Source organism: Vibrio navarrensis (assembly GCF_000764325.1).
In the GTDB taxonomy this organism is placed as follows: domain Bacteria; phylum Pseudomonadota; class Gammaproteobacteria; order Enterobacterales; family Vibrionaceae; genus Vibrio; species Vibrio navarrensis.
In genome coordinates this window covers 575,482-806,167 of record NZ_JMCG01000002.1, presented here as the reverse complement: position 1 = coordinate 806,167, position 230,686 = coordinate 575,482, and the positions used below count along the sequence as shown (strand labels likewise).

Below are 230,686 nucleotides of genomic sequence, written 5' to 3'. Positions count from 1 at the left end.
GGGAGATTACTTAAAATTAGGTCCAGGTGAGTTGAAGAGTGGCGGTTTTCGTCGCGACTCGATTCTGGCTGATGCGGTCGAAGCCATTATTGGTGCCATTTATCTAGATAGCGATCTGGAAGTGGTACGTGGCATCGTCTTAAGCTGGTACAACACTCGCCTGGAAGCCATCAAGCCTGGCGTATCTCAGAAAGACCCAAAAACACGCTTGCAGGAGTTTTTACAAGGCAGAAGAAAACCGCTGCCGGTCTACACAGTGACTAATATTAAAGGTGAAGCACACAACCAAGAATTCACGGTTGAGTGTGATGTCGCGGGTATGGACAAGCCTGTGATCGGAAAAGGTACCAGCCGCCGCAAGGCAGAACAAGCGGCTGCTGAAACGGCTCTGGAGCAGTTAACCAATGGCTGATAATGAATTCGATATCGATGCGTTTTTCGCGTCAGAAGAGAAGCAACAACCTTCTTCACTTGAGAATCAACATTGTGGTTTTATCGCCATCGTTGGTCGTCCTAACGTAGGGAAATCGACCTTGCTCAACAAGATCTTAGGGCAGAAGATTTCCATTACCTCACGTAAGCCGCAAACCACGCGTCACCGTATTATGGGCGTCGACACGCAAGGCGATTACCAAGCCATCTACGTTGACACGCCGGGGCTGCACATTGAAGAGAAGCGCGCTATCAACCGTTTGATGAACCGCGCGGCTAACTCGTCACTGAGCGATGTCAATCTGGTGTTTTTCTTGGTTGATGGCACCAACTGGACTGCTGATGATGAGATGGTGCTGACCAAGCTACAAAAAGCCAACTTCCCTGTCGTGCTGTGCGTGAACAAAGTGGATAACGTACAAGATCGCAATGAAGTGATGCTGCACATGATGGAGATGTCGAAGAAGATGGACTTCGTCGACGTGGTGCCCATTTCTGCCAAGCATGGTAAGAACATAGACGTGCTGCGCAAGCACGTGCGTGAGCATCTTCCGAAAGCCGTACACCACTTCCCTGAAGAGTATGTTACCGATCGCTCACAGCGTTTTATGGCGTCTGAAATTGTGCGTGAAAAGCTGATGCGTTTTACAGGCGAAGAGCTGCCATACTCGGTTACGGTGGAAATCGAACGCTTTGACTACAACCCGGAAACCGACGGTTTTCATATCAATGCGCTGATCTTGGTTGAGCGCAGTGGTCAGAAGAAAATGGTGATCGGGAAAGGTGGCGAGAAGATCAAAACCATCGGCCGCGAAGCGCGTCTGGATATGGAAGAGCTGTTTGGCCGCAAAGTCTACCTAGAAACGTGGGTGAAAGTGAAATCTGGCTGGGCAGACGATGAACGCGCCTTGCGCTCGCTCGGATACATTGATGATCTGTGATTGGGCAGGCGAACGTGTCGCTCCGCAATCATGACCGTAGGGAGCCAACTGGCTCCTTATTTTTATGGATGAAACAGTCGCAAAATGAACCCAAGTGACGGCTTACAACGCTGCTTTATTTTGCATCGTCGCCCTTACAGCGAATCGAGCCTGATCCTCGACGTTTTTAGCGAGGAGTATGGTCGGCTGACTATTTTGTCGAAAGGCGCGCGTAGCAAGCGTTCCAATTTAAAAGGGGCGCTGCAGCCTTTTACCCCGCTATTGCTCAAATGGTCAGGCAAAGGGTCAATGAAAACTTTGCGTCAAGCCGAGCCGATCAGCCTTGGCTTGCCACTGTCGGGGATCACCCTATATTCGGCTATGTACGTTAACGAGTTGATTGGACGTGTTTTGGCGGCGGAAGTGGCGATGCCGGGGTTGTTTCATGATTATCTATTTGCGTTAACTGAGTTGGCGCAAAACGACAACCCGGAACCCGCTTTGCGCCGCTTTGAACTGGCGCTGCTGTCGGCGATGGGCTACGGCGTGGATTTTTTACACTGCGCAGGCAGCGGTGAACCGGTCGATCCCGACATGACCTATCGCTACCGTGAGCAAAAAGGGTTTATTGCTTCAGTTCGTATGGATAATCTGACTTTTTACGGTAATGAACTGATTGCAATTAGTGAGCGGCGCTTTGTCACCCGAGAGCAACTTAAAGCGGCAAAACGCTTTACACGCATAGCCTTAAAGCCGTATCTTGGCGGCAAACCTTTAAAAAGTCGGGAATTGTTCATACAGACACGAATTCCCCGAGCAAGGAGTATTGAAAAATGAGCTCAATTTATCTGGGTGTTAACATCGATCACGTCGCGACATTGCGTAATGCCCGTGGGACCAAGTACCCTGATCCTGTCCACGCCGCAGAAATTGCCGAGCGCGCTGGCGCAGACGGCATCACCGTTCACCTACGTGAAGATCGTCGCCATATTACCGATCGCGACGTGCGCCTTTTGAGCGAAACCATCCAGACGCGAATGAATCTGGAAATGGCCGTCACCGACGAGATGGTTGAAATTGCCCTGCAAACCAAACCGGAATACGTCTGTTTGGTGCCTGAAAAGCGTGAAGAGCTGACAACCGAAGGCGGTTTGGATGTAGCTGGTCATCTGGAGAAGGTCAAAGCGGCGACGCAAAAACTGACTGACGCGGGCATTAAAGTGTCACTGTTTATCGATGCCGACCGTGAACAAATTGATGCGGCGAAAGCTTGTGGCGCGCCGTTTATTGAGTTGCACACCGGTCACTATGCCGACGCAGAAACCGAAGCGGATCGGCTCAACGAACTGAAGAAAATCGCCGCTGGTGCCAGCTATGCAGCCGATTTGGGTATTACAGTGAACGCCGGTCACGGCCTCACTTATCACAATGTGGCACCTATCGCTGCGTTGCCAGAGATCTACGAGTTGAACATCGGCCATGCCATCATTGGTCGTGCGGTGTTTGACGGGCTAGAAAAAGCGGTCGCGGATATGAAAGCGATCATGGTTGCGGCTCGTAAGTAAGATGGCAATTGTAGGGCTTGGCACTGACATTGCTGAAATCGAGCGGGTGGAAAAAGCACTCGCTCGTAGCGGCGAAGCTTTTGCCGAGCGCATTCTGAGCCAATCCGAACTGGCGGTGTTCCACTCGACGAAGCAGCAAGGGCGCTTTCTTGCCAAACGCTTTGCGGCGAAAGAGGCGGCATCCAAAGCCTTAGGCACGGGCATTGCTCATGGCGTGACCTTTCATGATTTCACCGTCAGTAATGATGAGCATGGCAAGCCTTGTTTGCATCTTTCCGGTAAAGCGTTGCAGCTTGCTGAGCAGAGACAGGTTGTCCATAGCCATTTGTCGATTTCCGATGAGCGCCACTATGCGGTGGCGACCGTGATCTTCGAATCGTAGCGGTTTATCGTGAGCGGAAGTTTTCCTTCCGCTCCTCTTTTCTCTTCCTTTTCAAAGACGAGTGTCACTCTAGTTGAGATAAAACTGCGCAGTGGCGGTGACTTTAGCCATCTCATCTTGCAGTTCGAACAGTTCAGGCTCAAGTTCGGCCAACTCAACCCCCGAGCGCAATGCGTGTTCTAGCGTAGCGCACAGTGATTTCAGGCGTGGTACGCCGCAGTAAGAGCTGCTGCCATGCAGTTTATGGATGACATGAATTAACTCATCTCGCGGATACTGGCTGTCGTCCAGTGCCTGTTCGACCACCTGTTCAACATCGGGAATAAACTCGGTCAGCATTCTGAGCATGTCTTTAGCGAGGTCTTCTTTGTTGGCGGACTGTTTCAACGCCGCCTGCCAATCAATAATCACGTCCGCTTTGAGCTCTGCCTGAGGCTGCGAGGTTGGTTCTTGGTCGACTTCGGCATAGCAAGGACCGATTTTGTTGAGTTGTTGATCGCAAGTGTTGGGATTCCAATGCACAAGAACCTGCTGCAAGATGTGCTCTTCGATTGGTTTGGTCAGATAGTCATCCATTCCCGCCTTGAGCAGGCGATCTCGCTCTCCGCTCATGGCGTGCGCGGTGACGGCAATCACCGGAGTCTGGCGGTTAAGCTCCCCCTCTTTGATCTGCTTGCAGGCCGTGACTCCATCCATTTGTGGCATCTGGATATCCATAAAGATCAGATCAAATGGCGTTTTGCTCGCCAACTCGACCGCTTCTTGCCCGGAACTGCACGCCACGACGTGCGTCACACGTTCGGCTAAAAGGGCGGTGATCAGTTTGAGGTTGGCTGGGTTATCGTCCACGGCGAGTACGGTGAGCGCGGCTTTATCCTCTTGCAGTACCGGTTGACTCTGCTCAAGCACAGGTTGAGCGGTTTGCGTGGCGATCAAGCTTTGCAGCAGTTTTCGACGGCACAGCGGTTTGGTCAAACACTGCACATCAAAATGTCCCAGCAGTTGATCGGCCAGCGCCAGTTCGGTACTAGGGATGCCGAGCACCGTGTTGGCGGAAAGTTGCAGCGCGTGGCTGAGCCAGTTTTCGATGGTGTGCAAGTCGTAGCTTTGATTGGCGGCCAAGTTGAGCAGAACGAAATCGTAGGTTTTGCTCTCTTCTGGCAAGGTCGAGCGGTAGACCACGTGAATGCCTTCTTGCGCCAATAGTTGCTGCGTGACTGCTGCCGCTTGCATGTTGGGCTCCACCAACAAGAGCTCTTTGCCTTGCAGATACTCGGATTCGAGCAGGTCACTCATTGGCATTTGCGTTGAGTGCAAACGCAGAGTGAACCAGAAGGTTGAGCCTTGGTGCAGGCGGCTGGTGAGGCTGATTTCCCCGCCCATTTGGCTGACCAGTTTTTGCGTGATAACCAGACCTAACCCAGTACCGCCGTAGCGACGTGAAATGCTCGCGTCTGCTTGGCTAAAGGCTTGGAAGAGCTGCGCTTGTTGGCGCTCTGAGATGCCGATGCCGGTGTCTCGCACCATAAATTGCAGATCGACCGCATCGCCTGCTTGGGCGCGCATTTCGACGCTGACATCAATGTTGCCTTTTTCGGTGAACTTAATCGAGTTGCCGACTAAGTTAGTCAGTACTTGCTGAATACGCAGCGGGTCACCCACCAGACCGGGAGGAATTTTCGGATCCACTTTTAAGGTGATCTCCAACCCTTTTTCGTGGGCGCTGGTGGCTTGCAAGCTGATCACCTCTTCCAAGCCCTCTCGGAAATCGAACGGAATGTTTTCCAGCGCCAACTTGCCCGCTTCCAGTTTAGAGAAATCGAGAATGTCGTTGATGATGTTGAGTAGGTTGTTGGCCGATTTTTCAATGGTTTGCAGATAATCGGTCTGGCTGTTGGTCAACTGAGTTTTGAGCATCTGACGAGTAAAACCGATCACACCATTGAGTGGAGTGCGCAGCTCGTGAGACATGTTAGCCAAAAATTCCGATTTTACCCGCGCCGCTTCTTGGGCGCGTTTTTTGGCAATATCCAGTTCGACGTTTTGAATTTCCAGCTGTTCAAGCGTTTCGCGCAAATCGGAGGTTGCTTGGTCGATGCTGTGCTGCATCTCAACATGGTATTCCGAGAGCGAGACGGCCATGGCGTTAATGCCGTTTTTCAGTGAATCCAGCTCACCATGCATTTTGCCTTCGATGCGAATGTCCAACTGGCCGCGGCGGATACGGTCCACCACGTTTTTCATATGGGTAATCGGTTGGGTAACATCTTGCATCAGGCGCGAGGCGAACACGCTAGCCAGACCAAGGCCAAGTATTAACACTAAAAAGGCGGAGAAGACTTCTTGGTATTGCTGTAAGCGCAGCGACGAGAGATCCATCTCGACCGCGATGTAACCGACCGCGCGCGTGGCTTGCTCGGGTTCGACCAAGTTGCTGAGATAGTGCCCCTCGGAAAGGATCGGCACTCGCAGGATCATGGTGGTGTCGTGTAGCTCAGAATCGCCCAGCAGCGGAATCGGCTTGTCTTTGGGAAACGTCAGTGATTCGAAATTGGGGTGAAAGTTGGAAGTAACAAACAGCTCATGATGGCTATCAAATACGGCGATACTGCGCACCAGCTCAGAGTTTTTGCGATGGGCGTAACTGATCAAGCGGCGCACCGCTTCACGGCTTTCGCTCAAAAGATGAGGCTCGCTGGCAATCGCCAAAGGCTCAATAATGCTGTTACCGGTGGTGATCACCTGACGTTCCAGATCCCGATATCGATTAAAAGAGAAAAAACTGCTGAGCAATAGACCTATGATTAAGGTCGGAGCGAGAGTAAGAGTAATTACGCGGGCACGTAAGCCATATCTGGTCATGTTATCTAATTACATCAAGGTCGGGATATGGGAAAATAGGCGTCACAAAAAGCGAAGTGACCCAATCGAATCATCGCACAAGCATAATCAGATCATCCTGTGGGTACAACGGCGGCGCTAAAGAATAGTGACGCTGTGAGGACAAATTTGAGCAATTTATTTCAGGCATTAGAGCATGGCACGTTTTTTCCAACCGAAAAAGAAAACGCAACCGGATTTCAAGCATCTGCAAGTGCAGATTGAAAGGCTGGACAACCAAGGCGCGGGTATCGCCTATCTCAAGCAAAAACCGCTGTTTATTGAAGGAACGCTGCCGGGGGAAACCGTGGTGACGCAACTGGTGGAAGAGAAGAGTAAATTCGCCCGTGGCAAACTGATCAAAGTGCTGCAAGCCAGTGAGCAGCGCATCGAGCCTTTTTGTCCGCACTACGGTCAATGCGGTGGCTGCGACATGCAGCATCTCAACTATCCGGCGCAGTTGGAATACAAACAGGCGGCATTGCTGCAATTGATGAAAAAATTCGCCGGACGTGAAATCGAACTCGCTCCTGTCGTGACTGGGCCTGACCAAGGCTATCGCCGCCGCGCTCGCTTTAGCCTGATGCAGGATAAGAAAACGCGCCAACTGCAATTTGGCTTTCGCCGCAAACAGAGTAAGCAGATTGAGAACATCACTGCTTGCCCGGTATTGGCCGCGCCGCTCAACCAGATTTTGCCTGAACTGAAAGCGCTACTAAGTGGCTTTGATAAACCGGAAACTTTGGGCCATGTTGAACTGGTCGCAGCCGATAATGGCGTTGTGGTGGCACTGCGTCACACGGCGAAGTTGGCGGCGCAAGATGAAACCGCGCTGGTGCAGTTTGCGACGAAACATGCGCTAACACTTTATCTCATGCCGGAAAGTGACCAGCTCGATCGCATTGTTGGCGAGCAGCCTTACTATCAGGAATGCACAGTCAAGGTCCCTTTTGCGCCGAACAACTTTATTCAGGTCAACCCGCATATCAACCAGAAAATGGTCGCGCAAGCATTGGAATGGCTTGAGCCACAAGCCGATGATCGCGTGCTGGATCTCTTCTGCGGCCTTGGTAATTTCAGCTTGCCTCTGGCGAGCAAAGCCAAGCAAGTCATCGGAGTGGAAGGGGTCGCGCAAATGGTCAACAATGCCGCCGAGAACGCGGCGTTGAACCAGATCAATAACGCGCAATTTTTTCACGCTAATCTTGAGGCGGATTTTATCGGCCAACCTTGGGCAAGCGAGCAGTTTGACAAAATTCTACTCGATCCCGCTCGGGCTGGTGCAAGCGGCATCATCGATCAGGTATCCGTATTGGGTGCGAAAAGAGTGGTTTATGTTTCGTGTAATCCTGCTACCCTTGCAAGGGACAGTCAGAGCCTGCTTACGCAGGGCTATACCTTAACCAAATTGGCGATGCTGGATATGTTTCCACATACCAGTCACCTTGAGTCGATGGCACTGTTTGAGAAGTAACTCAGTGCAAAATGTCATCACTCAGGCGAAGCAAAGCGAACTAACCCGGATGCAGTTAGTCGAAACGAACAAAGAATAATTAGGATGACAAGATGGTTGCGGTAAGAAGCGCACATTTGAACCCCAAAGAGCAGTTTGAATTGGAAAGCTGGGTTGCCAGCTTGAAACAGGATAACAGCATCTCCACTCGCTTGATTGAAGTGTATCGTCACTGCCAGGCCATCTTGGCTGGCCATGAACAGGCCGAGCTGCTGTTGTGGCGTGGACGGGAGATGATCGAGATCTTGGTCACTTTATCGATGGATAAAGCGACGCTGGTGGCCGCACAGCTGTTTCCTTTGGTTTCAAGTGGTGCTTTTGCCCGTGAAGCGCTGGAAGAAGAGTACAGCAAAGAGATCATTAAGCTGATTGATGGCGTGGATGAAATGGCCGCTATTGGTCAGTTGAACATCACATTGGAAGGCAGTGCGGGTTCCGCTCAGGTGGACAACGTCCGCCGTATGCTGTTGGCCATGGTGGATGATTTTCGCTGCGTAGTGATTAAACTCGCAGAGCGGATTTGCAACCTGATTGAAGTCAAACAAGCGCCGGACGACGTGCGCCGCGCGGCGGCAAAAGAGTGTGCCAATATCTATGCGCCGCTGGCGAACCGTTTGGGGATCGGTCAGCTCAAGTGGGAAATCGAAGATTACGCCTTCCGCTACCAGCAGCCAGACACCTACAAACAGATCGCCAAGCAACTGGCGGAGCGACGCATCGTTCGCGAGCAGTACATCAAGGATTTCGTCGAAGATCTCTCTTTAGAGATGAAAACGTGCGGCATCAAGGCCGAAGTCAGCGGGCGACCGAAACACATTTACAGCATCTGGCGCAAAATGCAGAAGAAGGGGCTCGCCTTTGATGAGCTGTTTGATGTGCGCGCTGTGCGCATTATTGCCGACAAACTGCAAGATTGTTATGCCGCGCTCGGTGTGGTGCACACCAAGTATAAACATTTGCCTAGCGAGTTTGACGATTACGTTGCTAACCCTAAACCCAACGGCTATCAGTCGATCCACACGGTGATTTTGGGCCCAGAAGGGAAAACCATCGAAATCCAGATCCGTACCAAGCAGATGCATGAAGAGTCTGAACTTGGGGTTGCGGCCCACTGGAAATACAAAGAAGGCAGCAGCGCCCGCAGCGGCTATGACGAGAAAATCACTTGGCTACGTAAACTGCTTGATTGGCAGGAAGAGATGTCCGATTCGGGTGAGATGCTCGATGAGTTGCGTAGTCAGGTGTTTGATGATCGTGTCTACGCCTTTACTCCGCGTGGTGATGTGGTCGATTTGCCGATGGGAGCGACGCCGCTTGATTTCGCCTATCATATTCACTCCGAAGTTGGCCATCGCTGTATTGGTGCCAAAGTCGCTGGGCGCATCGTGCCGTTCACCCACAAACTGCACATGGGCGATCAGGTCGAAATCATCACCCAGAAGGAGCCTAACCCTTCGCGTGATTGGCTCAACCCATCGCTGGGTTTTGTTACCTCGGGGCGTGCACGCGCCAAGATCAACGCGTGGTTCCGCAAGCAAAGCCGCGAGAAAAACCTCGAAGCAGGGCGCGAGATTTTAGAGCACGAGTTAGCGAAGATTGGCGCCACGCTGAAAGATGCGGAGCAATACGCGCTCAAGCGTTTCAACATGAATACGTCGGACGAGCTGTATGTTGGGGTCGGCAGTGGTGATTTGCGTATCAACCAGATCGTCAACCATATCAATGCCTTGGTGAATAAACCGACCGCGGAAGAAGAAGACAAACAAGCGCTAGAAAAACTGCAGGAAGCGGAAAGCAAAGGCGCATCGCCAAGTCGCCCGCGCAAAGATGCTGTGGTGGTCGAGGGAGTGGATAACCTAATGACCCACCTCGCGCGCTGTTGCCAACCGATCCCGGGCGATGAGATCTGCGGTTACATCACCCAAGGTCGTGGCATCTCGGTGCACCGCAGCGATTGTGAACAGTTGGACGAATTGCGCCATCACGCACCAGAGCGGATCATCGACACCGTTTGGGGACGTGGTGTGGTCGGCTCTTACATGCTGACGGTGCGTGTGGAAGCGATGGAGCGTAGTGGCCTGCTGAAAGACATTACCACCATGCTGGCGAACGAGAAAATAAAAGTGATCAGCATGAAGAGTCGCATGGACTATCGCACTCATCTGAATGTGATGGACTTTGAGCTTGAGGTGTCTAACATCGAAGTGCTCAACCGCATCATGAAGCGGGTCGAGCAAGTACGCGATGTGATGTCAGTCAAACGACTCTGCTGATCGCAAATCGTTTCAATGAGAGGCGAGTAGTGCAGACTACTCGCCTTTTTTACAAATGCATTTTTTACAAACGAATTGTCTACAAAGGAAGCAAAATGACTCATCCAATCGAACAGTTAGAACAGATCATGGCCAAGCTGCGCGACCCTGAAAATGGCTGCCCGTGGGATCGTAAGCAAACTTTTGACAGCGTGGTGCCTCACACTATCGAAGAAACCTATGAAGTGGTGGATGCGATTCACAAGCAAGATTGGTCCAATCTCAAAGAGGAGCTTGGTGATTTACTGTTTCAGGTGATTTTTTACAGCCAGATCGCGAAAGAGCAGGGTCTGTTTGACTTCTCGCAGGTGGTGGAAACGGTCAATGAGAAACTCACGCGTCGCCACCCGCACGTGTTCGCAGAGCAGGAATTTACGGATGAAGCGGAGCTCAATGCCAACTGGGAAGCCGAAAAAATAAAAGAGAAAGCCTTAGCAGGCAAAAGCGAAGAAAGTATTCTAGACTCTATACCAGCTTCGCTTCCGGCATTATTACGTGCCACAAAGATGCAGAAAAAGTGTGCGCGCTACGGTTTTGATTGGGACTCACTTGGCCCTGTGGTAGACAAGGTGCGCGAGGAAGTGGATGAAGTGATGGAAGAGGCGCTGCAAGTGGATGTGCAAGCGGACAAAGTGGAGTTGGAACTGGGTGACTTACTGTTTGCGACGGTCAATCTGGCCCGGCATCTTTCGGTTAATCCTGAAGTGGCGCTGGCCAAAGCCAACCTCAAGTTTGCTCGTCGATTTCGCGCTGTCGAGCAGCGAGTTGCTGCGTGTGGCAAAACACTGAGCGAGTGCAGTTTGCAAGAATTGGACGGGTTTTGGGATCAGGTAAAAGCCCAAGAGAAGGGCTAAAAATCGGCAGATAAAGTGGCAAAAAAAGGGCTCAACTAATTTCCCACAGGCTTGATTGCTGTTAGTTCACTTTGATTTGAAGCAAAAAATAAAAAATTGGCGTGTGATAGATTTCACGTTGTGGCGGTTAGGGTCTTCTGGTATATTTTCGTCCCGTCCAGAAGAAATCCATTTCCCTCATTCAACCAATTTCAGGTTAAACATGACGACAAATTACATTTTTGTTACTGGCGGGGTTGTATCCTCTCTAGGTAAAGGTATTGCAGCAGCATCCCTAGCAGCGATCTTAGAAGCACGTGGTCTTAAAGTGACCATCATGAAGCTTGATCCATACATCAACGTTGACCCAGGCACCATGAGCCCAACTCAACACGGTGAAGTATTCGTTACGGAAGATGGCGCTGAAACCGACCTAGACCTTGGTCACTACGAGCGTTTCATCCGCACTAAGATGACTAAGCGCAACAACTTTACTGCAGGTCGTGTTTACTCAGACGTTCTGGCGAAAGAGCGTCGTGGTGACTACCTAGGTGCCACCATTCAGGTTATTCCTCATATCACCAACTCGATTAAAGACCGCGTTATTGCTGGCGCAGAAGGTCACGATGTGGCTATCGTTGAGATCGGCGGTACTGTGGGTGATATCGAGTCGCTGCCATTTATGGAAGCCATCCGTCAGCTAGCGGTTGAAATTGGCCGTGAGCGTGCCATGTTCATGCACTTGACGCTGGTACCTTACCTAGCGGTAGCAGGCGAAGTAAAAACCAAACCAACTCAACACTCAGTGAAAGAGCTGCTGTCTATCGGTATTCAGCTAGACATTCTCGTTTGCCGCAGCGATCGTATGATCCCAGCGAACGAGCGTAAGAAGATCGCACTGTTCTGTAACGTTCCTGAGAAAGCGGTGATTTCAATGAAGGACGTGGATTCTATCTACAAAATCCCTCAGTTGATCAAATCACAAGGTTTGGATGATCTGGTGTGTGCTCGTTTTGGTATCAAAGCGCCAGACGCGGACCTGTCTGAATGGGAACAGGTGATTTACGAAGAAGCTAACCCAACCGGTGAAGTCACCATCGGCATGGTTGGCAAATACATCGAACTGCCAGATGCGTATAAATCGGTAAACGAAGCGCTTAAACATGCAGGTCTGAAAAATCGCTTGAGCGTTAACATTAAATATGTAGACTCTCAGGACGTAGAAACCAAAGGCGTTGAAGTTCTGCAGGGACTTGACGCGATCCTTGTACCTGGTGGCTTCGGCGACCGTGGTATCGAAGGCAAGATTCTGGCGGCGAAATACGCTCGTGAGAACAAAGTTCCTTACCTAGGTATTTGCTTAGGTATGCAAGTTGCTCTGATTGAATACGCGCGCAACGTTGCGGGTATGGAAGGAGCACACTCAACAGAATTTAATAAAGACACCAAGTACCCAGTAGTCGGTTTGATTACTGAGTGGGTAGATAGCGAAGGTAACGTTGAAGAGCGTACTGAATCTTCTGATCTTGGTGGTACCATGCGTTTAGGTTCGCAACTTTGCCACCTAGCGAAAGGCACGAAAGCGCGTGAATTGTACGGTAGCGATACGATCCATGAACGTCACCGCCACCGTTATGAAGTGAATAACAATCTTCGTCCTCAAATTGAAAAAGCGGGCCTAAAAGTCTCTGGCCTGTCAGCGGACAAGAAACTGGTTGAGATGATCGAGAACCCGAACCACCCATGGTTTGTTGCGGCTCAGTTCCACCCAGAGTTCACCTCAACGCCACGTGACGGGCATCCACTGTTTTCTGGCTTTATCAAAGCAGCGGGTGAAAATGCGCGCGGCGAACTGAAGTAAAAGGATACGGGCGGTCGCGAAGGTTGTGCGGCGGCCCTTTAAATTTGACATTTATATTTAAACGAGAGGAAACATTAATGTCTAAGATCGTTAAAGTTCTAGGTCGTGAAATCATCGACTCACGTGGTAACCCTACTGTTGAAGCTGAAGTACACCTAGAAGGCGGTTTCGTAGGTATGGCTGCGGCTCCATCTGGCGCATCTACTGGTTCTCGCGAAGCGCTTGAACTGCGTGACGGCGACAAAGCTCGTTTCCTAGGTAAAGGCGTACTGAAAGCTCTTGCTGCAGTAAATGGCCCAATCGCAGATGCTCTGGTTGGCAAAGATGCAAAAGACCAAGCAACTGTTGACCAAATCATGATCGACCTAGACGGTACTGATAACAAATCTAACTTTGGTGCAAACGCAATCCTAGCGGTTTCTCTAGCAAACGCCAAAGCGGCGGCTGCATCAAAAGGCATGCCTCTATACGAGCACATCGCTGAGCTAAACGGCACTGCGGGTCAATTCTCTATGCCTCTACCAATGATGAACATCATCAACGGTGGTGAGCACGCAGACAACAACGTTGACATCCAAGAGTTCATGATCCAGCCAGTTGGCGCGAAAACTCTGAAAGAAGCCGTTCGCATGGGCGCGGAAGTATTCCACAACCTAGCGAAAGTTCTGAAATCTAAAGGCTACAACACCGCTGTTGGTGACGAAGGTGGTTTCGCTCCTAACCTAAAATCTAACGCTGAAGCGCTAGAAGTTATTGCTGAAGCAGTAGCAGCAGCTGGTTACACTCTAGGTACTGACATCACTCTAGCGATGGACTGTGCAGCGTCTGAGTTTTACGATGCAGAGAAGAAAGAGTACAACCTGAAAGGCGAAGGCCGCATCTTCACTTCTAACGGTTTCTCTGACTTCCTAGAAGAGCTAACTGAGAAGTTCCCAATCGTTTCTATCGAAGACGGTCTAGACGAGTCTGACTGGGAAGGTTTCGCATACCAAACTGAGAAACTGGGCAAGAAAATCCAGATCGTTGGTGACGACCTGTTCGTAACGAACACTAAGATCCTAAAAGAAGGTATCGAGAAAGGCATCGCCAACTCTATCCTAATCAAGTTCAACCAAATCGGTTCTCTAACTGAGACTCTAGCTGCAATCAAGATGGCTAAAGACGCAGGTTACACAGCAGTAATCTCTCACCGTTCTGGCGAAACTGAAGATGCAACTATCGCTGACCTAGCGGTAGGTACTGCAGCAGGTCAAATCAAGACTGGTTCTATGAGCCGTTCTGACCGTGTTGCTAAGTACAACCAACTGATCCGTATCGAGGAAGCGCTAGGTGAGCGTGCACCTTTCAACGGTCTTAAAGAAGTGAAAGGCCAAGCTTAATTCCTAATTGAATTAATTGCTTAGATTGAAGCTTTAAAAACACCCTGCGTTTGCGGGGTGTTTTTTTATCGATAGGAAAGCGCACGGTGAGCGCGCACCCCCATGTTTCAAAGAAGCGGTCTTAAAGAAGTGAAAGGCCAAGCTTAATTCTAATCGCTTAGATTGAAGCTTTAAAAACACCCTGCGTTTGCGGGGTGTTTTTTTATCGATAGGAAAGCGCACGGTGAGCGCGCACCCCCATGTTTCAAAGAAGCGGCCTTAAAGAAGTGAAAGGTCAAGCTTAATTCCTAATTGAATTAATCGCTTAGATTGAAGCTTTAAAAACACCCTGCGTTTGCGGGGTGTTTTTTTATCTAGAGGAAAACTCACGCTAAGCACGCTCCCCTTGTTGCACTAACCCTCTATAGAGCCAACCCGCTAATTGTGCTATAAAAAGGGCTTCATAACTCTTTCCTCTGATAGGCCACAAGTAAAATCGCTCATGCGTCTGTTTATTTTAGTTTTGACACTGCTATTTGCGCTGCTGCAATACACACTCTGGTTTGGTAAAAACGGTGTGTCGGATTATTACGCCACCGAGCGTGATATCGAAGTCCAGCAACAAGTGAACAGCAAGTTACAGTCGCGTAATAGCGAAATGTATGCAGAAATTGATGATCTCAAACAGGGGTTGGATGCCATTGAAGAGCGCGCCAGACATGAACTCGGCATGGTGAAAGAAGGCGAAACCTTCTACCGTCTTGTCGGTGAGGAAAATCAATAAGATGCCGAAAAAGACTCCATCTTTAGTTGCGATAGTTCCTGCTGCCGGAGTGGGCAGTAGGATGCAAGCCGACCGTCCCAAGCAATATTTATCCATCGGCGAGCGCACCGTGTTGGAACACACCTTGAATAAGCTGCTAGCGCATCCGTTGATCGCGCAGGTGGTGGTCGCGATCAGCGATGATGACCCTTATTTTGCCCAGTTGCCGATAGCAAATTCGCCGCAAGTGATCCGAGTCAGTGGCGGTAAAGAGCGCGCGGATTCGGTGCTTTCTGGCCTTAAATATGTGCAAACGCATCTAGAGGCAAAATGGGTTTTAGTGCATGACGCGGCGAGGCCCTGTGTTTCGCTTGACGATATCGATGCCTTGATCAGCGCCTGCTTGGTTCATCCGGTTGGCGGGATTTTGGCCACCCCTGTGCGTGACACGATGAAGCGCGCTAACGCAGAGCGGAACATTGACCATACGGTCTCTCGTGACGCCCTTTGGCACGCATTAACGCCGCAAATGTTTCAAACTCAGACGTTGACCGTCGCGCTTGAGCAGGCACTAGCCCACAATGTGGCCATTACCGATGAAGCCTCCGCCTTGGAGTGGCAGGGGCGACAACCCGTCTTAATTCCCGGTAAAGCGACCAATATTAAAATTACTCAGCCAGAAGATCTGGCGTTAGCGGAATTCTATTTAAGCCGAGCAGAAGGATAAACAATGATTCGAATTGGCCATGGTTTTGATGTGCACAAATTTGGTGGAGAAGGCCCCGTGATTATTGGCGGGGTTAAAGTGCCTTATGAGCAAGGGTTGATCGCGCATTCGGATGGGGATGTGGCCCTGCACGCCCTCAGCGATGCCTTGCTTGGCGCGATTGCTGCGGGCGACATTGGTCGTCATTTCCCTGACACCGATGATCAATGGAAAGGTGCCGACAGCCGTGAATTGTTGAAAGATGTTTATCGCCGAGTGAAAGAACAAGGCTATCGTCTGGGCAATGCTGATATCACTATTATCGCCCAAGCGCCGAAAATGGCCCCTTACATTGAGGCCATGTGTCAAGCAATAGCAGAGGATCTGCAAACTGAGGTTGGCAATATTAATGTGAAGGCAACAACTACCGAACGTTTAGGTTTCACCGGACGTAAAGAAGGCATTGCAACGGAAGCCGTTGTATTGTTGATTAAAGAATAAATCGTTTACAAGCTGCATGGCAGTGGAAAAAAGCATGACAGATATCCTCGCTTCTTTGGCATACCTCGCGGGTAAGCCGACGGCACAAGCCAAAATCAAAGCCAAACCTGAGCACTTTCAAGTCAAAGAGGATTTGGGTTTTTCCTTCACCGGTGAAGGTGAGCATCTGATGGTGCATATCCGAAAAACGGGGGAAAACACCAGTTTTGTCGCCAATGAGTTGGCAAAGGTGTGCGGGGTACCATCGCAAAACGTTAGTTGGGCTGGCCTTAAAGATCGCCATGCCGTGACAGAGCAATGGTTGAGTGTCCATCTGCCTACTGGCGGCATTCCCAACTTTGCAGCCTTCCTCGCTCAGTATCCGAGCATCGAAATTTTGGCCGTGACTCGTCACAATAAGAAGCTTCGCCCAGGCGATTTGGTCGGCAACGAGTTTGTGGTGACCTTAAGCGAAGTGACGGATGTGGCGGATGTAGAACGTCGTTTAGAGCGCATCCAACAGGTTGGTGTACCAAACTATTTTGGTAGCCAGCGCTTTGGTCGCGATGGCAATAATCTTGATGAGGCTCGCCGCTGGGGGAGAGAAAATGTGCGCACTCGCAACCAAAATAAACGCAGCATGTACTTATCGACAGCACGCTCGTGGATTTTCAATCGCATCGTGTCCGATCGCTTGCAGCAAGGGATCTTTGACCATGTGATCGAAGGGGATGTTGTCTTGTCTCAAGCGGGGCAAGAAACGATCGATGCAGCGGCTTTGCCTCAGGCTCAAGCGCGCTTTGAACGTGGAGAGGTGATGATTAGTGCGGCCTTAGCGGGCGACAACGCACTGCCCACACAAGCTTCGGCGCTGGCACTAGAGCAGCCGATACTGGATGAAGAAACGGATTTGATGGCGTTGATTCGCGGCAATCGCATGCGCCATGACCGACGAGCCATAAGCTTGAAACCACAAAACCTCACTTGGTCAGTGGTAGGAGATGAGATAACGCTGCGTTTTGCACTGGATGCAGGCTCCTTTGCGACTTCGATTGTGCGTGAATTAGTGCAGGAAATAGCGTTCGAAAGAGAGTACCAATAATGATGGATGAAAAGCAGAATAAACCGTTACGGATTCTACTGAGCAATGACGATGGCGTGTTTGCCGAGGGGATTAACGCGTTAGCCGATGAATTGCGTGAGATAGCACAGGTGATTGTTGTGGCACCAGATAGAAACCGCTCTGGCGCGTCAAACTCTTTGACGTTAGAGCAACCATTACGTGTTAATCGCATTGGTGACGATGTTTATTCTGTGCAGGGCACACCGACCGATTGTGTGCACTTTGCGCTCAATGAGTTGCTAAAAGATGATTTGCCGGATCTGGTACTGAGCGGGATCAATCACGGTGCAAATCTAGGCGATGACGTGCTCTATTCTGGTACTGTGGCGGCGGCAATGGAGGGACATTTTCTCGGTGTTCAGTCCATCGCTTTTTCTCTGGTCGGCAAGCACCATTTTTCCAGCGCAGCTAAAATAGCGCGTCAGTTGGTTGAGCAACATTTAACTAGCCCGATTCCAACCAATCGTCTGTTGAACGTCAACATTCCTGATCGGCCATTTGAGCAGTTGCAGCAAATTGAAGTCACCCGATTAGGCGCTCGTCATCACGCTGAAAACATGATTAAACAACAAGATCCTCGCGGTCACACGATTTATTGGCTCGGCCCTCCAGGGAAAGAGCAAGATGCGGGTATGGGTACCGATTTCTTTGCGATTGAGCAAGATGTCGTGTCGATTACGCCTTTGCAAGTGGATCTGACCGCGCATGAGTCGCTACGGGCGATGGACGATTGGTTAAAGGATGCAAGCCATGAGTAATCCACACGCAGGTCGTTTGGTGCAGTTTCTTGTTGCCCAAGGTATCCAAGATCAAGCGGTATTGGAGGCGGTTCATCGTATCCCAAGGGAAAATTTTGTCTCTCAGGCAATGATGCATCAGGCCTATGACAACAACGCATTGCCGATTGGACAAGGTCAGACCATTTCTCAGCCTTACATTGTGGCAAAGATGACCGAGCTTTTACGCCTCAAAAGGGACAGTAAAGTGCTGGAGATCGGAACGGGTTCGGGTTATCAAACCGCCGTGCTGGCGCTACTGGTGGATCATGTCTACTCTGTTGAGCGAATTAAAGCGCTGCAATGGGAAGCGAAGCGCCGACTTAAGCAGTTGGATATCTATAATATCTCCACCAAACATGGTGATGGCTGGCAGGGCTGGGAAAGTAAAGGCCCATTTGATGCCATTATTGTTACGGCGGCGGCGGAAAATGTGCCACATGCCTTAATAGAGCAATTAGCACAAGGGGGGCGACTGGTGATCCCTGTGGGTACCGAAGAGCAGCTGCTGCTGTGCATTGAACGCCGTGGTGATCAAATTACCTCTAGCGTGATTGAAAGCGTCAACTTTGTTCCCTTAGTCGCTGGCGAACTGGCGTAGGGGTAGCGAGTGAGTGTGAGCCTTTTTAGGACATTTCAATTAGTTAGTTTACTTGGTGTGGTGCAGTTAGTGGGCTGCGCAGCACACTCGCCTGCGCCCGTTTCAGGGTTAGAGAAAGACTATTCATCTGTAGAGCGCGGCAGCTATCGAGGCAGCTACTATGAAGTGGAAAAAGGGGACACGCTCTATTTCATTTCTTATGTCACAAATAAAGATGTAAATGATCTCATCCGTTACAACAACCTTTCGCCGCCGTACACCATCTTCCCAGGGCAAAAACTCAAACTTTGGGGGCCTGCATACGTTGCCCCCACATTTGGCAATCTGGCCGAAGCTGCACCAGTTATAGTTTCTGCGCCTGTTGCCCCGACGAAAAGCGCGCCAGTTTCTCCTCCTGAAACGTTAAAATCGAGTAAAAACTCTATCGAAAAAAGTGAGCAAAAGCCGCTTGAAGTGGTTAAAAAAGATTCATCTGGGAAGGTTGAACAATCCAAATCAAAGGAGTATGTTGAGCCTAAAGGTAAAGAAAATGTTATTCCAACAGCAAAACCAGCCCAACCAGATAATGACAAAATAGCCAAGTGGTTGTGGCCAACAAAAGGGAGAGTTATCAAGAATTTCTCTGCGGGAGAACAAGGAAACAAAGGGATTGATATTGCAGGACAGCGAGGTCAATCGATAGTCTCAACCGCAGCAGGAGTCGTAGTTTATTCAGGTAATGCGCTGCGTGGATACGGTAATCTGATTATCGTGAAACATAATGATAACTACTTAAGCGCTTACGCTCACAACGATCGGTTGCTAGTAACGGAAGGACAAAGTGTCGCTGCCGGGCAAAAAATCGCTACCATGGGTAGCTCTGGCGCCAAATCTGTACGCTTGCACTTTGAAATCCGCTACCAAGGTAAGTCGGTGAATCCAAATCGCTATTTACCTTAATGAAAACTTTGAAAAACAACTTGCGACATAACTAGCAGCGGCATAGCTAAATACCATGCCTTGCTAACTCGCCAGGGGGAGGCGTTATGAGTAACAGCAATGCAGTAACCAAAGTTGATGATTTCGATATTGATCAAATGGATGTAGAGTTGAACGACTCTGATATCGAAGTTAGCGATAAAGAAGACAACAGTTCCGATACCAATGCCGCACTCAGAGAAGAGTTTGATGCCAGCAACAAAAGCTTGGATGCGACTCAGCTTTACCTCGGAGAGATCGGTTTCTCACCTCTACTGACCGCAGAAGAAGAAGTACTTTACGCTCGACGCGCATTGCGTGGGGATGAAGCAGCACGTAAACGTATGATTGAAAGCAACTTACGTTTGGTTGTGAAGATTTCTCGCCGCTACAGCAACCGTGGATTAGCGTTACTTGATCTGATTGAAGAGGGGAACCTTGGCCTGATCAGAGCGGTGGAAAAATTTGACCCAGAGCGTGGCTTCCGCTTCTCTACTTACGCCACTTGGTGGATTCGTCAAACCATCGAACGCGCACTGATGAATCAGACTCGGACCATCCGTTTACCTATCCATGTTGTCAAAGAGCTGAACATCTATCTGCGTACCGCACGCGAGTTGTCGCAAAAACTCGACCACGAACCTACGGCAGAAGAGATCGCTTCTCAACTGGATATCCCGGTTGAAGATGTCAGCAAAATGCTGCGCCTCAACGAGCGGATTAGCTCTGTCGATACACCGATTGGTGGTGACGGGGAAAAAGCGCTACTGGATATTATTCCCGATGCGAACAACTCCGATCCTGAAGTGTCAACTCAGGATGAGGATATGCGCAACTCACTGATTTTCTGGTTAGAAGAGCTAAATCCGAAACAGAAAGAAGTGTTGGCGCGTCGCTTTGGATTGCTTGGTTATGAGCCATCGACTCTCGAAGAAGTGGGCAAAGAGATTGGCTTGACGCGTGAACGCGTGCGTCAGATCCAAGTTGAAGGGCTACGCAGATTGCGTGAGATCATCAGGATCAATACTCGCCAGTGCTTGTTCCACTTCGCTTGGCTCAGGTATCAAGCTAAGCTGATTGGCTACATCCACCATAGCTGGTCTTGCCGTGACATCACCTTTGCTCAACTGCTCTAATTGAGACAGTTTCTGCCGCGCATTTTTGATCACCGTTTTAGGTACGCCAGCGAGCCCCGCTACCGCTAAGCCGTAAGATTTGCTGGCAGCGCCTTCCTGCACAGCATGCATAAAGGCAATACTATCGCCATGCTCTACCGCGTCCAAATGCACATTGGCCAAGTGGGGCAGTTGGTTGGGGAGTTCGGTCAATTCAAAATAGTGCGTAGCAAACAGAGTGAGAGCGCCAATCTGAGTCGCTAGCCACTGCGCACTGGCCCACGCAAGGGAAAGACCATCGTAAGTGCTGGTGCCGCGACCAATTTCATCCATCAGTACCAAGCTATTTTGTGTTGCGTTGTGCAAAATATTAGCGGTTTCTGTCATCTCGACCATGAAAGTCGAACGGCCAGACGCCAGATCATCAGAAGCGCCGATGCGGGTGAAAATGCGATCCACTGAGCCGATGGTTGCGGATTGTGCCGGGACGTAAGAGCCAATGTGTGCCATAAGCGCAATTAGCGCGGTTTGGCGCATATAGGTCGATTTACCACCCATGTTTGGTCCCGTGATGATCAGCATTTTGCGCTGGGCATGCAGCTCAATGGGGTTGGCAATAAAAGGTTCACTGCTCACTTGCTCAACCACCGGATGGCGACCAGCAGAAATGTAGATGCCTGCTTCTTTGGTCAAACTGGGGCGACAGTAGTCGAGCGTGTCTGCCCGCTCTGCGAGATTTTGCAGCACATCAAGCTGGGCAATCGCACTGGCCAAACTTTGCAGACGCTCAAGATGCGGCATCAGCAGGTCAAACAGTTCTTCCCAAAGTTGCTTTTCCAGTGCCAACGCTTTGGATCTGGAATTGAGTACCTTGTCTTCGTGTTCTTTCAATGCCGGAATAATATAGCGCTCGGCATTTTTTAGCGTTTGTCGGCGTACGTAATGAGGTGGGACTAAATGGCTTTGGCCGCGGCTGACCTGAATGTAAAAGCCATGCACATTGTTGTAGCCAACTTTGAGGGTGTCGATGCCGTGACGATCGCGCTCTTCGGCTTCAAGCTGCTCCAAGTATTCGGTTGCGCCATCGGCAAGGTTGCGCCATTCATCCAGTTCAGCATTGTAGCCGCTGGCTATCACCCCGCCTTCGCGGATCACCACTGGCGGATTCTCTTTGATCGCCTGTTCAAGAAGGAGGCAAACGTCGTCGATTGGAGCCGCATCTTGGCTCAACTGACGTAAATGAGGATGAGTTAGGTTGGCTAGCTCGCTCTCCAAATCAGGCAGTTGCTGCATTGCATGTCGTAGCCTTGCCATGTCTCGAGGGCGCGCTGAGCGCAGTGCTAAGCGGGCGAGAATACGTTCAATGTCGCCGATTTGTTTGAAAATAGGTTGGAGTTCGGCAAAGCATGCTTGCTCTTTGATCTCACCGATGGCGTCTAAACGTGCGTTGAGCGTATCGAGATCACGCATGGGTTGATGGATCCAGCGTTTGAGCATGCGGCTGCCCATAGGCGTTGCACAGTGATCCAACACCGACGACAGGGTATTTTCCGTGCCTCCCGCGAGATTCTGCGTCAGCTCCAGATTGCGGCGCGTGGCGGCGTCTAAAATCACGGAATGATCTTGGCGATCGTAAGTGAGCGAGCGGATATGCGGCAGAGCGGTGCGCTGGGTATCTTTGACGTACTGGATCAAACAACCCGCCGCACAAAGGCCGAGCTTGGCATGTTCAACCCCAAAGCCGACTAAATCACGCGTGGCAAATTGTTGATTGAGCTGCTGTTTAGCGGTATCTAGCTCGAACTCCCAAACCGGGCGGCGGCGATTGCCTTTCCGGTTGGCCATTAAATGCACAGGTTCGAAATCTTCCGGAAAGAGTAATTCCCGCGGTGAAGTGCGCTGTAACTCAGCCGCCATCGCTTCTTCGCTTTGCGGTTCTGAGAGCTGAAAACGGCCCGAAGTGACATCCAAAGTGGCATAGCCAAATTTGCCATTGTGGCAGTAAATAGCGGCGATAAGGTTATCGAGACGTTCAGACAGCAGCGCTTCGTCGGTCACAGTTCCGGGCGTGACAATGCGCACCACTTTGCGTTCAACAGGCCCTTTGCTGGTGGCAGGATCGCCAATCTGCTCACAGATGGCGACGGATTCACCCAATTGCACCAGCTTAGCGAGATACCCTTCAACCGCATGAAATGGCACGCCTGCCATTGGAATGGGCTCACCGGCTGAAGCGCCTCGTTTGGTCAACGAGATGTCTAACAGTTGGGAAGCACGCTTCGCGTCGTCGTAAAACAACTCATAGAAGTCCCCCATACGGTAAAACAGCAAGATCTCCGGATTCTCAGCTTTCAGCTTGAGATATTGCTGCATCATTGGCGTGTGTTGTTGTTCGGCTTTCACGTCGTTGGTCTTTTGTTTGTCTGAAATGAGGCTTAGGATACGTGAATCACATACAGGCGAAAAGAGATAGCAGGTATTTCAATGACGGTTTCTATCACAGCACTTTCGGGCCAACTTGGCGAACAACTCAAACAGCACAAACAGATCCTAGCGACCGCAGAGTCGTGTACTGGCGGCGGTGTCGCGAGTGCGATAACTGACATTGCCGGCAGTTCTGGTTGGTTTGATCGGGCGTTTGTCACCTACAGCAATGACGCGAAAATGGAAATGCTGGGGGTGAGCGCTGAGAGCTTAGAGCAGCATGGCGCAGTCAGTGAGGAAGTTGTCGAAGAAATGGCGAAAGGGGCATTAAACCACTCCTGCGCGACGATAGCGATAGCGATCAGCGGCATTGCTGGGCCAGACGGTGGTACGGCGATTAAACCTGTCGGCACAGTGTGTTTTGCTTGGTTGGATAAAAGTGGCTGGCTGAGAAAAGAAACTTGTCTTTTCTCCGGCGACAGAGCCGCTATCCGTCAGGCGGCGGTTTTGCACGCCCTGCAAGTGGTGAGCGATTATCTGACCACCAAATAGTCGGATGCGATAAAGATCTCGCTGTGGGCAATCAAGGTCATTTTTTTTCATACAGGGGTGGACACTGTATGAATCAACAGTATAATGACTGGCAATTGTTGAGCAGGACGAAGCCGATTCAGCCTGCATAAAAGTTTCTAAGTGGTTGCCTTGCGACGACACAATCGGAGAAAGTAATGGACGAGAATAAACAAAAAGCGCTCGCCGCTGCGCTAGGTCAGATCGAAAAGCAGTTTGGTAAAGGCTCTATCATGCGCTTAGGCGACAACCGTGCGATGGATGTCGAAACGATTTCTACGGGCTCTCTTTCTCTGGACATCGCACTAGGCGCTGGCGGCCTGCCAATGGGTCGTATTGTCGAAATCTTTGGCCCAGAATCATCCGGTAAAACCACATTAACACTTGAGCTGATTGCCGCTGCGCAACGTGAAGGTAAAACCTGTGCTTTCATCGATGCGGAACACGCGCTCGACCCTGTTTATGCGAAAAAACTGGGTGTTAACATTGACCAGCTGCTGGTCTCTCAGCCTGACACGGGCGAGCAAGCGCTGGAAATCTGTGACGCTTTGGCACGCTCTGGTGCAGTCGACGTGATTGTTGTTGACTCCGTTGCTGCCTTGACACCAAAAGCCGAGATCGAAGGTGAGATGGGCGATTCGCACATGGGGCTACAGGCTCGTATGCTCTCTCAAGCGATGCGTAAACTCACTGGCAACCTTAAGCAATCTAACTGTATGTGTATCTTCATCAACCAGATCCGTATGAAGATCGGTGTGATGTTTGGTAACCCAGAGACCACAACGGGTGGTAACGCGCTGAAATTCTACGCTTCTGTTCGTTTGGATATCCGTCGTACGGGGTCTATCAAAGAAGGCGACGAAGTGGTGGGTAACGAAACGCGTATCAAAGTAGTGAAAAACAAGATCGCGGCGCCATTTAAAGAAGCCAATACTCAGATTATGTATGGTCAAGGCTTTAACCGTGAAGGTGAGCTGATTGATCTCGGCGTGAAATGTAAGCTGATCGAGAAATCAGGCGCTTGGTACAGCTATAACGGCGATAAGATCGGCCAAGGTAAAGCAAATGCCTGTAAGTATCTGAAAGAACACGTTGATGTGGCGAAAGTATTGGATACCAAACTGCGTGAAATGCTGCTCTCTGCCACCCCGCTAGAAGGCGCGGAACTGGCAGATGAAGCGCCAGAGCAAGAAGAAGAGTTTTAATCATCTTAGCGATATCTCAAAGCCCTGCAGTGCAGGGCTTTTTTACAGGTCAATTTTTATGTATTCCCATTATTCGACGGCGCAAACGTGCAAAGAGGCAGCGATTCAACTCCTGAGTCGGCGCGACCATGGTCAATATGAGTTAAGGCAGAAGCTGATCGCCAAAGGTTACGCCAGTGAAGAAGCCGATACAGTAATTGCTTTCTGTGTTGAACATGGTTACTTGGATGAGCTGCGCTTTGCCGAGAGTCAAATCCGTCAGCATGTCGCAAAAGGGCACGGGGAGCGTCGAATTCGCCAAGAGCTGACGCAAAAACGCGTCGCTGATGTCATCATTGAACAAGCGTTGCTCAATGAACCTCAAGATTGGTTTGAATTAGCAAAACAGACCGCATGGAAAAAGTTTAAAGGCCAGCAGGCGAGTGATCAAAAAGCCTATGCCAAACAAGTACGCTTTCTTCAATATCGAGGCTTTTCCTTTGAGCAAATCAGCTATGCACTTTCTGAGGAAGAGTAACTCTCCATGCAGTTGATTGCGTCCGGTTTCTTGCCCGTCAGCTGTGAATAAGTATTATTTTTCTGCCTATTTACGGTTTTTCCATTTCATATCGTCTTTTCCGCAAGAAAACTAGTCGAAGCTTTAAGCATGATCTACAATACGGCAAAATTCTAACTCGACTATTTTCAGGAAGAGCTGCATGTACATGAGCACTGATGAGGTTCGCAATGCGTTCCTCAAGTTCTTTGAAAGCAAAGGACACCAAATCGTAGAAAGTTCATCGTTAGTACCGCATAACGACCCAACCCTGCTGTTCACTAACGCGGGCATGAACCAATTTAAAGATTGTTTCTTAGGTTTAGAAAAACGCGCCTACACACGAGCGACTACGGCCCAACGCTGTGTACGTGCTGGTGGTAAACACAACGACCTAGAAAACGTCGGTTTTACTGCTCGTCACCATACATTTTTCGAAATGCTAGGTAACTTTAGCTTTGGTGACTACTTCAAAGAAGACGCGATTGCTTATGCATGGGAATTTTTGACTGAAGTTCTGCAGCTTCCCAAAGAACGCCTCCTCGTTACTGTGTACGAAACGGACGACGAAGCCTTTGACATTTGGCATCAAAAAGTGGGTGTATCGGCCGATCGCATCATCCGTATCGGTGACAAGAAAGGTGGCAAGAAGTTTGAGTCAGACAACTTCTGGCAAATGGGCGATACTGGCCCATGCGGTCCATGTACAGAGATCTTCTACGATCACGGCGAACACATTTGGGGTGGTCCTCCAGGTTCTCCAGAAGAAGATGGCGACCGTTTCATCGAAATCTGGAACAACGTTTTCATGCAGTTCAACCGTCATGCCGATGGCACAATGGAGCCGTTACCTAAGCCATCAGTGGATACGGGAATGGGGATCGAGCGTATTTCGGCCATCATGCAGGGCGTACACTCAAACTACGAAATCGATGTGTTCCAAAAGCTTATCAAAGCGGCGGGAGAGGTTATTGGTTACCAAGACCTTTCGAACCAATCTTTGCGCGTGATTGCAGACCACATCCGTTCGTGTGCCTTCCTGATTGTTGATGGTGTAATGCCCTCTAACGAAGGTCGTGGTTATGTGCTACGTCGTATTATCCGTCGTGCGGTTCGCCACGGTAACAAATTGGGCGCACAAGGTGCATTCTTCCATCAATTAGTCGGTGTTCTGGCTGAGGTGATGGGAACGGCTGGCGACGAGCTCAAAAAACAGCAAGCGTTAGTGGAAAAAGTACTGCGTATTGAAGAAGAGAACTTTGGTCGTACGCTTGAGCGTGGTATGTCGATCCTTAACGGCGCGCTTGATGCTCTTGATGGCAAAGTGCTTGACGGCGAAACCGTGTTTAAACTTTATGACACTTATGGTTTCCCAGCCGATCTGACTAACGATGTAGCACGAGAGCACGACTTCACCATCGATGAAGCTGGCTTTGAAAAAGCGATGGAAGAGCAGCGTCAACGCGCACGTGAAGCGGGGCAGTTTGGCACCGATTACAATGCGAAAATCAAAGTTGACGCCCAGTCTGAGTTTTGTGGCTACTCGACAACTCATGGCGTGAGCGACGTGGTTGCTCTGTTTGTCGAAGGTGAAGAAGCGCAGGCGCTTTCCGCGGGTGACAAAGCGATCGTGATTTTACAAGAAACGCCTTTCTACGCAGAGTCTGGTGGCCAGTGCGGCGATGCAGGCGTGCTGCAAACTGAAGCGGGTCTATTCCGTGTGGAAGACACGCAGAAGCTGGCGAACGCGATTGCTCACCACGGTGTAATGGTTGAAGGTGTTTTGGCGAAAGGCGATCAAGTTAACGCGCAAGTAGACGCAGAGCGTCGTGCGGCTATCTCCCTCAACCACTCGGCCACTCACCTGTTGCACGCGGCGCTTCGTCAAGTGTTAGGTGAGCACGTAGCGCAAAAAGGCTCGCTGGTTAAAGCGGAAAGCTTACGTTTTGACTTCTCTCACTTAGAAGCGGTGACGCCTGCTGAGCTCAAAGAAGTGGAGCGTTTAGTGAATGCCCAGATCCGTCGTAACCACACCATCCAAACCGATATCATGGATATTGAAGCGGCGAAGCAGAAAGGGGCGATGGCGCTGTTTGGTGAGAAGTACGACGACGAAGTGCGTGTGCTCTCTATGGGTGATTTCTCAACTGAACTGTGTGGTGGTATCCACGCATCGAACACAGGCGATATTGGTCTGTTTAAAATCATCTCTGAAGGTGGTATTGCTGCGGGTATCCGCCGCATTGAAGCGGTGACGGGTGAAGGTGCGCTGGACGCATTAGACAATCAAACGCGTAAATACGAAGAGAAATTGGCTGATGCGGCTAGCAAAGCCAAATCCCTAGAGAAAGAGATTCAGCAGCTCAAAGATAAACTGGCTTCACAAGCCAGTGCCAGTTTGACCGATCAAGTCAAGCAAATCGCAGGCGTAAACGTGCTTGTCGCCAAGCTTGATGGCGCAGATAACAAAGCGCTACGCGGTATGGTGGATGAACTGAAAAACCAGCTTGGCAGTGGCATCATCATGCTTGGCAATGTGGCGGACGATAAAGTGGGCCTTATCGCTGGCGTTACCAACGATTTAACCAGCAAAGTGAAAGCGGGCGAGTTGGTCAACATGGTGGCTCAACAAGTCGGCGGTAAAGGTGGTGGTCGCCCTGACATGGCGCAGGCTGGCGGCACTGATGCAGGAGCCTTGCCAGCTGCATTAGAGTCTGTTGACGCTTGGCTGGCTGAGCGTCTGTAATTTATAAATCCTACGCTCAATCAAAGCTTTCTTTGATTGGGCGTAATTTTTTTCTGTCAACCAAGTGGTTTAATTGGTGCAATTTTAAGCGAACCAATCAAATCGCTTGGTTTTTATTGTAACTACTGCGGATGATTTACGGATGTAAATAGGAAGTGGTCCTAATGAGACTTTGGTCTTGGGAAGGTGAAGACTGGTGAAAAAATCCCTTATCGTGCAAAAGTTCGGCGGAACCTCAATGGGTTCAATTGACACAATTCATACTGTGGCCGAACACATCATTAAGGCGAAAAATGATGGTAATCAAGTTGTCGTTGTTGTTTCTGCTATGGCGGGTGAAACGAACCGCCTAGTTGCGTTGGCCAAGCAGGTTGACGCTGTACCAACGGCTCGTGAACTTGATGTTTTGCTCTCTGCTGGTGAGCAAGTGTCTATGGCTCTGCTGGCCATGACCCTAAATAAGCTGGGTTATGCCGCACGCTCACTTACCGGAGCACAAGCGAACATTGTGACGGATAACCAACACAATGACGCGACGATTAAACACATTGATACCGCCCCTATCATGGAACTGCTTGCGCAAGGCCAAATTGTGATAGTGGCTGGATTTCAAGGTGTGAATGAAAATGGGGATATCACCACTTTAGGTCGAGGCGGCTCTGACACCAGCGCTGTGACATTGGCTGGTGCGTTGTCAGCAGATGAATGTCAAATCTTTACCGACGTTGATGGGATATATACGTGTGATCCACGTGTGGTTAAAAATGCTCAGAAACTGGACATTATCGATTTTCCATCAATGGAAGAGATGGCCAGAAAAGGAGCCAAAGTACTGCATCTGCCTTGCGTACAATACGCTTGGAAGCACAGTGTGCCGCTACGTGTTCTCTCGACTTTTGATGTCAATCAAGGCAGCTTAGTGAAAGGGGAAACAGGCACACAGTCGGTATGTGGTATTGCTCTACAACGTGACTTAGCTCTGATCAAAGTCTCCAAAGAAACGGTGTCTAGCCTGACTAAGCAGTGTCAGATGTTAGGCATCGAAATCTGGAATGTGATCGAAGAAGCAGATTGGGCAGGTATCCTGATAAAACAGGATGCATGTGCTAAGTTGGATCTAGTCTTCAGCGATAAAATCCGTAATAGTGAAGCAGTAAGCTTGCTGACTGTCGTAGGTCTGGAAGCGAGCTCGTTGATGCAACACGCATGTGATGCGCTTATTGAACAAGGGATTGGTATCAACCATTGTTCGGTGACTCCGTTGTCCAGTATGTTAGTTGTATCTCCTGAGAGTGTCGATCTGGCAGCAAATGTACTGCATGATGCTTACATTACTTCTGACGAAGCGTTAAACATTCAGCAGAAACAAGCCTTTTTGGGTTGATTTTCCAAAATAAGGTAGTTTACGAAAATATAACTTTTGTTGGATAATAGTTTCGTAACAAGAAATTTAGAGAATACTCAAGGAGCAAAGAATGCTAATTTTGACTCGCCGCGTTGGCGAAACACTAATGATTGGTGACGAAGTGACAGTAACTGTGTTGGGCGTTAAAGGCAACCAGGTACGTATCGGTGTGAATGCTCCGAAAGAAGTATCCGTTCACCGTGAAGAAATCTACATGCGCATTCAAGCTGAAAAAGGTACTGGTAACGTTGCATCTGGCAACTACTAAACAGAAGCTTTGATTGAATAAGGCTGGCCTATGGGTCAGCCTTTTTTACTTTAGCGTGAATAAGTTTTCTCTCGATTAGCCTTTGTTGATCGGCTTGAAAAGCTTAGTTTTTATTAGCAAAAGTTCATTTCTCATGCGTTTTGGTTAAATGTGCAACGGTTAGTCGATAGGGCGCTATTTTTTCAAAGAAATTGTTTGACTTATTTTTGGTAAATCGTAATATGTGCCTCCGCAAGACGGTGAGGTGGCCGAGAGGCTGAAGGCGCTCCCCTGCTAAGGGAGTATACGGTTTATCCCGTATCGAGGGTTCGAATCCCTCCTTCACCGCCATTCTTGCGAACATCGTTTTACGATACAATGCGCGCTCGTAGCTCAGCTGGATAGAGTACCTGGCTACGAACCAGGCGGTCAGAGGTTCGAATCCTCTCGAGCGCGCCAGATCGTAAATCGGAACAAAAACGGTGAGGTGGCCGAGAGGCTGAAGGCGCTCCCCTGCTAAGGGAGTATACGGTTTATCCCGTATCGAGGGTTCGAATCCCTCCTTCACCGCCATTTATTGACAACTGAGTCAATTTTTTTGTTCCAAAAGAAATTGTTTGTGATAGACTTCACATCTCTTTCTGCAGAGAACATTGTGCGCTCGTAGCTCAGCTGGATAGAGTACCTGGCTACGAACCAGGCGGTCAGAGGTTCGAATCCTCTCGAGCGCGCCATTCTTCTCACGTATATAGGAACGTCAGTTCCTGATATTGGAAATCCGATATCAAACACCTGCGCGTCCGTAGCTCAGCTGGATAGAGTACCTGGCTACGAACCAGGCGGTCAGAGGTTCGAATCCTCTCGGACGCGCCACTTTTCTCACTCTAGGAAAAGTGTTGAGGTGAAAACAAATTATTGCGCGCTCGTAGCTCAGCTGGATAGAGTACCTGGCTACGAACCAGGCGGTCAGAGGTTCGAATCCTCTCGAGCGCGCCATTATTAAGGGACTTTGGTTCCTGATAGCGACTCAGTATTTTGTGTCGATATCAAACACCTGCGCGTCCGTAGCTCAGCTGGATAGAGTACCTGGCTACGAACCAGGCGGTCAGAGGTTCGAATCCTCTCGGACGCGCCACTTTTCTTACTCTAGGAAAAGTGTGGAGGTGAAAACAAATTATTGCGCGCTCGTAGCTCAGCTGGATAGAGTACCTGGCTACGAACCAGGCGGTCAGAGGTTCGAATCCTCTCGAGCGCGCCATTTTGACAAAGCCTCGCAGTTTGCGAGGCTTTTCTTTTCCTGCTAACCGACTTATTCTTTCTCTCGCTGCAAGCGGTTTGATTTGCGCTTCGATTCACTCTTCTCGATTAAGGCGATTTCCCAGCGCTTTGCCACTCAATGAATGCGTTGTTTGTTGCTATTTTGTTAAATTTCCCTGCTTTTACTTTTCTTATTTTTCAAATAGTTATTCTCTTTTCTTTAGCTTCATCGCAGTTTTAGTGCTTTCACTACAGTAAAGTGGCTAATGTCCACCTTAAATCAGAAAAAAGTGGCTAATTGTTTCAAGTTATGTGATCTGTGTGGTGAAAAAACAACCTGTGTTGTGGGCTGTTCGGAAACCTTTATTAAACAAAATTGACAAAATTTAACCGATCTAGATAATCGGTTAATCAGAAGTGCTGAAATAGCGATTCTGATGTTGTCAGGATGACACAGAAAGGAAGCAAAATGACAAATATTGGAAGCCAATTAATAGAGGCGGCCACCCTGATGGTTACAGGGATGGGGGTCGTGTTTATTTTTCTCACCATTCTTATTTTTCTTATTCGATTCATGTCGACATTGGTACCACAAGAAGTACCAGAGAAGCTCGTTGCAGCGAAAACGACTAAAGCAAATCAATCAACCTCATCCACTGTCAGCCCACAGGTTGTGGCGGCAATCTCTGCGGCGATTCAACAGCATCGCGCCTCGATTGCAAAGTAGCAAATGAAAGGATTAAAAGGAGTTTATGAGCATGTCTAAACCACTAGCTATTACCGATGTGGTACTTCGTGATGCCCATCAGTCACTGTTTGCTACGCGTATGCGTATTGAAGATATGCTGCCTATCGCAGCTGAGTTAGACAAAGTGGGTTATTGGTCGTTAGAAACCTGGGGCGGTGCAACGTTCGACGCTTGTATCCGTTTTCTAGGAGAAGACCCTTGGGAACGTTTACGTGCACTGAAAAAGGCGATGCCAAACACGCCAATGCAGATGTTACTGCGTGGACAAAACCTATTGGGTTACCGTCACTACGCGGATGACGTGGTGGAAAAGTTTGTCGAGCGCGCACATACCAATGGGATGGATGTCTTTCGTATCTTTGATGCGATGAATGATGTACGCAACTTTCAAAAGGCGGTCAAGGCAACCATTGATGTTGGCGCCCATGCACAAGGTACACTCTCTTACACCACAAGCCCAGTACACAATGCGGACACTTGGGTCGATCTCGCTAAACGTCTCGAAGATCTTGGTTGCCATTCGCTGTGCATTAAAGATATGTCGGGTTTGCTCAAGCCGTATGAAGCGCAAGAGCTGATTACGCGCATCAAAGCGTCTTGTGACATCCCACTCGCGCTGCACTGCCACGCGACTACTGGTCTCTCAACGGCAACGGCGATAAAAGCGGTCGAAGCGGGCATCGATATTCTCGATACTGCGATTTCCTCAATGAGCTGTACTTACGGTCACACGCCCACAGAAACGGTGGTGGCGATGCTTCAAGGAACCGAGCGAGATACCAATTTGCAGCTTGAACAGCTCGAACCTATTGCGGCTTACTTTCGTGAGGTGCGTAAAAAGTACGCAAAATTTGAAGGTCAGTTGAAAGGGGTGGATTCGCGCATTCTGATTGCTCAAGTGCCCGGTGGCATGTTGACGAACATGGAGAGCCAGCTCAAAGAGCAAGGCGCAGCGGATCGCATTGACGAAGTACTACAAGAGATCCCTCGTGTGCGTGAAGATCTGGGTTTTATCCCTTTGGTCACACCTACCTCGCAGATTGTCGGCACTCAGGCGGTGATCAACGTGCTCACTGGTGAGCGCTATAAGAGCATCACCAAAGAAACGGCGGGCGTTCTGAAAGGGGAATATGGCGCAGCACCTGCACCAGTCAATGCTGAATTGCAAGCGCGTGTTCTCAATGGCGCAGAGCCAGTGGTGTGTCGTCCGGCGGATTTGTTACAAGCCGAGCTTGAGACGTTGACGGACGAGCTGCTAGCAAAAGCGAAGGCTGAAGGCATTCGTTTGGCTGAAGAGAGTGTGGATGACGTGCTCACCTATGCACTTTTCCCTCAAGTCGGTCTGAAATTTTTGAAAAATCGTGGCAACCCAGAAGCCTTTGAGCCTATGCCAAGCGCTGACGATGTCAAACCAGCCGCGCCCGCGAAAGTAAGTAACGGCAAAGTGGAAGCTTACAGCGTGCGCGTGGATGGTCAGGTGTTCCACGTTGAAGTGGGACCTGAAGGCCAGCTAACTTCTGTAACACCAAGTGTTGCCCCCGCCCGAGCGACTCCCGCGACACCATTGCCAGCCAGTGCGGACGCTGAAGCCGTTTCTGCGCCTTTGGCCGGGAATATTTTCAAAGTGCACGTGCAAGCGGGCGCTCCGGTGGAAGAGGGGGATATCCTGCTGATTTTGGAAGCGATGAAGATGGAAACGGAAATCCGCGCTGCCCGCAGCGGCATTGTGCAAGAGCTCAATGTAAAAGAAGGGGATTCCGTCACTGTTGGCGCACCACTGCTGAGTCTGGCATAAGGGAGAACCATGGACGGATTATTAACTCTCTGGTCTGAAACGGGGATCGCGCATTTTGAGTTTGGCCAGATCTGCATGATCGCCGTTGGCTGCTTGCTGCTGTTTTTGGCGATCAGTAAGGGCTTTGAACCCTTACTTTTATTGCCGATCGGCTTTGGCGCCATCTTGGCCAATATCCCCAATGCAGGTTTTACCGAGCCGGGTGGTTTGCTCTATTACGTTTACCACGTCGGCATTGAGACGGGCGTGTTCCCATTGCTGATCTTTATGGGCGTGGGAGCGATGACTGACTTTGGTGCGTTGATCGCAAACCCGAAAACGCTACTCTTGGGCGCTGCGGCGCAGTTTGGTATTTTCGCCACCCTATTTGGTGCGATTTTGCTCAACTATGTACCGGGCATGGAGTTCACCATGGCGGATGCCTCTTCGATAGCGATTATCGGTGGTGCTGATGGCCCGACGGCGATTTTCCTCGCTAGCCGACTCTCCCCTGATCTCTTGGGTGCGATTGCGGTGGCTGCCTACAGCTACATGGCGCTGGTGCCGATCATACAGCCACCGATCATGAAAGCACTGACCACGGTGGAAGAGCGGAAGATCAAAATGGCGCAGTTGCGTCATGTGAGCAAAATCGAGAAAGTTCTCTTTCCCCTAGCTGTGTTGCTGATGACCATCCTGTTTTTACCTTCGGCGACACCGCTAGTGGGTATGTTCTGTTTAGGAAACTTGATGCGCGAAGCTGGTGTGGTGGAACGTTTGTCTAAGACAGCGCAAAACGAGCTTATCAACATCGTGACCATCTTCCTTGGTCTTGGTGTGGGCTCGAAGCTTCAGGCGGATAAGTTCCTCAACCTTGAAACGCTCGGTATTCTGGCGTTGGGAGCGGTGGCCTTTAGCATCGGCACTGGTGCAGGGGTTTTAATGGCGAAAGTGCTGAACAAGTTTTCCAAAGAAGACATCAACCCGCTGATCGGTGCGGCTGGGGTGTCGGCCGTGCCTATGGCGGCTCGGGTGGTGAACAAGGTCGGGCTTGAGGCCAACCCGCAGAACTTTTTGCTGATGCACGCGATGGGGCCAAACGTGGCAGGTGTACTTGGTAGTGCGGTAGCCGCAGGGATTTTGTTGGCGTTAGTGGGTTAACACTGTGTTACGTGAAATGTCGGTCAAATTGTCTTTTCACGGTTAACGCCAAGAAACAAAATGGTTTATAGTCAAGGGGATGCTTTCGCATCCCCTTCTTTTTATCGGTAGAGAATGCCTATTATGGAAAATAAGCAAATCGTCATTAGCAAATTTGGTGGACCAGAGGTTCTGGCAATACGTAGTTCTGAGGTGCCTCAGCCCCAAGCTGGGCAGGTATTGGTGAAAGTCTCTTTTGCCGGAGTCAATCCCATCGACGTCAAAACTCGAGCTGGGTTAGGTTGGGCCGCCGCGCAAAACAAAGACAAACTGCCTTGGACACCGGGTTATGACATTGCCGGCAAAGTGGTGAGCTGTGGTGATGGTGCCCATAATTTTGCCGTGGGAGATGCCGTCGCAGGCTTTGTGGGTTTCCCTTTGCAAGGGGGGGGTTACAGCCAGTATCTGTGTGTAGACGAGTGCCAATTGAGCAGAGTACCCGATTCGGTGACGCTGGAAGCGGCGGCAGCCTTGCCGTTAGCCGGGCAAACGGCGGCTCAGGCAATCAATAAAGCGGGCGTCAAAGAAGGGGACCGGGTCTTAATCCTTGCCGGGGCAGGAGGCGTGGGCCACATTGCGGTGCAAATTGCCGTGGCAGCGAAAGCGGAAGTGTACACCACCTGTAGTGAACGAAATCTTGATTACATGGCCACACTAGGCGCACACGCGATTAACTACCAGTTTGCTCCTGCGTCTGAGCGCCTTCAGGAAGTTGACGTGTTGATCGATCTCGTCGGTGGCGAAGTCGCCTTGGATGCGCTCAAATGTCTCAAGGACAATGCGCGAGTCATCACTGTGCCCACGTTGACGGCGGAGATGATCTGCGAAAAAGCGAAAATGCTCGGTTTTGAGGCCTCTGGTATGTTGGTTGAACCCACTCCGGAGCAGTTAAACACCCTGCTGTATATGGTGGGCGTTGGTCTGTTGAAAAGCGAAATTCAACAGGTATTTCCCATGACAGAAGTGGCTGCGGCGCACCAACAGATCGAATCAGGGCACACGCGAGGCAAGGTGCTGCTTGATATGCAATGCTAGATGCCTTTAACCAAGGTTTCGCTCAGTTTGCCTTGTGGTTTTCTGATTCTGCCCTTTGGGTGCTTTTTTTCACTGGTTTTTTAAGTGCCACCTTGCTGCCCGGTGGTTCAGAAGCAGGCTTGATCGCGACCTTATCTTTGCAGCAGTTTCCAGTTGTTCAGGTGATTTTCATCGCCACGCTGGGCAATACCCTCGGTGGGCTGAGCAATTATTGGCTGGGTTACTTACTACCGAATCGAACTCAGCAAGAAAAACAAGGTCATACCGCTATGAGGTGGCTCTCCAACTATGGATATGTCGCGCTTTTTTTCAGTTGGTTGCCCGTGATTGGTGATCCGCTCTGTTTGGCGGCTGGTTGGCTACGTATGAAATTTCTTCCTTGTCTAGCGCTGATTGCGCTGGGCAAAGCCGTCCGTTACAGCGTGCTGGCGGCTCTCTATTTCGGTTTGTTCTAAGGAAAACGCATGAAAAAATTTATGCTAAGTGCTTGCTCGCTGTTCGTGCTGGTAGGCTGTGCGTCGGTAAAATCGGTTTCCGTGCCCTTTTTCTCCTCGCTGCCTGAAGGCGTGACATTGGTTGAAGAATCAGAAGCGCAATCTGGCAAGGTCAAAATTCCCTACGAAAAATATCGCCTTGCCAATGGTTTAACGGTGATTCTTTCTCCGGACCATTCTGATCCCTTAGTGCATGTGGATGTCACTTACCATGTGGGATCGGCTCGTGAAGAGGTCGGAAAATCGGGTTTCGCTCATTTCTTTGAGCACATGATGTTTCAAGGTTCTGAGAACGTGGGCGATCAGCAGCACTTTAAGATCATTACCGAAGCGGGCGGCAGCCTCAATGGCACCACTAACCGTGATAGAACTAACTATTTTGAAACCGTCCCAGCCAATCAACTAGAGAAAATGCTCTGGTTGGAGTCGGATCGTATGGGCTTTCTTCTCGATGCAGTTTCTCAGCGTAAGTTTGAGATTCAGCGAGATACGGTGAAGAACGAACGTGCGCAGCGCTATGACAACCGTCCTTATGGTTTGATTTGGGAGCGCATGGCCGAAGCCATGTATCCGGAAGGTCACCCTTATTCTTGGCAAACCATTGGTTATGTTGAAGATCTTGACCGTGTGGATGTCAATGATCTAAAAGCCTTCTTCTTACGCTGGTATGGGCCAAACAATGCGGTGATCACCATTGGTGGTGACATTGATACCGAGCAAACCTTGCAGTGGGTGAACAAATATTTTGGCTCGATTCCCCGTGGTCCAGAGGTAGAAAACGCACCGAAGCAACCTGCCACACTGGCCGAAAACCGCTTTATCACTTTAGAAGATCGCATTCGTCAGCCGATGGTGATGATTGGCTGGCCGACAACTTACAATGGCGAAGAACATCAAGCCTCATTGGATGCGCTGGCGAGTTTGCTTGGCTCAGGGAATAATAGCTTGCTCTATCAAAACCTGATCAAGACGCAAAAAGCGGTTGACGCGGGTGCATTTCAAGATTGTGCTGAACTCTCTTGCACGTTTTACGTGTATGCGATGGGCGATTCGGGAGAGAAAGGCGATCTGAGTAAACTCTACCAAGAGTTGATGCAGACACTGGCGCAATTTGAGCAGAAAGGAGCAGATCAAAGCCGTTTAGAGCAAATTACTGGCAAAGCGGAAGCGGATGCCGTATTTGCTTTGCAAAGTGTCAGCGGTAAAGTAAGTCAACTTGCAGCCAATGAAACCTTCTTTGGTCAACCCGATCGCATTGAATATCAGCTTGATCAACTGCGAGCGGTGACACCAGAGTCAGTCAATCAGGCCTATCAGGACTTCATTGCTGGCAAAAACAAGGTGACCTTAAGTGTGGTGCCCAAAGGACGCACCGATTTGGCGGTTCAAAAAGCCAACTTTGTTACGCCAGCTCGCACTCTGCCGGAATATCAGAAAATTAGCGACGATCAATTGGTTTATCGTAAAGCGCAGGATGATTTTGACCGCTCGGTAATGCCACCCGTTGGTGAACCAGTCAAAGCGCAAATGCCAGAGCTCTACAAACTGCATTTTGACAACGGCAGTGAACTGCTCGGAGCCGTGAGCGATGAAACCCCAACGGTGTTGATGCAGTTTAAGTTTCCGGCCGGAAGCCGCTTCGAGGCGAAAGGCCAAGAAGGGCTTGCCAAGTTAACCGCGGCGATGTTGCACGAAGGGACCAGCAAGCGCAGCGCGGAGCAGATTCAGGCGGAGCTCGATAAGCTTGGCAGCACCATTTCCGTTTCGGCAGAGCGTTATACCACCAATGTTACTTTGTCTGCATTGGAGAAAAACCTCCCGGCTACGCTGCAGATTTTGCAAGAAATGGTTCAATCGCCCGCTTTCAAAGAAGAAGATTTTGCCCGTGCGCAGAAACAGATGATTGAAGGGGCGGTGTATCAACAGCAGCAACCGAGCTGGATGGCGTCACAAGCCACTCGCCAAGTGATGTTTGGCGATACCTTATTTGCCCGTTCCAGTGATGGCACGCTTGCCTCCTTGCAAGCGTTGACACTCGACGATGTGAAAGCCTTCTACCAGTCTCATTACACGCCGCAGAGCGCACAAATTGTGGTGGTCGGCGATCTGAGCAAGCGAGACGTGAGCAAACAGTTGGCCTTTTGGAAAGCGTGGAAAGACGACGCTGCACCGCTGTATCGTCCGCAAGTAGTTAAAGCGCAGACTGAGCCCAAGATCTATTTGGTTGACAAGCCGGGGGCACCGCAAAGCGTCATTCGCATGGTTCGACTCGGCCTGCCTTATGATGCCACGGGGGAAATGTTCCTCGCTCAGTTAGCCAACTTCAACTTGGCGGGCAATTTCAACAGCCGTCTCAATCAAAACCTGCGCGAAGACAAAGGTTATACCTATGGCGCTCAAGGCTATTTCTCCGGCAATCTTGAAACTGGCGTCGTGGTGTTTGACGCTCAGGTTCGAGCCGATGCCACCGTTGCAGCACTGATGGAGATGGAGAATGAGCTGAGTGAGTTCTCACTCTCAGGTATGTCGGATGAGGAACTGGCTTTCATGCGTCAAGCGGTTGGCCAACAAGATGCGCTGAAGTACGAGACTCCGGGGCAAAAAGCGGGGCTGATTGGCAACATTTTGGCCTACAGCTTGGATGAGGACTACCTGCAACAGCGTAATGCTTTAGTGGAGCAAGTGAGCAAGCAAACGCTCAATGAGTTATCTGCGAAATGGTTTGATCCGTCTCAATATCAAATGATAGTGGTGGGCGATGCGAAAACGCTTCGGCCGCAACTGGAAAAGTTGAATAAAGAGATAGAAGAGCTTGAAATCATCCGATAGAGTACACATTTAGTAGCGGGGGGAGACTCCCGCTACATGATGTTGGTCTGGATACCCTTTTGCTGGCAGAAGGGTATCCAGACCAATGCAATTTCCGACAATTCAGTTTGCACACTGGCTGCTGCAAGCTTCTGACATAAGTGAATCTCATTTTGACTGATTTTGCTGAGCGACTCGAGTTAGTTGCACGAAACCCTGAAGTGTTCAAACAGTTTGGCCGCGGTGTGGAAAGAGAAACGCTGCGTTACAGTCAGCAAGGGCGAATTGCCACTACGCCGCACCCGCAAGGGCTCGGCTCTGCCTTCACTAACCAATGGATCACCACCGACTTTGCCGAGTCGTTGTTGGAGTTCATCACGCCAGTGTCGCATGACATTGATGAGCTGATGAATCAGCTTCACGATATTCACCACTTCACCCAAACGAAACTGGGTGATGAGAAGATGTGGCCGATGTCGATGCCTTGCTATGTGGAGAACGAAGATCAGATTGAGCTGGCACAATACGGGACTTCCAACTCAGCCAAAATGAAGACGCTTTATCGCGAAGGTCTGAAACGTCGCTATGGCAGCTTGATGCAGATTATTTCTGGGGTGCATTTTAACTTCTCATTCCCGGAGAGTTTCTGGGATGCACTGTATGGCGAGCAAGAGGATGCAGAGCGTCAAGAGAGCAAATCGGCGGCTTATTTTGCCCTGATCCGCAACTACTACCGCTTTGGTTGGCTGATCCCCTATTTCTTTGGTTCTTCACCAGCCATGTGTTCATCATTTTTGCAAGGTCGTAAAACCACATTACCGTTCGAGTACATCGGCAAAACGCTCTACTTGCCGCACGCCACTTCTCTGCGCTTAAGTGATTTGGGTTATACCAACAGTGCGCAAAGTGGCTTGAAAATTGGCTTTAACAGCATTGAAGAATACCTCGATGGACTGGGGAAAGCGATTCGTACTCCGTCTGCTGAATTCGCGCAATTGGGTGTAAAAGTTGATGGTGAATATCGTCAATTGAACAGCAATGTGCTGCAAATTGAAAATGAGTTGTACGCACCGATTCGCCCTAAACGGGTTACGCGTGCGGGAGAAAAACCGTCAGAAGCGTTAGCGCGTGGCGGAGTCGAGTACATTGAAGTGCGCTCGTTGGATGTCAACCCATTTAGCCCGGTGGGTGTGACTGAGGAACAAGTGCGCTTCTTGGATCTCTTCCTCACTTGGGCGGCGCTGACCGACTCTGATCCGATGGACAACTGCGAGCTGGCGTGCTGGCGTGAGAACTGGAACAAAGTGGTGACCTCTGGGCGTCAGTATGGTTTGGAGCTGCAAATTGGTTGCAAAGGAGAGAAACTCACCTTGCAAACTTGGGCTCATCGCGTGTTTGCTGAGTTGCGCCTCGTGGCGGAAGTGATGGATAGCGCTCTTGGTACCCAAGCTTACAGTGCGGTGTGTCAATCATTAGAAGCATGGATTGAGCATCCTGAACGTACCCTCTCTGCCCAGCTACTGGATCTTATTCAGCAGCAGGGCGGTTTAGGCAGCACCGGATGTGCCTTGGGCAATACGTATCGCGAAAGCAATTTGGCTCATGAGTATCGCCATTTTACTCAGCAGCAGATGGAACAAGAGGTGCTCGAGTCGCGCCGTAAACAGCAAGAGGCTGAACAAGCCGATGAACAGGATTTTGATGCTTTCCTCGATGCCTATTTTGCCTACCTTAAATAGTTTTAGCCGCACCTGGAGCACGCAAGTGCGAGCGTTGGGATTCGTTGTGCTTGGGATGATGACAGGATGCGCGACTACACCACCGACTCAGCAAAGCAATCTGTGTGATATCTTTCGGCAAAAGCCGGGCTGGTATGAAGATGCGCTGGAGATGGAAAAAGAGTGGGGCACGCCTATTCACGTTGCGATGGCGTTTGTCAAACAGGAAAGTGCTTTTCGCCACGACGCGCGGCCAGCGAAAGATTATCTACTGGGCTTTATTCCTTGGGGACATGTGAGCAGTGCCTATGGTTATGCTCAGGCGCAAGATCCGGCTTGGGAAGACTTTCAGCAAGCGACAGGGCACGGTGGTTCGCGCACCAATTTCGACGACTCTTTGATGTTTATTGGTTGGTACACCAGTGAAACGCGCAAGCAACTAGGCATTTCACTGTGGGATCCGTATCATCAATATTTGGCGTATCATGAAGGGCGTGGTGGTTTTAAGCGCAATACGCATAAGAAGAAGCCTGCGCTGCTGCAGGTGGCACGCAAAGTAGAGCAACAAGCGAAAGAGTATGGCTGGCAACTGAAACAGTGTCGCCAGGAGTTGGAAGATAACCGAAGCTGGCTATTTTAGAGTTTAAGTGAGCCAGTCACGTCCTTCATGCAATGTAGGGACGATGCAATCAGGAGAGATGCAATGCCGTTATTAGATAGTTTTACCGTCGATCACACGAGAATGCAGGCACCGGCCGTGCGTGTTGCCAAAACCATGCAAACGCCAAAAGGCGACACCATTACCGTGTTTGACTTGCGTTTTACTGTGCCAAACCAAGACATTTTGTCGGAAAAAGGGATCCACACCTTAGAGCATTTGTATGCGGGCTTTATGCGCAAGCACCTCAATGGAGAGAGTGTAGAGATCATTGACATTTCGCCAATGGGATGTCGCACCGGTTTTTACATGAGCCTGATTGGTGCGCCGACAGAGCAAAGCGTTGCTGCTGCGTGGCAAGCGTCGATGGAAGACGTGCTGAAAGTAGAAAGCCAGAACAAGATCCCAGAGCTGAACGAGTACCAATGTGGTACGGCGGCGATGCACTCGCTGGAAGAGGCAAAACAGATCGCCAGCAACATTCTCGCCGCGGGTATCTCAGTCAATAAAAACGATGACTTAGCATTGCCAGCCGAGATGCTCAAAGAGTTAAAAGTCGACTAGTTCGTTTTGAGTTATTTGAGTTAATAGACAAAATATAAGGCCCAGAGCGATGCTCTGGGCCTTATACTTTGGCATTGTGAAAAATAACTTAACTGCTTTTTCGTTTGCGTTTAGGGAATACTTTCACCAGCTTAATTCGGTTTTCTTCCAGTGCGACGATTTCCATCGGATGTCCTGCAACCCGCACGCTGAGGTGACTTTCGGGGATCTCTTCCAAATGCTCAAGGATCAGGCCGTTGAGTGTGCGCGGGCCATCGGTAGGCAGTTTCCACTTCAGTCCTTTGTTGATATCACGAATATTAGTTGCCCCTTCAATGAGAAAGCTACCATCGTTTTGTGGGGTGATTTCGTCAGACAGGCTAGGCGCAATCGAGGTTGTGAACTCGCCAACAATCTCTTCGAGAATATCTTCTAAAGTCACTAGCCCGATGATGTCGCCATACTCGTCAACAATCAGGCCAATTCGCTGCTTGTTACGCTGAAATTTGAGTAACTGTACGTTCAGAGGTGTGCTTTCAGGGATGAAATAGACCTCGTCAGCGGCGCGCAGCAACGTCTCTTTATTGAACTCGTTCTTTTCCAGCATCAAGCGATAGGCTTCACGCAGGCGCAGCATACCGACCGCTTCATCAATTTTATCGCGGTACAGCACGATGCGTCCGTGAGGAGAATGTGTGAGCTGGCGTACGATCGATTTCCAATCGTCATTGATATCAATGCCGGTGATCTCGTTGCGTGGCACCATGATGTCGTTCACCGTGACATGTTCAAGATCCAAAATAGAGACCAGCATATCTTGGTGACGACGTGGAATGAGATTACCGGCTTCATTCACCACAGTACGAAGTTCTTCAGAACTTAAGTGATCTTCACCGTTATGCTTTGCCTTGAGGCCGAGCAAACGGATAAAACCGTTGGTAATAAAATTCACCAACAGCACCAGCGGTGAGAGGATTTTCATCAACAGTAGCAAGAGTATGCTACTGGCATAGGAGACACGTTCAGGGTAGAGCGCAGCAACGGTTTTTGGTGTCACTTCGGCGAAGACCAGCACCACCAAGGTTAATACCCCTGTGGCAATGGCGACCCCAAGATCGCCGTACAAACGCATGCCAAGAATGGTGGCGATGGCCGAAGCAAGAATATTGACTAGGTTGTTACCAATCAGGATCAGACCAATAAGACGGTCGGGGCGGCTTAGGAGCTTTTCTACTCGTTTCGCTCCTTTATGTCCGGTATTGGCAAGGTGCTTTAACCGATAGCGGTTCAGTGACATCATCCCTGTTTCTGAACCGGAAAAGTATCCCGAAATAACGATAAGACACGCGAGTAGCGCAAATAAGATACCCGTAGATATGTCGTCCAAAACTCAATATTTCCTTTTGGTTAGCTTGATTAATTAATGACTGAACCCGTTTCTAGTGTCAACGTCGCATAAAAGATTTTACTTTTGCTTGTCAAAAGTGGCGTCACGTCTATCTCAGAATAATCTCTTTCACAAAGCGGCTGCCAAAATAAGCCAGTGTCAAAAGGGTCGCTCCCGCCACCGCAAACCAAGTGACTTTTTTCCCGCGCCAGCCTCGTTGGTAGTGGCACCACAATAAAATCGAGTAGACAATCCAAGCAATAAAGGAGAGCACCGCTTTGTGCGCTTTCCCTTGGGCAAACATATCTTGCACAAACACAAATCCGGTGATGAGCGTCAGTGTGAGGAGAAGATTGCCGATCAGAATAATTTTGAATAAATGACGCTCTACCAACATCAAGGGTGGCAAATTAGGATTGATCGCCAAAGCTTTCTTGGTTTTCAATTTATGATCGAGCCAAGCCAGCTGTAACGCATACAAGGCGCCGATGGTTAGTGTTGCGTAGGAAAATAGCGCCAGAGAGATATGGATCAGCAACTTGGGATCATTTTCCAAGTGCTTAATAAACGTGCTGGGTAAAAACGTCGCGGCGGAAAGATTGATGGCCGCAAAACTGTAGACCACGGGCAGCAGGAACCACAGGCGGTTTTTGAGCATCGCCGCACTCATCACCAGCGAGATGAGGAAACTGATCAGAGACGCGACGTTCAAGATGCTGAGATTTTGTCCGTAACCATCGAAAATCAGATCGCTCAACAGCCAAGCGTGAAAACAGAGCGCTAAAACCGCGCTCACCAGTACCGTTTTGGCTTTAATCCCCGTTTGGTGGTAAAGCCCGGGTACTATGGTCGCAATCGCTAATCCATAAAGAATCGTCGCACCGATGGCAATTATGCTGTCCATATATCCGAAAGTTGGCAAAAAGAATGGGGCAAGTATACCTTGCAACTTGGTTCGGGGCTACGTTCAATCATCAACAATGGTGAGAGTTGAGATATTGAAATTAATAACTTACCCCCAATAGTGTTGATTAGAGCGGTTTCGCGGGTATCTCTAGACGATCGGCTAAGGTATACTCACGACAATTTATCGCCGGATTAAGCGAAGAGATAAGCATGTTTGAGAATTTAACGGATCGATTATCCAGAACGCTGAAGAATATCAGCGGCAAAGGTCGTCTGACAGAAGACAATATCAAAGATACCCTACGTGAAGTGCGTATGGCTCTACTGGAAGCGGATGTCGCTTTGCCAGTGGTGCGTGAGTTTGTTGCACGCGTGAAAGAAAAAGCGGTCGGAGTGGAAGTGTCGAAATCACTCACTCCGGGGCAAGAGTTTATCAAGATCGTGCAAGGTGAGCTTGAAGCGGTGATGGGCGAATCGAACGAAGCGCTTAATCTTGCTGCCCAGCCTCCTGCCGTGATTCTAATGGCTGGTTTGCAAGGTGCGGGTAAAACCACCTCGGTCGGTAAATTATCTAAGCTATTAAAAGAGCGCGATAAAAAGAAAGTTTTGGTCGTCTCTGCCGACGTTTACCGCCCTGCGGCGATCAAACAGCTCGAAACCTTGGCAAGCGACATCGGTGTCGATTTTTTCCCATCCTCACCGGATCAAAAACCGCTTGATATCGCCAATGCCGCCATTGATCACGCGAAGAAGAAATTCTTCGATGTTTTGATCGTCGATACCGCTGGCCGTTTAGCGATTGATGAAGCCATGATGGCGGAAATTCAGCAACTTCACTCGGCCATCAAGCCAGTCGAAACCTTGTTTGTGGTTGATGCCATGACGGGTCAAGACGCGGCCAATACCGCGAAAGCCTTCGGTGATGCGCTGCCATTAACCGGCGTGATCCTGACTAAAGTAGATGGTGATGCTCGCGGCGGTGCGGCGCTCTCTGTGCGCCATATTACTGGTAAGCCAATTAAGTTCTTGGGTGTGGGTGAAAAGACCGACGCGCTAGAGCCTTTCCATCCGGATCGTGTGGCGTCACGCATTCTGGGGATGGGCGACGTACTGTCGTTGATTGAAGATCTGCAGCGTAATGTCGACCATGAAAAAGCACAAAAGCTCGCTCAGAAGTTCAAAGAGAAGAAAGGCTTTGATCTAGAAGATTTCCGCGAGCAGCTTGGCCAGATGCAAAACATGGGTGGTATGATGGGTATGCTCGACAAATTACCGGGCATGTCGCAGCTGCCTTCAGACATCAAAGACAAAGTCGATGACAAGATGTTCAAGCAGATGGAAGCCATCATTAACTCGATGACAATGAAAGAGCGTCAAAACCCTGATCTGATCAAAGGCTCGCGTAAGAAGCGCATCGCGGCGGGTTCTGGTACTCAGGTGCAAGATGTCAACCGTCTTCTTAAGCAATTTACCCAAATGCAGAAGATGATGAAGAAAATGCAAAAAGGCGGCATCAAAGGCATGATGCGCAATATGCAGGGCATGATGGGTGGCATGGGCGGCGGTGGTTTCAACCCATTCGGCCGCTAAACCACACTGGGTTCTAGCGACCAAAGCGCTAGAACCCAAAACTCTGCTCGAGCTCTCCCTCCCCATCTTTCAAGCTGTTATCTTCATCACAAACTTGAATTGCAACTTATGTTGGCGAAAAAATGGCTATTCCCCTTGCATTGATTCGCAATAAGAGTAAAATTCCGGAGCTTTATTTTGGCACGAGACCCCAAACTGTTTAGTGATAGATGGTTTCTGGGGTTAATTTTATTTTTGAGAAAGCAAAGAGGACGACATGGTAACCATTCGTTTGGCACGTCACGGCGCGAAAAAGCGTCCATTCTATCAAATCGTAGTAGCGGACAGCCGCAATGTTGCAACTGGCCGTTTCATCGAGAAAGTGGGTTTCTTTAACCCAACTGCACAAGGCCAAGAAGAAGGTCTACGTATCGACCTAGATCGCGTTAACCACTGGGTTGGTCAAGGCGCATCTCTATCTGACCGCGTTGCTAAGCTAGTTAAAGACGCTCAAAAAGCGGCTTAATTTAGAAACTAGTTATGTCGATGAAAGGTAAAGAAACAATGAGTGAAGAACGAATTGTAGTTGGTAAATTTGGTTCTACTTACGGCATTCGTGGTTGGCTCAAAGTTTTTTCCTACACAGACAATGCCGAAAGCATATTTGATTACAGCCCTTGGTATATTAACCAAAAAGGCGTGTGGGTCGAGTACAAGGTCGAAAGCTGGAAACGCCATAACAAAGGTATGGTGGTAAAGCTGGACGGTATTGATGTGCGTGAAGATGCGCATCTGCTGACCAACCTTGAAATCTCCATTGACCCTGCTGTATTGCCAGAATTGTCAGAAGATGAGTTCTACTGGCGAGAATTGTTTGGAATGAACGTAGTAACCACACAAGGTTACGATCTGGGTGTCGTGACAGACATGCTGGAAACGGGCTCCAACGATGTTCTGGTGGTTAAAGCAAATCTAAAAGATGCTTTTGGGCAGAAGGAACGATTAATTCCGTTCCTTGAAGAGCAAGTGATCATTAACGTTGATCGCCAAGCTCAACGGATCGAAGTTGACTGGGATCCTGGATTCTAAGCTCCAAAACCTCAGAGCGAGATACACATGTGGGTTGGCATTATTAGCCTATTTCCTGAAATGTTCCGTTCTGTTACCGATTTTGGAGTAACAGGTCAAGCGGTTAAGAAAGGTCTACTGTCGATTGAGACATGGAATCCTCGCGATTTCACTCACGACAAACATCGCACTGTTGATGATAGACCTTACGGTGGTGGCCCCGGTATGTTGATGATGGTTCAGCCTTTGCGCGATGCCATTCATGCAGCCAAACAAGCCTCACCGGGTAAGACGAAAGTCATTTATCTCTCTCCTCAAGGTCGCAAACTCGACCAAAGAGGCGTAGAAGAACTGTCAACCAATCAGAACATGTTACTGATTTGTGGTCGCTACGAAGGGATAGATGAGCGTGTCATTCAAGCAGAAGTTGACGAAGAATGGTCAATTGGTGATTTTGTGATGACGGGTGGTGAGCTGCCAGCCATGACGTTAATTGACGCAGTGTCTCGGTTTATTCCGGGCGTACTTGGGGATTTTGCGTCAGCGGAAGAAGATTCTTTCGCCAATGGCTTGTTAGATTGCCCTCACTATACGCGTCCTGAAGTGTTGGATGACAAACAAGTACCTGCGGTGCTGATGTCAGGCAACCACAAGGAAATTCGTCGCTGGCGACTGAAACAGTCGTTAGGCCGTACCTGGCAAAGAAGACCAGAGCTCCTGGAAAACCTAGCTCTGACTGACGAACAGGAACAATTACTTGCCGAGTTTATTGAAGAAACTCACTCTAAGCGTAAGTAACCTATTTAATTTAGTATCAGTTTATTCTAGGAAATTTTAAAAATGAGTAACATCATCAAAGCTCTTGAGCAAGAGCAAATGAAGCAAGACCTACCTAAATTTGCACCAGGTGACACTGTTGTTGTTCAAGTTAAGGTAAAAGAAGGTGACCGTGAGCGTCTACAGGCTTTCGAAGGCGTTGTAATCGCAATCCGTAACCGTGGTCTACACTCTGCATTCACTGTACGTAAGATTTCTAACGGTGAAGGTGTTGAGCGTACGTTCCAAACTCACTCTCCAGTAGTTGCTAGCATTGAAGTGAAACGCCGCGGTGCAGTACGTCGTGCCAAACTGTACTACCTACGCGACCTATCTGGTAAAGCTGCTCGTATCAAAGAGAAGCTTACTAAGAAGTAATGCTAGAACTCGCGTTCTCATAGTAAAAAGCGGAGCCTGCTGGCTCCGCTTTTTTGTATCACTAAATTCGCACAGTTGGCGAAATGGCTCGGCTTGCGGCCTAGAGTAAAATGGTAAAAACGACCAAATAAAAAAGGTTGACGCGTTACCATCAACCCTTTTCAATTCCTAGCACCTAGCACCTAGCACCTAGCACCTAGCACCTAGCACCCTCGCTTAGTACTGCTCTTCCGACCAACCATCACTATCAGACATATCCGGTGCGCCCGGGATAGCCTTCTCTTCGTCGGCCCATTCACCAAAATCGATCATTTGGCATTTTTTACTGCAAAACGGGCGATGTGGGCTTTGCTCGCCCCATTCCACTTCCGTGGCACATTGAGGGCATTTAACTATAGTGATTTTTTTCATAGCGATAGAACCGTAAAACGAATGGATTTGCGAACAACAAAATAGTAACGCAAAGCGAAATGAACATAATGAAAAGCGTGAACCTTAACTGCAAACCGCCAAATCAAAACTCACGTCTTGACTGCAGGCTTGACCAGTTTCAAAGCTAATGAACTTGATGGCAAAGCGATTTTTATGTCCGGAAATCATCGGATAAACACCAAACTCCATCGGGATATGCAGGCGAAGGATGTTCGCTTCTTCAGCATCACTTTGGAAGAAACCATTGCGTGCGATCTGGCTCCTGAAATAGCCAGTTTCCCGAGTCAGTTTCAGCCACAGATGCAGAGCGTCTGAGAGCGGTTGTAGACTATTGAGCCACTTTTGTGCGTCGTGCTTTTTGCGCTCTAGTGGTAAATGCAGCCAATAATGCAAGGCGGGCAAATCAAAGCAGCAAGAGCCGCCGGGTAGGCTAAAACGTTGACGAATCGAGCTGAGAAAGCGATCTTCTTTGAGTGATTGGCCAAAACGTTCGGCATGCATCAAAGCGCTGTGAGTGCGATCGGCTTCATCAAGCAGAGAACGCAGGGTGACTTGATCCACGCCGTCGACATCCAACCAACTGCGGTACAGCAAGCGCTGCTTTTCAATATCTTTAGCCAGTTCGCTTTTGAGTTGAATTTGTTCAAAAATCTCCAATAAGTCGAAGATCGAACGGAAAAAAAGCTGGTACTGATGATTTTCCGCAAAACAGGAAGCTACGTGAGCCTGCCTTAAGAGTGACTCCACTCTCAGGTAAATACGCGTTTTTTCATTTAATGGATGTTCGAATTTGTGCGTGGTCATCTAACTGGCCTGTAAACGTTTCTCACTTATTTTCACCGATTTTGCTGGCTCATGGCTAGGTACTTTTGATGTAAATTTGTGACTTGCAGCAAAAGATCTTGGTCTGTTGCGTTATTTTTAATCACATCATTCGCGATGGCGAGACGTTCTCGGCGGCTGGCTTGTGACTGGAGGATCGCTTTGACCTGCGTTTCCTCCACACCATCACGTCGCATTGTGCGTTCAATTTGCGTTTGCTCATCAACATCCACGACTAACACACGATCGCACAAGCTTTGCAGTTGGTTTTCCACCAGTAAGGGAACCACCAACAGAGCGTAAGCCGATTGCACGCAGCGCAAGTCGTCAATCATCTTTTGCCGAATCAATGGATGAAGCAATTGATTTAACCACTGCTTCTCTGCTGGGTGAGAGAAAATCCGTTCGCGTAATCTGGCGCGATTTAAACGGCCATCGGGCAAAAGTATTTCTGCGCCGAAATGGTCAACAATTGCGGCAAGCCCCGGGGTATCAGGCTCGACAACCTGACGAGCGACCACATCGGCATCAACCATATCAATCGAAAAATGGTGATGAAAAAGGTTGGCTACGGTTGTTTTACCACTGGCGATACCGCCTGTTAAACCGACGACAAACGCCATCTTACGCCCCCATCATTACGCTGAAATACCAACTCATTAACGACTCGCCCCACATCAATGCGACCCAGCCGGCGATGGCGAGATAGGGGCCAAAAGGAAACGCTTTTTCGATGCCCTGTTTTTGTAAGCGAAGTTGGATCAGGCCAAAGACTAGCCCAACCACCGAAGAGAGCAAAATGATCATCAGAAGTGATTGCCAGCCTAGCCAAGCACCGAGCGCTGCCAATAACTTAAAATCGCCATACCCCATGCCTTCTTTGCCTGTCATCAGACGGAAAAGGTGATAGACAGACCAAAGGCAGAGGTAGCCTGCCATGGCGCCAATCACCGAGTTTTGCAAAGAGACAGGGCTGATTTCCAGCAGCGCAAGGGCAATACCGGACCAAGTTAAAGGCAGGGTCAGTTGATCTGGTAATAGCATGGTATCGAGATCGATAAAGGTCGCAGCGATCAAGGTAAAGGTGAAAAACAGCAGTGCCAGCGAGTAAAGGCTGTAGCCAAATTTCCACGCCACCAAGGCGCATAGGGTTGCGCTGAGCAGCTCAACTGCTGGATAGCGGCCACTGATCTTGCTTTGACACTGATGACAGCGCCCTTTGAGCAAAAACCAACTCAGCAGCGGAATGTTATCGCGGATACGAATCGGCGTATGGCACGTTGGGCAAGTGGAACGCGGCGTGCTAAGAGTGAGAGTTTCCTTCGGCGCAGGGATGGCGTATTGAGGAAAGGCATCGGCACATTCCCGTTGCCACTCCAGTTCCATCATTTTCGGCAAGCGATAGATAACCACGTTGAGAAAGCTACCGACAATCAAGCCAAATAACGCCGCTAGGCCAACATACAGCCAAGGATAGTAGTGCAATGCATCCATAAAAATTGGGTCTCGTGTCGCCACTTTGCTGCTGGCAACAATCAATGATTGAAATATTGACCAATAAAAAGCGACGATGGGTGCAACACTGCCAAAGCAGCACGACACACAGTGTCAAGCACTTGGTCAGAAAGGCATATTAGCCCATAACACTCATTAAGTTAAATATTGGTAGGTACATGGCGGCGACCAAACCACCGACGACCACGCCGAGAAAAACGATGATCAGCGGCTCGAGGATCTTACCGAGGTTGTCTACGGTGTTGTCCACCTCAAACTCATAGATGGTCGCGATTTTATTGAGCATATCGTCAAGACGCCCCGACTCTTCGCCGATCATCACCATTTGTAGCACCAGTTCGGGAAACGCGTTGCTGTTGCGCATCGCAATGTACATCGGCATTCCTGCGGCTGTGTCGCGATAAACACTTTCAATCGCGTATTGATAGTGCAGATTGCCTGACGTTTTGCTGGTGGTTTGTAAGCTGGTTAGAATCGGGATGCCCGAGCTAAAACTGGTGGCTAATGTACGGCTGAACTTGGCAATCGCCGCTTTGGAAAATACGCCACCGAGTACCGGGAGCCTCAAGCTGAGGCGGGAAAACTTCAGTTTAACCTGATCGGACTTTCGGCTGATGCTGCGCATCAGGTAAATGGCGCTGATAAGGGCGATAAAAAAACGCTACCGTAAGCTTGGACAAAGTCCGATAAATCGAGCACCTTTTGCGTAAACCAAGGCAGCTCGGCACCAAAGCCGACAAACATTTTGCGAAACTCGGGAATCACTTGCGTTAGCATCAGATAAGAGACGCCCAAGGCGACGAGCACCACCATGCAAGGATAAATCAATGCTTTGATCACTTTGGAACGCAGCTCTTCGCTTTTTTCTCGATAGAGCGCCAAGCGTTCGAATACCAGTGCAAGGTTGCCTGACTGCTCGCCCGTCGCGACCAAATCCGTGTACAGCCCATCAAAGTGATGGCTGGCGGTTCGTAAGGCTTTGGACATTGGTGTGCCTGCTTCAATCGCTTTACTCACGTTGGTTAAAATGGACTTCATCTCCGCTTTGCGGTGGTTATCGGCGACCAGTTTTAGCGCTTGTAGGATAGGAACACCCGTGGCGAGCATGGTCGAGATTTGGCGGGTAAAGAGAGTGATGTCGCGGCTTTTGACTCGGTGGCTAATGCGGGTCAGTATTGAGACGCTGGATTTTTTTATCTTGCGGATCTTGATGTGCTGCGCATGCAGCTTGTCACGCACTTCGATTTCACTGATGGCTAACACATCACCCGACACTTTTTTGCCTGAGCTATTGATGCCCTTCCAACGGTAATTTTTAATCTGCACAGGCGCGTTTACCTTCATGATCTCTCCTTTATAGCGGGTTTACAGGTAGAGCACGCGTTGCAGCTCTTCAATGCTGGTGATGCCTTGCTTGACCTTTTCTAGCCCAGATTCTCGAAGCGTCAGCATGCCATTTTTTCTGGCGAGCATTTCCAAGCTTTGTACTGAGGCTCCTTTAATTAGTGCCTCGGCCATGGCATCGTCAAAGGGCATCACTTCGTAGATGCCGACGCGCCCTGAATACCCTTGATTGCATTCGTTACACCCTTGAGGATTGGCACGATACAACCCATCCTGCTGGCTTAACCCTAGCTCTTGTAATGCCGGTGAAAGGTGTTGTGGCTGCTTGCAATGGCGACACAAACGACGCGCTAGGCGCTGAGCGATAATTAAGCTCAATGAAGAAGCGAGGTTGAAGCTGGCAATGCCCATGTTTGATAGGCGTACTATGGTCTCTGCGGCCGAGTTGGTATGTAGGGTGGATAGCACCAAATGCCCCGTTTGCGCGGCTTTAATAGCTATTTCGGCGGTTTCCAAATCGCGAATTTCACCGACCATGACAATATCGGGGTCTTGACGTAAAAATGAGCGCAGTGCCTGCGCAAAGCCAAAGCCGATTTTTGGCTGTACTTGCACTTGGTTAATGCCGGGCAAGTTAATCTCTACCGGATCTTCGGCGGTAGAGATGTTGACCTCAGGGCGATTGAGTAGGTTTAAACCTGTGTAGAGTGAAACGGTTTTGCCGCTGCCAGTTGGGCCCGTCATCAAGATCATCCCTTGCGGTTTGCGCAGCGCGTTGAGATAGAGCTGCTTTTGCGTTTCGCTGTAGCCGAGCTTATCAATGTCTAAGTTGCTACTTGAGCTGTCGAGCAGACGCAACACGATTTTTTCACCAAACAGCGTCGGTAGGGTAGAAACGCGCATATCAATCGCGGTGCTTTGGTTCAGTTTGAGTTTGATGCGCCCATCTTGCGGTAAACGCCGCTCGGCAATATCCAGCTTAGCGAGAATTTTAAGCCGTGCGGAGAGTCGACGGCTCAAATGGCTTGGCGGCTGCTGCACTTCGACCAAAATGCCATCGCAGCGTAAACGCACGCGATACATTGCTTCATAGGGTTCAAAGTGAATATCGGATGCGCCTTTACGCACTGCATCAAGTAAGATCTGGTTGATAAAACGGCTGACGGGGGAGCTGTCTTGGCTGAGATCTTCAATATTGTCGACTTCATCGGCCGCCACATCGACTAAGTTGGCCAGCTCATCTTGGTGGATCTCTTTCAGTCCTGAGCGGTTATCTTGAGAAAGCGTGCGGCCATATAAGCGACGTATTGCCCCTTGCAGCTGCTTAACATCGGCCAACACCATTTCCACTTGCAGCCCGGTGGCAAAGCGAAAGTCATCTTCGGCCTGCAAATTGGTGGGGTCGGCACTGGCGAGAATCAGCGCTGAGCGATTTTTTTGCAGCGGCAGGGCTTGGTGGCGGGTAATCAGCTCGCGCAACCCCAGTTGGTTGCACACGCTTTGGTAGTCATAGTGGCTAAGCTCGACGGGCGGCAAGCCAAACAGCGCGCTGAGATGTTCGGTCAGCTCTTCGGCTTGGAAAAAGCCCAGTTGCAACAACACTTCCGGTGCACTGGCACCGGAAGTGTTAAGATGTTCCAAACAGGCTTGTTCTTGCGTTGGGCTAAGTAGGGTAGCTTGGCGCAGAATCGTGACTAGGTTAGCTATCATTTAACTTTTAGGACAGTATTCGGCACTGCCAAGATTTTCACATGTTACAGCCCAAGTTACTCCCGCAGTAGTTAGTTTAGGAATTAACTTAACAGTACCGCCTTTAGCTAAGCCTGCCTTTCCAACAGTTGCATCCACAGTAGCTGTTACCGCACCTTCAATCTCTCCACCTTCGCTAATTTTGACGTTCGACGCAATTTGGAACTTATCGTTAGTCGTTTTATCAAATGTCTGAGCAGCCGGTACATTGGGTTTTCCAGAGCTGCAATCAGTACCACCGCTTAGTAAACAGACACCTACGCCAGCTTTCATTGCAGATGCGGCATTCAGCATTTCTGATGCGTGGGTTTTGTTGGTGTAATTTTGATACGCTGGTACAGCAAAAGCTGCCAAAATACCAATAATTGCCACCACTATCATTAATTCAATTAGGGTAAAACCCTGCTGTTTTGTTACTCGGTTATGTTGTTTCATGTCGTTTCCTTGAATTTATCTGAACCATGCTGCGTGAGCATGTTGAGCAGATTATGCAAGGTGTTGAATTGAGGAAATATCGACGCGACAACATCGCGAGTGAGCTAAAACTCTTTCATCACCAATTACATACAATTTGCAGGGTTTTGCGAGTGGCTTAGAGTTTTGCAATAAGAAAGGGGCCATTGGCCCCTTATTAGTAACATGTCTATTAACTATTTGAAACGCATGGATAAATCCATCGCCTTAATATGCTTGGTCAGCGCGCCGACGGAGATGTAGTCCACGCCCGTTTCAGCATACTGGCAAATGGTGTCTAAAGTGACGTTGCCAGAGTTTTCCAGCGCTGTGCGGCCTGCGTTAATCGCCACCGCTTCCCGCATCATCTCAATGGTGAAGTTGTCGAGCATAATGATGTCGGCGCCCGCTTCAATCGCTTGGCGCAGTTCATCGAGATTTTCGGTTTCAACTTCCACCGGTTTGCCGGGGTTAAGCTCTTTGGCTTTGGAGATGGCTTGAGTAATGCCGCCGCAAGCAATGATGTGGTTTTCTTTAATCAGATAGGCGTCAAAAACGCCGATACGATGATTAAAACCGCCACCACACGCCACCGCGTATTTGAGCGCGCTGCGCAGGCCCGGAATGGTTTTGCGCGTATCAAGCAGTCGACACTGTGTATGAGCAATTTTTGCCGCGTACTGGGCGGTCACGGTCGCACAGCCTGAAAGGGTTTGGATAAAGTTCATCGCATTGCGCTCGCCGGTCAGTAGGTCACGAGCAGGGCCAGTGAGCGTGCATAGGGTTTGGTTCGGCTCGACACGATCGCCATCTTTGACATGCCATTCGATCGTCACACGTCCGCCAAGTTGCTTGAACACTTCATCCGCCCATGCTTGACCACAAAAAACACCGTGCTCGCGAGTAATGATGGTGGCGCTATTGATCGCATCGGCTGGGATAAGAGAGGCGGTGATGTCGTTGGCCGCATCCAAACTGCCACCGAGATCTTCTTTTAAGGTATCGGTAACCGAGCGGGTAATTTCCACAGGAAGCTGCTGCTGCAAATAGTCAAGGCGTTGTTGGCTGTTATGTCTGTTGTTCATCGCAAATCTTATCTTGAAAGGTCGTTGGCAAGGAATGATACTCTCGGCTGGTAAGAATTTCAGCAGTTAATTTGCAAAGCAGAGAGGTGGATATGCAAGCTGTGATCACGCATGGATGGCTGCAAGGCGTCACCCATCGGCCGTCGCCTTTTTATGATGCCCGCCCGGCAGGGGAGCCGGTGTCACTGCTGGTGATCCACAACATCAGTTTGCCGCCAGGCGAGTTTGGTGGCCCCTACATAGAAGATTTTTTTCAGGGTAATTTGTCGCCCGACTTGCATCCCTTTTTTCAGGTGATAGCGAAAATGCGGGTATCGGCCCATTGCTTGATCAAACGCGATGGTGAAATTGTGCAGTTTGTCTCTTTTGACGATAGAGCTTGGCATGCTGGTGCTTCCAGTTTTGCTGGCGTTTCGCGTTGTAACGATTATTCCATCGGCATTGAGTTGGAAGGGACGGATTTTGTCGCCTACACCCCAGAGCAATACGCTGCGCTTGCCCAATTAAGCCAAACTATCATCGAGCACTATCCGCACATTACGCCTGCGCGGATCACCGGGCATCAATACATTGCACCGCTGCGCAAAACCGATCCCGGTCTCAGTTTTGATTGGCATCGTTACCGCGCCATGCTTGAAGACAATGGCGACCTTTAAAGCGGCGGTGAGTCTGCACTGAATAAGAGTCTTGTGTCATAAAAAGGTAAGCTAAGTTGCTTACCTTTTTTATGCTCGTTAGTGGATGGAAAAAGCGTAACCCAGCGCCCGCTTTGACAAAATGAGCTGCGCTTAGATTCGCGTATTTGCCATTTTGTGACCAAACTGACCAGCACGTTATTCGCCCATCTGTTTCTACTTTGTAATTGGTCAGACCAATTCTATTGCTGTTTTAATGTCCGGATGTTATCAAAGTGTTGAAGCGTGAGCTGTTCTATGATTTAGGTCAACTTTTGGCTGGACAGTGGCGTTTAAATTATGTTAATTTCTGCACCAACTTAAAATTGGTATTACCAATTGCCAGCAAAGCGAATTGCTAGTGAATTCAAGAGTAGAAGAACAATAAATTATGGCTTATCAAAGGATTCGTCAGCCAAAGCTCTCCGATGTGATTGAACAGGAATTGGAGCGGCTGATAGTGGAAGGAACGCTCTCACCTGGCCAGCAACTCCCACCGGAAAGGGAGCTTGCTAAACAGTTTGAGGTTTCGCGCCCTTCCATCAGAGAAGCCATTCAGCGCCTGGAAGCCAAACGTCTACTGACCCGTCGTCAAGGGGGCGGAACGTTTGTCAGCGACCGCATTTGGCAGAGTTTTTCCGATCCTCTGCTAAATTTATTGTCTAGCCACTCCGAGACTCAACTGGACTTACTGGAAGCGCGTCATGCGCTGGAAGGTATTTGCGCTTATTTTGCGGCGTTGCGTGGTACCGAAGAAGATTTTGCCCGTATTCAAACCTGCGTTTCCCGAATTGCTGAGGTTCAGGAAAAGAAAGACGCCGATGCGGAAGCCGAACAGGTGATGGCGTTTCTCATCGCGATTACTGAAGCGGCACACAATGTCGTACTGCTGCACATCGTACGTAGCCTTGCGCCTTTGCTTGAGCAAAATATTCGACAGAATTTTAAATTATTACATCGCCGCCCAGAAGCGGTTGAGAAAGTAAGTAAGCACCGGGCTAATATCGTGGATGCGATTGTTTCAGGTCAGCCAGAAAAGGCGCGTGAAATGTCCCATTCTCACTTAGCTTATATCGAAGAAACGTTGTTGGATTTGACTCGTGAACAGACTCGCCGTGAGCGATCGCTGCGTCGAATTCAACAAGGTAATGAGCCGCAATAGTGGTTCATTGCGATTCAAACTAGATCCAACCAACAGAAGGATAGATCGCCATGTCTGACATGAAGCATGACGTAGATGCACTGGAAACTCAGGAGTGGTTAGCCGCGCTTGAGTCAGTTGTACGTGAAGAAGGCGTAGAGCGTGCGCAGTTCCTACTTGAAGAAGTTCTGGAAAAAGCACGTCTAGACGGTGTTGATATGCCAACCGGCATCACAACCAACTACATCAACACGATTCCTGCAGCCCAAGAACCAGCTTACCCAGGCGACACTACGATCGAACGCCGTATTCGTTCAATCATTCGCTGGAACGCAATTATGATCGTTCTTCGTGCTTCGAAGAAAGATTTGGATCTGGGCGGCCATATGGCGTCATTCCAGTCGTCAGCGGCGTTCTATGAGACATGTTTCAACCACTTCTTCCGTGCTCCTAACGAAAAAGATGGTGGCGATTTGGTTTACTACCAAGGTCACATCTCTCCTGGGATTTACGCGCGTGCATTCGTTGAAGGCCGCCTGACTGAAGAGCAGCTAGACAACTTCCGTCAAGAAGTGGATGGCAAAGGCATTCCTTCCTACCCACACCCGAAATTGATGCCTGAATTCTGGCAATTCCCAACCGTATCTATGGGTCTGGGTCCAATTTCTGCCATCTACCAAGCCCGCTTCCTCAAGTATCTGGAAGGCCGTGGTATGAAAGACACCTCAGAGCAGCGCGTTTATGCGTTCCTAGGTGACGGTGAGATGGATGAGCCAGAATCACGCGGCGCGATCTCTTTCGCTGCACGTGAAAAACTGGACAACTTGTGTTTCCTTATCAACTGTAACCTGCAGCGTCTCGACGGCCCAGTAATGGGTAACGGCAAGATCATCCAAGAACTGGAAGGTCTGTTCAAAGGTGCTGGCTGGAACGTGGTGAAAGTTATCTGGGGTAACGGCTGGGATAAACTGCTGGCGAAAGACACCACAGGTAAACTGCTGCAACTGATGAACGAAACCATCGACGGTGACTACCAAACGTTCAAAGCGAAAGATGGCGCGTACGTTCGTGAGCATTTCTTCGGTAAATACCCAGAGACAGCGGCACTGGTTGCTGACATGACTGACGACGAAGTGTTTGCACTGAAACGTGGTGGTCACGAGTCTTCTAAACTGTACGCAGCGTTCAAGAACGCACAAGAAACTAAAGGCCGTCCAACGGTAATCCTGGCTAAGACTGTTAAAGGTTACGGCATGGGTGAAGCGGCAGAAGGTAAGAACATTGCACACCAAGTGAAGAAGATGGATATGACGCACGTACTAGCGATGCGTAACCGTCTTGGCCTGCAAGATCTGATCTCTGACGAAGAAGTGAACAAACTGCCTTACCTGAAACTGGAAGAAGGCTCGAAAGAATACGAATACCTGCACGCTCGTCGTAAAGCGCTGCACGGTTACACGCCACAGCGTCTGCCTAACTTCACTCAGGAACTGGTTATTCCAGAACTGGAAGAGTTCAAACCGCTTCTGGAAGAACAGAAACGTGAAATCTCTTCAACGATGGCTTACGTGCGTGCACTGAACATCCTGTTGAAAGACAAAAACATTGGTAAGAACATCGTTCCTATCATCGCTGATGAAGCGCGTACTTTCGGTATGGAAGGTCTGTTCCGTCAAATCGGTATTTACAACCCACACGGTCAGAATTATACCCCTCAAGATCGCGATATCGTTTCTTACTACAAAGAAGCAACGTCTGGTCAGGTACTGCAAGAAGGTATCAACGAGCTGGGTGCCATGTCATCTTGGGTTGCGGCGGCAACGTCTTATAGCACCAACAACCTGCCGATGATCCCGTTCTACATCTACTACTCTATGTTCGGTTTCCAACGTGTTGGCGATATGGCATGGATGGCTGGTGACCAACAAGCGCGTGGTTTCCTACTGGGCGCAACGGCGGGTCGTACCACTCTGAACGGTGAAGGTCTGCAGCACGAAGATGGTCACTCGCACATTCTGGCGGGCACAGTACCAAACTGTATCTCTTACGATCCGACTTTTGCTTACGAAGTTGCGGTTATCATGCAAGACGGTATCCGTCGCATGTACGGCGATCAAGAGAACGTGTTCTACTACCTAACGCTGATGAACGAAAACTACGCGCATCCAGCAATGCCAGAAGGTTCTGAAGAAGGTATTCGTAAAGGTATCTACAAACTGGAAACTCTGTCTGGCTCTAAAGGTAAAGTTCAGCTGATGAGCTCAGGTACTATCATGAACGAAGTACGTAAAGCGGCTGTTATCCTAAGCGAAGAATACGGCATCGCCTCTGATGTTTACTCAGTAACCTCATTCAACGAACTGGCTCGTGACGGTCAGGCGTGTGAGCGTTACAACATGCTTCACCCAGAAGCCGAAGCGAAAGTACCTTACATCGCTTCAGTCATGGGTAGTGAACCAGCCATCGCTGCAACCGACTACATGAAGAACTACGCTGACCAAGTTCGCGCGTTCATTCCTGCACAGTCTTACAAAGTACTGGGTACTGACGGTTTCGGTCGCTCAGACAGCCGTGAGAACCTACGTCGTCACTTCGAAGTGAACGCAGGCTACGTGGTTGTTGCAGCTCTAAACGAACTAGCGAAACGTGGTGAAGTTGAAAAATCTGTGGTGGCGGAAGCTATCAAGAAATTCAACATCGACACTGAAAAAACAAACCCGCTATACGCTTAATTGAAGGTAGGAAAAGCATGGCTATCGAAATTTACGTACCAGATATCGGTGCAGACGAGGTTGAAGTTACTGAGATTCTTGTAAGCGTAGGCGACAAGGTTGAAGAAGAACAATCTCTGATTACTGTTGAAGGCGACAAAGCTTCTATGGAAGTTCCAGCGTCTCAGGCAGGTATTGTTAAAGAAATCAAAGTAGTGGCTGGCGACAAAGTAACGACTGGCTCACTGATTATGCTATTTGAAACAGTAGCTGAAGCGGAGGGTGCAGCAGCGGCTGCACCAGCTCCTGCGGCCGAAGCTGCACCAGTTGCAGCAGCACCAGCAGCAGCGACTGAACTGAAAGAAGTCAACGTACCGGACATCGGTGGCGATGAAGTTGAAGTGACTGAAATCATGGTTGCTGTGGGTGACACAGTGTCTGAAGAGCAGTCTCTGATCACTGTTGAAGGCGACAAAGCTTCAATGGAAGTTCCAGCGCCATTCGCGGGTACCGTTAAAGAGATCAAGATCGCGTCGGGTGACAAAGTGACCACTGGCTCACTGATCATGGTCTTCGAAGTGGCAGGTTCTGGCGCTCCAGCAGCGGCAGCTCCAGCTCAGGCAGCGGCTCCAGCAGCAGCGCCAGCGGTGGCAGCAGACAAAGAAGTCAACGTTCCAGATATTGGCGGTGATGAAGTTGAAGTGACTGAAATCATGGTCGCGGTTGGCGACATGGTGAGCGAAGAGCAATCTCTGATCACTGTGGAAGGCGACAAAGCGTCGATGGAAGTCCCAGCACCATTCGCGGGTAAAGTGAAAGAGATCAAAGTCGCGGCTGGCGATAAAGTATCAACTGGCTCATTGATCATGGTGTTTGAAGTGGCAGGCACTCCGGTTGCGGGCGCAGCGCCAGTTGCATCTGCGGCACCAGCTCAGGCAGCAGCTCCAGCAGCAGCACCGAAAGCTGAAGCAGCAAAACCAGCAGCAGCTCCGGCAGCAACTGAATTTGAAGAGAACAACGACTACGCTCACGCGTCTCCAGTGGTTCGTCGCCTAGCGCGTGAATTCGGCGTTAATCTGTCTAAAGTGAAAGGTTCAGGCCGTAAGAGCCGCATTCTGAAAGAAGACGTTCAGAACTACGTGAAAGAAGCGCTGAAACGTCTGGAGTCAGGCGCAGCATCAGCCGCATCTGGTAAAGGCGACGGCGCGGCACTAGGTCTGCTACCTTGGCCAAAAGTGGACTTCAGCAAGTTCGGTGAAACTGAAATTCAGCCACTGTCTCGCATTAAGAAGATCTCTGGCGCGAACCTGCACCGTAACTGGGTGATGATCCCGCACGTTACACAGTGGGATAACGCAGACATCACTGAGCTAGAAGCATTCCGCAAAGAGCAGAACGCGATCGAAGCGAAGAAAGATTCAGGCATGAAGATCACGCCACTGGTGTTCATCATGAAAGCTGCGGCGAAAGCGCTGGAAGCGTTCCCTGCGTTCAACTCTTCTCTGTCTGAAGACGGTGAGAGCCTGATCCTGAAGAAATATGTGAACATCGGTATCGCAGTCGATACACCAAACGGTCTGGTTGTTCCTGTATTCAAAGACGTGAACAAGAAAGGTATCTACGAGCTGTCTGAAGAGCTGGCCGTTGTATCGAAGAAAGCACGTGCAGGTAAACTGACGGCGGCAGACATGCAAGGCGGCTGTTTCACCATCTCAAGTCTGGGTGGTATCGGCGGCACGGCATTCACACCAATCGTGAACGCACCAGAAGTGGGTATCCTTGGCGTATCTAAGTCTGAGATCAAGCCAGTGTGGAACGGCAAAGAGTTTGCTCCACGTCTGCAACTTCCTCTGTCTCTGTCTTACGATCACCGTGTGATCGATGGCGCTGAAGGTGCGCGCTTCATTACTTACCTAAACGAGTGTCTGTCTGACATTCGCCGTTTGGTTCTGTAATAGAAAACTCCAGAGGCGGCCTTATGCCGCCTCTGTTAATAGAATTGTCAGACAATTTGGTGAATCGCCGTTCTCAATTGGCTTTTTATGCACTGAATTGTCGTCTGGCTCACAGGCTAAATTGATTTACTTTTCACACCATTAACATCTCTGTAAACTGTTGGCGGTCTGAAAAAATGTTTAAAACAAACCACTCTTAAACAAAAAATCAAAACTCACTCAGCCTGTTAGGGATAATGACTACAAGAGGTCAAAATGAGCAAAGAAATTAAAGCCCAAGTAGTAGTGCTTGGTGCCGGTCCTGCTGGTTACTCCGCTGCATTCCGCTGTGCAGACTTAGGTCTGGACACTGTTCTTATCGAACGTTACAACACTCTTGGTGGTGTGTGTCTGAACGTGGGTTGTATCCCATCGAAAGCACTACTGCACGTAGCTAAAGTTATCGAAGAAGCTAAAGCGCTGGCTGAGCACGGCATCGTATTTGGCGAACCGCAAACAGACATCGACAAGATCCGTCTGTGGAAAGAAAAAGTAATTAATCAACTGACTGGCGGTCTTGGCGGTATGGCTAAGATGCGTAAAGTGAACGTGGTTAACGGTTTTGGTAAGTTCACTGGCCCTAACACGATTGAAGTGGAAGGCGAAGACGGTAAAACCGTGGTTAACTTCGACAATGCCATCGTTGCAGCGGGTTCTCGCCCAATCAAACTGCCATTTATTCCTCATGAAGACCCACGCATTTGGGACTCAACCGACGCACTTGAGCTGAAAGAAGTCCCAGGAAAACTGCTGATCATGGGCGGTGGTATCATCGGTCTGGAGATGGGTACTGTGTACCACGCTCTGGGTTCTCAAATCGATGTGGTTGAAATGTTCGACCAAGTTATCCCAGCTGCAGATAAAGACATCGTTAAAGTCTACACCAAGCGTATCAGCAAGAAATTCAACCTGATGCTGGAAACCAAAGTAACAGCCGTTGAAGCGAAAGAAGACGGTATCTACGTTTCAATGGAAGGCAAAAAAGCCCCAGCGGAAGCTGAACGTTACGACGCGGTTCTAGTCGCTATCGGCCGTGTACCAAACGGTAAACTGCTGGATGCTGAAAAAGCAGGCTTGGAAGTGGATGAGCGTGGCTTTATCAACGTTGACAAGCAAATGCGCACTAACGTTCCGCACATTTTCGCCATCGGTGACATTGTGGGTCAACCAATGTTGGCGCACAAAGGTGTGCATGAAGGCCACGTTGCGGCAGAAGTGATTTCTGGTAAGAAACACTACTTCGATCCTAAAGTGATTCCTTCAATTGCTTACACTGAGCCAGAAGTGGCATGGGTTGGTAAGACAGAGAAAGAAGCGAAAGCAGAAGGTATTAACTACGAAGTAGCCACCTTCCCGTGGGCTGCCTCAGGCCGAGCAATCGCCTCTGACTGTGCTGATGGTATGACTAAGCTGATCTTTGATAAAGAGACTCACCGCGTTATCGGTGGTGCTATCGTGGGTACTAACGGTGGCGAACTACTGGGCGAAATCGGCCTTGCTATCGAGATGGGCTGTGATGCAGAAGACATCGCTCTGACCATCCACGCTCACCCAACTCTGCACGAGTCTGTGGGTCTGGCTGCTGAAGTGTTTGAAGGCACTATCACTGACCTGCCAAATGCCAAAGCGAAAAAGAAAAAGTAATTTTCTAAGCGCTAAATGATTAAAAACCGCTGATTGTTCAGCGGTTTTTTTATGGCTTTTATTGATTGCTAAACAGAGCAATTTCCTGCGGTAATAAAAAAGGTTGATACCCGAGTATCAACCTTAAACTATACCTATCACCTAAAACCTAGGCACTGCTTAGCTCTCACCCTTATAGATACAAAGCATTTGTAGGTAGCTGTTGACCAGTTTGGTCAGTTCCGCTTCGCTCTTGGCGCGATTGGCTTGCACAAACAGTGAGTAGCAGATACCAAGGAACATATTCGCCAGATCTTCCGGGCTGTGTTTATCACACACTTCGCCACGCTCGATGGCGCGAACAAACATGTTCTGTACCAGCAGTTGGTTAGTGCGGTTGGTGGTGACAAATAGTGGCCATACTTCATCACGCGTTGATGCGCTCCATTCAAACCACACTTTGAGCCAATGGCAGTCTTGAGTCACCAGTTCAATCATCGCGTTGGTGATGTTTTTGAGGTTATCTTGCGCGTGAATGTCGAGGTCAATGTTATCGGACAGGAAGTTTGAAAACTGACGCACGACATGATTGAGCACTTCATCAACCAGATCTTCACGTGTCGGAAAATAGTTAAATACGGTGGCGACAGAAACTTGTGCAATCTCGGCGATGTCTGCGTGACCACCGCGGCCGATGCCACGACGAGCAAACACTTCCAGTGCGATTTCCATCAGTTGTTGTTTACGTTTCAGTGGAGATAAACGAGTTCGAGGTCTCTTTGCTATTGAGTCCATAATTAGATTCCTTGCCAATGAGTTGGTATGTATAAAAAGTTATTCGGAACGCTAGTCCCTATTGATTGTTTTAATAATTGCTCTAAGCATCATGAGTGTAATGGTGCATATGCTCTGGGTCAACAAATTATGCCCAAGAAATAGACAGTAATGTCAATGTTGATAACATTTTTATCGGGATTTTTACTATTTTGGTACCAACATCTCTTTTATTTTCATTTTGTTGAGTAGTAACAGGCAGATAAAAAGATCTGCCTCGCAGGGCTTAAAGATTGAGGGTGGGAGTGTTACACTACGCGCCAGATTCAGGTGATCGTTTGCGCGAGGTTTGCGCTTAGCCGCTTAAGGCTGATAAACGTCGCCATTCCCAACAAAAAAGATTGAGCACAGTATGAAACATACAGTAGAAGTAATGATTTCTGAGCAGACTGTTCAGGAACGTATTCGTGAATTAGGCAAGCAGATCACGGCGCATTATCAAGGTAGTGAAGATTTGGTACTGGTTGGCTTGCTGCGCGGCTCTTTCGTATTTATGGCCGATTTAGCACGCGCGATCAACCTGACACACCAAGTCGATTTTATGACGGCATCAAGCTATGGCAACACCATGGAGAGCTCACGTGATGTCCGTATTCTTAAAGACTTAGATGATGACATTAAAGGTAAAGACGTGCTGATCGTAGAAGACATCATCGATACGGGTAACACGCTCAGTAAAATCAAAGAGATCTTATCGCTGCGTGAACCTAAATCCATCCATATTTGTACGCTGCTCGACAAACCGACTCGTCGTGAAGTGCCTGTCGATGTGACTTGGATTGGTTTTGAAATTCCTGATGAGTTTGTTGTGGGTGTCGGCATCGACTACGCACAGAAGTATCGCCACCTACCGTTTATCGGCAAAGTGGTTCCGCAGGAGTAAGCGGCAGCAAAGATGCTTGAGCAGAGTTTTGCAAGCGACTTTCAATAGAAAACGCCCTGAACACGGGCGTTTTTTGTTTCTTTGATTTGAATCGGTGGGTATAACGCAATCGCGTTAACGACACAGCAGTTTGTGCTCTGGGTTGAGGATCTTTTCTAGTGAGCTTGCGTAGGTTGTTTCTACGCAGTCGCTGGAGTGACAACGCACCCCAAGGTACTCCAAACGACCATCCTCAATACCGTACACTAGGCCATGAAGTTCAATCTCTTGGCCACGCTCCCATGCATTTTGCAAGATAGTCGAGTTACCTAAGTTGTAGATCTGCTCTGCGACGTTAAGCTCTGCCAACTTATCCGCTCGCTGATCTTCAGGCATGAAATCTAAGTAGCTGCGGTGCTTCAAGTAGAGATCGCGAATGTGCAATAGCCAGTTGTTAATCAGTCCGAGTTTCGGATTTTTGATACTCGCTTTCACCCCGCCGCAGTCGTAGTGGCCGCAAACAATGATGTGCTTAACCTTAAGCACATCCACCGCATATTGCACCACCGACAAACAGTTGAGGTCAGTATGCACCACCAAGTTAGCCACGTTGCGGTGAACGAACAGCTCGCCAGAGTAAAGACCGGTTAGTCGTTCCGCGGGGACTCGGCTATCTGCACAGCCGATCCAGAGAAAGTCTGGATTTTGTCCTTGGGCAAGTTTGGCAAAGTATTCAGGCCGTTCAGCTTTAATCGAATCTGACCACTTTGCATTATTTTCAAATAGTTGTTTTAACTCTGGCATCTTACTTCCCTCAATCGATTCAGCCAACTATACACAATGTTACAATTTCGTTCTCTTACTAATTGATTGCAAGTGCACTCATCTGACGAGTTTTTGTGGCAAACGTTATAGACTTTTCGGCTAATGTCGTTAAAAGACATCATTGAGAAAGCAAAATACGCTGACTCGTATCGTACTGATGGATGATTTAGGCAATATGCTGCCATTTATCTGCTTATTTGGGGGAAAAAGGGGAGATGTCACGCTTTTCAGATATGAACGTCAAAGGAGACCTGTTTGGTGGGGTCACCACGGCGATTATCTCTCTGCCGCTGGCTCTGGCGTTTGGGGTGGCTTCTGGTGCGGGAGCGGAAGCGGGTCTGTGGGGCGCCATTTTGGTCGGCTTGTTTGCCGCGCTGTTTGGTGGCTCGACCACGCTTATTTCTGAGCCGACCGGACCGATGACGGTGATCATGACCGCAGTGCTGACCAGCATGGTGGCCAAGTATCCGGAATCTGGCATAGCCATGACTTTTACTGTGGTCATGATGGCAGGCGCGTTTCAAATACTCATCGGGACGCTCAAGCTGGGAAAATACATCACTCTGATGCCATATAGCGTGATCTCTGGCTTTATGTCGGGAATTGGCGTCATCTTGATTATTCTGCAACTGTCGCCACTACTCGGTCATGCTGCGCCAACTGGTGGTGTGATGGGCACACTGTCGGCCTTGCCCACGACACTGGCTAATATGAAGTTTGGCGAGCTTTTTCTTGGCTTGCTGACTTTGGGCATCCTGTTTTTCTTTCCCAAACAATACCGTAAGTACGTGCCTGCACAATTGGTGGCGCTGGTGGCGGTGACGCTGCTCTCTGTGATGCTGTTTGATAGCGAAGAGATTCGTCGTATTGGCGAGATTCCCACGGGGTTGCCATCGCTGGTGGTGCCAGTACTGGACGCAGAGCTCTTTACCACTATGGTGATTGATGCGCTAGTACTCGGGACTTTGGGTTGCATTGATACCTTACTCACCGCGGTCATTGGTGATTCGTTGACGCGTAAAGAGCATGACTCAGACAAAGAACTTCGCGGCCAAGGCTTGGCCAACATGATCTCTGGGCTGTTCGGCGCGCTGCCCGGTGCTGGTGCGACCATGGGCACGGTGACGAACATTCAGGTGGGGGCACGCTCACCGCTTTCCGGTGTGGCAAGGGCGCTGATTTTAGCGATGGTGGTATTGGTGGCGAGCAGCCTGACCGCTCCGATTCCGATGGCGGTGCTTGCTGGGATAGCGGTCTATGTCGGTTTTGGCATTCTCGATTGGAGTTTTATCCAGCGCGCGCACAAAGTCAGCGTGCAGGGGATGGCAATCATGTACGGCGTGATGCTCCTGACTGTGTTTGTCGATTTGATAGCGGCGGTCGGACTGGGTGTGTTTATCTCCAATATCCTAGTGATTGAGCGCTTAAGCCGCGAGCAAGCCAAACAAGTGAAAGCGATCAGTGATGCCGATGACGATGATGTGCCACTGACTGACAGTGAACGTGCGCTGTTGGATAAAGCCAATAGTAAAGTACTGTTTTTCTACCTTTCAGGGCCGATGATTTTCAGCGTATCGAAAGCGATTTCCCGCCAACATACCAGCATCAATGAGTATGAAGTGATGATTTTGGATTTGACCGATGTACCTATGATTGACGTGACGGTGGGATTAGCGCTGGAAAACGCGATCAAAGATGCGCTGGAGGCACACTGTGAGGTCTATTTACTCTGTCCAAACGAGCGTACTCGCGAGCAATTAGAAAGGTTCCATGTGCTCGATTTAGTGCCCGCAGAGAATACCTTCAAATTCCGCTACGAAGCCTTGAATGCAGCGGTAAAAACCGTTGAGAAAACGTCGATTCAATTGAATTAACTTTGGCCGTTTTGGCTTCAATTCACGGTATGATAGAGCGCGGCCTGTGAGCCGCGCTTTTGTTTATGATTAATTTCTAATGCAGGGTTGAAAAAGCAGCAAGTGAGCGTCATTTGATAGGCATTATTGATGAAAAGAGCACTGTGGATTTATGTACGCACTCGAAATAGAACAACTGCGTAAAACCTACGCGGGCGGCTTTGAGGCGCTCAAAGGGATCAGCCTGAATGTGAAAAAAGGCGACTTTTATGCGTTGTTAGGCCCGAATGGGGCGGGGAAATCGACCACGATTGGTGTTATCTCCTCTTTGGTAAATAAAACGTCTGGGAAGGTGAAGGTCTTTGGTTACGACATTGACCGCGATTTAGAGTTAGCCAAACAGAACTTAGGGCTGGTTCCGCAAGAATTTAACTTTAACCAGTTTGAGACGGTGGAACAGATCGTGATGCAGCAAGCTGGTTATTATGGCGTATCACGCGAACTGGCGAAAGAAAGGGCGAAAAAGTACCTATCTAAACTCGATCTGTGGGAAAAACGTAAAGAACGTGCGCGTAATCTTTCTGGCGGGATGAAGCGACGACTGATGATCGCTCGCGCATTGATGCATGAACCCAAGCTGTTGATTTTAGATGAACCAACCGCTGGGGTGGACATCGAATTGCGCCGCTCTATGTGGGAGTTTTTGCAAGAGATTAACCAACAGCAAGGCATTACCATCATTCTCACCACCCACTATCTGGAAGAAGCGGAGATGCTGTGTCGCAATATCGGCATCATCAATAAAGGTGAGCTGATCGAAAACACCAGCATGAAAGCGTTGTTGGCGAAGCTGGATGTGGAGACCTTTATTTTGGATCTGGCTCCGGGTTCGGCGACGCCTGAACTGACTGGCGTGGTGTCATCTCGCTGTGACAACGACTCATTGGAAATTGAGATTGAAAAAACGCAGCCGCTCAATCAGGTCTTCGCTCAGCTCAGCGCGCAGGGGATCATGGTGATGTCGATGCGCAACAAAGCCAATCGCCTCGAAGAGTTGTTCGTGAGTATTGTGCGTGAGCAGGCTAAGGAGAAATAAGCATGTATCGTTTGTATTGGACTGCGTTTTGTAGCTTGCTGACTAAAGAGATCAACCGCTTTACCCGTATTTGGGTGCAGACTTTGGTTCCGCCGGCGATCACCATGAGTTTGTATTTCATTATTTTTGGCAGCCTGATCGGCTCACGTATCGGCCAGATGAACGGCTTTAGCTACATGGAGTATATTGTCCCCGGACTTATCATGATGTCGGTGATCACGAACTCCTACTCCAATGTCGCCTCTTCGTTTTTTAGTGCCAAGTTTCAACGCAACATTGAAGAGTTGTTGGTTGCTCCTGTGCCCAATTACGTGATCATCTTAGGTTTTGTGATGGGGGGCGTAGCGCGAGGCTTACTGGTGGGGGCGATGGTCACCGCAGTTTCGCTGCTGTTTGTCGATCTCCAAGTTCAGCATTGGGGAATCATTTTTGCCACGGTGTTTTTAACTTCGGTGGTGTTTGCTCTTGGCGGGCTGATCAACGCGGTTTTTGCCCGCACCTTTGACGACATTTCGATTATCCCGACCTTTGTTTTGACACCGCTGACCTATCTCGGTGGCGTCTTTTATTCCATTCAGTTGTTGCCGGAGTTTTGGCAAGGGGTGTCGCAAATCAACCCTATCGTCTACATGGTCAACGCTTTCCGTTATGGCTTTTTAGGGGTGTCGGATGTGGGCATCGCCACTTCGTTTACTGTACTCGGCGGTTTCGTTTTGCTGCTATACGGTGTTGCCCATTACCTAGTGACGCGAGGCATTGGTCTGCGTTCATAACGCTGACGTCCATTGCGAAGCAATAAAATAAGTAATAAAAAAGAAAGAAAACAAGCAATAAAAAGGGTTGTCACATCGACAACCCTCTTTCATTTTTGCCTTTCAACGATAGGCGAGTAAACCATCGCCAGCTTAGCTATTGGTATCGTTGCTTGAAGCGGCGGCGGTAGGCTCCGCTTCTTCTTTGCTCTCTTTATTGAGCTCAACCACTTGGTTATCAATCAGGCGTGCTTTGCCAAGGAAAGCAGACATCAAGATAACGGCTTGCGTGGTGTCGGCATTGATTGCTTGCAGCGTGCGCGCATCACGGATAAAGATCTCATCCGGTTGCAAATCGGCCGCGCGCAGTTGGTCGTTGGCATCTTCGATGATCGACGCATAATCGTCGCGTCCACCGCGGATCGCGCTGCTGATCCAACGCATGGTGCGTGCCAGCACTGGTGCACGTTGACGCTCATCGATCGTCAGCAGACTGTTGCGCGAGCTCATCGCCAGACCATCCATTTCACGTACTGTCGGTACGCCGATGATCTCAATATCTAACGCTAGATCGCTGGTCATTTTGCGAATGATCGCCAGTTGTTGAAAATCTTTCTCACCAAAGCAAGCAACATCAGGCTGCACGATATTAAACAGTTTAGTCACTATGGTGGCAACACCACGGAAATGCCCCGGACGAGAGGCACCTTCTAGCATGCTAGAAAGTCCAGGCACTTCGACTGCGGTCTGTTTATCGAGACCTTCTGGATACATCATCTCGGCGCTTGGGGTAAAGACCAGATCGACCCCTTGCGAGTTGAGTTTGCTCAAGTCTTCATCGAGCGTTCTTGGGTAGTTGTTGAGGTCATCCGCACGCTCAAACTGCATCGGGTTGACAAAAATACTCACTACCACAATATCGGCATGCTCGCGAGCCTTACGCACTAAGGTCAGGTGACCTTCATGCAGATTACCCATGGTGGGAACAAAAGCAATTTTGCGCCCTTCGCGCTTGAAGGTGCGAAGCTGATCGCGCAGGGCGGCAATGTCGGCAAAGGTTTGCATCTACTCTATCCTCTATGCAATGGTGTGTGCGTCATCTGGGAACGTGCCTGCCTGTACCTGTTCCATGTACAAGGCGACCGCTTTACGCATATCACCGGTTTCCGCTAGGAAATTTTTCGAGAATTTTGGCATGTAATTGGCTGAAATACCAAACATATCATGCATAACCAAGATCTGACCGTCGGTCACATTTCCGGCACCAATACCAATCACCGGAACATCCAGTACTTGAGTAATTCGTGCCGCCAGCGACGCCGGAACACACTCAAGCAGGACGACTTGCGCGCCCGCTTCTTGTAGTGCAAGGGCATCTTTCACCATGCGATCGGCTTTATCTTGTTCGCGGCCTTGAACTTTATAACCACCAAAAATATTGACGGATTGTGGTGTCAGGCCAAGGTGAGCACATACGGGAATAGCACGTTCGGTCAGCATTTTGACCGTGTCCACCAGCCAATCACCGCCCTCAATTTTTACCATATTTGCGCCTGCGCGCATCAGTTTGGCAGCGTTGTCACACGCTTGTTCGGGTGTGGCATAGCTCATAAAAGGCATGTCGGCCATGAGCAGGCAGTTAGGGCTACCAGCGCGAACACAACGAGTGTGATAAGCGATATCATCAACAGTGACAGGCAGGGTATCGGCGTGCCCTTGCAACACCATGCCAAGTGAGTCGCCGACGAGTAATACCGGCATCTCTTGGCTTTCGAACAACTGAGCAAAACTCGCGTCGTACGCGGTGGAAGTTGGGAACTTGCGACCTTCCTGCTTCCACTTCATCAGGTCATTAATGGTAATTTTTTTCATGATTTTTCCTTACTAGGAGTTGGCTATGATTGCCAAATACCGAGGCCGTTTCTCTCCACCTGAGTGAGAAGTTCAGCGAGCCTGGTCCCATCAGGGAGGGTTAAATTTGGTGCGATTTCGGCGAGTGGGTAAAGAACGAATTCACGCTCTTTCATTCCATAGTGGGGAATGGTTAACCGCTCGGAGTCGATCACCTCATTGCCGTAAAGAAGGAGGTCGAGATCTAGGGTTCTTGGTCCCCAGCGCTCTTCTTTACGGACACGCCCTTGCTCCAGTTCAATCGCTTGAGTGCAATCGAGCAGTTGCAACGGCGTTAATTCGGTTTGGATTTCAGCCACGGCGTTAATATAGTCGGGCTGATTTTGTGGCCCCATCGGTGTGCTGCTGTAAAGCTGAGATATCGCGACCAGCTCACTGTTTGGTAAGCTTTTCAAGGCCGCAATAGCACGATTGGCTTGGGCAACGGGATCGGCAAGATTACTGCCGATCGCGATATATGCACGGATCATGACTGCGGTTTGTCCTTTTTCTTGCGGAAAGAGGATTTGCGCTTGCGGCTTGGTTTAGAGCCGGGTTTGCCATCGAGGTCGGAAGCCATCGCGACGCGCATTTCGCGCCCGGCGTTTTGGAATGTGGCCCACCATTTGGCCAGTTTTTCGGTTTCCCCGCCTTCGATCTCACCACGCATTTCGAGGAAATCAAAGCCCGCACGGAACTTGTTAAGCTCCATCAAGCGGAAAGCGCGTTTACCGTTGCGCCTTGGCATGCGCAGTTGCAACTGCCAAATCTCACGAATGGTAGCAGTATGGCGACGCGGGATGGCGATAGAGCGCACTTGCTCATCCAAAATCAGATTACTGGCTTCCATGACCGCGTCGTAGTGGCACAAGTTGTGTGCTTCCATCAGTTTGTCAGCGAGTGCCAGCATCGGATACCACAGCATAGCGGCGAACATGTAGGCAGGGTTGATGCGCTTGCCTTCGTCGATACGCATGTCTGTGGAGTCTAACACCAGATCCAGCATCTGCTCAGTTGGCGAAGAGTAATCTTCGGTGAAATGGGCGGCAATGGCTGGGAAAAGTTGCTGGAATAGATTGTACTCGCGCAGTAGGTGGTAGGTTTCCAAACCGTATCCTGCTTGCAGCAACTTGAGAGACTCTTCATACAGGCGCGCCGCCGGAATGTCGCGTAGCAAAGGCGCCAGCTCTTCAATTGGCGCGGCGGTGTCTTCTTCGATGTCAAAATCGAGTTTGGCCGCAAAGCGAATTGCGCGCAGCATGCGCACCGGATCTTCCCGATAACGGGTTTGCGGATCGCCAATCAGGCGGATCAAGCGGTCTTCAAGATCTTCTACGCCGCCTGCATAGTCATGAATCGAATAGTCGGCAATGTTGTAATACATGGCGTTAATGGTGAAGTCGCGGCGTTCGGCATCTTCATCAATCGTGCCATACACGTTATCGCGTAGCAGCATGCCTTGTTTGGATTGCTGCGAGACTGGCGAATCGGCGTCTTGGTGGTGACCACGAAAAGTCGCCACTTCGATGATGTCGCGACCAAACATAATGTGCGCCAGACGAAAGCGACGGCCAATTAAACGGCAGTTGCGAAACAGATGTTTAAGCTGCTCTGGCGTTGCGTTGGTCGCAATATCGAAATCTTTCGGTGTTTGGCCGAGTAACAGATCTCGCACGCCTCCACCCACTAAATAAGCGTCAAAGCCGGCGCCATGAAGTCGGTATAGCACTTTCAACGCATTGTCGCTGATCTGCTTGCGTGAAATATTGTGCTCTTGACGAGTAATCACATTTAAAGCGAGTTCCGGGCAAGAGCTGGGACTGCAAGGTGTATTTTCGTTTTTATTCATGTGCATTTGGCAAAAGAGGCCGTTAACCCCTTTGCATTGGTTAGGTTTTACGCCCATTTGGCTTGATTTTGGCGCTTATAATAGCTCACACAGTACCGTTTGAGAATCGTGCAGTGATCTTCAATCTGTCGGGTAGCTGTGTCAGTTGCCAGTTTTCTACTCCCCAGCGAAGAATTTCGTCAATGCTGGCGTATTCTAGCTGCTCATCCCACTTGAAGCCGAGGAATGCCATCGCTTCCAGAATCAGCGCTGCCGGGTGTTGCAAATCGATGCCCGTGGCGTGATTTTGTTTGGAGAGCTTATTGCCACTGTGATCGACGGCCAGCGGTAAGTGCAAATAGCGCACCGGCGACTGGCCAAGCATTTGGTACAAGCTGATCTGCCTGCCGGTTGGCTCGATGAGATCCGCGCCGCGCACTACTTCCGTCACGCCTTGGGCAATGTCGTCCAGTACAACAGCAAGATTGTAAGCAAACAAGCCATCTCGGCGTTTGATAATAAAATCTTCATCGACCAGCGCCGCGGGAATGGAGATTTCACCGTGTTTTAAATCGACAAAAGTGCGCACAGGGTGCGTCATTTTCAAACGAATCGCCCCTTGGCTATGGCCCGCACTGCGACACGTGCCCGGATAGTAGCCGCCATTTTCTTTGATCTGTTTGCGCGTGCACTGGCAGTAGTATGCCTGACCAGAAGCGAGCCAGTGGTCAATTTGTGCTTGATAGAGCGCATGGCGCTGACTTTGATACACCACCTCACCATCCCAGTAAAGATGGTAGGTTTGCAGTGTTTTTAAAATAAGCTCTGCCGCCCCGGGCATTTCTCGGGGTGGGTCGAGATCTTCAATGCGTACCAGCCATTTACCATGCTGTGATTTGGCTTGGAAATAGCTACCAAGAGCGGCGATCAGCGAGCCAAAATGGAGCGGGCCGGAAGGAGAGGGAGCGAAACGACCGATGTAACTCATAGTTCTTGATCTCAAAACAAAAAGGGAGCGACAGCTCCCTTTACGATCGGATATCAGGTGACTTAACCCTGCATCTGCTTCTCTTTGATCTCTGCAAGGGTTTTACAGTCGATACACAAATCAGCAGTTGGGCGAGCTTCAAGACGACGAATGCCGATCTCCACACCACAAGACTCACAGAAGCCGAAGTCTTCTTCGTTGATCTTGTCGAGTGTCTTCTCGATCTTCTTGATCAAGCGACGTTCGCGGTCACGGTTGCGAAGCTCCAAGCTGAACTCTTCTTCTTGTGAAGCGCGGTCAACTGGATCCGGGAAATTTGCTGCCTCGTCCTGCATATGGTGCACAGTACGATCAACTTCTTCCCTGAGCTGGTTACGCCAAGCTTCTAAAATCTTTCTAAAGTGAACCACTTGGTCTGGTGACATGTACTCTTCACCAGGCTTTTCCTGATACGGCTCCACACCGGCAATGGCTAGGATGCCTAGCGCTTTTTTCTTTGATTCTGGCATACAGCATCTCCTACTTACACCTATCAACTGCTAAGCAGCTAATTTAAGGCGGGTATCTATAGCAGAAAGAGGCGGTGCTGGCAAACTATCAATCGTAAACTTGATGTCAATGTGAACACCACATCATTTTTCTATCTGTCGAGAAACTCGATAGCAGAATTGAGTCTGATTTCTGTATTGCTGATCTCTGCTTTATAACAGAGGATTTCAACTCCGGCTTTTTGTGCTTGTTTGAGTAATTGGGAATATTTGGCGTCTATATGGAGCGCCGCCGAAACTTTTTCAATACCTGAATGTAAAACAGCAAACAAAAGTATGGCTCGGTTTCCATTTTGTGCCATTTCTGTGAGTTCCCGCAGATGTTTTTGCCCACGAGTTGTCACTGCGTCAGGGAAATAGCCTTGCCCTGGCTCGCTCGGTTCGAGCAGCGTGACGCTTTTGACCTCTATATAACACGTTGCTTTGTCGTGTGCGCTGAGCAGGATATCAATTCGACTGTTTTCACTGCCGTACTTCACTTCGGTTTGCAGTCGGTCATAGTTTTGCAGCTCAGTGATCCAGCCGTTTTCAATCGCTTCGACGGCCAGTTGGTTCGCTCTGGCGGTATTGACGCAAATCCGCTCGCCGTGGACAGTTTCAGTCAGTTCCCAACTGTGCGGGTATTTGCGTTTTGGGTTGTCTGAGGTTGAGTACCAAATGGTATCGCCAGCGGTCGCACAACCTGTCATTGCGCCCGTATTAGCACAGTGAATGGTGCCGGTGCTGCCGTCTTGATAGGTCACATCAGCGAGAAAACGTTTGTAGCGCTTTTGTAAAGTAGCGGCTTGTAACTTAGGTTGGAATTGCATTTGCGTATTTAGACAGGCTGGTTTTTATGTACAATGTGGCCGCCATTTAAGCATAAGGATCTTCCATTGTCACAATTGCCCATCCAAGCCGTGATGCCAGAATTGCTCGCGGCGGTTGCTCAACACAGTCAGCTCATCCTCAAAGCAGCCCCCGGTGCGGGTAAATCGACCTATTTTCCGCTGCAACTGCTGCTAAACCGAGCCGTGACCGGCAAGATCATTATGCTTGAGCCTCGCCGTTTAGCGGCGCGCAATATCGCCAGCTATCTGGCCAAGCAACTGGGTGAAGCGGTCGGGCAGCGAGTGGGCTATCGGGTACGTGGCGAGAGTAAAGTCAGCGCGGCCACGCAACTGGAGATAGTGACAGAAGGGGTGATGACGCGGATGATTCAATCCGACCCTGAACTCTCGGGCGTGGATATGCTGATCTTTGACGAGTTTCATGAGCGCAGCATTCACGCCGATACGGCGTTGGCGCTCGCCTTGGAAGTGCAGGAGGCGCTGCGTGACGATCTCAAGCTGGTGGTGATGTCGGCCACGCTCGATCACGATGCGCTGCAAAATTTACTGCCTAATGCCCCCTTCATTCAATCGCAAGGGCGCGCCTTTGAGGTTGAGATTCGCTATCAGCCGCTGGGAGCCAATGATTATTTACCGCTAGCGATGAGCAAAACCATCGAGCAGCTACTCGCCCAGCAATCTGGCTCTGTACTGGCGTTTTTGCCCGGAGTGAGTGCCATTCAGCAAGTGGCAGAGCGCCTTGCTCACCTGAGCGAACAGGTGCAAATCTGTCCTTTATATGGTCAGTTGCCATTTGATGAGCAGCAAAAGGCGATACAAGCCCCCAAACCCGGTGAGCGCAAAGTGGTGCTGGCGACCAATATCGCTGAAACGTCGCTTACGATTGAAGGGATCCGCTTAGTGGTCGACAGTGGCCTTGAGCGCGTGGCCCGATTTGATGTCAAAACCGGGCTGACGAGTCTTGAGCAAGTGCGCATTGCGCAATCCTCGGCCATTCAACGTGCAGGCCGCGCAGGACGAATCGAAGAGGGCATCTGCGTGCGTCTTTATTCGTCAAGCCAGTTTCAGCAAATGCCCGCCGTCCCCGTGGCGGAAATTATGCAGTCGGATCTCTCTGCTTTAATGATGGAACTGGCGCAGTGGGGCGTCAGTGAGCCGAACGCGCTCAAGCTGCTGGACATTCCGCCCGCAGCGTCAATAGCACAAGCGAAAAACTTGTTGACGCAGCTCGGGTTGGTGAAAGGCCATCAACTGACCGCGCAAGGCGCTTTGGCACAAAAACTCGGATTAGCGCCACGTTTAGCCGCCATGCTGATTGCCTGTGCAAAGCAAAGCCACGCCCTGTTGCAAAGCGCGATTGCCGCCGCTGTGCTTTTGGAAGATCCGGAGAAAAACGGCACTCATCTTGGGCACAGTTTGCATCGCTGGCAAAGTGGAAAACATGCGAAAAAAGGCCAGTTGAGCAAACGTGCTGCGACTCTCGCTAGTAAGTTATCCGCCACATTTGCGCTGAGTGACGTCGAAGAACCTTTGCTAGCGGTGGCGATGAGTTTTGCCTATCCAGACCGAGTCGCGCAGCGAAGGAACAAGCAAAATGGGCGCTACATACTGGCCAATGGCCATGGCGGCGAGCTGCGAGAAGATGACCCGTTGGGTGACAACGACTATCTGGTCGCGGCTGAGCTGCTGCGCAGTGGTGGCAACGCCAGCCAGATCCAACTGGCGGCGCCACTCTGCTTACCACTGCTTGAACAGTACCACCCAGCGCTGTTGCAAGCCTCTGAACAGGTCGATTGGGATGAAAACAAAGGGCGCTTAGTAGCGGAAAAACAGACGCGTATCGGCGAGCTGATTGTGGCGCGTGAGCCACTGCCCCAGCCGGGCAAAGAAAAAATGACACAGGCTTTACTCAGCTATGTACGCCGCAAAGGGCTGAATAGTTTAGACTGGACGCCCAAAGCCCAAGCCTTGTTGCAACGCATTCGCTGCGCCATTGAATGGCTACCTGAGCAAACGTGGCCCGCTATGGATGATGCTAGCCTGCTGAATGATTTGCCAAGCTGGCTGGCGCCCTACATGAATCATCTCACGTCAGTGAAAGATCTGAGCAGAATTGCGCTCTGTGAGGCACTCAATGCACGCTTGGGTTGGCCGCTTAATCAACAGTTGGATGTTTGGCTGCCGCAGGAATATGTGCTACCAACCGGTACACGTCAGGCGATCCGCTATCAAGAAGGCGCTTCTCCGGTACTCTCGGTGCGCATGCAAGAGCTGTTTGGTGAGAGCACTTCGCCAACTATTGCGCAGGGGCGGATAAAGTTAACCCTCGAGCTGCTCTCTCCAGCGCGTCGTCCTTTGCAGGTGACGCAAGATTTAGCTGGCTTTTGGGCTGGTGCCTACAAAGAAGTGCAAAAAGAGATGAAAGGGCGTTATCCCAAACACGTATGGCCGGATGACCCAGCCAATCATATCGCCACGACGAAAACCAAAAGACAGTTAAACTCATGAGTAAAACAGTAAAAGGCACTGACAACGCGAAGAAAAAAACGCCGCAAAAAAGCAAGCGCAGTGCTACGCCTCGCCGCCCAGCCGCTAAGCAAAAAGCGAAACGCCATTGGCTACGTATTCTGTGGTCGTTTAGTTGGAAATGCGCCGTGGCGCTGATGGCGCTGCTGGTGTTTATCGGCATTTATCTTGATAGCGTGGTTAAACAGCGTTTTGAAGGGCAGTTGTTTGATCTCCCAACCGTGGTGTATGCGCGCATCTTAACGCTTTCGCCCGGCGATGCGTTTTCTCGTCAGGAGTTACAAAACGAACTGGACGTACTCAACTACCGTAAAGTCAGCCACCCCAAGTTCCCGGGAGAGTACGCCGCCTCAAGCAGTAAAATTGAATTGATTCGCCGTCCGTTCGAATTTGCCGATGGCCCTGAGCCGGATCGCCACGTGATGCTGCATTTTGATTCAGGTACGCTCAATCGCATTCAATCGCTCGAATCGACAGGTGATCTCGGGTATCTGCGTTTAGAGCCGAAGATGCTGGGAATGTTGGAAAAAGACAGCGAAGAGCAAAGGCTCTTTCTGCGCCGTGAGCAATTTCCGGAAATCATCGTCGATGCCTTGCTTGTGACTGAAGATCGTCACTTTTATCAGCACGATGGCGTTTCACCGCTGGCGATTGCGCGCGCGATGTTGGTCAATTTTAAAGCAGGCCGAACCGTGCAAGGCGGCAGTACCTTGACTCAGCAGTTAGCGAAAAACCTGTTTTTGACCCAAGAGCGCACCTTGTGGCGCAAGCTGCGTGAAGCGTATATCGCGTTGATTCTCGACTATCGTTACAGCAAAGATCGCATCTTAGAAGCCTATCTCAATGAGGTGTATTTGGGACAAAGTGGCAACCAAGCGATCCACGGCTTTGCTTTGGCGTCGCGTTACTACTTTGGCCAACCAATCCAAGAGCTGCGTATCGACCAATTAGCCATGCTAGTCGGTATGGTCAAAGGGCCTTCTTACTACAACCCAGTACGCTTTCCCGAGCGAACGCAGGAGCGTCGCGATTTGGTTTTGCGTCTGATGATGCAGCAAGGACTGCTCAGTGCCCAAGCCTACGAACAAGCGGCCAGTCGTCCGCTAGATATTCAGCCGACGCCCCGCATCGCCAGCCGGCAGCCGGCGTATTTTCAACAGTTGTCGATGGAATTGAAACAGAAAGTGGGCGACGTTTTTCGTGGTGAGAGCGGTTTGCGTGTGTTTACTTCGCTTGATCCTGTGTCGCAAGAGAAACTTGAACTCGCCATTGGTGTGAAAATGCCCGAGCTGGAAAAAGTGTCGGGAGAGGCGCTTGAAGCGGCGGCGGTGGCGGTCGATCGGCATAGCGGTGAAATTCGTGCCATGGTTGGTGGCAAACGTACCGGCTACGATGGTTTTAACCGAGCGATCAACGCCAGTCGTCCGATTGGCTCATTAGTTAAGCCGGCGGTCTATCTCACGGCGCTGTCTCAGCCTGAGAAATATAACTTGGCGACCACGCTGCAAGATACGCCGCTCAGTTTGCAAGGCAGTAAAGGTTCGGTGTGGGAGCCGCGCAATTTTGATCGTCAGTTTCGTGGCGATGTGCCGCTCTATTTAGCGCTGGCGAAATCGCTCAATGTACCGACCGTGCGCCTTGGCATGCAACTGGGGATTGAAAACGTCTCGCAAACACTAGAGAAACTGGGCGTCAAGCGTGATGAAATTCGCCCGGTGCCTTCGATGTTTTTGGGCGCATTTTCGCTCACGCCGATTGAAGTGGCGCAGATGTACCAAACCGTGACCAACTCCGGTCGCAAAGCGCCGCTTACCGCATTGCGCTCCGTGGTCGATCTCGATGGCAACGTCTTGTACCAATCCCTGCCGAAGTCTTCTCTTGCAGTCGATGAACAGGCGGCGTGGTTGACCACCTATGCGATGAAACAAGGGGTCGCTCAGGGAACTGGCCGCTATCTGCAAAATCAGTTTGCTTGGGCGGCACTAGCGGGGAAAACGGGTACCAGTAACGATAGCCGCGACAGTTGGTTTGTCGGTGTCGACGGGCGTGAAGTTACCACCATTTGGTTGGGGCGCGATGACAATAAACCGACCAAACTGACTGGTTCCAGCGGCGCGCTGCGCGTGTATGCAGAATATCTGAAGCAGCGCATTCCTGAAAAACTGTTGCTGCCTTGGCCAAAGCAGATCACCACTATGGGGTACAAACAGCAGCCAGCCGGAGCGTTGGTGCTCGATTGTGCGGAAAAAACCTTCACTTTACCCGTATGGGATAAGGATGAGGCACTGAAGCGTCAATGTGAACAATCTGGCAATTGGTTGAATAAATTACTGAACTGGTGATTGTTCGCGCTGTCAATCCGTTGTAAAACGGATGCTATCGCTTAAAAAAAGGAGCAGTAAACAGTGAACAAATGGAAATCCGCTCGTCAGACTCTTGCTGTTTGGTTGCTCTTTCCTCTTAGTTTTGTGTTCTCATCTTTAGCCTTGGCTGACAGCGAATCGCCCATTGAGGAGGTCAAACGACCCAAAATCGCGGTGGTTTTGGCTGGGGGCGGGGCAAAAGGGGCGGCGCACATCGGTGTACTCAAAGCGCTTGAAGAGATGCACATCCCAGTCGATTATCTCACCGGCACCAGCATGGGAGCCTATGTTGGTGGTCTGTATGCCACGGGGATGAGCGCGGATGAAATTGAAAGTTTTATCTACACCGTCGATTGGAATAGCGGTTATCGCGATCGGGTAGAGCGCAGTCAGCGCCGTGTGCGTGACAAAGAATCCGAAGACCGTTACCAACTGCGAACCGACCTTGGCTTACGTTTTGGTGAGGTGCGCACGCCCCGCGGTTTTGTTCAAGGGCAAAACATGCTACGCATTCTGCGCGAAACCACCGGCAACCTTAATGAATTCAACTCCTTTGATGAGTTGGCTATTCCATACCGCTCAGTCGCGACCGATATTGTTGAACTTAAAGAGGTGGTGATCGACAAAGGGCAATTGGTCGATGCCATGATGGCGAGTATGTCGGTACCCGGCGCTTTGCCTCCCTATGAGTTGGATGGTCACATGCTGGTGGATGGCGGCGTGATCAATAATATGCCCGTCGATGTTGCCCGTGCGATGGGAGCGGACATTGTCATTGCGGTAGACATCAGTACCGACTACAAAAGCCGTGAAGATTTCACCACCTTTTGGGTTGTTGCCGATCAACTGTCGAACTATCTGGTGCGGCGCAGTACCCAGCGTCAAGCCGCCAGTCTGACGGAGCAGGATATCTATCTGCGTCCGGAAGTGGGCAAAATGGAAACCACTGAGTTTGACAAAATGCCAGATGCCTACCAAGCGGGGTACGACGCCACTTACAGTTTAAAGGAAGCTCTCAAATCCTTGGCGCTCTCTAGTGCTGACTATCAAGGTTATGTGGAGCAAAAGCAGCGTGCGCGGCGTAAGTTGGTTCACGGTGATCAGATGCAAATTGATGAGATTGTTCTGCTCAACAACACGCATTACAGCGATAGATTGCTGAGTAATCGCCTTGATCTGAAAACTGGTAAAGTATTAAAGACGCAAGAGGTGGAAGCCGCGGTGGAAAACCTCTACGCATTAGATCGTTTTGAGCTGGTCTCTTACCATTATCAAGAGAGCGAGGGTATTAACCAACTGGTGATGGACGTTAAAGAGAAATCTTGGGGGCCGAACTACGTTAACTTCCGCTTTTTCCTCGAAGATGATTTCGCCACAGAGAGCCAATACGGGGTAGGGCTTTCGACCAACTTTACCAATCTCAATTCGCAAGGGGCTGAGCTGACCATCAATTTGGAGATGGGCACAGATAAGTTGGCTGAAGCGGAACTCTATACTCCCATACGTGCTAGCCAAGATATTTTTTCCACCGCCAAATTGGCGTACACCAGCGATAAGAGAAATGTTCCAATCACTGAGTTCGATGAGCCGAGCTTAAGCGCGGCTTATAATTTCCTCCCTTTTACTTACAGCCAATTTACCACTGAGTTAGCCATCGGTTTTCAACCTGAGTTGTGGCAAGAGTTCAAACTCGGAGGGCGGTTTAATAAAGGGGATATTGAAGCCTCAAGCTTTGATTCGGCAGGAAGCGCTAACTTTCAGCGCTTAGGGGCGTTTGCCCAGTATCGTTTAGACACACTGGATGACTACTCTCTGCCAACCTCGGGATGGTACTTAGATCTTGAATATCTGGTGTCTCATGATAAAAGCCCGGAAATGTTTGAATCGGAGTTCACTGGTAAATCATCCAGCGACACTGTGTATGAACTGTCGCTGCTCGGCAAGGTTGCGCAGAGTTATCAGCGTCATACTTTGGTCGCAAGCGCCGAATATGAGATTGTTGAAAGCAAAAACAACTACACACCGCTGGACCCGAAAAGTATTGGCGGTTTCTTGAATCTGTCGGGTATTCCGCGTAATAGCTTGATTGGTCAGAACAAGTTTTTTACTAGCTTGATTTATCGTTATCGCTGGTTTGACAATGACTTTGGATTGTTTGAAGCGCCTGTCTACCTCGGCGCGTCGCTGGAATATGGTGGAGTCTGGTCGGATACCACACTCAAACTCAATGAGGCGCCACTGTACAATGCCGCATCGATTTTTGCAGGGATCGATTCGCCGATAGGTCCAATTGTGCTTGCTTATGCAAGGACTGAAGAGCAACTGGATGCGATCTATTTTATCATCGGTACGTCGTATCGTTGATCAGTCATCTGCGAAAAAAGGGCAAATAAATAGTTAAAAATTATGGGACTTTAGTCTTAACTTGCTATGTTGGTCAAAGTGAGGAGATTTTAATTTCTCGTTAAATTTGCTATTCTGCTGCCCACAGTTTGGCCTCTGCGGCGCTGTTTCTCAATCAGAATTGAATGAAAACATGGGCAATAGGGAGCCAAGTTTCCATGGATGTTCACTCCTTTACTTTGGACAAATAGTATTAATAAAGGAGGAACCGCAATGAGAGGAAAAAGTCGTGCTTGAAGCCTACCGTAAACACGTCGAAGAGCGTGCCGCAGAAGGAGTTGTTCCTAAACCTCTGGACGCAGAACAAGTTGCCGGACTTGTTGAACTTCTAAAAAATCCCCCACAAGGCGAAGAAGAGTTTCTTCTCGACCTACTGGAAAATCGTATCCCACCAGGTGTTGACGAAGCGGCTTATGTGAAAGCTGGTTTCCTTGCGGCTATTACTCGTGGTGAAGCGAGTTCTCCTCTGGTGAGCCGTGAGCACGCTGCGAAGCTTCTCGGCACTATGCAAGGCGGCTACAACATCGAACCGCTAGTGGCGCTGCTTGATGACGAAGCGCTGGCGCCAATCGCGGTTGAAGCGCTGTCTCATACACTGCTGATGTTTGACGTGTTCTACGACGTTGAAGAAAAAGCTAAAGCGGGTAACCAATACGCACAGCAAGTGCTGCAATCTTGGGCCGATGCAGAGTGGTTCCTATCTAAGCCACAATTGGCAGAGAAAGTGACCCTTACCGTCTTTAAAGTCACAGGTGAAACCAACACCGATGACCTATCACCAGCACCAGATGCTTGGTCTCGCCCTGATATTCCAGTGCACGCGTTAGCGATGCTGAAAAACGAGCGCGACGGCATTGTGCCAGATCAGCCGGGCAGTATTGGCCCAATCAAACAGATCGAAGCGCTCAAAGAGCAAGGCCACCAATTGGTTTATGTCGGTGATGTGGTGGGTACTGGTTCATCGCGTAAATCGGCAACCAACTCTGTGCTTTGGTTTATGGGCGATGATATTCCTTACGTGCCAAACAAGCGCGCAGGTGGTTATGTGCTTGGCGGCAAAATCGCCCCTATCTTCTTCAACACCATGGAAGATGCAGGCGCACTGCCAATCGAAGTGGACGTCTCTAAGCTCAACATGGGCGATGTGATCGACGTTTACCCATATGAAGGTAAGGTAACGAGCCACGCAACCGGAGAAGTACTGGCTGAGTTCTCGCTCAAAACCGAGGTACTGATTGATGAAGTTCGTGCTGGTGGCCGTATTCCTCTGATCATCGGCCGTGGTTTGACAGAGAAAGCACGTCAATCACTAGGTCTCGCACCGTCAGATGTGTTCCGTAAACCTGCAGACGTTGCAGACTCTGGTAAAGGCTATTCACTGGCACAGAAGATGGTCGGTAAAGCATGTGGCGTTACGGGCATCCGCCCTGGCACCTACTGTGAACCTAAGATGACTACAGTAGGCTCGCAAGATACCACAGGCCCAATGACGCGTGATGAACTGAAAGATTTGGCTTGTCTTGGCTTCTCGGCAGACCTTGTGATGCAGTCTTTCTGCCACACCTCTGCGTATCCAAAACCTGTCGATGTGAACACCCATCATACTCTGCCTGATTTCATCATGAACCGTGGCGGTGTGTCGCTACGTCCGGGCGATGGTGTTATCCACTCATGGCTAAACCGTATGCTGCTGCCAGATACTGTCGGTACTGGTGGTGACTCGCATACTCGTTTCCCTCTGGGGATTTCTTTCCCAGCTGGTTCCGGCTTAGTGGCGTTTGCTGCGGCAACGGGCGTCATGCCTCTGGACATGCCAGAGTCTATTTTGGTGCGCTTTAAAGGCGAGATGCAGCCAGGTATCACACTGCGTGATTTGGTGCATGCGATCCCTTACTACGGCATCAAGCAAGGTCTGCTGACCGTAGAAAAAGCGGGTAAGATCAACGAGTTCTCTGGTCGTATTCTGGAAATCGAAGGGGTGGAACACCTCACGGTTGAGCAAGCATTTGAACTGTCTGACGCCTCGGCAGAACGTTCTGCGGCAGGTTGTACGGTGAAACTTTCCCAAGCGTCGATCGAAGAGTACCTCAACTCGAACATCGTGATGCTGAAGTGGATGATCTCCGAAGGTTACGGCGATCGCCGCACCATCGAGCGCCGTATTGCTGCGATGCAAGAGTGGCTGGCGAACCCAGAACTTATGTCGGCAGACAGCGATGCAGAATACGCGCACGTGATCGAAATCGACTTGGCAGAGATCAAAGAGCCAATTCTGTGTGCGCCAAACGATCCGGATGACGCACGTCTGCTTTCTGAAGTGCAGGGCACCAAGATCGATGAAGTGTTCATCGGTTCTTGTATGACCAACATTGGTCACTTCCGCGCGGCAGGTAAACTGCTTGAGAAGTTCAAAGGACAGCTCGATACCCGTTTGTGGGTGGCTCCGCCAACCAAGATGGACCGTGATCAACTGACCGAGGAAGGTTACTACGGAATCTACGGCCGTGCTGGGGTTCGTATTGAAACGCCGGGATGTTCACTATGTATGGGTAACCAAGCGCGTGTGGCAGACAAAGCGACCGTGATGTCGACTTCAACGCGTAACTTCCCGAACCGTTTAGGTACTGGGGCAAACGTATATCTCTCCTCAGCGGAACTCGCTGCGGTCGGCGCAATTCTTGGCCGCATCCCAACGGTGGAAGAGTATATGGAGTACGCGAAACAGTTGGATGCTACGGCAGCGGATACCTACCGTTACCTCAACTTCCACCTGATGGAGCAGTACACTAAAAAAGCCGACACGGTGATTTTCCAACAACCGGCTTAAGTATGACTGATAAAAAAAACCGCTGAATTTTCAGCGGTTTTTTATTATCTGTCAAAGCTCATTTACGCAGAGATAAACGATAGATGGCTGCGATATTGCGTGCGGTCAGCTCGACGTTTTGCGCCGCTTCTGCCAGCGCGGTCGGTAAATCGACTGGGCTATTGACCACAGCAAAAACCGCATCGAGTCCATGTTCATGCACTACTGCGCAATCGGCCGACAGACAACCGGCGATACCAATCACTGGCACGCCGTGCTTTTTCGCTGTGCGCGCGACACCAATCGGAGTCTTGCCATGAATGGTTTGGCTGTCGATGCGACCTTCACCTGTGATCACTAGGTCCGCATCAGCGATGATTTGCTCTAAATTGACGGCGTCCATGACAATCTCAATGCCCGGGCGAAGCTCGGCGTTAAGCAAGCCTAGCAGCGCTGCGCCCATACCACCGGCTGCGCCCGCACCTGCCATATCACGAACATCCACGCCAAGTAGCTGTTTAATAATTGCGGCATAGTGTGACAAGTTTTCATCCAAGATCGTCACCATCTCGGGCGTTGCCCCTTTTTGCGGCCCGAAGACAGCGGAAGCGCCTTTTTCGCCACACAGTGGGTTATCCACATCGCACGCCACTTCAAGGCGAATTTGAGCCAAACGAGGATCGAGATCGCTGCAATCGATCGTCGCCAATTTAGCCAGTTCCCCACCGCCATAGCCAAGCGCGTTACCTTGTGCATCAAGCAGTTTGATGCCGAGAGCCTGCGCCATACCAATGCCACCATCGTTGGTCGCGCTGCCGCCGATGCCAACGATAATGTGCTCCACACCCTGATCGAGGGCGGCTTTGATCAGCTCACCCGTGCCAAACGTGGTGGTGATGAGTGGATTGCGCAGCTCTGGTGCGACAAGATGAAGGCCAGAAGCCGCCGCCATTTCGATGACTGCGGTTTTGCCTTCGCCGAGCAAGCCAAAAAATCCACCAACAGGTTGGCCAAGTGGGCCCGTCACCGTCTGTTCGATAATGGTGCCCCCAGTCGCATCAACCAAGGATTGCACGGTGCCTTCACCACCATCGGCCATCGGCAGCTTTACGTAGTGTGCATCGGGTAAGACTTGCTGAAACCCTTTTTCAATCGCGATGGCGACCTGCATCGCTGTTAAGCTTTCTTTGTAGGAGTCCGGCGCAATGACGATTTTCAGCGTATTTTTTACCCTCTGCTGAAGAGGTGGGTGGTTTTGCTTCATCTTGGCAGTGGCGTCTTGTGGGCAATTTCCCGATAATATCACCCGAGATCGTCATCAACAGAGAAAAAGATGGATTACGAATTTAAAAAGAACGTGCTGGATGGTAGCTACTACTGCCATTGTTCGATGGGGCATGAAATCCTCGGCCGCTGGGTGCAAGAGGAGATCGGTAAAGATCAGGCTAAAGTTCGAGAGGTACTGACTTTGCTTGAGCAGGCCCGAGCCAACAGCGCGAAAGAGTGGAGCAGAACGGGCCCCGAGATCAGTTTGCTCATCTGCGGAGATGAAGTGACCATTCAAGACAACGCTTTGCTGATGGCATACGACGACCAAGAGAGCGAGTTTGAGCTGTATGAGAGCGAAAGTATCGCCTGTTGCGGCTTAGAAGATTTTGAACAACTGATGCTGCAATGGCTGGAGTTTATTCAACGCTAACCTTGTCGGCGTTCTATCTCTTGTATCTGAGGTAGAGCGCCTTTTCCCTTCTTGTCCGGTGTTTTTCCTCCCAGCTAGTTCTTAGCACCTATTGTTATCCTTCACAGCGAACAGTGCGGCAAACGTAAATAATGTAAATTAAATACAAGTGATAGTGATTATCATATAGCTTTGGGCCAATTATATTTGTTGCTCGTCGATTATGTTTTATAAACACCGCGCCTTTCAGCTGTGGGCTCGCCGCCTGCACATCTACGTTTCCATGGCCTTACTTGGCTTGATGCTGTTTTTTGCGCTGACGGGCATCACCTTGAATCGCCCAGATCTGTTCGTTTCCAGCCACCCTCAATCTGCTTCTGTGCAGTTGGACATTCCTCAGGAACTGCTGTTTCAAAATGGCAAAGTGGTTGTTGATAAACGCACCTTAGCGCAATTTCTGACCGAGCAGACGTTTATTCCGGGCGCGATGTCGGATTTGGATATTTACAGCCAATACGAAGGTGACACGCTTAAACAGGGCGAGGTGAGTGCCAGCTTTAATGCGCCCGGTTACAGCGCGGCGCTGTTTATCGATTTGGTGACTGCGCAGGCAGAGCTTGACGTCACGGACTATGGCTGGGTTGCACGTTTGAACGATCTGCACAAAGGCCGCCACAGCGGTGAAGCTTGGAAGTGGCTGATCGATGCGTCGGCGCTGCTGATGTTGGTGTTTATCCTCTCTGGCGTGGCGCTGCTACTACCGAAAAAAAGCACCTTGAGCTACGCACTGCGCTGGTGCTCGGCTGGGTTGGTATTGACGGTCGCTGTTTACCTTTGGCTTGTGCCATAACGCACTCAAATAATGCAATAGGAAAAGTATGAAAGGATTAATCAAGCAAGGCTGCGCGTTGCTTCTGCTAGCGGCATTTTGCTCACCGCTACAGGCCAAAAACCTTGGCACGCTGGAGATTGAATTTAGTTTGCCAAAAATCGAGGGCGGCATGTACGCCAGACCGTATGTTGCGGTATGGATTGAAGACGACCAAGGCCAGCCAGTGCGCACCGTCGCGCTGTGGCAAAAAGACGATACTTGGCTAAAAGACTTGCGTCAGTGGTGGCGAAAAGTGGGTCGCTACGACCGTGAACTGGTGGATGCCATCACTTCGGCCACTCGACCTGCAGGGCAATATCGCCTGCAATGGGATGGCAAAGATCAGCAAGGCAACGAACTTGCGCACGGCCAGTATCACTTCTTTGCCGAAGTGGTGCGCGAACATGGCGGGCGAGATGTGATTCGTCAGCCGATGAACCTAAGTCACGCGCCAGTCAATTATCAACTTGATGCTACGCATGAAACGGGCCAAGTGCGCCTCTCTTACCAGCCTTAACCCGCAGCGAGTGCCCCGTGGGTAACCATTCATCAATAGGAAAGGATTATGTTTAACCGTAAATTTTCGACCAGTTTATTGCTGCTGGCAGCACTGACCTCTGGCGCTGCTTCGGCCCATCCGCGCTGGCTGCTGCCGAGCGAGTTCAGTATCTCTTCACAAGAGGGCGATTGGATCACCACCGACGCGACGGCCTCGCATGGCACGTTTGTGTTTGATAAGCCGCTGAGTGTGGATTCCGGCTATGTGCTCACCCCCTCTGGCAAGCGCGAGCGTTTTGCCTTTAGCGCCAAATTTAAGCGCAAATCCAGCTTTGATTTTTTCTTTAGCGAAGCCGGTACACACAAGCTAGCGCTGACGGGCGAACCGATGTACTTCACCAGTTACACCATCGGCAAACGTGAAACGGCGCGCCGCATTCGCGCCAGTAAAGCTGACCGCGCCGCGCAGTTGCCTGAAGGGGCACAAAATGTCAAAAGTACCCTGATGTTTAATCGCACCGAAGCGTATGTGACGGTCAATCAGCCCTCAACACAAGTGTTCGCCTTGGAAAATCGCTATCTGGAACTGGTGCCAGTAACTCACCCGGCAGACATGATTGAAGGCGAGCCAATCGAGATGCAGTTTTTCTTCAATGGCCAGCCGCAAGCGGGTGTGGAAGCGGAAATTCGCCAAGATGGCACTTTATACCGTAACCAGCAGGAAGCGGTGATATTGCGCAGTGACCAAGACGGGAAAGTGCGCTTTACCCCAAGCAAAGCGGGTCGCTATCTGCTGATCGCTGGACACACCAGCCCACTGAGCAATGATGCGATGGCCGATGAAGCGCGCTCTAGCATTCATCTGACCTTTGAAGTGGTGTTGAAGTGATGCGTGTTGGTTTCACATTCGCTATGGCGATGTTCAGTGCCAGTGTGTTGGCGCACTTTCCTCTGATGGAATGCAGCAAGCAAGGCAATGAAGTTCACTGCCAAGCGGGCTACAGCGATGGCAGCGCCGCTAGCAACGAAACCATTCGCCTGTTTAGCTACGATGATGTGCTGCTTGAAAGCCAAAAGACGGACGAGAGATCAAAAGTGATTTTCACCCTACCAAGCGGCGATTATTACATCGTCTTTGATCCCGGGCATGAGTCTGCGGTTGAGGTTGATGGCGTTGAGCTTTGAGATAGAAAAGCCACAGAGCAGCGCCATTAGTGTGCCAGTGCGCGCAAACCGCGGCGACCAAGAGACGCGCTGGGTTGTTGCTGCGATAGCGCTGATCTTAGTCTGCGCTTGGTTGGCCCTGCGTGTTTTTTACCCCGCAGAGCAGGCGCTTTCACTCAATGCGCCCGCTTGGCAGTTGCCCAGTGAGGCCTTGAATGAAAAGCAGAAAAGCGTCGTGACGGAATTGTCACTGGCCGACTATGAGCTGCGCGACTACTGGCAAAGCCACGGGCAACTGCCTGAAGTTGAGTGGCTTGCCGAGCAAGGGATCGCGCCTTTTGCCACTGATGCCAGTTGGCAGTTTCTCGGCGCGCACCAATGGCAGCGGCTGACTCAAGGCTATCTCGGCCAATCGACTCGTGCGCAGGGCACCGGGCATGTGCTGCTCTGGTATGACGATGAGCGGCAAGTGCAAATCTGGTTTCTGCCCGACGAAAGTGCCCCTAATCGCGCTGATTTTGCCACTCACGCACCTTTGCAATGGATCTTGACCGGCTGGAAACGCTGGTCACCGCAACCGCATGTTCACTGAGGAGAGATGACTCAATGCGATATTTTCCGCTAATGCGCCAAATGGCGATGCTTTGTCTCGGCTTGCTACTCATCGGCACTGCTACGGCCAGTGACAAGCTGACCATCGGCATTACCTTGCATCCTTATTACAGCTATGTCTCGACCATAGTACAGGATAAAGCGCAGGTTCTGCCGCTGGTGGACGAAGGCTTTAATGCGCACAACTATCAACCGCAGCCTGCGGATCTACTGCGTTTGCAGCAAATGGACGTGATAGTCGTCAATGGCATTGGTCACGACGACTATGCGATCAAAGTGCTTGATGCGGCGCAGCGTAGCGATTTGGCGGTCATTTATGCCAATCAAAACGTGCCACTGCTTGCGGCAATGGGGGCGAGTGTCGGCGGTGGGGCGAAAAACCCGCACACTTTCGTTGGCATCGCAACCTCGATTCAAAAGGTTTACACCATCGCGCAAGAGCTGGCGAAGTTAGACTCCGCCAACGGCGCATTTTATCTTGCCAACGCGCGCCAGTTTGCCAAGCAGATGAGACAAATGAAGTTTCAGGCAATGCAGCAACTTAGCGATGCCAATGTGCAGGCGCTGAAAGTGGCCACCACGCACAACGCCTACAACTATTTCCTGCAAGAGTTTGGGATTGAAGTGAGTGCGGTGATCGAGCCAGCTCACGGTGTCGAGCCCAGCGCCAGCCAACTGCAAGAGACGATCGAGAAGATCCGCCGCTCTGGCATTAACGTGCTTTTCTACGAACTTGAAATGCCCAACCGCTTTGTCGAAACCATTGAGCGCGAGACTGGGGTGAAACTGTATCGTTTTTCCCACATGACTCACGGCGCTTTTGAGCGCGACAAGGTGCAACGAGAGATGGCGGAAAACACCGCGACATTAGTTGAAGCGATTCGCTACGCCAGCCGCTTGGCCGCGGGAGAGCCCGCATGAAGCATGGGCCTGAGATTGAACTGTGTGGCGTGGCGCTGCGTTATGGCCAGCAGCCCGTGTTGAGCGAGATGAATCATCGTTTTCGCGCTGGGCAGTGCCACCTCATCATGGGGCCGAACGGCGGGGGCAAAACCTCGTTGCTGCGCTCGATCATGGGGTTAACTCCGTTTGATGGCAAGATCACCCTGCATTGGCCGTCAGAGGCTAAGCAGCGTATTGGTTATGTGCCACAAAAGGCGCTGTTTGAATCCAGCCTGCCAATCAGTGTGCTCGATTTTATGCTGTTGAACATCAGCCGCGCGCCGCTGTTTTTACAAAAATGGCTGCCTAGCTACGCCAGTCATCAAGCTTTGGCCTATCAAACGCTCGCTCGGGTGGGAATGGAGCAACGTGCCCATTTGCGCCTTGGTCAGCTCTCTGGCGGCGAGCTGCAACGGGTGATGTTTGCCCAAGCTTTGTGGCACGAGCCTGAGCTGTTGATCTTAGATGAACCCGCCACCGGTATGGATGAACAAGGGGTGCAGTATTTAGAGCAGTTGATGGCCCAACTGGTTGAGCAGGGAGTAACGTTACTGGCGGTGCATCACGATATTTCCGCCGTCAAACGCATTTTGCAACACACGCCAGGTCAGGTGCATGTGGTCAATCGCGCCATGGTCGATTCTGGCAATGTGCAGCAGGTGTTGAGTGTCGATAAGTTGGAGCGATTGTTTCAACACCACTCGCAACAGCGCTTGTTCGAAAGAGGAAAAGCGGCATGAGCAGTCTGCAAGCTTGGCTGATGGAAGCGGTGCAACAGGGCTGGTTAGCCGAGAGTTTTCAGTACGCTTTTATGCTCAATGTGCTGATTGCCGCCGTGATTTTAGGCCCGTTGCTGGGCGGCTTAGGCACTTTGGTGATTGCCAAACGCTTGGCGTTTTTTTCCGAAGCGGTTGGGCACGCAGCAATCACTGGCATCGCCATCGGCATTTTGCTCGGGGAAGATCCGCAATCGCCGGTGATCGGCTTGTTCAGCTTCTGTCTGATTTTTGCTTTGATGCTGCATTATGTGCGCAGCCGCACTCAGGTCCCATACGACACCTTGGTTGGGGTGTTTTTGTCGTGCGCGCTGGCGCTCGGAGCGGCGCTGCTGATGTACGTGGCGCGTAAGATCAACATCCACTTGCTGGAAAATGTGCTGTTTGGCTCGATTTTGACCGTGACCGAGCAAGACATCGCGTTGCTGGCTTTGGTCTGCTTTACGGTATTACTGGTGCTGTTTTTTACCTACAACCGCATTTTGCTTTGTTGCCTCAGCCCAGATGTAGCCAAAGTGCGCGGCCACAGTGTCGCCTTCTACGACTATTTGTTTGTGCTGATGATCACCTTAGTGACGATTGTTGCGGTGAAAGTGATTGGCGCTGTGCTGGTCGGTGCGTTGCTGCTCATTCCCGGTGCGACGGCACGTCTGATTGCGCGAGATAACCGCCGCTTTGTACTGCTGTCGGCACTGTTAGCGACCTTAGCCTGTTTAGGCGGTACGCTGCTGCCCGTTCTCTATCAATGGCCGCTACCTTCAGGCGCCGCGATTATTTTACTCTCCTCCTGCTTCTTTGTGCTCGCTACTCTGTGGCGCGTGATGAGACCCAATGGATAATACGATGAAACGATTATTGCCAGCGCGTGTGGCGCGCCTTCTCTCGCCAATTTTGTTGCTTGGTTGTGCTTTGGCGAGCTTGTCTGCGCCTTCCTTTGCCAAAGAAACCGTGCTCACCTCACTGCCGGTCAACTATTGGTTGGCGAGTGATTTACTCAAACAAACGGATGTGGAGGTGCGTTACCTGCCGTCACCGCGTTTTAGCATATCGCGCCATCAAGCGTGGTTCGAGGCCGAGCAAGAGAAAGTGGCTCAGGCCGCGACAGAAGCCAAAGCGGTGGTGACGATTCGCTCGGTGTGGCCGCAAGATCCGATCTTCCCGCAGGTGCGTCAGCACAATATTGGCGTGATCCAGATTGATTCTGCCCAGTCGCTGTTACCAAGGGCGCAATCGGTGGCCTTGGTGCAATACAAGCAGCAAATCTCTCCTTATGTGTGGCTCAATCCAGCGAACTTAGTCACTATGCTCGGCATTCTCAGTGACGACCTGCAACGTGTTTTCCCCAAGTGGCAAACGCAGATCCGCCACAATCAGCGTGAAATAGCGTTGGCAGTTCAGCAACTGATTTTGACCAATCAGCAGCGATTGATGGCGCAAGATATCGAAAGTGTGCTGCTACTGGATGAGGCCTTGATTGATTTTGCTGCCGGGTACAGTTTGCATGTGCAAGGCGTGCAGACAAAATCGGAGTTGGAATGGGATGCGCAAGATGTGGAGCAAATCAGAGCTTGGATCGCGCTCAACCCTAATCTCTGGATTGTCACCACTCGCTCTGTGAGCCAAAAATTACGCGAGCTGTTGCCTGATTTTACGCACTATTTGCAGGTGGATGCCGTTTCGCGTCTTGGGTCGAGTAAAAACGGCGTCACGATTGAGCGCTGGCAGATAAAATCGCCTGAATAACGGCCAGAAAGATAAAGTCATAGATAATATTAATGAGTTTTCTGTATTGCATCGGCTAAGGTTGTTGATAAAATGATAACCGTTATCATTTATGCCGTTTAAACTATGCCCACGATTTTGATTGCCGATGACGATCCCGTCATGTGCGAACTCATTGATTTTGTCTTGCAGCAAGAAGGCTATCAGGTAAGCTGTGCCCACGATGGCGAGCAGGCGCTCAACTGGCTCGCCCGTGAGCCTTTTGATCTTGTGCTGCTGGATGTGATGATGCCCAACCTCAATGGACTGCAAGCGGCGCGCCGTATTTGCCAGCGTTTCTCCACACCGATCATCATGATCAGTGCCTTTGCTGAAGAGGCCGATAAGATTGAAGGCTATGATTCGGGAGCGGATCACTACCTTGCCAAACCCTTTAGTATTGCCAAGCTCTTGAGCTTGATTAAAGCGACCCTGCGCCGGGTCGCTTTGGAAAAACAGCGCCATACTCATGTCAACACCTTAAGCGGCAGCGAAGCCGTGAGCGATGTTCTGACCACTCTAGGGCGTTTGCCCTTCACCCAGACCGAGCAGGAGTTGCTGGTTTATTTGGCCAGCAATCATCAGCAAGCGATCACCAAAGCGGAGTTGCAACACCAAGTGTTGAAACGCGAGTTGTGCCCGTTTGATCGCAATCTCGACATGCATATCAGCAATATCCGCCGCAAATTGGCCCAAGCTGGCTGGTCAAAAAATACCATTCGAACCGTACGTGGCATTGGTTATCAATTTGAACTCTCACATGGCTAAGCTGCGCCGATGGCTCGGCTTGCCACAAAAACTGGCCGTGCGGCTGTTTGTCGCGCTCGCACTCGGAGTGGTGTTGGTAGTGAGTGCGTTTAGCTGCGTGGAAATGCTGCTCTATCAGCGTTTGCTCAATCTTTCCAAGCAGCAGCACCAAGAGTTCGTGGAATTGGCCCACCAAGCGGCGCAGTGGGTATCGCGTAAAGAGTGGGGGCAACTGGCGCAATGGGAAGCCAAACAGCGCTACGTACTGTATGTGGTGGATCAACATTTTCATCCGGTCAGTGGCCGAGATGTTCATCCGCATGTGTTGAAAAAAATGCACTTTTACCGCCGTTTAGACCAGCCGATGGGCGATCGTGTTTCTCGCCCTATGATTGGCATTCGTCTCGATCAAGAACACCAACTGATGATTCAACTGCCTTGGCAGCAGCACCCGGCCGCCAAGGCGAGCTACTATTTGTGGGCAGCGAATGCGATTGTCGGTGTGTCTATTCTCGCCTTTATCTCTTGGGTGCTGACTCGCTATCTGCAAAATCCGCTTACCCAGTTGCAGTCGGCAACGCGCGCATTGGCACAAGAAAAAACCGACACCCGCGTTGCGCATACCCTTGGTCACAGCGTGAGCGAATTTCGGGAACTTGCGCTGGATTTTGACCGTATGGCCGAGCGCATTCAAACCTTGGTGGAGGAGCAGCGCCAGTTGGTGCGTACCTTGTCGCATGAGCTCAAAACGCCGCTCACCCGCCAGTTGTTGGCCACGCACCTTTGTCAGCGTGCCAAAGAGCCAGAGCAGCGCACACTCTGGCTCAATCGGGTCGAGCAAGAAGCGCAATTGATGAACTCGATGATTGAAAAAATTCTTGAGTTGAGCCAGTTAGAGAGCAGCCAATTTTCTGTATCGCTCAAGCCTTTGGACGTCAATGCGTATCTCACTGAGCAAGCGGCTCTGTTTGAGCCTCATCTTTTGCCCGGGCAACGGATTGAATTAGCCTTGTGTCAACAAGCTGCGTGGATCAAAGCAGATCCAGTACTGCTGGGCAGTGTGCTCAACAATCTTCTCACCAATTGCGTTAAATACGCAGGCGAGACGTGTACCATCTGTTTGTCCACCTCCGTTGAACAAGAGGTGTTGGAGATTGAAGTCGCCGACGATGGCCCGGGCGTGGGCGAACAAGAGTTGGCCAAGTTGTTTACGCCATTTTATCAAGTCAAGCAGTCCCCAAGCTCAGCGAGTGGCTATGGGCTTGGCCTCTCGATTGTCGCGCAAGCGGTGAAAAAAATGGCGGGCAGCCTAAGTGCGCATAGTGAGAATGGCTTACAAGTTCGCCTGCAATTTGCTTGTTGGCAGCAAGCAGCAAAAAGTTCCGTAAAGTAATGTAAAGATTGTAAATCAAATACAACTGATAATTATTATCATATAAATTCCATTCCCAGCAAAACCAAGGCCGCCACTGATTTTGGCAGGCTAAGGGAGACTGACTAGGAAAGGAATAAAAACCATGTTGTTAACACGTAAGACAAACTTGGCGATGGCCGTTGCATCGCTCTGCGCGATTTCTACTTCTGCCCAAGCAGAAAGCAAAGCCGATGAAGTGATGGTAGTAACCGCTTCTGGATTTGAACAAAAACTGGTTGATGCGCCTGCCAGCGTAACGGTGATTACCGAGGAAGATCTCCGTGCCCGCCCGTACACCAATTTGCTTGATGCGCTGCGCAATATCGAAGGGGTTGACGTTGGTGAAAGCCAAGACAAAAGCGGCCAGAGCACCATCAGCATTCGTGGTATGGGCGCCGACTATACCTTAGTGCTGATTGATGGCAAACGTCAAAACAACAATGGCGATCTTTATCCGAACAACTTTGTCGGCTTCCAATCGGCACACATTCCGCCACTGGATATGATTGAGCGTATCGAAGTGGTGCGTGGCCCAATGTCCACTCTGTACGGTGCAGATGCGATGGGCGGTGTGGTCAACATTATCACTAAGCGTGCGAGCAAAGAGTGGCACGGCTCGATTTCCACCAGCCGTACCTTCCAAGAAAACCCAGAACAGGGTGATATCAATACCACCGATTTTTACGCCTCGGGTGCACTGATTGAAGACAAGTTAGCGCTCACCGTACGCGGCAGTTACTACGATAAAGCCGAATCGAATCCGACTTACGCGCCAGAACTTGGCCCAGATGGCCATCTCCATAAGCCAGAGACTACCTTTGGTGGCGGTGGCAAAACCTCCGATAATCAGAACTGGGCGGCAGGCTTTGGTTTAGCTTGGTACATCAACGAGGAGCAGGAACTGCTGCTCGACTACGACGCTTCACGTCAGAAATACGACAATGCTCAGTCACAATTCGGTACCACCGACAGTACTGCAACCATCTATGCAAACGCTCGTGTTGGTTATGCACCGACTCAGCGTACGCTGCGTGACCAATGGTCTTTAACGCACAAAGGCAAGTGGGATTTTGGTCGCAGTGAAGTCTCGCTATCGCATGTCAAAACAGAAAACTTAGGCCGTTCACTGCCGCTCTCGTTACAGCAGCGTCAAGAGCTGGCGGATAAGAAAGCGAGTTCGAGCAAAGATGATGTGATGGCCTGGATCGAATCTGAATTAATGCCTCGCCCTAACCGAACGTTACGTAACGAAAGCACCACTTTAGATGCCAAATTAGAGCTGCCTTTGGGCGATCACTTTGTGGTTGTCGGTGGACAATGGATTGATTCCGAAATGGAAGATGGCGTGTTTGGTATGCAAGGCACGGGCTATCAAGCAGGGACGATGCAAGAGCAAACGCAATATTCGCTGTTTGTCGAAGACAGCTGGCGCATCATTGAGCCATTCACGCTGACAGCGGGGGTGCGCTATGACGATCACGATACTTTCGGTAGCCATGTTTCACCGCGTTTGTACGGTGTGTACACCTTAAACCCGAACTGGACAGTCAAAGGTGGTGTGTCAACGGGGTATAAAACGCCGAAAACCACCGATCTATACTCCGGCATTACTGGCTTTGGCGGCCAAGGTACCAGCCCGTGGGTCGGCAACGAAAACCTGAAACCGGAAGAATCGGTCAACAGCGAAGTGGCGGTGTACTACACCCATGAAAAAGGCCATACCTTTAACGCGACCTTCTTCCATAACGATTTTAAAAACAAGATCGAAAGCAAATACAACTGTATCGCCAATCCAAACAATCGCGCGTGCGACAATGCGGATGCCGCAGGTTGGAATGCGTTAAATAGTCGCTATGTGTTGACTTACAAAGACAACGTTGGTGATGCAAGAGTGCAAGGGATCGAACTGGCCGGAAAATTGGTGTTGCCTTACGATTTATCGTTGAGTGCGAACTACACTTACACCGACTCTGAGGTAACCAGCGGGTCGGAAAAAGGCCAGCCGTTGACCGACAGTCCGGTTAAGCACATGCTCAACACGACCTTAAACTGGTACGCGACCAACTACGTTTCGCTCTATCTGACCATGGAAGCCAACTCAGACCGCTACCGTGGTCAAGATGACAGCGGTAAGGATCAGTACTACAAAGATTTCGAGATTTTCCACTTAGGTGGCAGTTGGATGCTGTCGGATGATTTGACTCTCTCCGCTCGCGTGAACAACTTGTTTGACAAAGACTTTACCACCTACGATGTGACTAACTGGCAAGACAACGGTGATGGTAGTTACACCATGACCAAAGAAGATCACTACAACGTGAAACACGCGTCGCGTAACTTCTGGATCTCGGCCAACATGCGTTTTTAAGCGGTCAATGGCAGATTAACGGATTCACAGTCCGGTTATGCTAGAAACATAAAAAATCCCCAGATGAAAATCTGGGGATTTTTCTTATCTTCACAATAATGTCATAAGTATTGAGGGTAAATAAGCTTATTGTTGAACGGTTGCACTGAATTAGGCCGAAATTGGGTAGATGCTTTATTTTTGTGAACGTGATGCACCAAGTTGGTGCTATCGATTTTGTTTTTAGTGCGAACTTTTTAATAAGTTTTTTAAAAACAATAAGATAAAAAGTTGGCACGTACCTTGGATTACTTGGTATGTAACAGGATGACGTTTTCAGAGAGGATGCAATGAAACTAATCAACGCCATTATTAAACCATTTAAACTGGATGATGTTCGTGAAGCGCTGGCGGATGTCGGCATTGAAGGGATGACGGTTTCAGAAGTGAAAGGATTCGGCCGTCAGAAAGGACATACCGAGCTGTATCGTGGTGCCGAGTATCAGGTTGATTTTCTGCCGAAGGTAAAACTTGAGATTGCCACTCAAGCAGACAATGTGGACCGAGTGATTGAAGCGATCACCAAAGCGGCGCATACCGGAAAAATTGGTGACGGCAAAATTTTTGTGTACGACTTAAGTCACGCGGTACGTATTCGTACTGGCGAGACTGATATTGAAGCACTGTAACGATTCAAAGGACTGGAGAACTTACTATGGAATTAACAACAACCGTAACTGAGTTACGCTACGCGCTCGATACCTTTTTCTTCCTCATTTCCGGCGCGCTTGTGATGTGGATGGCGGCTGGTTTCGCCATGTTGGAAGCGGGTCTGGTGCGTTCAAAAAACACCACTGAAATTTTAACCAAAAACTTCTGTTTGTACGCTATCGCCTGTACGACCTACTTAGTGGTTGGTTACAACATCATGTACGTCGACAACAGCGAAGGCGGTTGGCTACCTTCGCTTGGTGCGCTGATTGGCAGTCAAGCCGAAGGGGCGGATCACTCGCTTGAGTCGGATTTCTTCTTCCAAGTGGTCTTCGTTGCCACTGCCATGTCTGTGGTATCAGGTGCTGTCGCTGAGCGTATGAAACTGTGGTCTTTCCTTGTGTTTTCGGCCATTTTGACTGCGTTCATCTACCCAATGGAAGGTTACTGGACTTGGGGCGGCGGCTTCCTGTCTGCGGCTGGCTATAGTGACTTTGCGGGCTCTGGTATCGTGCATATGGCGGGTGCGTCTGCGGCTCTAGCGGGTGTGTTATTGCTCGGTGCGCGTAAAGGCAAATATGGCAAAAACGGTGAAATCTACCCAATTCCGGGTTCTAACATGCCACTAGCCACCTTAGGTACCTTCATCTTGTGGTTTGGTTGGTTCGGTTTCAACGGCGGCTCACAATTAATGCTGTCGGATTTTGAGAACGCGACAGCGGTAGGTCAAATCTTCCTGAACACCAACGCGGCGGCGGCGGCGGGTGCTATCGCAGCACTGCTCGTGTGTAAAACCACTTGGGGTAAAGCAGATCTGACCATGATTCTCAACGGCGCGTTGGCTGGTCTAGTGGCGATTACCGCAGATCCTCTTTCTCCATCTCCGGTTTACTCTGTGGCGATTGGTGCGGTAGCGGGTGCGCTGGTGGTGTTCAGCATCATTGGTCTGGATAAAGTGAAGATTGACGATCCAGTGGGCGCTATCTCTGTTCACGGCGTGTGTGGCTTCTTCGGTCTGATGGTGGTTCCGCTAAGCAATGCCGACGCGACTTTCTCAGCTCAGCTTCTCGGCGCTGCGGTTATCTTTGCTTGGGTATTTGGTGCAAGCTTAGTGGTGTGGGGCATCTTGAAAGCGACCATGGGTATCCGTGTTAGCGAAGAGGAAGAGATGGAAGGCATGGACATGCACGATTGTGGTGTTGGCGCTTACCCAGAGTTTGTGACCGTCAAGTAAGACACAAATCCTTACAAATAAAGCTATCAAAAACCTGCCTTTGTTGGCGGGTTTTTTGTCATTTAAGCGTTGTTTTAAAAATCGACATGCTTATAATGACGCAACTGATAAACGTTATCATTCTAGTTCAAATCTAGCTCAAAGGACTCTCTTGATGAAAAAACTGCTTACTCTGTCTGCGCTGGCGTGCGCGACACTGGCACCGACAGCAATGGCTGCTGAAGAAGTGAACGTCTACTCTTACCGCCAACCTTTCCTTGTTGAACCTATGTTTAAAGAGTTCACCAAAGAGACGGGCATTAAAGTGAACGTGATGTTTGCGAAAACCGGTATTGCAGAGAAGCTAGCGCAAGAGGGCGAATACAGCCCGGCAGATGTGATTCTTACCGTAGACATCAGCCGTCTTGCTGAACTGACCGACAAAGGGCTAGTTCGGCCTGTAAACAGTGACATTATTGAAAAAAATGTCCCAGCACAGTACCAAGATAAGCAAAACGAGTGGTTCGCGTTGACCACCCGTACGCGCAGTGTTTACTCATCACGCGATCGCGTTGGTCTGCTGGGTGAAGATTTTGACTACGAAGATCTGGCGAAACCAGAATTCAAAGGCAAAATTTGTACTCGCAGCGGTAAACATCCTTACAACGTTTCTCTGGTATCAGCAATGATTGCTCATCACGGTGAAGCGGAAACCAAAAAATGGCTGGAAGGTGTGAAAGCGAACCTAGCGCGTAAACCGCAAGGCAACGATCGCGGTCAAGTGAAAGCGATCAAAGAAGGTCTTTGTGATGTTTCTCTCGGCAACAGCTACTACCTTGGCGCAATGATCAACGATCCTGAGCAAAAAGCGTGGGCGGACTCGGTATATATCAACTTCCCGAACCAGAAAACTCAAGGCACACACGTTAACATCTCTGGCATGGCGATGGCCAAATACGCGCCAAACAAAGCCAATGCGCAGAAGTTGATGGAGTTCTTGACCGACGACGTGGCACAGCAAATGTATGCCGAGGTGAACTTTGAGTACCCAGTTAAAGAAGGTGTGAAACGCTCTGAGCTGGTAGCCTCTTGGGGTGACTTTAAAGCCGATACGCTTTCTCTAGATGACATTGCATCTCACCATGCAGCGGCAATTAAGCTTCTCGACGAAGTGAAATTTGACCTTTAAATGAAACAAGGGGTATAACTGTACTCCTTGTAAATTAAAGTGATATGAGATGTATTTGCGAGCGCAACTGTATTTCATACAGCCTTGCAGTAATTAGGCGATGAAAGAACAAAAATACACCTGGAAGACCAGCAGTGGGGCATTAGCCGTACTGCTGGTTTTGCCGATCTTAGCGATCTTCTACACGGCGGTTGGCCCAAGTGACGAGCTGTTTGCTCACTTGCTGGCAACCGTGATGCCTTCCTACATTGTTAACACCATTACTTTGACCTTGGGCGTGATGCTGCTCTCGTTGTTGCTTGGCATTCCGAGTGCTTGGCTCATGGCGATGTGCAAACTGCCCAGCGAAAAGTGGCTGCAGTGGGCGTTGGTGCTGCCATTGGCGATGCCCGGTTACATCATCGGCTACATTTTTACCGATTGGTTTGACTACGCTGGCCCAGTACAGATTTTGCTGCGTGACATCACGGGCTGGGGCGCTGGGGAATATTGGTTTCCTGATATTCGCACTGTTCCGGGGGCGGTTTTTGTCCTGTCACTGGTGCTCTATCCTTATGTCTATCTGCTGTGTCGCGCCGCTTTTATGGAGCAAAATGTCTCTTTGCTGCAAAGCGCGCGCCTGCTTAAGTGCAGCCCGTGGGAGAGTTTTTGGCGCATTTCGATGCCGTTGGCGCGTCCTTCCATCGCCGTAGCTTTGTCACTAGTTGCAATGGAAACCATCGGTGATTTTGGTACCGTGAGCTATTTTGCGGTCAATACCCTAACTACGGCGGTTTACGACACTTGGCTCGGCTACTCCAATCTCAATGCAGCAGCGAAAATCTCTGCGTTGATGCTGGTGATCGTCATCTTACTGCTCAGTGCTGAGCGCTACAGTCGTCGTCGGCAAAAGCTGTTTCAATCGCAATTTAATAGCCACGAAGATTTCCGCTATCAACTGCATGGCTGGAAAAAATGGGCGGCACTGTGTTGGTGCTGGGGGCTGGTGGCAGTAGCGTTTCTGTTTCCTCTGTTGCAACTGCTCGACTACTCGCTGACCTATTTTGCGCAAAGCTGGACCGAAGAGTTTCGCCGTTTTGCACTTAACAGCTTGCAAGTCTCTTTATCTGCGGCGATTGTCGCGGTATTGGTCGCATTGGTAGTGAACTTCAATTACCGACTTCACAGCCAGCGCTCAAGCTTAGTGTGGATGCGCATGTCGTCGCTCGGTTATGCCGTGCCGGGAACGGTTTTGGCTATTGGCGTGATGGTGCCAGTGTTGTCGCTCGATCATTTGGTCAACGACTTGGCCAAGCAGTTTGCATGGGGAAGGCCGGGGCTGATTTTTTCCGGTTCTATGTTTGCCATGATTTTTGCTATGGTGGTGCGTTTTGCCGCGGTGGCGATTGGCAGTATTGAAAGTCATCTCAACAAGGTTTCCCCTTCGCTCGACATGGCTGCCAGAACCATGGGCTGTAATGCCAATCGCATGTTGTGGCGGGTGCATTTCCCTTTGATCAAACGTGGCATGCTCATAGCTGGCTTACTGGTGTTTATTGAGTCGATGAAGGAGCTCAATGCGGCTTTGCTTTTGCGACCCTTTAACTTCGAAACCCTTGCGACCTACGTTTATAGCTACGCCTCCGACGAGCGCTTGGAGATCGCAGCCATGCCTGCGGTACTGTTGGTGCTGGTCGGTTTGATCCCTCTTGTCATTGTTAACCGTTCACTGGAGCAGAGTCACTAATGAGCTGTGCGTTATCTATCCGAAATTTGACCTGCCAATATGATCAACAGACGATTTTAGAATCGCTCTCTTTGCACGTTGAACCGGGGCAAATTGTCTGTTTGCTTGGCGCGAGTGGCTGTGGCAAAACCACTTTGCTCAAGGCCATTGCTGGCCTCTTGCCGCTCAGCGCGGGCGAGATGTGCCTCAATGGTGTGACGATCGACAATGGCCAGCATTGGCTGCCACCTGAGCTGCGCAACATTGGCATGATCTTTCAAGACTACGCACTCTTCCCGCATTTGACGGTGGCCGACAACGTTGGGTTTGGACTGAAAGGGTTCAGCCAACAAGAGAAACAGCGTCGAGTGGCCGAAATGTTGGATTTGGTGCATCTGAGCGCTTTTGCCCAGCGCTACCCGCACCAGCTTTCAGGTGGTCAGCAGCAGCGAGTCGCCATTGCGCGCTCATTGGCTTACAAGCCTGATTTACTGCTGTTGGATGAACCGTTTTCCAATATCGACACTCAAGTGCGTCATGAGTTGATAGGTGAAATTCGCAAGTTGTTCAAAGCGCAGGGGGTGACGGCGATTTTTGTTACCCATTCTCGTGAAGAGGCGTTTGCCTTTGCCGACAAAATGGCGGTGATGAACCACGGCGTAATTGAGCAATATGGCACGGCGTCGGAGCTTTACTATCAACCATCAAGCAAGTTTGTGGCGGATTTTCTTGGCGGTGGCAGTTATCTGCCTGCAACGCGTCTGTCTGAGAGCGAGTTCGAAACGCAGCTTGGTGTGGTAGAAGCCCAAGCGCAGCAGCCAATAGAACTCAACGCTCGTTGCGAACTGTTGCTGCGCCCGCAGCACATTCAAATCAGTGCCGCCGAAAAGAGCAGTATTCACATTTTAGAACAGCAGTTTATGGGCGATCACTGTCGCTATGTGATTGAAAGCAATGGTAGCCAACTGTTAGCCAGTTCCTCGCAGGCGCTGAGTGTCGGACAGAGTGTAAGTGTCAAAGTGGATACGCAAGGTATCTTGGCATTTTAAGAGCAAAAAAAAGCCCGACTTAGTGTCGGGCAATCGTTCTTCAGGTGAATCCTCTTGGCAGGATCAGTTTAAAGCTAAAAATTCTTTAAACTGTTGAAGAACAAGCTCTGCAGTGTCTTTGTCCTGCATCTCTGCAAAAATTCTCAGCAGCGGCTCTGTGCCGGAGAAGCGGGCAATCACCCAGCCGCCATTTTTGAAGTAGACTTTGGCACCGTCGTGATAACTCACTTTGTCGATGGCAAAATCAAATTCAGGTAGCTGCTTCTCAACATAAATTTTGTTGTACAACGCCTCTTTCTGCGCGGCTTTAAACTTGCAATCGCCTTCGGCCATGTAGGCGTAGCCGTATTTGCTGTAGATCTCATCGAGTAGCTCAGAGAGTTTTTTGCCAGTCACCGAGAGCATTTCCACCAACAGGCTAGAAGCGAACACGCCATCTTTGCCCTTGATGTGACCGCGAATGGTCAAGCCGCCAGAGCTTTCACCACCAATCAAAGAGTCGTCCGCTTCCATTTGTGAGCTGATGTGTTTAAAGCCAACAGGAACTTCAAAGCACACTTCGCCATGATCAGCGGCGATCTTGTCGAGAATATGCGTCGTGGCGATATTGCGCACCACCGAGCCTTTCCAGCCTTTATATTCAAGCAGGTAGTAGTAAAGCAGCATCAACACTTCGTTGGGGTGAATGAAGTTGCCTTTCTCATCGATGATGCCCAAGCGGTCGGCATCACCGTCAGTGCCGATGCCAATGTCGTAGCCTTCCGCGGCCACTAAGTGTTTGAGACGATAGAGCGTCGCGGCACTCGGTGAAGGCATTAACCCGCCGAAGTCCGGGTTTTTCCCGTCGTTGATCACGTCGACATCGCAGCGGCCATTGATCAGGACGGTTTGCAGCGCGTTTTTCGCCACGCCAAACATAGGGTCAATCAATACGCGCAGATTGGCACGTTTAATCGCTTCAATGTCGATAAAGTCGATGATCGAATCGACAAACTCGTTCATCGGGTTGATGATCTTGATCTGTTTGTCTTGCACCGCTTGTTCGAAATCGACGCTTTGCACTTGATCTAAAGTCAGATGGGCGATTTGCGCTTCGATCTTCTGCGTGATCACTTCGTCCGCATCACGTCCGCCTTCAATAAATACCTTGATGCCGTTGTAGTCCGCGGGGTTGTGCGATGCGGTAATACAGGCCGAGTAAGCGCAATCCATCTGTTTGGCTTTAAACATCACAATCGGCGTTGGGACAAATTTATTGATAAAGCTCACCACAATGCCGTTGGCGGCCAGCACTTCTGCAAACCAAGCCCCCGCTTTGTCTGACAAGAAACGGCGGTCGTAGCCGATAACAAAACCGCGATGCGCCACTGCTTCGTCATGAATGATGTTCGCGACCGCTTGCGCGACCAAGCGAACGTTGTCTTTGGTGAACTCTTCGCCAATAAAAGCGCGCCAGCCACCCGTTCCAAATTTGATCATAATTTGATCTCCAATCGGAAGTGGCAATGTGCCACTTCCCAAATTTTTGCTAGCGATACGTGATGGGGTTATCCCAACACGACTACAACCTCATTTACCGTACCTTGCGCTTGCGCAGGAACCGCACCTTCGATCGCTTGGCCGTTTAAAGTGATCGATTTCACTCCTTTTGACACACCTTGCGGGTTTTCTACCTTGATTTGGTAAGTCGCGCCGCGCCATTGACGAGTCACTTCAAAACCTGGCCACGAGGTTGGAATACATGGGTCGATTTCAAGTGAATCAAAACCAGTACGTACGCCGAGAATAAAGTTGGTGGTGGCGTAGTACGCCCAACCTGAAGTCCCCGTTAACCATGGGTGGTTTGCCCGACCATGGTCTTGGTGGTCACGCCCCATGATGAACTGCACGTAGGAGTACGGTTCTGCAATACGGGTTTCAATGATGTCGTTTTGGTTGTATGGGTTGAGTGAGTCGTAAAGCTCCATTGCGCGATCACCGCGGCCAAGCTTCGCTTCCGCGACCCATGCCCATGGGTTTGGATGCGAGAAGATCGCGCCGTTTTCTTTCACGCCTTGGTAAACGCGAGTAACGAAACCGATGTCATCATTCGGTGTGGCAAATGATGGTGCGTTTAGGTGTAGGCCATATTTGGAGAACAGGTACTCGTAGACTGCATCCATCGCCTTGATGCCGCGTTCGTGGCTGACGGCACCAGAAAGTACCGCCAGTGAGTTGGACTCAAGGTGCACTTTGCCTTCCACTTGGTCGAAGGTGCCGATCTTATCGCCATCTTTGGTCAGGCCACGGATGTACCATTCGCCTTTCTCATCCCAGAGATGGGTTTCACACGCTTGACGAACGCCGTTTGCCATCGCTTGGTACTTATCGGTTGCGGCGTCATCGTTACGGAAACGAGACAGTTCCAAGAAAGCTTCCAGTGCCCAGAAGTGCAGGAACGAGACCATAGAAGACTCACCGCCGCCGAGGTTTAGACAGTCGTTCCAGTCGGCACGTAGCCCTTTACAGATACCGGTTTGACCGACGTACTCTGCGGAGAAGTCCAGCGCCGCCATCATGTGTTCATACACCGTCGCATTGCCGCCGTCGGCGTAAGGGATCACTTCGTCAATAAAGCCGATATCACCTGTCTCTTTCACATAGTTCAAAATGGTTGGCACGATCCACAGGTGGTCGTCTGAACAGGTATCTTTGATGCCGTGGATCTTGTCATCGTCAGATGGGGTTGGGACAACGGTCGGTGATTTCGATGGTTTAACATCGGCTTTTTCTGGATCAAACCAATCAGGATCGAATAGGTGCAAACCGTAGCCTGCTTTCACTTGGCCGCGCAACAGATCAACCAGACGTTTACGCGTCATCGCTGGGTTGGTGTGCGGAACTGAGATCGCATCTTGCGCGGTATCACGATAACCCAAACCGGTACGGCCACCGACTTCAATGAACGAGGCAAAGCGCGACCATACTACACAGGTTTCTGCTTGGTAGAGCGTCCATGCGTTGATCATGGTATCTAAACCAGCGTTTGGTGATTTCACCTGGAACTTCTCACAGCGCTCGTCCCAGTGTGCTTTGATGCCGGCAAACGCTTGATCCACTTGGTTAAGATCTTGGTATTTTTCGCGCAATTTCGCGCCGTTACCTTTACCAACACCTAAGATCACCGCAAAGCGCACTTTTTCGCCCGGTTGCAACACGAATTGCTTATGCAGCGCACCACAATGGTTGTAACAAGTTTGCGCGCTGTTCGAGCACTGACCTTGCGCCACCGCAATTGGGTTGGCTTCGTCGCGGTACATGCCGAGGAACGTATCGCGCTGGCCATCGTAGCTGTCGGCATCAAACGTGGCTGTCAGGTAATAGAAACCAAGGAAGTCGTCGGTGTTGTAGTATAGGTCGTACTCAATCACGCCATCTTTGAATTCGGTACCCGCAGAGTAGAGCGACATCTGGTGGTTTTGGTTATCTGATTTAATGTGGCTGAAAGAGAACTCGACGTAGTTGAAAGCACTGATTGTGCGCACTTCGTTTGAGGTGTTTTCGATCTCAACATCCCAAACTTCGGCATCTTCGCCTTTTGGTACGAAGAGCGTTTTTTTCGCCACGATGCCGTTGTACTCACACTTAAATTTTGAGTAGGAGAGGCCATGACGAACTTCGTAGCCCGCTTGTTCAAGGCTTTTTGCCACGGGTTGCCAGGAAATAGACCAGTAGTCGCCAGTGGCATCATCACGCAGATAGACGTAATGTCCCGGGCGATCTTGGGTAAAGTTAGGGCGGAATTTGGTCACGCGATTGTACTCTGGCGAGTGATAGAAAGAGTAGCCGCCCGCGTTGTGTGAGATGACGGTACAGAACTTTTCTGTGCCCAGATAGTTCGTCCAAGGCGCTGGTACATCTGGACGGGTGATGACGTATTCACGATTGTCGTTATCGAAATAGCCGTATTTCATTGTCATTTCCTTTTCAACAAACTGCGCATAGGCAGTCAAAAACTAAAGCGAGTAAAAACAGCCGGGCGCTTTTGCCCCCGGTGGATTGTCTATTTCCAAGGCTGACGATATTGCACGCCTTGTTTGTCGAGCAGTGGTAAGTGGCCTTTGAGTCTCGCTAAATAGTCAGGCCAGTCGCGCTGCTGTTTTTCCGTCCAACACGCTTCGGCCAGCGCGGTTAAGCGCGGGAAGATCATGTAGTCCATGCGTTGTGGGTTATTAATGATTTCGCACCAAAGAGCCGTTTGGATTCCCCAAATTCGTTTATGAATTGGGTCGTCAGCCGGTATATTGGCAAGCGGCTCGTAGGTATAGGCTTTTTTAAGTGGCAGTGGATTGGCCCAATCTACCCCCGGCTCTTCCGGTGCGTAATCTTGTGTCATATCGAGATAGGTGGTTTGTGCAGGCTGCAGTACCACATCAAACCCTTGGCGAGCGCAGTTCACCGCCGCATCTTCACTCAGCCAAGAGTAGATGACGGTGTCTTTGCTGACTTTGTCGCCGTGTTGTGCTTCTTCCCAGCCAAGCATACGTTTGCCAAGTGAGCGCAGCTTTTGTTCCGCGTGGCGTAGCAAGTGGCCCTGAAGCTCTTTGTAATCTTGGTAGCTATATTCCGCCATCAACGCTTGGCAGCTCGGGCTGTTTGACCAAACGCCATGTGGCACTTCATCGGCGCCGATATGGACATAAGGAGAAGGAAACAGTGCCGCGACTTCTTCTAAGACGCGATCAAGAAATTGGTAAGTGCCTTCTAATGCAGGGTTTAACACGTTATCAGAGTAGTTCTGAATACTGCGATAGACGGTGGTGTCTTGTTCTTCAACCAGTAGGTGTGGCAGTGATTTGATTGCCGCGCGGCAGTGCCCTGGCACATCAATTTCAGGAATGACATTGATGCCTCGTTGCTGTGCAAACGCGACGACCTCTTTGATCTCTTCTTGACTATAAAAGCCACCGTAGCGCTGCGAAATGTGGGTGTATTGCGGCTCAATGGCTTCATCGACACCGCGCCAAGCGCCTATTTCGGTTAGCTCAGGGAAGGTTTTGATCTCAATTCTCCAGCCTTCATCGTCGGTCAGATGCCAATGGAAGGTGTTGAATTTGTAGTGCGCCAACAAGTTAATCAGACGTTTGACTTGCTCGACACTGTGAAAATGGCGTGAGCAATCGAGCATCATGCCGCGATAATCAAAGCGTGGTTTATCGGCAATCGTGCAGCACACCAGTTCAATCGGCTGACTCTCTTCAGGGCAACCAATCCATTGCAATAAGGTGGCGCTGGCGTGGACAAAGCCTGCCTGCGATCCTGATTCGATCGAGATGTGCGACTCACTGATAGTGAGGTGGTAAACCCCTTCATCCAAGGTAGGATTCTTTTTATAGACCAGCTTGCCATGCTCATCGGCGTGAAGAGTGATGTGGTGAATACGTTGCAGCTCGTCAATAAACCATTGGGCTGCGCTTTGTGCTGTATCGCATTGCCAAGCCACGCCGATCTCCGATGTGAGGGTAAAATGCCCTTCATCGAGTGTCATTGCATTGGGTTTAGGTAGCAGGGCGTGCTCACTGGCTAAAGTATGTGGCAAGGACTCGCGTTCGCGATAAGGAGAAGCAAGTACGATAGGAGGGACATCCACCGGGCGGCGAACTCGTGCATCGCCTTGTTGAAACTCAATAAAGGCTTGATTTAAACCATCGGAATAGTAGCGAAACGGATTAGTTTGCACGCTAAATTCACAGTAAAAGTGGTGATTTGCTGCCAAAACTTGCGTTTCCGGCTTTAGCTGGCAATAGCTACCAATTTGCGTCAGAGTGCCATGTGAGACGCTACCAGGCTGAATGAAGCGATTGAAAGCAAAAGTGAGCGACCACGCGGGCAGATCTTGGTCACTGAGATTATGCAAAGTGAGTCCAAAACGACAATTCTGTTTCTGCTCCGAAAGGACAACCAGGTCAATACGATATTCCATGAACAATTCCTATTGTTGGGTCATAGCATAGAGGTTGTGTTTGTCTTGACCGGCAAACATCAAGGCCCCTTCTATAGCGTCGTGTTGTGGCTCGACGATCCATTGCTGAACGGGTGGTGATAACCATTGCAAAATACGTTCTGCGATACTGCCCATTAAGCAGATACGTGTTGCGCCGCGTTTATGTAAAGCGATGAGAAACATCTCAATGTCCTGCGCCGTCTGTTTTAACAGCTCAATCGCCAGCGAGTCGGCCTGTTCCGCGTGTTGGAAAATCGCGGGAGAAAAGCAGCCATAGTCTCGCGGCAGTGCCTTTTTGGACCATTCAACAATAGCGTCGACATCTTGGTTAAAATGCGTCATCACGTGCAGGCAAAGTGGGGTTTTCTCGCGAATGCCATCTTCGGCCAGTAGCACTTGTTGGATAAGTCTCAAGCCCATAACAGCACCACCACCTTGATCGGAGATAGGAAACTCGCGTCCTCCCACCACATGCTGCACACCCTCTTGCAGATAGATGCCGCACGATCCTGTGCCTGCGATCATAATTGCGCCGTTTTCACCGTTGTGCGCACCAAGACAAGCGCCGTACGCGTCCGTATTCAAAGTGACGCTGGCAAAAGGATGCGGCTGCTGCATAAAAGCGTGCCAAGAGGCTTTATGCTCTGCCCCCGCCAGTGCTAAGCCCAAATGCATACTGGCGAAATCCTGCTCGGTTAGGCCACCTTGCATCGCGGCTTGGCGAATGGTCGAGATGATGGATGTCATGGCGAGTTCCGCGCCGAGCATGATATTGGCGCTGCCACTTTTGCCCTCGCCAATTAGCGTACCTTGCGCATCGCGGATCCGTGCGCGGCACGAGGTGCCTCCGCCATCAATCCCCACGTAAAATGCTTTCATCGGCTCACTCCTGCTCGAACTGAGTGTGGTGATGTGCTTGACACATCATGGCAAGCAAATACCAAGCGCCATGAGGGATCCACTGTTCCCCCCAACGCCAGTTCTGCAACATGTCGTCTTTTTGCCCGTCTGGGTTGAAGGCGATATCTTCTTCGTCTTCAAATCCAGCGGTTATCCCATTGCACACCCCGCCTTTGGCGTTGAAAAAACCTAGATGCGGAAGGTAATCCGGATTGTTATGGCCGTGGCCATCAAGCATGCACATATCGTACGGATTTAGCCCTAAAATCCAGTTCAAGGCATCTTGAGCCAAGAGTAAAAGTGTTTGTTTGAGCGCTTCATCGCGGAGGTGCTTTTGTGCTAAAAAGCCCAGCACCGCAAGCGAACCTAGACGGGCATTTTCACCCTGCCACCAATAGCCAGATTCGTTTTGTTGGGCGACAAAAAAGGCGTCACGTTTGACCTGATTGACTCCTTTAACGTACTGGCGCGGGTAACCAAAAGGATTGGTCACTCTGTTAGTGATAGTCACTTCAAACTCGCACGCGTTGTGCACTACTTGACGCAGCGGTTCGCTATATGGCTCATCGCTCTCGATAGATAAATATTCACATAGGGCAATCACGGGCAGGCCCGCTTCGGCCGCGTGGAAATAAGGACGAGAACCATCTTGATTGGCTGACCAGAAATGGGCGAACTGCTCATCGCTGTGTTGACGCGCCGAAAGGCGGGCTGCCCAAGCGCGACTTTCTTCTAGATATCGAAGCTCTTGCGTTGAACGATATAGCTCGACACATGCCAGCAGAGCGCAGTATTCATCGATGATGTTCTCTGTTCCATCATTGAGATAATGGCGATTGTTCTCTTTCAGATGCCAGTAGCCATTTTCGGCTGCGTTGAGGTATTTCTGCTGATCATACTCGCCGTGCACATCCAATCTTGCGGCTGCTGCTAGCGCCGCTATTGCGATGCCGCCACCTTGGCGAAATCCCGCTTGGTAGTCGTCAGACTTGTGCCCCTGTTGAGTGGCGTAAGTACAAATTTCCCGTTGTTTGACGTCTTTACTCCACTTGTCGAAGACCGTGGTGTAAAAGAACCCTTTAGGATTTTGCATTCTGACCAAAAAATCAGCGCCATGCAGCGCTTCCTCTTTTAGCCGCACTTGACTAAATGCCGGGAAATCAGAGCTTTCGCTCATCAACGCTAAACCTTTGAGCATGTTCCACACCACCATGGGGGTTTGCTGTGGGTTGAGATAGTTGGCGTAAGAGAGGTGGCTGAGATATTTACTCACATCGCCTGAGGCGTCGTACCAGCCGCCGTGCACATCCACAGTTTGCTCGCTGTGCAGCAAAGGAACGGCTTTATCTTGTTGGTCAAACATTCCGCCACAGCGTTGCGATTTAAAGTAGTGCAATACGTCGGAAAAGGTTCGCTTGAACAGTAAAGTGTCGCCGATGGTAAAGGTGGCTGAACATAGGTTGTCAAAGCGAAGATAGAACTCACCAACGTGGTTAAAGTCACTAAAATCAATGGTGTAAAAATACCCTTGATGCCAGTTGGCGACGCGACCGGCTTTTTGTATTGGAAGGGTAGTGATCGTTTGATGCTCATTGGCACAGACCAGCAAGGCGGTGTCAGACGACAGACGTGCTTGACGTGTCTGAAGCACGGCTTTCTTGGGGCCGTTTCGTTCGTAGCCTATATGGTTAGTGAGTAGCAGCATTGCAAATCTCCGACAAAGGATTTCTAGTTATTGCCAGAGCCAGGACGAGTCCTGACTCTATTGGGCTTAATTTTCAAATAAATAACAACGAACAAAGTGGTTTTCCGATAGCTGCGTTACTTCAGGTAACTGCTCGCGGCATCGACTGGTCGCGTGTTCACAGCGCCCCGCAAAAGGGCAACCAACGGAAGCGGGCGTCCAGAGTGGAATTTCCCCTTTATTGCCTTTTAACTTGTCGTGAATCGATTTGCTTGGATCGGGCACCGCAGACACCAACAGTTGCGTGTAAGGGTGTTGAGGGTCATGAATGATCTCTTCCGTATCTCCCCATTCCACCATGTGACCGACGTACATTACGGCCAGATCTTCGGCAATGTAGCGTGCGGTTGCGATGTCGTGCGTGATGTAGAGCAGTGACATCTGTTTCTCAAACTTCATCTCTTCCATCAAGTTGAGCACGCCAGCACGGATGGAGACATCCAGCATGGAAGTCGGTTCGTCCGCCAATACCACTTCCGCGCCGACGGCAATATTGCGTGCTAAGTTGACGCGCTGACGTTGGCCACCAGAAAGCTGATGGGGGAACTTCGCTGCGGTCTCTTTTGGTGGAATAAGGCCGACCTGTTCCAGCAGATCGTAAACACGCTCTTCCAGCTCTTTTGGGTTGCCCGGGGCGATCTTTTTATGGATCAGCAGTGGCCTGGCGATGTGGTGGAAGATATTGTGTGTTGGGTTAAGTGAGCCAAACGGATCTTGCCACACCATCTGAATGCCTTCGCGGTAAGCCATCAGATCTTTTCGTGAGGTGATCTCTTGAATGTCTCGGCCTTTATATTCAATCACTCCGTTGCTTGGCGCGTACATTTTGGCGATCATTTTGGCGGTGGTTGATTTACCAGAGCCGGACTCACCCACGACCGATAACCCGCGAGCTTTGTACATTTTGAATGACACGTCATTGAGGGCACGCATCTTAGATTGTTTGATTGAGTTGCTATTGAGCGGGAAGTCTTTGACGACGTTTTTGCCTTCAATCAGCAGCTCACCATATTCTTTGCTCATAATTGTCTCCAGTATCCTTAACAGCTTGTCTCGTGGTCTTTACAGCTTGTGCTGAGCAATCGGCTCGCCATACAGGTGGCAGTTGGAAAAACGGCCTGGCTCGATTTGTCGTAAGCTGGTGGCGACCTTGGTACAAGTGTCGTGAACACGACTGCAACGGGCTTGGAAACGGCAACCTTGTGGAACATCCAGCAGGTTCAACGGGTTACCAGGTATGCCGGTCAGTTTGGTTTTTGGTCCTGTCAGCGGTGGGAATGAACTACCCAACCCTTTGGTATAAGGGTGGAAAGGGGATTCCAGAATTTGTTTCGCTGGCGCAACCTCAATCAGCTCACCGGAGTACATGATGCCGATGCGATCGGAAAACTCGACCATCAACGACAAGTCATGGGTGATGAAGAGGATTGAAAAACCAAACTCTTCTTTCAGCGCATAGATCTTTTGCAAGATTTCGCGCTGTACCACCACATCGAGGGCGGTGGTTGGTTCATCCATGATGATCATTTTCGGATTGAGCGCGAGAGCAATGGCAATCACTAGGCGCTGGCGCATACCGCCAGAGAACTGGTGCGGATAATCGCTGAGACGGCTGGCGTGAATGTCAACGATCTCTAGCAGCCCTTCGGCGCGGCGTTTAGCTTGCTCACGTGTCATATTGGTGTGGCGCATGATCACATCGCAGAACTGATCTTCCATGGTCAATACAGGGTTAAGCGCGTTCATCGCGCTTTGGAATACCATGGACATTTGGCTCCAGCGAAACGCCTGCATGCGATCGTCACTGTATTGGAGAATATCTTCACCGTTGAAAATCACTTCTCCGCCAGTAATAAACGCGGGCGGCTTGTGCAGGCGCATCAAAGAGAAAGCGACGGTTGATTTACCACAGCCAGATTCTCCAGCAAGACCAAACACTTCACCGGGGGCAATGTCGAAGCTGACATTGTTACAGGCACGGACATCGCCCGCATCGGTGATGTAGTCAACGCATAGATTGCGGATTGAAATAAGTGGCGTTGTCATAGTTATTTATCTCCGCTGCAAAGTACATTTTGTGGTTCAATCGCTGGAGCACGTTCTTTCTTGTCTTGCTCTGCCAGTTTTTTCCAGCGTTTCATACCTTTATGAGAGCGAAGTTGTGGGTTGGCAATTTCATCGACTGCGAAGTTAAGCAGCGCCAAACCAGTGACCAACAAGGTCAGTGCGATACATGGAGCCAGTAGTTCCCACCAAGCGCCGATGAGCATCGAAGAAGAGGTTTGTACGTTGTACAGCATGATGCCCCAACTGATGGTGTTGGGATCGCCAAGGCCAAGGAAGGATATGATGGATTCCATGGTAATGGCGTACATAACTGAACCGATAAAGCTTGCGCCGACAATAGGAATCAGGTTGGGCAGAATCTCAACGAAGATGATGCGCCATGAGGACTCACCCAGCACTTCAGCGGCTTTGACAAACTCTTTTTCACGCAGCGCAAGTGTTTGTGAGCGAACGACCCGCGCGCCCCACGCCCAGGAGGTACAACCGATAATAATCGCGATGGTTACCGGCCCTGCTTCGCCAATAAAGGCGGCTAAAACAAACAGCAGCGGATATTGCGGTATCACCAACATGATGTTCATCGCCGCGGTGAGAATATCGTCGATACGACCACCAAAGTAACCCGCCGAAATGCCGATAACAGTCGCCAAGAAACAGACGGTAATACCTGCGCCAAAGCCAACAGCGAGTGACACGCGAGCACCGTAAGCCAGTTGAGACCAGATATCACGGCCCATACGCGACGTGCCTAGCGCATGATCAGCCTTTTTAGACAGTTGCAGCGTACGGCGATCATCGGCGAGGTTTTTGGCAATCCAACCATCAGGATTGGCTTTCGCGGAGGTCACGACAAAACTTGGGTATTCGTGTGGGTTACCTGTTCTCTTATCTGGCGCATGTTTAGTGATAAGTGGTGCGCCCACTGCCATGAAAATAAACAGGCTAACAATCACCAGACCAATACGTGCAACTGAGTTACCTAGAATAAGCTTAAATAGATTGTTCATGATTATTTACCTCCCTTGCGTAGGCGAGGATCGAGCACGACATACAGCATGTCGGCAATCAGGTTAAACGACAGCATAAACAGCGTCATGATAAGTAGTTGACCTTGTAGAACTTGGTAGTCACGCGCGTTGATTGCATCAAGCAGAACCTTACCTAATCCCGGGTAGTTGAAGATGATTTCAACGATAAGCTGACCACCGATCGCCATACCGAGTGACATGGAAAGCGCCGTGACACTGGGCAGTAGCGCGTTACGCGCTGCATAGTTGAACACCACGCGGTTTTCGCTCAAGCCTTTGCCTTTGGCCATGGTGATGTAGTCTTCTGCTAGCAGGTTGATCATGTTGTTACGCATGTTCACCAAGAAGCCACCAATTTGCACGATAGAGGCACACAGTAGAGGCAGGATGGCGTGATAAGCCACGTCTTTGTAATAAGCCCAGCTTGTCCAATCTGGAATCGTGCCCGGCGTGTAGGCATAACCGGTTGGGAACCAGCCTAGGCCGATAGCAAACGTAAACAGAGCGAGCATGGCAATAACGACTTGCGGAACCGCTTGGATAATCAGCATCCCCGGCGTAATGAACGCATCGTATTTACTACCACGACGCCAAGCAGCGAAGATCCCTAAGATAGAACCAATCGAGAAAGAGAGAATAACTGCACTGCCCGCTAAGAACAGTGACCAGCCAAAAGCGCTGCCTAACAGTTCGTTGACGCTGAGTGGATAGAACTTGATTGACGTACCCAGTTCCCAACTCACAATACTCTTGAGGTAGGTCAAATACTGGACATACAAAGGACCGTCGACGAAGCCAAGCAACTTCTGCATAGCCGCAATACGCTCTGGTGTTACTTGCGTTGTTGCGTGTGCAAACATCATGGTGACCGGATCGCCCGGCATCGCCCTCGGAATAATAAAGTTTAATGTCGCCGCAACTAAGAGAGCGACTAAATAAAATGACAAACGTCTTAAAAAATAACCCATAACTTACACCTTACTCACCCAGCGTTTTCCCTGTTTCTGGTTTCAGGTCGCTCATGACCGAATTCAGAGCGAAAAATCCCCTGACGACTGGCGCCATAAACAAACTCGCTTTGAAAGGGATTTATAGCGGCGCACGGGATGTGCGCCGCGGGAGATGAACTTCTACTTAGTTAACTGGTTTTAGATCCAGTACGTGCAGTAGACGCTCAGGGATGCCAGCCCAAATGTTTGGACGGCCCTTAGGATTTTCTTCGTTCCACCAGCCAGTAAAGCGCTTGGTGTTGTATTGGTACATGTAAGCACCAGACATTACAGGTATGGTGACCTGATCTGCAGCGATGATTTGCTGGATACCATGAGCGATAGCGATTTGCTCTTTCTTGTCAGCCGTTTTGTAGAAGCTGTCGAGTAGGTTGTCCAGTTTGTCATTTTTGTAGAAGTGCATCGCGAAGCGAGGCATGCCTTCACCTTTCTGCAGTGCTGAGTTATATGCACTGTTCCAATACAAGTGTGGATCCGCACCGTGGAAGTAGTTGGTGTATGCAACGTCGTAAGTGCCTTCTAGCATTGCTTGGTTGTATACCGCAAACTCAGGGGTACGTGCTTTCGCTTTGATGCCTACTTCAGCGAGCTGTTCAACCGCAAGTTGCACAGTGTTGTTGAAGTCAGTCCAGCCATTTGGCGATTGGATCAGCAGTTCGAAAGATTTGCCTGATGGGGTGTCGACGAAGCCGTCGCCATTGACATCTTTGAAGCCTGCTTTAGCCAGTAACTTCTTCGCACCTTCCACGTTGTAGGTGTTGTAGCCTTTGTACTTGTTGTGCACTTTTTCATCAGACCAAGCTTCGAAAGCGTAGCCAAGGCCAGATGCGAAGTCGTTCACTGTACCGCCGCCGTAGAACGCGATGTCAATGATAGTTTGACGGTCAAGTGCCATAGAGAATGCACGACGGAAGTCAACATTGGTCAGCGCTTCTTTCTTCGCTGGATCTGGGTTTTTGAAGTTCACCACAAACGCTTGAGTACCTGATGGTGGATACCAGTACTGGTGGTTAGGGCTCGCTGCTGCGTAAGTACGGTCAATGTCTGGAATGAACGAAGAAGTCCAATCTAGCTCAGAGTTAACAATCTTACCTAGCAGTTGGTCATTGTTGGCGATTTGAGGTACGCGTAGACAGTCTACGTCCAAGTTTGCTTTATCCCAGTAATTTGGGTTACGACACTGAATGTAAAGTTGTGGAGTAAAAGTGTCGATTTCAGTAAATGGACCAGTACCAACAGGATTTTCGTTGGTGAACGTGGTTGGATCTTTTACGTCTTTCCACACGTGCTCAGCAACGATAGGAACCAATGAAATTTCGTAAGGGACGTTAGAGTTTGCTTCGCTTAGGCGGAAACGAACTTGGTATTCGTTCAGTTTCTCAACACTGGTTACCCATTTGTTGATGCCGCGTTGGTCAAGCTCAGGTTTTGCTTTCAGTAGGCCGTAAGAGAACACGACGTCATCTGCAGTAAACTTCTGACCATCAGACCATTTTACACCTTTACGGATGTCAAAAGTCACGCTCATCAGGTCGTCAGACATGCGGAAATCTTCAGCGAGACGCATCACAGGGGTATTGCCATGCATTTCATTAAAGATAACAAGTGGTTCATAGATGAAATCCGTTGTCGTGCGAAGGTTAGTCGCTAGATACGGGTTAAAGTTACGTACCATGGTAGGGTAGAAATCAGGTACGATAGTTAGCTCACTACGAGCTGCCGCTGGTGCGGAAATGCTGGTCGCTGCTGCGGCGATAACTGCAGTCGCTAGAGCCGTTTTTTTTATATTGGCAAGCATAGCTGTTCCTTACTATTCGCTTTCATTTCACATTGTTTGGAATGTCATCAATTGATAAACACTCTCCAAGACCTACCTCTGACGGTTTGATCAAAGTGGCCTGTAGGCCTTAGGCAGGAGTAAGAAAACACCTTACCAAGTAAATAATCAAACTCGTTTCCCGTTAAAAACGTTAAAATGGCCAGCAACTCCGTCATAAACGTCATTTTTATCCAGGTTGAGTTGTTTTTGCTGAAATTTTGCACATTGATGTGCGTCGCATCCCTAAGGCATTTGATTACCATTTGTTAGTATCTACTAACCGCATTGGCTTCGTATTTATTGCCTCTTAAGTTTATTGTTAATATTGTAGATCTTGCTCACATCTGAAAAATGAGTTAATTAACCAGACAAAATTTAATCTGCCGTTCTGTTGTGATTGAACTCGCAAACTGCTTTAAAAGTCCATAATGAGTCAGTGGGAAAGGTATTCTTACGTTGATAATCTAGGCTACTCAGCGATGACAACGCCATTAATTCTTTACGTAAATTAAGCGTTTTGATGTGAGTTTTCGAGTCAAATTAACTCGTTTGGCCGATAGAGAAAATGGCCGATAGCGTGGTGATTGTGCTCAATATCAAGCGATATAAAAAAAGCCCAAAACGCATTTTGGGCTTTTTGGTTTAGTCTTTATCATTAGCTGGTGAGTAGACGTTGCAGCTTATCGCGCTGCATTTCGATATAGCTACGCTCTGGGCTTTGCTCTTTACAATGCGCGAGAATAAACTCAATAGAACTAAGTACTGTGCGCCAGCGAGGCGTTCTTGGCAGTGTCTCAATGCGCATGTATTTGTCGAGAGTGCGGGTTTGCAGCGTACTTCGGTCGAGATAGACGCGCCACAAGCCGCTTTTCTCGGCAAAGGCAAACTTGTTCTCACCTGTGACCGACTCCCAGTAGTCTAAGGCATGGGTCATCACATCGACCAAAACCTCTCGCATTATCTCTTGCTTGTTTTGGTTGCTCCCCAAGGCTTTGTCAGCTAATCGCGTAAACTCGCCACCGAGCTCTTTCAGGCTCTGCAGTTTCTCTTTATCGCCATCAAAGGCATAGCTTGAGAGCACCTCAACGGCGGTTTCTAAGTTGTGAATGCGCGACGCGGTTGCGCCGCCACCGACGTTAAAGATAAACATGGCATCTAAGCCTGACTCTGCCGGCAATTTGAGAATGTCGGTTTCAATGTGCTGTCTTACGTCTTCGACGTAAATATCAATGTGGCCGCAATAGTGTGGCTGTTTGACGGTTAGGTACTTAGGTGCGATTAACTCTTCTGCATTTGATCGTTTGAGCTGTTCTAAATTACGTTTAAACAGCTTACAAGCGGCTTCGTTGGCAAAACGAATGCGCTTGTCTTCCCGAATACAGATGATGGCTTCAGGGGCCGATTCCAGTTGCTCCAGTAGTCGTCCTTGCGTCTCGAGTAAACTCGCCTCGACCATCGCTCTCTGTTTTAACTCGGCTTCTAAGCGGCTGTTTTCCAAGCGTCGCTCTTCAGCTTTGCTCGCCATCAGATGCGCCTTGATGCGAGCAGCAAGCTCTTGCTTATTAAACGGTTTTGATAAGTAGTCGTTGGCACCCGCTTCAAAGCCGCGCACGCGATCTTCGCTTTGATTGAGTGCGGTCAGCATGATGATGGGCAGTTCCGCCAGATCGAACTCTTGACGTAGTTGGTGGCAAACCTGATAACCACTCATGCCCGGCATCATGATATCGAGTAGCAACAACGCCGGTTTCTCTTGCTTGATCAATGCGAGTGTTTCCGGGCCATCAGAAGCGGTTTTGACACGATAACCTTCAATGCGCAGGAAACTTTCCAGTACACGTAGATTCACAGGCTCATCGTCAGCCACCACCAACAATGCACCCTGCGGATTTTCTGGAAGTGATGATTGGTCGAGAGAGAGCAATTCATTGCTGTCAGGCGCTTGGAAGTGATGGTATTGCGCCATCTTCGCTGTGGCATTGATCTCCTCATCACTGGCCAAAGGTAAAGTAAAACTAAAGGTTGTACCCACCATTGGCTGGCTGCTGACATACAGAGAGCCGCCCATCAGTTCAATTAACTGACGGCTAATCGAGAGGCCAAGACCCGCCCCTTGCCGATAACGACCTGCATCCTGACCCGCTTGAATTAACGGTTCAAAAATATGCTCCAGTTGTTCTGCTGGAATGCCCTGCCCAGTGTCCACGACTTGAATTCTTGCTTTGCCGTCTACTATGTTGGCGGAGATGACGATTTTGCCTTCGCTGGTGTATTTAATCGCGTTGCCGATCAAGTTGTACAACACTTGCTCCAAGCGTTGTGGATCAGCGGACACGGGGGCGAGATCGTTTGGAACTTGATTGATGATTCGCAGTGTTTTATTGCCGAGCAGATGACTGGAAAGCTCAAGCACTAAACGGGTGGCACTGGCCAAACTGACCGCCGACTTATGAATGTCCAAGCTGCCATAGCGCATTTTGTGATAATCAAGTAGGTCGTCGACTAGGTTTGCAAGCCTTTGGCCGCTTTTGATGATGATATCGAGCTGATATTTTTGGTTGCCAGGAATCGGACCATTGGCTCCGGAGACTAAGGTTTCGGCAATGCCAATCATGCCATGCAATGGCGTGCGCAACTCGTGTGAGGTGGTCGCGAGGAACTCATCTTTGAGTTTATCGGCTAATTGCAGCTCATCGTTTTGCTTTTGGATCAATTGCAGACTTTTTTCTAACTCCCGGTTTTGCGTTTTGATTAACTGAATTTTGTCGCGAATGGAGCGCTGCATACGTTCAAAGCTAACTGCCAAGCGGCCGATTTCATCCCGGCGATCTGTATTGATCATATTCTCGTCAAGATCGCCAGCAGAGACTCGTTCTGCTGCCCACGTTAGTTTAAGCAGCGGAGAGGTAATGAAATTGGACAGATAATGTGAGCAGATAAACACCAGAATGATGGCAATCAGCATGGCGATGACAAACAGTTTCTCCAATTGTTGGATGCGAGCAAAGGCTTCGCTTTCAGGCAATTGAACTACGAGCGCCCAAGTTTGTCCTTTGAGGGTAATCGGTGTAAATGCGGCAATGGTCGCTTCGCCTAAACCGTTTATGTAGGTTCCAACCGAGGTCAGGCCTGCCAATGCTTTGTTGATCACTTCTGCACTTTGACTAATGTCGTCCTGCTTGGTACTCATGGTGCGAGGTAAGTGGTCACTACCGACGAGCAAGGTATGGATCACTGCATCTTTGTTTACATCGGCAACCAGTTTAGTTAAGCCATTGTTCGGTAAACGGAACATTGCATAACTGTGCAAGTAGCCTTGTTGAATGATGGGTGCGCCTAACCAAGCGACCTGTTTGCCATCTTCCTCGGCAAAATCGGAAATCAGCACAGGGGTGTAATCTTCGTTGTCTTTGCGCTTTTCCGTAACGTCTTTGGCAAGCTGGCGAAAGCTCCTTCCAAGTAAAGTGTCTTTGTAGGGCCCCGTTTTCAGGTTGGTACCAAAATTATCGTATTTATAGATGGAGTAGGTGACGTTGCCGTCCAAATCGATGAGCAGGATGTCGTCAAAATCGGAGCGTTTGAGTAGTTCTAAGTAGGCCCAGTGATAGCGCTTGTGCAGCAGTCGGTAACGTTCACTACCGACATAGCTGCTGGATTCAGGCAAGATTGACGTTTTGATCTGATCGCCCGAGCCCGGAATATAGCGTTGCTGGGCGTTTTCGCGCGCTTGCTCGATATCCAGACCTAGGCTTTTAAAGGCGTTGACTAGGCCATAAAAACGCCCACCACTGGCATAAGCTAACTCTGAACGGACAAAACCCATCACTTCGGTTTCTTGTGCCTGAAAATAATCCATCACCTGTTGTTGCTTGGTATCGCGCACCGAGAGGAGGTGGGAAGTGCTTTGCTCTTGCAGATCTTTGCTATGAGATTGCAAAAAGAAAATCGCAATGATGGTTAATGGTGTCAGACTCAACACCAAAAAGGCCGTCATCAGGGTACTTTGCAGACGTTTGAATTTCTGTTTCCGGTAAAACTTAAACATACAATTTCGTTAAGGCTCTTGAAAGACGATGACTCAAGCTTGGAGAGTCATGAGTGCGAAACGGATAAATGGTTAATTGACTGTACTTGATACAACAAAATAGCCCATTTTGAATTTAACGAAATTAACGAGTTTTTTTACTTTGACAAGTAAGTTGTCTACAAAGCGTGGATGGAAACGCAAAAAATCGCCCTGACGAGATGAATCGGTCACAACCTCATGCTGGGGTTGCAGATATTGTGACCAATTTGCTTATTTGTGTGCGTGATAAATAGCGAACTTGCTGGTCTTATTTAGCGTCGCACAATTACCGAATGATTGCTCTATAATCGGAGGGTAGCGCAGGAAGCTGTTGGCAACGATGAGCAGTTCACCATTGGCATTAAGGTATTGTGGTGCCTTACCCAACAAAGTTTCGGCTGCGTTATAATTTGTTTCGAGACCGCTGTGAAATGGTGGGTTAGAGATGATGAAACGGTAATCACTGGCGGTATCAGAGTAGATATCGGAAGCAAACACACGACCTTCCAAGCCATTGGCTTGCAAGGTGGCTTGGCTTGATGCCAAGGCATAAGCATTGATATCGCACATTTCGAGGCTAATCTCAGGGTTGGCTTTTGCCATGAATGCACCAAGGACTCCCGCGCCACAGCCAAAATCCAGCACTTTACCGCTTAATGACGGCAAGGTTTCGAGTAGCAGTTTACTGCCTAGATCAAACTCGCCGTGGCTAAATACGCCTGGTAGGCTTTTTACCGTGATTGTGTGGCCGTTGAGCGTCAGTTGATAGCTGGCAAACCAATCTTGTTGAGTAAAGGGAGCAGGAGTCTGTTCGCATTGTCCCCAATAAAATGAACAGCGACGAGCGGAGTCGTACTTGTTGATTGGCCCGTAGTCGCTAAACATTTTCTCTATACTTTTTATCCCGGAGCGGTTTTCACCCACCACGACTATCTCGCAACCTTGGCCTAACTTGGCCATCAGCATTGACAGTAGGTAGTTCGCTTCTGCTTTGGCCTTTGGCCAGTAGAGCAGCAACAGGTCCGCTTGCGTCGCTTGGTCAAACTCGGCGCCAAAGTAACTCTTCACCTGTTCGGATTGCTGAATTTGACGAAAGTAAGCGTAATTGGAGGTAAACACAGTCACGGATTGGCAATGCTGCCTCAGTTCGATGGGGAAAGTGTCTTCGATCTCTCCGGCGACCAGAACGTGTTTACCTTTGAAATAATCGAGTTGACGCTGGGCGATTTGGCTTGGGGCGGTGTATGCAGACATGTGGGTACGCTATCGATAAAAATTGGGCAGATTTTCGCACACTCTGCCCATGACTTGAAGTGTGTCTGAGGTTAGCTGTTGTCTTGTTGGTCGAGAAAGCTCTTAAACTCTTCCTCGTAAATATTGAACAGCACCATAGTGATGGCAAAAATGAGCGGTCCATAAATAAGGCCGATGAGGCCAAACAGTTGAATACCGCCCAAGAGAGAAAAGAAAATCATCAGGGTGTTCATTTCCGCGCTGCCTTGCATCAAAAACGGCCGCAGCAGATTATCAATCGAACCGACTACCGCAATGCTCCAAATCGCCAAGAAGATGGCCCAGCCCGTTTCTCCGGTCAGCAGCAGATAGAGTGTCGCCGGAATCCAAATCAGCGCCGTACCTACCACCGGAATGAAAGAGGCAAAGCCCATCATGGTGCCCCAGAAAAGGGTAGGGAAGCCCGCGAGCCACATGCCGATACCGCCAGCAACCCCTTGTGCTATCGCGGTGAGAAAAGAGCCCATCACGGCTGACTTCGAGACTTTCTCAATTTCGTCCAGCAGTTTGTCTTCCTGACTGCGCGACAGAGGTAAAATGTGGCGGATGGCGGCGATGATCTTATCGTGGTCGCGTAACAAGAAGAACAGCACAAACAGCATGAGGAAGAAATCCAGCAAAAAGTTGGTGGCGTCCCCCAAAATTTTGGCGCTAATAGCGACTAAATTGGAGCCGAGTGCACTGGCCAGTTGCCCCACTTTTTCGGCAATCGATTTGGCGTCAATATTGTCAAAAGGCAAATATTCATTGAGCAGCTCCAGCCCTTTAGTCACCCAAGGATGAGCGAACACGGTTTGAATGCCGCCGTGCGTAACCCATTTGTAAGTGTTCTGAGAAAACAGAGATCCTTGCTGTACGATGGCAGCGAATACAAACAGCAGCGGCACCACGATAATGAAGGTCAGCACAATGCAAGAGAGCAATGAGGCCAGATTTTTCTTCTGTGGCATCTTATGCTCGAACCATTGGTGAACAGGAAACATCAGCAGAGAAATGATAAACGCCATAATGATCGAGTTGATGTAGGGCTCGACCAGCAAATAACAGGCAATGCCAGCGGCCAGTAGCGCGACGATCAAAACCCGATGACTGGAAGTAATTTTGACTTTTTCTGACACAGCTGCCATCCACGATAGATTGATATTGTGGTTATAATGACGCCAAATCATGACGTTATCAATGCGGAGAGTGGATGATGGGCTGTTGCAATAAAGATAAAGGCTGTGAAAAACAGCAACGGAAAAGATCCATTCCTTGGTTTTCCCTCGTCGTAGTGGTGCTGGCACTACTGGTGCTTTTCAACTGGCAATAAAAATGGGCCAGGTTGCGCTGGCCCATTGAACTCGCTTGACGAAAGATATTATTGCTGTTCTTGCGCCAAGATGGCAAAACAGCGATCCGCCGCTTCGAGCGTCGCATCGATCTCTTTTGAACCGTGCGCTAAAGAAGTAAAGCTCGCTTCAAAAGCAGAAGGCGCCAAATAGACACCGTGCTCAATCATCAGATGGAAGAAGCGTTTGAATCTTTCAACATCGCATTTGGCCACATCTTCATAGCACGTGATCTGCTCTTGTTCGGTAAAGAAGAAACCGAACATGCCGCCGACTTGGTTGACCACTAGCGGGATGCCGTGTTTGTCGGCTAACGATTTGAAACCGTCAGCCAATTGTTTGGTTTTCGCCGCTAAACGTTTTTCGTTGCCTTCTTCTTTTAGTAGATTCAGGCAAGCGTAACCCGCAGCCATCGCAACCGGGTTGCCAGATAGCGTGCCAGCTTGGTAAACCGGACCTGTTGGTGCGATAAATTGCATCACATCTTTACGTCCACCAAACGCACCAACCGGCATACCACCACCAATGATTTTACCCAGCGTAGTGAGATCTGGTTTGATGTCGTAATACGCTTGCGCGCCGCCCAATGCCACACGGAACCCGGTCATCACTTCATCAAAAATTAACAGCGCGCCCTCTTGGTCGCAGATTTCACGCAGCCCTTGGTGGAAACCTTCCACCGGTGGAATGCAGTTCATGTTCCCAGCGACAGGTTCGACGATGATACAGGCGATTTCGCCCGGGTTGGCCGCAAACAGTTCACGCACTGAATGCAAATCGTTGAAGCGAGCGGTCAGCGTATGTTTGGCAAAATCAGCCGGGACCCCAGGCGAGCTTGGTTGACCAAGGGTTAATGCGCCCGAGCCGGCTTTGACCAGCAAGCTGTCTGCGTGGCCGTGGTAGCAGCCTTCAAATTTGATAATCTTGTCGCGGCCAGTAAATCCACGTGCCAAACGAATCGCGCTCATGGTCGCTTCAGTACCTGAGCTCACCATACGCAACTGTTCCATCGATGGCACGAGCTGTGAAACCAGTTCGGCCATTTTGATTTCCATCTCGGTCGGCGCACCAAAGCTCAAACCGCGCTGCGCTGCATCAATCACTGCTTCACGAATCACCGCGTGGTTGTGGCCGAGAATCATAGGCCCCCATGAACCCACGTAGTCGATATAAGCTTTACCGTCCGCATCAAAGATCAGCGCACCATCGGCTCTTTCAACAAAAATTGGTGAACCGCCAACGCCATTAAAAGCGCGCACCGGGGAATTCACGCCGCCGGGGATGGTCTGTTGGGCTTTCTGATACAGCTCGGATGATTTGGTCATGGGTTTATCCTCTTCTGATTGCTCGGGGCCAAGTGGCGGGCATTGTACCTCTCTGAGAGGCAGTTAGAAATATTTTGCTGAGCTTTATGACTCCTTTCACGAGTTTGCGGAAAATATTCAAGCTAGAATGTAGTGCTTAAGAGTGAACTATAAGGTGGTGAATACTTGAACGTCTTGGTCAGGTATTGGATAATCGCTCTCATATCAAAAAAGATACGTCCGTCGCGTGAATTATTTGGAATAATCATACCGACGGCATTACACGAGTGAGAGAGGTCGTCGTGAGCGATATGAATGTACCAATATCCTTTTCGGATGCAGCAGCGGCACGGGTAAGAATGTTGATTGCTGAGGAAGAAAATCCTGCGCTGAAATTGCGTGTCTATATTACTGGCGGTGGCTGTAGCGGTTTCCAGTATGGTTTTACTTTCGATGAAAACGTCAACGACGGTGACATGACCATTGAAAATAGTGGTGTCACTCTGGTGGTTGACCCTATGAGTTTGCAGTATTTGATCGGCGGTGTGGTCGATTACACGGAAGGGTTAGAAGGATCGCGTTTCTTCATTGATAACCCCAATGCCAAAACCACCTGTGGTTGCGGCGCCTCGTTTAGCGTGTAATCCGGTTAAACTTTTCTTCAAAGGTAGTTGTATTGCGCAACTACCTTTGTTTTACGCCGCTAGGATATTGCGTAAAACATGCTCCAGAATCCGGGGAGCAAATAAAAAGGACTTTTTATGTCTATCAAACAACAAGGCCGCTTTTTTTTGCAGCGTCCATGGCTAGTTTCTCTACTTATTATTCTCGCATTAACCACGTGGCTTAGTGTCGGTTCTCTGCAAGCCGAAGAGCCCGCGCCCCTTAGCAAAGAACAAGCGATTCCACTCGCGAGTGTCGTTTTTCAAACCTTTAACGCACAAAATACCGCCAAGAGTATTGATCTCTATGGCCGTACAGCGCCCAATCGGCAAGCCAAGTTAGGTGCTGAAATCGCTGGAAAAATTGTGCGTTTAGAAGTCGAAAAGGGCCAAGCGGTACGCAAAGGCCAAGTGATCGCCGTGATAGATAAACGCGATCTCGACTCCCAGTTGCAGCGTGCCAAAGCCATGCTGGACGTTCGGCAGAAAGAGTTCAAAGCGGCGCAATCGCTCAACAACCGTGGTCTACAAGGTGAAGTGGCCTTTGCCACGGCCGAAGCGGCCCTAGTGGAAGCGAAAGCGAATCTGGTGACGGTGGAAACCGAGCTGCGCAACACCGAAGTGAAAGCTCCTTTTGATGGCATTGTGGATAGTCGTTTTGTCGAACTCGGCGACTTTGTTGGTATCGGCGACCCAGTTGCGACGGTGATTGACTTGGATAAGTTGCTGATAGAGGCCGATGTCAGTGAGCGCCATGTGCAATCGCTGGCCAATTCGCAAACGGCGAAAGTCCGTCTCCTCAACGGTCTGGTCTTGGACGGTAAGATTCGCTACGTAGGGCAGGTCTCGTCTCCCGCCACTAATACCTTCCCGATTGAAGTCGAAGTGGATAACCGCATGCAGCGAATCCCAGCGGGGGTGAGCGCTGAAGTACATCTTACCTTAGATGAAACCTTAGCCATCAAAGTAACGCCGGCCATGCTGGCACTGGATAACAATGGCAATCTAGGCGTGAAGACTTTGCAAGACAATGTGGTGCGTTTTGTGCCTATTCAACTGGTCAAAGCGGAGCAAGATGGCGTTTGGCTCTCTGGGTTGGGAGACAAAGTTGACATTATCGTCCTTGGTCAAGGTTTTGTGCGCGATGGTGATAAAGTCCATGCGACGCGCCAAGCCAGTGTCGCGGTCAACTAAGGGGGCGGTATGTTTTCTGTCATAGATGCGGCCTTATCGCGCTCGCGCACTATGATCAGCTTGCTGATCTTGATTTTGATTGCTGGTGTGGGCACCTACATGACGATTCCCAAAGAGTCGAGCCCAGATATCACCATTCCGATTATTTATGTTTCGGTGAGCCACCAAGGCATTTCGCCTGCCGATGCTGAGCGGCTGTTGGTGCGGCCGATTGAACAGGAGCTGCGCTCGATTGAGGGCGTTAAAGAGATGACATCCACCGCTTCAGAGGGACATGCTTCTGTGGTGTTGGAGTTTACTGTTGGCAGTGATTTGGCCAAAGCCATGGCGGATGTGCGTGAAGCGGTCGATTTAGCTAAGCCGAAATTGCCGACGGAGAGCGATGAGCCAACGGTGAACGAAGTGACGCTCGCCTCGGAAGAGCCTGCTTTGTCGGTTGTGCTATATGGCACGGTACCGGAGCGCACGATTGTTCAGGTTGCCCGTCAGCTTCGTGACAAACTAGAAAGCTTTCGTCAGGTGCTGGAAGTGGATATTGCCGGTGACCGAGAAGATATCGTGGAAATCGTCGTCGATCCGCTACTGATGGAGAGCTATGGTCTTGATCAGGGCGATATCTATAATTTGATCGCCTTGAATAACCGAGTTGTTGCGGCAGGTTTCATCGATACCGGCTACGGCCGTTTCTCGGTGAAAGTGCCTTCGGTTTTTGACTCACTTAAAGATGTTTTAGAGTTGCCGATCAAAGTGGACGGTAAGCAAGTGATCACCTTTGCCGATGTCGCAACGGTGCGCCGCTCTTTTCGCGATCCGGAAAGTTTTGCCCGCCTCGATGGTAAATCTGCCGTGGTGCTGGATGTCAAAAAGCGCGCAGGTGAGAACATCATCGAAACGGTTGAGTTGGTAAAACTGGTTATCGAAGAGGCACAAAAAAGAGACGATTGGCCAGCGAACTTGTTGGTTAAGTACACTTGGGATCAGTCAAAAGACGTTGAGTTGATGCTCAACGATCTGCAAAACAACATTTTGTCGGCCATTATTCTGGTGGTGATTGTCATCATCGCCATCTTAGGTGTTCGCACCGCGTTTTTGGTTGGCGTATCGATTCCGGGCTCATTTTTAACTGGTTTACTGGTGTTGGCCGTGTTTGGTTTAACCGTCAATATTGTGGTGCTGTTTGCTCTTATCATGGCAGTTGGCATGTTGGTTGACGGCGCAATTGTGGTGACGGAGTTTGCCGATCGACGCATGCAAGAAGGCGTGGAGAGGCGCAGTGCCTATCTTGATGCTGCCAAACGTATGGCGTGGCCGATTACCGCTTCCACCGCGACCACGCTCGCCGCTTTTGCTCCTTTGCTTTTCTGGCCAGATATTACCGGCGAGTTCATGAAGTATTTGCCGCTGACCTTGATAGCAACGTTAGCCGCTTCTCTGATTATGGCGCTGCTGTTTGTGCCCGTACTCGGTGGTTTGATTGGTAAACCACAAAATGTTTCCACTGAAAATCAACGTCGTATGGTAGCACTGCACAACGGCGAATTTGATAAAGCAACGGGGATCACCAAGCTTTACTATCAAACCCTCTCCATTGCCATTCGCCATCCGCTGAAAATTCTGTTGAGTGCGATCTTACTGGCGGTTGGTGTCGGTTTTACCTACAGCAAAGCTGGTCTTGGCGCGGAATTCTTCCCTGAGGTTGATCCGCCTTTCTTTACCGTCAAAGTTCGCTCGTATGGCGATCTTTCTATCTATGAGAAAGATGTCGTGATGCGTGATATCGAACAAGTCATGTTCGGCCACGATGAGTTTGAAAGTGTCTACACTCGAACGGGGGGCGATGATGAGATAGGGCAGATTCAGATAACGCCAGTCGATTGGCAATACCGTCGCAAAGTGAAAACCATCATCGAAGAGCTCAAGCAAACGACATCGAAATTTGCTGGGGTGGAAATTGAGTACAAGTTCCCGGATGCAGGGCCGCCAGTGGAACATGATCTCGTGATCGAAATGTCTTCGCGTGTGCCCGATTACTTAGACGAAGCGGCGAAGCTTGTGCGTCATTGGGCGGATAACAATCCCGCTTTGACCAATCTTAGCGACTCGTCGAGTAAAGATGGAATTGACTGGCAGATCGATATTCGTCGTGATGACGCTTCTCGCTTTGCTGCTGATGCCACCTTAGTTGGCAATACCGTGCAGTTTGTCACCAATGGCTTGAAAATTGGCGATTATTTGCCAGATGATGCGGATGAAGAAGTCGATATTCTGGTACGTTATCCAGAAGACAAACGCGATATTGGCCGTTTTGATCAATTGAGGGTGAAAACGGCAGCGGGATTAGTACCCATCACCAATTTTGCGGAGATCAAACCGAATCATAAGCAAGATACCATTAAGCGTATCGACGGGCATCGCGTGATTAACGTGATGGCGGATATGGCTGAAGGCTACAATTTGGCGTTGGAACTGCCGAAAATTGAACAAGCGCTCAGTGAGCTCGGCCTTCCTTCTGGGGTGGAGTTTAAAATCCGTGGGCAAAATGAAGAGCAGGAAAACTCGTCTGCCTTTTTGCAAACGGCGTTTATGGTGGCGCTGGCCGTGATGGCTTTGATTCTTATCACTCAGTTCAACAGTTTCTATCAAGTGTTTCTGATCTTAAGTGCGGTTTTGTTTTCAACCGTTGGCGTGTTTGCCGGGTTACTGATTTTCCAAAAGCCCTTTGGCATTATTATGTCTGGGATTGGGGTGATTGCCTTGGCTGGCATTGTGGTGAACAACAACATTGTTTTGATTGATACTTACAACCAACTGAGAAAACGTGGATTGGAGAGGGAAGAAGCGATTCTCAGAACCGGAGTTCAGCGTTTACGCCCGGTGATGTTAACCACCATTACGACCATTTTAGGGCTGCTGCCCATGGTGCTTGAGATGAACATCGATTTGATCAATCAGAAAATCGAGTTCGGTGCACCGAGTACTCAATGGTGGTCGCAATTGGCAACCGCAGTTGCGGGTGGGCTGGCTTTCGCGACCGTTTTAACGTTAGTCCTTACGCCCTGTTTGTTGATGTTGGGTCGCGAGAAAGCTTCACCCATTGTGCCGGATGAATATGAGCTGCTGATTGCGGATGAAGAAGCGGCAGATACTGCGGTAAAATAGCGCTGTGAGAGGTATTGGGTGAAATAAAAAGAGGCAATTTGAATTGCCTCTTTTCGTTTGCCCGAAGGTTATTGCATTGCCAGCAGTTTGCTGTAGCGCTCCAATTTTTCCAGACTCAGTGTGGAGTTGGCGATAAAGGTCTGTTTTGCACTTCCGTTCAGTGATTGCGCCTGAGGCAAACTTACCGTTCTGGGGTTTTTATGCACCCCATTGACCAAAAATTCGTAGTGTAAGTGCGGACCCGTGACGCGGCCTGTCCCACCAAGCGTGCCAACCGTCTGCCCTTGCTTTACCCGTTGACCCGTTTTGACCAGACGTTTTTTCATATGCAAATATTTGGTGATGTAAGTATTGCTGTGTTTGATAAATACGTAATTACCGTTGAACTGGTTGTAGCCAGATTGCAATACCACGCCATCGCCCGCCGCCCAAATAGGAGTGCCCACTGGCGCGACGTAGTCCGTGCCACGGTGTGCTTTGACTTGGCCAGTCACCGGGTGAAGGCGACGTGGATTGAAATTGGAACTGACACGGCGAAAATCGATCGGTGCCCGAAGGAAGGCTTTTTTCATCGCACGGCCATTCTCATCGTAGTAATTGTCGGTTCTATCATCATAAATCGCAGTGAATGTTTCGCCTTGGTTGTGGAAAATCGCCGCGATGATCCGTCCGCGACCAATCACTTCTCCTTCAACGACTTGTTCTTGATACAGAACGCGAAAACTGTCTTTTTCACGAATATCTAACGCAAAATCGATATCCCAACCAAAAATGCCCGCCAGTTCCATGATTTGGTTAGGGGTTAAATTAGCGCTGATTGCTGCGTTCCAGAAATTGGAAGTAATCGTGGCTTCGGCGTAGGCGTATTGATAGTTGACCTCTTTGCGGTCTAATTGTGAAATAAATTGCTCGCCTTCTTTCTGTATGGCAAAGGTTTCGAACGCGTTTAATTGTCTTTTGAGTTGCAGCAGATTGTTTTGCTCATCAAAGCCAAATTGCAACAGATCGCCAGGGCGCAGCTTGGTTAACTGCTCTTGAATATCTTTGTTGGTGCTGATCAGCTGATGAAGCAAACTGGCCGACAAGCCAATCCGGCTAAAGAGCAATGCGGCGCTTTCGCCTTCTTTCACTCGGTGCTGTTCCCAACGGCTGATGGCCGACTCGGCGCTAAGTGGCGTTGTGAGAGAAAAGCTTTGCGTATTGAGTTCAATCGGATAATGCAAGCCGACTTGCAAATGATTTTCCTTGGGGCGCAAATCGTTTACATCGGGGAGCAAAAAGGCAGCGCTGAATATAATTGCACTAAAAAAGCCGATGAACATTTTGTGCAGCATTGGAAGACGGGTAAAAATCGAAAGCATGTCTGGTTTTTAATGATATCTAAGAGAGAAAAATAGCCTTGGAACAGTCTAACTTGTTTCAAAATGCAGTGCTATTCAAGTAAGATGTCCAGCTATTATATTTTGCCAAATTTGTGGGAGTGAACAAGCATGGCGAGCATTGAAGCTGCACTAGCCGAGATTAAACGCGGTGTTGAAGAGCTGATTCCAGAAGAAGAGCTAATCGCAAAATTAAAAGAAGGCCGTCCTCTACGTATTAAACTGGGCGCCGATCCAACAGCACCTGACATTCACCTAGGCCATACGGTTATTTTCAATAAGCTTCGCTTGTTCCAAGAATTAGGTCATGAAGTGACATTCCTGATTGGTGATTTTACCGCTATGGTCGGTGACCCAACGGGTAAGAACAGCACGCGTCCACCGCTCAGCCGTGAAGATGTACTGCGTAACGCTGAAACATATAAAGAGCAGGTGTTCAAAATCCTTGATCCAGCCAAAACCAAAATTCAGTTTAACTCTGAATGGCTTTCTGAGCTGGGTGCGGAAGGGATGATTCGTCTTGCAGCGAACCAAACCGTGGCTCGCATGCTGGAGCGCGACGATTTTAAAAAGCGTTACGCGGGTGGTCAGCCGATCGCCATTCACGAATTCATGTATCCACTGTTGCAAGGCTGGGACTCGGTTGCGATGGAAACCGATGTTGAGCTTGGCGGTACGGACCAGAAATTTAACTTACTGATGGGCCGCGAACTGCAAAAATCTCACGGCCAGAAGCCACAAGTAGTACTGATGATGCCACTGCTTGTGGGCCTTGATGGCGAGAAGAAAATGTCGAAATCGTCAGGCAACTACATCGGTATCAGCGAAGCGCCGAGTGAGATGTTCGGCAAGATCATGTCGATATCAGACACTTTAATGTGGAGTTACTACGAACTGCTCTCTTTCCGTCCTTTGGAAGAGATTGCACAGTTCAAAGCAGACGTTCAAGCGGGTAAAAACCCACGCGATATTAAAGTGTTGCTGGCGAAAGAGATCATTGCTCGTTTCCATAGCGAAGCTGATGCAGACGCGGCTGAGCAAGAGTTTGTCAACCGTTTTGCTAAAAACCAAGTGCCTGATGAAATGCCAGAGTTTACGTTTGCCGCAGGTACCGCGATCGCCAATCTGTTGAAAGACGCTGAGCTGTGCGCATCGACCTCGGAAGCGATGCGTATGGTTAAACAAGGCGCCGCGAAGCTAGATGGCGAAAAGATCGAAGACGCTAAACTTGAACCGCTTGCTGGCACTTATGTGTTCCAAGTCGGCAAACGTAAGTTTGCCCGTGTCACTATCGCCTGAACTCGGCTGATTGTCTTAAAGTGGAAAAGCGCCTTGTGAGGCGCTTTTTTTTTGCTGCTACCCGTAACCGTTAGGGGCGCTGAGTGGTGACTTGACTAAACTGCAGCAAATCGCGATAGAAGGCGTTTTCAAATTGGGTAATCGGTGCCACGGGCGTGCTTTCCTCTGACGGGTAATAGTCAGTGATAAACTGCACAAAAGCGGATCTCGGTTGGCCGTTTTGGTCGAGTATAAACCCGGCCATGTTATAGCTGCCATACAGCGAACCACTCTTGGCGAGAATTTGCCCTTTCACGGGTTCTTGGCGCATGCTTTGGCGGTATTTCAATGTGCCTGAGACACCGGATTTCGGTAGCATGGAGAGAATCCGCAGCTGGGCGTCGTGTTGCCAGAGATATTTTAATATCGCCATCATATCTTGTGGGCTCATGCGGTTATTGCGTGATAATCCCGAACCATCAGCGAGCTGTGCTCTGGAGAGATCGATTCCCGCCTTGGCGAACAAGACTTGCTTGATCGCTTCGGTGCCGTTGTTAAAACTTCCCGGCTGAAGATAGAAGTGTGCGCCCAGCGCTTTGGTCAGGTTGTCGGCAATCAAGTTGTCAGAATGCTTGAGCATTGAATCGAGTAAAGTCGGCAATGGAGCAGATTGATGCGTCGCGAGCAGCGTAGCTGAGGTCGAGTTCGGTGCACCAATGCGAATCTGCCCAGTGAATTTGATATCGAGCTGTCTTAGCAGGGTATAGACAATTCGTGTCGCGTACTGTGTTGAGTCCTGCACCGCAAACTTAAGCGGTAACGGCTTATCGCGTTCGACGAGACAACCTTGGAGCTGATACTGATTATTACTAGAGGTCAAAAGTTCTAAATCACAATGGCTCGCTTCTTTCACAGTTTTGGAAACGGTTTTTACGTCAGTCGTCACATAGATAGGAAAGTGCTCTGGTACGTAAACGCGCGTGTTTCCATCATCTTGGGTATAAATCGAAGCTTGGACGCAGTTTTCATCTAATGTAATGGCGCTCGATGGAGCACTGTAGCAAACGCCCAAAATATCCCACGGCCAACCCACGGCGCGTTCGTAGCCTGTAAACACACTGTTATCCAGCCAAATATCGCCTGAAATCTGCGTTATCCCCTGTGCTTTTGCCTCAGCAAAAAGGGTTTTGAGCTGTTCTGTTGTGAGCGTGGGATCGCCAGAAAAGCGTAAAATAATATCCTGCTTATCGCGCAGCAGTTGAGTGGTAAAAACAAAATCGTCTCCCAACTCTAATTTGGCTGCCAGTGCTGTGGCTAATTTTAAGGTACTCGCTGGTGGAAAAAGCTGTGGATTGCTTGGCAAGCTACTCAGGCTGGTTTGGTTTTGTAAGTTCTCAACCCACAAGCTGCTTCGACTACCCTCAGGCAGATAAGCCAAAGGGGCGTAATTGTCCGCTTGTACCGAGGTGACATGAGCAAAAAAGCCGCAGCCGAGAAGACACAATGATTGAAGAAAAAAGCGCATGCGTATTGCCTGTGGAGTATCAAAGTGCCAACAGTATAGCGGGGATAAAAAACGCCTGCTAGTTGAGCAGGCGTTGAGAGTCGTAGGCCGAATAAGGCGTATTAGAAGTCGTAACGTAGACCGATAGCCAGTTCGTCTTCTGCTTGTGCTTTGGTTGCTGTCGCAACGGTGCTACCAACAGTACCGTACTTATCACCTGCATCAATCAGGTTAAAGTTGTAAGAAACATAACCACGGAAGTTTGGTTTGAAGTAGTAAGTGGCATCCAATGCTACGTTATCTGCAGAAGTGTTCTTGTTAGTTTCTGCGTTGTTATAGGTGGTAGTAAAGACGGTTTGACCCATCGTATAACGCGCTGCTAATTCGTAACCAGTGTAATCACCACCAGTTTTCGCTAACTCACCATCGGTGTAAACGCCAGCAAAGTATAGATCGCCCATAGTGTAAGACGCCGCTAGCATATATTCATTTTGATCTTTTTGATCGGCGTAACCACCACCTAGTGCCAAGCCAGTATTACCGATAGCGTAGATGGCTGAAAGTGAGTAGCCGTCTTGACCATTGTTGACATACTTGCTGTCTGAACCTGAAGCTTCCTCATAACGGTCAGCAAAACGGTAACTTGCTTTCACAGTCAGTGCGTCAAACTGTCCAGCATAGGCAACCATATTGTCTACTCGATCGGCAACAGCAATTTTCTTCGCTGCAGAGTTACCGTGGTAAGACATGATGTCGGTAAAGTCAGTAATGATGCCAAGCGCGCCATCATTTTTACCGTAGGTGATCTCGCCAAACGTACCGCCGATACCAGCATAAGCGTAACGGTTGTCTAAGTTATTGTTGGTTTTGTTTTCACCATTGTCATTAGTAGCGAATTCGCCCTCGTAAAAACCGACACCGTATAGACCGTCTTGGATGTCTACTTTACCTAAAAGGTTTAGACGAACACGTGAGTCATCCTGCGCATTACCATCTTTTACTGAAAGACGCGCCTCTGCACGGCCACCTATATCTAGAGAAGCGCCGTCTTGGTTGTAAATTTCAGTTGCATTCACACCCGTTGCCACTGCAGCAGCAGATACCGAAAGAGCAATTAATGTCTTTTTCATCGTTTTATAGTCCTAGTTTTAGCAGTCCATATATCGCTATGAGTGAGGCTTAACGCTCTCGTGACAGATAGCTTTGTTTTGGTTGAATCTTCGCTGCGGCTACCCATAAACGTTTGAGGAGTAACGCGTATAAGAGCGAGCAACGTCGTTTGACTGCCATGTTGTACTGCCAAACCTCTCGAGCTGGTTAGTAAAATGATATAAATTCTAATAATGAACGGTGTTCGATTTTTGTTTTTTGCTTTTAATTTATTGAATATAAATGTTATTTTTCTTTCTTATGTGTGGGGTGATTTAGTTTGTTTTTATCTTTTTTTAGTTGTTTATCTGCAACTTAATCGTTAGGAATGTTGTCTATTGCGGCAGGCCATGGCTATTTTCGCAGGCTATACATGTTTGTTTGAGGCAGCGAAAAGCGATAGAACAAATTAAGATGATTTGGTGCTAAAGTTTGTTTACACTAAACACATAAATGTTCTGTAACTACCTACTCCTATGAGTGGGTAGATTTTTTTTGTCCAAAGGACACTTTGGCATAGAGGTAGAAAATGGAAAAAGTTCCAATGACAGCTCGCGGCGAACAGTTGCTGCGCCAAGAATTAGAAAGATTGCTCAAGTTGCGTCCACAGATTTCCGAGGCCATTGCTGAAGCCCGTGAGTTGGGCGATCTGAAAGAGAACGCCGAGTATCATGCTGCTCGTGAAGAGCAGGGGATATGCGAAGCGCAAATTCGCGATATTGAGTACAAATTGTCCGTGGCTCAGGTGATTGATGTGAGCAAAATGGAAAACACAGGTAAGGTTATTTTCGGTTCGACCGTGACATTGATCGATTGCGATACCGACGAAGAGAAAACTTATCAAATTGTTGGTGAAGATGAAGCTGACATCAAGGCGGGGCGCATTTCTGTCAGTTCGCCAATTGCACGTGGCCTGATCGGTAAAATGGAAGGTGATGAAGTGGCAATCACCACGCCTGGCGGCACGAAAGATTTTGAAATTGACCGCGTGGAATACATCTAAGCGTTTGATAAATAAAATTACGAAAAAGGTCGCACTGCGCGACCTTTCTTTTGTTCGTTGCTTACGTAAATATCGTCATTACTTACGTGGAAGTTCGATTTTACGTTGTTCCGATTGACGGAAAAGTACCAGAGTTTTACCGATTACTTGTACTTTCTCCGCGCCAGTTTCACGAACAATCGCATCGACAATCAGCAGCTTTGTTTCACGCTCTTCAGAAGCAATCTTCACTTTGATCAGTTCGTGAAAATTAAGTGCGATTTCGATTTCGGCAAGCACGGCTTCTGTAAGTCCATTTGCGCCCATGAGCACAACAGGTTTTAAACTGTGAGCTAGGCCTTTTAGGTGCTGCTTTTGTTTGGTGCTTAGGTTCATTCCGCCGCCATTTTTATTTAAACTAAGGGTTGAAAAAACCTATTTTAGCGCCATCTATTGCTGAAGACTATAATTTATTGAGCGATAGAGTCTGCCTATCAAAGTAATAGGTCTGCAAACAGCTTCGTTGAGATTAGAATGAGTAAACAGAAACATTCGGCCAGTTCTGGCCGTTGGTTAAAAGAGCACTTTGATGATAAGTATGCCAATGAGGCCAGAAAGAAAGGCTATCGTTCTCGTGCTTACTTTAAAATTGAAGAGATTCAAACGAAAGATAAGTTGTTAAAACCAGGAATGACCGTTGTGGATTTAGGGGCGGCACCTGGTGGTTGGTCTCAGTATGCGGCTAAGATTCTCGGCGAACAAGGACAAGTGATTGCGTGTGATTTGTTACCCATGGATCCGATTGCCGGCGTTAGTTTTTTACAAGGCGATTTTCGCGATGACGCTGTACTAGAAGCGCTTTTGGAGCGAATCCAACCTTCGATGGTGGACGTGGTTATGTCTGACATGGCACCAAATATTGCGGGCAACAACTCGGTCGATCAACCACGGGCTATGTACTTGGTTGAATTAGCTCTAGATATGTGTCGACAAGTTCTGGCGCCTAATGGTAGCTTTGTGGTCAAGGTTTTCCAGGGGGAAGGCTTTGATGAGTACGTTAAAAGCGTTCGCGACATGTTTAAGGTCGTTAAAATCAGAAAACCAGAGTCATCGCGAGCGCGTTCACGCGAAGTCTTTGTTGTAGCCACTGGTTACAAAGGTTAACTATTTAGCTCTAGCAGGGCAAAGTTAACACTATAGATACAGGTTACAAACTGTAGTACCCTACCTTTAATTACAATTAGTTATCGAGAGGCTGACACCTTGAGTGACATGGCAAAAAATCTAATTCTGTGGCTGGTTATCGCTGTGGTTTTAATGTCGGTATTTCAGAGCTTTGGCCCTGGTGAGAGTAACGGCAGAGCAGTTGATTACACCACATTTGTACAGGAAGTTGGCCAAGGCCAGATTCAGGAAGCAACCTTTAACAATGGTGAAATTAGTTTTGTTCGCCGAGGCGGAGGTGCGAAGTTCGTCACTTATATGCCTGTGTACGACCAAAAGCTACTTGATGACCTGATTAACCAAAATGTGAAAGTGCAAGGTACGCCTCCAGAAGAGCAGAGTCTACTTGGCACCATCTTTATCTCTTGGTTCCCAATGATCCTTCTGATTGGTGTATGGATTTTCTTCATGCGTCAGATGCAAGGCGGCGGCGGCAAAGGCGCCATGTCATTCGGCAAGAGCAAAGCTCGCATGATGAGCGAAGAGCAAATCAAAACGACATTTGGAGATGTGGCGGGCTGTGATGAAGCCAAAGAAGACGTCAAAGAGCTTGTCGATTATCTGCGCGATCCGAGCCGTTTCCAAAAGCTCGGTGGTAAGATTCCGACGGGCGTTTTGATGGTCGGACCTCCTGGTACGGGTAAGACGTTGTTAGCTAAAGCGATTGCTGGTGAAGCGAAAGTACCGTTCTTTACTATCTCTGGTTCTGATTTCGTTGAGATGTTTGTCGGTGTCGGTGCTTCTCGTGTTCGCGATATGTTTGAGCAAGCGAAAAAAGCCTCGCCATGTATCATCTTTATTGATGAAATCGATGCGGTTGGTCGCCAACGTGGTGCTGGTGTTGGTGGTGGTCACGATGAACGCGAACAAACGTTGAACCAAATGTTGGTGGAGATGGATGGCTTTGAAGGCAACGAAGGCATTATTGTCATTGCCGCGACTAACCGTCCTGATGTACTAGACCCTGCGTTGTTGCGTCCTGGCCGTTTCGACCGTCAGGTTGTGGTTGGTTTACCAGATGTCCGTGGACGTGAACAAATTCTCAAAGTACACATGCGTAAAGTACCGCTGGCGGGGGATGTTGAGCCTTCATTGATCGCACGTGGTACTCCTGGTTTCTCAGGCGCCGATTTGGCCAACTTGGTCAACGAAGCGGCTCTGTTTGCGGCCAGAGGTAACAAACGTAATGTATCTATGGTTGAGTTCGAGCTGGCGAAAGACAAAATCATGATGGGTGCAGAGCGCCGTTCTATGGTGATGTCAGAAGAAACCAAAGAATCGACGGCGTATCACGAAGCGGGTCATGCAATTGTTGGCCGTTTGGTGCCTGAACATGACCCAGTCTACAAAGTTTCGATCATTCCGCGTGGTCGTGCATTGGGTGTGACTATGTACTTGCCAGAGCAAGACCGTGTCAGCATGTCTCGTCAGCACCTTGAGTCGATGATCTCAAGCCTGTATGGCGGTCGTTTAGCTGAAGAGCTGATTTATGGTGCAGACAAAGTGTCTACTGGCGCATCAAATGACATTGAACGCGCGACAGATATCGCTCGTAAAATGGTCACTCAGTGGGGCTTCTCTGAAAAACTGGGTCCGATGCTATATGCCGAAGATGAGGGTGAAGTCTTCTTAGGACGCAGTGTGACACAGACCAAACATATGTCGGATGACACTGCAAAACTCATCGATGATGAAGTACGTCAGTTGATTGACCGTAACTACGAGCGTGCGAGACAGATTCTGATCGACAATATGGACATCATGCACGCAATGAAAGATGCGTTGATGAAGTATGAAACGATCGATGCTGGCCAGATTGATGATCTTATGGCGCGTAAAGAAGTGATTCGAGAGCCTGCAGGCTGGGCGGATCACGTCAATTCACAGCCTGAGAAATCCGCTGCACCAGAAGCGAATGCGGAAGCAAAAGTCGAAAAACCTGAGCAAGTTGATGAATCAACGGTTGAGGCTGCAGATAAAAAAGATGCAGAATAACGGTTAACTATCAAGGAAAGCCCCGAGGAAACTCGGGTTTTTTGTATTTATTGCTATGATTTTACGTTCTCATAAAAAACAACTAGACCTTTCTACCCCACAAATAATGGGAATTCTCAACGTCACGCCAGACTCTTTTTCTGATGGTGGGCAGTTTACGCACTTGGACGCTGCGCTTCGCCAAGTGGAGAAGTTGATCCAAGCGGGGGCAACCATCATTGATATTGGTGGTGAATCGACTCGCCCAGGAGCGCCGGAAGTGTCATTAGAAGAAGAGCTCAATCGAGTGATTCCTGTCGTTAAAGCGATCCGAGCAAGTTCTGATGTCTGGATATCGGTTGATACCAGTAAAGCAGAAGTAATGCGCCAAGCCATAGAGGCAGGCGCTGATCTGATTAATGACATTCGCGCGTTGCAAGAGCCAGGCGCCTTAGAGATTGCCGCTAAAGCACAAGTGCCAATTTGCTTGATGCACATGCAAGGTCAGCCTCGAAGTATGCAACATAGCCCTAACTATCAAGATGTACTGCGAGAAGTCGGTGAGTTCCTCCGTGAAAGAGTGAAAGTGTGCGAACAAGCCGGGATAGCAAAAGAGTTGTTGATTTTGGATCCTGGCTTTGGTTTTGGAAAAACGCTCGAACACAACTACCACCTTCTTGCGCATCTCGAATCCTTCCACCAGTTTGGTTTGCCACTGCTGGCTGGGATGTCGCGCAAATCGATGATCTTTAAATTGTTGGATAAAAAGCCTGCCGATTGCATGGTCGCTAGTGTAACATGTGCCACCATTGCTGCTTTGAAAGGGGCTCAGATCATTCGCGTCCATGACGTTGAAGAGACGGTTGAAGCGATGAAAATCATTCAAATGATGAAGAATAACCACTGAGCCGAGAAGAAAAATAAAGGGAAAACTATGTCAGAAAAAAGACGTTACTTTGGTACTGATGGTGTGCGTGGAAAAGTTGGGCAGTACCCAATCACTCCGGACTTTGTACTAAAACTTGGCTGGGCGGCGGGGCGTGTCCTCGCCAAACAGGGCACAAAAAAAGTGATTATTGGCAAAGATACGCGTATTTCTGGTTATATGCTGGAGTCGGCCCTTGAGGCGGGCTTGGCGGCGGCAGGTTTAAAAGCCACTTTCACTGGCCCGATGCCAACCCCAGCGGTGGCGTATTTAACGCAAACTTTTCGCGCAGAGGCGGGGATCGTGATCTCGGCATCACATAACCCTTATTACGACAATGGCATTAAGTTCTTCTCTTCCGAAGGAACCAAATTACCCGATGACGTTGAACTGGCGATTGAAGCAGAGCTAGACAAAGAGATCGAATGTGTTGAATCTGCGGCTCTTGGTAAAGCAACGCGTTTAAATGACGCCGCAGGCCGATACATTGAGTTTTGTAAAGGTACCTTCCCCTCGGCCTTAAACCTTTCAGGGCTCAAAATTGTGGTTGATTGTGCCAATGGTGCCACCTACCACATTGCACCGAGTGTCTTTTCTGAACTGGGTGCCGACGTCATAGCAATGGGGGTTGAACCGAACGGAATTAACATCAACCACGAAGTGGGCGCAACCGATGTGCGTGCATTACAAAAGCGCGTAGTAGAAGAAAATGCTGACCTAGGTTTAGCATTTGACGGCGACGGTGACCGCATTATTATGGTCGATCATCTTGGTAACAAGGTCGATGGCGATCAGATTGCTTACATCATTGCTCGTGATGCATTGCGTCGTGGCGAATTGAAAGGTGGAGTGGTTGGAACATTGATGACCAACCTTGGCATGGAAAATGGCCTTAAACAGTTAGGTATTCCCTTTGTTCGCGCTGCCGTGGGTGACCGCTATGTGATGGAAAAGCTTTTGGAAAAAGGCTGGAAAATCGGAGCAGAAAACTCAGGCCATGTCATTTTACTCGATAAAGTCACTACGGGAGACGCCATTGTGGCGGCCTTACAAGTGTTGGCGTCGGTTGTTGGTAGCTCAATGACCTTGCATGACCTTTCGCAAGGGATGACACTCTACCCTCAAGTATTGGAAAACGTACGTTTTTCCGGCGACAGTAATCCACTCGAAGCCGATGCCGTTAAGCAGGCGGTGACGGAAGTGGAAAATGTACTTGGCAGCAAAGGCCGAGTGCTGTTGCGTAAATCTGGAACTGAACCGCTGCTGCGCGTGATGGTGGAAGGTGAAGATGCAGAACTGGTCACTCAGAGTGCTCTTAAAATCGCCGATGCGGTAAAAGCGAACTGCTAACGGTTGGCGCACTTTACCTCAGAGCCATCAATGGATGGCTCTTTTAGTAGCAAAACTTCCGATTTGTCCCTTTTTTGACCGCTTGATGCTTGAGTGAGGATTTTTTCTTAATTTTCGCTTGTCAGCACAGCATGCTTTCGATAGTATTGCTCGGCCTTCAGTTAGGAGGACGCTAGCCTTGTTTTAATGCTCTGTTTCTAGAGCGAAAAACGGCGCTGGCTCAACAAATCGGAACATAGGTGGAAAAATGTTTACAGTTCTACTTGTGATTTACCTGTTGGCAGCGCTTGGTGTGATTGGCCTCGTGTTGATTCAGCAAGGTAAAGGCGCAGACATGGGAGCTTCATTCGGTGCTGGTGCCTCAAACACCGTGTTTGGTGCAAGCGGCTCAGGAAACTTCCTAACCAGAACGACTGCTATTTTAGCAACCGTATTTTTTGTTGTGAGCTTGTTGCTTGGACGTATGTCAACACACAAAGTTGAGTCTCAATGGGTTGATCCAACGCAGGGTCAAGTTATCGAACAAGTTCAGGACAATGTGAGTGATAAGCCTGCTCAGTCAGACGAAATTCCTCACTAATCAGATTTGATTGCCGAGATGGTGAAATTGGTAGACACACTAGCATGAGGTGCTAGCGCCTATGGTGTGAGGGTTCGAGTCCCTCTCTCGGCACCATTGATTTACAAACTTGTAAATACTGCTGTTGCGCGTATAATGCACAGCAAGTCGGACGCGGGATGGAGCAGCTTGGTAGCTCGTCGGGCTCATAACCCGAAGGTCGTCGGTTCAAATCCGGCTCCCGCAACCAATCTCCTTGAGATGCTCTGCAAGTTTGTCGTAGTGCTAACCACACTACAGTTAAGTGTTATTGGACGCTTAACATTTCAGGGTCCAGCAACAAAAAACCCCGACTAAATCGGGGTTTTTTGTTATCTGAATCTTCCTTTTTAGGAAATTCAGATAGTTGCTTGGTTTTAGTATTGGGCTCTGAGCCCTTTTTTTGTTTCTGGAGTGGTTTAAATGACTGGTTTAGAGAGACAACTTACTGAAATGCTTGAAGCGCCAGTCGGTGCTTCAGGCTATGAACTAGTTGGATTAGAGTTTATCCGCGCAGGTGAACACTCAACATTACGTATTTACATTGATCATGAAAACGGAATTACGGTTGAAGATTGCGCCGAAGTTAGCCGTCAAGTCAGTGCCGTGCTGGATGTTGAAGATCCGATCACTGTGGCCTACAACTTGGAAGTTTCTTCACCAGGTTTGGACAGGCCGCTCTTTAAGCCAGCACATTATGAGCACTTTATTGGTCACGAGGTCAGCATCGTTTTGAAAATGGCTGCAAGTAACCGCCGTAAATGGAAAGGTGTTATCCAGGGTGTGGATGGCGAAACCATCATGGTTATCGTTGATGGACAGCAGGAAGAATTTGCTCTGAGCAATATTTCAAAAGCTAACCTGATCCCTAAATTTTAGTTCCCTAAAAAAGTTTTCAGCTTAGAGGCTAATTAAATGAGTAAAGAAATTTTAGCGGTAGCAGAAGCGGTATCCAACGAAAAAGCGGTACCTCGTGAGCGTATCTTTGAAGCGCTAGAAATTGCTCTGGCGACATCAACTAAGAAAAAATACGAAATTGAAATTGATGTGCGTGTTGCTATCGATCGTAAAACGGGTGAATTCGAAACTTTCCGCCGCTGGTTAGTGGTAGAGAATGTCGAAAACCCAACCAAAGAGATCTCGTTTGAAGCGGCGAGCTTTGACGATGATTCGGTTGAGATTGGTGACTATATCGAAGATAAGATTGAATCAGTCACATTTGACCGCATCACCACGCAAACCGCAAAACAAGTGATCGTACAAAAAGTCCGTGAAGCTGAGCGCGCACAGATCGTCGAGCAGTTTATCGACAATGAAGGCGATCTGATCACGGGTGTAGTGAAGAAAGTAAACCGTGAAACGGTTGTGCTGGATCTCGGTAACAACGCTGAAGCGGTGATTCTTCGTGATGATCAGCTACCACGTGAAAACTTCCGCCCGGGTGACCGTGTTCGCGGCCTACTGTACAAAGTTGCGCCAGAAGCTCGTGGCTTCCAACTGTTTATCACGCGTTCTAAGCCAGAAATGCTGGCAGAGCTATTCCGCGTCGAAGTGCCAGAAATTGCGGAAGAGATTATTGAACTAAAAGGCGCTGCACGTGACCCAGGCTCTCGTGCTAAGATCGCCGTCAAAACCAATGACAGACGTATTGACCCTGTCGGCGCTTGTGTTGGTATGCGTGGCGCTCGTGTCCAGGCGGTGTCTGGCGAACTTGGCGGTGAGCGTATTGACATCGTTCTTTGGGATGATAACCCAGCGCAATTCGTGATTAACGCGATGGCGCCAGCGGATGTAGCATCGATCATTGTAGACGAAGATGCACACTCAATGGATATTGCAGTAGAAGCGGGTAACCTAGCGCAAGCGATCGGCCGTAACGGTCAAAACGTTCGTTTGGCTTCTCAGCTAACAGGTTGGGAACTGAACGTCATGACGGTTGAAGATCTGCAGAAGAAGCACGCTGAAGAGTCTCAAGCGTCTATTAATAACTTCATGAAATATCTAGATATCGAAGAAGATTTCGCTCAACTGTTGGTTGAAGAAGGCTTCTCTACTCTGGAAGAGATTGCTTATGTTCCTGTCAACGAATTACTCGATATTGAAGGTCTTGATGAGGATCTGATTGAGGAGCTACGTAGCCGTGCAAAAGATGCATTGACCACTATCGCATTGGCACAGGAAGAAGCGTTTGAAGGCCTAGAACCAGCAGAAGATCTGCTTGGTCTTGAAGGACTTGAGCGCGAAATGGCATTCAAACTGGCGGCGAAAGGTGTTGCGACACTGGAAGATTTGGCTGACCAGGGTATTGATGACTTAGAAGGTATCGAAGGCCTAACAGAAGCACGCGCAGGTGAACTCATCATGGCTGCACGTAACATCTGTTGGTTCGGAGAAGAAGCATAATTTCAGCAAGGGGAGAAAGCGGCATGACACAACTTACAGTTAAAGCACTGAGTGAAGAAATTGGTACGCCAGTTGACCGCTTATTAGAGCAACTTGCTGATGCTGGAATGAAAAAAGCGAGCACAGATAATGTGACCGATGAAGAGAAGCAGAAGCTTCTCTCTCATCTGAAAAAAGAGCACGGCGACACGTCAGGTGACACGGCTCCGACTCGCTTGACTTTACAGCGTAAGACTCGCAGCACGCTTAGTGTAAGCGCTGGTGGCGGTAAGAGTAAGAATGTTCAGGTTGAAGTGCGCAAGAAACGTACCTACGTAAAACGCAGTACAATCGAAGACGAAGCAAAACGCGAAGCTGAAGAAGCGGCGCAACGTGAAGCGGAAGAAGCCGCAAAACGTGCCGCCGAGGAAGCAGCGAAGCGTGAAGCGGAAGAAGCGGCAAAACGTGAAGCGGAAGAAGCCGCAAAGCGTGCCGCAGACGAAGCAAAACGTGATGCTGAGAAATCGGTTGACCGTGACGCACAAGAGAAAGCGGAACGTGCTGCTGAAGAAAAAGCAAAACGTGATGCAGAAGAAAAAATTAAGCAAGAAGCAGCGCGAAAAGAGGCCGAAGAGCTAAAACGTCGTCAGGAAGAAGAAGCTAAGCGTAAGGCTGAAGAGGAAAGTCAGCGCAAGCTTGAGGAAGCTCGCGAATTGGCTGAAAAGAACAAAGAGCGTTGGTCTGCTGCAGAAGAGAAAAAGGGTGATATGGAAGATACAGATTACCATGTAACGACTTCACGATACGCACGTGAAGCCGAAGATGAAGCAGATCGTCAAGAAGAAGCCGCTCGTCGCAAGAAGAAGAAAACCAAATCATCGACCAAAGCAAGTGAAGATGATGAGCGTGGTGGCCCACGTGTTCAGCGCGGCGGGAAAGGCGGACGTAAAGGCAAACTGTCTAAGCCGAAGTCAATGCAACATGGCTTTGATAAGACCGCTGTTGTGGCAAAATCCGATGTAGTTGTTGGCGAGACTATCATTGTCTCTGAGCTGGCGAACAAAATGTCGGTAAAAGCGACTGAAGTCATCAAGGTGATGATGAAGATGGGCGCGATGGCAACCATCAACCAAGTGATCGACCAAGAAACTGCACAATTGGTTGCGGAAGAAATGGGTCACAAAGTGGTTCTGCGTAAAGAGAACGAGCTTGAGGAAGCGGTTCTATCGGATCGTGATGACAAGTTCGAATCCGTACCTCGTGCCCCAGTTGTGACCATCATGGGCCACGTTGACCACGGTAAGACATCAACTCTGGACTACATTCGTCGCACACACGTTGCGTCTGGCGAAGCGGGTGGTATTACTCAGCACATTGGTGCTTACCACGTAGAAACGCCAAACGGCATGATTACTTTCCTGGATACTCCTGGACACGCGGCGTTTACCGCCATGCGTGCTCGTGGTGCTCAGGCAACAGATATCGTTGTCCTTGTCGTTGCGGCCGATGATGGCGTAATGCCACAGACTGTGGAAGCGATTCAGCACGCGAAAGCGGCTGGCGTTCCTCTCATCGTGGCAGTGAACAAGATCGATAAAGAAGAAGCGAATCCAGACAACGTGAAAAACGAGCTGGCTCAATACGACGTTATGCCTGAAGAGTGGGGCGGTGAGAACATGTTTGTTCACATCTCTGCGAAGAAAGGTACTAACATTGATCAACTGCTTGAGACCATCCTACTACAAGCTGAAGTCCTTGAACTGACGGCAGTGAAAGACGGTATGGCTTCTGGTGTGGTGGTTGAGTCTCGTCTTGATAAAGGTCGTGGTCCAGTGGCGACGGTTCTGGTTCAATCAGGTACCCTACGTAAAGGCGATATAGTACTGTGTGGTCAAGAATATGGCCGTGTACGTGCAATGCGCGACGAACTGGGTAACGAAGTGAACGAAGCGGGCCCATCAATCCCAGTGGAATTGCTTGGTCTGTCTGGTGTTCCGGCGGCGGGTGACGAAGCAACGGTTGTGCGTGATGAGCGTAAAGCGCGTGAAGTAGCAAACTACCGTGCTGGTAAGTTCCGCGAAGTCAAGCTGGCGCGTCAGCAGAAGTCTAAACTTGAGAACATGTTCTCTAACATGGCAGCAGGTGATGTGGCTGAGTTGAACATTGTACTGAAAGCGGACGTACAAGGTTCAGTGGAAGCGATTGCAGATTCGTTGGTTAAACTATCAACGGAAGAAGTGAAAGTGAACATTGTTGGCTCTGGTGTTGGCGGTATCACTGAAACTGACGCGGTATTGGCTGAAGCGTCTAACGCAATCATCCTTGGCTTTAACGTTCGTGCTGACGCATCTGCGCGTCGTGCAATCGAAGCGGCAAGCGTTGATCTGCGTTACTACTCAATCATCTATCAGCTGATTGACGAAGTGAAACAAGCGATGAGCGGTATGCTTGCTCCAGAATTCAAGCAAGAGATCATTGGTCTAGCTGAAGTTCGTGACGTGTTTAAGTCTCCGAAACTGGGCGCAATCGCAGGCTGTATGGTTACTGAAGGTCTGATCAAGCGTAATGCACCAATTCGCGTACTACGTGATAACGTGGTTATTTACGAAGGTGAGCTTGAGTCTCTACGTCGCTTTAAAGATGACGTTGCTGAAGTTAAGAATGGCTACGAGTGTGGTATCGGCGTTAAGAACTACAACGATGTTCGCGTTGGCGACCAGATCGAAGTATTCGAAACGATCGAGATTCAGCGTACCATCGATTAATTGACTAACGTTGTTGCCACCTGGCAATGATAGGTTGTTGAATACGCCATGGGGGGCTGGGATTATCCATCCCCCCATTCTTTCTATATATGAGAAAAGATATGTCAAAAGAATTTAGCCGTACGCAGCGTGTCTCCCAGCAGCTGCAAAAAGAACTCGCGATGATCCTTCAGCGCGAAGTTCGCGATTCTCGTCTGGGAATGGTCACCATCTCCGATGTTGAGGTTTCCCGTGACCTGGCTTACGCCAAAGTGTTCGTTACCTTTTTGTGCATCGGCGAGCAAACGCCAGAGTCTTGTTTGGCTGCGCTGCGTGAGCACGAAGTGCACATTCGTATGATGCTCGGTAAACGCATTCGTCTGCGTCTAACGCCTGAAGTGCGTTTTTACTACGACAACACCTTAGTTGAAGGTATGCGGATGTCGAACTTAGTGACAGAAGTGGTCAACAAAGACAAGCTCAAGCAGAAAGATTCTGGCCGTGAGGACGAAGAGTAATGGCTCGTCGTCGCAAAGGTCGTCCGATTGATGGCGTTATTTTGTTGGATAAACCCACAGGTATCTCTTCCAACGATGCGCTACAAAAAGTCAAACGAATCTACTTTGCTGAAAAAGCGGGGCATACAGGGGCATTAGATCCGTTGGCAACCGGTATGCTGCCGATTTGTCTTGGCGAAGCAACCAAATTCTCTCAATTTTTGCTCGATTCAGATAAGCGCTATCGCGTGATCGCCAAACTTGGTCAGCGTACCAACACCTCCGATTCCGATGGTGAAGTGGTCGAAACACGTCCAATTGATGTGAGTCTTGCTAAGCTCGAAGCGTGTATTGAGCAATTTCGTGGCGAATCGGATCAAGTTCCTTCGATGTTTTCGGCGCTGAAGTACCAAGGTAAGCCCTTGTATGAGTACGCACGCAAAGGCATTGAAGTTCCACGAGAGTCGCGCAAAATCACCGTATACGAGATAGTGCTGCATCGTTTTTCTGACGATGAAGTAGAGATGGAAGTGCACTGTTCAAAAGGCACTTATATTCGTACCATCGTTGACGATCTCGGTGAAATGCTGGGTTGTGGTGCCCACGTGACGATGCTGCGTCGCACTGCGGTCGCTAACTACCCGTACGAGAGAATGGTGACGCTTGAGCAACTAAATGAATTGCTAGAGCAAGCCCAACGCGAAGAAATCGCTCCGCGCGAACTGCTTGATCCCCTGTTGCTACCGATGGACACCGCCGTTGAAAATTTGCCGGAAGTGAATCTTATCCCTGAATTAGCGGATATGGTGCTGCATGGTCAAGCCGTGCAGGTGTTTGGTGCGCCAACCGAAGGGACGGTGCGTTTGACCATGGGTGAGGAAAGGCTGTTTATCGGTGTCGGAGAAATGAACGACGACGGTAAGATTGCGCCCAAACGGTTAGTGGTCTTTCGTCACGAAGAGTAGTAAAACGACTGACAGTGACAATGCTGGCCAATGTGCCAGCATTTTTTCATTGCGTGGCAAGTGAATGTTCCCTATAATTCGCGCTTCCCGTGTCGGCTGAATCAGAGATTGGCTGGCACAAACACTAACCTACTCTTATTAGGAGAGAATTATGTCTCTGAATGCAGAAACTAAAGCAGCAATCGTTGCTGACTACGCACGTGGCGAAGGCGACACTGGTTCACCAGAAGTACAAGTAGCGCTACTGACTGCTTCTATCAACCACCTACAAGGTCACTTCCAAGCGCACAAAGGCGATCACCACAGCCGTCGTGGTCTGCTACGCATGGTTTCTCGTCGTCGTAAGCTTCTAGATTACCTAAAAGGTAAAGATCTAGCTCGCTACCAAGACCTAATCAAACGTCTAGGCCTACGTCGCTAATCAGTGGCTGCATAGTACAGTTTGTTCAAAAAAGGGGCGTAAGCCCCTTTTTTGTTACCTAAATTTAGCCAAATCGGTTTCAAGTCGTTATACTACGCACGGCTTTATCTCAACCCGTGAGATAACTCATCAGTTCAGGCATTACAGTCAACCTCGTCGACCTAAAGGTCGCGACTATTAAAAGTGGGTTTGTTTACCCATTGTGTCAAACACGCAGCTCAAGCCTATTTTTACTAGTCGCGATTCGTAATGTTCTGAGCCTCATTTAATTTATCTAAGCGTGTGCTTAGAGCAAGGAATAAACATGTTCGAAAAACCAGTTGTTAAATCATTCCAGTACGGTAACCACACCGTGACACTGGAAACTGGCGTAATCGCGCGTCAAGCTTCTGCCGCTGTAATGGTGACCATGGACGATACTGCGGTATTCGTGTCTGTGGTTGGTAAAAAAGAAGCCGTTGCAGGTCAAGACTTCTTCCCTCTAACCGTTAACTACCAAGAGCGTACTTACGCAGCGGGTAAAATCCCTGGCGGTTTCTTCAAGCGTGAAGGTCGTCCTTCTGAAGGCGAGACTCTGATTGCACGTCTCATCGACCGACCAATTCGTCCGCTCTTCCCAGAGGGTTTCACCAACGAAGTGCAAGTGATTGCGACGGTGATGTCGGTAAACCCAGAAGTTCAACCTGATATCCCAACCATGATTGGTACTTCTGCGGCGCTTGCTATCTCAGGTATCCCATTCAACGGTCCTATCGGTGCGGCACGTGTTGGTCACATTGACGGTCAACTCGTACTAAACCCAAGTAACACTGAACTCAACGCATCTCGTCTGGATCTCGTTGTAGCAGGTACGGCATCTGCAGTGCTAATGGTTGAGTCAGAAGCGGACAACCTAACTGAAGAAGAAATGCTTTCTGCAGTGGTGTTTGGTCACGACCAACAACAAGCTGTGATCAAAGCGATCAACGAATTCGCAGCAGAAGTTGCGACGCCATCTTGGAACTGGGTTGCACCTGAAGCGAACACTGCTCTTAACGAGAAAGTGGCTGATCTAGCAGAAGCGAAACTGGTTGAAGCTTACAAAATTACTGAAAAGATGGCTCGTTACGACCGTATCCATGAGATTGCGGCAGAAGTTAATGCAGCTATTCTTGCTGAAGATCCAGAAGCCGATGCGAAAGAAATTCACACCATCTTCCACGATCTAGAGAAGACCGTTGTGCGTCGTAGCATCATTGCGGGCAACCCACGTATCGATGGCCGTGAAAAAGACATGGTTCGTGCACTAGATGTGCGTACTGGTGTTCTTCCACGTACTCACGGCAGTGCGCTGTTCACTCGTGGTGAAACTCAGGCGCTCGTAACGGCAACGCTAGGTACTCAGCGTGATGCACAAATCATCGACGAGCTCACTGGTGAGAAGAAAGATTACTTCCTACTACACTACAACTTCCCTCCATACTGTGTAGGCGAAACGGGTTTTGTCGGTTCTCCTAAGCGTCGCGAAATCGGTCACGGTAAACTGGCGAAGCGTGGTATTGCGGCGGTAATGCCATCAATCGAAGAGTTCCCATACACGGTACGTGTGGTTTCAGAGATCACTGAATCAAATGGTTCGTCTTCAATGGCGTCGGTATGTGGTACTTCTTTAGCGCTGATGGACGCGGGTGTGCCAATCAAGGCTTCTGTTGCAGGTATCGCAATGGGTCTAGTGAAAGAAGGCGACGATTTTGTTGTTCTTTCTGACATTCTTGGTGATGAAGACCACCTAGGTGACATGGACTTTAAAGTCGCTGGTACTTCTACCGGTATCACTGCACTTCAAATGGACATCAAGATCGAAGGTATCACCAAAGAGATCATGCAAATTGCGCTTAACCAAGCTCAAGGCGCACGTAAGCACATCCTATCAGTTATGGATCAAGCGATTGCTGGTGCTCGTGATGATATCTCTCAGTTCGCGCCACGTATCCACACTATGAAGATCAGCGTTGACAAGATCAAAGACGTGATCGGTAAAGGCGGTGCAGTGATTCGTCAGTTGACTGAAGAAACGGGTACTACCATCGAAATCGAAGATGACGGCACGATTAAGATTGCAGCCACCTCTGGTGAGCAAGCGAAAGAAGCGATCCGTCGTATCGAAGAGATCACCGCAGAAGTGGAAGTTGGCCGTATTTACACTGGTAAAGTGGCACGCCTTGCTGACTTCGGTGCTTTCGTTAACATTCTGCCTGGCAAAGATGGTCTAGTGCATATTTCTCAAATCGCTGACAAGCGTATCGAGAAAGTGTCAGATGTGCTGTCTGAAGGTCAAGAAGTGCAAGTTAAAGTACTGGAAATCGACCGTCAAGGCCGCGTGCGTCTGAGCATGAAAGAAGCGGTAGAAAAGCCTGTAGAGGCAGAAACGCCAGCAGCACCAGCGGTAGAAGAGTAAGCCAACACGCGGCATAACGCCGTAATTTGGCGCTTTTCTCGCTTAAGGCGCTGAAAGCATGTTATAAAGGGAGCAACTTTGCTCCCTTTTTTATTGCGGTCTAACAGGAGTCTCCCTGAGTGAAATGGTTTCAAACCGTCGGCCTTTGCCTAGCCTTAGCGACAACAGGCTGTGCCTCTACCCTTAGCAGTAACAAGAGTCAGTGGATGTACCCTCCAATGGCCGTCCCTCTGCAGGCGAGCGTGCAGCAAGAAGTGCAGATTGCGCGTCTATCTCAGCTTTTACAGCGCCCAGATCTCAGCGATCCCGTTCGGGCCAAAATGCACTATGAACGCGGCAATTACTATGACAGTGTCGGTCTGAGAGATTTAGCGCGTTTGGACTTTAGCCAATCTCTACAACTGAATCCATCTCAGCCAGATATCTTTAATTTGCTGGGTGTCTACTACACCCAAGTAGGCGAATACGACGCGGCTTATGAAGCATTTGATTCAACTTTAGAACTTGACCCACACAATAGTTACGCAGAACGCAATCGTGCCATTGCTCTCTACTATGGTGGTCGTTTGGATTTGGCTCGTGATGAAATGGCGAAACATTATCACGATGACCCAAGCGATCCCTTCCGCGCACTGTGGCTGTATATTATTGAAGCTGAAATCGATCCCGTAGTGGCAAAAAATGATCTGCTTGAGCGCTATCGTCAACGCAGTGAAGAGTGGGGATGGGTTTTAGTGGCGCTGATGGCTGAGCAAGTCTCAGAAGAGCAGGCATTCAAAGCGATCATTGACGCATCGAGAGAAAATGTGTTGCTGGCTCAGCGACTGACGGAAGTCTACTTCTATCTGGCGAAACGCTACCAGTTGAAAGGCGACTTTGCTAATGCTATCTCATTGTATAAGTTGGCTATTTCTTTTAACGTCTATGAATACGTTGAGCACCGTTATGCTTTTCTTGAATTAGGTAATATTTTTGACCAGCTACAGGCTGAGCGTATGGCGAAGAGCAAATAGGTATATTTTCCAGTTATGTTATGACCGCCTTTTTGGCGGTTTTATTTTTTTGGGCTAGGCAAAACCAATTGAGTCATTATAATAGTTAGTTAGGCTAACTAAATGAGTGTGTTATGACCCTGAGTTTACAGCTAGAAAAGTTGGAACGCTTTTCGGCCAAAGTATGGCGACAAACTGCCAAAGAAGATCCTATTGGCCATTTGAGTTTCAATGAATACGACTACCTAAAAGCAGTGCAGTCTTTACCTGATCCTATTCGGCTCACCGACTTGGCGAATGCTTTAGAAGTGTCGAAGCCTTCTGCGACCAATATGGTAACCAAATTGGAGAGCAAAGGGCTGCTTGTTCGCGTGCCCTGTTCAATAGATGCAAGAGCCAAACGGATCTCTTTGACCGAGCGGGCAAAGCAACACTTGGCACTTGAGCTTGCGGTCTATGCACTTATCGCCGATGAAGTTGGCAAAAATCTCTCTCAGGATGAGCGTATTCAGTTAGACAATCTGCTAACCAAGGCATTGGGATAAGCCCAAGGTTAGCTTGTTGAATTATCTCTTCGTTGAAGAGCATGCAGAGTAGTAAAAAATGCAAGTATCGATTTACCGCCAGTTTTGGCGCTACGCGATTCCCACGATTGCCGCTATGTTGGTTAACGGTTTATATCAAGTTGTGGATGGGATTTTTATTGGCCACTACGTTGGGGCAGAAGGGCTGGCGGGGATTAACGTCGCCTGGCCGCTGATTGGTTCAGTGCTCGGCATCGGTTTGATGGTTGGAGTCGGTACTGGTGCTTTGGCGTCAATCAAACTGGGTGAGAAAAATCTTGATCAAGCCAGAAAACTTCTGTCGACAGGCTTGTCTCTGCTGATGTTAATCAGTCCACTCGTTGCCTGGCTACTGGCCAACTACGCGGACGATTTTCTCCGTTGGCAGGGCGCAGAAGGTGCGGTATACCAGCTTGGATTGCAGTACTTAGAGGTGCTGGTGTACTCGTGCGTCTTTACCTTGGGGTCGATTGCGATGCCCATCTTACTGCGCAACGATGGCAGCCCCAATCTGGCGACCATGTTGATGATCTTTGGTGCGGTGAGCAATATTGTTCTCGATTATCTTTTGATCGGGGTGTTGCAGTGGCAATTGACGGGCGCAGCAATCGCAACGGCGTTGGCGCAGATGATCGTCACTTTTGTAGGATTGAGTTATTTCCTATCACGCAAAGCGAAACTGCGCTTGGGTCGAGATAGCTTTGCGTTCCAATGGCGCGCATTGCCGAACATAGTTGCAGTTGGCACTTCCAGCTTTTTTATGTACGCCTATGGCTCGATGATGGTGGCGCTGCACAACAGTTTACTCCTTCAATACGGCAGTCCGATTTTAGTGGGGGCGTATGCCATTTTGGGCTATATCGTGGTGGTTTACTACTTGATTGCTGAGGGGATTGCCAACGGCATGCAGCCTTTGGCCAGTTTCAATCACGGTGCGGGTAATCGCAGTAATATTCGTAAGTTGCTCAAAGTGGCGATGAGTTCGGCCGTACTCACCGGAGTCGTGTTTGTCGTGCTTTTGAATCTTTTTCCTGAAAATGTCGTCGCGGTATTTAATGCTCATGATCAAGCCTTGACCGAAAGTACCGTCAAAGGAATTCGACTGCATATGTTCGCGATGTTTCTCGACGGCTTTTTAGTGGTGTGTGCCGCCTACTATCAGTCGATCAATCGTGGCGGAAAAGCGCTGTTTGTCAGTATTGGTAACATGCTGGTGCAACTGCCTTTTCTTTTCGTCATGCCTAAGTTATTTGGCATTACAGGGGTGTGGTTGGCATTCCCGTTATCGAATATTGCCTTAAGCAGTGTGGTGGCGGTGATGCTATGGCGAGATATGCGGCAAATGCCAGCGGATACGCTAGCGGCGAAAGCCAACTAAAGCGCGGAGCGAAGAGAAATCGATCCTCAGCTCCGCCTTGATGAATGGCTCAACTGATGTTTTTGATTTCCAGTCCAGCAATCTGATGCCAGTAACCATTGCATTGATGATCACCAATTGTGCTCGGTTGCTGGCCATTTTCATTGGCTATGAACTTATCAAGTTGCGAAAAGGTATCCAGACCAAGCGGGCTTAGGCGCACCACATCAACCAAACCGTGCATCCCCGCCAGATCGTTAATCAGGTTGTAGCAGTAACCGGATTGGGTTTGGATGCCATTGAGGTTAAACACGCTCTGCCCCTCTTGGCTGCAAACCTGAATACCTGTGGGATATTTGATACAGCAAGTTTCGCAATCGTCTTTGGCGCGATTCTCCGCTCGAGCGGTAAAACAACGCGCCGAATACGCCAAAGGCAGATAACCGTGGCTGAATACTTCCACTTCAAACTGCTGACGGATGCCGAGTGACTCACATTGAGTTAAGACGTTTTGTAACCACTGTTTTGACAGCTCAACCGGCATACACCAGCGAATCATGCCTTGCTTTAGCAACACATTGAGCGTGTGGGCGTTGTAGCAGTTTATCGCTGGGCCGACGATAAACGGCACCTTTTTTTCATGCGCCATTTGAATCGCGGCCACGTCGTTGGCTTCGATGGCAAAGTCACCATTGTCGATGTATTTCTTCATCACATTGACTTCGCTAGGAGCTTCAAGTAGTGCCATGGTCGAAAGCACCACTTGTTTTCCTGCCGAAGAGAGCTCTTTAGCCAACTCAAACCAGTGAGCGGGTTTCATTTCACGTCGCTTTGAACAGACCGATTCACCTAGATAGATGATGTCGGCTGAGCTCTGCTTTGCCTGTTGGTAGAAGGCTTCGACATTCTGTTTTGGCCAAAAGTACAGCAAAGGGCCAAGTGAGTATTTCATGCTAATTCCTCGTTACTGCCACTGGCGATGGTAGGCGCCGAGCGTGGTTTGTCGGCCTTCTGAAACATTGGCCAGTGCGGCGTTCCACGCCTCTTGCACCTGATAAGCTTGTGGGTTGGCTTGGTAGTGATCGATGGCTGCGCGCCAGGTACGAGTGACTTGTTCGACGTAAGCGGGGCTACGTTGTCGCCCTTCGATCTTCACCGAGGCCACATTGGCGGCAAATAGTTCCGGCAAGAGTGAAAGGGTATTGAGGCTGGTGGGTTCTTCCAGTGCGTGATAGCGTTTGCGTTCGCCCTCAATATCCGCCTCAAAGCGACCTTTACACAGCGTCGGGTAACCTGCGTTTTCTCCGTGTGTGTATCGGTCGATCAAAATGTTGTTCAATCTTGATTCTAGCCCCGTGTCGGTTTCTTGCCAGCGAACATATTTAGCGGGCGAACAGGCTCCGACGGTGTTCGGTGACTCGCCAGTTAAGTAGGAAGAGAGATAGCAGCGACCTTCCGACATGATGCACAAGCTACCGAAAGCAAACACTTCCAGTTCAACGTCCTTGGGGGTGTTTCTGGAGAGCTGTTTCACTTGATGGATGGAAAGAACACGTGGTAGCACGACACGTTTGACGTTGAAATTCTGCTTGTAGAACTCGATAGCCGCGACGTTGGTGGCGGAAGCTTGTACTGAAAGATGCAGCTCTAATTCAGGGTACTTCTCGGCGGCGTATTGCAAAATGGCGATGTCTGCAATAATCAGAGCATCCACGCCGATCTCAGCGGCCCTGTCCACGGCGTCAGTCCAGCGATGAAAACCATCCGGATGGGCAAAGGTGTTTAATGCTACGTGGATTTTTTTTTGTCGGTCGTGGACGTACTCAACCGCTTTATCCAGTTTTTTGCCAGTAAAGTTAAGGCCAGCAAAATGGCGGGCGTTGGTATCATCTTTAAAACCGATGTACACCGCATCGGCACCGCAATCGATGGCGGTTTTTAGCGCAGGGAGGTTACCTGCCGGGCAAAGGAGTTCCATATGCTGTCTAAAATCGAGACGAAAAGGTGGCAGCATTTTATGAAGGATTATGAATAGTCGATTTGATGTAAATTAGGTTTGTCGCAATAAATCCGATATTTACCCATTATGGGTAGTGGTGATAAAGGGCTAATAGCCAACATTGATTAGTTTTTGTGGCGACGGTTTTGTGCGAATAACTCTTCGATTTCATGCTTAGGCTGAGGGCGATAGAAGTGAAAGCCTTGGATAGAGTGACAACGTAAATTAGAAAGCAAAGCGGCTTGTTGATGGGTTTCCACCCCTTCTGCCACCACAGTGAGATCCAGCGATTTGCCGAGATTGATGATGTTTTCGATCACCGTGACTTGTTTGGGTAACACGTCAATGTCGTTGATAAACGCACGGTCAATTTTCAGTTCATCAATCGGAAAGCGAGCGAGGTAGGCTAGGGATGAATAGCCGGTACCAAAATCATCTATCGATAATGAAAAGCCTAATTTTTTGATGGAGTTGAGCATTTGCAGCGTATGCTCGCTGTCGCTCATTACCGCGCTCTCGGTCAGTTCAAAGGTGATGCAGCCAGGATCGAGCTCTGTGGTTCTGAGCAGCTTTTCCATAAAATCAATCAATTGTGGATTACCGAACTGCTCGGGAGAGAGGTTGATTGCCACCCGACCGGGCAAAATACCTTGCAGCTTCCAGCGTTTAACCGTGTTAAACACTTCACGCATTACCACGCGGCCTAAGTGCTCAATAAGGCCCGCTTTTTCGGCGACCGGAATGAACGCGGCTGGGCTGATGTAACCTTCGACCGGGTGTTTCCAGCGCACTAAGGCTTCAGCGCCATTAATGCTGAAGTCACGCGCATTCACTTTGGGTTGATACCACACTTCCAAGCCATTTTGTTGCAGCGCTTTTTGCAGTTCGATCTCCAGCCATAAGCGCATGCGCGCTTCTTTGTTCATCTGATCATTAAATTTGATCAGACGATTGCGGCCGCGATCTTTGGCTTCGTACATCGCAGTATCGGCATTTTGCAGCAGGACACGAGCGTCTTGCCCATCTTCTGGGTAGCGTACGCTGCCAATCGAGCAGGCAAGGCGTTTGCTGAAATGGTGCAGATCAAAAGGTTGATTGATCAAAGCGATGATTCTATCTGACAACAGCTCTGCCATGCGGTTGTTTTCCGGTTCGGGCAAAATGACACCAAACTCATCTCCACCTAAATGGCCAATCACGGCATGCTGTGGTAAAAGGCGTTTTAAGCGCGCAGAGACCTCCAAAATCACACGATCGCCAATATGGTGGCCTAGCGAGTCGTTGATGTTTTTGAAGTTGTCGATGTCCAAATACAAAAGCAGCAGCGGCGTTTGGTTTTTTATTAGCTGTTCCAGTCGTTTGGTAAAGCCAAAGCGGTTATACAGCTTAGTCAGAGAGTCGATATGAATATCGTCATCGCCTTGATTAGAAAGCTGTTTGGGCGTTTCATCCGCATCTTGAATCAAAATGAGTTGTGACTGGTTGCCCAATACCGTGGTGTTGTCGGCATGCAACTGAACGCGGCGCTCGAAACCGCAACGTGCACTGGTCATACAGACAAACGCTTTGCTGGAAAGCAGCGTTGAAAGCTTGTGGCGAAAGACCATTTTGGTCTTTTCATCGATGAACAAGCGGCTCAGCTCTTCCCCGAGCAAGTCATGAGGGGAGTTAAAACCCAGCAGCCGAGCAGCAGCTGGATTGGCAAATAAAACCGAATCATCCTCAACCAGCAGCAAACCGTCTGGTAGCAGTTGCGTCAACTGTGAGAACTTACTTTCTGATTCTTCGAGCGACTTGATTAAAATCTGTTTTTCTGAGGTGTCGATGGAATGAAAAACGATGTGTTGTATGCCATTTTCGTCGCGCAGTGGCGATAGGCTGAAATGCAAGCTGGTTTCCAGATCGGTTTCATCCAGCGTCACTTCCGCCTCTATAAATTCACCGTCAAACGCACGTTGATAGTAGGGGCGTAGTTTTTGGTAGAAATTTTCGCCGAGAATTTTCGCATCATTCATGCCGATCAACTCTTGCTCAGAGAGTCCCGCGATATCGCAATAGCGTTCATTGACCATGCAGTAGCCATGCTGACGATCGAGGATAGCAAAGAAGAATGGGCTGTTGGCTGTAAGTGTCTTAAACCAATGATGTAATTGCTTGGATGGCATTAAAGTACTACCGAGCTCCAGAGAGCGTGATTATTCGTCCATGTAATGAAAAACGCAGAGCCATCTAACTATAACTGTGAAAGTATGCTTATTAAAGGGTTTATCAATACAATAGTGACAATAAATTATCAAAGGTCAAAAAAACGTCGGACATTGTCATCTATTTACTCAGTGTGGTTATGCAATCGGTATAAAAGTCTTTTTTGATGCACAACAGGTATTCCTCTCATGCTATCCACTAAGATAGATGCTCCTTTGACAAAGTAACGGAAAATGAGCGTGATAAACAAGATTCGCTGTCAACTAGTTCAAAACGCCGCATCAATTTTGCGATCTCCAGTCCAGTTATTGCCGCAAGCTGTACAGAAAAAAGCCTTGCTTGAAGGGCTGAAACTGGTTTTTAAAGAAGCGCTCGATGATGGTGATTTTGAGTTTCTACAAGATAAGTGGCTAAAAGTAGAGATAAAAGACCTGCAACTGTATTGGTATATCAGCTATCAGAATGAACAACTGGTGGTGGCCAAGAATGAGGTGGAAGCGTCGGTGAGCTTCGCCGGTAATCTCAATGATCTGGTGCTGATCGCTGGACGTAAAGAAGACCCAGACACCCTCTTTTTCCAACGTCGTTTGTCAATTGAAGGCGATACGGAATTAGGTCTAGAAGTGAAAAATCTGATGGATAGCGTTGATTTAGAACAGTTACCGAAAGCGCTACAACAGTTGTTAAATCAACTGGCCGAGTTCGTTTATAAGGGAGTACAATCAGCCCAAACACACAATGGGGTTGTAAATGCTTATTCGAACTGAAGCGCCAGCGGATCTCCTGGCGATTGATGCACTGCTCAAAGCGGTGTTTCCCACCGACGCTGAAGCGAACTTGGTGATGGCGCTGCGTGAGAACGGGCGTTTGACTTTATCGCTGGTGGCGTGCAGTGAAGAAGGGGAAGTGATCGGCCACGCGATGTTTTCTCCGGTGACGCTCAATGGTGAGGACTTTTCATGGCAAGGCTTGGCGCCGCTCGCGGTCAAAGCGCAGTACCAAAATCAGGGCATAGGGGCCGAGTTGGTGCGAGAAGGTCTGACCTGCTTGGCGGAATTCGGTTATCCGGCCTGCTTTGTGTTGGGCAATCCGGCCTACTACCACCGTTTTGGTTTTACGGCTGCGAGTGAGTTGGGATTTGCATGCCAGTGGGAGGTGCCTGAAGGGGCTTTTCAATCGCTCGCGTTAGCTGACAATGAATTTCAGGGACGCCAAGGTAACATTGAGTACAGTGCGGAATTTTCCATGTTTTAAGCCAAACGGCCTGCTGTACAGGTCGTTTGGTGCTCCAAGCTTCGCACAAAGTCAGTGTCAGACTTACTCTGACTCGACGACAAATTTTTGATACTATTGCGCCGTTGATGGAAATGGTCAGATGATGTCAGAAAACGAAAAACTCTACTTACAGCAAATGGGTATCGCCACCTGGGAACTTACGCATCCTGAGCGGTTGGCAGGTTTCCAATTTGCTCAAATCGATTTGTCAGCAGAGTGTTGCTTGCTATTGGTGGCAGAACAGTGCCCCAAAAATCACACTGCGCAACTGTTTGAAAGAGTGCTGAAGAGCATCAAGCTTGAGCTTTCACAAGCCAGACACGTCTCTCCCGCAGAGCTTGCGCAGGTGAACCTAGAACCTCTCACTTGGATCTGGTTTGCTGGTACAGTGACTCAAATAGTGCCAGCGACGGTGAAAGTACTGCACTCTCCTGCATTGAGTGACATCGACGGAAATACCGAGCATCGCCGTGCGCTTTGGCAGCAAATTTGTGCTTATGAGTAAATAGAAATGAGTTGTACTTTAGTCGCTATGAACGTCGAGCACCTCGACGCGGTTTATCAGATAGAAACTCGCGCTCACTCCCACCCTTGGGCGCAAAGCTTGATCCGCGATCTCTCCAGCCGTGGTGCAATGCATCACGTGATGTTGGTTGATGGCAACGTAGTGGGCTACTTTTACGCGCAAAATATTGTCGGTGAGCTGACTTTACTCAATATCGCTGTTTGTCCGACGCAGCAAGGCAAAGGGTACGGACGTCACCTGCTGGAGTCTTTTATTGAGTTAGGTGAGCAACAAAACGCAGAAAGCGCTTGGCTGGAGGTGCGTGAGAGTAACCAGCGTGCATTGGCCTTATATCAAGAAGCGGGCTTTAACGAGGTGGATCGTCGCCGTAATTACTACCCGACCCAAACTGGTCAAGAAGATGCCATCATCATGAGCTATCTGTTCAACTGCTTTTGAGCATCGCTGCGGCTCGGGTTTCTCCGTAGCTGTTCTCTTTTAATCTTTGCGTGATGACATCAACCGGTTGGGGCTTATCAAAGAGATAGCCCTGAAACTGCCCACAACCGAGCTTCATTAACGCTTCCATCTCTTCGTGCTCTTCCACCCCTTCGGCGATCACTTCTAAGTTGAGACGGTCCGCGGTCATGATAATGGTGTCGACGATCGCTTGGTCGCTTTGATCCAGATGCAATTGGGTAACAAAGGAGCGGTCGATTTTCAGCACGTCTACCGCCAAATGTTTGAGGTAACGCAGGGATGAGTAGCCAGTACCGAAATCGTCGATGGAAATTTTCAGATCAAGCTCTTTGAGCTGCGCCATCTTGTTCATCGCGCTTTCCACGTTCTCTAACAGCAAACTTTCCGTAATTTCCAGCTCGATATGCTCGCCGGAAATCCCCGCTTGTTTAAGGGCATGGGTAATGTGCTCGACAAAAAACTGTTGAGAAAACTGCAGTGGGCTGATGTTGATTGCTAAGCGACGGAAGGTGTCCGGTAAAACGCCCAATTTTTTCCACTGCGCGTACTGGTAACAAGCTTGTTCGATAATCCAGTCACCGATTGACAGAATTTGCCCGGTTTCTTCGGCAATAGGCATGAAAACACCAGGAGGGAGTAATCCACGTTCCGGGTGATTCCAACGAATTAAGGCTTCCACGCCAATGATCTGCATCTTGTCGTTCACTTGAGGTTGATAATAGAGTTCAAGTTGTTGTTGATGTAGGGCTTCATGCAGACCTTTTTCAATCTCCAGAAACGACTCAACTTGAGCGTGCATTTCTGGCTCATAAAACATGTATTTGTTGCGTCCAGCGACTTTAGCGCGATAGAGCGCCGTATCGGCTTGGCGCAAAACGTCAATGCTAGAAATGCCTTCACTGGGGAACTTGGAAATGCCAATACTCACCGTGCAGTAGAGTTGGTGGTCATCAATCGAATAAGGATTTGATATTAAAGCGAGTAGCTGCTGAGCTTTGTTTGCCGCATGCTCTAGTGACAAGCTCGGGATCAGAATGGCGAACTCATCGCCACCGATACGAGCTGCCGTTTCGCCATCGTGTAGCCAACCCTCCAAACGCTTGGCAATGGCTCGCATTAGATTGTCGCCGATGGTGTGACCGAGCGAATCGTTGATGGTTTTGAAACGATCCAAATCCATGTAGAACAAAACGCCATTGCTGTTATTACGTAGTGCTTCATTCAAACTATCATTGAGCGTTTTCAGCAGCAGGCTGCGGTTAGCAAGTCCAGTCAGCGTATCGTAGTAAGCCAGTTGGTTTAACTGGCTTTCCGCCGCCGCGCGCGCTTGCCATAAATTGTGAAAAGAGAGCGCCAAACGACCGAGCTCATCATTACTGTTTCTTGGTGGTAGCTCTATCGCCGTTTTGCGGTTTTGCAGCGAATTCACCCAATTATTTAACCTAATGATCGGCTTGGAGAGCTTGACGTAGAAAAACGCTAACAAAATGGTGGTCAGTAGAATATTGCGAAACAAATCAAATAACAGGATACGGCTCGATTTGTTGATAAAGGCTTCGGCAATACTGGAACCATTGACGGAAAAGCTGAGCGTGCCAACCACCACGTTTGAGTTGGGCTGGTGGAGCTCCGTTTTGTAAAACGGTGTGGCGGGCGTCAAGATGGTCGAGAGCAGTTGCGTGACCATATCTTGAGCTTCAATCGGCCTATTTTTTTGCGTGAGAACCTCACCGAAATCGTCGACAATCGCGACACTGTAGACGGCGTTATCCATCATCAAACTGGAGGCGACTTGCTCTGCGAGCAGGTGATTTAAGTGGTATGCCGCTTGGCTGGCGTTGGAGTAATTTTGCATCAACTTAAACTGGTAGTGTTCTTCGATGCGCCGCTGCTCCTGATGGAGATCAATCAGGATATGGTACAAGCTAAAACACAGGCCAAGTACAACCGAAACCAGAAACACGGTTCTTGCCTGCTTAAAAGCTAAAGAATGTACTTTTTTATTTTTTAGCATACCGTCAACCAATCCTTCTTACTCCTATAGTTATAGAACATATAGCCAAGTAACCCAAAATACTTGAACGAGATAAAATTGTTTGTGTTGCTACACATAGATGTTGAAAAGTCGTGCCATTGTGATGGAATTTTGCCCACTCGCAGGCCGTTGAGTTACCGTTGAGCGCATGTCCAGAGTTGCCGATTGGCGAATAATAGGCGAGAATACCGCGCAAAATTGAATCTACCTTAGGAAGGGGCGCCGCAGATTCCTATCTGCAAGGGTTATTGAGCAAAAGCGATAGCCGCCCGTTTCCCCGTCCAGAAAACACAAGAAGACCAGTTTCATGTCAAATGCTCCATTTTTGAGCGAAGTTGCCAAGCGCAGAACGTTCGCTATTATCTCGCACCCGGATGCGGGTAAAACCACCATCACAGAAAAAGTCCTGTTATTCGGACGTGCTATTCAGACTGCTGGTACCGTGAAAGGTCGCGGCTCAAGCCAGCATGCCAAATCCGACTGGATGGAAATGGAGAAAGAGCGTGGCATCTCGGTGACCACTTCTGTGATGCAGTTTCCTTACAATGACTGCTTGGTCAACCTGCTGGATACTCCCGGACACGAAGACTTCTCTGAGGATACCTATCGTACGCTGACGGCCGTTGACTCGTGCTTGATGGTGATCGATGCCGCCAAAGGTGTTGAAGATCGAACACGTAAGCTGATGGAAGTTACTCGCCTGCGTGATACACCGATCGTCACCTTCATGAACAAACTGGACCGTGATATTCGCGATCCGATGGAGCTGCTGGACGAAGTTGAAAGCGAACTCAGTATCGCGTGTGCACCTGTCTCTTGGCCAATCGGCTGTGGTAAAGAGTTCAAAGGTGTCTACCACATTCACCGCGATGAAACGATTTTGTACGCCACTGGTCACGGCCACACGATCCAAGAAGAGCGCATTATCAAAGGATTAGACAATCCAGAGCTGGATAATGAAATTGGCGCTGATCTGGCTGAGCAACTGCGCGAAGAGCTCGAGTTGGTACTGGGCGCTTCGCATGAATTTGATCTGGAGATGTTCCTTAAAGGCGAACTGACGCCGGTTTTCTTTGGTACCGCTTTAGGTAACTTTGGTGTTGATCACATGCTAGATGGCCTGACCCAATGGGCGCCTGCGCCACTGCCGCGTATGGCCAATGAGCGTCAGGTAGAAGCGACCGAAGACAAATTTACTGGGTTCGTGTTTAAGATCCAAGCGAATATGGATCCGAAACACCGTGACCGCATCGCTTTCATGCGCATTGTATCTGGTACTTACAACCAAGGGATGAAAATGAACCATGTTCGCCTTGGTAAACAGGTCAATATTTCGGATGCCGTGACCTTTATGGCGGGGGACCGTTCTCGTGCTGAGGATGCCTACGCCGGTGACATCATTGGTTTGCACAACCACGGCACAATTCAAATCGGTGACACCTTTACTCAAGGTGAAACACTGAAGTTCTCGGGTATTCCCAACTTTGCTCCAGAGCTATTCCGTCGTATTCGTCTACGCGATCCTCTAAAGCAAAAACAACTGCTCAAAGGGCTGGTTCAGCTGTCTGAAGAAGGTGCAGTACAGGTATTTCGCCCGCTGCAAAACAACGATTTGATAGTCGGCGCGGTCGGTGTGCTGCAGTTTGACGTGGTGGTGGCGCGTTTGAAATCAGAATACAACGTGGAAGCGATCTACGAGGGGGTAAACGTTGCTACGGCCCGTTGGGTTGAATGTGCGGATGCGAAGAAACTCGATGAGTTCCAACGTAAGAACCAAGCCAACCTAGCGCTGGATGGCGGTAACAACCTTACCTATATCGCGCCAACCATGGTCAACTTGAACTTAGCCAAAGAACGCTTCCCTGAGGTTGAGTTCCGTGCCACGCGTGAGCACTAAGCGCTGAGTGATTGAGAATCGTCGCCCTGGGTTTGCAGCCCGGGGCGCTTTTTTATATGGTGAGTAAAACAGTGTAGAGGTGATGAGTATGCAGTGGTTGAAAAAGTGGTTAAAGCGCTACGACGATTGGTGCCGAGAGCTTGGTTTAACGCCGGAGCAAAAACGCAGTTGTGTACCTTACAAACAAGATCCTGCGCGAGAACGCAATAAAAATGACGCTGTTTGATAGTCATTGCCACCTCGATTTTCCGCTGTTTGAGACCGACTTTTCGCATATCTTGCAATCTGCTCAGCACGTGGGTGTGAAGCGATTCCTTATTCCTTCCGTTGGTCCGGAAAATTGGTCGCGAGTCGCTGAGCTGTCATCGCAACATCCAGAGATTTACTACGCACTCGGCCTGCACCCTTATTTCTTAAAAGCTGACTATACGCTTTACCAAACACAACTGATGGCACGATTGGATGCGCGTCCGACGCGCTGTGTCGCCATTGGTGAATGTGGGCTAGATTTTGCCATTAAGGTTGACCCTGCCTTACAAGAAGAAGCGTTGCAGTGGCAATTTGAGTTAGCGAGGCAGTATGGTCTGCCGGTTATTTTACATTGCCGTAAGGCGCACAATCGCCTGATCCAGATGGTCAAAGCCGCTAATTTGCCTAAAGGGGGCGTACTGCATGCATTCTCAGGCAGTTATGAACAAGGGATGGAGTGGGTGAGATTGGGCTTCTCGCTCGGTATTGGCGGCACAATCACCTATCCGCGCGCCAACAAAACTCGCCAAGCGGTGGCGAAACTGCCGCTTGAGCATCTGCTTTTGGAAACCGACGCGCCAGATATGCCACTGAATGGTTATCAAGGGGGAGTAAATACGCCATCACAAATAGTTAACATCTTGACTATACTCTGTGAGCTGAGAAATCAGACAAAGCAAACGGTTGCTTCGCAACTTTGGAAAAATAGCAATTCGCTATTCTCTATCTGTGAATAAAATCTAACATTCCCACTTAAACGATATGTCGTCTCATATATTATTGTGAAGATACTCACAAACAAAAGTGAATTTGCACCGAGTCTGATGGGAAAGTGTGAAGGTGGCATTACTTTAATTGTTAAGGCGTGAGTATAATTGCCTCCGCTTTATAGCTCCATTTTGTAACACGCCAATAAATAACTTAATAAGGAAGTCATAAACTATGAGCCTGTTTATGAGCCTAGTCGGCATGGCAGTATTGCTAGGAATTGCATTCTTACTGTCTGACAACCGCAAAGCTATCAATCTAAGAACTGTGGGTGGCGCTTTTGCTATCCAATTTATCATCGGTGGTTTCGTTCTTTACGTACCATGGGGTCGTGATCTACTAGCAGGTTTCTCTGCTGGTGTTCAAAGCGTTATCGACTTCGGTAAAGACGGTACTGGTTTCTTGTTCGGCAGCCTAGTTAACTTCTCAGTTGACGGTATCGGCTTTATTTTTGCCTTCCAAGTACTACCAACACTGATTTTCTTCTCAGCACTTATCTCTGTACTTTACTACATTGGTGTGATGCAGTGGGTTATCAAGATCCTTGGTGGTGGCCTGCAGAAAGCACTGGGCACGTCTCGCGCCGAGTCAATGTCTGCTGCAGCAAACATCTTCGTAGGTCAAACTGAAGCGCCACTTGTGGTTCGTCCGTTTGTTCCTCACATGACGCAATCTGAACTGTTTGCAGTAATGTGTGGTGGTCTTGCTTCTGTTGCTGGTGGTGTACTGGCTGGTTACGCCTCAATGGGTGTGCCACTAGAATACCTAGTTGCGGCATCATTCATGGCGGCACCGGGTGGTCTACTGTTCGCAAAAATCATCAAACCTGAAGTTGATACGCCAAAAGAAGATCTTGGCGCTGAGATTGACGGCGGTGACGACAAGCCTGCAAACGTAATCGATGCAGCCGCTGGCGGTGCGTCTGTTGGTCTGCAACTTGCGCTGAACGTAGGTGCAATGCTATTGGCATTCATCGGTTTGATCGCTCTGATCAACGGTATCCTTGGTCTTGCTGGTGGTTGGGTTGGTATGCCTGATCTGACGCTAGAAATCATCCTCGGCTACATCTTCTCTCCACTTGCATTCCTCATCGGTGTGCCATGGGAAGAAGCAACACTAGCGGGTTCTTTCATCGGCCAGAAACTGGTGGTGAACGAGTTCGTTGCGTACCTAAACTTTGTTCCTTACGTTGGTGAGAACGCTCAAGTTGTTGCGGCAACGGGTGCAGTGATGTCGACTAAGACAACGGCAATCATCTCTTTTGCTCTGTGTGGTTTTGCGAACCTTTCTTCTATCGCAATTCTACTGGGTGGTCTAGGTGGCCTAGCGCCAAACCGTCGTCACGACATCGCTCGTATGGGTGTTAAAGCGGTTGCAGCAGGTACGCTATCTAACCTGATGGCAGCGACCATCGCTGGCTTCTTCCTGTCTTTCTAAGTTAGTTAAGAGACAGTATTTATAGACGCCGTTTAACTTCGCCCCGTAGCAAGAGATTGCTGCGGGGCGTTTTCAGTTTTTGCGCCACTGTGAATGAAATGGGCTCAGTGAGAGCGAATCGTCATGGGCGTTGAGGCTGAGTTTTTTGAGATACAAACCGTTTGCGCTCTATTTGGTGCTACAGTTTTGCGATGAATATCTATAATGTAGTAATCACAGAAGAGGGACGAAGCAGGACGTTTTATCGCTCATCTGAATAGATATGTTTTGGGCAAATGAGCTGCCCGATACTCTCTGCCTTGGTCGCTAAGCTGATAGAGCGACTTACACCAAGTGCAGATAAAAAGACACCGCAATCATAGATTGTTGTGCCATAGGCCAAATTGGTACTGTGCGGTGACAAGGATAGCAATTGGCAAGTAATGACTGCCGAGTCTTCAGGGAACCAAGTCCGTTCATCAATGACTGTTTAGCAAAGACCTTTTTGCTGAGTTGCTGTTTGCTTTTGAGGTGAGCAGAAACAGGGAAAAGGGGCTGAGTAGTAAAATTTTTGAATATTGATCGGAGATAGAAATGAGCGATTTAAAAGCAGCAGCACTACGTGCACTGAAACTTATGGACCTAACCACGCTAAATGACGATGACACAGATGCGAAAGTCATCAAGCTTTGTCATGACGCCAAAACGCCTGTAGGTAACACGGCTGCGATCTGTATTTACCCTCGCTTTATTCCTATTGCTAAGAAGACACTTCGTGAGCAAGGTACACCAGAGGTTCGCATTGCGACCGTAACCAACTTCCCACACGGTAACGATGATATCGCTATCGCCGTGGCAGAAACCAAAGCTGCGGTCGCTTACGGTGCTGATGAAGTTGACGTTGTTTTTCCATACCGCGCGCTGATCGCTGGTGATGAAAAAGTCGGCTTTGAACTGGTTAAGCAATGTAAAGAAGCCTGTGGCGATATTCTTCTGAAAGTGATCATCGAAACCGGTGAGCTAAAAGAAGAAGCGTTGATTAAGAAAGCATCGCAAATCTGTATTGAAGCGGGTGCCGACTTTATCAAAACTTCAACGGGTAAAGTGCCAGTCAACGCAACCCCTGAATATGCACGTATGATGCTCGAAGTGATTCGTGACATGGGTGTGGCTGAAAAAGTGGGCTTCAAGCCAGCTGGCGGTGTGCGTACTGCGGAAGACGCTGCGGCTTACTTAGCAATGGCAGATGAGATCCTAGGTGCTGAGTGGGCGGATAATATGCACTACCGTTTTGGTGCATCTAGCTTGCTAACCAATCTACTAAATACATTAGAAGTGACAGACCAAGTCGCCGATCCTGCGGCGTACTAATTCTAATAAATGTCTGAGCGTGGCGCGTTTTGCGCCACGCAACCTTCTTACTCTACTGTTACCACGGCTCATTTTGAGCTTGGGAGGCTCTAATGTATTTACCTCAAGAAATTATTCGTAAAAAACGTGATGGCGAAGTGCTGACTGCCGATGAAATTAACTTTTTCATTCAAGGCGTGGCGAAAAATACCGTGTCTGAAGGTCAGATTGCGGCCTTTGCCATGACGATTTTCTTTAATGAAATGACCATGCCTGAACGCATCGCACTGACGTGTGCCATGCGCGACTCTGGTATGGTGATCGACTGGAGCCACATGAACTTCGGTGGCCCTATTGTCGACAAACACTCCACTGGCGGTGTGGGCGATGTGACCTCACTGATGCTTGGCCCTATGGTGGCAGCATGTGGTGGTTTCGTGCCAATGATTTCTGGTCGTGGCCTTGGCCATACTGGCGGCACCTTGGATAAACTGGAAGCGATTCCGGGCTACAACATCACCCCAAGCAATGATGTGTTTGGTCAAGTGACTAAAGATGCTGGCGTGGCGATCATCGGCCAAACGGGCGATCTGGCGCCTGCGGACAAACGTGTGTACGCCACGCGTGACATCACGGCAACGGTTGACAACATCTCGTTAATCACCGCATCCATTCTGTCGAAGAAGCTGGCGGCTGGTCTTGAATCACTGGTGATGGACGTGAAAGTGGGCTCTGGTGCCTTTATGCCAACCTACCAAGCGTCACAAGAGCTGGCGAAATCGATTGTTGCCGTGGCCAATGGTGCGGGCACCAAAACCACCGCCATTCTTACCGATATGAACCAAGTGTTGGCCTCATCGGCGGGGAATGCGCTGGAAGTGCGCGAAGCGGTGCAATTCCTCAAAGGCGAATACCGTAATCCTCGTTTGCTCGAAGTGACGTTGGCGCTGTGTGCGGAAATGTTGGTGCTGGGTAAGCTGGCGCAAGACACTGATGAAGCGCGCGCGAAGTTGATGACGGTGTTGGATAACGGCAAAGCCGCCGAGTGTTTTGGCAAAATGGTGGCTGGTTTGGGCGGTCCTGCGGACTTTATCGACAACTACGATCACTACTTAGACAAGGCGGAAATCGTCAAGCCGGTTTATGCCAAAGAGAGCGGTGTGGTATCGGCGATGGATACACGTGCCATCGGTATGGCGGTGGTTGCGATGGGCGGTGGACGCCGCGTTGCGACCGACAGCATCGATTATGCGGTTGGCTTTGATAGCTTCATCCGTTTGGGTGAAGTCGCAGACAGTAACAAGCCTTTGGCGGTAATTCATGCGCGTAGCGAAGCGCAATGGCAAGAAGCGGCAAATGCGCTGCAAGCGGCGATTAAAGTGGGTGGCGACTACGTACCAACCCCTGATGTTTACGGCCTGATTCGCGAAGAAGATATTTAATGACTATTGGGCCTGCTTGCACATTTGCGTACCGGCAGGCCTGAGGAAGAAGCAATGAAAAGAGCATTTATTTTAGTACTGGATTCTTTTGGTATTGGTGCAACGGCGGATGCCGAGCAGTTTGGCGATGTGGGTTCCGATACACTGGGCCATATTGCGGACCAGTGTGAGCAAGGCTTGGCAAACAACGACAAGCGCCAAGGGGCTCTTCGTTTGCCAAATCTGTCCAAACTGGGCTTGGCAATGGCGCACAAAGAGTCAACTGGTCGTTTTGCACCGGGTTTGGATGCCAACGCGGAGATTATTGGCGCGTACGGTCATGCTGCTGAGCTCTCGTCTGGTAAAGATACGCCGTCTGGCCACTGGGAAATCGCGGGTGTGCCAGTTCTGTTTGAATGGGGCTACTTTACCGACAAAGCCAACAGTTTCCCGAAAGAGCTGACCGATCGCATTCTTGCTCGTGCTGGCATTGATGGTTTCCTCGGCAACTGCCACGCATCTGGTACACAAGTGCTTGATGACCTTGGTGAAGAGCACATGAGAACGGGCAAGCCAATTTTCTACACCTCTGCGGACTCGGTATTCCAAATTGCCTGTCACGAAGAGACATTCGGTCTAGATCGCCTACTTGAGCTTTGCCAAATCGCTCGTGAAGAGCTAGCAGACTACAACATCGGTCGTGTGATTGCGCGTCCGTTCATTGGCCCGGGTAAAGGTCAGTTTGAGCGCACTGGTAATCGTCGCGATCTTTCTGTTGAGCCGCCATCAGCGACCGTTCTGCAAAAGTTGGCTGAGGAAAAACAGGGCCAAGTGGTCTCTATTGGTAAGATTGCCGATATCTACGCCAACTGTGGTATCACCAAAAAAGTCAAAGCGACGGGCATTCCTGCGCTGTTTGAAGCGACACTGGAGCAAATTAAACAAGCGGGCGACAACACCATCGTGTTCACCAACTTCGTTGATTTCGACTCTGCTTACGGCCACCGCCGTGATGTGGCGGGTTACGCTGCCGCGCTGGAGTACTTCGATGGTCGCATCCACGAAGTGATGGAATTGATGCAAGAAGATGACATCCTCATCCTCACGGCTGACCACGGCTGCGACCCAACTTGGCCGGGCACCGACCACACTCGCGAGCACATTCCAGTGCTTGTCTATGGTCAAAAAGTCCCTGCGGGCTCATTGGGTCGCCGCGAAACGTTCGCGGATATTGGCCAAACACTGGCGAGCTACTTTGGCACATCGCCAATGGATTACGGCAAAAACTTTCTCTAATCCAGAGCTATAATGGAACTTATTGAATAGAGAGGTGTGCCTCTCTATTCTTTTGCGAATACAAAGCAAGTCTTTTGTGAATGAAAAACAAGGAAACAAAAACATGGCAACTCCGCATATTAATGCTGAAATGGGTGATTTTGCAGACGTCGTTCTGATGCCTGGTGACCCACTACGTGCAAAATACATCGCAGAGACGTTTCTAGAAGACGTGGTTCAAGTGTGTGATGTACGTAATATGTTCGGTTTCACTGGTACTTACAAAGGTCGTAAGGTATCGGTTATGGGTCATGGTATGGGCATCCCATCTTGCTCTATTTATGCGACTGAACTTATCAAAGACTACGGCGTGAAGAAAATCATTCGCGTAGGTAGCTGTGGCGCAGTGAGCGAAGCGATCAAAGTGCGTGATGTGGTGATCGGCATGGGCGCGTGTACGGATTCCAAAGTGAACCGCATCCGCTTCAAAGGTCATGACTTTGCCGCTATCGCGGATTACAAAATGGTCAAAGCCGCTGAAGAAGCAGCGAAAGCGCGTGGTATCGATGTAAAAGTGGGTAACCTATTCTCTGCTGAACTGTTCTACACACCAGATCCAGACATGTTCGACGTGATGGACAAATACGGCATTGTCGGCGTAGAAATGGAAGCGGCGGGCATCTACGGCGTTGCTGCGGAATACGGCGCAAAAGCATTGACGATTTGTACCGTGTCTGATCACATCAAAACCGGTGAGCAAACCACCTCGGAAGAGCGTCAGAACACCTTTAACGATATGATGATCATCGCGTTGGACTCTGTGCTGCTGGGTGATGCTGAGTAAGTGCTTTAGATTTTACAACGCAATACCAAAGAGCCTGCGAAAATGCAGGCTCTTTTTTATGGATCTTTATGAGTGAGTAACAGGTTCTCGACTTTAGGCTGCGGCTTTTTGCGTAGGATGAGAATAAAGAGCATGCCGCCGACGAAACTCATCAAGATCATCAAAAACATATAGCGGTCACTTTTACGGTAGTGATGATCAGAAATTGCCGTCACCTTGCCGGTCTCAAACGTGATGCGGATAAAACCTATGATGCTGTTATCGGCATAAACGGGTTCGACCAACTGTTGGCGGCCAATGCCCGCTGTTGCAAGCGGCGTATCCAGTCCCAACACCTCACGCACCGTCAGCGCTTTTTCGCTGGAAGCGAGACGGATGCCTTCTGCGTCGTAAATGGTGGCATCAAAGACCAAACGCTCTTTTGCTAACTGATTGGTTAACTTGAGCAACTGTTCCTGATCTTTTTGCACAATCATATCACTGGCCGAGAGGGCAGCCTGAGAGCTTAACACTTTGGTTAAGGTTTCCAGTTGTTGCGCCTGGATGCGTTCGTTCCCCTTGCTGATCACCACGCTGTTTTTGATGGTGATGAAAAACATCACCCCTAAAATGATCAGCGCGACGACGCGTAAGGCATTCCGCAGTGAAAAAAGAGACTCTTTCATATCTAGCACTAACTTTGATTCGCGAACAAATGCCAGTTTGGGGCTTGCCTTTTCAAATTGCAATAGGTTAACGTTTGCCAAGGTTCACAAAGGATTAGATTCATGGAAGCGCTAAAGACATTGCCGCTGAGAAGGCATACTCAACTTTTGACTCGTTTGCCAGAAACTCGATTTGCTACACAGCTGGATAAAAACAGAGCCAGTTGGCTGATGTATGCGGAGTACTTGGCTCCGGGACATTTTGAGGATATCGATTTTTTTACCGGTATGTACAACCCGATCATCGATACTTGGAAAGTCGGGCGCTACGAGGTGGCGCTGATGGCGGGCGAACTGACTGCAGAACATGAAACCATCTTGCAAAGTCTGCAAATTGATTACGCCAATTTGCAAGATGTTCCCGATCTCTCCAAACCGGGGTTGATTGTTCTGGATATGGACTCCACTGCCATTCAAATTGAATGCATTGATGAAATTGCTAAGTTGGCGGGCGTAGGCGATGAAGTTGCCGAAGTCACCGAACGGGCTATGCAGGGCGAGCTGGATTTTGAGCAGAGCTTGCGAGCACGTGTCGGAAAGTTACAAGGCGCCGATGAGTCGATCCTCGAGAGCGTGCGCGCGCAGTTGCCCTTAATGCCGGATTTACCGGAGCTTATCAACACCTTAAAAGCGTTTGGTTGGAAGACGGCGATTGCTTCAGGTGGGTTCACCTATTTTTCTGACCACTTAAAGCAGAGCTTGGGTTTAGATCATGCCCAATCTAACCAACTAGAAATTATTGACGGACGGTTGACGGGGCAGGTGTTGGGCGAGGTGGTCTCTGCGCAAACCAAAGCCGATATTCTCATCGAGCTTGCCGAGAAATATGACGTCGAAATGCACAACACGATTGCTGTCGGCGATGGTGCCAATGATTTGGTGATGATGCAGGCAGCTGGACTAGGAATTGCCTATCATGCCAAACCCAAAGTGGAAAAGCAGGCACAAAACGCGGTGCGCTTTGCTGGTTTAGGTGGCATTGTGTGCATTTTGTCTGGCGTATTGGCGCGGCAGCAAAAAATCAGTTGGCAAAGTAAGCCTTAATCGATTGAGTGTTCTCTAAACAACAAGGCGCGATCATCGCGCCTGGTTGTCTATGAGTTTTAATCGCTTAACTCAAGACGAATCAATATTTCTTCAGTGATCTCTTCCATTTCACAATAACCTATTAAGGTGGAAAGCTCTTTCTCCAGCTTGCTGGCTTGGTGCATGCTCAGGTGGGCTAAATCGTTCAGATCTTTTTGCAGCAATGAGGTCATCGGGCTGAAAATCGGCGCGGTGGAGAGCCTCAGTGCGTAAAACTCACCAGACATTTTCGCCTTTTTCACAAATTGGATGCGCTCTTTGACGCTGTCGAATTCGATCGGTGCCTTGGTCTGGACGGCTTTGATCTTGTCTCCGAATTTGGTGACGGCAATATAAATCTCGTGATGAACGGGCTCTGCTCCGTCGATCCTTTTGGTCGGATTCGCAATCAGCGTATTCGAGCGGCCTTTGTAGAGTGGCTCAAGAGAGAGGTTCTCTTTGTGGCCTAGCTTTGCCAACAGCATCAAGTGCTTCTCTAGTGGAAAATTCACACCAATCGCTTTGGTGCGATAACCTGATGGCGTTTTGCTGATAAAAATGGGCGTGCTCACCATCTTGGAGAGCAAAATGCTGTGCAATGATTCTAGTAGCTCATTGCTTGGCAGGATCTCTTGCTGGGCAATCAGCTTATCTTGGTTATGTTCAATAATGCTGTTGAAAAAAGCGATGGTTTTGATGGTTTGACTATTTTCATCAATCACCAGTTGCAATTGCTGACCATCAGGGCTTACGCGTATTACTCGATACGGCACTTTATCTAAAGGGAGTTTTTTATCGTACAGTTGCAGTTCAAGGTAATTGACCTCAACCTCTTCTCCGGCAATCAGTGCCAACGGCGCATTCAATTGCAAACTCAACCCGCGCTTGGACAAATCGAGCGTATTCCCTTGTGCTTGTGAACCGTCACTCTTAGTTAAGAGCAGAGGCGACTGGAAGCTGTATCTTGGCTCTTTGCGTCTTGATTTGGCGTCAAAGAAAATCCCTTTGGGTGCGCCGACGATCTTTCGTGGGTGACGAAACGTATTCAGTGTGCTGGCTGGGATACGAGGTTGCTCGGTAAACAGATAGTCGTCACCCACACTGTCATCGGCGATTTCTTGCAAAATACCGCAGTGGGTGAGGGCGGTTGACGCATCGGCAAGTTCAGAAGAGAAAGAGGCCAACTGCTGCTTCTCTTTGTCTGAAAGCTCAAAAATAGAAATGCGGAACGCGCGCCAGCTTGAACGACGTGCTCCTAAATGCCAAAAAAGCTGTCGTTGTTCTCGGGTCGCTTCTGGCATCAGCATCGAATAGAAGAAGGTCTTGTTCTCATGCTCGTGAGTAAAGGAGTAGATAACGTTGCTTGTCCCCTTTACGCCAGACTTAATCAACATCTCCATTCTTTGCGGATTAAACAGTGTGCCGAAGACTTGTTGTTTTCGCTCATCGTGCCAGTAATTCCAAATCGGCGCATTATTTGGCGTCATCATCGCCAGTTTGAGCTCACTTCCTTGGAAAAACAGCGGCAGGTTACAGGTGTGTTTAAGATAGATGTGCTCGTATCCACGCGTTCTTGAACGAATGATTTTGTCTTGGTTATCGTGGCGAGTCCGTTTGGCTGAGTTACTCAATGACTCATCGATCACACGGGCGATGATGTTGGTTTCGGTTAGGCGTAGACAACGTAGAAATTTAACCGCATCGTTCTCATAAGAGTCTTCTACGGCGATCACGCGATACTCTAATTTTTTGTCGATGTTCGCCACTTGCGAAGTTTTGGCGAGCTCGGAAAAGGAGACCTGGATAATTTCTCCGAGATTGTAATTAAAGGCACTCGGCACTTTGAATTTGGCACCTGAGCTAGAGAGATCGACGCTCACACCATGCAAAACTTGTCCTTTGGCCAGTTTTATCTCCACCTGTGACTGCACGCGCAGGCGCTTTTCTTGTCTTTTGAGATCGTAGCCAAGGTAAATAGCTTCAGCTTCATAAGGGCTAGCTGGATCGGTTAACCCGAGCCCTTCCGGCTGCTGCGTGTTTTTGCCCAACACACGGAAACTATTGCGTGTGTTGCTTAACGCTTCCCACACTCCTTCGGTATAGCGGCCAAATTTCTTGGTGTTTTTGTGGTAGGCATTGAAAGCGACATCATCAAGCCAATGCTTTAAACCATCCAGTTCGTATTCACGGCATTCACCTTGCACCCGACCACGTAAGTCGATACTTTTTTTGCATGGTGCCATGATGCGGTTAAGCTCCATCTTCACCAGTAATTTAGCCGATGGCGGTTCTCCCTCGGTCAGTTGACTCAGGACAAAATCAAAATCTTCCGTGTTGTACAGCGGGATGAGCCTTTCTGCGATTGAGAGAATTTCAGCTTGTTCCATCTTTTCTGTTACAGTATCTGTTCTTGATAAGAGTATCGGCAAAGTGATAATAAACTTAAGTATAACAGCACTTTGTTCTGTGTTTAATGAATCAGTGGTCTGACAGGATCACAGGCTGGACAATTTGAGGCGGCATGGTGAAAGCAAAACGCGCGTATGTATGTAACGACTGTGGGGCAGATTTTCCTCGCTGGCAGGGGCAATGCAACGCCTGTGGCTCTTGGAATACCATTACTGAAGTGAGGCTAGCCGCTTCGCCGAGTGTCGCTCGTAATGAGCGTTTGTCAGGCTATGCGGGCAGTGCAACCGAGTCCAAAGTACAGACCTTGTCTGATATCGATTTACAGGAAGTGCCGCGTTTTACCAGTGGCTTTAAAGAGCTGGATCGCGTATTGGGTGGGGGCATCGTGCCCGGTGCGGCGATTTTGATTGGCGGAAGCCCTGGCGCGGGTAAATCGACGCTGTTGTTGCAAACGATGTGCGCGCTCTCGGCACACATGCCTGCTTTGTACGTCACTGGCGAAGAGTCTTTGCAACAAGTCGCGATGCGCGCTTCTCGTTTGGGATTGCCGAAAGAGCATTTGAAAATGCTCTCAGAGACTAACGTGGATAAGATTTGCCAAATTGCCGAAGAGGTGCGACCACGCATCATGGTAATTGACTCGATTCAGGTGATGCATGTTTCGGATGTGCAATCTTCACCCGGAAGCGTCGCGCAAGTACGTGAATCCGCCACGGCATTAACCCGTTACGCCAAACAAAATAATGTCGCTGTCTTTATTGTTGGCCACGTAACTAAAGACGGCACCTTAGCGGGCCCGAAAGTGTTAGAGCACATTATTGACTGTTCTGTGCTGCTCGATGGCGATACCGATAGTCGCTTTCGTACCCTGCGTAGCCACAAAAACCGTTTTGGTGCGGTGAATGAACTCGGTGTGTTTGCCATGACCGGGCAAGGATTGCGTGAAGTGAGTAACCCGTCGGCGATTTTCTTGTCACGTGGGGAGGAGGCAACCTCTGGTAGTTCGGTGATGGTGGTTTGGGAAGGCACTAGGCCGCTTCTGGTCGAGATCCAAGCTTTGGTGGACTATTCGCAGCTTGCTAATCCTCGTCGGGTCGCTGTCGGTCTTGAGCAAAACCGTCTCTCTTTATTATTAGCGGTTTTACATAAGCACGGCGGCTTACAAATGGCTGACCAGGATGTCTTTGTCAATGTGGTCGGTGGGGTAAAGGTGAGTGAAACTAGCGCTGACTTGGCGCTGATTATGGCGCTACTGTCTAGTTTTCGCGATCGGCCATTGCCAAAAGATGTGGTGATTTTTGGCGAAGTGGGCTTGGCTGGCGAGATCCGCCCGGTACCCAGTGGCCAAGAACGTCTCAATGAAGCGTTCAAGCATGGCTTTAAGAAAGCGATTGTCCCTATGGCCAATATGCCGAAAGGCGGAATAGTGGGCATGCAGATCCACGGGGTGAAAAAACTCGCCGATGCGATCAGTGCTTTTGATGAACTCTAGAGCGTTCGAGCTTCATAATAAGGGAAATTTTGTGCGTAAACAGAGGAAGCAAAAATATAGTTTCGCGCCGCTTTGCAAGCTAAGCATTGGTAAGCTTTACTGTTGTAGAAGAAAATTTTTCTTAACGAATGGCATGCAAGGGTATCAGTCTTGAACGATTGTGATATACTCTGCGCGCACTTTATACCTTATTAACAGAGTAAGACAATGGCAGATTTATCAAAATACAGAAACATTGGTATCTTCGCGCACGTTGACGCGGGCAAAACCACTACCACTGAGCGCATCCTAAAGCTGACTGGTAAAATCCATAAAATGGGTGATAGCCATGACGGCACAACAACAATGGACTTCATGGAACAAGAAGCTGAGCGTGGTATCACTATCCAGTCTGCTGCGACTACCTGTTTCTGGAAAGACCACCGTTTCAATATCATTGATACCCCTGGACACGTTGACTTCACAGTTGAAGTTTATCGTTCTCTGAAAGTTCTTGACGGTGGTATCGGTGTATTCTGTGGTTCTGGCGGTGTTGAACCTCAGTCAGAAACTAACTGGCGTTATGCGAACGAATCAGAAGTATCTCGTCTGATCTTCGTAAACAAACTAGACCGTATGGGTGCAGACTTCTTCCGCGTTGTTGATCAAATCAACAATGTTCTTGGTGCAAAACCACTTGTTATGACTCTACCTATCGGCCGTGAAGATGAGTTTGTTGGTGTGGTGGATGTACTAACTCGCCAAGCGTTTGTATGGGATGACTCAGGCTTACCAGAAAACTTCGAAGTTAAAGAAGTTCCTGCAGATTTGGTTGATCAGGTTGAAGAATACCGTGAAATGCTGATCGAAACTGCTGTTGAGCAAGATGACGAGCTGATGATGGCTTACATGGAAGGCGAAGAGCCAACTATCGAGCAAATCAAAGCTTGTATCCGTAAAGGTACTCGTGAACTAGCATTCTTCCCAACTTTCTGTGGTTCTGCTTACCGTAACAAAGGTATGCAGCTGGTTCTAGATGCGGTAGTTGATTACCTACCAAACCCAACTGAAGTTCAACCTCAAGACCTGACTGATCCGGAAACTGGTGAATCTACTGGTCAAGTTGCAACTGTATCTGTTGACGAGCCATTCCGCGCTCTAGCGTTCAAGATCATGGATGACCGTTTCGGTGCTCTGACGTTCATCCGTGTTTACTCAGGCCGAATCAAGAAGGGTGATACCATTCTTAACAGCGCAACAGGTAAAACTGAGCGTGTTGGCCGCATGGTGGAAATGCACGCAAACGACCGTAACGAGCTGGAAGCTGCACAAGCAGGTGACATTATCGCTATCGTTGGTATGAAGAACGTTCAAACTGGTCACACGCTATGTGATCCTAAGCACGAATGTACTCTTGAGCCAATGATCTTCCCAGATCCAGTTATCTCTATCGCTGTTAAGCCAAAAGATAAAAACGGCTCTGAGAAAATGGGTATCGCGATCGGTAAAATGGTTGCAGAAGATCCATCATTCCAAGTTGAAACTGACGAAGATTCAGGCGAAACAATCCTTAAAGGTATGGGCGAACTTCACCTAGACATCAAAGTGGATATCCTGAAGCGTACTTACGGCGTTGAGCTAGAAGTGGGTGCTCCTCAGGTTGCTTACCGTGAAACAATCACCAAAGCAGTTGAAGACAGCTACACGCACAAGAAGCAGTCTGGTGGTTCTGGTCAGTTCGGTAAGATCGATTACCGCATCCGCCCTGGAGAGCAAAACTCAGGCTTCACATTCAAATCAACCGTAGTTGGTGGTAACGTTCCTAAGGAATTCTGGCCAGCAGTTGAGAAAGGCTTCAAGTCTATGATGGCAACTGGTACGTTGGCTGGTTTCCCTGTACTTGACGTTGAAGTTGAACTGTTCGACGGTGGCTTCCACGCAGTTGACTCATCTGCAATCGCATTTGAAATTGCAGCGAAAGGCGCATTCCGTCAGTCAATTCCTAAAGCGGCTCCTCAGCTTCTTGAACCAATCATGAAAGTTGACGTGTTCACTCCTGAAGATCACGTTGGTGACGTAATCGGTGACTTGAACCGTCGTCGCGGCATGATCAAGAACCAGGAAATGGGTGCAACTGGCGTTCGCGTTAAAGCAGACGTACCACTTTCTGAAATGTTCGGCTACATCGGTACTCTACGTACAATGACTTCTGGTCGTGGTCAGTTCTCTATGGAGTTCTCACACTACGCACCATGTCCAAACAACGTAGCAGAGCAAGTAATTGCTGAAGTTAAAGAGCGTAACGCTAAGAAGTAATTCTTAACTTAACTCGATAACAGAAAAACCCGCAGGCAACTGCGGGTTTTTTATTATTTGAATATCAAGGTACGCTAAGCGGCTCTCTTTGTTCATTTGACTCAACTATTCGATATGGCTGATCACATCGATGCCGGTGAGAGGATAAGCACATTGAAAGTTGGCTATTTCGTCGAGAAGCCACTGGCGAAAAAGCTGGACTTTCTCTCGGCGGAAATAGCCGGCAGGCGCGCACATGTAGTAGCTGTATCTTGGTTTTAACGCGGTATTGCCAATGCGCACTAGCTTTCCTTCCTTTATATAGCGTGCCGCGAGTGAGTGCTTGACCAACGCCACGCCTTGTACCGCTAACGCGCCCTCCAAAACAAAGTGCGAGCCGTCATATTTGAGTGTCGACTGGCCCCCCTTGAGCCCGAGATTATGCAGGAAAGAGGCCCAGTCCATGTCTGGCCAAGTGTCTTCAATCAGTTCCACTTGGTTGATGTCTGCCAGCGTTTGGATATTGTGCTGTTGCCGATAAATCGGGTGGCAGACGGGATACATAACATCATCCATCAACCATTGGCTCTCAATATTGGGGTAGTTTCCTCGTCCGTAGCGGATGCATAAATCGATTCGGGAATCATCAAATGTGATCAGTTGATTGGTTGGTTCGAGTAGCAGAGCGATATGAGGATAACGGCTTTTGAACTCGGTTAATCTGGGCACCAACCAATGCTGAGCAAAAGAGGGCAAGGTGGAAACCGATAGCTGCTTGGGGTTAGGATCGGTATTGATTAAGCGAATCCCTTCTTGCAAGTGGGTAAAGCCTTTCTTTGCCTGTTCAAAAAGCAGCACACCTTCCGCGGTCAGCTGTACTTTTCTATGTTGGCGAACAAAAAGATCAACGTTTAACCACTCTTCCAACTGCCGAATTTGTTGGCTAACCGCCGCAGCAGAAACAAATAGCTGCTCGGCCGCAAGCTTGAAGCTGCCTTGCTGGCAAGCGACATAAAAGTAATACAAACCTTGCAGCGGTGGCATCCTCTCTTTCACTTAAGTATTCCTTAACTTAATGACGATTTATATCGTTTGAGGCTTGGAGTCGATAAAGCGATTATTAGCTCGAACAAAGCTTAATATCAAGGAGTCAATATGGAATCCAGCATAAATCATCTTCCATTAAATGCGAAGAAAACAGTACGGTCGCTTAAGTGTTTATTTATCGAAGTGTTGCGTTGGAAACGAAACCATCACACGCGGCGACAGTTGTCCGAGCTGTCAGAACATATGTACAAAGATCTTGGTCTGACTAAAGAACAAGTTTCGAATGAGGTGAAGCGTAGCTTTTGGGACTAACTGAGAAAGGTCATATCGATGTTTTTAATGGAAAAACCGCAGACTCAGGAATAGGAATAAGGCTGCGGTTTTTTGATTTTTAAGGCGTTGCTGGACGGGTTATTCTTCCCAAACGACCAATTTATCTTTTGGCCAGTTGTGACCAATTTCGTGATACTTCTGCTCAAGCACATGACGTTTTATTTTCAGTGTTGGCGTCAAAATGCCGTTTTCGATACTCCAGGGCTCTTTAATCATCAGGACTCCCTTGATCTGCTGATGAGATTCCAATTCGGCATTCATGCGTTTGATGACTTTTTGCGTGGTCCGTTCATACCGCTCACGGTCAAAATGAGGGAAGTTATGTGGCACAACCAGTAAGATTGGTGCCGGTAACCCGGAGCCAATGAGGCACATCATCTCCACACGGCTGTATTCAAAGAGTTTTTTCTCGATGGGAACAGGTGCGACAAACTTTCCTTTGGCGGTTTTGAAGGTGTCTTTCTTACGACCTTGAATGGTCAAATAGCCTTCGCTGTCGATGGAGCCTATGTCGCCAGTATGTAGCCAGCCTTCTTTATCAAAAGATTCTTTGATCGCAATGTCATTCTTATAGTAGCCAGAAAAGAGCCCTTGGCTGCGAACCATGATCTCGCTATCTTCGGCGATTTTCAGTTCAATGCCCGGTCCTGCATTGCCAACACTGCCGATTTTGTCGGCCCTAAATGGGTAATTCAATGTGGTGTAGGCAAAGGCCTCTGTCATCCCCCAAGCTTCAGTAATGTTGAGCCCGACACTGTGGTACCACTGGAGCAGTGCAGGGGAGACTGGGGCGGAGCCGCAACCCAGCACGCGAGCTTGATCTAAACCAAGTCCATCGGCCAGCTTCTTTTTGATCAAGGAATTGACTAAGGGAATCTTCAGCAAAAAATTAAGACGTTTTTGCGGCAATTTGTCTTGGATGCGCTGCTGGAACAGTGTCCATAAGCGTGGTACGGAAATGAACAGCGTTGGGCGCTGCATTTTGACATCTTCGATAAAAGTATCCAGCGATTCGGGAAAGGCAGTAGGAACACCTCCGATCACTGAAGAGCCAAAGATATAGACGCGCTCAGTGATGTGCGCAAGAGGTAAATAAGAGAACAGGCGGTCGTTTTCTTGAATTCCGATGTGTTTAATCAGTTGATGCACCGACCAACAAAATGCGCCATAAGTGAGCATCGCGCCTTTCGGCAGACCAGAGGTTCCAGAGGTATAGACTAAAGACATCAGTTTGTCATCGTCGTGCTGCGGGCGTTCTTGACTCGGCTCGGCCTTGGCAATTAAGTTTTTGTACTGATATTGACATTGTGGCGCAGAATCATACGGCAAAGCGATGCTCTTGATATCGGTCATCTCATCGATAACTTTTTGCGTAGTCTCTGGATTATCAAGTTTACCCGCGATCAAAATTTTACTTTCACTGTGGTTCAAGCAGTATTCAATCGTTTCCGAACTCGCGGTGGGAAAAATCGGGACACTGACGTAATCGCCAAGCATCATCGCCAAATCGCAGATAAACCACTCGGCGCAGTTTTTCGAAATCAGTGCGACGCGATCGCCCGGTTGTGCCCCGAGTTCGCGAAGAGCGGTGACTAAACGCAGGGCTTGGTCAGCCACTTGTGCATAGGTGAACTCGACGAACTGGCGGTTAATGATTTGTTTTAGATAGACCTCATTGGGGCGTTCCGCTGCCCATTTTAAGATCATTTCATTTGGCGGTGGGAGAGCACAGTTGGGTTTGCTTAACTCGTTAGGCTGAATCATTCTCTAACTCCATGTTATTGGCAAAATAATCGTTATTGTTATGTTAATTTATTGTTAATCTAGCATGGTTTGGGTTGGTCAGAAATAAAAATCCACGTTTTGTTGTTGAGAAATTGTGTCAAGAAATGGATCTAATCCGTTTCACTGACTTTTGTCGGGATGTGGTATCGAGAAGAGAAGTCGGCGTTGCCTAACTGAAGTCAAAACAACCCGTTGGGCAGTCAATAGGCTTAACCATCCTGCGAGTAGGACTAGAAGCTGCCGCTGACAATACCAGCGAGCATAAAGAAAATAACCAGCGCTAATATGGGCAGCTTTACCTGTTTGTGTAGAAAAAAGCCGCACAAAATTATCCCGACATCAAGACCAGAGCTTACCGCACTGCTAAACACGGGTTGATAAAGCGCCGCTACCAGTAGACCCACCACTGACGCGTTGACGCCCATCAATGCGCCACTGACTTTCGGTTTGTTTGCCAGTTGTTGCCAGTTTTTCAAGACAGCGAGCATCAGAAGAAAACCAGGCAGAAAGACGGCGCATGTCGCGACTAAGGCTCCGAAAATCGGTGCTTGTGGATGAAGTACATAGCCAATGTAGGTAGCAAAGGTAAACATAGGCCCGGGCACGGCTTGTGCAGCGGCGTAACCGGTTAAAAAGGCGTCTTGACTGAGCTTATCGCCGACAATGTTTTGCAAAAGAGGCAGCACTACATGACCACCACCAAACACCAGGCTGCCTGCTTGGAAGAAATCGTTGAAAAGCGTGAAAAGAGAGTGTTGGGTCGCGGCAATGGGCAGAACCAATAGCAGCAGAACAAACATCACCAGTGGCCATAGTGACGGTTTAAACTCGGATGGAGAAGCGACCTTGTCGTTTTTTATAAAGGCCACACCAATCACGGCAGCCACAAGTAACAGCAACATTTGTGTCGCGATAGAAGGGAAAACCAGCAAGGCAAAAGCAGTGACCACACACAGCGCTGTGGTTAGACGTGTGCGACAAAAATTCTGATACATGCCCCAAGCCGCATCGGCGACCACCACCACGGCCAGCAGCTTGAGACCATGCACTACCTGTTCGAACCAGATATTGCCCATGATTTGGCTGCTCAGCAGCGCCAACAGCAACATGACAATGACTGACGGAAGCGTAAAACCGAAAAAAGCCGCACAAGCCCCAGCTAAGCCCCCTTGTTTGTAGCCTAAACCAAAACCGACCTGACTTGAGCCCGGCCCCGGCAAAAATTGGCTTAAAGCGACTAATTGAGCGTACTCCTCATCGCTTAGCCAATGGCGTTTTTCCACAAAGGTATGACGAAAATAACCAATATGTGCTGCAGGGCCGCCGAAACTGATCCAGCCCAAGTAAAAGAAGGTTTTGAAAATTGTGAACATGGATTTTTCTCATATAAATGATGAGCACACTGTACGCAGCGACTTATAATGATTCAAATTAATAGTTTTCATTTTTTGTATGAACAGGATGGGATGAAAGTGCTCGGCGATCTGAACTGGAAGAATATGGATCTGAACCTGCTGGTGGTCTTCTCACAGCTTTACCGCTACCGGAGTGTCAGCGTAGCCGCCGAAATGGGCTTTGTTAGTCAGTCAGCCATGAGCCACAGCTTAGGCCGTCTACGTATCATGTTGGACGATCCGCTGTTTGAACGCAAAGGGCACAAGATGGAGCCAACCGAGTACGCACATAAAATTGCGCCGTTTATTGATGGGCTACTTGAATCGATTTCACGCGAGCTTTTGACTCGGCGTGAGTTCTGCCCATCACAGTTTGAAGGTGTTTGCCGTATCGGTTTGACCGACTATGCAGAGTTCATCTTCGCGGCTCAATTGTATGACGCGATACGTTCGGAAGCACCTAACGCGCAAGTCAGCTTTGTCAATGTCAACCGTCAAAACTATCTCTCCTTAACGGAACAAGAAAAGTTGGATGTGGTGATAGGATCGATCCCACAACTGGATAGCAAGTTTTGCGCGCAGTACCTCTACACTGAGCGCCATGTATGCCTGTGCGATCCAAAGCTTATTGATGTGCAAGGCATGACGTTAGAGAAATTTGCCGCGCTTGAACAGGCATTGGTCAGTACTGATGGCAGTTTGACGACACAAACCGACAAAACGTTAGCTTCATACGGTTTGAGCCGCCGAGTCTCTTTAGCCAGCCGAAACTTTCTTACTATTCGCCATCTTCTCGCTGGCCGAGAGTTAATCGCCATCGTGCCGGAACGCATGGCGAAAGCGAACGGTTTTGATGATGGCCTGGTGACGTTTCAGCCACCTCTCGCCGTAGCCGATTTCGATATCTCCTTGGTTTGGCATTCGAGTGCCACACAGAGTGACAAGGGACTTTGGCTTAGAGGGGTGGTGAAAGCTTCGATCGAATAGGTTAAATGGCCAGAGTAGACGCATAACTACTTGGTGCATTTCATGGTTTTGCATAATGTTTTTTGAGCTTAATAACAATCTGCATTTCTATTCTGGCAAAGTAAAAACCGTCGACCATGCTAAATAAAGTGAGTCTAAAAATAACAAAATTATCAGTTTCAACATTTGTTCAAGATTGATTTAGGGTGGTATCACGTCATGTTGAAGCTAAGAAACATCAAAGTCAGCTACAAGCTGACTATTATTATTGCGGTTGGAATACTGGGATTTCTCTCTACTGGCTATTTCTGCTAATGCACTTAAACAAAACCTCATTTTTGAAAGAGAAGCCCGCTTAAATGCGGTGATACGCAGTGTGTTTTCTCAGGTGGCTTATCTCAATCAGACGTTACCGAGACAAGAAGCGCAGCAACAAGCGAAAGCATTGATCAAACATACACGCTTTGACGGCGAAAATTATCTATTTGTGATGGATGAAAACCGCTACACCATTGTCCATCCCATTCGTGATGATCTGGTCGGAAAGCAGATGGGTAATGGTAGCGACGGGCAATTTTGGTTCACCATGGTAGAAAAAGGCAGTAGTGGCCGAACCGGATCATTGATCTACCCTTGGCAGAATAATGCTGGCCAGCCAGCCGATAAGCTCTCGGTGGTACAAGGTTTTGCGCCATGGGGATGGATTATTGGTTCGGGTATGCTGCTAGATGGCATTGAAGCGGCGGTCAACCAGCAGATCATGAAAATGGGGCTAGCCACTTTAATCGTCACCTTGCTGATGAGCGGCTTGGGTATTGTGATTACCCGTGCTGTAGTTGAGCCATTGCAAGCGATTCGCGAAAGCATGAAGCAAGTGGCGAAAGGCGATTTAACCGCTCGCGTGAAGGTTGAAGGTCGAGATGAGTTCGGCCGCTTGGCGCACGATATCAACGAAAGCATTACTTCGGTTCGGGATGCTCTGTATGAATCCGTGCAGTCAGCGTCAGAAGTGGCCGATGCCGCGGTGCGTATTGCTACTTCAGCGGAAGAGACCAGCCAAGCGGTAGTCAGTCAGCGCGATCAACTCAATCAACTGGCGACCGCGATGAATGAGATGAGTGCGACGGTGGCCGATGTGGCCGGGCATGCTGAAGATACGGCGCGCGATACACTCGATGCAACCAAAGAAGCCAACCTCGGTGATAAGGATGTGCATTCTAGTGTCGATAGTATTCGCCAACTTTCTGTTGAGTTAAATGTGGCTAATGAGCAGGTCAACAAACTCAAAGAAGGCGTGATGCAAATCAGTGAAGTGACCAGTGTGATTAGCGGCATTTCTGAACAAACCAACCTTCTAGCTCTTAATGCGGCAATTGAAGCCGCTCGCGCTGGTGAACAAGGACGAGGCTTTGCCGTGGTCGCAGACGAAGTGCGTAATCTCGCTGGGCGTACTCATCATTCGACCGATGAAATTCAAACCACGATTAATCGTCTGCAGCAACTCGCCGTGGCTGCGGTGGATGCGATGCAAAAAAGCCGCTCTTTGGCCGACAGCAGTGTGGCTCAGGCAGAGCATGCTGGAGAAGATTTACAGCTTATTGTTGACCATATTCGTCATGTGAGTGACAAAGCGACGCAAATAGCCACTGCCGCGGAAGAACAGAGTGCCGTGGCGGAAGAGATGAATCGCAACGTCAGTGGGATTAATGACGCCGCGATGGAGATGTCGCAAGCCGTCAATTTCTTGGCCGAAGAGAGTGAAACATTAGCGGAACTCTCTCGCCAGCTCGATGAAAAAATGACGCGCTTTAGACTCTAATGTTTGTCGAATAGACCGCTTATGTCGCTGTTCTATCGACTTATTGATAAATGACCCAAGGGAGCATTATGCTCCCTTTTGTGTAATCAGTGCATCGATCAGTGGATAGTGATGCTCCTCAACGCCAGCTAAATTGCCATATTTTGGCGCGTGGCGGTCGTTTTCTTTGGGAAAGTGCCAACCGACAGTGTAGTCGATAAAATGACGGGCAAAATCGGCCGAGATTTCCAAGCAGCCAGCTAAAACCGTATCGACATAGGTTTGCATGATAGGGCTTAAAGTGCAGGGCGGTTCCGGCTGCTCTTTTACATAAACCCAAATCGGATAGTCACGATGAAATGTGTGTTCCGTTTCTATCTGTTCTGCGCTGATGGCAATGCGGTGATAACCGCGCTCTCTTCGATCAAACTCAGCTAATGCCAGCTCATTAATCTCAAGTAACACTCCGTTGACTTGGCTGTCGCCGCGGTTAACCACCAAAGGTGAGAGAACATAGCTTTCATCCACTTTGCCCCAATAGCGCACTAGGCCATGAGCAATAACAGGAATTGCTTCGCCTGTTTGTCCGGTTAATTGGCGCGACGCTGAATTGATCAAACTACCATAACCAAAGATATACATATGAGCTCCCAAAGTGATCGCGGTGAGACTATTTATACCCACCTGAGAATAATTTTAAACTTGTATTTATTTTGCATCTTTTGATGTTACACTGCTGTTAGGCGAGCAAAATCAAATCAAGTTATGGGGGCTGCGATGATAAATATTACGGATAAGCGGGTAGAGGAAACGATCCCACCTTGGTTAAGACTGGGGTTTCGTCCTTTCTTTCTACTGGGCTCGATTTATGCAGTCGTCGCCATTGTTGCCTGGGTATGGATGTTTCAAAAAGGGCAACCTTCTTGGTTGGCGGTCCCTGCGCTGTGGTGGCATGTCCACGAAATGCTGTTCGGATTTGCCATGGCGATCGTCGCTGGCTTCTTACTCACCGCGGTACAAAACTGGACAGGGGTTAATGGCACCAAACACCATCGTCTCGCTTGGCTGGTGGTACTTTGGATCTTACCAAGAGTTCTGCTCTGGACACCCACGCCACTTTGGCTGACCTCCAGTATTGAAGCCTTGTTCCTTGCTTTAGTCGCGTATGAAGTCGGCAGTCGCGTGGTAAAAGCGAAAGGTTGGCGCAACCTGTTTTTCGTGCCCCTTTTTCTGTTGGCGATAGCGGCCAATTTTGCCAGTTACGCCACCATAAAAGGCATGCCGCCTTTTAGCGCCTCCGCAGTGTGGCAGGCAATGTTGTGGTGGTTTACCTTACTCCTTTCGGTAATGGGCGGCCGCGTTATCCCGTTTTTTACTGCCCGTCGTTTTAACTTTGAAAAAGCGCCGACTTTAGTTTGGTTAGATTGGCTGGCAAACTTGCCACTGGTTTTGCTGTTTGTTCTTAGCTTTTTCCCGGTCACTTTTCTGCAAATCGGTCCGGCGCTGATGCTGTTTACTGGGATTGCACAATTGGTTCGTTTTTGCCGTTGGCAACCATGGCGAACATTGAGCGAGCCTTTGGTTTGGTCACTACACGGCGCGTATTTGTGTCTGCCGCTTAGCTTGATCTTGCGAGGTATTTGGCATACTCCGCTGGCAACGCATAATTTGCTGCATTTATTTGCCATCGGCGCGTTGGGCGGCTTGATCTTGGCGATGATTGCGCGTGTGACGATGGGGCACACCGGGCGGATGATATACAAAGGGCCTAATCTGCGCGTCGCTTTTCTCTCCATTTTGTTGGCGGCGTGCGTGCGCAGCTTGGGGGTGATCACTTTCCCTGAACATCTGTTTGTGTGGGTAAACTTGAGCGCGGCGCTGTGGGTTATCGCTTTTACCTTGTTTGTGGTTAAGTTTGGCAAGATGTTACTCACGCCAAGGGTGGATGGACATCCGGGATGATAGAAAAAACCAAGCCACTCATTGTGAGTGGCTTGGTTGTTCGCAGAGCTTGTTGTGTAAGATTAGAAACCGCGCATCTGAATACGGCGCAAGAATTCGGTCATGATGCGATCGTAAAGTAAATCACCGAGGAAAGCGTCTTCGACATGATGATCGATGCTCGGGTTATCATTGACTTCAATCACGTACACTTGGCCATCAATCTCTTTGAGATCCACGCCGTAGAGGCCATTGCCGATCAAGTTGGCCGCTTTGAGCGCCACATCCACCACATTTTTCGGCACTTGTTTTAGATCCAGCGTTTCAAAGCCACCGGAAGAGACGCGGCCGCTGTTGTGATGCTGATAAATCTGCCAGTGACCACGGCTCATCATGTATTTACAGCCAAAGATCGCTTGGCGGTTCAAAATCCCAATGCGCCAGTCAAAGTCGGTTGGCATAAAGGCTTGAGCCAAAATCAACTCGCTTTTTTCAAACAACGCCGCGGCTTCTTTTTCCAGCTCTTCTTCATTACGTACTTTTACTACGCCACGTGAAAAAGCGCCGTCTGGAATTTTCAGCACCATAGGGAAGGTTAATTCGCTGAGTAGATCACTTTTCCACTCCGGGTCAAAGTTTTTCAAAATCACGCTGGCTGGCGCGGGTACTTTGTTGTTTTTCAGCAGCTCAGTGAGAAAGACCTTGTTGGTACATTTCATGATCGACTCGGAGTCGTCCATCACCACCAGTCCTAGTTTCTCGGCCGTTTTGGCAAAGCGGTAGGTATAGTTGCTGATATTGGTGGTCGCGCGGATAAATAGGCCATCGAACTCACCAAGGCGCGAAATTTCATCACGAGAAATAGTTTCCAAATTCATCCCTAAACGTGCAGCGGCACGCTTAAAGCGTTTGAGCGCGGAAGGGTCTGACGGGGGCATTTTCTCTTCGTCATCGACCAGCATCGCGATATCGTAGCGATATTTTTTCTCTTGCTTGGGTTTGCGCCATACTTTGTTGGAGAACATCTCTAGCGATTCGATAAAGAAGTTTTCCTCTTGTTCTTCAAGATCTTGGAATGGGAAAGGCTGTACTGAGTCGATTTGCCAGTTGTGCTGATTGCGGGTCATTTTCAGCTCAATCACTGGCACCATAAATTGTTCAAAAAGGCGTCTGGCCAGCTTTTCTAGCCCTTTTTGCTCTGTACGGCCAAAATAGATCTTGCACGCGATCTCATCTTGATCTTTCGGTAGACGATGAAGGCGAAGAAAACCGGAGGAGATCAATAATGGCTGGGTAATGTCGTTGATGGCGGTGACGGTCGGAATGACGCGATGTCCACGTGCGCCTGCCATCAGTGAACAGTAGTAGCCACTGCTCATGTAACTGTAATCTCGGCACAGGTTAACAACCTGTACACTGCGCTGATTGTGTTGCCATTCACTGTCTAAATATTGGGCAACATTGACCACTTGTTCGGATGGAAAATACTGCTGCCAATCACTGGTTTGGTCAGTCACAATTAAAAGATTTGCCATCTCTTTTTTTCCTTAATAAACGAGCTATGATGAGGAAGCTTTCTTACTCATTCCCGAAGGTGCCAAATGGATTTTCGTGTCGCGAAAATGACCGATCTTGATGCGTTAAACAGGCTGGAAAAAGAACTTTTCACTGGTGACAGAATTGCACCGAGACAAATGAAACGTTTTATCCAATCTGAGCATGCCGTACTGCTGGTTGCGGATAGTGGCCAACAGTTAGCAGGCTATGCGCTGTTACTGTTTCATCAAGGAACACAACTATCAAGATTGTATTCGATTGCTGTAAGACCTGACTTTCGTGGGCAGAAAATTGCTCAGTCTTTGATTGAACTATGTGAGCGTTCGGCCATTGAACAGGGTTTCACTACATTACGCCTTGAGGTTCGCGAAGACAATACAGCAGCAATAAATTTGTACCAAAAATTGGGTTACAAAACCTTTAAATTACTGATTCATTATTATGATGATTTGTGTGATGGCATCCGCATGCAAAAACGGTTGGCGCACTATGGGCCGAAAACGTTACTACCGATGCCTCTATACGTGCAGACTACGCCGTTTACTTGTGGCGCGGCGTGTTTGCTGATGGCCTTTGCACATCACACTCCGGAGTTTACGCCGTCAAGAAAAGAGGAGTTACAACTGTGGCGTGAAGCGACAACCATTTTCATGGCCGCTGGGCACGGCGGTTGCAGTGGCCACGGCTTGGCGCTTGCTGCGGCGCGACGTGGTTACCATGTCGAGCTGTGGAGTCATGCTAAATCGACCCCGTTTATCGACAGCGTGCGAGATGAAAACAAAAAGCAAGTGATTGAAATCGTCCATCAAGATTTCTGCCAACAGTTGCAAGAGTTTGACGTCAGTATGATTGAAGCGCCGCCAAGCCAAATGCAATTGGAGCAGTGGGTCAGCGAAGGGGCGAGCGTGCTACTGCTGATCAGCACCTACCGCTTTAATGGTAGTAAGGAGCCGCACTGGGTGTTGTTGAGCGGCATGAGCGAGCGCTTTTTCTTTATTCACGATCCGCATGCCGAGTCTGAACAAGATGCCATAGCCTCGGCACATGTGACGGTGAGTAAAAAGGCGTTGTCGCAGATCATTGGTTTTGGCAAACAGAAACACACGGCCTGCGTGGTGATCAAACCAGGCTGTGTGCCCCGAAAATAATGGCAATGGTCACCAAAATTTAAGCCGTTTGAGTAGCAATACTTCAGCGGCAAAAATTACCACTAAACCAATGCAAAACCACATAAAGGCAACGGGGGATTCCACACCTGGGATACCACCGATGTTGATGCCCAGCAATCCCGTTAAAAAACTGGTCGGCAGGAAAATACTGGCAATCAAGGTAAATAAGTAGCTGTTACGGCTGATCTTGTCTTCGCGCAACTGTTGAATTTGTTCTTTCAACAGTTGCAGCTCATCTAAGTAGAAATCGATAGTTTCATTGATACGCGTGATGTTACTGAGCGCGTAATTAATCAGCAGTGTTTTGTTTTGTAAAAGATTGAGTTCAGACATGGCGAAGTCGGCAATCGCGTATTGCTGTGGACGAATGAAGCGTTTAACGCTCAGAAGCGATTTCTGCACCTCAATCACATCGCCAATCTGCTCGGTGTCCAACTCAAAGCGTTCGATTTGATCTTCGATTGTTTGCAGATAGCTCTGCAATTTCCCCGTCAAGCCATCAATAATGGCGAGTAGCAGATCGCCGAGTGTTTGCGGCCCTTTATGTTGCGTCAGCGTTTCGCGGATCTCGGAAATGGCTTTGGAGGAGATTTTACGTGTAGAGATTAAGCAGCCATTAAAATAGAGAATACGCACACTTAGCATGTCTTCTGGAGTGGCGTTTTCGTTCATGTTCACACCACGCAGGATCAGCATGAAGCTCTCATCATCATAGCGATGAAAAGAGGGCCGAGACTCGTCTGCTAAAAGGTGGTTGATGGTGCTCAGGGGCACTTGATTGTCGATTAGCCAGTGGCGGATATCAGGATGGTGGCGTTCACAATGATACCAGTGACCTGCTTGCATGCGCAGTTGATTGTTATTTGGCTGATTCGCCGGGGCGGAATTGAAATCCCAGTGATCAATGATAAATCCCATGGATAGGCTCTCTGTTTCCTAAAAAATGGCAGTGTTCAAAGTACGCGACTTACTGCCATGACGCCAGTGTTGTTTGCTAAGAAACAGAGAGCTTAGGTTTAACAGACCGCTTTAAGTGGTGCTGGCTGAGTGCCTTCTACTTGCTGCTTAATGTAGCGTTTGAGTTCATCGACCTGCTCAGGGGTGAGGTAAAGGCCAAGTTTAGTACGTCGCCACAGTACATCGTCTGCGCAACGGGCAAACTCATGATTCAGCATATAATCGATCTCTTTTTGGTAGACACCCTCGGCAAACTGTGTACCCATGTCGCTCTCTTGAGTGACATTTTGCAGCAGCACTCGAGCATCGCTACCAAATTGCGCTACGTAGCGTTGTGCCAAAGCAGGGGTAAGCCATGCGTGCTGCTGGGTCAGTGACGTGGCGAGCTGCTCACGTGTACAACTGAAGTGCCCGCCCGGCAGGGCTTGGTTGGCGGTCCATGCCTGACCCATCTCGCTAAAGTAGGGGGCTAATTTGCGCATTGCCGATTCTGCCAGTTTGCGGTACGTGGTCAGTTTACCCCCAAAGATGGAGAGCAGCGGCGCTTGGTCTAACTCTTGCTCAAGCTCGATAGTGTAGTCGCGGGTAATGGCTTGCGGTGAGTCCGACTCATCATCGCATAAAGGGCGCACGCCGCTGTATGTCCACACGACGTCTTTACGCTCAAGCTGGTGGATAAAGTGCTGATTGACGATATCAATCAAGTACTCGATCTCTTGTTCGGAGATGGCCACTTCGCGCGGGTCGCCTTTGTATTCCACATCGGTGGTGCCGACAATTGAGAACTTATCTAGGTAAGGGATAACAAAAACGATCCGACCATCGTTGTTTTGCAAAATATACGCCTGAGGATCAGGATGCACGCGCGGTACCACGATGTGTGAGCCTTTGATCAAACGAATATTGCGCGGTGATGGTGTATCCAAGCTTTGATCGTAAAACGCTTTTACCCAAGGGCCAGCCGCATTGACCAACGCACGCGCCATGCGCTCAAAACGCTCGCCAGTGTGCTGATCTTGCAGCGTGACTTTCCACATCCCTTCCGTGCGTTCGGCTTTTTCCACTTTGCAATAGTTGCGCACTTCCGCGCCATTTTGCTGTGCGGAAAGGGCATTCAAGAGTGTGAGTCTGGCATCATCCACCCAGCAATCGGAGTACTCAAAGCCCACTTTCATCTCTTCTTTGAGAAGGCCTGTCTGCGCCAGATTGACCTTTTCACTGCTTGGTAACGTTGTGCGTTTGCCAAGGTGGTCATACAAAAATAGCCCACAGCGAATCATCCACGCAGGGCGCAGATAGGAGCGATGTGGCAAACGAAAGCGCATCGGAAAGGCGATGTGCGGTGCTTTTTTCAGCAGCACTTCACGTTCAGCAAGCGCTTCTGAGACCAAACGAAACTCATAGTGTTCAAGGTAGCGCAGACCACCGTGGATCAGTTTCGAACTGGCTGAAGAGGTGGCTGAAGCGAAGTCTTTCATTTCATATAAACCAACGCTAAGCCCACGGCCTGCTGCGTCGGCGGCGATACCAGCGCCATTGATCCCACCGCCAACGACAATGAGATCAAGAATTGGAGATTGTTGAGGTTGTGAGTTCATCATAGAAGCTGACCTATTTTTGTATTGTTATGTTGAGCGAACGAACATTTTGGAAACTAAAAGAAGCCTAACCGAATTTTCGAATGAGATCATCCTTTATTTTCGTTTTTGAGCGTTTGTGTGATTTGCGCATACGAACGAAGAAAGGGAAGCTGATAAGGCGTGCGTTTTGGGTGTTTGCGGTGGCGAAAACAGAAACGCCCCACCAAAGAGGTGAGGCGCAAAGGGAACTTGAGGAAAGTAGATTAGTGGCTGGCGATTTCTAACGGAATTTGATGCTCTTTAAGTATGGCGCTGATCTCTTCGGGAGGCTGCTGATTGGTGATCAGTAAGTTAATTTGTGAAATGTTGCCCAGTTTCACCATCGCATTACGGCCAAATTTGCTGTGGTCGACCGCTAGGTACACACTGCGGCTGTTTTCGATAATGGCTTGCTTAACGCGCACTTCGTGATAGTCGAAATCGAGTAGGGAGCCATCATAATCAATGCCACTGATGCCTAAGATGCCGAAATCGAGGCGGAACTGTTTGATGAAATCCAGCGTGGCTTCTCCGACAATGCCACCATCCCGGTTACGCACTTCTCCGCCCGCGAGGATAACTTTGATCTCTGGATTGCTGAGCAAAATACTGGCGACGTTGATGTTGTTGGTAACGACGCGCAATTGCTTGTGATTTTTGTTGAGCGCTTTGGCAACCGCCTCAGGCGTGGTGCCGATGTCAATAAACAACGTCGCGCCATCGGGAATGTGCTTGGCCAGCTCTTCGGCGATCAGATCTTTCTCGGTAAAGTGCTCTTTTTTACGGGTCGAGTAGGAGGTGTTTTCTGAGCTGAGCGGAATGGTTGCACCACCATGGTAGCGGCGGATTTTATTCTCGTCGGCAAGTTCGTTCAGATCACGGCGAATGGTCTGCGGGCTAACATTAAATTTCTCGACCAGCTCCTCGGTGCTGACGTATCCCTGCTTTTTCACCATTTCAATGATTTGTTGATGTCTTGGTATCTGCTTCACTTTGTCTCCCTGATGCCTCTAACCAGCTTAGCCCTTAAGGGTTAGAAATGCTGGCATTCGAAAATAATCACTCGGGCTATTGTGCGCTAAATAACGCATTCATAGAAGCAACCAACATCAAGAAATCGGCTGAAACAACAAAAAAGGGCGCCATGAAGGCGCCCAAACATAGGGGGAGGTAAGAATTAATCTTCGAGATCGCGCATTTCAGACCAAGTTTGCGCACACTTAACCGCACGCTTCCAGCCTTTGTAGCGGCGGTTGCGTTTCTCTTCGTCGTGATGAGGAAGGAAAGAGCGATCGATTTCCGCTTTGTTCTTCAGCTCATCAATGCTGTTCCAGTAACCCACGGCAAGGCCGGCAAGGTATGCCGCGCCAAGTGCGGTTACTTCGGTCACTTTCGGACGGTGCACTTCAGTATCCAATACATCCGATTGGAACTGCATTAAGAAGTTGTTGGCCACTGCACCGCCATCGACACGCAGCGCTGAGAGCTTGATGCCCGAGTCGGCTTGCATCGCATCCAACACATCGCGAGTTTGGTAGGCGATGCCTTCCAGTGTCGCGCGGATGATGTGGTTCGCGTTCACGCCGCGAGTCAGGCCGACAATGGTGCCGCGAGCGTAGGCATCCCAGTATGGTGCGCCAAGGCCAGTAAAGGCTGGCACCACATACACGCCGTTTGAAGTGTCCACTTTGGTAGCAAAGTATTCAGAGTCGTGCGCATCAGAAATCAGCTTAAGCTCATCGCGTAGCCATTGAATCGATGCACCGCCCATAAATACCGCGCCTTCCAGTGCGTAGGCGGGTTCGCCTTGTGGGCCACAAGCCAGTGTGGTCAGTAGGCCGTTTTGCGACGCCACTTTCTCTTTACCCGTGTTCATCAGCAAGAAGCAGCCAGTACCGTAGGTGTTTTTCGCTTGCCCCGCTTCGACACACATTTGTCCGTACAGTGCTGCTTGTTGGTCACCTGCGATCCCGGCGATTGGAATACGCGTACCACCTTTACCACCGATGTTGGTTTGGCCGTAGACTTCAGAAGAGCGTTTCACTTCTGGCATCATTGAGGCTGGAATGCCCATTTCGTCTAGAAGCTTCTGATCCCAACACAAATCGTTGATGTTAAATAGCATGGTACGAGAGGCGTTGGTGTAGTCGGTTACGTGCACACGGCCTTGGGTCATTTTCCAAACGAGCCAAGTATCGACGGTACCAAACAGCAGTTTGCCAGCTTCGGCGTCTTCGCGCGCGCCTTCCACGTTATCGAGAATCCACTTCACCTTGGTGCCCGAGAAGTAAGGATCGAGCACTAGGCCTGTATTGTCACGGATGTAGCTCTCCAAGCCGCGTGCTTTCAGATCTTCACAGATATCGGCGGTGCGGCGACATTGCCACACAATCGCGTTATACACCGGTTTGCCAGTCTCTTTATTCCATACAATGGTGGTTTCACGTTGGTTGGTGATACCGATGGCGGCCACTTGGTCGCTGCGAATGCCGGATTTACCCAAAACTTCCACTAAGGTTGAGCTCTGGGTGGCGTAAATTTCCATGGGATCGTGCTCTACCCATCCTGCTTGAGGGTAGATCTGAGTGAATTCGCGCTGGGAGACGGAAACAATATTCGCGTCGTGGTCTAAAACCACCGCGCGGGAACTGGTTGTGCCTTGGTCCAGCGCCACAATGTACTTCTGCTCAGTCATGGTAAGATCCTTTCGTTTCGTTAGTTATATTTTAGTCAATTTATTAAGCGCGAGCTTCTTCAACGTCTTCAGCAGCATCGCATTGATTCGGGATGGTGCAACCTTGGCCAACATTAGGTAGGTAGGCCGCAATTGCTTTTGGATACAACCAGCCACCAAAACAAGCACCGGCAATCGGAGCAAGAATTGGCACAATAAAGTAAGGAATGTCTTTCGCCCCAGTCAGGGCATAATCCCAGCCAGCAAAGTAAGCAAACAGTTTTGGTCCGAAGTCACGAGCCGGGTTCATGGCAAAACCGGTGAGTGGGCCAAGTGAGCCACCGATGACCGCAATCAAAATACCGATCAATAGTGGGTTCATTGCACCGCGAGAAGCGCCGTTGTGCTCATCGCCTAGCGCCAAAATGGCAAACATCAGTACCGCAGTAATCACAAATTCCACCACAAAAGCGCCAAGGAAAGAGAGTGAAGCGTGTGGGTAAGTGGAGAATATGCCAGCCGTTGCTAGGCCTTCTTTGCTGCCACGGATCAGGTTGTGTGCCAGTTCGTAGTCAGTGAAGAGGTTGCTGTACAGGCTGTAAACCAGCGCCGCAGAGCAAAATGCGCCAAGCAGTTGAGCGATGATGTAAGGCACGACTTTCGCTTTGTCGAAGCCGTGGAAAGCAGCCAGTGCGATGGTCACCGCTGGGTTGATGTGCGCACCCGATACCCCTGCAGTACAGTAGATAGCGATGGTGACCCCAAAGCCCCACACAATGCTGATTTCCCATTGACCAAATTGAGCACCGGCAAGAACCAGCGCAGCAACGCAGCCAACACCGAAAAAGATAAGTAGACCTGTACCGATGAATTCGGCCAGGCACTCTCCGAAGAGAGTTGTTTTTTTGTTTGTCATGGTAAGAGTCCTTTATGTTCCACAGTCGGCGTGCTTATTTTTATAAACCACATGCACAGCGGTTATTTTGCACATTTAAACGATTGCGAAAATAAACAATCAATCAAATTGAGCGTTCGAGCATAATTTTATTAATGATACGTATCTTTTTTGTTAAATAAGTCATTGTTTGAACATTTTTCGCGCAACAGGCGATTGAAGGCATCGTTCTCATAGGCAGTCAGCCATGTACTTGAGATGTCGAAGTGGTCTCTTCTCGTTAAGTATCAGAGAATCTTACATTTTATTAACTAGGTAAGTAGAGCTAGGTTAGGGAAATGTGAGATGAGTGCGCAGCATGTTGGCTGTTCGCTTAAATAGCCAGCGACGGGTAGCGTGACTGGTCATACCAAATGGAGTTTAAAAGAAGGTTCGAAGTCGAGTGTTTACGCAGCGAAATTGGTATCCGTTGGTAAAATAAAAGGCGACAGCCTGTGCTATCGCCTAGATGATCCAGCCAACGGAGCAGTACGTTGAGGTGCTCTGCACACTCGCAGATGCTCTGGCTTAGTTATTTTTGTGCAGTTCGCTGTTGAGTTCCACCGCGGTTTTGTTGGCAAGACACTCGATTTGTCCTGTCACTGAGTTGCGGCGGAACAGCAGATCAGAGACACCAGCCAGATCGCGCGCTTTGACCATTTCGACTTCTTGACCGCTTGAGTCTAGCATGCGCACTTTCGAACCTGCGGTGACGTACAAACCGGACTCCACTGTGCAGCGATCGCCCAGCGGGAAACCAAGACCTGCGTTTGCGCCAAGCAGTGAGTTTTCGCCAATCGATACCACCACTTTACCACCCCCAGAAAGCGTGCCCATGATAGACGCGCCGCCGCCGATATCTGAGCCATTTCCGACCACCACGCCAGCAGAAATACGGCCTTCAACCATGCTCACGCCTGCCGTGCCGGCGTTAAAGTTGATGAAGCCCTCGTGCATTACAGTGGTGCCTTCGCCAACATGAGCGCCAAGACGCACGCGAGAAGTGTCTGCAATGCGCACTCCCGTTGGTACGATGTAATCGACCATTTTCGGGAATTTGTCGACGCAATCGACAGTCAGCACGCGGCCTGCAAGGCGCGCTTCGATTTGGCGTTCAGCCAGCTCAGGCAGATCGATCGGGCCTTCGTTGGTCCAGGCGATGTTGTGCAGCAGGCCAAAAATGCCGTCCAGTACGGTGCCGTGCGGTTTGATCAAACGATGCGAAATCAACTGCAGCTTGAGGAAACCTTCTGCCACCGATTGAGATTGCTCATCTGTTGCGAGGATCACCAATACCAGCGGCTGGGTAGACTGCGCCGCTTTAGCCGCAAACGCGGCGTTGGCCGCATCGCCGTTTTGCTCAAACGCGCTAGCAAGCTCAACGCTTTGCGCAGCAGAGATCTCAATGGCTTGGTTGCCTTGCTTGTATCCGGCCACTGTAGCCAGTGCGTCAACCAGCGCTTCGCTTGGGTTTAAAACTGGATGAGGAAAAAACGCTTCGATAATTTTGCCATCGCGGTTTTTAGTTGCCGTGCCAAAGGCTAGGGAAAAGTAAGCCATAGGAGATCTCCATCTGTTGAATCTTGGTGCTCGTCTGTTCACTGAAGAGCATGAATAAAGTTGAGTTCATCATAAAGAGACAAAAAACGAACTTAAAGGTTTAGCGGGGAGAAAGTCCGTCAGTGAATACTTTTTGTCTTTTTATCGATATATTTCTTTAACGAGAAATTGCTTTGATGAGAAATTGTGTCGTACGGCCAATAAAAAACCGCCACTGGCGCGACGGTTTCTTGGAGGTGTGGTCAGAGCTTAAGCTGCATCTTCAGCGGACTCTTCTGCTGATGGTTCATCCACAGCAGTCAGCTTTTTCTCTTTCTTTGGCGCTGGGCGACGTTTCGCTCCCAGAGCGTAGAGAAGCTCTTCTTTGTTCTGTGCAAGGAACATCGCTAGATCTTCCTGTTTGCCTTCATCTTCTAGAAGGTCACTTTTACCCAGTAGTTCGAAAAGCTCGTCTGCCATATCGAGCATCTTGTCGTATGCGTCAGCATCCGCTTTAGAGGTAAAAGTCATTTTCTCTTCTCCGTTGCGTTCTACCACGTACTTGACGATAACAGCCATGGTTAATCCCCTAGGTTAGTCGTTGCGAAAATTTACTGTCTGTTTATACAGTTTTTGCTCGGCAATGTCCAATTGTGCCTGTCAGAATGAGAGGCTGGAGGGTATACGTTTTTAGACGTTCTGCCACTCCTTACAAAAGGCGATAAACGCTTTCAGAAGCGGGTTTTGGTATTTCTCTTTGTGTACCAGCAGCCAAAAGCGGCGTTTCATATCCAGCGGCATGTTGAGCATTTTTACTCGCCCATCACGAATTGCGGGCTCAGCCGATAAGCGTGACAAGCAGCCAAGCCCGAGCCCGGCAGCCACCGAGTTGATCAGCGCCTCGGTGGTATTGAGCTGAAACGCTTCTTGCCACTGCTCTAAACGGGGCGCGATGACTCGCAGAAAAAACTCGCGGGAACCAGAACCGGCCTCGCGCAAAATCCACTCACTGTTTTCCAGTTCGCTCAGCGTTATCATTTGATTGGCGTTGAAAGGGGCGTCCATGGCGCAGATCACGCACATTTCATCTTCACTAAACTGGCTGGAGTGTAACTCTGGATGGAGTGTTTTGCCTTCTATCAGCGCAATATCCAGCTCATAGTCCACCAGTTTGTCGCAGATCTGCGCCGAATTGGAAATAAACAAGCTTTGTGACTGATGCTGGGTCTGACGGCGAAAATCGCGCAACAGATACGGAGCCACCTGGTTGCCGATGGTGTCACTTGCACCAATTCGTAACTGACCGGATAAGCTCGCGTCACCATCAAACAGGCTTTCGATATCTCGGGCGCGACTGAGCAGTTCGTCGGCTAAAGGTAAGAGCTTTTGCCCTTCTTGATTGAGAATCAAACGGTTGTTCACTCGGTCAAACAGCGCGTGGCCGATCTGTTTCTCCAGTTCAGAGAGCGCCATGCTAACCGCGGCTTTGGAAAGGAATAGACTTTCAGACGCCGCCGTCAAGGTATGATGCTGCGTGATGGTGGTGAAGACTTTCAGTTGTCGCAGTGAAATGTGGCTGGCCATATTTGTTTAATTTCGTTGAACGTTGGTTATAAATAATTAGATATCTTAAAACATGACGCAAGCTTAAAATGAACTTGTTTCCTAAATACAGTAGGTCGAGGTCATGATGATTCAAGCAACAAAAGCAAAAGTGATGGGTGCTCCGACGCCGATGGCTGGCTTGGCGCTAGGAATTGCCAGTTTGGGTTGGTGCTGGGAAAACTTCGCCGAACTCCATGGCTACGGGCAGTGGCTTAGCGCTGCGCTTGCCAGTGTCTTGCTGTTGATCCTCGCGGTAAAGTTCCTTTTTCATCGCCATTTGTTGAGACAAGATTTGGCACACCCAGTTGTGGGCAGTGTGGTGCCGACTTTTGCCATGGCGACCATGGTGGTATCGAATTCACTAGGGCATTTATTCCCTATCGCTGGTGATGTCATGTGGTCTGTGGCGGTTGCGTTACACATCGTATTTTTGCTGAGTTTTGTTTATCACCGTGCAAAAGAGTTTGAACTTCACCACATGGTGCCCAGTTGGTTTGTGCCTCCGGTTGGCATCATCGTTGCGGATGTCTCTTTCTCCGGTAACCCTGTATTGGCGCCTGTTGCGCACGGTGCTTTGCTCTTTGGCATGATTGCCTATGCGGTGATGCTACCCATCATGATCTACCGTTTCATGTTTACCCATGAAGTGCCCGATGCAGCCAAATCCACCATGGCGATTCTGGCCGCGCCAGCGAGTCTCTCTTTGGCTGGCTATTTGACCGTTACCGCGCATCCTTCGCCTGTGATTGTAGCGCTGCTATTTGGCATTGCAGTCTTGATGACGGCCATCATCTATCTGGCGTTTTTTACTCTGCTGCGACTGCCTTTTAGCCCCGGTTATGCAGCGTTTACCTTCCCGATGGTGATTGGCTCGACCGCGCTGTTTAAAATGGCGGCTTGGATGAAAACGGTCGACATCAGCGCGGAATATGTGGCGCAGGTGCAGTGGCTAGCGAGCTTAGAACTTATTGTCGCCACCTTAGTGGTTGGCTATGTGGCGATGCAATACGGTTATAACCTGCTCATTTTGCCCAAGATGCAGCAGGCTCAAGTAAGACAGTGCTAAAGTAGCAAGCCCGGCGGGAAGCCGGGCTTGGTATTAGCTTTTTTTCGCGAAAAAGCGCGACATTTCGTCGAGCGACTTCTGAATCACACTCGGCGGGATTTTCTCTTCCCGGACCACACTCAGTTGGCTGTTCAACTGCTTGGCATTACCTGCCGGATTAACCACCATCATGATCTCTTGCCCCACCAGTGCATAGTTGTAGTAACTGCCTGCAATAAACCACTCACGCTTGACTGAGTCATCAAACAAATTATGCCCGACGCTGTAAGTAGCGGTATCGGTTTGCTCACCGAATAAACGTTCCATCAAGGTCGGCACCAGATCAAAATGGGTGGTACGGTAATCGTAGCGAACCGCTGGTTGGTCAGGCGTGTAAATGTACAGCGGCACATGGATCTGCGCTTGACTGTAGTTACCAGAGTGGCCCCAGTAGTTCATACCGTTGTCGTTAAACTCTTCACCATGATCTGATGTGAGTACTACGATGGTGTTGCTTAAATCGATATTTTTCAGCACCTTGCCAATCAGACCATCGATGTAGTACAGCGAGTTTTTGTAGCGATTGTGGTAGAGCTCGGCGTCAAAATCGTTATTGAGCAGAATATGATCCACACGTTCCCAGTAGGGGGTGAATTTCGCCCCTTCAGGTTCAGGAAACTCAGTGCCGTGGGCTGAATCGTAAAAGAGAAAACCGAAGTACGGCTGAGAGTTTGGTTGCTGAACAAACTGCAGAAAGTCATTTGTGATGCGCGCGTCACGCTCCACTTGACTATCGCCAGGTGTTTTAAAACGTAAATCTTTCACATTCTTGAACACGGTACGCGACAGCGGAGGGCTGGTGAGTGACGCGGAACCAAAGATCCCCATGCGATAGCCGGAATGTTGTAGCGCGTCGAGAAAGACGGGCGCGGTTTGGCTGGCATAAACGCTGTCCCAGTACGTCGCGGGCAAACTATAAAACAGGCTAAACATCCCAGCCTGAGTTGAGTTCCCGCCGCTCATGTGTTGGGAAAATTGCGCGCTCTTTTCGGCAAATTGGCTCACGTTTGGCATGATCTCGGCGGTTGCATCACTGTAGCGCCACGCGTCAATCAGGATAAACAGCACGTTTGGCTGCTGCTCTGGCGTTGTCAACGCGACAGGTTGCAACGGGTAGTGCAATAGACTGCTGGTGACATTTTTTAGCTCAACTCGATTGCGGGCGGCCACTTTTTCATCCACCCAACCGTGCTGATAAATCCAAGAGCGCGCGGTGAGTGGGTAGTACAGGGGCCAATTGCTGGTGAACTGGCTCACTTCGTTGTCATACAAGGCATTCTTGTAAGCATGGATTGCTTGGCTACTTACGAGCAGTGCAAACCACACCGCCACCATCGCATATTTGCTTTTCCGTGGCGCTAAACGGCCTGTTAGCCGGAGAGTCACGGCTAAGCCGATCAGCAGTACGGCGATTTCGGAGATAAAAAGTGCCCAACTGAGCCACGAGATATGAAACACTTCGCTGCCACTGTCGACAAACATACGCACCAGCAAGCCATTAATGTGAAACTTGTAGTGCTGAAAGACGGTAATGTCCACTTGCAAAAGGATTAACAAGAGGGCTGCGAGCAGCACTACGCCACCCCTAAACCAATGAGTTGGCAACCAAGTCAATGGCAGAGCTAAAAGCACAAGCAAAAAGGCCAACAAACCCAGCCAGCCGAGTTGAGTGGCGATCAGATAGAACACTTGCAAAGTGCTGAACGTTTGCTGTGCATCGGTTGGGAGCAAAAATGGATAGCAAGCCAGAGCCAGAAACAGGCTAAAGCAGACAAAAAAAGCGACTAGCCAAGCGCTGTTGTCAGACAGTTTACGCAGCATACGAAATGGCCCTCTGCAAGATTGGAAAGCGGAAGAGTATAAAATAGTGTTTTTTAATATGGAATAGTTGTGGGGTATGTCACGCTTTGTATCACTGTGTCAGTGATATTTTACAGTCCACTTGGACAGCTAAAGAAATTTGTATGGAATGCGTTATAACCATTTAGTAAATCAGTGAGTTACAGCGGTGCTTGATTTTGCAGGCATATGTTAAGCTTAGGCACAGTCACGCTTACTGCTCGGAAGCCTTATTTTGTTTACTGTTTATCACTCCAATCAGGTTGATGTTCTTAAATCTCTGTTGGTGGAACTGATCCGCCGAGAGCCGCTGCAAAACCCGTTCACGCAAGAGCGTATCTTGGTTCAAAGCCCCGGCATGTCGCAGTGGCTAAAAATTGAGCTGGCCAAAGAGTTTGGTGTAGCGGCGAATATTGAGTTTCCGCTGCCGGCAACGTTTATCTGGGAGATGTTTACCAAGGTGCTGCCGGACGTGCCCAAGCGCAGCGCATTTAACAAAGAAGCCATGACTTGGAAACTGATGCAATTGCTACCGAGTATGCTAGGGCAAGCGGCGTTCGAACCATTAGCACGTTATTTACAGCAAGATGAGGACCATAGTCGGCTCTACCAGCTGGCCGAGAAAATCGCCGATATTTTCGATGGTTACTTGGTCTATCGTCCCGAGTGGATCGCCAAGTGGGAGGCAGGGCAAGCGGTAGAGGAAATTGCGGATGAGCACCCTTGGCAAGCGCCGCTTTGGCAGGCGCTTTATCAGCACACCTTGGCGTTAGGGCAATCGCCCTACCATCGTGCCAACCTCTATCAAGACTTTATTCACGCTCTGCAAGCGTCATCGGCAACTTTTGAACAACTGCCCGAACGGCTGTTTGTGTTTGGTATTTCGTCGCTGCCGCCGCGCTATCTCGATGCGCTTAAAGCGCTTGGAGAGCATATCGATGTGCATCTGATGTTCACCAACCCTTGTCGTTACTACTGGGGAGACGTGCGCGATCGCAAGTTTCTCGCTCGCTTGGCGGCCAAGCATCGTCAGCATCTAGTGTGGCAACAAGACCATTCACAAGCGCTGGGTGAAAATGGGCAGTTGAAAGGCTCGATTGAAGATAATCTTGCCGATGAACTGCATAGCCAAATGGTTGGTAACAGTTTGCTCGCCTCGATGGGCAAATTGGGGCGCGATAACCTGTATCTGCTCTCGCAGCTCGAATCCCATGAGATTGAAGCGTTTGTTGAGGTGGAACGCGATACTCTGCTGCATCAGTTGCAAGCGGACATTCTTAATTTAGAAGAGCACCAAGACGACCATCAACTCGACCATAGCGGGCACAAACAGGTGGTTTCACTGGGTGATCAGTCATTGTCACTGCATGTTTGCCACAGCCCTATGCGGGAAGTGGAAGTGCTGCACGACCGTTTGCTAGCGATGTTTGACGCTGATCCCAGTCTAAAACCGCGCGACATTATCGTCATGGTAGCCGACATCAACGCCTACAGCCCGGCTATTCAGGCGGTGTTTGGTAACGCGCCGGGCGAGCGTTTCATTCCGTATTCGATTTCAGACCGCAGCGCCGCGCAGGAAAGCCCGATTTTGAGCGCTTTTCTACAGTTGCTGAACTTACCTCAAGCGCGCTGTTTAGCCTCAGAACTGCTCGAACTTCTGGAAACGCCGGCGATTTTGCGCCGTTTCGCACTCAGTGATGAGGATTTTCTGCAAGCCAAGCAGTGGGTCGAAGCGTCCGGCATTCGCTGGGGGCTGGATGAGCGCACGGGCGGCGAGTTCGAACTGCCGCAAACCGAGCAAAATACCTGGCAGTTTGGCATTCGTCGCATGTTGCTCGGTTATGCCATGGCCGACACAGCGGGCTTATTTCAATCGCGTAGCGGTCTGATTGCACCTTACAACGAGGTGCAAGGAATGGGTGCTGAGCTGGCAGGAAAACTGAGCCATTTTATTCAAAAAATTAGCGAATATCGCAGCAAATTAGCGCAAAACCTCCAAGTGGATGGCTGGCGTGACGCTTTGAATGCCTTGCTGGATGATTTCTTTCAGGTCGATCTGGATGGAGAAATGGCGCTTAAGTCGATTCGTGACACTTTAACGCAACTGAAAGAGCAGTTGAGCGATGCCGCATTTAGCGCGGACTTGTCGCCGGCGGTGGTGAGTGAATACTTGCACAACAAACTGTCGGGCACGCGGGTCAGCCAACGTTTTCTCGCCGGACAAGTCAACTTTTGTACTCTTATGCCGATGCGTTCTATCCCGTTTCGCACCGTTTGTTTGCTCGGCATGAACGATGGCGTTTATCCGCGCACGGTGCCGCCGGAAGGCTTTGATCTGATGAACGGCCGCGCTCGGCCGGGCGATCGCTCACGCCGCGATGACGACCGTTATCTGTTCCTCGAAGCCTTGCTCTCTGCGCAGCAGACACTGTACATCAGCTATGTGGGGCGCTCGGTGCAAGATAACAGCGAGCGGGTGCCTTCGGTGCTGGTCTCTGAACTGCTGGAATATTGCCAGCAAAACTACTGTTTGGCGGGCGATGAAGCGCTGGCGGTGGATGCTTCCGGTGAGCGTTTGGTGCGCAGCTTACAAACTCATCATCCTTTGGTGCCGTTCAGCCCTAGCGCGTTTCAAGGTAAGATGAGCAGCTACGCCAAAGAGTGGATCCCGGCCGCGCAGTTGCAAAGCCAAACTTCACTCAATCAAAGCCGCGGCGCATTTTTACGTGCATTGGATGACTATTGGTTGGGGATAAATTTTCCTTACGAGCTGGATCTGGTTGAGCTACAACGTTTCTGGCGCTTGCCGGTCCAGTATTTTTTCAATCGCCGCTTAAAAGTCCTGTTTGAACCGCCGCTTCCGGTGATGGAAGATGATGAGCCTTTTACTCTCGACGGACTCAGCAGCTTTCAATTGCGTGATGAGCTCCTTGACCGCTTGCTTGAAGCGAGTGTGGCTCAGCAAGATCCACAAGCGGTGATTGAACAGTTTTTACAACAGCAGCGAGCTTGCGGCCATTTGCCCGTTGGAGCTTTTGGTGAAATCGAGTTTGCCGCTAACCGTGCTCAAGCAGAAGCGCTGGTGGACAAATTGACCTTTCTCGCAGTGCGCGAACAGGAAGACATCGAGATCGATTTGAGCTTTGATCTGCTGGGCGAAGGCAAGCCGATCCGCTTAACGGGCTGGTTAACGCGTCACTATCAATGTGGCTTGATACGTTACCGCAGTGGCCGGATCCGCGCACAGGATTATTTGGCTGGCTGGATAGATCACCTAGCGATGTCCGCCAGTGGTTTGGCTCAGCCGACACACCTGATTGGTTACGATCGCAAAGAGGGCGTGCAGCATCTTATCTACCCAGCGCAGGATCAACCAGAGCAAGCCAAAGCCTTGCTTGCCGAGCTGGTGCGTCTGTTTGTCGAAGGGATGAATCGCCCCTTAGCCTATTTCCCGCACACCGCCTTGGCGGCGATTGAAGCTGGCTTTAACCGCGGCCAGTGGGTTGATGACCAAGAAAAAGCCCACAAAAAAATGGCCGATACCTTTAACGATGGCTTTTTAGGCGCGGGTGAGGGCAGTGATGTCTATATTGCGCGCATCTGGCCGCAGTGGAACGAAACGCTGGCGCATGAAGTTCGTCTGCTCAGTAGTTTAGTGTTGCAAGGAGCAAGGCTCAGTGTGGTTGACGGCGAGGATGCGTCTTGACAGTACGGGTGATGATGAAAAGTGCAAGAGTAGAGTGGCCGCCAGAAAATCATTATTGGTGTAGGGCGTTCGCTGTACGGCCACGAGGTCAGAGGGACCACGATTCGATGGAGAATACCGTTAACAGTACGGCAGAGCTCATGAAGCGCATACTAACCAGAGCAGTGCAGAGGTTCCGTGAGTGAGATCTCACAACATCCTAATATTTATACACTTTGCATTTATTCATAGAATTTTTGATGTTTGATCACAGTTCGATTAGCAGATAATCCGGAGATATTACGCCGATGACTGACAAGCCTGTCGCCATTCCTTTGCACACCATGCAGTTTCCCTTGCATGGCGCGCGCTTGATTGAAGCGTCTGCCGGAACGGGCAAAACCTTCACCATCGCGGGCCTCTATTTGCGCTTGCTGCTCGGTCACGGCAGTGACGATACCCGCCACCGCGTGCCGTTAACCGTCGATCAAATTCTGGTGGTGACTTTTACCGAAGCGGCCACGGCCGAACTGCGTGATCGCATCCGCGCGCGCATTCATGCCGCAAGATTGGCGTTTGCCCGTGGGCAAAGTGATGATGCGGTGATCAAGCCGCTGTTGGCCGAGATTGATGATCATCGTCAGGCCGCGCAGATCTTGTTGCAAGCAGAACGGCAAATGGACGAGGCCGCGGTGTATACCATTCACGGTTTTTGTCAGCGCATGTTGTCGCAAAACGCGTTTGAGTCTGGTAGTCGTTTCAACAATGAGTTCGTTACCGATGAAAGTCAGCTCAAAGCGCAGGTGGTCGCCGATTACTGGCGACGCAATTTCTATCCTTTACCGCAGGCTTTGGCCGCGGAAGTGCGCCAATTGTGGAGCTCGCCAGCGGCACTGCTCGCCGAGATTGGCCGCTACTTAACGGGCGCGCCGCTCAAACTGACAGTAGCGCCGATGACTGGCAGCTTGGCCGAATTGCATCAAGCCAATCTAGAAAAAATCGCCGATTTAAAAGCGCGTTGGCGCGCGGTGCAAGACGACCTCATGCCTTTGATTTCGGCGTCCGATGTCAATAAACGCAGTTACAGCAAAAAATCGCTGCCTGAATGGCTTGCCACCGTCAATCAGTGGGCAGCGAGTGAAACCAGCAGCTACGATTTTCCGGACAAGTTGGTCAAGTTCTCACAAACCGAACTGGCAGAGAAAACGCCGCAGGGCGTAGTGCCCGAGCATGAGATTTTTCTCGCTATTGATGCCTTTCTTGCTCAGCCGATCAGTTTAAAAGCGCCGCTGCTGGCTCATGCGATTGCGCAGTGCCGCACTTGGCTGGCGAAAGCCAAAATGCAGAAGCAGTGGCTCTCTTTTGATGACTTGCTCACCCAGCTATCCGCAGCAATCGATAATGATGAGCAAGATTTGCTCGGCAGCCGAATTCGCACCCTCTATCCGGTGGCGATGATTGACGAGTTTCAGGACACCGACCCGCTGCAATACAGCATTTTCAGCCGTATCTATCTCAACCATCCCGAGTGCGGTCTGTTTATGATTGGCGATCCTAAGCAGGCCATTTACGGCTTTCGTGGTGCAGACATCTTCACCTACATCAAAGCGCGTAATCAAGTGAGTGCTCACTATACGCTTGGTACCAACTGGCGATCGAGTGCCGAGATGGTGCAGGCGGTTAATCAGGTGTTCCAACGGCCGGATAGCCCGTTTATCTACGATCAAGACATTCCCTTTCTGCCCGTTAGCGCCAGCCCGGGGGCGGAGCATCGCTTTTGGATCATGGGTGGTCAAAAGCAACCTGCGCTCACTTACTGGTTACAAGAGGCGCAGCAAGGCCCGGTTAGCAAGGGCGAGTACCAGCAAGTGATGGCCGCGTCGAGCGCGAGTCAAATTCAGCAAGTGCTCAGCCAGTCGCAACAAGGCCATGCTTGGCTGCAGCGCGGAGAGGAGCGAAAAGCCATTTTGCCGGGCAACATTGCGGTGCTGGTCAGAACGGGGAGTGAAGGACGTTTGATCAAAAAAGCATTGGCAGAGCAGGGCATCGCCAGTGTCTATCTCTCCAATCGTGACAGCGTTTTTCTTAGCCCGGTTGCGCAGGACATCCAGCGTCTTTTGCAAGCGGTGTTAACCCCAGACAACGATCGCGCGCTGCGCGCTTCGCTGGCGTCTGAGCTGTTTGCTTTAGACGCCGCCACGCTTGATGCGCTGAACAATGACGAGTTGGCTTGGGATACGGCGTTGAATGAATTTCGCGAGTACCGTCGCCTGTGGCAGCAGCGTGGCGTGCTGCCTATGCTGCGTTCGGTGATGGCTAAGCGCCACGTCGCAGAGCGCTTACTCGGTGAAGAGAACGGTGAGCGAGTACTAACTGACCTGATGCACATTGGTGAGCTGTTGCAGCAAGCCAGTGGTGAGCTCGACAGTGACCATGGTTTGCTGCGCTGGTTGGCGCAGGCGATTAGCGATGCACAAATGGGCATGGGCGGCAGTGACGAGCAGATCCAGCGCTTGGAATCAGAACGGAATTTGGTGCAGATCGTCACCATCCACAAATCGAAAGGGCTGGAATACGATCTGGTGTTTCTGCCGTTTGTTTTTGCTGCCCGAGAGGCGAATGAAGCGAAATATTACGACGCGCACAGTGACACTACGGTGTTGGATATCACCCGCCACGAAGCGGCGTTAAAGCAGGCAGACAAAGAGCGCTTGGCCGAAGATTTGCGCCTGATCTATGTGGCGCTGACCCGCGCCGTGTATGGCTGTTTCATCGGTAGCGCGCCGCTGCGCAATGGTCGCTCGACCAAAGAGCCGACAGGGGTACATCAAAGTGCCATGGGCTATCTGTTGCAAAATGGTCAACAGGGCGGTATTGCCGATCTCACCGCGGCGCTGTTGCAGCAAAAAACGGCGCTGGCGTGCATCGAAGTTTGCGCGCCGTTGCCGCTGCCGGAGGAAAAATTTCAGCCCAGTGCGCAGCCCGTTGGTGCGCTTGCGGCGCGAGAGCTGCACACGCCGATTGATCGTCTGTGGCGCATGACCAGTTATTCTGCCTTGGTCAAACAAGGATCGCAGCACAGTGAGTACGATGCCAGTTTGGAACTCGGCGGCTTTGATATCGACTCGTCGGCGGAGCGAGATGAGAGCGCGGTGCTGGAAGTGGAGAAAAACATTTTTAATTTCCCTCGCGGCGCCCGTCCGGGCACGTTTTTGCATGCCCTGTTTGAAGAGGTGGAATTTACCGAGCCAGCCACATCAGAGCACAATACCCAAGTCATCTCAGAGCTGATGGCGCAAGAGCAGATTGATAGTGATTGGTTACCCGTACTGCAACGCTTAATTGATACTGTGCTGGAGACGCCGCTGGATGGCAAAGCGCTGCGCCTGCGAGACAAAGCGCCTAGTCAGCGTTTGGTCGAGATGGAGTTCTTTCTCCCCATCGAAGTGCTGAGCGCCGCCGCGCTCAATCGTGTTTGCCAGCGGCACGATCCGCTCTCTGCCCAAGCTGGCGACCTCGGTTTTCAAACGGTGCAAGGCATGCTCAAAGGCTTTATTGACTTAGTGTTTGAACACAAAGGACGCTATTACGTACTCGACTGGAAATCCAACCACTTAGGCGATGCGACGCACTTTTATCACGGCGAAGCGCTCAAAGGGGCGATGGTCGATCACCGTTATGATTTGCAATACCAGATTTATGCCTTGGCGCTGCACCGCTTTTTACGTAGCCGAGTAGCGGATTACGATTACCAGCGTCACTTTGGAGGTGTCTACTACCTGTTTCTGCGTGGCATGGATGGCAAAAGTGGCAGCGGCATCTTTTCGGCGCGCCCTTCGCTGGCGTTTTTACAACAAATGGATCGTCTGCTGGATGGTCAGGAGCCGCAAGAGCCAGCCAGCAGTCAACCTGGTCAGATGGAGTTACTATGAGCGCCCATTCCGCGATGCATTTTTTGCCATTACTTGCCGACCTTGCCAAGCAAGGCAGTCTGCGCCAGCTTGATTACCAGTTCGCCCGTTTGATTGCCTCGCAAAGTGACGATGAGGAACTGGCGCTGTTAGCGGCGCTGGCCAGCGCGGAAGTGGGGCGTGGTCATATCTGTTTGCCATTAATCGATTCACACGGGCAGGGCCTTGATATCGCGACGCGCTTGGGTTTATACGGTGAGGCGGCGCAAGCGCTGAATACTCAGTTGGCGTCGATTGATTGGGCCGAAAAGCTCAAAGCATCGCCAATTGTCGGCGAGAGCCATGAGGCTTTACCGCTGATCTTTGATGGGCAGCGACTCTATTTACAACGCTACTGGCACTATGAAGTGATGGTTGCGGCCAAGCTCAACCAGCTCAGTAGCGCGGTAAGTTTAGACGCTGAAGAGATGAAAAAACTGGCCAATTTGCTCGATCACTTGTTTGCGCGTGATTATCGCTTTTTGCTTGAGGCGCTGCTGCGTGGCCGCAACGAAAGTACGGACTCGGCAGGCCTGCGCCAACAGTTGGTGTGCGACCATCTGGATGTGGTGAATGCAAGTCAGCTTGACTGGGCGGCGATTGAGCGCGTAGTCGCGGCAGCGACTAAGGTCGATGAGCTCAGCGCCTTGGATAGTTTGGTGGCGCAAAGTGTCTGCCTCAACTGGCAAAAAGTGGCGGCTGCGGTGGCGTTAACGCGTCGTTTTACAGTGATTTCCGGCGGGCCGGGGACGGGTAAAACCACCACAGTATGTAAACTTTTGGCGGCCCTGATTGAGCAAGCTGGCGGTTACGATCTCACCATCAAACTGGTGGCTCCGACCGGAAAAGCGGCCGCTCGCCTGACGGAGTCGATCGGCAAAGCGGTATCGGCTCTGCCTGTCTCCCCTGAATTGAAAAACAAAATTCCGACCGAATCGTCAACCTTACACCGCTTACTGGGCGCGATTCCCGGCAGCGCCGAATTTCGTCATCACAGTAAAAACCCGCTACATCTGGATGTGTTGGTGATTGATGAAGCGTCCATGGTGGATTTATCCATGATGTACAAAGTGATCGATGCCTTGCCCAAGCAGGCTAGAGTGATTTTGCTTGGCGATAAAGATCAGCTCGCCTCGGTGGAAGCGGGCGCAGTGCTGGGAGATATTTGCTCCTTTTCTCACACCGGTTACAGCCCGGAGCAAGCGAGCGCGTTGGTGCGTTTGACTGGCTTTGCCAGCTTAACTTCGCTGGGGCGCAGCAAAGTGTCGATTGCAGACAGCTTATGCATGTTGCAAAAAAGCTTTCGCTTTGATGCCCGTTCAGGGATTGGTCAGTTGGCGCGGGCAGTTAACGCGGGGGATGCGCACGCGGTGGATCAAGTGTGGCAGCGAGAGATGAGTGACATTACCCACTGGGATCTCAATGCGCAGAACTACCATCAGATGATACAAACGCTGGTTAGCGAATATGGCCGCTATCTCGCACGCCTGCAAGAGACTCAGCTCAGCCCGGTGACGGGGGAGAGCGAAAGCAGTGCCGAAAAGGCTAAAGTAGTCTTGGCGCTGTTCAATCAATGCCGCTTATTGTGTGCGCTGCGTGAGGGCGATTTTGGTGTCAGCGGGCTTAACCAACGGATTGAAAAAGCACTTGCGGCGCGCAAGTTGATCCGCACTCAAGACGAACTTTGGTACCACGGTCGCCCTGTGATGGTGACGCGTAACGACCATGCGCTGGGCTTGTACAATGGCGATATTGGCATTTGTATGCGTGATGAGAGTGAGGGCGAAGCGCGCTTGAAAGTCTTTTTTGAACTGCCTGACGGTAGCATGAAAGCGATCTTACCGAGCCGTGTCCCCGAACATGAAACGGCCTATGCCATGACCATTCATAAATCGCAGGGCAGTGAATTTGACTTCACACTGATGGTGCTGCCAGCAGAGTTTAGCCCGATCCTGACACGGGAGCTGATTTACACCGGTATTACTCGAGCAAAGAAAAAACTGGCGCTATATGCCGACGGCCAAGTGCTCAAGCGAGCGATTCGTGTCCGCACTCAGCGGGCGAGTGGCTTGGTGGAGCGCTTGCAAGGATAGGCCGTTGTCACCGTGTATCGCACAGATGCAACAAGGCCGGGATAACCCCGGCCTTGTAAAACTGTTTAAGCATGAAACGCTTTAGTGAAAGTGATGCTGCGAATTCGGTATTGCTGTTGGTAGTTCATGATGAACTCTTTTAACGCGGCGTTCACTGGGAAAACACAGTGAACATCCAGACCTTCTAGAAACTGGTTATCTGCCATATCCCAGAAGCTTTGCAACGAATTACAAATAACGGTTTTCATATTAGTGCTCTTTATTGCTTAGCCGTGGCCTACTGACGGCGGTTAAGTAATCAATCGAGCATTCCGTGCAATGGTGTATTTCCGATGTCCTTGGTTCAGGTGGTATTCCTGAATGGCGCGCATTATAAAGCAGTGCGCTGATTAAAAAAAGAACAAAATGTGAGCAAAAATAATGTAAAGCATTGCATATCGGATTTCACGCTTTTGCCAGTAGGAAGCTCTACAAATGCAGCGCTAAGATCTTAGAACGGCGCTGATAGTTGTAGAGGTTTTTCTTCGCCATCGGCAGAGAATCAACGCCAATCTCATAAAAACCTTGTTCTCTAAACCAGTGCACGCTGTGGGTGGTCAGAACAAAGATCTGCTGAATGCCGATTGGTTTTGATTTATGTTTCATGTGGTTAAGTAACATCAAGCCACGGTTGCCATCGCGATAATCGGGATGAATCGCCACGCAAGCCATTTCCGCCATTTTCTCTTCAATATAAGGATAAAGTGCCGCGCAGCCGATGATCAGGCCATCTTTCTCTATGATGGTAAAACGTTCGACCTCTTGCTCTAACTGCTCGCGCGAGCGTCTCACCAAGATGCCTTGCTCTTCCAGCGGGCGAATCAGATCCAAAATGCCACCGATATCGTCAATATCTGCCTGACGAACCTGCTCAGAGCTGGCCATCACCACTTGTGTACCGATGCCGTCAAACGAGAACAGTTCTTGGATCAATGCACCATCTATCTTGTAACTGATCAGGTGGCTGCGGGGGACTCCCGCACGACACGCGGCCACCGCTCCTTTGAGAAAGCGCAATGTACCTGAGCTAAAATCACTGCTGAGATCGACATCTTGCGACAGCTTTTTGATCACCGCGTCCGCTTCACTTGGGAACAGCTCAGCAACCGCATTGCCGTTCTCATCGATCACTCCTTGCTCGGAACAAAAGCCGATCAGCTTATCGGCATTGAGGCGAATCGCGACCTGAGTGGCGACCTCTTCCGATAGCAAGTTAAAACATTCGCCTGTCACCGAGCTGGCAATCGGACCAAGCAGCACAATTGATCCTTGACTGAGTGAGCCATTGATCGCTTCGGTATCGATACGACGGATACGCCCGCTGTGGCAGTAATCGACGCCATCATCCACGCCAAGCGGCTGGGCGATGACAAAGTTGCCGCTCACCACATTCAGTTGAGTGCCCGCCATGGGCGTGTTGTTGAGGCTCATTGACAGGCTGGCGGTTATCGCCAGTTGCAGTTGTCCTGCTGCCTGCATAACTACCGAAATGGTGTTTTCATCAGTCACGCGAATGTTTTTATGATACGGTGTTTGGCACGCTTGCTTCTCCAGTAAGTGATTGATTTGTGGTCTGGCACCATAAACCAGAACAATCTTCACGCCGAGACTGTGCATTAATGCTATATCATTAATTATGTTGCCAAAGTTCTTATCTTCAATCGCTTCCCCACTGAGCAAAATCACCATGGTTTTGCCACGGTGAGCGTTGACATAAGGAGTAGACTGTCTAAAACCTTTTACGAGAGCGGTGCTGCGAATTTTCACAATTGGATTTCCTTGTGATTTTTTATGCACAAATTCTGTCTTTTTATTTTTATTTTAGCAAGGTGTTTTTTTTGTTGAGATAGCAACTATTGATCTGCGTGATTGTTCAGCACGACCAGAGGTGTAATATAGCCGGGTTCTATTAATGAAAGATAACAAGATGCCGCCGACTGTTAAGAAGAATCAAACCGACTTAGATACCGCAATGGAGATGGATGCGAAAAAGCGTAAGCAGCGCAAAATTGTGGAGCGAGTCCTGATGGGGATAGCCCTGATAGGAACGGTGGTGGTGCTGTTTTTGTATGGTGATTTGATTTCGCGCGCGATTAATCCACCGCTGCCGAAAAGCCTGATTTATGGCAAGTGGGTGGAACAAGATGTGCCCCATTATGACCGTGAAGTGTTTGAGCTCAGTGCGGAAGGGGTGACGTCAAACGGCTCGGTGGTGGCGACCAGTTTCGAGTTCGATGGTAAATACTTTTCCTACCAAACCGGGGGAAAAGAGCGCCGCTTTCGTATTTTAGGTCAGCAGCAATACGTTGAGATGAAGCTGGATTCCAACGATCACTACTTGCCTATCTTCCGCTTAGAAGGGCGGCAAAATCTCTCTTTACGTTAGTTGCCAATCCTATCGGGTCAGATTTGTGTCAGTCTCACAGTCGGTTACGCCTTTTCCATTGCGCTTGTGGCGTGAGTTTGCCATCCTTCACTTCACCTTGATTGATGGATGATAACGTGTGCTAAAACCTTCCTTTCCTCTGTTTGCTTCTTTACTTCTGTTTGGCTGTGCGCAGCCAACCGATCGGGCTCAGCAGTATCTTGATGGCGAGTTCGCCGATCCGCTCAATAAAGTCGAGCAAGTCAACTCAAGCAAACCGCGCGATTTTACCGAATTTGCCCGCCAGTCTGAGGCGGTAGTGAGCAACTCTCCATCGCTGGCGGCGCTCTATCAACCACTGTACGAAAAACTCAATGAATGGGTGTTGCAAAGCGGCGAGCCGAGTGAGCTGAGCGCGTTTGGCATTCAAACCGCACAGCTCGGCGGTGGAGATAAGCAAGGCAATGTATTGTTTACTGGCTATTTTTCTCCGGTGATGGAGCTTCGCCATCAGCCTGATGAGCGTTTTCGCTATCCCGTTTACCGCAAACCGGAGTGTAGTGAAGATTGTCCGACCCGCGCGCAAATTTATGCTGGTGCGCTGCAAGGACAAGGATTGGAGCTTGGTTACGCAGAGAACTTGATCGATCCGTTTATCATGGAAGTGCAAGGCAGCGGCTTTGTTCATTTTGGTGACGACGATACGCTGGAATATTTCGCTTATGCCGGGAAAAACAACAAAGCGTACGTCAGCATTGGTAAGGTGTTGATTGAACGCGGCGAAGTGGCACGAGAAAAAATGTCGCTCAAGGCGATCAAAGATTGGGTACTGCGTAACGATGAAGCCAGCGTGCGAGAACTGCTCGAACAGAACCCTTCTTTTGTCTTTTTTGCGCCGCGCGCCGCAGCGCCTGTGACGGGAACGGCTGGGATCCCTCTGCTGCCGATGGCTTCGGTTGCCGGCGATCGTTCCATTTTCCCGATGGGCACGCCGATTTTGGCTGAAGTACCGCTGCTCAACACTGATGGCACTTGGAGTGGGGCTCATCAATTGCGCCTGCTGATCGTGCTCGATACGGGCGGGGCGGTGAAACAAAACCACCTTGACCTCTATCATGGCATGGGGCCGCGAGCGGGAACGGAAGCGGGCCACTACAAACATTTTGGCCGAGTATGGAAATTGGGTTTGGAAGGCACGCCAACGCAAGCCCCTTGGGCAATGCCACCGGAAAAGCTACAATAGCTTTTCCTCATCTGGACATTTCCTCTTAGAGTGCGTATAAATCGCACTCTTTGTTTTTCTGGCGAGCTTTGGAACTTAGATTATGCGCGAACTCGATACCCCAGCCTCTGATAGCTACAACCAACGATTTGGTGGCACGCGTCGTTTGTATGGCAACAGTGAAGTAGAGATACTTCGCGCCGCGCACGTGTGCGTGATTGGTATTGGCGGAGTCGGCTCTTGGGCGGTCGAAGCGTTAGCGCGAACGGGGATTGGCGAGCTGACGCTGATCGATATGGATGATGTATGTGTAACCAACATTAACCGCCAAATTCATGCGATGAGCGGTACCATCGGGCAGAGTAAAATCGAAGTGATGGCTGAGCGGGTCAAGCTGATCAACCCAGAGTGCAAAGTGAACCTGATTGACGATTTCATTACGCCCGACAATCAGCACCAGTATCTCAGCAAATCGTTCGATTACGTGCTGGATGCGATTGACAGTGTCAAAGCCAAAGCGTCGCTGCTGGCATACTGTCGCAGCAACAAAATCAAAGTGATCACCATTGGCGGTGCGGGTGGACAAGTGGATCCGACCCAAATCCAAGTGGCGGATTTGACCAAGACGATTCAAGATCCGCTGGCGAAAAAGATCAAAGATACTTTGCGTCGCCATCATAACTTCCCGAAAAATCCGGCGCGTAAGTTTGGCATAGACTGCGTGTTTTCCACCGAGCAGTTGAAATATCCGCAAGCGGATGGGTCTGTTTGCGCGGTGAAATCGAGCGCTGAAGGACCAAAACGGATGGACTGTGCCAGTGGTTTTGGCGCGGCGACGGTGGTCACGGCCTCGTTTGCTTTTGTCGCCGTGGCGCGCATCGTGGAAAAGTTAATCCAAAAGCACAAACAGTAATTTTGTCTCAATGTCCCTGCAATATTAGGAGCCTCACCATGTCTGATTTTCCCGCTTCCCCTTTTGGTCATGAGATCAACAGCGATGAGATTGTGTCGGTGATGCAAGGTTTCTCTGGTTGGGAAGATCGCTATCGTCAGGTGATTTTGTGGGGCAAACAGCTGCCAGTGATGTCTGAAGCGCTAAAATCGGCGCAAATCACGGTGGCTGGCTGCGAAAGCCAAGTTTGGCTCTTGAGCCAGCAGCGGGATGGACGTTGGTACTTCTGCGCCGATTCAGACGCACGCATTGTGCGTGGCTTGATTGCGCTGGTGATGGCCGCTTTTGACGGCAAGAGCGCCGAGCAGATTTTGGCCTTTGATATTGATGACTACTTTGCCAAACTGGGTTTGATTGCTCACCTTAGCCCGTCGCGTGGCAACGGGCTAAAAGCGATTGTGGAGCAGATCAAACAGCAAGTTCAAGCCGACTAGACAACTCCTCGACAAAGGAGAGACTCGCTACCTAGCACCTAGCACCTAGCACCTAGTCCCTCCCTCTTCCTCACAACAACTCGAGTGCTTTTTTCACCGCATTGATGAAACGCTCAACATCATCCATGGTGTTGTAAATCGCAAACGACACCCGCACAGTGCCCGAGACGCCCAGCGCGTCCATCAAAGGATGGGCGCAGTGGTGGCCTGCACGCACCGCAATGCCTTGCTGGTCGAGCAAAGTGGCGATGTCTTGATGGTGTACGCCGTCGACGACAAAAGTTAGTACCGACGCATTCGCTTGGTAACCGAGCACACGAATATCATCGATGTTGACCAGCGCTTGATACGCCGCGGATTGCAACTGATGCAAATGCGCTTCGACCTCTTGGCGCTCAAAGCCCTGATACCACTCAATCGCTTTCGCTAGGGCAAGTGCCCCCGCGACGTTGGGCGTGCCTGCCTCAAATTTGCCCGGCAAAGCGGAAAACGTCGTTTTGTCAAACGACACCCTCTCTACCATTTTCCCGCCGCCATGCCAGGGTGGCATCGCTTCCAGTAGGGCGAGCTTGCCATACAAAACGCCAATACCTGCGGGGGCGTAAAGTTTATGCCCTGAAAAAACGTAAAAGTCGGCGTTTAATTCGGCGACTTTTACGGGTTCGTGCACTATGCCTTGCGCACCGTCGACCACCACAACGGCCCCCACTTGGTGGGTAAGTGCGATGATCGATTCAATCGGTTGACGGCTAGCGGTGACGTTAGTGATTTGCGCCACGGCAACGATTTTACATCGGTTGCTTAAACGCTGCGAAAAGGCGGCCATGTCCCATTGGCAATCTTGAGTCATGGGGATTTTCACCACTTTTGCCCCCGTTTGCTCGGCGACCATTTGCCACGGGACGATATTGGCGTGATGCTCCATCTCACCAACCAAAATCTCATCACCGGGTTGCAAAGTGCTGCGCGCATAGGTCTGGGCGATCAAATTGAGCGCTTCGGTGGCGCCGCGTGTCCAGATGATCTCTTGGTCAATTTGCGCGCCGATAAACTGAGCGACGCTATGCCTTGCCTGCTCAAACTGGCTGGTGGCCTCGGCGGTTAAACTGTGGCTACCGCGATGCACATTGGCATTGTGTCGGCTGTAGTAGTGGCTGATGGCATCAATCACACATTGAGGTTTTTGCGTTGTAGCTGCGCTGTCCAGATAGACCAGCGGTGAGCCATGGACGCTTTGTTGCAGCGCGGGAAATTGCGCGCGTACCGAATCGACGTCAAACATCACTCTTCACCCAGCTTGTGGTAGTTCAGTACTGGAACCGTCACCATCGGCTCAGCGACTTGGCGAGCATGTTGTTTGCCGGAAAGCAGAATGATGATTTCCATAGCAAATTCCAACGCAGTCCCGGGCCCTTGGCTGGTGAGCAGATTGTGGTTGACATCGTAAGTCACCCGTTTGGCGCGCCAGTTATCTTGTGGGATGTGCGCGCGAAAGTTGGGGTGACAGGTCATGAGCGCCTTGGGGTATAGATTGTGGTGCTGCAATACCAGTGCAGGCGCGGCGCAAATTGCTGCCAGCAGTTTGCCTTCGTACATATGCTGTTTGATCATCTCTAGCAACAGTGGACTGTCGCGAAACGCCTCAGCACCTGCAACGCCGCCAGAAAGGATAATTACGTCAAAGGGTTCATCGGCGACGTCGACCAAACGGCATTGAGCCCCCAAAATCACGCCGCGCGACGCTGTGATCGTGAGGTTGCCCTCAAAGTCGGCGCTGGCGACCGTCACCTCATACCCGGCGCGCACCATCATATCAATGGCGGTGACCGCTTCCATCTCTTCGGTTCCCGGTGCAATCGGCACCAAAATTCGTTTTGTCATGATGTTGTCCAGCTCTGTTCTATCTGTTTGATTTGTTCAAACAGTTTTTGATTGTGAGGCGTTTCAATGTGATGTTTGGCAGCGCAGCGCAGTAAGTAACCGTTAATAAAGTCAATTTCGCTTTTGCGCTGGTAATAGATATCTTGCTGCATGGAGGAGTAATTTTCTGCGGTTGCCTCTACTACCTGCATGACGCTGCGCAGCAGATGCGCGTGATCGCTCGCTATTCCTTCCCGTTGCATGACGGCAGCAAGCTCTGCACTGACTTCACTTAGCATAGGCGCAAAACGAGCGTCTGCCAGTTGACCGTTTTTGCATTGATGAATGGCGGTGAGTGGGTTGATGGCGCAATTGATTGCCAGTTTGGTCCACAGGGCGTGCTCAATATGTTCATTCCAGTGCGCGGCGGGCAGGGCGTGGTCAAACACGTCCGCGAGAAAAGCGCACTGCTTACCAAGCGCATTCACTCCGCCAAGTTGGGTAGTGCCTAAGCCGGTGTGCAAAACCTGCTGGCGCGAAGGCTTGTAAGCCCCATGTGTGGTGGTGGCGACGACCAGAGGATTATCCGGTAGCAAAGCCGCTACCTGTTCAGCCGTGCCCATGCCGTTATGCATTAGCATAATTATAGTGTCGCTTGAAAGGGAATCGACCAGCGGTGCTAAAGCCTCTGCAACCTGCCAAGCTTTAACGGTGACAAGCAACAGATCCGCTTGTTCTATCTCCAGACGCGATTGATTGGCAAAAGAGTATAAGGGGCCTTGAGCCAACTGCAGTGAGAGTGTCGGAGCATTCTCTCTTGCCCACAGTGCCACTTGGTGGCCAGCTTGCTGTAATTTGAGCGCCCAAAGTGAGCCAACGGCGCCCGGGCCTAAAATGACAATGTTCACCAAATCATCTTCATCAAAAAGGATTTGCTGCAAGGATAATGAGGGAATTGGCGAAAGCAAATAAAAATGGCGCTCGAAAGCGCCATTTTTGCATTACAACTAAGTTCAATTAGAATTTGTAAGTTACAGCTAAGTAGTGGCTCACGCCTGTTGACTCTAGCTGTAAGCCACCGCCAATGTCTTGGCCGTCTTTCACGCCGTAAACGTCTTTGTATGCTTTTAGGCCGTAACCTACAGCATAGCGATCTGAGTGCCAGTAGAAACCGTTAAACATTGCACCGCCGCTGCTAGCAGAAGAGTACTCTTCTTTCATGCCAAATTGGTAGTCAATGTAACCTTGGTAAGAGATAAATGAGCCGTTTTCAAAGAAGTAGAAAGGTTTAAACCAGTTGGTTGAGATTTGGAAACCGTTCCAATCTTTTTTATTACCATCGTAAGTGCTGTATAGGTTTAGACCGATTTTACCCAACCAAGGCACATTAACATCAGAACCTAGACCGATTTTTTGGTTGTTCACACCACCGTTGTTACCACCCCATTCCATTAGAGATGCAATGTATAGCTCTTGAACTGGACCGAAAGAGAGATCTTTACCAGTCACCGCATCTAGAGACATACGTGGTGCAAACTTCATGAACATCTTGTCAGGAGCGCCGTTCTTGATTGACTTATCTTGGTTATCTTTAGTGGCAATATTGAATACATCAACATAGCCATATAGGTCGAAGATACCTGAGCGGCCACCAAATTCCATTTCTAGGTAGTCGTGTGTGTTGTCGTCAGCACCTTTAACTCGAGGCATCTCATCAATTGAGTACATGTAGTTGAACTGCATCCACTTGTAATCGTTTTTGTGGATATCGCCGTCAGAGTAATCTGCCGCCATAACTGGAGCTGAAGTGGCCACTAGAAGGCTAAGAGCTAGAAGTGATTTACGCATAGGGGAACTCTCTATATTTGTAACGGTGTTAAGACACACTGTTCGTGTGCTTGTGTTCTCTGATTTGCGCGCATCATAGCGATTTAAATCTCAAATAAAAGTGATGTGAGTGCAATTTTTCTCCAATTTGGGTGATCTTGATCTCCTTTTTAAGCGAAAGTCGGGAACTTTTATAAAACTATCAATCTGGATGCATGCGGGGTTTTGTTGAAAGCGAGAGAGAGGTAGGGTTGTTAATAAATTGCCTTCATTGTGATCTAGGTAAAGGTTTGCGCGTAGAAAGCTGCAGAAGTTTTAAGCGGGGTGACTATGACGCAACTAATGCTTTTTCCTCTCAGTTCAACCGTGTTGCCTAGCGGAAAAATGAAACTGAGGATTTTTGAGCCAAGATATAAACGCATGGTGAAAACCTGCTGTGAGCATAATTTGACCTTCGGCATGTGTTTAGTCGATAGGAGTGCTGGGCGAAGTACCTTATCCCAGTGTGGTACAGAGGTGAAAATCATCGATTTTGATGTCTTGCCGGATGGCCTGCTCGGGATTACCGTGCAGGGCGTGCAGCGTTTTACTATCGAGCAAATTGCACTCGAAGAAGATGGTTTGCGTTTGGCGACCGTGCAGCCTCTGTCACCTTGGCCGCAAACCGAGCTACCAGAGCAAGAGAGCTACCTTGGTAAACAGCTTGAGCAAGTCTACGCGCAGTTTCCTCAGTTGGGCGAGTTGTACCCGCAAAGGCTCTACGCTGATGCAAACTGGGTGACGCAACGTTGGCTGGAAATCTTACCACTCAGCGTGCAACAATTTGAACAATTTGCCGGACATGTCGATTGCTCTAATGGACTAAACTTTCTGAGCCAAGTGGTGGAAGATGACAGTGCACGCGTCAAGCACTGAGCAAAGCCTATTCAAGCGAGAAAAATTTGCGTGATGGCACTGATCCACATGCTGGACAATGACGTATATCCCCAAAGCGAGCATAACGCCTTCAGAAAGGACTGGCTATGTTGAATGAAAATCCTCAAGCGATGACCCGGCAAGATTGGTCAGCGTATATGGACAGAGTGAAAGAGAAAGATCGGCAAGCTTTTGCGGTGATCTTCAATTTTTACGCGCCAAAATTACGTCATTTCGCTTACAAACATGTGGGTAATGAGCAAGTTGCTTTGGAGTTAGTGCAAGAAACCATGATGACTGTGTGGCATAAAGCACATCTGTTTGATGGCAGTAAAAGTGCGCTCTCTACTTGGGTTTACACCATAATTCGCAACCTTTGTTTCGATTTACTGCGCAAACAGAAAGGCAAAGATTTGCACATTCACGCCGACGATATTTGGCCGAGCGATTACTACCCACTTGACTTGGTGGATTGTTACAGCCCAGAACAAGATCTGCTCAAAGAGCAGGTGATCAAATTTCTTCAGTGTCTACCCAAGGCACAGCGCGAGGTGCTGCAAGCGGTGTACATCGAGGATTTACCACAACAGCAAGTGGCAGAGATGTTCGATATTCCTCTGGGGACGGTCAAGTCACGTTTAAGACTCGCGGTAGAGAAGTTAAGACACAGCATGCAGGCGGATAAGTTATGAGTTTTCACCCCGATATTACCATGTTGCAGGCGTATGCCTGTGGAGAAGTTGACGCGGTCACAGGGTTGATGGTCGCTACCCATTTGGAAACCTGCCCTGAGTGTCAGAACGCCGTGGCGCACATGGAAAGTGCACAGGCGCAAAATGTGTTTGACCCAAGCTCTGAACCACTGGCTGAGATCGATTTTGCTGACATGTTGGAGCAAGTGCTGGACAGTCAGATTCGCTCCGATGCTCGCGAAGTTTATGATCGCCGATTTGTTACAGTCAAAAACCGTCGCTTCATCTTGCCGCAGACGCTGAGCCGCTACGCGGACTTAGTGGCCGACTGGCGAAGCTACGGTGGTAAGGTCTACAGCGCACCAATTGATTTTGGCGAAGAGGCGCGAGTCAATCTGATGTATATCTCTGAAGGGGTGCAGATCCCGCAGCACACACACAAAGGTTTGGAAGCAACCTTAGTGCTGCACGGCAGTTTTAGTGATGAAGATGGTGAATACCAAGCCGGAGATTTCTTGCTGCGCGATGCTTCGGTCAAGCATAGTCCAAGAACCAAAGCGGATGCCGATTGCTTATGTTTGACGGTGCTTACCGAGCCGATGGTGTTTACTCAAGGCGTGGCGCGTATCTTCAATATGTTCGGACGTGGCATGTATCCTTAAAAGGCACAAGGCTTGCAAACTCTGCAAGCCTTTCTCTAATCTTATCTCTCGTTTTTACCCATCGCTGTTTCTGTGCTCAGCTATTGCGTCTTCAACTCGCTATCTGTTTCAGCCTCTACTTGTTCGTTTTGTGCCGCTTTATTTAACACATCGTTAAAGTAGTGCCGCAGCGAGTAGAGCATTAATAAGCTCGGGATCACCATCACCGCCGTGACAATAAAGAACATCGACCAATTGTCCAGATAATCCACCAGCTCGCCACTAAACGATGCCAGCGTTGTGCGGCCAAAGTTACCCAGCGATGCCAATAGTGCGTACTGAGAAGCCGAAAAAGCTTGCCCCGTGACGACGGTGAGGAAAGAGACAAAGGCGACGGTTGAAAACGCAGATGTAAAGTTATCGACCACGAGAGTGGCTAAAAAGAGCTGCTCATTTGGCCCGACTTGCGCTATCCAAGCGAACATCAGGTTGCTTGCGGCCATTGCCGTGCCGCCAACCATTAATCCTTTCACAATGCCAAAGCGAACATTCACCATACTGCCAATCAGGGTGAAAAACATGGTGATTCCCCAACCGAGCAGCTTAGAGTAGTAGCCGATTTGCTCATTGCTAAAGCCAATCTCCTTGTAAAAGGTGATCGACATGCGGCCAAGAAAGGCTTCGCCAATTTTGAACAGAAAAACAAACAAAAGCAGTGTGATGGCGACGCGCGTACCGTTGCGTTTAAAGAAGTCAATAAAAGGTTCCAGTACCGTCACACTTAGCCAAGCGACCCATTTCGAGCCGACGATATCACTGTGACGCTTTTGCGCGGCGGCTTGCAGTTTGTCACGGTGGGTGATGGGCTCACCCACCAGCAAGGTAAACAGCATAAGTAAAGCGACAATGGCCGCCATGCCGTAGTAAACGCCGTTCCAGCCTATGGTGTCTGCATTCACAAAAGCCAAGTAGCCCGGCAGTGAATACCCTGTCCACCAACCAATCACCGCCATGGCAGACGCTTGCGGCAGCTTTGAGGTGTTGGATTTGGGAAAGGTATCGATACGAAAGGCGTCAATCGCCACATCTTGCGTGGCGGAAGCGATAGCAATAGCGAGCGCTAATGCGGATGTTAAAGCGAGATTGTCAGCCGGATTGACCCCTGCAATTAGCAAAGTAGCCAGCAAAACAACAATCTGACAAAGGAAAATCCAGCTGCGTCTTTGGCCCAAACGCGCGTGCAATAATGGAATTTTGACCCGGTCTACCAATGGTGCCCAGAGAAAGTTGATCGCATACACGGCAAACACACTGCCAAAATAACCAATGGCAGCTCGAGTGAGCCCGGCATCTTTCAACCAGCCTGACATGTTTGAGCCAATCAGAACCCAAGGAAAGCCGCTTGAGCAGCCGAGCATAAATACCCACAGCAAGCGTCTGTCTAGGTAGCTTTGTAAGGTTTCACGCCAAGAAATGGCAGGGGAAGAAGACATAACCTATCCCGAAAAAATAGAACGCGCCCCTTTTGTTAAGGGGCGGGTCACTATGGAAGTAAAGTGGCTTTGGTGATGATAATCGGCTCGACCGGAATGTCGCGCATCCGGCCTTGGCTCTTAGTTGGCTTAGTGGCCATCTCTTGCACCACGCTAAAGCCGTCGGTTACTTTGCCAAACACCGCATAACCCGGAGGCTGCACATCGTAGTTGAGAAAATCATTGTCATTGAGATTAATGAAAAACTGCCGTGTGGCTGAATGCGGGTCCTGAGTGCGTGCCATGGCAATGGTCGCTGTGTCGTTTCTTAAGCCGTTATTGGCTTCGTTTTTGATTGCATCGTAGGTCGGCAGGCGATTCATTTTCTCGTCAAAGCCACCGCCTTGTGCCATAAAGCCGGGGATCACACGGTGAAATTATGAACCGATGTAGCTGCCATCATTGACATACTTAAGAAAGTTGGCAACGGTGTTGGGTGCTTTTTCTTCATCCAACTCCATGGTGATCGTACCGAGCGTGGTTTCAAACGCCACTTTAGGGCCTGCGTATGCCAGAGAGCTGAGCAAAGCCATTGTCGCGAGAATGAATTTCATGGTCGGTTTAAGCATTAGAAACGTTCCTGCATGTATGATTGCAGTTCTTTATCGTTGGCGATTTCAGACATGACCAAATTGAGTACATCATTGAGTACGGTTTCGATCTCTTCATCCGAAGCGCTCAAAGTGCCAGTGCGTTGTGCGGTGCCGTTGTAGGTTTTTTCCAACTTACCACGCGGCGTCTCTGCGGTAACCACCAATACGACTTTGGCATCCATCTCATTTTGCATCACGCTGTGGCGCACATTGACCAGAGCTTCACGTACCTCTAAGTTGATCAAGTTATTACTGTTGAGATCCACTTTATAGCCTTGTGAAGAGAACTGCTGCTCCAGCAGGTTTTCCAGTAGAATGCGCATATTTTGTTTGGCATGCAGTGGCAGAATATTGGAACGACCACTATCGAGCAGGGCTACGTATTGTGCGGCGCGCAGATCTTTACTTGTTAGAGTGTAAGTTTTGCCTTGTACAAGTGGATTGGTGCTTAAGGTCGCTTGCGGACTCAGATTGAGTTGTTCCTGCTGAGGAGTCGAACAAGCTGAAAGCAGGGCGATAGAAGCGGCGATAACCAGTTTTCTCATGGTGTATTCCTTTGTTAGCAACGGTGGCTTATAACCTAACATTAAAATCAATAATAGAGCGGATTAAAACTAGCAGCTTATTTAGTTGCCTGTAAAATCACAAACTTACTATTTTCAGCGATGAGCTTTACACTCTTCTCACCGTAAAGGCGTCGTAGTTTGGCATCGTACCCTAAATGGCGATTGCCGATCACCAAAAGTTTCCCCTCTTTTACCAGCACCCGTTTTGCATCACAAAACATCTGCCAAGCAATATGGTCAGTGACGGTTTGTTGCTGATGAAATGGCGGGTTACACAAGATCAGATCAGCGCTTTGCGGAGAAAACCCTTCCAAGCAGTTGTTGGCAATAAATTCCACCTCGGCCGCGTGCTCCGTATTGTGTTCAATGTTGAGTTTTGCACTGGCCAACGCCATAAAACTTTCATCCACCAAGGTGATTTT

Annotated in this window: 186 protein-coding genes, 10 tRNA genes and 4 pseudogenes (2 of these 200 running past the window's edge); 130 read left to right on the top strand and 70 right to left on the bottom strand. The window is 49.5% G+C overall.

Going from position 1 to position 230,686, the window contains the following annotated elements; translation table 11 throughout:
- From rnc to acpS, 5 genes are all read left to right on the top strand, one after another.
- Positions 1-412: the 3' portion of a ribonuclease III gene (gene rnc / locus EA26_RS17995; RefSeq protein WP_039430489.1), read on the top strand. The gene continues 266 nt to the left of window position 1, outside the view; 412 of the gene's 678 nt are visible here — the last part of the coding sequence; its start codon lies beyond the left edge, outside the window; its stop codon occupies positions 410-412.
- Complete coding sequence (gene era / locus EA26_RS17990; protein ID WP_039430488.1) at positions 405-1,373, top strand: GTPase Era; 969 nt, start codon at positions 405-407, stop codon at positions 1,371-1,373. Before rnc ends, era begins: the two co-directional genes overlap by 8 nt.
- A gap of 84 nt (positions 1,374-1,457) precedes the next feature.
- A complete protein-coding gene (gene recO / locus EA26_RS17985) occupies positions 1,458-2,189 on the top strand; it encodes a DNA repair protein RecO (protein ID WP_039430487.1) in 732 nt (243 codons plus the stop codon).
- Positions 2,186-2,917 carry a pyridoxine 5'-phosphate synthase gene (pdxJ, locus tag EA26_RS17980; protein ID WP_039430486.1) on the top strand — a complete coding sequence of 244 codons (732 nt, stop codon included), beginning with the start codon at positions 2,186-2,188 and terminating at the stop codon, positions 2,915-2,917. The genes recO and pdxJ overlap by 4 nt, the downstream gene beginning before the upstream one ends.
- Before the next feature lies 1 nt (position 2,918).
- Complete coding sequence (acpS, locus tag EA26_RS17975) at positions 2,919-3,299, top strand: holo-ACP synthase (RefSeq protein WP_039430485.1); 381 nt, start codon at positions 2,919-2,921, stop codon at positions 3,297-3,299.
- A gap of 69 nt (positions 3,300-3,368) precedes the next feature.
- On the opposite strand, the gene barA is transcribed toward acpS, so the two are convergent.
- Positions 3,369-6,161 (bottom strand): two-component sensor histidine kinase BarA, encoded by a 2,793-nt coding sequence (gene barA, locus EA26_RS17970; protein ID WP_039430484.1) that lies wholly within the window; start codon positions 6,159-6,161, stop codon positions 3,369-3,371.
- Positions 6,162-6,336: 175 nt separating this feature from the next.
- Here barA and rlmD point away from each other — a divergent pair, with 175 nt between their 5' ends.
- The 13 genes and pseudogenes from rlmD to rpoS form a co-directional block, all read left to right on the top strand.
- Positions 6,337-7,653 (top strand): 23S rRNA (uracil(1939)-C(5))-methyltransferase RlmD, encoded by a 1,317-nt coding sequence (gene rlmD / locus EA26_RS17965; protein WP_039430483.1) that lies wholly within the window; start codon positions 6,337-6,339, stop codon positions 7,651-7,653.
- A gap of 92 nt (positions 7,654-7,745) precedes the next feature.
- The gene (relA, locus tag EA26_RS17960; RefSeq protein WP_039430482.1) at positions 7,746-9,965 is read left to right on the top strand and encodes a GTP diphosphokinase; all 2,220 of its coding nucleotides are present in this window, start codon (positions 7,746-7,748) and stop codon (positions 9,963-9,965) included.
- A 95-nt stretch (positions 9,966-10,060) separates the two neighbouring features.
- Positions 10,061-10,858, top strand: a complete 798-nt coding sequence (gene mazG, locus EA26_RS17955; RefSeq protein ID WP_039430481.1) for a nucleoside triphosphate pyrophosphohydrolase — start codon at positions 10,061-10,063, stop codon at positions 10,856-10,858.
- A 202-nt stretch (positions 10,859-11,060) separates the two neighbouring features.
- Positions 11,061-12,698 (top strand): CTP synthase, encoded by a 1,638-nt coding sequence (gene pyrG / locus EA26_RS17950; protein WP_039430480.1) that lies wholly within the window; start codon positions 11,061-11,063, stop codon positions 12,696-12,698.
- A 77-nt stretch (positions 12,699-12,775) separates the two neighbouring features.
- Positions 12,776-14,077 (top strand): phosphopyruvate hydratase, encoded by a 1,302-nt coding sequence (gene eno / locus EA26_RS17945; RefSeq protein WP_039430479.1) that lies wholly within the window; start codon positions 12,776-12,778, stop codon positions 14,075-14,077.
- A gap of 481 nt (positions 14,078-14,558) precedes the next feature.
- Entirely contained in the window at positions 14,559-14,840 is a 282-nt protein-coding gene (gene ftsB, locus EA26_RS17940) for a cell division protein FtsB (protein WP_039430478.1), read from the top strand.
- Position 14,841: 1 nt separating this feature from the next.
- Positions 14,842-15,546 carry a 2-C-methyl-D-erythritol 4-phosphate cytidylyltransferase gene (gene ispD, locus EA26_RS17935; protein ID WP_039430477.1) on the top strand — a complete coding sequence of 235 codons (705 nt, stop codon included), beginning with the start codon at positions 14,842-14,844 and terminating at the stop codon, positions 15,544-15,546.
- A gap of 3 nt (positions 15,547-15,549) precedes the next feature.
- The gene (gene ispF, locus EA26_RS17930; RefSeq protein ID WP_039430476.1) at positions 15,550-16,026 is read left to right on the top strand and encodes a 2-C-methyl-D-erythritol 2,4-cyclodiphosphate synthase; all 477 of its coding nucleotides are present in this window, start codon (positions 15,550-15,552) and stop codon (positions 16,024-16,026) included.
- A 34-nt stretch (positions 16,027-16,060) separates the two neighbouring features.
- Positions 16,061-17,107: a tRNA pseudouridine(13) synthase TruD gene (gene truD / locus EA26_RS17925; protein WP_039431670.1), complete on the top strand. Its 1,047-nt coding sequence runs from the start codon at positions 16,061-16,063 to the stop codon at positions 17,105-17,107.
- 2 nt (positions 17,108-17,109) lie between these two features.
- On the top strand, positions 17,110-17,886 hold the full coding sequence (gene surE, locus EA26_RS17920) for a 5'/3'-nucleotidase SurE (protein ID WP_039431668.1): 777 nt from the start codon (positions 17,110-17,112) through the stop codon (positions 17,884-17,886).
- On the top strand, positions 17,879-18,505 hold the full coding sequence (locus EA26_RS17915; protein WP_039430475.1) for a protein-L-isoaspartate(D-aspartate) O-methyltransferase: 627 nt from the start codon (positions 17,879-17,881) through the stop codon (positions 18,503-18,505). The genes surE and EA26_RS17915 overlap by 8 nt, the downstream gene beginning before the upstream one ends.
- Positions 18,506-18,520: 15 nt before the next feature.
- A complete protein-coding gene (locus EA26_RS17910; RefSeq protein WP_039430474.1) occupies positions 18,521-19,444 on the top strand; it encodes a peptidoglycan DD-metalloendopeptidase family protein in 924 nt (307 codons plus the stop codon).
- Between the two features lie 86 nt (positions 19,445-19,530).
- Positions 19,531-20,478: pseudogene (rpoS, locus tag EA26_RS21225) on the top strand (RNA polymerase sigma factor RpoS); the annotation flags it as partial.
- On the opposite strand, the gene mutS reads toward rpoS, so the two are convergent.
- Positions 20,455-22,980, bottom strand: coding sequence for a DNA mismatch repair protein MutS (mutS, locus tag EA26_RS17905; RefSeq protein ID WP_052079820.1), 2,526 nt, complete (start codon positions 22,978-22,980; stop codon positions 20,455-20,457). The pseudogene rpoS and the gene mutS sit on opposite strands and share 24 nt — an antisense overlap.
- Before the next feature lie 81 nt (positions 22,981-23,061).
- On the opposite strand from mutS, the gene pncC reads away from it, so the two are divergent.
- The 23 genes from pncC (at position 23,062) to luxS (ending at position 41,965) form a co-directional block, all read left to right on the top strand.
- Positions 23,062-23,553: a nicotinamide-nucleotide amidase gene (gene pncC / locus EA26_RS17900; RefSeq protein WP_039430473.1), complete on the top strand. Its 492-nt coding sequence runs from the start codon at positions 23,062-23,064 to the stop codon at positions 23,551-23,553.
- A 176-nt stretch (positions 23,554-23,729) separates the two neighbouring features.
- Positions 23,730-24,776: a recombinase RecA gene (gene recA, locus EA26_RS17895; protein WP_039430472.1), complete on the top strand. Its 1,047-nt coding sequence runs from the start codon at positions 23,730-23,732 to the stop codon at positions 24,774-24,776.
- A 58-nt stretch (positions 24,777-24,834) separates the two neighbouring features.
- Positions 24,835-25,293, top strand: coding sequence for a recombination regulator RecX (gene recX / locus EA26_RS17890; RefSeq protein ID WP_039430471.1), 459 nt, complete (start codon positions 24,835-24,837; stop codon positions 25,291-25,293).
- Positions 25,294-25,474: 181 nt separating this feature from the next.
- On the top strand, positions 25,475-28,057 hold the full coding sequence (gene alaS, locus EA26_RS17885) for an alanine--tRNA ligase (protein WP_039430470.1): 2,583 nt from the start codon (positions 25,475-25,477) through the stop codon (positions 28,055-28,057).
- Positions 28,058-28,253: 196 nt separating this feature from the next.
- Positions 28,254-29,441: an aspartate kinase gene (locus EA26_RS17880; RefSeq protein WP_039430469.1), complete on the top strand. Its 1,188-nt coding sequence runs from the start codon at positions 28,254-28,256 to the stop codon at positions 29,439-29,441.
- A gap of 91 nt (positions 29,442-29,532) precedes the next feature.
- A complete protein-coding gene (gene csrA / locus EA26_RS17875; RefSeq protein WP_039430468.1) occupies positions 29,533-29,730 on the top strand; it encodes a carbon storage regulator CsrA in 198 nt (65 codons plus the stop codon).
- Between the two features lie 238 nt (positions 29,731-29,968).
- Positions 29,969-30,060, top strand: a tRNA-Ser gene (locus tag EA26_RS17870).
- 31 nt (positions 30,061-30,091) lie between these two features.
- Positions 30,092-30,168: transfer RNA gene (locus tag EA26_RS17865), tRNA-Arg, on the top strand.
- Between the two features lie 22 nt (positions 30,169-30,190).
- Positions 30,191-30,282 (top strand) — tRNA-Ser (locus tag EA26_RS17860).
- Between the two features lie 84 nt (positions 30,283-30,366).
- Positions 30,367-30,443: transfer RNA gene (locus EA26_RS17855), tRNA-Arg, on the top strand.
- Between the two features lie 62 nt (positions 30,444-30,505).
- Positions 30,506-30,582 (top strand) — tRNA-Arg (locus EA26_RS17850).
- A gap of 46 nt (positions 30,583-30,628) precedes the next feature.
- A tRNA-Arg gene (locus EA26_RS17845) sits at positions 30,629-30,705 on the top strand.
- A gap of 62 nt (positions 30,706-30,767) precedes the next feature.
- A tRNA-Arg gene (locus EA26_RS17840) sits at positions 30,768-30,844 on the top strand.
- A gap of 46 nt (positions 30,845-30,890) precedes the next feature.
- Positions 30,891-30,967: transfer RNA gene (locus tag EA26_RS17835), tRNA-Arg, on the top strand.
- 468 nt (positions 30,968-31,435) lie between these two features.
- Positions 31,436-31,693 (top strand): oxaloacetate decarboxylase subunit gamma, encoded by a 258-nt coding sequence (locus EA26_RS17830; protein WP_039430467.1) that lies wholly within the window; start codon positions 31,436-31,438, stop codon positions 31,691-31,693.
- A gap of 31 nt (positions 31,694-31,724) precedes the next feature.
- A complete protein-coding gene (gene oadA / locus EA26_RS17825; RefSeq protein WP_039430466.1) occupies positions 31,725-33,509 on the top strand; it encodes a sodium-extruding oxaloacetate decarboxylase subunit alpha in 1,785 nt (594 codons plus the stop codon).
- A gap of 9 nt (positions 33,510-33,518) precedes the next feature.
- Positions 33,519-34,649, top strand: a complete 1,131-nt coding sequence (locus EA26_RS17820; protein ID WP_039430465.1) for a sodium ion-translocating decarboxylase subunit beta — start codon at positions 33,519-33,521, stop codon at positions 34,647-34,649.
- A gap of 123 nt (positions 34,650-34,772) precedes the next feature.
- The gene (locus tag EA26_RS17815; RefSeq protein WP_039430464.1) at positions 34,773-35,723 is read left to right on the top strand and encodes an NADP-dependent oxidoreductase; all 951 of its coding nucleotides are present in this window, start codon (positions 34,773-34,775) and stop codon (positions 35,721-35,723) included.
- Positions 35,717-36,178, top strand: a complete 462-nt coding sequence (locus EA26_RS17810; RefSeq protein ID WP_039430463.1) for a YqaA family protein — start codon at positions 35,717-35,719, stop codon at positions 36,176-36,178. The genes EA26_RS17815 and EA26_RS17810 overlap by 7 nt, the downstream gene beginning before the upstream one ends.
- A 9-nt stretch (positions 36,179-36,187) precedes the next feature.
- Positions 36,188-39,046 (top strand): M16 family metallopeptidase, encoded by a 2,859-nt coding sequence (locus EA26_RS17805; RefSeq protein ID WP_039430462.1) that lies wholly within the window; start codon positions 36,188-36,190, stop codon positions 39,044-39,046.
- A gap of 152 nt (positions 39,047-39,198) precedes the next feature.
- Positions 39,199-40,764 (top strand): glutamate--cysteine ligase, encoded by a 1,566-nt coding sequence (gshA, locus tag EA26_RS17800; protein WP_039430461.1) that lies wholly within the window; start codon positions 39,199-39,201, stop codon positions 40,762-40,764.
- Positions 40,739-41,383 (top strand): transglycosylase SLT domain-containing protein, encoded by a 645-nt coding sequence (locus EA26_RS17795; RefSeq protein WP_052079818.1) that lies wholly within the window; start codon positions 40,739-40,741, stop codon positions 41,381-41,383. The genes gshA and EA26_RS17795 overlap by 26 nt, the downstream gene beginning before the upstream one ends.
- Before the next feature lie 63 nt (positions 41,384-41,446).
- Positions 41,447-41,965 (top strand): S-ribosylhomocysteine lyase, encoded by a 519-nt coding sequence (gene luxS, locus EA26_RS17790; protein ID WP_039430460.1) that lies wholly within the window; start codon positions 41,447-41,449, stop codon positions 41,963-41,965.
- Positions 41,966-42,053: 88 nt separating this feature from the next.
- On the opposite strand, the gene EA26_RS17785 is transcribed toward luxS, so the two are convergent.
- Together EA26_RS17785 and EA26_RS17780 are read right to left on the bottom strand one after the other, a co-directional pair.
- The gene (locus EA26_RS17785) at positions 42,054-43,331 is read right to left on the bottom strand and encodes an HlyC/CorC family transporter (protein WP_039430459.1); all 1,278 of its coding nucleotides are present in this window, start codon (positions 43,329-43,331) and stop codon (positions 42,054-42,056) included.
- Positions 43,332-43,440: 109 nt separating this feature from the next.
- Complete coding sequence (locus tag EA26_RS17780; protein WP_039430458.1) at positions 43,441-44,235, bottom strand: cytochrome C assembly family protein; 795 nt, start codon at positions 44,233-44,235, stop codon at positions 43,441-43,443.
- Between the two features lie 212 nt (positions 44,236-44,447).
- Between EA26_RS17780 and ffh the strand changes: the two genes are divergently transcribed.
- The 5 genes from ffh to rplS all read left to right on the top strand — a co-directional run bounded on the left by ffh (position 44,448) and on the right by rplS (position 48,068).
- Positions 44,448-45,827 carry a signal recognition particle protein gene (ffh, locus tag EA26_RS17775; RefSeq protein ID WP_039430457.1) on the top strand — a complete coding sequence of 460 codons (1,380 nt, stop codon included), beginning with the start codon at positions 44,448-44,450 and terminating at the stop codon, positions 45,825-45,827.
- Between the two features lie 256 nt (positions 45,828-46,083).
- Positions 46,084-46,332, top strand: a complete 249-nt coding sequence (gene rpsP, locus EA26_RS17770) for a 30S ribosomal protein S16 (RefSeq protein WP_011079541.1) — start codon at positions 46,084-46,086, stop codon at positions 46,330-46,332.
- Positions 46,333-46,346: 14 nt separating this feature from the next.
- Entirely contained in the window at positions 46,347-46,895 is a 549-nt protein-coding gene (rimM, locus tag EA26_RS17765; protein ID WP_039430456.1) for a ribosome maturation factor RimM, read from the top strand.
- A 27-nt stretch (positions 46,896-46,922) separates the two neighbouring features.
- Entirely contained in the window at positions 46,923-47,672 is a 750-nt protein-coding gene (trmD, locus tag EA26_RS17760; protein ID WP_039430455.1) for a tRNA (guanosine(37)-N1)-methyltransferase TrmD, read from the top strand.
- Positions 47,673-47,714: 42 nt separating this feature from the next.
- Positions 47,715-48,068 (top strand): 50S ribosomal protein L19, encoded by a 354-nt coding sequence (gene rplS, locus EA26_RS17755; protein WP_039430454.1) that lies wholly within the window; start codon positions 47,715-47,717, stop codon positions 48,066-48,068.
- A gap of 216 nt (positions 48,069-48,284) precedes the next feature.
- On the opposite strand, the gene yacG is transcribed toward rplS, so the two are convergent.
- The 8 genes and pseudogenes from yacG to nadC all read right to left on the bottom strand — a co-directional run bounded on the left by yacG (position 48,285) and on the right by nadC (position 55,468).
- A complete protein-coding gene (gene yacG / locus EA26_RS17750; RefSeq protein ID WP_039430453.1) occupies positions 48,285-48,479 on the bottom strand; it encodes a DNA gyrase inhibitor YacG in 195 nt (64 codons plus the stop codon).
- Between the two features lie 84 nt (positions 48,480-48,563).
- Positions 48,564-49,304 (bottom strand): cell division protein ZapD, encoded by a 741-nt coding sequence (gene zapD / locus EA26_RS17745; protein ID WP_039430452.1) that lies wholly within the window; start codon positions 49,302-49,304, stop codon positions 48,564-48,566.
- A gap of 32 nt (positions 49,305-49,336) precedes the next feature.
- Positions 49,337-49,945 carry a dephospho-CoA kinase gene (coaE, locus tag EA26_RS17740; protein WP_039430451.1) on the bottom strand — a complete coding sequence of 203 codons (609 nt, stop codon included), beginning with the start codon at positions 49,943-49,945 and terminating at the stop codon, positions 49,337-49,339.
- A gap of 1 nt (position 49,946) precedes the next feature.
- Entirely contained in the window at positions 49,947-50,816 is an 870-nt protein-coding gene (locus EA26_RS17735) for a prepilin peptidase (protein ID WP_039430450.1), read from the bottom strand.
- Between the two features lie 139 nt (positions 50,817-50,955).
- Positions 50,956-52,181, bottom strand: a pseudogene (locus EA26_RS17730) (type II secretion system F family protein).
- A gap of 21 nt (positions 52,182-52,202) precedes the next feature.
- Entirely contained in the window at positions 52,203-53,891 is a 1,689-nt protein-coding gene (gene pilB / locus EA26_RS17725; RefSeq protein ID WP_039430449.1) for a type IV-A pilus assembly ATPase PilB, read from the bottom strand.
- On the bottom strand, positions 53,892-54,365 hold the full coding sequence (locus EA26_RS17720) for a pilin (protein WP_039430448.1): 474 nt from the start codon (positions 54,363-54,365) through the stop codon (positions 53,892-53,894). It lies immediately after the preceding gene.
- Between the two features lie 215 nt (positions 54,366-54,580).
- Positions 54,581-55,468: a carboxylating nicotinate-nucleotide diphosphorylase gene (gene nadC, locus EA26_RS17715; RefSeq protein WP_039430447.1), complete on the bottom strand. Its 888-nt coding sequence runs from the start codon at positions 55,466-55,468 to the stop codon at positions 54,581-54,583.
- A 92-nt stretch (positions 55,469-55,560) separates the two neighbouring features.
- Between nadC and ampD the strand changes: the two genes are divergently transcribed.
- The 5 genes from ampD to lpdA all read left to right on the top strand — a co-directional run bounded on the left by ampD (position 55,561) and on the right by lpdA (position 63,632).
- A complete protein-coding gene (gene ampD, locus EA26_RS17710; protein WP_039430446.1) occupies positions 55,561-56,124 on the top strand; it encodes a 1,6-anhydro-N-acetylmuramyl-L-alanine amidase AmpD in 564 nt (187 codons plus the stop codon).
- Between the two features lie 409 nt (positions 56,125-56,533).
- Entirely contained in the window at positions 56,534-57,304 is a 771-nt protein-coding gene (gene pdhR, locus EA26_RS17705; protein WP_039430445.1) for a pyruvate dehydrogenase complex transcriptional repressor PdhR, read from the top strand.
- 50 nt (positions 57,305-57,354) lie between these two features.
- A complete protein-coding gene (gene aceE, locus EA26_RS17700) occupies positions 57,355-60,015 on the top strand; it encodes a pyruvate dehydrogenase (acetyl-transferring), homodimeric type (protein ID WP_039430444.1) in 2,661 nt (886 codons plus the stop codon).
- 17 nt (positions 60,016-60,032) lie between these two features.
- The gene (gene aceF / locus EA26_RS17695; protein ID WP_039430443.1) at positions 60,033-61,949 is read left to right on the top strand and encodes a pyruvate dehydrogenase complex dihydrolipoyllysine-residue acetyltransferase; all 1,917 of its coding nucleotides are present in this window, start codon (positions 60,033-60,035) and stop codon (positions 61,947-61,949) included.
- 255 nt (positions 61,950-62,204) lie between these two features.
- Entirely contained in the window at positions 62,205-63,632 is a 1,428-nt protein-coding gene (gene lpdA, locus EA26_RS17690; protein ID WP_039430442.1) for a dihydrolipoyl dehydrogenase, read from the top strand.
- A gap of 159 nt (positions 63,633-63,791) precedes the next feature.
- Here lpdA and EA26_RS17685 read toward each other — a convergent pair whose 3' ends face one another.
- Positions 63,792-64,406 carry a LuxR/HapR/OpaR family quorum-sensing transcriptional regulator gene (locus EA26_RS17685; RefSeq protein ID WP_039430441.1) on the bottom strand — a complete coding sequence of 205 codons (615 nt, stop codon included), beginning with the start codon at positions 64,404-64,406 and terminating at the stop codon, positions 63,792-63,794.
- 391 nt (positions 64,407-64,797) lie between these two features.
- Here EA26_RS17685 and hpt point away from each other — a divergent pair, with 391 nt between their 5' ends.
- Positions 64,798-65,328: a hypoxanthine phosphoribosyltransferase gene (gene hpt, locus EA26_RS17680; protein WP_039430440.1), complete on the top strand. Its 531-nt coding sequence runs from the start codon at positions 64,798-64,800 to the stop codon at positions 65,326-65,328.
- Positions 65,329-65,442: 114 nt separating this feature from the next.
- Here hpt and can read toward each other — a convergent pair whose 3' ends face one another.
- The gene (can, locus tag EA26_RS17675; protein ID WP_039430439.1) at positions 65,443-66,111 is read right to left on the bottom strand and encodes a carbonate dehydratase; all 669 of its coding nucleotides are present in this window, start codon (positions 66,109-66,111) and stop codon (positions 65,443-65,445) included.
- 236 nt (positions 66,112-66,347) lie between these two features.
- Here can and EA26_RS17670 point away from each other — a divergent pair, with 236 nt between their 5' ends.
- The 3 genes from EA26_RS17670 (at position 66,348) to EA26_RS17660 (ending at position 69,854) form a co-directional block, all read left to right on the top strand.
- Positions 66,348-68,006: a SulP family inorganic anion transporter gene (locus EA26_RS17670; RefSeq protein ID WP_039430438.1), complete on the top strand. Its 1,659-nt coding sequence runs from the start codon at positions 66,348-66,350 to the stop codon at positions 68,004-68,006.
- Between the two features lie 151 nt (positions 68,007-68,157).
- Entirely contained in the window at positions 68,158-69,081 is a 924-nt protein-coding gene (locus tag EA26_RS17665) for an ABC transporter ATP-binding protein (protein ID WP_039430437.1), read from the top strand.
- 2 nt (positions 69,082-69,083) lie between these two features.
- A complete protein-coding gene (locus EA26_RS17660) occupies positions 69,084-69,854 on the top strand; it encodes an ABC transporter permease (RefSeq protein WP_039430436.1) in 771 nt (256 codons plus the stop codon).
- A 132-nt stretch (positions 69,855-69,986) separates the two neighbouring features.
- Here EA26_RS17660 and panC read toward each other — a convergent pair whose 3' ends face one another.
- From panC to sfsA, 7 genes are all read right to left on the bottom strand, one after another.
- The gene (gene panC / locus EA26_RS17655; RefSeq protein WP_039430435.1) at positions 69,987-70,898 is read right to left on the bottom strand and encodes a pantoate--beta-alanine ligase; all 912 of its coding nucleotides are present in this window, start codon (positions 70,896-70,898) and stop codon (positions 69,987-69,989) included.
- Positions 70,899-70,910: 12 nt separating this feature from the next.
- A complete protein-coding gene (gene panB / locus EA26_RS17650; RefSeq protein WP_039430434.1) occupies positions 70,911-71,705 on the bottom strand; it encodes a 3-methyl-2-oxobutanoate hydroxymethyltransferase in 795 nt (264 codons plus the stop codon).
- Positions 71,706-71,728: 23 nt separating this feature from the next.
- Positions 71,729-72,214: a 2-amino-4-hydroxy-6-hydroxymethyldihydropteridine diphosphokinase gene (gene folK / locus EA26_RS17645; protein WP_039430433.1), complete on the bottom strand. Its 486-nt coding sequence runs from the start codon at positions 72,212-72,214 to the stop codon at positions 71,729-71,731.
- The gene (gene pcnB, locus EA26_RS17640) at positions 72,211-73,578 is read right to left on the bottom strand and encodes a polynucleotide adenylyltransferase PcnB (protein ID WP_039431659.1); all 1,368 of its coding nucleotides are present in this window, start codon (positions 73,576-73,578) and stop codon (positions 72,211-72,213) included. The genes folK and pcnB overlap by 4 nt, the downstream gene beginning before the upstream one ends.
- 79 nt (positions 73,579-73,657) lie before the next feature.
- Positions 73,658-74,539, bottom strand: coding sequence for a tRNA glutamyl-Q(34) synthetase GluQRS (gluQRS, locus tag EA26_RS17635; RefSeq protein ID WP_039430432.1), 882 nt, complete (start codon positions 74,537-74,539; stop codon positions 73,658-73,660).
- Between the two features lie 62 nt (positions 74,540-74,601).
- Positions 74,602-75,048, bottom strand: a complete 447-nt coding sequence (dksA, locus tag EA26_RS17630) for an RNA polymerase-binding protein DksA (RefSeq protein ID WP_039430431.1) — start codon at positions 75,046-75,048, stop codon at positions 74,602-74,604.
- Between the two features lie 131 nt (positions 75,049-75,179).
- Positions 75,180-75,896 carry a DNA/RNA nuclease SfsA gene (sfsA, locus tag EA26_RS17625; RefSeq protein ID WP_039430430.1) on the bottom strand — a complete coding sequence of 239 codons (717 nt, stop codon included), beginning with the start codon at positions 75,894-75,896 and terminating at the stop codon, positions 75,180-75,182.
- Between the two features lie 66 nt (positions 75,897-75,962).
- Between sfsA and hrpB the strand changes: the two genes are divergently transcribed.
- From hrpB to acnB, 4 genes are all read left to right on the top strand, one after another.
- Entirely contained in the window at positions 75,963-78,425 is a 2,463-nt protein-coding gene (gene hrpB, locus EA26_RS17620) for an ATP-dependent helicase HrpB (RefSeq protein WP_039430429.1), read from the top strand.
- A complete protein-coding gene (gene mrcB, locus EA26_RS17615) occupies positions 78,422-80,785 on the top strand; it encodes a penicillin-binding protein 1B (protein ID WP_039430428.1) in 2,364 nt (787 codons plus the stop codon). The genes hrpB and mrcB overlap by 4 nt, the downstream gene beginning before the upstream one ends.
- A gap of 126 nt (positions 80,786-80,911) precedes the next feature.
- The gene (locus tag EA26_RS17610) at positions 80,912-83,170 is read left to right on the top strand and encodes a patatin-like phospholipase family protein (protein WP_052079229.1); all 2,259 of its coding nucleotides are present in this window, start codon (positions 80,912-80,914) and stop codon (positions 83,168-83,170) included.
- A 268-nt stretch (positions 83,171-83,438) separates the two neighbouring features.
- Positions 83,439-86,036, top strand: a complete 2,598-nt coding sequence (acnB, locus tag EA26_RS17605; protein WP_039430427.1) for a bifunctional aconitate hydratase 2/2-methylisocitrate dehydratase — start codon at positions 83,439-83,441, stop codon at positions 86,034-86,036.
- A gap of 58 nt (positions 86,037-86,094) precedes the next feature.
- Here acnB and EA26_RS17600 read toward each other — a convergent pair whose 3' ends face one another.
- On the bottom strand, positions 86,095-87,234 hold the full coding sequence (locus EA26_RS17600; RefSeq protein WP_039431654.1) for a glycerate kinase: 1,140 nt from the start codon (positions 87,232-87,234) through the stop codon (positions 86,095-86,097).
- Positions 87,235-87,348: 114 nt separating this feature from the next.
- Here EA26_RS17600 and EA26_RS17595 point away from each other — a divergent pair, with 114 nt between their 5' ends.
- From EA26_RS17595 to EA26_RS17510, 18 genes are all read left to right on the top strand, one after another.
- On the top strand, positions 87,349-87,714 hold the full coding sequence (locus tag EA26_RS17595; RefSeq protein ID WP_039430426.1) for a YacL family protein: 366 nt from the start codon (positions 87,349-87,351) through the stop codon (positions 87,712-87,714).
- A 202-nt stretch (positions 87,715-87,916) separates the two neighbouring features.
- Entirely contained in the window at positions 87,917-88,543 is a 627-nt protein-coding gene (locus EA26_RS17590) for a PepSY-associated TM helix domain-containing protein (RefSeq protein ID WP_039430425.1), read from the top strand.
- Between the two features lie 28 nt (positions 88,544-88,571).
- Complete coding sequence (locus EA26_RS17585; RefSeq protein ID WP_039430424.1) at positions 88,572-89,081, top strand: DUF2271 domain-containing protein; 510 nt, start codon at positions 88,572-88,574, stop codon at positions 89,079-89,081.
- A gap of 48 nt (positions 89,082-89,129) precedes the next feature.
- Positions 89,130-89,951, top strand: a complete 822-nt coding sequence (locus EA26_RS17580) for a DUF4198 domain-containing protein (protein WP_039430423.1) — start codon at positions 89,130-89,132, stop codon at positions 89,949-89,951.
- On the top strand, positions 89,951-90,247 hold the full coding sequence (locus tag EA26_RS17575; RefSeq protein ID WP_039430422.1) for a hypothetical protein: 297 nt from the start codon (positions 89,951-89,953) through the stop codon (positions 90,245-90,247). The genes EA26_RS17580 and EA26_RS17575 overlap by 1 nt, the downstream gene beginning before the upstream one ends.
- The gene (locus tag EA26_RS20135) at positions 90,231-90,818 is read left to right on the top strand and encodes a DUF6162 family protein (protein ID WP_052079816.1); all 588 of its coding nucleotides are present in this window, start codon (positions 90,231-90,233) and stop codon (positions 90,816-90,818) included. Before EA26_RS17575 ends, EA26_RS20135 begins: the two co-directional genes overlap by 17 nt.
- A 14-nt stretch (positions 90,819-90,832) precedes the next feature.
- Entirely contained in the window at positions 90,833-91,759 is a 927-nt protein-coding gene (locus EA26_RS17565; protein ID WP_039430421.1) for a metal ABC transporter solute-binding protein, Zn/Mn family, read from the top strand.
- Complete coding sequence (locus EA26_RS17560) at positions 91,756-92,520, top strand: metal ABC transporter ATP-binding protein (protein ID WP_039430420.1); 765 nt, start codon at positions 91,756-91,758, stop codon at positions 92,518-92,520. Before EA26_RS17565 ends, EA26_RS17560 begins: the two co-directional genes overlap by 4 nt.
- Positions 92,517-93,395 (top strand): metal ABC transporter permease, encoded by an 879-nt coding sequence (locus tag EA26_RS17555; RefSeq protein ID WP_039430419.1) that lies wholly within the window; start codon positions 92,517-92,519, stop codon positions 93,393-93,395. The genes EA26_RS17560 and EA26_RS17555 overlap by 4 nt, the downstream gene beginning before the upstream one ends.
- A 4-nt stretch (positions 93,396-93,399) precedes the next feature.
- Entirely contained in the window at positions 93,400-94,299 is a 900-nt protein-coding gene (locus EA26_RS17550; RefSeq protein WP_039431649.1) for a metal ABC transporter solute-binding protein, Zn/Mn family, read from the top strand.
- 105 nt (positions 94,300-94,404) lie between these two features.
- Positions 94,405-95,085 carry a response regulator transcription factor gene (locus EA26_RS17545; RefSeq protein WP_039430418.1) on the top strand — a complete coding sequence of 227 codons (681 nt, stop codon included), beginning with the start codon at positions 94,405-94,407 and terminating at the stop codon, positions 95,083-95,085.
- On the top strand, positions 95,078-96,457 hold the full coding sequence (locus EA26_RS17540; RefSeq protein ID WP_052079814.1) for a HAMP domain-containing sensor histidine kinase: 1,380 nt from the start codon (positions 95,078-95,080) through the stop codon (positions 96,455-96,457). Before EA26_RS17545 ends, EA26_RS17540 begins: the two co-directional genes overlap by 8 nt.
- A 124-nt stretch (positions 96,458-96,581) precedes the next feature.
- Entirely contained in the window at positions 96,582-98,846 is a 2,265-nt protein-coding gene (locus EA26_RS17535; protein WP_039430417.1) for a TonB-dependent receptor domain-containing protein, read from the top strand.
- A 329-nt stretch (positions 98,847-99,175) separates the two neighbouring features.
- Complete coding sequence (gene glnK, locus EA26_RS17530; protein WP_039430416.1) at positions 99,176-99,514, top strand: P-II family nitrogen regulator; 339 nt, start codon at positions 99,176-99,178, stop codon at positions 99,512-99,514.
- Positions 99,515-99,540: 26 nt separating this feature from the next.
- Positions 99,541-100,770: an ammonium transporter AmtB gene (locus EA26_RS17525; protein WP_039430415.1), complete on the top strand. Its 1,230-nt coding sequence runs from the start codon at positions 99,541-99,543 to the stop codon at positions 100,768-100,770.
- Positions 100,771-100,924: 154 nt separating this feature from the next.
- The gene (locus EA26_RS17520; RefSeq protein ID WP_039430414.1) at positions 100,925-101,938 is read left to right on the top strand and encodes a Fe(3+) ABC transporter substrate-binding protein; all 1,014 of its coding nucleotides are present in this window, start codon (positions 100,925-100,927) and stop codon (positions 101,936-101,938) included.
- Positions 101,939-102,038: 100 nt separating this feature from the next.
- On the top strand, positions 102,039-103,664 hold the full coding sequence (locus tag EA26_RS17515; protein ID WP_039430413.1) for an ABC transporter permease: 1,626 nt from the start codon (positions 102,039-102,041) through the stop codon (positions 103,662-103,664).
- Positions 103,664-104,692: an ABC transporter ATP-binding protein gene (locus tag EA26_RS17510; protein ID WP_039430412.1), complete on the top strand. Its 1,029-nt coding sequence runs from the start codon at positions 103,664-103,666 to the stop codon at positions 104,690-104,692. Before EA26_RS17515 ends, EA26_RS17510 begins: the two co-directional genes overlap by 1 nt.
- Before the next feature lie 63 nt (positions 104,693-104,755).
- Here the strand turns inward: EA26_RS17510 and EA26_RS17505 are convergent, their stop codons facing one another.
- From EA26_RS17505 to hemL, 14 genes are all read right to left on the bottom strand, one after another.
- On the bottom strand, positions 104,756-106,171 hold the full coding sequence (locus tag EA26_RS17505; RefSeq protein ID WP_039430411.1) for a phosphoglucomutase/phosphomannomutase family protein: 1,416 nt from the start codon (positions 106,169-106,171) through the stop codon (positions 104,756-104,758).
- Between the two features lie 68 nt (positions 106,172-106,239).
- Positions 106,240-108,645, bottom strand: coding sequence for a glycoside hydrolase family 94 protein (locus EA26_RS17500; protein WP_039430410.1), 2,406 nt, complete (start codon positions 108,643-108,645; stop codon positions 106,240-106,242).
- Positions 108,646-108,734: 89 nt separating this feature from the next.
- The gene (locus EA26_RS17495; RefSeq protein ID WP_039430409.1) at positions 108,735-110,654 is read right to left on the bottom strand and encodes a beta-N-acetylhexosaminidase; all 1,920 of its coding nucleotides are present in this window, start codon (positions 110,652-110,654) and stop codon (positions 108,735-108,737) included.
- Between the two features lie 9 nt (positions 110,655-110,663).
- On the bottom strand, positions 110,664-111,554 hold the full coding sequence (locus EA26_RS17490; protein ID WP_039430408.1) for a glucosamine kinase nucleotide-binding domain-containing protein: 891 nt from the start codon (positions 111,552-111,554) through the stop codon (positions 110,664-110,666).
- A 4-nt stretch (positions 111,555-111,558) separates the two neighbouring features.
- Positions 111,559-113,280, bottom strand: a complete 1,722-nt coding sequence (locus tag EA26_RS17485; RefSeq protein ID WP_039430407.1) for a glycoside hydrolase family 9 protein — start codon at positions 113,278-113,280, stop codon at positions 111,559-111,561.
- Positions 113,281-113,346: 66 nt separating this feature from the next.
- On the bottom strand, positions 113,347-114,342 hold the full coding sequence (locus EA26_RS17480) for an ABC transporter ATP-binding protein (protein ID WP_039430406.1): 996 nt from the start codon (positions 114,340-114,342) through the stop codon (positions 113,347-113,349).
- Positions 114,343-114,381: 39 nt separating this feature from the next.
- Positions 114,382-115,365, bottom strand: a complete 984-nt coding sequence (locus tag EA26_RS17475) for an ABC transporter ATP-binding protein (protein ID WP_039430405.1) — start codon at positions 115,363-115,365, stop codon at positions 114,382-114,384.
- Between the two features lie 2 nt (positions 115,366-115,367).
- Positions 115,368-116,393: an ABC transporter permease gene (locus EA26_RS17470; protein ID WP_039430404.1), complete on the bottom strand. Its 1,026-nt coding sequence runs from the start codon at positions 116,391-116,393 to the stop codon at positions 115,368-115,370.
- A gap of 2 nt (positions 116,394-116,395) precedes the next feature.
- Positions 116,396-117,382 carry an ABC transporter permease gene (locus tag EA26_RS17465; protein WP_039430403.1) on the bottom strand — a complete coding sequence of 329 codons (987 nt, stop codon included), beginning with the start codon at positions 117,380-117,382 and terminating at the stop codon, positions 116,396-116,398.
- A 166-nt stretch (positions 117,383-117,548) separates the two neighbouring features.
- The gene (locus EA26_RS17460; RefSeq protein ID WP_039430402.1) at positions 117,549-119,222 is read right to left on the bottom strand and encodes an ABC transporter substrate-binding protein; all 1,674 of its coding nucleotides are present in this window, start codon (positions 119,220-119,222) and stop codon (positions 117,549-117,551) included.
- A gap of 676 nt (positions 119,223-119,898) precedes the next feature.
- Positions 119,899-123,288 carry a response regulator gene (locus tag EA26_RS17455; RefSeq protein ID WP_039430401.1) on the bottom strand — a complete coding sequence of 1,130 codons (3,390 nt, stop codon included), beginning with the start codon at positions 123,286-123,288 and terminating at the stop codon, positions 119,899-119,901.
- 252 nt (positions 123,289-123,540) lie between these two features.
- The gene (gene rsmC / locus EA26_RS17450) at positions 123,541-124,563 is read right to left on the bottom strand and encodes a 16S rRNA (guanine(1207)-N(2))-methyltransferase RsmC (RefSeq protein WP_039430400.1); all 1,023 of its coding nucleotides are present in this window, start codon (positions 124,561-124,563) and stop codon (positions 123,541-123,543) included.
- Between the two features lie 71 nt (positions 124,564-124,634).
- On the bottom strand, positions 124,635-125,720 hold the full coding sequence (locus tag EA26_RS17445) for an AI-2E family transporter (protein WP_039431644.1): 1,086 nt from the start codon (positions 125,718-125,720) through the stop codon (positions 124,635-124,637).
- A 242-nt stretch (positions 125,721-125,962) separates the two neighbouring features.
- Positions 125,963-127,258, bottom strand: a complete 1,296-nt coding sequence (gene hemL, locus EA26_RS17440; protein ID WP_039430399.1) for a glutamate-1-semialdehyde 2,1-aminomutase — start codon at positions 127,256-127,258, stop codon at positions 125,963-125,965.
- Positions 127,259-127,539: 281 nt separating this feature from the next.
- On the opposite strand from hemL, the gene erpA reads away from it, so the two are divergent.
- From erpA to EA26_RS17425, 3 genes are all read left to right on the top strand, one after another.
- Positions 127,540-127,881 (top strand): iron-sulfur cluster insertion protein ErpA, encoded by a 342-nt coding sequence (erpA, locus tag EA26_RS17435; protein WP_039430398.1) that lies wholly within the window; start codon positions 127,540-127,542, stop codon positions 127,879-127,881.
- Between the two features lie 117 nt (positions 127,882-127,998).
- Positions 127,999-129,093 carry an efflux RND transporter periplasmic adaptor subunit gene (locus EA26_RS17430; protein ID WP_039430397.1) on the top strand — a complete coding sequence of 365 codons (1,095 nt, stop codon included), beginning with the start codon at positions 127,999-128,001 and terminating at the stop codon, positions 129,091-129,093.
- A gap of 9 nt (positions 129,094-129,102) precedes the next feature.
- Positions 129,103-132,252, top strand: coding sequence for an efflux RND transporter permease subunit (locus EA26_RS17425; RefSeq protein WP_039430396.1), 3,150 nt, complete (start codon positions 129,103-129,105; stop codon positions 132,250-132,252).
- A gap of 68 nt (positions 132,253-132,320) precedes the next feature.
- On the opposite strand, the gene shyC is transcribed toward EA26_RS17425, so the two are convergent.
- The gene (shyC, locus tag EA26_RS17420; RefSeq protein ID WP_039430395.1) at positions 132,321-133,613 is read right to left on the bottom strand and encodes a peptidoglycan DD-endopeptidase ShyC; all 1,293 of its coding nucleotides are present in this window, start codon (positions 133,611-133,613) and stop codon (positions 132,321-132,323) included.
- Positions 133,614-133,742: 129 nt separating this feature from the next.
- Between shyC and tyrS the strand changes: the two genes are divergently transcribed.
- Positions 133,743-134,930 carry a tyrosine--tRNA ligase gene (gene tyrS / locus EA26_RS17415; protein WP_039430394.1) on the top strand — a complete coding sequence of 396 codons (1,188 nt, stop codon included), beginning with the start codon at positions 133,743-133,745 and terminating at the stop codon, positions 134,928-134,930.
- A 70-nt stretch (positions 134,931-135,000) separates the two neighbouring features.
- Here tyrS and dacB read toward each other — a convergent pair whose 3' ends face one another.
- Positions 135,001-136,434, bottom strand: coding sequence for a serine-type D-Ala-D-Ala carboxypeptidase (dacB, locus tag EA26_RS17410; RefSeq protein ID WP_039430393.1), 1,434 nt, complete (start codon positions 136,432-136,434; stop codon positions 135,001-135,003).
- Between the two features lie 101 nt (positions 136,435-136,535).
- On the bottom strand, positions 136,536-137,543 hold the full coding sequence (locus tag EA26_RS17405; RefSeq protein ID WP_039430392.1) for a porin: 1,008 nt from the start codon (positions 137,541-137,543) through the stop codon (positions 136,536-136,538).
- A 548-nt stretch (positions 137,544-138,091) separates the two neighbouring features.
- Here EA26_RS17405 and greA point away from each other — a divergent pair.
- Positions 138,092-138,565 (top strand): transcription elongation factor GreA, encoded by a 474-nt coding sequence (greA, locus tag EA26_RS17400; RefSeq protein ID WP_039430391.1) that lies wholly within the window; start codon positions 138,092-138,094, stop codon positions 138,563-138,565.
- 78 nt (positions 138,566-138,643) lie between these two features.
- Here the strand turns inward: greA and yhbY are convergent, their stop codons facing one another.
- Positions 138,644-138,940 carry a ribosome assembly RNA-binding protein YhbY gene (gene yhbY, locus EA26_RS17395; protein WP_039430390.1) on the bottom strand — a complete coding sequence of 99 codons (297 nt, stop codon included), beginning with the start codon at positions 138,938-138,940 and terminating at the stop codon, positions 138,644-138,646.
- Between the two features lie 138 nt (positions 138,941-139,078).
- On the opposite strand from yhbY, the gene rlmE reads away from it, so the two are divergent.
- From rlmE to EA26_RS17310, 17 genes are all read left to right on the top strand, one after another.
- Entirely contained in the window at positions 139,079-139,708 is a 630-nt protein-coding gene (gene rlmE / locus EA26_RS17390) for a 23S rRNA (uridine(2552)-2'-O)-methyltransferase RlmE (RefSeq protein WP_039430389.1), read from the top strand.
- Positions 139,709-139,807: 99 nt separating this feature from the next.
- The gene (gene ftsH / locus EA26_RS17385; protein ID WP_039430388.1) at positions 139,808-141,763 is read left to right on the top strand and encodes an ATP-dependent zinc metalloprotease FtsH; all 1,956 of its coding nucleotides are present in this window, start codon (positions 139,808-139,810) and stop codon (positions 141,761-141,763) included.
- A gap of 55 nt (positions 141,764-141,818) precedes the next feature.
- Positions 141,819-142,649 carry a dihydropteroate synthase gene (gene folP / locus EA26_RS17380; protein ID WP_039430387.1) on the top strand — a complete coding sequence of 277 codons (831 nt, stop codon included), beginning with the start codon at positions 141,819-141,821 and terminating at the stop codon, positions 142,647-142,649.
- Positions 142,650-142,676: 27 nt separating this feature from the next.
- Positions 142,677-144,017 carry a phosphoglucosamine mutase gene (gene glmM / locus EA26_RS17375; protein WP_039430386.1) on the top strand — a complete coding sequence of 447 codons (1,341 nt, stop codon included), beginning with the start codon at positions 142,677-142,679 and terminating at the stop codon, positions 144,015-144,017.
- Positions 144,018-144,264: 247 nt separating this feature from the next.
- Positions 144,265-144,597, top strand: coding sequence for a preprotein translocase subunit SecG (gene secG / locus EA26_RS17370; RefSeq protein WP_039430385.1), 333 nt, complete (start codon positions 144,265-144,267; stop codon positions 144,595-144,597).
- 12 nt (positions 144,598-144,609) lie between these two features.
- Positions 144,610-144,693: transfer RNA gene (locus tag EA26_RS17365), tRNA-Leu, on the top strand.
- Between the two features lie 56 nt (positions 144,694-144,749).
- Positions 144,750-144,826, top strand: a tRNA-Met gene (locus tag EA26_RS17360).
- A 212-nt stretch (positions 144,827-145,038) separates the two neighbouring features.
- The gene (gene rimP, locus EA26_RS17355; protein ID WP_039430384.1) at positions 145,039-145,494 is read left to right on the top strand and encodes a ribosome maturation factor RimP; all 456 of its coding nucleotides are present in this window, start codon (positions 145,039-145,041) and stop codon (positions 145,492-145,494) included.
- Positions 145,495-145,530: 36 nt separating this feature from the next.
- Positions 145,531-147,018 (top strand): transcription termination factor NusA, encoded by a 1,488-nt coding sequence (gene nusA / locus EA26_RS17350; RefSeq protein ID WP_039430383.1) that lies wholly within the window; start codon positions 145,531-145,533, stop codon positions 147,016-147,018.
- A gap of 23 nt (positions 147,019-147,041) precedes the next feature.
- Positions 147,042-149,762, top strand: coding sequence for a translation initiation factor IF-2 (infB, locus tag EA26_RS17345; protein WP_039430382.1), 2,721 nt, complete (start codon positions 147,042-147,044; stop codon positions 149,760-149,762).
- 101 nt (positions 149,763-149,863) lie between these two features.
- On the top strand, positions 149,864-150,259 hold the full coding sequence (gene rbfA / locus EA26_RS17340) for a 30S ribosome-binding factor RbfA (protein WP_039430381.1): 396 nt from the start codon (positions 149,864-149,866) through the stop codon (positions 150,257-150,259).
- Positions 150,259-151,203, top strand: a complete 945-nt coding sequence (gene truB / locus EA26_RS17335) for a tRNA pseudouridine(55) synthase TruB (RefSeq protein ID WP_039430380.1) — start codon at positions 150,259-150,261, stop codon at positions 151,201-151,203. Before rbfA ends, truB begins: the two co-directional genes overlap by 1 nt.
- Positions 151,204-151,354: 151 nt before the next feature.
- The gene (gene rpsO, locus EA26_RS17330) at positions 151,355-151,624 is read left to right on the top strand and encodes a 30S ribosomal protein S15 (RefSeq protein WP_011079620.1); all 270 of its coding nucleotides are present in this window, start codon (positions 151,355-151,357) and stop codon (positions 151,622-151,624) included.
- 304 nt (positions 151,625-151,928) lie between these two features.
- Positions 151,929-154,061 (top strand): polyribonucleotide nucleotidyltransferase, encoded by a 2,133-nt coding sequence (gene pnp, locus EA26_RS17325; protein WP_039430379.1) that lies wholly within the window; start codon positions 151,929-151,931, stop codon positions 154,059-154,061.
- A gap of 119 nt (positions 154,062-154,180) precedes the next feature.
- On the top strand, positions 154,181-155,074 hold the full coding sequence (gene nlpI, locus EA26_RS17320) for a lipoprotein NlpI (RefSeq protein WP_039430378.1): 894 nt from the start codon (positions 154,181-154,183) through the stop codon (positions 155,072-155,074).
- Between the two features lie 113 nt (positions 155,075-155,187).
- Entirely contained in the window at positions 155,188-155,598 is a 411-nt protein-coding gene (locus EA26_RS17315) for a MarR family winged helix-turn-helix transcriptional regulator (RefSeq protein WP_039430377.1), read from the top strand.
- A gap of 58 nt (positions 155,599-155,656) precedes the next feature.
- Positions 155,657-156,994 (top strand): MATE family efflux transporter, encoded by a 1,338-nt coding sequence (locus tag EA26_RS17310; RefSeq protein WP_039430376.1) that lies wholly within the window; start codon positions 155,657-155,659, stop codon positions 156,992-156,994.
- Between the two features lie 49 nt (positions 156,995-157,043).
- On the opposite strand, the gene EA26_RS17305 is transcribed toward EA26_RS17310, so the two are convergent.
- From EA26_RS17305 to EA26_RS17295, 3 genes are all read right to left on the bottom strand, one after another.
- Positions 157,044-157,925: a U32 family peptidase gene (locus EA26_RS17305; RefSeq protein WP_039430375.1), complete on the bottom strand. Its 882-nt coding sequence runs from the start codon at positions 157,923-157,925 to the stop codon at positions 157,044-157,046.
- A 12-nt stretch (positions 157,926-157,937) separates the two neighbouring features.
- Entirely contained in the window at positions 157,938-158,951 is a 1,014-nt protein-coding gene (gene ubiU, locus EA26_RS17300) for a ubiquinone anaerobic biosynthesis protein UbiU (RefSeq protein ID WP_039430374.1), read from the bottom strand.
- Between the two features lie 146 nt (positions 158,952-159,097).
- Positions 159,098-161,137 (bottom strand): sensor domain-containing protein, encoded by a 2,040-nt coding sequence (locus EA26_RS17295; protein WP_039430373.1) that lies wholly within the window; start codon positions 161,135-161,137, stop codon positions 159,098-159,100.
- 279 nt (positions 161,138-161,416) lie between these two features.
- Between EA26_RS17295 and ubiT the strand changes: the two genes are divergently transcribed.
- From ubiT to rimI, 4 genes are all read left to right on the top strand, one after another.
- Positions 161,417-161,944, top strand: coding sequence for a ubiquinone anaerobic biosynthesis accessory factor UbiT (gene ubiT, locus EA26_RS17290; protein WP_039431642.1), 528 nt, complete (start codon positions 161,417-161,419; stop codon positions 161,942-161,944).
- Positions 161,928-162,431 carry a GNAT family N-acetyltransferase gene (locus EA26_RS17285; RefSeq protein ID WP_039430372.1) on the top strand — a complete coding sequence of 168 codons (504 nt, stop codon included), beginning with the start codon at positions 161,928-161,930 and terminating at the stop codon, positions 162,429-162,431. Before ubiT ends, EA26_RS17285 begins: the two co-directional genes overlap by 17 nt.
- A 124-nt stretch (positions 162,432-162,555) precedes the next feature.
- On the top strand, positions 162,556-162,957 hold the full coding sequence (locus EA26_RS17280; protein ID WP_039431640.1) for a DNA polymerase III subunit psi: 402 nt from the start codon (positions 162,556-162,558) through the stop codon (positions 162,955-162,957).
- Between the two features lie 6 nt (positions 162,958-162,963).
- Entirely contained in the window at positions 162,964-163,416 is a 453-nt protein-coding gene (rimI, locus tag EA26_RS17275; protein WP_039430371.1) for a ribosomal protein S18-alanine N-acetyltransferase, read from the top strand.
- Here rimI and EA26_RS17270 read toward each other — a convergent pair.
- On the bottom strand, positions 163,403-165,451 hold the full coding sequence (locus tag EA26_RS17270; RefSeq protein ID WP_039430370.1) for a putative bifunctional diguanylate cyclase/phosphodiesterase: 2,049 nt from the start codon (positions 165,449-165,451) through the stop codon (positions 163,403-163,405). The genes rimI and EA26_RS17270 overlap by 14 nt on opposite strands.
- 328 nt (positions 165,452-165,779) lie before the next feature.
- On the opposite strand from EA26_RS17270, the gene prfC reads away from it, so the two are divergent.
- The 8 genes from prfC (at position 165,780) to deoD (ending at position 174,692) form a co-directional block, all read left to right on the top strand.
- Entirely contained in the window at positions 165,780-167,369 is a 1,590-nt protein-coding gene (gene prfC / locus EA26_RS17265; protein WP_039430369.1) for a peptide chain release factor 3, read from the top strand.
- A gap of 88 nt (positions 167,370-167,457) precedes the next feature.
- Positions 167,458-167,595, top strand: coding sequence for a DUF5363 family protein (locus EA26_RS21905; RefSeq protein WP_158134326.1), 138 nt, complete (start codon positions 167,458-167,460; stop codon positions 167,593-167,595).
- Positions 167,582-168,355, top strand: coding sequence for a TatD family hydrolase (locus tag EA26_RS17260; protein WP_039430368.1), 774 nt, complete (start codon positions 167,582-167,584; stop codon positions 168,353-168,355). Before EA26_RS21905 ends, EA26_RS17260 begins: the two co-directional genes overlap by 14 nt.
- 205 nt (positions 168,356-168,560) lie before the next feature.
- Complete coding sequence (locus tag EA26_RS17255; protein ID WP_039430367.1) at positions 168,561-169,823, top strand: NupC/NupG family nucleoside CNT transporter; 1,263 nt, start codon at positions 168,561-168,563, stop codon at positions 169,821-169,823.
- Positions 169,824-170,396: 573 nt separating this feature from the next.
- The gene (gene deoC, locus EA26_RS17250; protein WP_039430366.1) at positions 170,397-171,173 is read left to right on the top strand and encodes a deoxyribose-phosphate aldolase; all 777 of its coding nucleotides are present in this window, start codon (positions 170,397-170,399) and stop codon (positions 171,171-171,173) included.
- Positions 171,174-171,265: 92 nt separating this feature from the next.
- Complete coding sequence (gene deoA / locus EA26_RS17245; protein ID WP_039430365.1) at positions 171,266-172,594, top strand: thymidine phosphorylase; 1,329 nt, start codon at positions 171,266-171,268, stop codon at positions 172,592-172,594.
- A 54-nt stretch (positions 172,595-172,648) separates the two neighbouring features.
- Complete coding sequence (locus EA26_RS17240) at positions 172,649-173,869, top strand: phosphopentomutase (RefSeq protein WP_039430364.1); 1,221 nt, start codon at positions 172,649-172,651, stop codon at positions 173,867-173,869.
- A gap of 103 nt (positions 173,870-173,972) precedes the next feature.
- Entirely contained in the window at positions 173,973-174,692 is a 720-nt protein-coding gene (deoD, locus tag EA26_RS17235) for a purine-nucleoside phosphorylase (protein ID WP_039430363.1), read from the top strand.
- A gap of 56 nt (positions 174,693-174,748) precedes the next feature.
- On the opposite strand, the gene EA26_RS17230 is transcribed toward deoD, so the two are convergent.
- The gene (locus EA26_RS17230) at positions 174,749-175,357 is read right to left on the bottom strand and encodes a YtjB family periplasmic protein (protein ID WP_039431638.1); all 609 of its coding nucleotides are present in this window, start codon (positions 175,355-175,357) and stop codon (positions 174,749-174,751) included.
- Positions 175,358-175,459: 102 nt separating this feature from the next.
- Between EA26_RS17230 and serB the strand changes: the two genes are divergently transcribed.
- Positions 175,460-176,440, top strand: a complete 981-nt coding sequence (serB, locus tag EA26_RS17225) for a phosphoserine phosphatase (RefSeq protein ID WP_039430362.1) — start codon at positions 175,460-175,462, stop codon at positions 176,438-176,440.
- Between the two features lie 59 nt (positions 176,441-176,499).
- Here serB and EA26_RS17220 read toward each other — a convergent pair whose 3' ends face one another.
- Complete coding sequence (locus tag EA26_RS17220; protein WP_039430361.1) at positions 176,500-178,848, bottom strand: PilZ domain-containing protein; 2,349 nt, start codon at positions 178,846-178,848, stop codon at positions 176,500-176,502.
- 134 nt (positions 178,849-178,982) lie between these two features.
- Here EA26_RS17220 and radA point away from each other — a divergent pair, with 134 nt between their 5' ends.
- Both radA and fusA read left to right on the top strand, forming a co-directional pair.
- Positions 178,983-180,362, top strand: a complete 1,380-nt coding sequence (gene radA, locus EA26_RS17215) for a DNA repair protein RadA (protein ID WP_039430360.1) — start codon at positions 178,983-178,985, stop codon at positions 180,360-180,362.
- 207 nt (positions 180,363-180,569) lie between these two features.
- Positions 180,570-182,657: an elongation factor G gene (fusA, locus tag EA26_RS17210; protein ID WP_039430359.1), complete on the top strand. Its 2,088-nt coding sequence runs from the start codon at positions 180,570-180,572 to the stop codon at positions 182,655-182,657.
- Positions 182,658-182,762: 105 nt separating this feature from the next.
- On the opposite strand, the gene EA26_RS17205 is transcribed toward fusA, so the two are convergent.
- Positions 182,763-183,692, bottom strand: coding sequence for a LysR substrate-binding domain-containing protein (locus tag EA26_RS17205; RefSeq protein WP_039430358.1), 930 nt, complete (start codon positions 183,690-183,692; stop codon positions 182,763-182,765).
- A gap of 99 nt (positions 183,693-183,791) precedes the next feature.
- On the opposite strand from EA26_RS17205, the gene EA26_RS22480 reads away from it, so the two are divergent.
- The gene (locus EA26_RS22480; RefSeq protein ID WP_039430357.1) at positions 183,792-183,995 is read left to right on the top strand and encodes a DUF1127 domain-containing protein; all 204 of its coding nucleotides are present in this window, start codon (positions 183,792-183,794) and stop codon (positions 183,993-183,995) included.
- Between the two features lie 99 nt (positions 183,996-184,094).
- Here EA26_RS22480 and EA26_RS17195 read toward each other — a convergent pair whose 3' ends face one another.
- The gene (locus tag EA26_RS17195) at positions 184,095-185,780 is read right to left on the bottom strand and encodes an AMP-binding protein (RefSeq protein WP_039430356.1); all 1,686 of its coding nucleotides are present in this window, start codon (positions 185,778-185,780) and stop codon (positions 184,095-184,097) included.
- A gap of 251 nt (positions 185,781-186,031) precedes the next feature.
- Positions 186,032-187,174, bottom strand: a complete 1,143-nt coding sequence (gene chrA, locus EA26_RS17190) for a chromate efflux transporter (RefSeq protein WP_039430355.1) — start codon at positions 187,172-187,174, stop codon at positions 186,032-186,034.
- A gap of 48 nt (positions 187,175-187,222) precedes the next feature.
- Here chrA and EA26_RS17185 point away from each other — a divergent pair, with 48 nt between their 5' ends.
- Positions 187,223-188,182: a LysR family transcriptional regulator gene (locus tag EA26_RS17185; protein ID WP_081946344.1), complete on the top strand. Its 960-nt coding sequence runs from the start codon at positions 187,223-187,225 to the stop codon at positions 188,180-188,182.
- Positions 188,183-188,380: 198 nt separating this feature from the next.
- A pseudogene (locus EA26_RS17180) lies at positions 188,381-189,980 on the top strand (methyl-accepting chemotaxis protein).
- A 66-nt stretch (positions 189,981-190,046) separates the two neighbouring features.
- On the opposite strand, the gene EA26_RS17175 reads toward EA26_RS17180, so the two are convergent.
- A complete protein-coding gene (locus EA26_RS17175) occupies positions 190,047-190,601 on the bottom strand; it encodes a gamma-glutamylcyclotransferase family protein (RefSeq protein WP_039430354.1) in 555 nt (184 codons plus the stop codon).
- 135 nt (positions 190,602-190,736) lie between these two features.
- Between EA26_RS17175 and EA26_RS17170 the strand changes: the two genes are divergently transcribed.
- The gene (locus tag EA26_RS17170) at positions 190,737-191,921 is read left to right on the top strand and encodes an NnrS family protein (protein ID WP_039431632.1); all 1,185 of its coding nucleotides are present in this window, start codon (positions 190,737-190,739) and stop codon (positions 191,919-191,921) included.
- Between the two features lie 62 nt (positions 191,922-191,983).
- On the opposite strand, the gene EA26_RS17165 is transcribed toward EA26_RS17170, so the two are convergent.
- The gene (locus tag EA26_RS17165) at positions 191,984-193,435 is read right to left on the bottom strand and encodes a RimK family ATP-grasp domain-containing protein (protein WP_039430353.1); all 1,452 of its coding nucleotides are present in this window, start codon (positions 193,433-193,435) and stop codon (positions 191,984-191,986) included.
- A 66-nt stretch (positions 193,436-193,501) separates the two neighbouring features.
- On the opposite strand from EA26_RS17165, the gene EA26_RS17160 reads away from it, so the two are divergent.
- Positions 193,502-194,605 (top strand): GNAT family N-acetyltransferase/peptidase C39 family protein, encoded by a 1,104-nt coding sequence (locus tag EA26_RS17160; RefSeq protein ID WP_039430352.1) that lies wholly within the window; start codon positions 193,502-193,504, stop codon positions 194,603-194,605.
- 9 nt (positions 194,606-194,614) lie between these two features.
- On the opposite strand, the gene EA26_RS17155 is transcribed toward EA26_RS17160, so the two are convergent.
- From EA26_RS17155 to EA26_RS17120, 8 genes are all read right to left on the bottom strand, one after another.
- The gene (locus EA26_RS17155) at positions 194,615-195,544 is read right to left on the bottom strand and encodes a zinc transporter ZntB (protein WP_039430351.1); all 930 of its coding nucleotides are present in this window, start codon (positions 195,542-195,544) and stop codon (positions 194,615-194,617) included.
- Between the two features lie 98 nt (positions 195,545-195,642).
- On the bottom strand, positions 195,643-197,184 hold the full coding sequence (gene glpD, locus EA26_RS17150; protein WP_081946345.1) for a glycerol-3-phosphate dehydrogenase: 1,542 nt from the start codon (positions 197,182-197,184) through the stop codon (positions 195,643-195,645).
- 242 nt (positions 197,185-197,426) lie between these two features.
- Positions 197,427-198,194 carry a DeoR/GlpR family transcriptional regulator gene (locus EA26_RS17145; RefSeq protein ID WP_039430350.1) on the bottom strand — a complete coding sequence of 256 codons (768 nt, stop codon included), beginning with the start codon at positions 198,192-198,194 and terminating at the stop codon, positions 197,427-197,429.
- A 185-nt stretch (positions 198,195-198,379) separates the two neighbouring features.
- Positions 198,380-199,897 carry a glycerol kinase GlpK gene (glpK, locus tag EA26_RS17140; protein ID WP_039430349.1) on the bottom strand — a complete coding sequence of 506 codons (1,518 nt, stop codon included), beginning with the start codon at positions 199,895-199,897 and terminating at the stop codon, positions 198,380-198,382.
- A 43-nt stretch (positions 199,898-199,940) separates the two neighbouring features.
- Entirely contained in the window at positions 199,941-200,792 is an 852-nt protein-coding gene (locus EA26_RS17135; RefSeq protein WP_039430348.1) for an MIP/aquaporin family protein, read from the bottom strand.
- Positions 200,793-201,338: 546 nt separating this feature from the next.
- Entirely contained in the window at positions 201,339-202,370 is a 1,032-nt protein-coding gene (dapD, locus tag EA26_RS17130) for a 2,3,4,5-tetrahydropyridine-2,6-dicarboxylate N-succinyltransferase (protein ID WP_039430347.1), read from the bottom strand.
- A 249-nt stretch (positions 202,371-202,619) separates the two neighbouring features.
- Positions 202,620-202,928 (bottom strand): YebG family protein, encoded by a 309-nt coding sequence (locus EA26_RS17125; protein WP_039430346.1) that lies wholly within the window; start codon positions 202,926-202,928, stop codon positions 202,620-202,622.
- A gap of 111 nt (positions 202,929-203,039) precedes the next feature.
- Complete coding sequence (locus tag EA26_RS17120) at positions 203,040-203,933, bottom strand: LysR substrate-binding domain-containing protein (RefSeq protein ID WP_039430345.1); 894 nt, start codon at positions 203,931-203,933, stop codon at positions 203,040-203,042.
- Positions 203,934-204,039: 106 nt separating this feature from the next.
- Between EA26_RS17120 and EA26_RS17115 the strand changes: the two genes are divergently transcribed.
- Positions 204,040-205,020, top strand: coding sequence for a TDT family transporter (locus EA26_RS17115; protein ID WP_039431627.1), 981 nt, complete (start codon positions 204,040-204,042; stop codon positions 205,018-205,020).
- A gap of 33 nt (positions 205,021-205,053) precedes the next feature.
- Here the strand turns inward: EA26_RS17115 and EA26_RS17110 are convergent, their stop codons facing one another.
- Positions 205,054-206,880: a DUF3413 domain-containing protein gene (locus EA26_RS17110; protein ID WP_039430344.1), complete on the bottom strand. Its 1,827-nt coding sequence runs from the start codon at positions 206,878-206,880 to the stop codon at positions 205,054-205,056.
- 253 nt (positions 206,881-207,133) lie between these two features.
- Here EA26_RS17110 and recC point away from each other — a divergent pair, with 253 nt between their 5' ends.
- From recC to recD, 3 genes are all read left to right on the top strand, one after another.
- Positions 207,134-210,604, top strand: coding sequence for an exodeoxyribonuclease V subunit gamma (gene recC, locus EA26_RS17105; protein ID WP_039430343.1), 3,471 nt, complete (start codon positions 207,134-207,136; stop codon positions 210,602-210,604).
- 287 nt (positions 210,605-210,891) lie between these two features.
- Entirely contained in the window at positions 210,892-214,515 is a 3,624-nt protein-coding gene (gene recB / locus EA26_RS17100) for an exodeoxyribonuclease V subunit beta (protein ID WP_039430342.1), read from the top strand.
- The gene (gene recD, locus EA26_RS17095) at positions 214,512-216,626 is read left to right on the top strand and encodes an exodeoxyribonuclease V subunit alpha (RefSeq protein ID WP_052079811.1); all 2,115 of its coding nucleotides are present in this window, start codon (positions 214,512-214,514) and stop codon (positions 216,624-216,626) included. The genes recB and recD overlap by 4 nt, the downstream gene beginning before the upstream one ends.
- Before the next feature lie 65 nt (positions 216,627-216,691).
- Here the strand turns inward: recD and EA26_RS17090 are convergent, their stop codons facing one another.
- Together EA26_RS17090 and argA are read right to left on the bottom strand one after the other, a co-directional pair.
- Complete coding sequence (locus EA26_RS17090; RefSeq protein ID WP_039430341.1) at positions 216,692-216,874, bottom strand: hypothetical protein; 183 nt, start codon at positions 216,872-216,874, stop codon at positions 216,692-216,694.
- Positions 216,875-217,094: 220 nt separating this feature from the next.
- Positions 217,095-218,432, bottom strand: coding sequence for an amino-acid N-acetyltransferase (gene argA / locus EA26_RS17085; protein WP_039430340.1), 1,338 nt, complete (start codon positions 218,430-218,432; stop codon positions 217,095-217,097).
- Positions 218,433-218,577: 145 nt separating this feature from the next.
- Between argA and EA26_RS17080 the strand changes: the two genes are divergently transcribed.
- The 4 genes from EA26_RS17080 to csdE all read left to right on the top strand — a co-directional run bounded on the left by EA26_RS17080 (position 218,578) and on the right by csdE (position 221,638).
- On the top strand, positions 218,578-219,051 hold the full coding sequence (locus EA26_RS17080) for a DUF2850 domain-containing protein (protein WP_039430339.1): 474 nt from the start codon (positions 218,578-218,580) through the stop codon (positions 219,049-219,051).
- A 118-nt stretch (positions 219,052-219,169) separates the two neighbouring features.
- Positions 219,170-220,273, top strand: coding sequence for a murein transglycosylase A (gene mltA / locus EA26_RS17075; protein WP_039430338.1), 1,104 nt, complete (start codon positions 219,170-219,172; stop codon positions 220,271-220,273).
- Positions 220,274-220,355: 82 nt separating this feature from the next.
- On the top strand, positions 220,356-221,165 hold the full coding sequence (tcdA, locus tag EA26_RS17070; RefSeq protein WP_039430337.1) for a tRNA cyclic N6-threonylcarbamoyladenosine(37) synthase TcdA: 810 nt from the start codon (positions 220,356-220,358) through the stop codon (positions 221,163-221,165).
- A 38-nt stretch (positions 221,166-221,203) separates the two neighbouring features.
- Entirely contained in the window at positions 221,204-221,638 is a 435-nt protein-coding gene (gene csdE / locus EA26_RS17065) for a cysteine desulfurase sulfur acceptor subunit CsdE (protein ID WP_039430336.1), read from the top strand.
- 70 nt (positions 221,639-221,708) lie between these two features.
- Here csdE and csdA read toward each other — a convergent pair whose 3' ends face one another.
- The 4 genes from csdA to EA26_RS17045 all read right to left on the bottom strand — a co-directional run bounded on the left by csdA (position 221,709) and on the right by EA26_RS17045 (position 225,346).
- Positions 221,709-222,920 (bottom strand): cysteine desulfurase CsdA, encoded by a 1,212-nt coding sequence (gene csdA, locus EA26_RS17060; RefSeq protein WP_039430335.1) that lies wholly within the window; start codon positions 222,918-222,920, stop codon positions 221,709-221,711.
- A complete protein-coding gene (locus tag EA26_RS17055) occupies positions 222,920-223,519 on the bottom strand; it encodes a DJ-1 family glyoxalase III (RefSeq protein ID WP_039430334.1) in 600 nt (199 codons plus the stop codon). The genes csdA and EA26_RS17055 overlap by 1 nt, the downstream gene beginning before the upstream one ends.
- Complete coding sequence (gene panE / locus EA26_RS17050) at positions 223,516-224,406, bottom strand: 2-dehydropantoate 2-reductase (RefSeq protein WP_081947172.1); 891 nt, start codon at positions 224,404-224,406, stop codon at positions 223,516-223,518. Before panE ends, EA26_RS17055 begins: the two co-directional genes overlap by 4 nt.
- 109 nt (positions 224,407-224,515) lie before the next feature.
- On the bottom strand, positions 224,516-225,346 hold the full coding sequence (locus EA26_RS17045) for a nucleoside-specific channel-forming Tsx family protein (RefSeq protein WP_039430333.1): 831 nt from the start codon (positions 225,344-225,346) through the stop codon (positions 224,516-224,518).
- A gap of 309 nt (positions 225,347-225,655) precedes the next feature.
- Here EA26_RS17045 and EA26_RS17040 point away from each other — a divergent pair, with 309 nt between their 5' ends.
- From EA26_RS17040 to EA26_RS17030, 3 genes are all read left to right on the top strand, one after another.
- Positions 225,656-226,240 (top strand): LON peptidase substrate-binding domain-containing protein, encoded by a 585-nt coding sequence (locus EA26_RS17040; protein ID WP_039430332.1) that lies wholly within the window; start codon positions 225,656-225,658, stop codon positions 226,238-226,240.
- A gap of 107 nt (positions 226,241-226,347) precedes the next feature.
- Positions 226,348-226,932: an RNA polymerase sigma factor gene (locus EA26_RS17035; protein WP_039430331.1), complete on the top strand. Its 585-nt coding sequence runs from the start codon at positions 226,348-226,350 to the stop codon at positions 226,930-226,932.
- Positions 226,929-227,594: a ChrR family anti-sigma-E factor gene (locus EA26_RS17030; RefSeq protein ID WP_039430330.1), complete on the top strand. Its 666-nt coding sequence runs from the start codon at positions 226,929-226,931 to the stop codon at positions 227,592-227,594. Before EA26_RS17035 ends, EA26_RS17030 begins: the two co-directional genes overlap by 4 nt.
- A gap of 80 nt (positions 227,595-227,674) precedes the next feature.
- On the opposite strand, the gene EA26_RS17025 is transcribed toward EA26_RS17030, so the two are convergent.
- The 4 genes and pseudogenes from EA26_RS17025 to EA26_RS17010 all read right to left on the bottom strand — a co-directional run.
- Complete coding sequence (locus tag EA26_RS17025; protein WP_039430329.1) at positions 227,675-229,066, bottom strand: AmpG family muropeptide MFS transporter; 1,392 nt, start codon at positions 229,064-229,066, stop codon at positions 227,675-227,677.
- 50 nt (positions 229,067-229,116) lie between these two features.
- Positions 229,117-229,659: pseudogene (locus EA26_RS17020) on the bottom strand (peptidylprolyl isomerase).
- Positions 229,660-229,673: 14 nt separating this feature from the next.
- Positions 229,674-230,243, bottom strand: a complete 570-nt coding sequence (locus EA26_RS17015) for a YajG family lipoprotein (protein ID WP_039430328.1) — start codon at positions 230,241-230,243, stop codon at positions 229,674-229,676.
- Between the two features lie 77 nt (positions 230,244-230,320).
- Positions 230,321-230,686 carry the final stretch of a methyltransferase gene (locus EA26_RS17010; RefSeq protein ID WP_039430327.1) on the bottom strand. The gene runs 765 nt beyond the window's last position, so only the last 366 of its 1,131 coding nucleotides appear in the window; the start codon falls outside the window, past its right edge; its stop codon occupies positions 230,321-230,323.

What these genes read in the sequence shown, in the direction of transcription:
- era (WP_039430488.1), top strand. Translation starts at nt 405, where the DNA reads ATGGCTGATAATGAATTCGATATCGATGCGTTTTTCGCGTCAGAAGAG.
- recO (WP_039430487.1), top strand. Translation starts at nt 1,458, where the DNA reads ATGAACCCAAGTGACGGCTTACAACGCTGCTTTATTTTGCATCGTCGC.
- pdxJ (WP_039430486.1), top strand. Translation starts at nt 2,186, where the DNA reads ATGAGCTCAATTTATCTGGGTGTTAACATCGATCACGTCGCGACATTG.
- acpS (WP_039430485.1), top strand. Translation starts at nt 2,919, where the DNA reads ATGGCAATTGTAGGGCTTGGCACTGACATTGCTGAAATCGAGCGGGTG.
- barA (WP_039430484.1), bottom strand. Translation starts at nt 6,161, where the DNA reads ATGACCAGATATGGCTTACGTGCCCGCGTAATTACTCTTACTCTCGCT.
- rlmD (WP_039430483.1), top strand. Translation starts at nt 6,337, where the DNA reads ATGGCACGTTTTTTCCAACCGAAAAAGAAAACGCAACCGGATTTCAAG.
- relA (WP_039430482.1), top strand. Translation starts at nt 7,746, where the DNA reads ATGGTTGCGGTAAGAAGCGCACATTTGAACCCCAAAGAGCAGTTTGAA.
- mazG (WP_039430481.1), top strand. Translation starts at nt 10,061, where the DNA reads ATGACTCATCCAATCGAACAGTTAGAACAGATCATGGCCAAGCTGCGC.
- pyrG (WP_039430480.1), top strand. Translation starts at nt 11,061, where the DNA reads ATGACGACAAATTACATTTTTGTTACTGGCGGGGTTGTATCCTCTCTA.
- eno (WP_039430479.1), top strand. Translation starts at nt 12,776, where the DNA reads ATGTCTAAGATCGTTAAAGTTCTAGGTCGTGAAATCATCGACTCACGT.
- ftsB (WP_039430478.1), top strand. Translation starts at nt 14,559, where the DNA reads ATGCGTCTGTTTATTTTAGTTTTGACACTGCTATTTGCGCTGCTGCAA.
- ispD (WP_039430477.1), top strand. Translation starts at nt 14,842, where the DNA reads ATGCCGAAAAAGACTCCATCTTTAGTTGCGATAGTTCCTGCTGCCGGA.
- ispF (WP_039430476.1), top strand. Translation starts at nt 15,550, where the DNA reads ATGATTCGAATTGGCCATGGTTTTGATGTGCACAAATTTGGTGGAGAA.
- truD (WP_039431670.1), top strand. Translation starts at nt 16,061, where the DNA reads ATGACAGATATCCTCGCTTCTTTGGCATACCTCGCGGGTAAGCCGACG.
- surE (WP_039431668.1), top strand. Translation starts at nt 17,110, where the DNA reads ATGGATGAAAAGCAGAATAAACCGTTACGGATTCTACTGAGCAATGAC.
- EA26_RS17915 (WP_039430475.1), top strand. Translation starts at nt 17,879, where the DNA reads ATGAGTAATCCACACGCAGGTCGTTTGGTGCAGTTTCTTGTTGCCCAA.
- pncC (WP_039430473.1), top strand. Translation starts at nt 23,062, where the DNA reads ATGACGGTTTCTATCACAGCACTTTCGGGCCAACTTGGCGAACAACTC.
- recA (WP_039430472.1), top strand. Translation starts at nt 23,730, where the DNA reads ATGGACGAGAATAAACAAAAAGCGCTCGCCGCTGCGCTAGGTCAGATC.
- recX (WP_039430471.1), top strand. Translation starts at nt 24,835, where the DNA reads ATGTATTCCCATTATTCGACGGCGCAAACGTGCAAAGAGGCAGCGATT.
- alaS (WP_039430470.1), top strand. Translation starts at nt 25,475, where the DNA reads ATGTACATGAGCACTGATGAGGTTCGCAATGCGTTCCTCAAGTTCTTT.
- csrA (WP_039430468.1), top strand. Translation starts at nt 29,533, where the DNA reads ATGCTAATTTTGACTCGCCGCGTTGGCGAAACACTAATGATTGGTGAC.
- EA26_RS17830 (WP_039430467.1), top strand. Translation starts at nt 31,436, where the DNA reads ATGACAAATATTGGAAGCCAATTAATAGAGGCGGCCACCCTGATGGTT.
- oadA (WP_039430466.1), top strand. Translation starts at nt 31,725, where the DNA reads ATGTCTAAACCACTAGCTATTACCGATGTGGTACTTCGTGATGCCCAT.
- EA26_RS17820 (WP_039430465.1), top strand. Translation starts at nt 33,519, where the DNA reads ATGGACGGATTATTAACTCTCTGGTCTGAAACGGGGATCGCGCATTTT.
- EA26_RS17815 (WP_039430464.1), top strand. Translation starts at nt 34,773, where the DNA reads ATGGAAAATAAGCAAATCGTCATTAGCAAATTTGGTGGACCAGAGGTT.
- EA26_RS17810 (WP_039430463.1), top strand. Translation starts at nt 35,717, where the DNA reads ATGCTAGATGCCTTTAACCAAGGTTTCGCTCAGTTTGCCTTGTGGTTT.
- EA26_RS17805 (WP_039430462.1), top strand. Translation starts at nt 36,188, where the DNA reads ATGAAAAAATTTATGCTAAGTGCTTGCTCGCTGTTCGTGCTGGTAGGC.
- EA26_RS17795 (WP_052079818.1), top strand. Translation starts at nt 40,739, where the DNA reads ATGCCTATTTTGCCTACCTTAAATAGTTTTAGCCGCACCTGGAGCACG.
- luxS (WP_039430460.1), top strand. Translation starts at nt 41,447, where the DNA reads ATGCCGTTATTAGATAGTTTTACCGTCGATCACACGAGAATGCAGGCA.
- EA26_RS17780 (WP_039430458.1), bottom strand. Translation starts at nt 44,235, where the DNA reads ATGGACAGCATAATTGCCATCGGTGCGACGATTCTTTATGGATTAGCG.
- ffh (WP_039430457.1), top strand. Translation starts at nt 44,448, where the DNA reads ATGTTTGAGAATTTAACGGATCGATTATCCAGAACGCTGAAGAATATC.
- rpsP (WP_011079541.1), top strand. Translation starts at nt 46,084, where the DNA reads ATGGTAACCATTCGTTTGGCACGTCACGGCGCGAAAAAGCGTCCATTC.
- rimM (WP_039430456.1), top strand. Translation starts at nt 46,347, where the DNA reads ATGTCGATGAAAGGTAAAGAAACAATGAGTGAAGAACGAATTGTAGTT.
- trmD (WP_039430455.1), top strand. Translation starts at nt 46,923, where the DNA reads ATGTGGGTTGGCATTATTAGCCTATTTCCTGAAATGTTCCGTTCTGTT.
- rplS (WP_039430454.1), top strand. Translation starts at nt 47,715, where the DNA reads ATGAGTAACATCATCAAAGCTCTTGAGCAAGAGCAAATGAAGCAAGAC.
- yacG (WP_039430453.1), bottom strand. Translation starts at nt 48,479, where the DNA reads ATGAAAAAAATCACTATAGTTAAATGCCCTCAATGTGCCACGGAAGTG.
- zapD (WP_039430452.1), bottom strand. Translation starts at nt 49,304, where the DNA reads ATGACCACGCACAAATTCGAACATCCATTAAATGAAAAAACGCGTATT.
- coaE (WP_039430451.1), bottom strand. Translation starts at nt 49,945, where the DNA reads ATGGCGTTTGTCGTCGGTTTAACAGGCGGTATCGCCAGTGGTAAAACA.
- EA26_RS17735 (WP_039430450.1), bottom strand. Translation starts at nt 50,816, where the DNA reads ATGGATGCATTGCACTACTATCCTTGGCTGTATGTTGGCCTAGCGGCG.
- pilB (WP_039430449.1), bottom strand. Translation starts at nt 53,891, where the DNA reads ATGATAGCTAACCTAGTCACGATTCTGCGCCAAGCTACCCTACTTAGC.
- EA26_RS17720 (WP_039430448.1), bottom strand. Translation starts at nt 54,365, where the DNA reads ATGAAACAACATAACCGAGTAACAAAACAGCAGGGTTTTACCCTAATT.
- nadC (WP_039430447.1), bottom strand. Translation starts at nt 55,468, where the DNA reads ATGAACAACAGACATAACAGCCAACAACGCCTTGACTATTTGCAGCAG.
- ampD (WP_039430446.1), top strand. Translation starts at nt 55,561, where the DNA reads ATGCAAGCTGTGATCACGCATGGATGGCTGCAAGGCGTCACCCATCGG.
- pdhR (WP_039430445.1), top strand. Translation starts at nt 56,534, where the DNA reads ATGGCTTATCAAAGGATTCGTCAGCCAAAGCTCTCCGATGTGATTGAA.
- aceE (WP_039430444.1), top strand. Translation starts at nt 57,355, where the DNA reads ATGTCTGACATGAAGCATGACGTAGATGCACTGGAAACTCAGGAGTGG.
- aceF (WP_039430443.1), top strand. Translation starts at nt 60,033, where the DNA reads ATGGCTATCGAAATTTACGTACCAGATATCGGTGCAGACGAGGTTGAA.
- lpdA (WP_039430442.1), top strand. Translation starts at nt 62,205, where the DNA reads ATGAGCAAAGAAATTAAAGCCCAAGTAGTAGTGCTTGGTGCCGGTCCT.
- EA26_RS17685 (WP_039430441.1), bottom strand. Translation starts at nt 64,406, where the DNA reads ATGGACTCAATAGCAAAGAGACCTCGAACTCGTTTATCTCCACTGAAA.
- hpt (WP_039430440.1), top strand. Translation starts at nt 64,798, where the DNA reads ATGAAACATACAGTAGAAGTAATGATTTCTGAGCAGACTGTTCAGGAA.
- can (WP_039430439.1), bottom strand. Translation starts at nt 66,111, where the DNA reads ATGCCAGAGTTAAAACAACTATTTGAAAATAATGCAAAGTGGTCAGAT.
- EA26_RS17670 (WP_039430438.1), top strand. Translation starts at nt 66,348, where the DNA reads ATGTCACGCTTTTCAGATATGAACGTCAAAGGAGACCTGTTTGGTGGG.
- EA26_RS17665 (WP_039430437.1), top strand. Translation starts at nt 68,158, where the DNA reads ATGTACGCACTCGAAATAGAACAACTGCGTAAAACCTACGCGGGCGGC.
- EA26_RS17660 (WP_039430436.1), top strand. Translation starts at nt 69,084, where the DNA reads ATGTATCGTTTGTATTGGACTGCGTTTTGTAGCTTGCTGACTAAAGAG.
- panC (WP_039430435.1), bottom strand. Translation starts at nt 70,898, where the DNA reads ATGCAAACCTTTGCCGACATTGCCGCCCTGCGCGATCAGCTTCGCACC.
- panB (WP_039430434.1), bottom strand. Translation starts at nt 71,705, where the DNA reads ATGAAAAAAATTACCATTAATGACCTGATGAAGTGGAAGCAGGAAGGT.
- folK (WP_039430433.1), bottom strand. Translation starts at nt 72,214, where the DNA reads ATGATCCGTGCATATATCGCGATCGGCAGTAATCTTGCCGATCCCGTT.
- pcnB (WP_039431659.1), bottom strand. Translation starts at nt 73,578, where the DNA reads ATGCACATGAATAAAAACGAAAATACACCTTGCAGTCCCAGCTCTTGC.
- gluQRS (WP_039430432.1), bottom strand. Translation starts at nt 74,539, where the DNA reads ATGAGTTACATCGGTCGTTTCGCTCCCTCTCCTTCCGGCCCGCTCCAT.
- dksA (WP_039430431.1), bottom strand. Translation starts at nt 75,048, where the DNA reads ATGCCAGAATCAAAGAAAAAAGCGCTAGGCATCCTAGCCATTGCCGGT.
- sfsA (WP_039430430.1), bottom strand. Translation starts at nt 75,896, where the DNA reads ATGCAATTCCAACCTAAGTTACAAGCCGCTACTTTACAAAAGCGCTAC.
- mrcB (WP_039430428.1), top strand. Translation starts at nt 78,422, where the DNA reads ATGAGTAAAACAGTAAAAGGCACTGACAACGCGAAGAAAAAAACGCCG.
- EA26_RS17595 (WP_039430426.1), top strand. Translation starts at nt 87,349, where the DNA reads ATGGATTACGAATTTAAAAAGAACGTGCTGGATGGTAGCTACTACTGC.
- EA26_RS17590 (WP_039430425.1), top strand. Translation starts at nt 87,917, where the DNA reads ATGTTTTATAAACACCGCGCCTTTCAGCTGTGGGCTCGCCGCCTGCAC.
- EA26_RS17585 (WP_039430424.1), top strand. Translation starts at nt 88,572, where the DNA reads ATGAAAGGATTAATCAAGCAAGGCTGCGCGTTGCTTCTGCTAGCGGCA.
- EA26_RS17580 (WP_039430423.1), top strand. Translation starts at nt 89,130, where the DNA reads ATGTTTAACCGTAAATTTTCGACCAGTTTATTGCTGCTGGCAGCACTG.
- EA26_RS17575 (WP_039430422.1), top strand. Translation starts at nt 89,951, where the DNA reads ATGCGTGTTGGTTTCACATTCGCTATGGCGATGTTCAGTGCCAGTGTG.
- EA26_RS20135 (WP_052079816.1), top strand. Translation starts at nt 90,231, where the DNA reads ATGGCGTTGAGCTTTGAGATAGAAAAGCCACAGAGCAGCGCCATTAGT.
- EA26_RS17565 (WP_039430421.1), top strand. Translation starts at nt 90,833, where the DNA reads ATGCGATATTTTCCGCTAATGCGCCAAATGGCGATGCTTTGTCTCGGC.
- EA26_RS17560 (WP_039430420.1), top strand. Translation starts at nt 91,756, where the DNA reads ATGAAGCATGGGCCTGAGATTGAACTGTGTGGCGTGGCGCTGCGTTAT.
- EA26_RS17555 (WP_039430419.1), top strand. Translation starts at nt 92,517, where the DNA reads ATGAGCAGTCTGCAAGCTTGGCTGATGGAAGCGGTGCAACAGGGCTGG.
- EA26_RS17550 (WP_039431649.1), top strand. Translation starts at nt 93,400, where the DNA reads ATGAAACGATTATTGCCAGCGCGTGTGGCGCGCCTTCTCTCGCCAATT.
- EA26_RS17545 (WP_039430418.1), top strand. Translation starts at nt 94,405, where the DNA reads ATGCCCACGATTTTGATTGCCGATGACGATCCCGTCATGTGCGAACTC.
- EA26_RS17540 (WP_052079814.1), top strand. Translation starts at nt 95,078, where the DNA reads ATGGCTAAGCTGCGCCGATGGCTCGGCTTGCCACAAAAACTGGCCGTG.
- EA26_RS17535 (WP_039430417.1), top strand. Translation starts at nt 96,582, where the DNA reads ATGTTGTTAACACGTAAGACAAACTTGGCGATGGCCGTTGCATCGCTC.
- glnK (WP_039430416.1), top strand. Translation starts at nt 99,176, where the DNA reads ATGAAACTAATCAACGCCATTATTAAACCATTTAAACTGGATGATGTT.
- EA26_RS17525 (WP_039430415.1), top strand. Translation starts at nt 99,541, where the DNA reads ATGGAATTAACAACAACCGTAACTGAGTTACGCTACGCGCTCGATACC.
- EA26_RS17520 (WP_039430414.1), top strand. Translation starts at nt 100,925, where the DNA reads ATGAAAAAACTGCTTACTCTGTCTGCGCTGGCGTGCGCGACACTGGCA.
- EA26_RS17515 (WP_039430413.1), top strand. Translation starts at nt 102,039, where the DNA reads ATGAAAGAACAAAAATACACCTGGAAGACCAGCAGTGGGGCATTAGCC.
- EA26_RS17510 (WP_039430412.1), top strand. Translation starts at nt 103,664, where the DNA reads ATGAGCTGTGCGTTATCTATCCGAAATTTGACCTGCCAATATGATCAA.
- EA26_RS17505 (WP_039430411.1), bottom strand. Translation starts at nt 106,171, where the DNA reads ATGATCAAATTTGGAACGGGTGGCTGGCGCGCTTTTATTGGCGAAGAG.
- EA26_RS17500 (WP_039430410.1), bottom strand. Translation starts at nt 108,645, where the DNA reads ATGAAATACGGCTATTTCGATAACGACAATCGTGAATACGTCATCACC.
- EA26_RS17495 (WP_039430409.1), bottom strand. Translation starts at nt 110,654, where the DNA reads ATGGAATATCGTATTGACCTGGTTGTCCTTTCGGAGCAGAAACAGAAT.
- EA26_RS17490 (WP_039430408.1), bottom strand. Translation starts at nt 111,554, where the DNA reads ATGAAAGCATTTTACGTGGGGATTGATGGCGGAGGCACCTCGTGCCGC.
- EA26_RS17485 (WP_039430407.1), bottom strand. Translation starts at nt 113,280, where the DNA reads ATGCTGCTACTCACTAACCATATAGGCTACGAACGAAACGGCCCCAAG.
- EA26_RS17480 (WP_039430406.1), bottom strand. Translation starts at nt 114,342, where the DNA reads ATGAGCAAAGAATATGGTGAGCTGCTGATTGAAGGCAAAAACGTCGTC.
- EA26_RS17475 (WP_039430405.1), bottom strand. Translation starts at nt 115,365, where the DNA reads ATGACAACGCCACTTATTTCAATCCGCAATCTATGCGTTGACTACATC.
- EA26_RS17470 (WP_039430404.1), bottom strand. Translation starts at nt 116,393, where the DNA reads ATGAACAATCTATTTAAGCTTATTCTAGGTAACTCAGTTGCACGTATT.
- EA26_RS17465 (WP_039430403.1), bottom strand. Translation starts at nt 117,382, where the DNA reads ATGGGTTATTTTTTAAGACGTTTGTCATTTTATTTAGTCGCTCTCTTA.
- EA26_RS17460 (WP_039430402.1), bottom strand. Translation starts at nt 119,222, where the DNA reads ATGCTTGCCAATATAAAAAAAACGGCTCTAGCGACTGCAGTTATCGCC.
- EA26_RS17455 (WP_039430401.1), bottom strand. Translation starts at nt 123,288, where the DNA reads ATGTTTAAGTTTTACCGGAAACAGAAATTCAAACGTCTGCAAAGTACC.
- rsmC (WP_039430400.1), bottom strand. Translation starts at nt 124,563, where the DNA reads ATGTCTGCATACACCGCCCCAAGCCAAATCGCCCAGCGTCAACTCGAT.
- hemL (WP_039430399.1), bottom strand. Translation starts at nt 127,258, where the DNA reads ATGACCAAATCATCCGAGCTGTATCAGAAAGCCCAACAGACCATCCCC.
- EA26_RS17430 (WP_039430397.1), top strand. Translation starts at nt 127,999, where the DNA reads ATGTCTATCAAACAACAAGGCCGCTTTTTTTTGCAGCGTCCATGGCTA.
- EA26_RS17425 (WP_039430396.1), top strand. Translation starts at nt 129,103, where the DNA reads ATGTTTTCTGTCATAGATGCGGCCTTATCGCGCTCGCGCACTATGATC.
- shyC (WP_039430395.1), bottom strand. Translation starts at nt 133,613, where the DNA reads ATGCTTTCGATTTTTACCCGTCTTCCAATGCTGCACAAAATGTTCATC.
- tyrS (WP_039430394.1), top strand. Translation starts at nt 133,743, where the DNA reads ATGGCGAGCATTGAAGCTGCACTAGCCGAGATTAAACGCGGTGTTGAA.
- dacB (WP_039430393.1), bottom strand. Translation starts at nt 136,434, where the DNA reads ATGCGCTTTTTTCTTCAATCATTGTGTCTTCTCGGCTGCGGCTTTTTT.
- EA26_RS17405 (WP_039430392.1), bottom strand. Translation starts at nt 137,543, where the DNA reads ATGAAAAAGACATTAATTGCTCTTTCGGTATCTGCTGCTGCAGTGGCA.
- greA (WP_039430391.1), top strand. Translation starts at nt 138,092, where the DNA reads ATGGAAAAAGTTCCAATGACAGCTCGCGGCGAACAGTTGCTGCGCCAA.
- yhbY (WP_039430390.1), bottom strand. Translation starts at nt 138,940, where the DNA reads ATGAACCTAAGCACCAAACAAAAGCAGCACCTAAAAGGCCTAGCTCAC.
- rlmE (WP_039430389.1), top strand. Translation starts at nt 139,079, where the DNA reads ATGAGTAAACAGAAACATTCGGCCAGTTCTGGCCGTTGGTTAAAAGAG.
- folP (WP_039430387.1), top strand. Translation starts at nt 141,819, where the DNA reads ATGATTTTACGTTCTCATAAAAAACAACTAGACCTTTCTACCCCACAA.
- glmM (WP_039430386.1), top strand. Translation starts at nt 142,677, where the DNA reads ATGTCAGAAAAAAGACGTTACTTTGGTACTGATGGTGTGCGTGGAAAA.
- secG (WP_039430385.1), top strand. Translation starts at nt 144,265, where the DNA reads ATGTTTACAGTTCTACTTGTGATTTACCTGTTGGCAGCGCTTGGTGTG.
- rimP (WP_039430384.1), top strand. Translation starts at nt 145,039, where the DNA reads ATGACTGGTTTAGAGAGACAACTTACTGAAATGCTTGAAGCGCCAGTC.
- nusA (WP_039430383.1), top strand. Translation starts at nt 145,531, where the DNA reads ATGAGTAAAGAAATTTTAGCGGTAGCAGAAGCGGTATCCAACGAAAAA.
- infB (WP_039430382.1), top strand. Translation starts at nt 147,042, where the DNA reads ATGACACAACTTACAGTTAAAGCACTGAGTGAAGAAATTGGTACGCCA.
- rbfA (WP_039430381.1), top strand. Translation starts at nt 149,864, where the DNA reads ATGTCAAAAGAATTTAGCCGTACGCAGCGTGTCTCCCAGCAGCTGCAA.
- truB (WP_039430380.1), top strand. Translation starts at nt 150,259, where the DNA reads ATGGCTCGTCGTCGCAAAGGTCGTCCGATTGATGGCGTTATTTTGTTG.
- rpsO (WP_011079620.1), top strand. Translation starts at nt 151,355, where the DNA reads ATGTCTCTGAATGCAGAAACTAAAGCAGCAATCGTTGCTGACTACGCA.
- pnp (WP_039430379.1), top strand. Translation starts at nt 151,929, where the DNA reads ATGTTCGAAAAACCAGTTGTTAAATCATTCCAGTACGGTAACCACACC.
- EA26_RS17315 (WP_039430377.1), top strand. Translation starts at nt 155,188, where the DNA reads ATGACCCTGAGTTTACAGCTAGAAAAGTTGGAACGCTTTTCGGCCAAA.
- EA26_RS17310 (WP_039430376.1), top strand. Translation starts at nt 155,657, where the DNA reads ATGCAAGTATCGATTTACCGCCAGTTTTGGCGCTACGCGATTCCCACG.
- EA26_RS17305 (WP_039430375.1), bottom strand. Translation starts at nt 157,925, where the DNA reads ATGAAATACTCACTTGGCCCTTTGCTGTACTTTTGGCCAAAACAGAAT.
- ubiU (WP_039430374.1), bottom strand. Translation starts at nt 158,951, where the DNA reads ATGGAACTCCTTTGCCCGGCAGGTAACCTCCCTGCGCTAAAAACCGCC.
- EA26_RS17295 (WP_039430373.1), bottom strand. Translation starts at nt 161,137, where the DNA reads ATGCCATCCAAGCAATTACATCATTGGTTTAAGACACTTACAGCCAAC.
- EA26_RS17285 (WP_039430372.1), top strand. Translation starts at nt 161,928, where the DNA reads ATGCTTATTCGAACTGAAGCGCCAGCGGATCTCCTGGCGATTGATGCA.
- EA26_RS17280 (WP_039431640.1), top strand. Translation starts at nt 162,556, where the DNA reads ATGTCAGAAAACGAAAAACTCTACTTACAGCAAATGGGTATCGCCACC.
- rimI (WP_039430371.1), top strand. Translation starts at nt 162,964, where the DNA reads ATGAGTTGTACTTTAGTCGCTATGAACGTCGAGCACCTCGACGCGGTT.
- EA26_RS17270 (WP_039430370.1), bottom strand. Translation starts at nt 165,451, where the DNA reads ATGCTAAAAAATAAAAAAGTACATTCTTTAGCTTTTAAGCAGGCAAGA.
- prfC (WP_039430369.1), top strand. Translation starts at nt 165,780, where the DNA reads ATGTCAAATGCTCCATTTTTGAGCGAAGTTGCCAAGCGCAGAACGTTC.
- EA26_RS21905 (WP_158134326.1), top strand. Translation starts at nt 167,458, where the DNA reads ATGCAGTGGTTGAAAAAGTGGTTAAAGCGCTACGACGATTGGTGCCGA.
- EA26_RS17260 (WP_039430368.1), top strand. Translation starts at nt 167,582, where the DNA reads ATGACGCTGTTTGATAGTCATTGCCACCTCGATTTTCCGCTGTTTGAG.
- EA26_RS17255 (WP_039430367.1), top strand. Translation starts at nt 168,561, where the DNA reads ATGAGCCTGTTTATGAGCCTAGTCGGCATGGCAGTATTGCTAGGAATT.
- deoC (WP_039430366.1), top strand. Translation starts at nt 170,397, where the DNA reads ATGAGCGATTTAAAAGCAGCAGCACTACGTGCACTGAAACTTATGGAC.
- deoA (WP_039430365.1), top strand. Translation starts at nt 171,266, where the DNA reads ATGTATTTACCTCAAGAAATTATTCGTAAAAAACGTGATGGCGAAGTG.
- EA26_RS17240 (WP_039430364.1), top strand. Translation starts at nt 172,649, where the DNA reads ATGAAAAGAGCATTTATTTTAGTACTGGATTCTTTTGGTATTGGTGCA.
- deoD (WP_039430363.1), top strand. Translation starts at nt 173,973, where the DNA reads ATGGCAACTCCGCATATTAATGCTGAAATGGGTGATTTTGCAGACGTC.
- EA26_RS17230 (WP_039431638.1), bottom strand. Translation starts at nt 175,357, where the DNA reads ATGAAAGAGTCTCTTTTTTCACTGCGGAATGCCTTACGCGTCGTCGCG.
- serB (WP_039430362.1), top strand. Translation starts at nt 175,460, where the DNA reads ATGGAAGCGCTAAAGACATTGCCGCTGAGAAGGCATACTCAACTTTTG.
- EA26_RS17220 (WP_039430361.1), bottom strand. Translation starts at nt 178,848, where the DNA reads ATGGAACAAGCTGAAATTCTCTCAATCGCAGAAAGGCTCATCCCGCTG.
- radA (WP_039430360.1), top strand. Translation starts at nt 178,983, where the DNA reads ATGGTGAAAGCAAAACGCGCGTATGTATGTAACGACTGTGGGGCAGAT.
- fusA (WP_039430359.1), top strand. Translation starts at nt 180,570, where the DNA reads ATGGCAGATTTATCAAAATACAGAAACATTGGTATCTTCGCGCACGTT.
- EA26_RS22480 (WP_039430357.1), top strand. Translation starts at nt 183,792, where the DNA reads ATGGAATCCAGCATAAATCATCTTCCATTAAATGCGAAGAAAACAGTA.
- EA26_RS17195 (WP_039430356.1), bottom strand. Translation starts at nt 185,780, where the DNA reads ATGATTCAGCCTAACGAGTTAAGCAAACCCAACTGTGCTCTCCCACCG.
- chrA (WP_039430355.1), bottom strand. Translation starts at nt 187,174, where the DNA reads ATGTTCACAATTTTCAAAACCTTCTTTTACTTGGGCTGGATCAGTTTC.
- EA26_RS17185 (WP_081946344.1), top strand. Translation starts at nt 187,223, where the DNA reads ATGATTCAAATTAATAGTTTTCATTTTTTGTATGAACAGGATGGGATG.
- EA26_RS17175 (WP_039430354.1), bottom strand. Translation starts at nt 190,601, where the DNA reads ATGTATATCTTTGGTTATGGTAGTTTGATCAATTCAGCGTCGCGCCAA.
- EA26_RS17170 (WP_039431632.1), top strand. Translation starts at nt 190,737, where the DNA reads ATGATAAATATTACGGATAAGCGGGTAGAGGAAACGATCCCACCTTGG.
- EA26_RS17165 (WP_039430353.1), bottom strand. Translation starts at nt 193,435, where the DNA reads ATGGCAAATCTTTTAATTGTGACTGACCAAACCAGTGATTGGCAGCAG.
- EA26_RS17160 (WP_039430352.1), top strand. Translation starts at nt 193,502, where the DNA reads ATGGATTTTCGTGTCGCGAAAATGACCGATCTTGATGCGTTAAACAGG.
- EA26_RS17155 (WP_039430351.1), bottom strand. Translation starts at nt 195,544, where the DNA reads ATGGGATTTATCATTGATCACTGGGATTTCAATTCCGCCCCGGCGAAT.
- glpD (WP_081946345.1), bottom strand. Translation starts at nt 197,184, where the DNA reads ATGATGAACTCACAACCTCAACAATCTCCAATTCTTGATCTCATTGTC.
- glpK (WP_039430349.1), bottom strand. Translation starts at nt 199,897, where the DNA reads ATGACTGAGCAGAAGTACATTGTGGCGCTGGACCAAGGCACAACCAGT.
- EA26_RS17135 (WP_039430348.1), bottom strand. Translation starts at nt 200,792, where the DNA reads ATGACAAACAAAAAAACAACTCTCTTCGGAGAGTGCCTGGCCGAATTC.
- dapD (WP_039430347.1), bottom strand. Translation starts at nt 202,370, where the DNA reads ATGGCTTACTTTTCCCTAGCCTTTGGCACGGCAACTAAAAACCGCGAT.
- EA26_RS17125 (WP_039430346.1), bottom strand. Translation starts at nt 202,928, where the DNA reads ATGGCTGTTATCGTCAAGTACGTGGTAGAACGCAACGGAGAAGAGAAA.
- EA26_RS17120 (WP_039430345.1), bottom strand. Translation starts at nt 203,933, where the DNA reads ATGGCCAGCCACATTTCACTGCGACAACTGAAAGTCTTCACCACCATC.
- EA26_RS17115 (WP_039431627.1), top strand. Translation starts at nt 204,040, where the DNA reads ATGATTCAAGCAACAAAAGCAAAAGTGATGGGTGCTCCGACGCCGATG.
- EA26_RS17110 (WP_039430344.1), bottom strand. Translation starts at nt 206,880, where the DNA reads ATGCTGCGTAAACTGTCTGACAACAGCGCTTGGCTAGTCGCTTTTTTT.
- recB (WP_039430342.1), top strand. Translation starts at nt 210,892, where the DNA reads ATGACTGACAAGCCTGTCGCCATTCCTTTGCACACCATGCAGTTTCCC.
- recD (WP_052079811.1), top strand. Translation starts at nt 214,512, where the DNA reads ATGAGCGCCCATTCCGCGATGCATTTTTTGCCATTACTTGCCGACCTT.
- EA26_RS17090 (WP_039430341.1), bottom strand. Translation starts at nt 216,874, where the DNA reads ATGAAAACCGTTATTTGTAATTCGTTGCAAAGCTTCTGGGATATGGCA.
- EA26_RS17080 (WP_039430339.1), top strand. Translation starts at nt 218,578, where the DNA reads ATGAAAGATAACAAGATGCCGCCGACTGTTAAGAAGAATCAAACCGAC.
- tcdA (WP_039430337.1), top strand. Translation starts at nt 220,356, where the DNA reads ATGCGCGAACTCGATACCCCAGCCTCTGATAGCTACAACCAACGATTT.
- csdE (WP_039430336.1), top strand. Translation starts at nt 221,204, where the DNA reads ATGTCTGATTTTCCCGCTTCCCCTTTTGGTCATGAGATCAACAGCGAT.
- csdA (WP_039430335.1), bottom strand. Translation starts at nt 222,920, where the DNA reads ATGTTTGACGTCGATTCGGTACGCGCGCAATTTCCCGCGCTGCAACAA.
- EA26_RS17055 (WP_039430334.1), bottom strand. Translation starts at nt 223,519, where the DNA reads ATGACAAAACGAATTTTGGTGCCGATTGCACCGGGAACCGAAGAGATG.
- EA26_RS17045 (WP_039430333.1), bottom strand. Translation starts at nt 225,346, where the DNA reads ATGCGTAAATCACTTCTAGCTCTTAGCCTTCTAGTGGCCACTTCAGCT.
- EA26_RS17040 (WP_039430332.1), top strand. Translation starts at nt 225,656, where the DNA reads ATGACGCAACTAATGCTTTTTCCTCTCAGTTCAACCGTGTTGCCTAGC.
- EA26_RS17035 (WP_039430331.1), top strand. Translation starts at nt 226,348, where the DNA reads ATGTTGAATGAAAATCCTCAAGCGATGACCCGGCAAGATTGGTCAGCG.
- EA26_RS17030 (WP_039430330.1), top strand. Translation starts at nt 226,929, where the DNA reads ATGAGTTTTCACCCCGATATTACCATGTTGCAGGCGTATGCCTGTGGA.
- EA26_RS17025 (WP_039430329.1), bottom strand. Translation starts at nt 229,066, where the DNA reads ATGTCTTCTTCCCCTGCCATTTCTTGGCGTGAAACCTTACAAAGCTAC.
- EA26_RS17015 (WP_039430328.1), bottom strand. Translation starts at nt 230,243, where the DNA reads ATGAGAAAACTGGTTATCGCCGCTTCTATCGCCCTGCTTTCAGCTTGT.